Source organism: Pseudomonas kurunegalensis (assembly GCF_030291635.1).
Taxonomy (GTDB): domain Bacteria; phylum Pseudomonadota; class Gammaproteobacteria; order Pseudomonadales; family Pseudomonadaceae; genus Aquipseudomonas; species Aquipseudomonas monteilii.
In genome coordinates, this window is record NZ_CP127871.1 from 5826607 (window position 1) to 6052094 (window position 225488).

Sequence of the window (225488 nt, forward strand, 5' to 3'; positions counted from 1 at the left end):
CCCAAGGATTACCTGAACCTGGCCAAGCCATTCAAGGCCGGAGAGAAGCTGCTGCCGGTCGACGAGCTGCCGTTCGAGTTCCTGATGAACGCCCTGCGCCTGACCGACGGAGTGGAAGCCGAGCTGTTCACCCAGCGCACCGGTTTGCCACTGGAGCAACTGCGCGAGGCACGCCGCGCCGCCGAACAAAAGGGCCTTTTGCAGGTCGAACCGGATCGACTGGTGGCCACGCCAAGGGGCCAGTTGTTCCTCAATGACCTGCTGCAGTATTTCTTGACCTAAGGATGACCCATGGATCTGGTACTTGATCTGCTCGCGACGGTTTCCCGCTGGAGCCGCGGTAACCTGTCGGAGATTTCACTGGCCTTGGTAGGCTGCCTGCTGGTGCTGTTTGGTAGCGATGTCAAAGCCTGGGCCGAGCAGCGGCTGGGTGGCTTGGCGGGCGCATTGCGAGTGCCGTTCATGGCGCTGATGGTGATGATCGGCAGCGGTGCGGCGCTGATCTATGCCACGCCGTGGGTGGTGAAGGGGTTGAGCCAGTTCAACAACTACGCGCTGGCGCCGGTGCTGCTGGTGGTGCTGGTGTTGATTGGTGTAGTGGCTGATCGCCGAGGGTAAGGACTGCTAAAAGCTGCCCCGGGATACCAGGGCAGCCCTCCCACCTGACTAGCCCTTAACGGGCATCATCGAAGTGGTCGCGCATGAAGTCCCGAACGGTCTTGATCACTATCAAGATCCGGACAAGCTTCCAGACGCGGCTCAGCGTATCAAGCAAACGCTTCATATGCCTTGGCCTCCGTGTTGGCGGGCCAATCTTCCAGCATCTAACCGGTACTTCGATGCCTTCGAAAACAGTGCGAGTGCTTTCGGTGAAGTGGCCAGGTTAATGGCCCTTCGAAGACAGCTGCCGGCACGGTTCTCAGGCCATGTCGAAGGGGCCGGAAAGCAGAATTCTTCTCCTACCCGGCCCATCACCGATCACATCTACACAGGAGCAACGTGATGATACTTGGGATCTGCGTGCAAGACTGTTAAGGGTTCCGACACACGTAATGCCGGATGTTTCGCAGCATTGACGGTCCCTGCCAGCCTGCTTAAGATATTTTTGCAGTGCGGGTGTTTTCGGTGATATCCCAGAGTGAAGGATACTCAGTCCTGTGGCTCACAAAAAAACCGCCTTACTCAAGGCGGTTTTTTTCGCCTGCATTTCTGCAAGCACCAGCACATCGAAAGGCCAGATCAGCCGATCAATCCACCTTCTCGAACTTCAAGTCCCACACCCCATGCCCCAGCCGCTCGCCGCGGCGTTCGAACTTGGTGATCGGGCGCTCTTCAGGGCGCGGCACGTAAGTACCGTCAGCCGCACGGTTGCGATAGCCAGGTGCAGCACTCATCACTTCCAGCATGTACTCGGCATACGGCTCCCAATCTGTCGCCATGTGGAACACACCACCAGGCTTGAGCTTGCGACGTACCAGCTCGGCAAACTCCAGCTGCACGATGCGGCGCTTGTGGTGACGCGCCTTGTGCCACGGGTCGGGGAAGAACAGCATCAAGCGGTCGAGGCTGTTGTCCGCCACGCAGCGGTTCAGCACTTCGATGGCATCGCAGTCATACACCCGCAGGTTCTTCAGGCCCTGGGTCAGCACGCCGTTGAGCAGCGCGCCCACACCCGGGCGGTGCACTTCCACGCCGATAAAGTCCTGCTCAGGCGCGGCAGCAGCCATTTCCAGCAGGGAATGGCCCATGCCGAAGCCGATCTCCAGGGTGCGCGGCGCCGAGCGCCCAAACACCTGGTCGTAGTCCACCGGGCTGTCAGCCAACGGCAGGATGTACAGTGGGCCGCCCTGGTCCAGGCCGCGTTGCTGGCCTTCGGTCATGCGCCCGGCGCGCATCACGAAGCTCTTGATGCGGCGGTGTGGGCGGGCGTCGCCGTCGGGGGTGATCGGCGTATCGTGCGATTCAGTCATCAGGGGCTCTTACTTGATCAGACCATCCAGCGGCGAAGAGGCGCTGGCATAGAGTTTCTTCGGCATACGGCCGGCCAGGTAGGCCAGGCGACCGGCGACGATGGCGTGCTTCATGGCTTCAGCCATCATCACCGGCTGCTGCGCGTGGGCAATGGCCGAGTTCATCAGCACGGCCTCGCAACCCATTTCCATGGCGATGGTGGCATCGGATGCGGTGCCCACGCCGGCATCGACCAGCACCGGGACTTTGGATTCTTCCAGGATGATCTGCAGGTTGTAGGGGTTGCAGATACCCAGGCCGGTACCAATCAGGCCAGCCAGCGGCATGACTGCGATGCAGCCGGCTTCGGCCAGTTGGCGGGCGATGATCGGATCATCGCTGGTGTACACCATCACGTCGAAACCGTCCTTGACCAGCACTTCGGCGGCCTTGAGGGTTTCGATCACGTTAGGGAACAGGGTTTTCTGGTCGGCCAGCACTTCCAGCTTCACCAGCGTGCGGGATTCGTGCGATTTGCGCCCATCCAGCAGTTCGCGGGCCAGGCGGCAAGTACGCACCGCTTCCACCGCGTCAAAGCAGCCTGCCGTGTTCGGCAGGATGGTGTACTTGTCGGGCGACAGTACGTCGAGCAGGTTCGGCTCGCCCGCATTCTGCCCAAGGTTGGTGCGGCGCACGGCGACGGTGACGATTTCAGCACCCGAGGCCTCGGTGGCCAGGCGGGTTTCTTCCATGTCACGGTACTTGCCGGTGCCCACCAGCAGGCGCGACTGGAAAGTACGCCCGGCCAGGGTAAAAGGCTTGTCGCTACGAACGTTGCTCATCGTTGTTCCTCGGGAAAAGGTTGCAGGGCTAGCTTGTGAACCGCAGGGCTGCTGTCAGCCGCCACCAATGGCGTGGACCACTTCGACCTGGTCGCCGTCGTTCAGCAGCGTGCTGTCGTGCTGGCTGCGCGGCACGATGTCCAGATTCAGTTCCACTGCGACACGGCGCCCGGCAAGTTCCAGGCGCGTCAGCAGGGCTGCAACGCTTTCGCCAGCAGGCAGTTCGTAAGGTTCACCGTTCAGTTGAATGCGCATGCGCACGGCCACCATTGTTCTTTGGGGCCCGCATTCTAGCGCCGAACCGCCCTGCAACCCAAGGGCGGTGCGCGCCATTAGTCGCGATTGTGGACCACCCGGTCAGCCCAGCCGCCAGGCTGCCAGGCCCAGGCACAACCAGCCGGCCAGGAAGCACAGGCCGCCAATCGGGGTGATGATGCCCAGCTTGCCCAGGCCGCTGAGGGTCAGCAGGTACAGGCTGCCGGAGAACAGCACGATCCCCAGGGCAAACAGGCCGCCAGCCCAGCCCACCAGGCGCCCGGGCAGGTGCGCCGAGAGCACGGCAACGCCGAAGATCGCCAGGGCATGCACCAGCTGGTAGGTCACGCCGGTATGGAAAACGGCCAGGTAGTCAGCCGTCAGACGGCTTTTCAGGCCGTGGGCGGCGAAGGCACCCAGGGCGACCCCGGTAAAGCCGAAAAAGGCGGCAAGCATCAGGAAGCTGCGAAGCATGGGACGACTCCTTGGATCGGGTCTGTATAATGGCCCCTTCCACCCGTACGGCCAAGCCATCGCCATGCTTCCAACTCTTCTGCGCCGTCTTTCCCGTGCCCTGCTCTGGTTCGCTGCCGGCAGCATCGTGCTGGTGCTGGTGTTCCGCTGGGTGCCACCGCCCGGTACGGCACTGATGGTCGAGCGCAAGGTGCAATCGTGGGTCAGTGGCGAGCCGATCGACCTGCAACGCGACTGGGAGCCGTGGGAGAACATCTCTGATGAGCTGAAGGTTGCCGTCATTGCGGGTGAGGACCAGAAGTTCGCCAGCCATTGGGGGTTCGACATCCCGGCCATCCAGGCGGCACTGGCCTATAACGAGCGCGGCGGCAGCGTTCGCGGTGCCAGCACCCTGACCCAGCAAGTGGCCAAGAACCTGTTTCTGTGGTCCGGGCGCAGTTGGTTCCGCAAAGGGCTGGAGGCGTGGTTCACGGCCTTGATCGAGCTGTTCTGGTCGAAGGAGCGAATTCTCGAGGTCTACTTGAACAGTGCCGAATGGGGCAAGGGCGTGTTCGGCGCCCAGGCGGCGGCGCGCTATCACTTTGGCGTGGATGCCAGCCGGCTTAGCCGCCAGCAAGCCGCACAACTGGCGGCGGTGCTGCCTAGCCCGATCAAGTGGAGTGCCAGCCGGCCAAGTGCCTATGTGGCGAGCCGGGCCGGGTGGATTCGCCGGCAGATGAGCCAGCTGGGTGGGCCTAGCTACCTGATGCAACTCGACACTTCGCGCAAGCTTTGAGTCTTTTGGGGCTGCTGCGCAGCCCATCGCGACACAAGGCCGCTCCTACAGGGGATCGCGGTCGCCTGTAGGAGCGGCCTTGTGTCGCGATGGGCCGCAAAGCGGCCCCAATATTTCACCGGCAAAAAAAAGCCGCTAACCCTACCCGGGCCAGCAGCTTTTCTGTACAGCCAAGGCTCGATCAGACTGCGATCAACGCCTTGACCTTGTTCATCGCATTCTTCTCCAGCTGGCGAATCCGCTCAGCCGACACGCTGTACTTGTCTGCCAGCTCATGCAACGTGGCCTTCTCTTCCGCCAACCAGCGCTGGTAGAGAATATCGCGGCTACGCTCATCCAGCCCTTGCAGCGCTTCGTGCAGGTTGCTGGTCGAGTTGTCGCTCCAATCGGCATCCTCCAGTTGCACCGCCGGGTCGTACCGGTGGTCTTCCAGGTAATGTGCAGGCGACTGGAAGGCGCTGTCGTCGTCAGCTTCCGCTGCCGGGTCGAACGCCATGTCCTGGCCACTCAAGCGGCTTTCCATCTCACGCACTTCACGCGGCTCTACACCAAGGCTTTCTGCCACGCGATGCACTTCGTCGTTGTTCAGCCAGGCCAGACGCTTCTTCTGGCTGCGCAGGTTGAAGAACAGTTTGCGCTGGGCCTTGGTGGTCGCCACCTTGACGATACGCCAGTTGCGCAGGATGAATTCGTGGATTTCTGCCTTGATCCAGTGCACGGCGAACGACACCAGGCGCACACCCATTTCCGGGTTGAAGCGCTTGACGGCTTTCATCAGGCCGACGTTGCCTTCCTGGATCAGGTCGGCCTGGGCCAGCCCGTAACCCGCATAGCTACGGGCAATGTGTACGACGAAACGCAGGTGGGCCATCACCATTTGACGAGCGGCCTCGACATCCTGCTCATAATAGAGACGCTCGCCCAGATCACGCTCCTGCTCGACCGTCAGCAGCGGGATGCTGTTGACCGTGTGCACATAGGCTTCCAGGTTTGCACCGGGTACCAAGGCATAGGCAGGTTGCAACGATGTGGTCATTCAAGAACCTCCGACTTACTAAACTCGCGCCTTGTGGGCGCTGCCAACATTGACCTGGAACGACGGTACAAGTTCCACAGTGAAGAAAATGTCAATGCTGGCACGTAAAAACTATCGCGGCGCCAACTCGTTCAGGTGACGAGCGACTGCGATCCATGCACCGATATACCCCAACAACACTGCTCCGATCAAGAGCGACAGACCATCGGACGCCGGCACACCCCCCAGGGCGAAATCACTGCCATACAGCCCGGAAAGCCCTACAACCGCCTCGTTCAGCCAGTTCAGGCCAAACGCCAGGATGCCCCACGCCAACAGGCCCGCACCCAGGCCATAGAGGGCACCCATGTACAGGAAAGGCCGGCGTACGTAGGCGTCGGTGCCGCCAACCAGCTTGATCACTTCGATCTCGATCCGGCGGTTTTCAATGTGTAGACGAATTGTGTTACCGATTACTAACAGCAGGGCAGAAATCAGCATCACGGCCAGGCCGAAGACGAAGCGGTCACCCAGCTTGAGGATGGCTGCCAGGCGCTCGACCCACACCAGGTCCAGTTGCGCCACTTCAACCCGTGGCAGCTCCGACAGACGCTGACGCAAAGCTTCCAGGGCCGGTTTGTCGACCTCGGTCGGGGTCACGACCACCACGCCAGGCAACGGGTTGTCGGGCAGTTCACGCAGGGCCTCGCCCAAGCCGGACTGCTGCTGGAATTCCTCCAGCGCCTGCTCGCGGCTGACATATTGCGCGTCCGCCACGCCGGGCATGCCCTTGATCTCATCCCGCAGCGCCTCACCTTCACGGCTGCCGGCATCCAGCTTGAGGAACAGCGAAATTTGCGCGGCGCGCTGCCACGAGCCGCCAAGCTGCTCGATGTTCTTCAGCAGCAACGACAGGCCCATGGGCATGCTCAGCGCCACCGCCATCACCAGGCAGGTGAAAAAGCTGCCGATCGGCTGCTTGCCCAAGCGGCGCAGGCTGTCGGCCATGCTGGCACGGTGGCTTTCCAGCCAGGCATGCAGCAACGTGCGGAAATCCGGGCCATCATCGTCTTCGCCGCGCTTTTTCTTCGCCGGTTGCGGGTCAGCGGGCTTAGGTGCAACCCGCTCGGAAACCTTCGGCGTACGTGTAGTGCTCATTGCCCGGCCTCCCCATCGCCGATCAAGCGGCCGCGCTGCAAGGTCAGCATGCGGTGGCGCATGCGCGCAATCAGTGCCAGGTCGTGGCTGGCGATCAATACCGTGGTACCCAGGCGGTTGATGTCCTCGAACACGCCCATGATTTCTGCGGCCAGGCGCGGGTCGAGGTTACCGGTGGGTTCGTCGGCCAGCAGCAGTGCCGGCTGGTGGACGATGGCGCGGGCAATGCCTACCCGCTGCTGCTGCCCGGTGGACAGGTCGGCCGGGAACAGTTCGCCCTTGTCGGACAGCGATACACGCTCCAGGGCCGAATCCACGCGTTTGGCGATCTCGGCCTTGGACAGGCCGAGAATCTGCAGGGGCAAGGCGATGTTGTTGAACACCGTGCGGTCGAACAACAGCTGGTGGTTCTGAAACACCACGCCGATCTGCCGGCGCAGGAACGGGATTTGCGCATTGCTGATCTGACCCAGGTCCTGCCCGGCCAGCATGAGCTTGCCACTGGTCGGGCGCTCCATGGCCAGCAACAGGCGCAGCAAGGTGCTCTTGCCGGCGCCCGAGTGCCCGGTGACGAACAGGAACTCGCCCCGGCGCGCCCGGAAACTCAGCTCATGCAAACCCACATGACCATTGGGATAGCGCTTGGCAACCTGTTCGAATCGGATCATGGTCAGTCTCGCTCGGCGAACAGAGCCTTGACGAACGGCTCGGCTTCGAAGGTACGCAGGTCGTCGATGCCTTCACCCACACCGATGAAGCGGATCGGAATGTTGAACTGCTTGGCCAGGGCGAAGATCACCCCGCCCTTGGCAGTGCCGTCCAGCTTGGTCAGGGCCAGGCCGGTCAGCTCGACGCTCTGGTTGAAGTACTTGGCCTGGCTGATGGCGTTCTGGCCAGTACCGGCGTCGAGCACCAGCAGCACCTCGTGCGGCGCATCGGCGTCGAGCTTGCCGATAACACGGCGGACCTTCTTCAGCTCTTCCATCAAGTTGTCTTTGGTGTGCAGGCGGCCGGCGGTGTCAGCGATCAGCACGTCGGCGCCACGGGCCTTGGCGGCTTGAACGGCGTCGAAGATCACCGACGCGGAGTCGGCACCGGTATGCTGGGCGATTACCGGAATCTGGTTACGCTCGCCCCACACCTGCAACTGCTCGACCGCTGCGGCACGGAAAGTATCGCCAGCGGCCAGCATCACTTTTTTGCCTTCCATCTGCAGCTTCTTGGCCAGCTTGCCGATGGTGGTGGTCTTGCCGGCACCGTTCACGCCAACCACGAGGATGACGTAAGGCTTGTTTTGCGCCTGCACTTTCAGCGGCTGCTCGACCGGGCGCAGCAGTGCGGCCAGTTCTTCCTGCAGCGACTTGTACAGGGCATCAGCGTCGGCCAGCTGCTTGCGCGCGACCTTCTGGGTCAGGTTCTGGACGATGGCCGAGGTGGCTTCCACGCCGACGTCAGCGGTCAGCAAACGGGTCTCGATCTCGTCGAGCAGGTCGTCGTCGATGACTTTCTTGCCCAGGAACAGGCTGGCCATGCCCTCGCCGATGCTGGCGCTGGTCTTCGACAGGCCCTGCTTCAGGCGGGCGAAGAAGCCGGGTTTGGCTTGTTCGACAACGGCTGGGGCAGCGACAGGTGCCGGTTCTGGCTCGACAGGTGCTACTACCGGGCGCTCGGGGATCGCTGGCGGGGCCTTTGGCTCCAGGTCGGGTACCAGAGCAACGGGCTCTTCGGCAACGGGCAGGACCAGGTTGCTGACAGGGGGCTCGACGGCTTGAATGACCGGAGCTGCTGCGGGTGCAGGGGTTTCGACCTGCGGGGCGGCAGGCTCTGCATTCGCGGGCACGCCCGCTCCCACAGGGGCCGGGGTTGGCTCAGGGGCCTGGGTAACCACGGGGGCAGGTGCCGGTTCATAAACCGGCGTCACCACGGGCGCCGTTGCAGGCTCAGAGGCCAAGGCTGGCTCGGCAGCCCGAGGGGCCTCAGCTACAGCTGCGGGGGCTGCTGCAACCACCGGCTCGACCGGAGCAGCTTCAGGGCGCTCGACGGCGGGCTGCGGCGCTAGGGATTCTGCAGCCTGGGGTTCGGGGGCTTGTGGCTGTTCGGCGACAGGTTGCTGCGGCTTCTTTCGAAACCAGCTGAACAGGCCTTTCTTTTCGCCAGCCTCGGCCGGCGCTTTTTTGTCGTCGTTGGAACCAAACATGGAGGACGGCTATCTCAGGGTAGCGATGAGCCAGCAATGGCACATCGGGAATTCTCTCTACGCAGAACAGACTATCTTGAAGCCTGCTGGTTCATGCGCAACGTTTTGTCTTAGTGTCCTGTGGGCCAGAACGGCGACAGGCATGGTCGCCAGGCAACCGGATCAGTATCCTAGCACCTCCTGGCCCGTCGACGCTAAACCCAGCGGGCCGCCGAACAGGTTAAACACCGTATGAATGCTCTAGCCCGCCGCGCCGCTGGCCTGTTGTTCGGCACGCTCTGCCTGCCGCTCGCGGCCCTCGCCGCCGATGTGCAACCCACCCACGAATTCATCCTCGACAATGGCCTGAAAGTGGTCGTGCGTGAAGACCACCGCGCCCCGGTGGTGGTCTCGCAGATCTGGTACAAGGTCGGTTCCAGCTACGAGACCCCGGGCCAGACCGGCTTGTCCCACGCGCTGGAACACATGATGTTCAAGGGCAGCGCCAAGGTCGGCCCCGGCGAAGCTTCGCGCATCCTGCGTGACCTGGGCGCCGACGAAAACGCCTTCACCAGCGACGACTACACCGCTTACTACCAGGTGCTGGCCCGCGACCGCCTGCCGGTAGCCCTGGAGCTGGAGGCTGACCGCCTGGCCAGCCTGCGCCTGCCCGCCGACGAGTTCAGCCGCGAAATCGAGGTGATCAAGGAAGAGCGCCGCCTGCGTACGGACGACCAGCCCAATCAAAAGGCGTTTGAGCTGTTCCGCGCCATGGCCTACCCGGCCAGCGGCTACCACACCCCGACCATCGGCTGGATGGCCGACCTTGAACGTATGAAGGTCGAGGAGCTGCGTCACTGGTACGAGTCCTGGTACGCGCCCAACAACGCGACGCTGGTGGTGGTCGGCGATGTGACCGCCGACGAGGTCAAGGGCCTGGCGCAGAAGTATTTCGGCAGCATTCCCAAGCGTGCCGTGCCACCGGCCAAACTGCCCCTGGAACTGGCCGAACCTGGCCAGCGCCAGTTGACCCTGCATGTACGCACCCAACTGCCCAGCCTGATCTACGGTTTCAACGTGCCCGGCCTGCCCACCGCCAAGGACCCACGCACCGTGCATGCCCTGCGCCTGATCTCGGCCCTGCTCGACGGCGGCTACAGCGCCCGCATGCCGGCACGCCTGGAGCGTGGTCAGGAGCTGGTGGCCGGCGCGTCTTCCAGCTACAACGCCTTCACCCGCGGCGACAGCCTGTTCCTGATTTCGGCTACGCCGAACGTGCAAAAGCAGAAAACCCTCGCCGATGTCGAAAAAGGCATCTGGCAGTTGCTTGAAGAACTCAAGACCACCCCGCCCAGCGCCGAAGAGCTGGAACGCGTTCGCGCTCAGGTCATCGCCGGCCTGGTCTACGACCGCGATTCCATCAGCAGCCAGGCCACCACCATCGGCCAGCTGGAAACCGTCGGCCTGTCCTGGAAGCTGATCGACAGCGAGCTGGACGAGCTCAAGCGTGTCACCCCGCAGGACATCCAGAACGCCGCGCGCACCTATTTCACCCGCGAACGCCTGAGCGTTGCCCATGTACTGCCCGAGGAGTCCGCTCATGAGTGATCGCCGCGCACCACGCCCAACCCTGCTGGCCACGGGCATCCGCGCCCTGGCGCTGGCGACCGTGCTGGCCGCCCCGGCCATGGCCGACAACGCCGCCAAGGCCGACAACAGCGCCGCTCGCCCAGCCAACACCTTGCAGTCCTTGGCCGAACTGGATGGCAAGGCACCCAGCCGGCGCCAGTTGAACATTCAGCACTGGAACACCGCCGAAGGCGCCCGTGTACTGTTCGTAGAAGCCCGCGAACTGCCCATGTTCGACCTGCGCGTCACCTTCGCCGCCGGCAGCAGCCAGGACGGCGTTACGCCAGGCGTGGCCGCACTGACCAACGCCATGCTCAACGAGGGCGTGGCCGGCAAGGACGTGACCGCCATCGCCGAAGGCTTCGAAAGCCTGGGCGCGGACTTTGGCAACGGCTCCTACCGCGACATGGCCGTGGCCTCGCTGCGCAGCCTCAGCGCCAAGGACAAGCGCGAACCGGCCCTCAAGCTGTTTACCGAGGTGGCCGGCAAGCCGACCTTCCCCGAAGACGCCCTCAAGCGCATCAAGAACCAGATGCTGGCCGGCTTCGAATACGAAAAGCAGAACCCCGGCAAGATCGCGGGCAAGGCGCTGTTCGGCAAGCTTTACGGCGATCACCCTTACGCCCACCCCAGCGACGGTACCGCCGAAAGCATCGACGGCATCACCCTGGCACAGCTGCGCGCCTTCCATGCCAAGGCCTATACCGGCGGCAACGCGGTCATTGCGCTGGTCGGCGACCTGAGCCGCGCGGAAGCCGAAGCCATTGCGGCCCAGGTATCTGCCGGCCTGCCGAAGGGCCCGGCACTGGCCGCGCCAGCCCAGCCCACTGACGCCAAGGCGGGCCTGACTCACATCGACTTCCCGTCCAAGCAAACCCACCTGATGCTGGCCGAACTGGGTATCGACCGCCAGGACCCGGACTGGCCAGCCCTGTCGCTGGGTAACCAGATCCTCGGCGGCGGTGCGTTCGGCACCCGCCTGATGAGCGAGGTACGTGAAAAGCGCGGCCTGACCTACGGCGTATACTCCGTGTTCAGCCCGATGCAGGTGCGCGGCCCGTTCATGATCAACCTGCAAACCCGCGCCGAGCTGAGCGAAGGCACGCTGAAGCTGGTGCAGGACATTCTTGCCGACTACCTCAAACAGGGCCCTACCCAGCAAGAGCTGGACGATGCCAAGCGCGAACTGGCCGGCAGCTTCCCGCTGTCCAATGCCAGCAACGCCAGCATCGTCGGGCAACTGGGTGCAATCGGCTTCTACAACCTGCCGCTGACCTGGCTGGAGGACTTCATGCAGCAGTCCCAGGCCCTCACCGTCGAACAGGTCAAGGCGGCCATGAACAAACACCTGTCAGCCGATAAACTGGTGATCGTCACCGTTGGCCCGAAAGTGCCACAGAAACCGCTGCCAGCCCCCACTGACAAGCCCTCCGAGCAGCCGCTCGGAGTACCGGAGCACTAATGCCAAGATCCACCCCTCCCGCCCGCCCGCAATCGGGCCAAAGCAAGGGCCAGGGCCACCTGCGCATCATCGCCGGCGAGTGGCGCAGCCGCCGCCTGGCGGTACCGGAAGGCGAAGGCCTGCGGCCAACGCCCGACCGCGTGCGGGAAACCGTGTTCAACTGGCTGGCGCCTTACATCGAGGGCGCCCGCGTGCTGGACGCCTTCACCGGTAGCGGCGCCCTGGTGCTCGAAGCCCTGTCGCGCGGAGCCGAAGACGCCGTGGCGCTGGACAGCAACCCGGCAGCCATCGCCAACCTGAAGAACAACCTCGAAATCCTGCGCTGCCCGCGTGGGCAGATCCTGCAAACCGATGCCCTGCGCTACCTGCAAGGCCCGGCCAAGCAGCAGTTCGATGTGGTGTTCCTCGACCCGCCGTTCCACCAGGACCTGCTGGCCAACGCCTGCAACCTGCTGGAGCAGAACCAGTGGCTGCGCGAACAGGCGTGGGTCTACACCGAAAGCGAAGCCGCGCCTTCAACCTTGCAACTGCCAGGCAACTGGCGCCTGCACCGCGAGAAGAAAACCGGTCAAGTGCACTACGCGCTCTGGCAAAGGGCCACAACCGACCAATAGCGCAGGTACTGTGGCGCTTTTTCATGGCACTCTAGGCAGGCACATCACGAGTCGCCCCGTATGCCCAGCCAAAGCGCCACATTTCGCCCAGCCACCGGCCTGTCCAACCCCCACCTGCAAACCCTGTGGGGGCCCCTGTGGCGCAAGCTGCCTGAACTGCAGCGCAACCGCGAGCGGCTGTGGCTGGCCGACGGCGACTTCATCGACCTCGACTGGCATGGCCCCCATGAACCGCATGCGCCACTGGTGCTTGTGCTGCATGGGCTGACCGGCTCGTCACATTCGCCCTATGTGAAAGGCCTGCAGCAAGCGCTGCAAGGGCGCGGTTGGGCCAGCGTGGCAGCGAACTGGCGCGGTTGCTCGGGCGAACCCAACCTGCTACCACGCAGCTACCACTCCGGTGCCAGTGAAGACCTGGCGGAAATTGTCAGCCACCTGCGCGCCCAACGCCCCTTGGCGCCACTGTATGCAGTGGGCTACTCGCTGGGTGGCAATGTACTGTTGAAATACCTGGGCGAAAGCGGGGTTGCCAGCCAACTGGAAGCAGCGGTTGCCGTGTCGGTGCCCTTTCGTCTGGACCACTGTGCCGACCGTATCGGCCAGGGGTTCTCTAAGGTGTATCAGGCGCACTTCATGCGCGAAATGCTGGCGTATGTGCAGCTCAAACAGCGGCACTTCCACCAGCAGGGTCAGCATGATCGGCTCGCGGCGCTGGAGCGCCTGGGGCAACTGACCAACTTGCGCACCTTCTGGGATTTCGATGGCAAAGTCACCGCACCGCTCAACGGCTTTCGCGATGCGCACGACTACTATCGCCGCTCATCGAGCCATTTCTTCCTCGGCCAGAACCGCACGCCAACGCTGATCATCCATTCCAGCGATGACCCGTTCGTGTCCGGCCATAGCCTGCCAACGGCCCGTGAGCTGGCGCCACAAACCTGCTTCGAACTGCACAGCCGCGGTGGTCATGTGGGCTTTGTCGATGGCAGCCTGCGAAATCCGGGGTACTACCTGGAGCGGCGGATTCCGCAGTGGCTGGTGGACGGCCAATAGGGCGCTTACCGATTACTCGCCAGTGGCTACGCCATGCTCCGGATCATTGATCCACTCGCTCCAGGACCCGGCATACAGCTTGCCCAACGGGTACCCCGCCAGCGCCAGCGCAAACAGGTTGTGGCAAGCCGTCACCCCAGACCCACAATAAGACACGAGCTGCTCCGGCGCGCGCCCGGCCAGCTTTTCGGCAAAGCGCTGCTTGAGCTGGTCCGCCGGCAAAAAGCGCCCATCAGCCCCCAGGTTGTCGGTAAACGCTGCGCACTGGGCCCCGGGAATATGCCCCGCCACCGGATCGATCGGCTCCACTTCACCGCGAAAACGCGGCAAGGCACGCGCATCGATCAAGGTCAGGTCACTGCTACCCAGGCGCTTGCCCAGGTGGTCGGCATCGATCAGCAGCCTGGCGTCCGGCTCACCCTTGAAGTTGCCCTCGCGTTTGGGCGGTGGGTCCAGGCTCAGCGGCAGGTGCGCGGCATGCCAGGCCTTCAGGCCACCGTCGAGAATCGCCACACCGCTGCGCTTGCCCAGCCAGACCAACAGCCACCAGGCACGGGCGGCAAAGGCACCGGGGCCGTCGTCGTACAGCACCACCTCACTGTCGTTGTCCAGGCCCCACTCACGCAGGCGCGCGACCAGCCGCTGCGCATCGGGCAACGGGTGGCGCCCGGTGCGTCCCTTGCTCACCGGCCCGCTGAGGTCGCGGTCAAGGTCGGCAAAATGCGCCCCGGCGATATGCCCCTGGGCATAACTGCGTTGGCCATAGTCCACATCCTCAAGGGCAAAGCGGCAGTCGAGAATCACCAGCTTGGGCGCGTCCAGGCGCTCGGCCAACTGCTGCGGGGTGATCAATTGCGCAAGGGGCATGACAATCTCCTGATCGATGGCACTTGGGCCCTGGGCTAAAGCTCCAGGGCCTGGTTGAACGGTACATGGAATTCCTGGCACAAGGCGTCCACGGCAGCGCGGGCGTTGTCGGTCACGTAGCCGAGCTCCAGCACCAGCACCTGATAGACGCCGCGTTTGAAAGCTTCTTCACCCAAATGCGCCGAATGTTCACGCGTGGTGCTGAGAAAACGCACCCACGATGTCAGCACGATCCAGGCATTGATGGTCAGCGATTCGATCTGTGCCGGCGCCATGGCCAGAATGCCCGCCTCGACAAAGCCACGGTAGATCGCCTGGCCCTGGCGCAGGCAGCGCTCGGAAAAACGCCGATAACGGGCGGCCAGTTCGGCATCGCTGTCCAGCAGGTGCTCCAGGTCGCGGTGCAGGAAGCGGTAGTTCCACATGGCGGCCAGCAAGGCCTTGAGGTAGAAGCGCTTGTCCTCCACGGTGGCCGCGCGGCCTTGTGGCGGGCGCAGGAAGCTGTCCACCAACTCTTCATACTGGCTGAACAACAGGGCGATGATCGCCTGCTTGTTGGGGAAGTGGTAATACAGGTTGCCGGGCGAGATTTCCATGTGCGCGGCAATGTGGTTGGTACTGACGCTGCGTTCGCCCTGCTGGTTGAACAGCTCCAGGCTGTTCTGCACGATGCGCTCTCGGGTCTTCATGCGCGGGGCCATGCTCAGCTCCCAGTCTGCGGGCCTTCTTCAAAGGGCCATCTTACGGCGTATTGCAGGTGGAATGCACCGTTCGAACGTGTGGAAAAATTCGCACCATCGTGCAAATTAGAGTATAGGCTCTAGAGATTCCCTGCCCGGACTCGACACCGCCATGAACTCGCCCAGTGCCTTGCCCTCTGTGCAATCCGACCTCGACCTTGCAGTGTTGTTCGCAACCCAGCGCCAGGCCTTTGCAGGTAACCCCCTGCCACCGGCCGCCCAGCGCCGGCAATGGCTGAAAAGCCTGCGTGAAGCCCTGTTGGCCAGCCAGGATGAGCTGATCGAGGCCATCAGCGAGGACTTTACCGGACGCAGCGCCGACGAGACCTTGCTGGCCGAGTTGCTGCCCTCGATACAGGGCCTGCGCCACGCCGAAAAATACCTGCAACGCTGGATGCGCGCCAGCCGGCGACGCGTTGGCCTGGCCTTCCAGCCAGCCCGCGCGCAGGTGCGATACCAACCGCTGGGGGTGGTCGGCATCATCGTGCCGTGGAACTACCCGCTGTTCCTCGCCATCGGCCCGCTGACTTGCGCGCTGGCTGCCGGTAACCGGGTCATGCTCAAGCTCAGCGAAGCCACACCCGCCAGTGGCCAGGCTTTGAAGCAAGTACTGGAACGGGTATTCCCCTGCGACCTGGTCAGCGTGGTACTCGGCGAGGTCGAGGTGGGCCAGGCCTTCGCCCGCCTGCCCTTCGACCACCTGCTGTTCACCGGCGCCACCAGCGTGGGCCGCCAGGTGATGCTGGCTGCGGCGCAGAACCTGACGCCGGTCACCCTGGAACTGGGCGGCAAGTCGCCCGCCATCGTGTCGGACGACGTGCCCCTGGACACCGCCGCCGAGCGCATCGCCTTCGGCAAAACCCTCAACGCCGGCCAGACCTGCGTCGCCCCCGACTATGTGCTGGTGCCGCGTGATCGGCTGGCGGCCTTCAGCGACGCCTACCAGCGCGCCGTTCAGCGCCTTTACCCACGCATCGCCGACAACCCTGACTACACCGCCATCATCAACCCGCGCCAGCTGCAGCGCTTGCAGCACCTGCTGGACGATGCCCGCGAAAAGGGTGCGCAAGTGCTCGACCTGTACCCTGGCGAGCCCCGCCAAGGCCGACGCCTGCCACCACACCTGCTGCTGGAGGTGAGTGACGACATGCAGGTGATGCAGGACGAAATCTTCGGCCCGCTGCTACCGCTGGTGCCCTACGACAGCCTCGACCAGGCGCTGGCCTACATCAACCAACGCCCGCGCCCGCTGGCGCTTTACTACTTCGGGTATGACCGGGCCGGGCAGGAACGCGTGCTGCGCCACACCCACTCCGGCGGCGTGTGCCTGAACGACACCCTGCTGCATGTGGCCCAGGACGACCTGCCCTTCGGCGGCATCGGCCCATCGGGCATGGGCCACTACCATGGCCACGACGGTTTCCTGACCTTCAGCAAGGCCAAGGCCGTGCTGGCCAAGCAACGTTTCAACGCCGCGTGGCTGATCTACCCGCCTTATGGCAAAGCCTTGCAGCGCCTGGTCTACAAGCTGTTCATCCGCTGAGGGGCAGCCTATGCACCGTCGTGACCTGCTGCGTTTCAGCCTTGGCGCCAGCATCTTTCTGAGTGCAACCGGCCTGGTCGGCTGCACCGCGCAAACCAGCGCGCAGGGTTACCAACTACTGCGCGACGACGACCTGCCACTGCTGCGTGCGCTGATCCCGGTGGTGCTGGCCGGCACGCTGGCCACCGATAAATCGGTGCTGCACAGCCTCGACCACAAGCTGGCGGCCTTGTCGCCGGAAATGCTCAAGCTCACCCGGCAACTGTTCGACGTGCTCAGCCTGCCGCTTACCCGTGGCCCGTTGACCGGTGTCTGGGGCGCCTGGGAACAGGCCAGCCCCACCCAAGTCACAGCCTTCCTGCAACGTTGGCAGGACAGCTCACTGAACCTGCTACGCATGGGCCACGCTTCATTGCTGCAACTGCTGCAAATGGCCTGGTACGAACGCCCCGAGTCCTGGGCCGCCTGCGGTTACCCCGGCCCACCGAAAATCTGAAAACAACAAGAGCATCGCCAATGCCTGTAGCCGACCCGTTTCGCCAAGGCCTCGAACGCGGCTGGATCACCCATGACGCGTCACGCCTGGAGCACGATCTTTTGCTGGAGACCGATATTGCCGTGATTGGCAGCGGTGCCGGCGGTGCCACCAGCGCACAAATGCTCAGCGCCGCCGGTTTCAAGGTGCTGCTGATCGAAGAAGGCCCGCTCAAGACCAGCAGCGATTTCCACCTGTTGGAAAACGAAGCCTATGCAACCCTGTACCAGGAGGGCCTGGGGCGCATGAGCAAGGATGGCGCCATCACCATCCTGCAAGGCCGCGCCGTTGGCGGCACCACGCTGGTGAACTGGACGTCGAGCTTTCGTACCCCGCCGCAGACGCTGGCCCACTGGGCCTCGGCCCACGGCGTGACGGGCCTGGGCGAAGATGACCTGCGCCCCTGGTTCGAACGCATGGAGCAGGAACTGGGCATTACGCCATGGGCCATGCCACCCAATGCCAACAACGACGTGCTGCGCCAAGGCTGCGAACAGCTGGGCTACCGCTGGGCGATTATCCCGCGCAACGTACGCGGCTGCTGGAACCTGGGCTACTGCGGCATGGGCTGCCCGGTGAATGCCAAGCAATCGATGTTGGTAACCCGTATTCCCGCCACCCTCGACCATGGCGGCGAACTGCTGTACCTGGCCCGGGCCGAGCGCTTCACCCACAACGGCGAGCGTATCCAGGGCCTCACATGCCAGGCCCTGGATGCCCAAGGCATACACCCCACCGGCAGGCAGATCAGCGTCCGCGCGCGCCATTACCTGCTCGCTGGCGGCGGTATCAACAGCCCGGCCCTGCTGCTGCGTTCCGACGCACCGGATCCCCATGGTCGCCTGGGCAAGCGCACCTTCCTGCACCTGGTGAACTTCAGCGCTGCGCGCTTCAAGGACCGTATCGACCCCTACCATGGCGCCCCGCAGTCCATCTACAGCGACCACTTCCAGTGGCAAGGCGGCACGGATGGCCCGGTCGGCTACAAACTGGAAGTGCCGCCGTTGCACCCGGCCCTGGCCAGCACCCTGCTGGGTGGGCACGGACAGGAAAACGCCCAGCGTATGGCCGAGTTGCCGCACACCCATGTGATGTTGGCGCTGCTGCGCGATGGCTTCCACCCCGAGAGTCAGGGCGGTGCCGTGGAGCTGCGTGGCGATGGCTCACCGGTGCTCGATTACCCGGTCACCGACTACCTGCGCGACGGCTTGCGTCGCGCCTACCGCAGCATGGCGCAGATCCAGTTTGCCGCCGGCGCTACCCAGGTCACCCCTGTGCACAGCGATGCCAGCGCCACATCCAGCCTGGAACAGGCCTTGGCCATGATCGACACGTTACGCCTGGAGCCCTTCCGCACACGCCTGGGCAGCGCCCATGTGATGGGGGGCTGTGCGCTGGGCGAAGACCCGCGCCAAGCGGTGTGTGACAGCCTGGGCCGTCACCACCAGCTGGAAAACCTGTCCGTCCACGACGGTTCGCTGTTCCCCACCAGCATCGGCGCCAACCCGCAACTCTCGGTGTATGCCATCAGCGCCAGGCTCACCGAAGCACTGGTCGCCCGCCTGGCACGCAACGCATGACAACGAATACGCCCCCTGTCTATAGTGCCATCAGCCGGCCGCATGACTTGGCCGGGGCGCCGTCGCTGCGCTACCATCCGACTCCCCAACGCACTCCAGCCAGGATGACGCGATGAACCGAGTGTTGTACCCGGGTACTTTCGACCCCATTACCAAAGGCCATGGCGACCTGGTCGAGCGCGCTTCGCGGCTGTTCGACCATGTGATCATCGCAGTGGCGGCCAGCCCGAAGAAAAACCCCCTGTTCCCGCTGGAACAACGGGTGGCGCTAGCCCGTGAGGTCACCAAGCACCTGCCCAATGTCGAAGTCATCGGCTTCTCTTCCCTGTTGGCGCATTTCGCCAAGGAACAAGGCGCCAACGTCTTCCTGCGTGGCCTGCGTGCCGTGTCCGACTTCGAGTACGAGTTCCAGCTGGCCAACATGAACCGGCAACTGGCCCCCGATGTCGAGAGCCTGTTCCTCACGCCTTCGGAACGTTATTCGTTCATTTCCTCGACGTTGGTCCGGGAAATTGCCGCACTGGGTGGGGATATCAGCAAATTCGTCCATCCGGTGGTGGCCGACGCGCTGACCGAACGCTTCAAGAAGTAAGCCTGATCGCCTGATTGTCGCGCCCGCGTGCACTGCGAGCGCGAATGCGGCACAATTGTGCCCATTGCGTTGAACATGCCCGGGCGGTGAGCCCCGGCCGGAGTCCCCATGTCCCTGATCATCACCGACGATTGCATCAACTGCGACGTCTGCGAACCCGAGTGCCCGAACGAGGCCATCTCCCAAGGCGAAGAGATCTACGTGATCGACCCTAACCTGTGCACCCAGTGCGTGGGCCACTACGACGAGCCGCAGTGCCAGCAGGTCTGCCCGGTCGACTGCATCCCGCTGGATGAAGCCCACCCGGAAACCGAAGAGCAGCTGATGGCCAAGTACCGCCGCATCACCGGCAAGGACTAAGCCCCCTCAAGCCTGCCTCCGCGCGGTCCCTGTAGGAGCGGCCTTGTGTCGCGATGGGGTGCGAAGCGCCCCCAAAAATTTCAGCCCCGCTGCAGAAATTGCCGGGGCCGCTGCGCGGCCCATCGCGACACAAGGCCGCTCCTACAGGGGACCGTACTCGCCTATGAAGCTTAGCGCTGGCAGCGCGGGCAATAGACGCTCGCCCTTTGCCCCAGCTTCACCTCGCGCAGTTCCGTGCCGCACACCTTGCACGGCTGCCCGCCGCGACCATAAACGAACAATTCCTGCTGGAAGTACCCCGGCTGCCCATCGCCCCCGATAAAGTCGCGCAGGGTGGTGCCCCCTTGCTCGATTGCCGCCGCCAGCACCCGCTTGATCTCGATCGCCAGCTTCAGGTAGCGCGCCCGGGAAATCCCGCCCGCCTCCCGGCGTGGGTCAATCCCTGCAGCAAACAGTGCCTCGGTGGCGTAGATGTTGCCCACCCCCACCACCACTGCGTTATCCATGATGAAGGGCTTGACCGCCATCGACCGCCCACGCGACAGCTGGAACAGGCGCTCGCCGTCGAACAGGTCGGTCAACGGCTCTGGCCCCAGGCGCAGCAGCAATTCGTGGTTCAGCGGGTCCAGGCTCCACAGCATGGCCCCAAAGCGGCGCGGGTCGGTGTAGCGCAGCATCAGCCCCGATTCCAGCTCGATATCGACATGTTCATGCTTGGCCGCCGGCAAACCCAGCTCAACAAGCCGCAGATTGCCTGACATGCCAAGGTGGCTTATCAACGTGCCGACTTCAGCATTGATCAACAGGTACTTGGCACGCCGCTCGACGCTGACAATGCGCTGCCCCGACAGGCGTACATCCAGGTCTTCCGGGATGGGCCAGCGCAGGCGCCGGTCGCGTACCACCACACGGCTGACGCGTTGGCCTTCCAGGTGCGGCGCAATACCGCGCCGGGTGGTTTCTACTTCTGGCAATTCCGGCATGTGTCAGTGCCCGCCCAGCTCGCGAATGTTCTGTTTGAGGTTTTCGAAATCGTATTCCGACAAACCAATGTAATCGAGCACCAGCGGGCCTACCACATTCCATTCATGGTCCACCGCCTGGTTGCCCAGTACCCGGTAGGACGCGCAAATGTGCTCGGCCATCTTCAACACCGCCAGCAGGTTTTTCAGCTGGCTCTGGGTATTGCGCGAACTCTCGTCGCGAAACACCGCCAAGGCGTTATGGTGGTTGGCGATAGCCGCGCTAAGGTGCTCGGGCAGGCGCCACGACTTGGCGGTGAAATAGCCGACCACCGAATGGTTGGTGTTGAACGTATGGTTTTCAGTATCGACCACGCGCGTTTCTTCGCCGGCCTTGGCGTAGGCCTCCTCCAACACCTCCATGTAATTGGGGAAGCGCTTGAGCATCAACGGCACGCCGCAGTCATGGAACAGGCCCAGTGTGTACGCCTCGTCCGCTGCCTGGATACCGGTGCGCTTGGCCAGGGTCAGGCAGGTGTTCGCCACGTCCTGAGCGGTATCCCAGAAGCGGTTGAGGGTAACGATGGTCTCATCGCTCATCTCGCCCTTGATCGACTGGGCGTTGATCAGGTTGATGATCGAACGGCTGCCCAGCAGGTTCACCGCGCGCTGGATCGAGCCGATCTTGTTGGACAGGCCGAAGTGCGGCGAGTTAACCAGTTTGAGCAAGGCACCTGAGAGGCCCGGGTCTTGGGAAATCAGCTTGGCGATGGTTTCCAGGTCCGGGTCAGGCATGTACTGCTCGAACTGCAGGTCAACCATGATCTGCGGTTGCGGCGGGATGGTGATGCCTTGCAAGGCTTGCTGGATCTGTTCGGCGCTGAGTTCTTGGGACATACGTGCACACTCGTTTAGGACGGGGGATTCTAACCCAGTTGCGTGCGCAAGCGCTTTGTCGCGCCTCGAACAGAAGTGCGGGCCAACAGGTTATACTCCCGCTCTTTTTTCCCGGAGCGACGTCATGTCCCTGCCCAGCCTTCGCCTCAAAGCCAATGCCGACCGCCGTCTGCGCGCCGGCCACCTGTGGGTCTACAGCAACGAAGTCGACGTCAGCGCGACCCCGCTGCAAGGCTTCCAGGCCGGTCAGCAGGCTGTTCTCGAGGCAGCCAACGGCAAGCCTCTGGGCATCGTTGCACTCAGCCCGAACAACCTGATCTGCGCCCGCTTGCTGTCGCGCGACATCAAGCTGCCGCTGGACAAGTCGCTGCTGGTTCACCGCCTGAACGTCGCCCTGTCGCTGCGTGAGCGCCTGTTCGACCAGCCGTGCTACCGCCTGGTCTATGGCGACTCCGACCTGCTGCCGGGCCTGGTGGTCGACCGCTTCTTCGACATCCTCGTGGTGCAGCTGGCCTCGGCCACCATGGAAGCGCACAAGGACGACGTGATCGCCGCCCTGGTTCAGGTGCTCAAGCCAAGCGGCATCCTGTTCAAGAACGACTCCGCCGCGCGTGATGCCGAAGGCTTGCAGCGCTATGTCGAAACCGTCTACGGCGAAGTACCGGACTGGGTGCCGCTGGAAGAGAACGGCGTCAAGTTCGAAGCCCCGGTACGTGAAGGCCAGAAGACCGGCTGGTTCTACGATCACCGCATGAACCGTGCACGCCTGGCCCCCTATGTAAAAGGCAAGCGTGTACTCGACCTGTTCAGCTACATCGGTGGCTGGGGCGTGCAAGCTGGCGCCTTCGGCGCCAGCGAAGTGTTCTGTGTCGATGCCTCGGGCTTTGCCCTGGATGGCGTGGAGCGCAACGCGGCACTCAACGGCATCAGCGAGAAACTGACCTGCATCGAAGGCGACGTGTTCGAGGCCCTGCGCGAACTGAAGGCCGCCGAAGAACGCTTCGACGTGATCATTGCCGACCCACCCGCCTTCATCAAGCGCAAGAAAGACCTGAAAAACGGCGAAGCGGCCTACCGCCGCCTGAACGAGCAGGCCATGCGCATGCTGAGCAAGGACGGCATCCTGGTCAGCGCCTCGTGCTCGATGCACCTGCCCGAGGACGACCTGCACAACATCCTGCTGACCAGCGCCCGCCACCTGGACCGCAACCTGCAGCTGCTCGAACGCGGCGGCCAAGGCCCGGACCACCCGGTGCACCCGGCCATTGCCGAGACCCGCTACATCAAGAGCATCACCTGCCGGTTGCTGCCGAATAGCTGATCTCTGCTAAAAAGGGCCGCCAGGCGGCCCTTTCCTGCCGCAAACTCCCCGCCAACCATCCACATCTGCATTCCCTCGCCGCGCCAGCGGTGTAGAATCGGCCTATTCATCGCCAGTCATCCCCGGCGGGTTTATGAGCTCTGGCCAAGCACGCGGCGATCCCGCGCGGTCTTCGGCCTCATCCGTGCCAGTGGCAACCGGCCTGCGGCGCAAAGGACAAGAGAAGCTCACTCCCCTTTTTGTGACCTGATTAAGCCGCCAGGAGTGTTTCATGCCTGATTATCGTTCCAAGACTTCCACCCAAGGCCGCAACATGGCCGGCGCCCGTGCCCTGTGGCGCGCCACCGGGATGAAGGACGAAGATTTCAAGAAACCGATCATCGCCATCGCCAACTCGTTCACCCAGTTCGTCCCGGGCCATGTGCACCTGAAGGACCTGGGCCAGCTGGTCGCCCGCGAAATCGAGCGCGCCGGTGGCGTGGCCAAGGAATTCAACACCATCGCGGTCGATGACGGCATCGCCATGGGCCACGACGGCATGCTGTACTCGCTGCCAAGCCGCGAGATCATTGCCGACGCCGTGGAATACATGGTCAACGCCCACTGCGCCGACGCCATCGTGTGCATTTCCAACTGCGACAAGATCACCCCCGGCATGCTGATGGCCGCCCTGCGCCTGAACATCCCGGTGATCTTCGTTTCCGGCGGCCCGATGGAAGCCGGCAAGACCAAACTGGCCAGCCACGGCCTGGACCTGGTCGACGCCATGGTCATCGCCGCCGACTCCACGGCCTCCGACGAAAAAGTCGCCGAATACGAGCGCAGCGCCTGCCCGACCTGTGGTTCGTGCTCCGGCATGTTCACCGCCAACTCGATGAACTGCCTGACCGAGGCCCTGGGCCTGGCCCTGCCGGGCAACGGTTCGACCCTGGCCACCCACGCCGACCGCGAGCAGCTGTTCCTCACCGCCGGCCGTACCATCGTCGAGCTGTGCAAGCGCTACTACGGCGAGAACGACGAGTCGGTACTGCCGCGCAGCATCGCCAACTTCAAGGCGTTCGAAAACGCCATGATGCTCGACATCGCCATGGGCGGTTCGACCAACACCATCCTGCACCTGCTGGCCGCCGCCCAGGAAGGCGAGGTGGCGTTCGACCTGCGCGACATCGACCGCCTGTCGCGCAAAGTGCCGCAGCTGTGCAAAGTGGCGCCGAACATCCAGAAGTACCACATGGAAGACGTGCACCGTGCCGGCGGCATCTTCAGCATCCTCGGTTCGCTGGCCCGTGGCGGCCTGCTGCACACCGACCTGCCGACCGTGCACAGCCGCAGCATGGAAGAAGCCATCGCCAAATGGGACATCACCCAGACCGATGACGAAGCCGTGCACACCTTCTTCAAGGCAGGCCCTGCCGGCATCCCGACCCAGACCGCGTTCAGCCAGTCGACCCGTTGGGAAACCCTGGATGACGACCGCGAAAACGGCTGCATCCGCAGCTTCGAGCACGCTTATTCGCAAGAAGGCGGCCTGGCCGTGCTGTACGGCAACATCGCCCTCGACGGCTGCGTGGTCAAAACCGCCGGTGTCGACGAGTCGATCCACGTGTTCGAAGGCACCGCGAAAATCTTCGAAAGCCAGGACAGCGCCGTACGCGGCATCCTCGCTGACGAAGTGAAGGCCGGCGACATCGTGATCATCCGCTACGAAGGCCCGAAAGGCGGCCCGGGCATGCAGGAAATGCTGTACCCGACCTCGTACCTGAAGTCCAAAGGCCTGGGCAAGGCTTGCGCCCTGCTCACCGACGGCCGCTTCTCGGGCGGTACCTCGGGCCTGTCGATCGGCCACGCCTCGCCGGAAGCGGCTGCTGGTGGCGCCATCGGCCTGGTGCGTGACGGCGACAAGGTGCTGATCGACATCCCTAACCGTTCGATCAACCTGCTGGTAAGCGATGAAGAGCTGGCTGAGCGCCGCATCGAGCAGGACAAGAAGGGCTGGAAACCGGTCGAAGCACGCCCACGCAAGGTGACCACCGCGCTGAAGGCCTATGCCCTGCTGGCGACCAGTGCCGACAAGGGTGCCGTGCGCAACAAGGCTATGTTGGAAGGCCTGTAAGAAGCGTCTGAAAACACCAACCGGCGCCCCGTGCGCCGGTTTTTTTTGCTTTTCTGCTCCCATACTGCCTAAAAAGCAGCCTTAGGGGGCAATGGCAGCCATGAGCTGGAAAAGCCTGCTGTACAGCGTGACCATAGGGTACGTATGCCTGGTACCCACCTCTACCCAAGGTCAGGAGCGTGCAATGACCGGAGCCATCAGTTTCAGGGGCTCGGTACATGTACCTGGTTGTCGCCATGCCTGGGATGCCGAACAAGGGCGCTTGGTGCTTACCGATTGCCCCAGCGCCATCCCCCTATCAGACGCACCTCCTGCCCACTTGCAAGCCAAGAACATTTTCTCTGGCGAGTACGCCACGGTCATTCATCAAGAGACCCAGGCCGGTCACACGTTCGCCGTCCACGACCGCTACGGCAAACGTGTTTCCAGCGGCAGTTATCGAATCACGGTACACGTACCATGAGCCTACTGGATCTGCTCCGGCGTCACGATCACCCAGTTCTTGTCCGCCGTCACCGGCAGCCCTTCCTTGGCCTGCGCCGCCGCATTCTTGGCAATCATCCCGTTAAGCTGGTCCATGTACTTGGCCTTGCGGTTTATCCACAGGTGGATGCCGCCCTTGCCCACATCCACCCCATGAAACTGCATGTAGCCATCACTGGTTGGCGTGTCGCCGCCCACCAGCACCGGCTTCTTCCATTCATCGATGTAGGTGAGGATCGCCGCCTGCTTGCCCGCCATCCAGGTGGCCGGGGTCCACAGGTACGGGGTCAGTTCCAGGCCTTCGTTGGCCTTGGCGTCATAGTGTCCGGCGCTGATCTGCTTGCGTGCCGTGGTCAGCTGGCCATTGGCGCGGTCTTTCAGCAGCAGGCTCACACCAATCACGTTCTGCGGCTTCACGTTGTAGCCGTACTTGGGGTCTGACGCGACCATGCGCACCAGCTCTTCCGAAGCCGCCGAGATCACGTACACCTCGATGCCGTTCTCCATCAGCTTGTTGTACAGCTCGGCCTGGCCTTTGAAGACCTTGGGCGGCTGTACCTCGATGGCCTTGACCTGGTCCCCGTCGTAATAGGTACTGGGGATCGGCTTGGTGGAGGCCATCAGCTCATCCACCTGCACTTTCAGCTCCTTCAGGGTAAAGCCCGAGAACACCTGAGCCACCCACGGATAGCAGACCATGTCGTCAACTTCGCACAACCGGTAGTAGTAGCTGAACAGGCTTTCCTTGTGCTCGGCGGTGTCCTTGAACGGCATCAGCTTCAACGACGGATCGAGCTTGTCGCGGCTCAGCAGCCCCTTGTTTTCCATGAATGGCAGCAGGGCCTCTTCAAGGTCATAGCGGTAACTGGTGTTGTCCATGTCGAACACCGCGTAATTACCTTTGTTGGCATTCGCGGCAATCATGCTGTCGAGCTGTTTGGCTGCGTCTGCTGGCCAATGCTTGAGCTCGGTGGCGAAGGTTTCGATACTGAACAGCAGAGACAGGCCGAGGGCCACGGCTTTAGGGGCGCGCTTCATGTACGAATCTCCTGAAATGACCCGGAAACGCTAGTGCAACATTCCCCGTCAACGGCCCTCCATAACGACCTCCATGCAGCTGCAAACGCCGTGTTCATTGCAATCTGCGACACGCCGTTATTCCATAAACGACTATGCACATTCCATTTGGATATAAATTCGTTTGTTTTCAGCCTGTTAGCATTTCCGTTCGCAATCGCTCACAGAGGCGATGCTTCCTTTGCTTTTTTCCGCTGGAGCTTCAATGAACCTGCCGCTGTCTCTTAACCTGCTGGCATTCCTGGCCCTGTTGCTGGGCCTGGCACAAACCCGCCGCACCGACTGGAGCCTGGCCAAGAAGGTGCTGCTGGGCCTGGTGCTGGGTGTGCTCTTCGGCCTTGCCCTGCACACGGTCTACGGCGCTGGCCACCCGGTGCTCAAGGCCACCATCGCCTGGCTCGACCTGGTCGGCAACGGCTATGTCGGCCTGTTGCAGATGATCGTCATGCCGCTGATCTTCGCCTCGATCCTCAGCGCCGTGGCACGCCTGCACAATGCCTCTTCGCTGGGCCGCATCAGCGTGCTGAGCATCGGCACCCTGCTGCTGACCACCGCCATTGCCGCGCTGATCGGCATCGTGCTGACCAACCTGTTCGGCCTCAGCGCCGAAGGCCTGGTGGCCGGCGCCCAGGAAAGCGCACGCATGCAGGTTATCCACAGCGACTATGCCGGCAAGGTCGCCGACCTCAACATCCCGCAGCTGCTGCTGTCGTTCATCCCCAGCAACCCGGTGGGTGACCTGGCGCGGGCCAAGCCGACTTCGATCATCAGCGTGGTGATCTTTGCCGTGTTCATCGGCCTGGCTGCCTTGCAACTGATCAAGGACGATGCCGAGAAAGGCGAACGTGCCCTGTCGGCCATCGACACCCTGCAAGCCTGGGTGATGCGCCTGGTGCGCGTGGTGATGAAACTGACCCCGTATGGCGTGCTGGCGTTGATGACCAAGGTCGTGGCCAGCTCGAACATGGAAGACATCCTCAAGCTGGGTAGCTTCGTGGTGGTGTCGTACCTGGGCCTGGCGCTGATGTTCGTGGTGCACGGCATCATCCTCGCCGCCACTGGCGTGAGCCCGCTGCGCTTCTTCCGCAAGGTGTGGCCGGTGCTGACCTTCGCCTTCACCAGCCGCTCCAGCGCCGCCAGCATTCCGCTGAACATCGAGGCGCAAACCCGTCGCCTGGGCGTGCCGCAATCCATCGCCAGCTTCAGCGCCTCGTTCGGCACCACCATTGGCCAGAACGGTTGCGCCGGCCTCTACCCCGCCATGCTGGCGGTGATGGTGGCGCCGGCGGTAGGCATCGATACCTTCGACCCGCTGTGGATCGCCACCCTGGTGGCCATCGTCACCCTGAGTTCGGCAGGCGTTGCCGGCGTGGGCGGCGGGGCCACCTTTGCTGCATTGATCGTGCTGCCGGCCATGGGCTTGCCGGTGGAGCTGGTGGCGTTGCTGATTTCGGTAGAGCCGCTGATCGACATGGGCCGTACGGCGTTGAACGTGAACGGTTCGATGACGGCGGGCGTGGTGACCAGCCAGTTGTTGAAAGAGACCGACAAGGCTGTGCTGGCGGGCGATGAGCATGCCGAGTTGAGCCATACCTGACGGATCACCCGGGGCTGCTATACAGCCCCAATATCCCGTAACGCAATGGCATGGGAAGTGGGCAACAGGCGGCTGGCAGCATCGCTATACTGCTAGCTCGCCTTAGCGAACACTCCAAGGGAAAGGCAACACCATGCCCCAGTACGACATGACCCAGGCCGAAGCCGAAAAGCTCCGCATTGAGGTGGCCAAGATCCGCGTCGAAGTCGACAAACTGGTGGCCGAGACACGCAAGCTGAATGCCGAGGCCGTCAAGATGACCCGCGAGACCTTCTGGTACCCGGTTGCCATCGCCGTCGGTTTCGTCACCACCGTGGCGACTGTCACCGCACTGATCATCAAGCTGCTCACCTGAGCATCACCGCTCATGGGGACCAGCTGTCTTGCTGTGCCTGCGATAGGGTTGCAAAGCAGCCCCGGCAATCTCAAACCTTGTCCCAGACCTCGAAGTGATAGGCAGGCTTACCTTCTTCAGCCTGCGCCTCACTCGACGCCAGCCTCCACTGCCCCTCATCAAACGCCGGGAACCACGCATCCCCTTCCGGTGCCATTTCCACCCGCGTCAGGTACATGCGGCTGACCAGCCCTTTCTCCAGCGCCTGCCCATACAGCTGCGCCCCGCCAATCAGCATCAGCTCTTCAACGCCCTGCTCACGCGCCCACTGTTCGGCCCGCACCAGCGCCTCCTCCAGCGAAGCGAACACCTCGGCGCCAGCCAGCTCAAGCCCCGGCTGGCGGCTGACGACGATGTTCAACCGCCCGGGCAGTGGCCGCCCCAGCGAGTCCCAGGTCTTGCGCCCCATGATGATCGGCTTGCCCAGGGTGGTGGCCTTGAAGTATTTGAAATCCCCCGGCAAATGCCAGGGCATGGAGTTGTCGATGCCGATCACGCGGTTTTCAGCGTATGCCGCGATCAGGCTGAGAGGGAGTGATGTATTCATGCCGGCGAGGATAGCACCGGGCGTGTGGGTTATGCTTCTGCCCTGACCTGTGCAATGGAAGACCTTGTGACTGCACCCACTTCACTGGACAAGCGCTGGCTCACCGAAGCGGTACGCCTGCGTGAAGAACATGCCGGCCCTCTGGAAGACCAGGAGGCCAACCGCCGCGCCCGCCAACTGGGCGGCGACCTGGCGGCCCGTATCGAAACCCGTGCGCTGTGCCTGGCCGAACGCGACGGCATGACTGTCGCCTTGCACCACTGGAAGCAGGGTGCGCGCCTGGCGCTGCTGGCCTTGTTGCTGCTGGCCGTGCTCAGCGGCGCCGGCATGGCGCTGGCCGCCCTGGGCGATGGGCAACGGCCGGTCAACGTATTCTGGGCCTTGGGCAGCCTGCTCGGGCTGAACCTGTTGATGCTGCTGGGCTGGGCCGTCGGCTTTGCCATCAGCGGCGAGCACGGCGCGGGGCTGGGCCGCCTGTGGCTATGGCTTAGCGAACGCTTTGCCCGCGATGCCAAGGCCGCGCACCTGGCACCTGCGCTGCTGGTGCTGCTGCAACGCCAGCGCCTCAACCGCTGGTTGCTCGGCCTGCTGGTACACGGCCTGTGGCTGCTGGCGATGCTCACCGCGCTGGGCATGCTGCTGGCGTTGCTGGCTACCCGGCGTTATGGCTTTGTCTGGGAAACCACGCTGCTTGCCGCCGACCCGTTCATCCACCTGACCCAGGCCCTGGGCGCCCTGCCCTCGCTGCTGGGCTTTGCCATACCCGACGAGGCCATGATCCGCGCCAGCGGCGACACCTTGCCCGCGCTGGACCTGGCCCGCCAGGCCTGGGCCAGCTGGCTGCTCGGCGTAGTGCTGGTGTATGGCCTGCTGCCGCGCTTGCTGCTGGCCGCGTTGTGCCTGTGGCGCTGGCGCCAGGGCCGCGAGCGCCTGACGCTGGACCTTAGCCTGCCCGGCTACGCGCACCTGCGAGATGCGCTGATGCCCCGCAGCGAGCGCATCGGCGTGCAGGACGCGGCCCCCGAGGCTTTGCCACAGTTTGCCGCCGGCCAGCTGGAAAGCGGCAGCAGCGGTGCCCTGCTGGTCGGCCTTGAACTGGACGACCAGCGCCCCTGGCCGCCCGCCTTGCCCAAAAACGTGACCGATGCCGGTGTGCTCGACAGCCGCGAATCGCGCAACCGCCTGCTTGAACAACTTAGCCGCTTCCCGCCGGCACGCCTGGCCATCGCCTGCGACCCACGGCGCTCGCCCGACCGCGGCAGCCTGGCACTGCTCGCCGAACTGGCGCGCAATGCCGGTGCGACCCGAATCTGGCTATTACAGGCCGCGCCTGGTCAGGCCCTCGATGCCCAGCGCCTGGGTGACTGGCACGAAGCCCTCGACCGCCTTGGCCTGGCGCACGCCGACACCTCGCCATTGACCTGGCTGGAGCATGGCCATGACTGAGCCGCTGAAACTGGCCGTGGTCGGCCACACCAACGTCGGCAAGACCTCGCTGCTGCGCACCCTCACCCGTGACGTCGGCTTTGGCGAAGTCTCCCACCGCCCCAGCACCACCCGCCATGTGGAAGGTGCGCGCCTGTCGGTGGACGGCGAACCCTTGCTGGAGCTGTACGACACCCCGGGCCTGGAAGACGCCATCGCCTTGCTCGACTACCTCGAACGCCTGGAGCGCCCGGGCGAGCGCCTGGACGGCCCGGCCCGCCTGGAGCGCTTTCTTCAGGGCAGCGAAGCACGCCAGCGCTTCGAGCAGGAGGCCAAGGTGCTGCGCCAGCTGCTGGCCAGCAATGCCGGCCTGTACGTGATCGATGCGCGTGAGCCGGTGTTGGCCAAATACCGTGACGAGCTGGAGGTGCTGGCCAGCTGCGGCAAGCCATTGCTGCCGGTGCTCAACTTCGTCGCCAGCCACCAGCATCGCGAGCCGCAATGGCGTGAAGCCCTTGCCAGGCTTGGGCTTCACGCGTTGGTGAGGTTCGACAGCGTGGCCCCACCCGAGGATGGCGAGCGGCGTTTGTACGAGAGCCTGGCCCTGTTGCTGGAAGACGCCCGCCCGGCCCTGCAACGGCTGATCGACGACCAGCAGGCGCAGCGTCTGGCGCGCCAGCACAGCGGCAAGCGCCTGATCGCCGAGCTGCTGCTGGACTGCGCCGCCTGCCGGCGCAGTGTCGAGGCTGAGCCGGCGGCCGAAGCCCGGGCCATCGAAGCGCTACGCCGGGACATACGTCAGCGGGAGCAGCGCTGCGTCGAGGCATTGCTCAAACTTTATGCCTTCCGCCGCGAAGACGCCCATGCCAGCGACCTGCCATTGCTGGATGGCCGGTGGGGTGACGACCTGTTCAACCCCGAAACCCTGAAGCTGCTGGGCGTGCGCCTGGGCAGCGGTGTGGCGGCCGGGGCTGCCGCCGGTGCCGGGGTTGATTTGCTGGTTGGCGGCCTTACCCTCGGTGCAGCGGCCTTGGCAGGGGCGATTGCCGGCGGCGCGCTGCAGACGGCACGCAACTATGGTTCGCGGTTGATGGGCAAGCTTAAGGGCAAGCGCGAGCTGACCGTGGACGACACGGTATTGCGCTTGCTGGCCTTGCGTCAGCAGCAGTTGATGGTTGCGCTGGACAACCGCGGGCATGCGGCTCAGGACAGCATTCGGCTGGGAGCGCTGGATGAGAAGACGTGGCGGGAGGGCAAGTTACCAGAGGCGCTGGTCAAGGCGCGGGCACATCCGCAGTGGTCGACGCTCAATCCAGGGTCGAAGCTGAATCAGGCTGAGCGGCAGGAACAGCTGGAGGCGCTGGTTTCTCAGATCTGAGGAGGCTGCCAAGTGTAGGCTTTGAGGAGTGTGTCGCCTGTGAAATCGAGCGCCGCCCGCGCGGCGCATCGCGAGCAAGCTCGCTCCTACATTTGTTTCGGGCCAATTATTTCTGTGGGAATCGCGCGCGTACGCCTTGGTGCATGTCTCGATATCGCGTCGTACAAACAAGGCGGTCGCGCGCACTGGCGCAGGCGATACTGGCCCGAAACAGATGTAGGAGCGAGCTTGCTCGCGATGCGCCGCGCGGGCGGCGCTCGATTTCACAGGCGACACACCCCTCAAGACGTGCTCCCGGCAGCCCTCATCCAATCACTGCTGGGCCACCTTCTCCGACTTACCGTCATAGCGCTTGCGCCATTCAGCCAGAATCTGGTCGCGGTTCTTCGAGGCCCAGGCAAAGTCGTTCTTGATCAGGCGCTGCTCATAATCCGCTGGCAACTCGGTCTGCGGTTTGGCAATACCCGGCGCCGCCAGCACGGCGAAGTTCTCCTTGTACAGCTCCATGGCCGCAGGGCTTGCCGAAAAATCGGCCAGACGCTTGGCCGCATCCGCCTTGGGCGAGCCCTTGATCACGGCGGTCGCCTCGATCTCCCAACCCAGGCCTTCCTTCGGCAATACGATGTCCAGCGGCGCGCCCTGGCGCTTGAGCTGCACGGCCGGGTATTCGAACGAGATACCGATCGGGAACTCGCCCGCCGCCGCCAGCTTGCACGGCTTGGAGCCGGAGTGAACGTACTGCCCGATGTTCTGGTGCAGCGCATCCATGTAGGCCCAGCCCTGCGGCTCACCAAAGGTCTGCAACCAGGCACTCACGTCAAGGAAGCCGGTGCCCGAAGAAGCCGGGTTAGGCATGACGATCTTGCCCTTGTATTCCGGCTTGGTCAGGTCTTGCCAGCTCACCGGTTTGCTCAGGCCCTGCTTTTCGGCCTCGATGGTATTGAAGCAGATGGTCGCGGCCCACACGTCCATGCCCACCCAGGCCGGTGGGTTGGCGGCATCGCGGTAGTTGGCGGCGATCTTGCCCAGGTCTTTCGGCGCGTAGGCTTCCAGCATGCCGTTCTGGTCGAGAATGGCCAGGCTGGACGCCGCCAGGCCCCACACGGCGTCAGCTTGCGGGCGGTCTTTCTCGGCCAGCAGCTTGGCGGTGATGATGCCGGTGGAGTCGCGTACCCACTTGATCTCGATGTCCGGGTTGGCCTTTTCGAAGGCCTGCTTGTAGCTCTTCAGCTGTTCGGCTTCCAGGGCGGTGTAGACCGTCAGCTGGGTACCGGCGGCCAAGGCCTGCAGGCTGAACACGGCAGAAACGGCAGCGGCAAGTGCAAGGTGCTTGTACATGGGTAGATTCCTTACAGGTCAGACGGTCGCGGCGCGTTGGCGCCAGGCTTGGGAGCGGCGCAGCAGGCCGCGTGAGGCTGCGGCCAGCAGCAGTGAAGCGCCGGCACTGGTCAGCAGAATCAGGGTGGACATGGCAGCAGCACCGCCCACGTTGCCGGCGTCGTCCATGTTCAGCACGGCAACGGCGGCCAGAATGGTGTCGGGGCTGTACAGGAAGATCGCCGCCGACACCGTGGTCATGGCCGAAACGAACAGGTAGCGGATGATGTCCAGCAGCGCCGGCAGGCAAATCGGCACGGTCACCCGTACGAAGTGCTTGTACAGCGGTGCCTTCAGCGACAGCGCGGCGGCCTCGAACTCGCCGTCGAGCTGGCGTAGCGCAGTGGTTGCGGTCATCTGTGCGGTGGTCAGGTAGTGAGCAATGGTGCACACCACCAGCAGCCCCATGCCGCCATACAACACATGCAGCGGGTTGCCGTTCAGGTTGAAGAAGAAGACGTAGCCCAGGCCCAGCACCAGGCCTGGCACGGCCATGGGGATGAAACTGAGCAGGCGCAGCATCTGGTTAAGCAGGCGCTGGCCCTGGGTTTTCTCCATCAGGTAAGCACCGGTGAAGATCACGATGCTGCCGATCAGCGCGGTGCCAATGGCCATGGTCACGCTGTTGCGATAAGCCAGCCAGCCGCCACCGGCGGTGTCTTCGAACATGTAATGGCGCAGCGACAACGACAGGTTGTACGGCCAGAAGGTGACCAGCGAGGAATACACCGCCATGCCGATCACCAGCAGCAACGCCGCGCACACCAGCAGCACGATGGCCAGGAAGCAAGCATCTCGGCTGCGCGATGGCTTGGGCTCGAACACCTGGGCACGGCCGCTCATGGCTTCGCCTTGGCGCCGACGCAGCCAGGCATCGACCGTGAAGCTGAACAGCGCCGGCAGCAGCAGGACCATGCCGATCAACGCGCCACGGCCGAACTGTTGCTGGCCCACCACCGCCTTGTAGGCCTCCAGCGCCAGTACCTGATAGTCACCACCGACCACGACCGGTACACCGAAGTCGGTGATGGTCAGGGTGAACACCAGGCAGAACGCCGCGAATACCGCTTGCCGCGTGGCAGGCCAGGTGATGCTGGTAAATGCCCGGCACGGGCCGGCCCCCATGCTGGAGGCCGCATCGAACAGCCGGGCATCGGCCAACGACAGCGCCGACAACAGGATCATCAGCGCATGCGGGAAGGTGTAGATCGCCTCGCCCAGCACGATGCCCCAGAAGCCGTAGATGTTGTCGCTGAGCAACCCGCGCAGCAGCCCCTGGTTACCAAACAGGTAGACCAGCGCGATGGCCGGCAGCATCGACGGCGCCAGCAGCGGCAGCAGGGAAATCCCCCGCCACACGCCCTTGGCCGGAATCCGCGTGCGTTGCAGCGCATAGGCGAACAGGTACGCCAGCGGCACCACGATGGCCGCCACGGTGAAAGCCACCGACAAACTATTGCCCAGCAACCAATGGAAATTGTCGCTGGCGAACAGTTCGCGGGCTGCCAGCAGGCCGCCACCCTGGCCCGCGTCAGCGCTGAAGCCACGCCAGAAGATCGCCAGCAGTGGCATCAGCACAGCCAGCACCAGAAGGATCAGCAGCAGGCTCTTGCCGCCGACGACGAACAACCGGTCACCCAGGGCGACGCCAGTACGTGGCGCGGCGTTGGCCTGGCTCAGCGGCAGGGACATTGGCGCGGCCATCTCAGGCAAACACCTGCAGGCTCTGCGGCGGCAGGGCCACCCAGATGTCCTGCGAGCCCAGGCGCGGCATGGCCTCGGGGGCCAGTTCAGCCAGCAGGGCATGGCCAGGCAGGGCTTTGAGTTCGAAGCTCATGCGGCAGCGGTTACCCAGGAACGTAATTTCGCGGACCATGGCCGGGAACAGGTTTTCCTCGTGCACCACCGGGTTGACCGTGATTGCCTCCGGGCGGCAGAACAGCCGGCCGCTGCTGGCCTGGGCCGAGCCTGGCGCCAGACGCATGCTCATGGCGCCGACCTGGGCATGGCTGTCACCGTTGCGCTGGAACGGCAGCCAGTTGCCCTGGCCAACGAACTCGGCGACGAACGGTGTGGCTGGCTGGTCGTAGATTTCCTGTGGGGTGGCGTACTGCTCAACCTGGCCGTTGTTCATCACCGCAATACGGTCAGCCATCAGCATGGCCTCGTCCTGATTGTGGGTGACCATCAAGGTGGTAATGCCCAGCTGGCGTTGCAGCTGGCGCAATTCGGTGCACAAGTGCTCGCGCACCCGTGCGTCCAGCGCCGACATGGGCTCATCGAGCAGCAACAGGGAGGGTGACGGTGCCAGCGCACGGGCCAGGGCCACACGTTGCTGCTGGCCACCGGAGAGCTGGCCGGGGTACTTCTTCTCGCTGCCAGAAAGGCCCACCAGGTCGAGCATTTCAGCCACCCGCTGGCGAGCCTGCTCGCGGCCACTGCCAGTCAGGCCGTAGGCAATGTTGGCCTCGACGGTGAGGTTGGGGAACAGCGCATAGGACTGGAACAGGATGCCGTAATCACGGGCCTGGGGCGGCAGCTCGGAGATATCGCGCTCGCCGATGTACAGCGTGCCGCGGTCCTGGCGCTCCAGGCCGGCAATGCAGCGCAGCAGCGTGGTCTTGCCACAGCCGGACGGGCCGAGCAGGCACACCAGCTCGCCGGCGGCGATGTCCAGCGAGACATCGTTGAGCGCCGTAAAGGCACCGAAGCGCTTGTGGATGTTGCGCACTTTCATTTGTGCGCCAGGAGTGGCGTGGTTCATGGCAGGGCCTCATCGAAGAGATGGGGGCCATGCTAGGAAGGCGGTGCGAAGGTTCTGTGGCGTTTGGGCAAAAGTCGATGATAGTGGTATAGGCAGATTTTGTAGGAGCGGCCTTGTGTCGCGATGGGCTGCGGAGCAGCCCCGGCAATTCATGCGGCGGAGCTGAAACCCCGGGTCTGCTCCGCAGCCCATCGCGACACAAGGCCGCTCCTACAGGGTCTGTGTACTCCTGAATCAGAAGTTTGAGCCCGCCACTTCCTGCGCCACCCCAAGAAACGCAGCCGGCAACCGGGCCTGGCGCCGCTCCTTCAGGCAATACAAATACTCATGCATCACCGGCGCATCCTCCAGCGCCAGCACCCGCAATTCAGGGTTATGCGGCACCTCATGCCGGGCAATCACGCTGATGCCGATATTGCGCAGCACCGCCTCGCGGATCGACTCGCGGCTGCCGATTTCCAGCAAAGCCCCGGCCTTCACCCCGGCCGCCTGCAGCATCTGCTCAGTCAGCTTGCGCGTGGTCGAGCCCTTCTCGCGCATCAGCAGGCAGTGCCCGGCCACGACGTCGATCGACACCGCCTGCCGCTGGGCCAACGGGTGGTTACGATGCACCGCCACCACCAGCGGATCGGTGCCCAGCACCCGCCGCACCAGCCGGGCATCTTCTACCAGCTGTGACGAAGCGGCGATGTCCACCCGGTAGTCTTCAAGCATTTCCAGCACCTGCTGCGAGTTGCCGATTTCCACCGCCACGTCCACCTGCGGCAAGCGCTCGCGATAGATCTTCACCAAGTCGAGAATGTAGTAAGGCGCCGTGGCGGCAATACGCAGGCTGCCCTGTGCCTGGCCACTGTTGCGCAGCTCGAACTCGATATCAGCCTCTTGCTGCAGCAGCGCCTTGACCATCGGCAGCAGGCGCACGCCCTCTTCGCTCAACACCAGGCGCCGCCCGCCACGGTAGAACAGCTCGACCGCGTACTGGCTTTCCAGGTTGCGGATCTGCGTGGTTACCGTGGGCTGGCTGAGCCCGAGCTTTTTCGCCGCCAAAGTGATGCTGCCCAGGCGGGCCACCATGTAGAAGGCTTTCAGCTCCGAACTCAGCATGCACGTCCTCTATTTGCGCAGCAGGCGCAAGCCGTTGAACACCACCAGCAGGCTCACGCCCATGTCGGCGAACACCGCCATCCACATGGTGGCCATGCCGGCAAAGGTGATCGCCAGGAATATTGCCTTGATGCCCAACGCCAGAACGATGTTCTGCATGAGGATCGCCGCACTTTGGCGCGACAGCCTGACGAAGGCCGGGATTTTGCGCAAGTCGTCGTCCATCAGCGCCACATCGGCAGTCTCGATGGCGGTGTCGGTGCCAGCCGCCGCCATGGCAAAGCCGATTTCGGCACGGGCCAGGGCCGGGGCGTCGTTGATGCCGTCACCCACCATGCCCACCCGATGGCCTTGGGCGTACAGGGCTTCGATGGTTTTCAGCTTGTCGGCCGGCAGCAGGTTGCCCTCGGCACGGTCGATACCCACCACGGCGGCGATGGCCTGCGCGGTATGCGGATTGTCGCCGGTCAGCATGACAGTCTTGATACCCAGCTCATGCAGTTCCGCGATGGCCTGGCGGCTGCTGTCCTTGACCGTATCGGCCACCGCGAACAGCGCCAGCGGGCCAGAGCGGTCGAGCAGTAAAACCACTGTCTTGCCCTGGCGCTCCAGCGCATCCAGCTGAGCTTCCAGCGCGGGCGAGCACAGCCCCAGTTCCTCGACCAGGCGGTGGTTGCCCAAGTGGTAAACCTCACCGGCAATGGTGCCACGCACGCCGCGACCGGCCAGGGCAGCGAAGTCATCCACCTCGCTCAAAGCCAGGCCTTGCTCCTTGCCGAACTGGGCAATGGCGCGGGAGACCGGGTGATCCGAGCGCTCACCCAGGCTGGCAGCCAGGGCTTGTGCGCGGCCTTCGAACAGCGGCTCCAGCACCTTGGCGTCGGTCTGCACAGGCTTGCCGTGGGTAATGGTGCCGGTCTTGTCCAGAGCCAGGAAGTCCAGGTGGCGACCGCCCTCCAGATAAACACCGCCCTTGATCAGGATGCCTTTGCGCGCCGCAGCGGCCAGGCCGCTGACGATGGTCACCGGGGTCGAGATCACCAGGGCGCACGGGCACGCGACCACCAGCAGCACCAAGGCGCGGTAGATCCAGTCGAACCAGGCGCCGGCCATGAACAGCGGCGGAATCACCGCCACGGCCAGGGCGATGGCGAATACCACCGGGGTGTAGATGCGCGAGAAGCGGTCGACGAAGCGCTGGGTCGGCGCCCGCGCGCCTTGCGCTTCCTCCACAGCCTTGATGATCCGCGCCAGGGTCGATTGCCCGGCAGCGGCGGTAACGCGAAACTCCAGCGCCCCTGCCTGGTTGATAGTGCCGGCGAACAGCTTGTCGCCCACCGCTTTCTCCACAGGCAGGCTTTCGCCGGTGATCGCCGCCTGATCGACGCTGGATTGGCCGCTGGTCACTTCACCATCCAGACCGATACGTTCGCCGGGGCGCACCCGCACCAAGGTGCCGATGGCCACTTCACGCACCTCTACCTCGCGCCACTGGCCGTCAGCCTGCTGCACCGTGGCCATGTCCGGGGTCAGCTGCATCAGCCCGCCGATGGCATTGCGTGCACGGTCCAGCGAGCGCGCTTCGATCAGCTCGGCGACGGTGAACAGCACCATCACCATGGCCGCTTCCGGCCACTGGCCGATCAGCACGGCGCCGGTCACGGCGATGCTCATCAGCGCATTGATGTTGAGGTTGCGGTTCTTCAGGGCGATCCAGCCCTTTTTGTAGGTACCCAAGCCGCAGCCAGCAATGGCCGCCAGCGCCAATGCCGCCACCACCCATTCAGGCGCCAACCCACCAAAGTGCACGACTTCGGCGGCGATCGCGGCAATGCCCGACAAGGCCAGCGGCCACCAGCGGGTCTTGGCCGGTTGCGGCGCAGCGGCTGTGCCGTCATCTTCGGCACCAAGCGGCTCGGCCTTCATCCCCAGGCTGTCGATGGCCCGTTCGATATCGCCGGTTCCGCTCAAGGTATGGCGCACGCCAAGCACGCGGTTGATCAGGTTGAATTCCAGCTGCTCGATCCCGGCCAGCTTGCCCAGCTTGTCCTGGATCAGGGTCTGCTCGGTGGGGCAGTCCATGGCCTCGATACGGAAACGGCTGAGCTGTGCCTGAGCACTGGCCGTTTCGGTCAGTTGCACCAGAGACGGCGCTGCTTTGGTACCGCAGCAGCTGTGACCGTGGGCGGCATGGCCATGGTCGTCATCGCCATGGGCGTGATCGTGCGGGTGCTTGTGTTCGTGGCTGACAGGCTGGTTCATGGGGTCATCCTTAAATTGAGCCTGTTGCCAAGTGAACACCCTGTATCCACTATAGGGTCAAGCCATTTGCTGGAGATTTCGTGATGAAGATCGGAGAACTGGCCAAAGCCACCGACTGCGCGGTGGAAACCATCCGCTACTACGAGCGTGAAAACCTTTTGCCCGAGCCTGCGCGCACCGAAGGCAACTACCGGCTGTATACCCAGGCCCACGTCGAGCGGCTGACCTTCATCCGCAACTGCCGCACGCTGGACATGACCCTGGACGAAATCCGCAGCCTGTTGCGGCTGCGCGACAGCCCGGATGACTCATGCGGCAGCGTCAATGCGCTGATCGACGAGCATATCGAGCATGTGCAGGCGCGGATCGATGGCTTGGTGGCGTTGCAGGAGCAGCTGGTGGAGCTGCGGCGGCGCTGCAATGCGCAGGGGAGTGAGTGCGCGATCTTGCAGCAACTGGAGACGAACGGGGCGGTATCGGTGCCGGATAACGAGCATTCGCATGTTGGGCGAAGCCACGGGCATTGAGTTGTTGGGGCTGCTTTGCAGCCCATCGCGACACAAGGCCGCTCCTACAGGGGTATGCGATCTCCTGTAGGAGCGGCCTTGTGTCGCGAAAGGGGCGCAAAGCGCCCCGGCGATCTAAAGGTTCACACTGCCATCGGCGCCGTCATCGGCGCATGGTGCTCGTACCCTTCCAGCCAGAAGTCACCCGGCTCGATCTTCTCCAGCCACTCCGGCTCATACTTGCCGGTTTCGGCAAACGCCGGCACGCGATCACTGATCACCAGCTTCGGCGCCTCCAGCGGCTCGCGCTTGAGTTGCTCGTTCAGCATGTCCAGGTGGTTTTCATACACATGGGCATCGCCGATGAAGTAGGTGAACCAGCGCGGGGTGTACCCGGTCAGGCGGCCGAACAGCGACAGCAGTGCCGCGCCTTCGGTGAGGTTGAACGGTGTACCCAGGCCCAAGTCATTGGAGCGGATGTAAAGGGTCAGGGAGATTTCCTTGGTCTCTACATTCGGGTGGAACTGGTACAGCAGGTGGCACGGCGGCAGGGCCATTTCGTCCAGCTGCGCGCAGTTCCAGCCGTGGAACAGGATGCGGCGGCTGCCCGGGTCGTTGGCGATGGTGTCCAGGCACTGGCGCACCTGGTCGATGGCCTTGTACAGGATGACGAACGCGACACCGTCTTCTTCATCCTGGGCGATGCGACGGAAGCCTGCCTTTTCGGCCATTTCGATGGCCGCCGGGTTGCTCAGCGGGATGCGCTTGTAGCCCGGCCACTGGCGCCATTGCACGCCGTAGATCTCACCCAGGTCGTCATGGCCCTGGCGGAACGGGTTCGCCAGCCACTGGGCGTTCTCGTTGGCGTTCTGGTCCCAGACCTTGCAGCCCAGCTCGCGGAATTCACCGGCGTTCTTCACGCCACGCAGGAAACCGACCATTTCGCCAATCGCCGACTTGAACGCCAGCTTGCGCGTAGTGATGGCCGGAAAGCCCTTCTGCAGGTCGAAGCGCAGCATCGCGCCCGGCAGGCTGATGGTACGGATGCCGGTGCGATTGCCTTGCAACGTACCGTTCTCGATGACTTCACGGACCAGATCTAGATACTGTTTCATGACTTTCCTGTAACAAGAACGGCAGGGGGATCACCCCTGCCGTGAAAATCATACGGCTGGTTTTGCCGTAGGTTTGCGGTTGTAGGCCAACCAGATCAAGAAGATGCCGCCGATGATCATCGGCACGCAGAGCAACTGACCCATGGTCAACCAGCCAAAGGCAATGTAGCCAAGCTGGGCATCAGGCACCCGCACAAACTCCACGATAAAGCGGAAAATACCGTAGAACAGCGCGAACATGCCGGAAACGGCCATGGTCGGGCGCGGCTTGCGAGAGTACAACCAGAGAATCACGAATAATGCCACACCTTCCAGGGCAAACTGGTACAGCTGCGACGGATGACGGGGCAACTGGGCCGGGTCGCTGAACGGCGGGAAAACCATCGCCCACGGCACGTCGGTCGCCTTGCCCCACAGTTCGGCGTTGATGAAGTTGCCGATACGCCCGGCGCCCAGGCCAATCGGCACCAGTGGGGCGACGAAGTCCATCAGCTCGAAGAACGACTTGTTGTTGCGCTTGCCGAACCACAAGGCCGCCAGCATCACGCCAATGAAGCCGCCGTGGAACGACATGCCGCCCTTCCACACCTCGAAGATCAGCGTCGGGTTGGCCAGGTACTGGTGCAGGTCATAGAACAGCACATAGCCCAACCGCCCACCGACGATCACCCCCATCGAAAGCCAGAACACCAGGTCGGACAGTGTCTCCCGCGACCAGGTAGGGTCGAAGCGGTTCAGCCGGCGCGAGGCCAACAGCCAGGCGCCGCCGATGCCGATCAGGTACATCAGGCCGTACCAGTGGATTTTCAGCGGCCCGAGGGCCACGGCCACGGGGTCTATCTGCGGGTAAGGCAGCATGGAACTTCCTCTCGATTCAAATCAAAAAGCTGAGGCCGACACAGAACAGCAGTGCTGCGAACAGGCGTTTCAACAAACGGGGCGACAGCTTGTGCGCCAGGCGCGCGCCAAAGCGGGCGAAAAACATGCTGGTCACGGCAATGCCGACCAGTGCCGGCAGGTACACGTAGCCCAGGCTATGGGGTGGCAGGTGCTCTTCGTGCCAGCCCAGCAGCATGAAGCTCAGGGCACTGGCCACGGCAATCGGCAGGCCACAGGCCGAGGACGTGGCCACTGCCTGCTGCATGGGCAGGCTGCGCCAGGTCAGGAACGGCACGGTCAGCGAACCGCCGCCAATGCCGAAAATGGCCGAGGCCCAGCCAATCACCCCGCCCGCACCGATCAACGCGGGTTTGCCGGGGATGCCACGGCTGGCCTTGGGCTTGAGGTCCAGCGCCATCTGCGCGGCGATGACCAGGGCGAACACGCCGATGATCTTCTGCAGCAGCGGGCCCTGGATCAGCGAGGCCGTCTTGGCACCGATGCCGGCGCCAATGAGGATGCCGAGGGTCATCCAGGCGAAGATCGGCCATTGCACGGCACCTTTGCGCTGGTGCTCGAGCACGGCGTTGATCGAGGTAAAGACGATGGTGGCCAGCGACGTGCCGACGGCCAGGTGGGTCAGCACCGAGGCATCGAAGCCCTGCAAGGTGAAGCTGAACACCAGCACCGGCACGATGATGATGCCGCCGCCCACGCCAAACAGCCCGGCCAGTACACCGGCACAGGCGCCCAACAGCAGATAGAGCACGAATTCCATTCGGCTTCCCCAGCAAAACAATCCGGCATGGTAACGGAAGCCGGGCTCGGGGCTCTAGTGAACTCTGTGACAGGATGGATCCGCCCCGCCGCTGTGGGTACAGTGGCATAAAACACAGAGGCCCAACCGATGTGCCTGATCGTATTCGCCTGGCGGCCGGGGCATGCCCTGCCGCTGATCGTCGCGGCCAACCGCGACGAGTTCTATGCCCGCCCCACCCAGGCCTTGACGGCCTGGGAGGATGCCCCCGGAGTGCATGCCGGCCGCGACCTGGAAGCCGGTGGCACCTGGCTGGGCGTGGGGCCGCAGGGGCGCTTTGCCGCGTTGACCAATATCCGTGACCCGGGTCAGGCGGTGGGGCCGCGCTCACGGGGCGAGCTGGTGGCGGCGTATCTGAAAGGTGAGTTGGGGGTCGAGGCCTACCTGGATCAGGTGGCCAGCCGCAGTGGGCAGTATTCGGGGTTCAACCTGTTGGTGGGCGATGGGCAGCAGCTGGGTTACCTGCATGCCCGGGATGCCGCGCCGCGCCTGCTGGAGGCTGGGGTTTACGGGCTTTCCAATGCCGGGCTGGACACGCCGTGGCCGAAGTTGGTGAAGGCGCGCCGTGGGCTGGAAGGGTTGCTGGAAACGCCGGAACCGCAGCGGTTGCTGGCGTTGCTGGCAGATAACGAGCCTGCGGCGGATGGTGATCTACCTGAGACAGGCGTTGGGATAGCGACCGAGAAGTTGCTGTCGAGTGTGTTTATTGCCAGCCAGAATTATGGGACGCGGGCCAGTACGGTGCTGATTGTTGATGATCAGGGTAGAAGGCGGCTGATTGAACGCAGTTTCGGGCCGCTTGGGGGGCATTTGGGCGAAATTGACCTTACAGTTTGAGGGCCATGGGGCTGCTGTGCAGCCCATCGCGACACAAGGCCGCTCCTACAGGGGTAAGCGATCTCCTGTAGGAGCGGCCTTGTGTCGCGAAAGGGCCGCAAAGCGGCCCCAAAATTTCACAGAGTCTTATTGGCCCCAGGCCCAATCATCCGCGCCAACCCAAGGTTTTTCAGGGCCAGCTGCAGCGAGCTGTGGATAACCTGCGGGTTGTCATGGCTCAAGGCTTCAGCCAACAGCTCCTTGGCCTTGCCCATGTTCACCTGGCGCAGCATCCACTTCACTTTCGGCAAGTTGGTGGCGTTCATCGACAAGCTGTCGAAACCCATGGCCATCAACAGGATCGCCGCCGCCGGGTCACCGGCCATCTCACCGCAGATGCTCACCGGCTTGCCTTCACCATGGGCATCGCGCACTACCGTGTTCAACGCTTGCAGCACCGCCGGGTGCAGGTAGTCGTAAAGGTCGGCAACCCGTGGGTTGTTGCGGTCCACCGCCAGCAGGTACTGGGTCAGGTCGTTGGACCCCACTGACAGGAAGTCCACCTGCCGCGCCAGCTCTTTGGTCTGGTACACCGCCGCTGGAATTTCCACCATCACGCCCACTGGCGGCATTGGCACGTCGGTGCCTTCGTCACGCACCTCACCCCAAGCGCGGTGGATCAGGTGCAGGGCTTCTTCCAACTCGTGAATGCCGGAAATCATCGGCAGCAGGATGCGCAGGTTGTTCAGGCCTTCGCTGGCCTTGAGCATGGCGCGTGTCTGCACCAGGAAGATTTCCGGGTGGTCGAGGGTGACGCGGATGCCGCGCCAGCCGAGGAAGGGGTTTTCTTCCTTGATCGGGAAGTACGACAGCGCCTTGTCACCGCCGATGTCCAGGGTGCGCATGGTCACCGGCAGCGGGTGGAACGCCGCCAGCTGCTCGCGGTAGATGGCCAGCTGCTCCTTCTCGCTGGGGAAGCGCTGGTTGATCATGAACGGCACTTCGGTGCGGTACAAACCAACCCCTTCGGCGCCACGCTGCTGGGCGCGGGCAACGTCGGCCAGCAAACCGGTGTTAACCCACAGCGGCATGCGGTGGCCATCCGGTGTGACGCAGGGCAGTTCGCGCAGGGCGTCCAGGCCCTGGGCCAGCTGGCGTTCTTCCTCGACCACGTCGCTGTACTGCTTACGCAGCACTTCGCTCGGGTTGGTAAAGACTTCACCCTTGTAGCCATCGACGATCAGCTCGATGCCGTCGACCTTGGAATACGGCAGGTCGACCAGGCCCATCACCGTGGGGATGCCCATGGCGCGAGCCAGGATAGCAACGTGAGAGTTGCCCGAGCCCAGCACCGAGACCAGGCCAGCCAGCTTGCCTTCCGGCACTTCGCCGAGCATGGCCGGGGTCAGCTCTTCACTGACCAGAATAGTGTTGTCGGCGTACACCAGCGACTGCGAACGGGCTTCCTGCAGGTAGGCCAACAGGCGCCGGCCAAGGTCCTTGACGTCGGAAGCGCGCTCGCGCAGGTAGTCATCGTCCATCAGCTCGAAGCGGTTGACGTGCTCACCCACCACCTGGCGCAGGGCACCCTGAGCCCACTGGCCGGTCTTGATGACTTCGGTCACCTCACCGCCCAAGGCCGCGTCTTCGAGCATCATCAGGTACACATCGAACAACGCGCGCTCTTCCGGGCGCAGCTGGGTAGCCAGCTTCGCCGACAGCTTGCGCATGTCGTCGCGCACGCCTTCAAGGGCGTTCTGGAAGAGCTTGAGTTCGGCGTCGATGTCATCGACGGTCTTGTCCGGCACCACTTCCAGGTCGGCGGGCGGCAGCATCACCACCGCGCGGCCCACGGCGGCACCAGGCGAGCCTGGCACACCGACGAAGCGGGCTTCCTGGATACCTTTGCCCTGGCGGCCCAGGCCACGGATCGAGCCGGTGGCCTCGGCGTGGGCGATAACCCCGGCAAGCTGGGCACTCATGGTGACCAGGAAGGCTTCTTCGCCCTCGTCAAACTGGCGGCGCTCCTTCTGCTGGATGACCAACACCCCGACCACGCGGCGGTGGTGGATGATCGGCGCACCGAGGAAGGAGGCGAATTTTTCTTCACCGGTTTCGGCAAAGTAGCGATAACGCGGGTGGTCGGCGGCGTTTTCCAGGTTCAGCGGCTCTTCCCGGGTACCGACCAGGCCGACCAGGCCTTCGTTGGGGGCCATGCTGACCTTGCCGATGGAACGCTTGTTCAGGCCTTCGGTGGCCATCAGCACGAAGCGGTTGGTTTCCGGGTCGAGCAGGTAGACCGAGCAGACCTGGCTGCCCATGGCTTCCTTGACGCGCAAGACAATGATCCCCAACGCCGACTTGAGATCTTTGGCGGAGTTTACTTCCTGGACGATCTTGCGCAGCGTATTGAGCATGGCTCGGGGTCGAACTCCGTCGTCAGTCGCGCGTCAGCAGACGCGGTGCTAGCTCTTTCAGGGCGCGCCGGTACACCTCGCGCTTGAATGTCACAACCTGGCCCAGCGGGTACCAATAGCTTACCCAGCGCCAGCCGTCGAATTCCGGCTTGCCGGTCAGGTCCATCCGCACCCGCTGTTCGTTGCTGACCAGGCGCAGCAGGAACCACTTCTGCTTCTGGCCGATGCACAGCGGCTGGCTGTGGGTACGGACCAGTCGCTGGGGTAAACGATAACGCAACCAGCCGCGGGTGCAGGCAAGAATTTCCACATCATCGCGTTCAAGGCCAACTTCTTCGTTCAGCTCGCGGTACAGGGCATCTTCCGGCGTCTCGTCAGGGTTTATACCACCCTGGGGGAACTGCCAGGCATCCTGGTTGATCCGTCGAGCCCATAGCACCTGCCCGGCATCATTCGTGAGAATGATCCCGACATTGGGGCGAAAACCATCCGGGTCGATCACGGCAGCAACCTCGCAAACGCATGTCACCGCATTGTTCCACAAAGCTTGCGAGCGCAGCAACGCGCCCGCCAAGCTTATGTGCAGCCGCGTGAAAACTCCGTATTCTGCGGGCCACCCTGTAGCTGATGCGAGTGACTGCGATGCGCCTGGCTTTATTCGACCTGGACAATACCCTCCTCGGTGGCGACAGCGACCATGCCTGGGGTGACTACCTCTGCCAGCGCGGCATTCTCGACCCGGTTGCCTACAAGCAGCGCAACGATGGCTTCTACCAGGACTACCTCAACGGCACCCTGGACCTGCAGGCCTACCTGGCCTTCTCCATGGAAATCCTGGCGGCAACGCCCGCAGCCCAGCTGGACGAATGGCACCGCGACTTCATGCGCGACTGCATCGAGCCGATCATCCTGCCCAAGGCCCTGGCTTTGCTGCAGCAGCACCGTGAAGCCGGCGACCAGCTGGTGATCATTACCGCTACCAACCGCTTCGTCACCGCACCGATTGCCCGGCGCCTTGGGGTGAAGGTGTTGTTGGCGACTGAATGCGAAATGCATGAAGGCCGCTATACCGGGCGTAGTACCGATATACCGTGTTTCCGTGAAGGGAAGGTGACGCGGCTGGAGCGCTGGATGCTGGAGAACGGCTTTGATCTTGAGGACAGCTATTTCTATAGCGACTCGATGAATGATTTGCCGTTACTGGAGCGGGTGACGCACGCGGTGGCGGTGGACCCGGACCCGAACCTGCGGGCCGAAGCCGAGAAGCGTGGGTGGCCGGTGGTTTCGCTCAGGGCTTGAGATTGCCGGGGCCGCTCTGCGGCCCATCGCCGGCAAGCCAGCTCCCACAGGAACAGCGCAAGCCCGCTCTTTGTGGGAGCTGGCTTGCCGGCGATGGGCTGCAAAGCAGCCCCAAATTCAATCAGACCGGTTTGGCACCCATCAGCCCGGCAATGGACAGGAAGCAAACCCCGCTGAACACCGCCAGCGCCAAGGTAAACCGCAACCCCACCACCTCGGCCTTGCGCAGCCGGTTCAGCCGCACCAGCAGCCACCACACGGCAAACGCGCCAACGGTATAGATGACGCTGGACGCCAGCACCCAGGTCTGCCCAAGCGGCCAGCCCACGAGGTGCACCAGCCACCAGCCGGTAAATGGCATGCTCACCAGGCACAGGCCCATGACCAGCCAGACGAACACCAGCGGCCGACGCAGCAGCTTGGCATAGGCCTCGGCATCGCCTTGCCTGCGGGCACGCACGGTCCAGATCGCCAGGCCCAGAGCCCCCAGAAGCAACAGGGCGGTAGCGATCATGTGCAACGTCTTGAGGGTGGTCAGGTGTTCCATGTCTTCACATCCTTGAGCAATAAGCCAAGCTTAGCCGCTCAACCCAGGAACAGCTTGTACGCCGGGTTCTCGGTCTCATCCCAGTAGGGGTAACCGATCTTGGCCAACGCCGCCGGCACCAGGTGGCGCTCGTCCTCCGGCACCTGCAACCCCGCCACCACACGCCCGTCAGCCGCACCATGGTTACGATAATGGAACATCGAGATGTTCCAGCGCCCGCCCAGCTTGTTGAGGAAGTTGAACAGCGCCCCCGGCCGCTCGGGGAACTCGAAGCGCAGCACCATCTCGTCGCTGGCACCGGCCGAATGGCCACCGACCATGTGGCGGATATGCAGCTTGGCCAGTTCGTTGTCGGTCAAGTCGGTAACCGGGAAGCCCTGTTCGGTCAGGTGCTGCACCAGCGCCGCTCGCGGGTCGTTTTCCGGGTGGGTCTGCACGCCGACGAAGATGTGCGCCTCGTCAGAGGTGTGCTTGCGGTAGTTGAACTCGGTGATCTGGCGCTTGCCGATGGCCTCACAGAACGCCTTGAAGCTGCCCGGGCGCTCGGGGATGGTCACGGCGATGATCGCCTCGCGCTTTTCACCCAACTCGGCACGCTCGGCCACATGGCGCAGGCGGTCGAAGTTGACGTTGGCGCCGGAATCGATAGCCACCAGGGTCTGCCCGGTCACGCCGTACAGCTCGACATACTTCTTGATGCCCGCCACGCCAAGAGCGCCGGCAGGTTCGGTGATCGAGCGGGTATCGTCGTAGATATCCTTGATTGCCGCACAGATTTCATCGGTGCTGACCGTCACCACCTCATCCACATGGTGACGGCAGATATCGAAGGTGTGCTGGCCGATCTGGGCCACCGCCACGCCGTCGGCGAACAACCCGACCTGCGGCAACACCACGCGCTCGCCGGCCGCCATGGCCGCCTGCAGGCAGTTGGAGTCGTCTGGCTCCACGCCGATCACCTTGATTTCGGGGCGCAGGTACTTCACGTAGGCAGCAATACCGGCGATCAAGCCGCCGCCCCCCACAGGCACGAAGATCGCGTCCAGCTGGCCAGGGTGCTGGCGCAGGATTTCCATGGCCACGGTGCCTTGGCCAGCGATGGTGTGCGGGTCATCGTAGGGGTGGACGTAGACAAAGCCCTTTTCATCCACCAGCTTCAACGAATAGGCCAGCGCCTCGGGGAACGAGTCGCCATGCAGCACCACCTTGCCGCCCCGCGAGCGCACACCTTCGACCTTGATCTCGGGCGTGGTCTTGGGCATCACGATGGTGGCCTTGATGCCCATCTCGCGCGCGGCCAGGGCCAGGCCTTGGGCGTGGTTGCCCGCCGAGGCGGTAACCACGCCACGGGCCAGCTCTTCCGGGCTCAGCTGGGCCAGCTTGTTGTACGCCCCACGGATCTTGAACGAGAACACCGGCTGCAGGTCTTCACGCTTGAGCAGAATCTGGTTGCCCAGGCGCTTGCTCAGCTGCCCGGCGCTCTGCAACGGGGTTTCGACGGCAACGTCATAGACGCGCGAGGTGAGGATCTTCTTGACGTACTGTTCGAGCATCGGGAAAGCATCACTGGGCCGCGGGACAAGGGCTGGGAGTCTACCCCAGCGCTACGTCGGGCGACCACAGCAAAGCCGCCCAAGCCGTTATACTAGGCAACTTTGAAAACCGCCCTGCCCCTTTTCGGAGCCCGCATGACCCAGGACCAACTCAAACAGGCCGTCGCCCAGGCCGCTGTCGACTTCATTCTGCCCAAGCTGGATGAAAAGAGCGTTGTCGGCGTCGGTACCGGTTCGACCGCCAACTTCTTCATCGACGCCCTGGCTCAGCACAAGACCGCCTTCGACGGCGCAGTCGCCAGCTCCGAAGCCACTGCCCAGCGTCTGAAAGGCCATGGCATCCCGGTCTACGAGCTGAACAGCGTCAGCGAGCTGGAATTCTACGTGGACGGCGCCGACGAAAGCGACGCGCACCTGAACCTGATCAAAGGCGGTGGCGCAGCCCTGACCCGTGAGAAGATCGTCGCGGCCGTGGCCAAGACCTTCATTTGCATCGCCGACGGCAGCAAGCTGGTGCCGGTGCTGGGCGCCTTCCCGCTGCCGGTCGAAGTGATCCCGATGGCCCGCAGCCACGTGGCGCGCCAGCTGGTGAAGCTGGGCGGCGACCCGGTGTACCGCGAGGGTGTGGTGACCGACAACGGCAACGTGATCCTCGACGTGCACAACCTGCAGATCACCAACCCGGTGGAGCTGGAAGCACAGATCAACGCCATCGTTGGCGTGGTGACCAACGGCCTGTTCGCGGCGCGGCCGGCGGATTTGTTGCTGCTGGGTACCGCTGAAGGTGTGAAAACCCTCAAGGCCGAGTAACCCTCTGCGAGGGCTTCGCCCTCGTTTCGCGACACAAGGCCGCTCCTACAGGGAAATGCGATCCCCTGTAGGAGCGGCCTTGTGTCGCGATGGGCTGCACAGCAGCCCCAGTTCCTTAATCTGCTACGTGTTTGAACACATAAAACAGGTTCGGCTCACTGACCAGGTAGATGGTCCCCGCCTCATCCATTGCAATCCCTTCCGCCTGCGGCACAGTCTGCTTGAGCCCCTGATACCCCTTGCGCAGCGACAGCGTGCTCAACGGCCGCCCCTTCACATCCAGTTCCAGCACCAGCCGCGATTCGTCCGACAGCGCCAACAAGTGCCCGCTGCGCTCATCGAACTGCAAACTCGACAAATCCCGCACGAATAGCCGCGCATCGCGTTTGCGGTCTTGCACCACATGCACCGCGTAAGGCTTTTCCGGGTTGTCATGCGGGAAGCCGTGCACCTCGTAGATCAGCATCGGGTCACGCTCCTTGGCCACGAACAGGCGCTTACCCGCCGAATCGTAGGCCAGCCCCTCGAAACCCTTGTTGCCGTTTAGGCCAATGCCCAGGCTGAGCTGCTCGGCGTCACCGGCATCGAGGAACATCGTGTCGTCTTCCAGCCGTACGCGAATCAGCCGCTGCTGGCGTTCGTCGGTGATCACATAGCTGTTGGGCCCCACGTACTCCACGGCTTCCGGGTCGCCAAACCCGGTCAATGGCACCCGGCGCAGAATACGGCCGTCCAGCGACAGCTCGATCAGCTCCGAGCGGGCGTTGGTGACGGTGAACAGGGTCTTGCGGTCGGGGTCGTAGGTCAGCGCCGAGATGTCGTCATCCAGCCCTTCGACCGGCTTGGCCTCCAGCACCACACGGTAGCGGTCCAGGCCAATACTCTGCTCGGCGGGCTGCCACCAGGTCTTCAGGTTGAACCAGCCGCGCTCGAACAGGCGAAACTCCTGCCCGGCCCAGCCAAGCAGGAGCAAGCCGAGGGCGGCGAAAACAAGGATAAGGCGAACATAACGGCGCATAAGGGCAGGCTCGACACAGGGGTGGCGAATCTAACCATGAACAACTGAAGTAAAGCTTAATGCCAGCATCCGAAATGCCCGATAGCAGGCTCAGTTTTTTCTGAAGCGATAGAACAAGGCCGGCTCACTGACCATATACAGGTTGCCCTTGTCGTCCATGGCCACGCCCTCAGCACGCGGGATGGTGTCTTCAAGCCCGTTGAAGCCGCCAAGCAAGGTCATGAAACTGACCTGCTGGCCCTGTTCGTCCAGCTCCAGCAGCATGTTGGAGTCGGCCGAGAGCACCAGCAGGTGGCCGGTACGCGGGTCGACACCCAGCGCCGAGAGGTTGCGCAGGTCGAGTTCATCGCTGGGCAAAGGCTGCTTCTCACCCTTGAGCGGGCTGCGGCCATCGGTGTTCCAGGTGTACAGCTTGGGCGGACGCTCTTCGCCGATGATCAGGCGCTGGCGCATCGGGTCCCAGGCCACGGCCTCGAAGCCCTTGTTGCTTTTCACCGACGGGCCCAGGTCGTGGCTCTGGAAGTCGTCATGGTTCAACGCCGTGGTCTGTGCATCCACCTTGACCACGGTCAGGTCATGCAGGCGCTCGTCGGTGATGGCCAGGTAGCCGTCTTCCAGCACGGCAACGCCTTCCGGGTTGTTCCAGCCATTGAGCGGGATCTTGCGCAGTACATCACCCTCCAGGCTCAACTCGACCAGGATCGGGTTCTTGCCCATGACCGCGAACAGGGTGCGTGTATGAGGGTTGAAGGCCAGGTCCGAGGCTTCGTCATCGTCCATGCCTGGCAGTGGCTTGGCATCGATGTCTACCTGGTAGTCCGGCAACCACACGCTTTCGCTGCGCTCGGCGGTGCTTTCGAAGCTCTCTTTTACCCACAACGCACCGCGGTCATCCCAGTGCATGGCCACGGCCACGCCATAACCGATCACCGCTGCCACTGCCAGGCCGAAGGGCCAGCGCAAGTAGAAGCGACGCTTGGGGGTTGCCGGGGCGGAGGATGATGGCATGCGCGGGTCCTGGGGAAATGGGCGTAGGTCCGCGCATTATCCGGATCGAGTGTGAAAAATCGGTAAACAGGACCGGCCTCTTCGCGGGCGTGCCCGCGAAGACGTCGACGCGGTTTCGGCTCAGAGCACCCGGCTTTCGAAGCGGCTTACACCCGGCAGCTCCAGCACCAGCTCATCACCCACATTGAACGGCCCCACGCCCGCCGGGGTGCCGGTGAGAATCACATCCCCCGCCTGCAACGAGAAATGCGCCGCCATGTACTGGATCATCGGCACGATCGGGTTCAGCATCATCGCGCTGTTGCCATCCTGGCGCACTTCGCCGTTGACCGTCAGGCGTACCGGAATGTCGGTCACGTCCTCGAAGCTGCCAGCCGAGACGAACGGCGGCAGCACACAGGCGCCGTCGAAGCACTTGGCCAGCTCCCACGGCAGGCCCTTTTCTTTCAGCTTGGCCTGTACGTCGCGCAGGGTCAGGTCCAGCGCCGGGGCGTAACCGGAAATGGCGTCCAGCACCTCTTCCTCGCTCGGGTGAGTCGACAGTGGCTTGCCCAGCAGCACGGCAATCTCCGCCTCATAGTGCACCGAGCCACGCTCGGCCGGGATCTTGAAGCCACCCTCGGCTGGCACCACGCAGCTGCCTGGCTTGATGAACAGCAGCGGCTCGGTAGGGATCGGGTTGTCCAGTTCCTTGGCATGCTCGGCATAGTTACGGCCGATGCACACCACCTTGCCCAGCGGGAAGTGAATGCGCGTGCCGTCTACGTACTGGTGCTGGTAACTCATGGCCGACTCCTCTACTGCTTTTTATACGGGAGCGAAGATCTTACCCGGATTCATGATGCCGTTAGGGTCGAAGACGGCCTTTATTGCCTTCATGCAGGCGATTTCTTCGGGCGAGCGGCTGTAGCCCAGGTAGTCGCGCTTGGTCATGCCCACACCGTGCTCGGCCGAGATCGAACCGTTGTAGCGCTTGACGATGTCGAACACCCACTTGTTGACCTTGGTACACGAGGCAAAGAAGTCATCCTTGCTCATGTGCTCGGGCTTGAGGATGTTCAGGTGCAGGTTGCCATCGCCGATGTGGCCGTACCACACCACTTCGTAGTCGGGGTAATGCTCTGCGACGATAGCGTCGATATCGCGCAGGAACGCCGGCACTTTCGACACAGTGACGGAAATGTCGTTTTTGTACGGGGTCCAGTGCGAGATGGTTTCCGACAGGTACTCGCGCAACTTCCACAGGTTTTTAAGCTGGGTTTCACTCTGGCTCATCACCCCATCCAGCACCCAGCCCTGCTCCACGCAGTGCTCAAAGGTGGTCAGGGCCTCGTTGGCCACTTCCTCGGTGCTGGCCTCGAACTCCAGCAACGCATAGAACGGGCAGTCGGTCTCGAACGGCGCTGGCACGTCGCCGCGCGCCAGGATCTTGGCCAGGCCCTTGTCAGAGAAGAACTCGAAGGCGGTCAGGTCCAGCTTGCCCTGGAAGGCATGCAGCACCGGCATGATCGAGTCGAAGTCCGGCGTGCCCAGCACCATCGCGGTCAGGTTACGTGGGGCCCGGTCGAGGCGCATGGTGGCCTCGACCACGAAGCCCAGCGTGCCTTCGGCACCAATGAACAACTGGCGCAGGTCGTAGCCGGTGGCGTTCTTGATAAGGTCCTTGTTCAACTCCAGCAACTCGCCCTTGCCAGTGACCACTTTCAACCCGGCCACCCAGTTGCGGGTCATGCCGTAGCGAATCACCTTGATTCCGCCAGCATTGGTGCCGATGTTGCCGCCAATCTGGCTGGAACCGCTGGAAGCGAAGTCCACTGGGTAATACAGGCCCTGTTCTTCGGCGTAGGCCTGCAACTGCCGCGTGATCACGCCCGGCTGGCAGACCACGGTGCGGTCGAAGGCATTGAAGTCGAGAATCTGGTTCATGTAGTCGAAAGAAACGACAACCTCGCCATTGGCCGCCACGGCGCCGGCCGAAAGCCCGGTACGCCCGCCAGAGGGCACCAGCGCCACCTTGTGCGCATTGGCCCAGCGCACAATGGCCTGCACCTGTTCTACCGTCTTGGGGAAGACGATGGCGCTGGGCGCCGGCGGGTAATGCTTGGTCCAGTCCTTGCCATAGGCTTCGAGGGAAGCCGCGTCGGTCAGGACCTTGCCAGGGTCGACAAGGGTCATCAGTTCTTCAATTACAGCGGGGTGGGTCATCGCTGGAACTCTCGACTTATTCATAGTCACCCTGAGCACTCTTCACCTGTCGGGATAAGCTCAGATTGTGTCGCGTATGCTAGCATAGCCCTCCCGCTGTTCATGCTAAGGCTGCCCTCGCGCCTGGCATCACCCCTCGCCATTTTTTCTCCGGGATACAGGTTTACGCAGATGAGCAAGACTTCTCTCGACAAGAGCAAGATCCGGTTCCTTCTTCTTGAAGGTGTGCACCAGAACGCAGTCGATACCCTCAAGGCTGCCGGCTACACCAACATCGAATACCTCACTGGTTCGTTGCCGGAAGCCGAGCTGAAGGAAAAGATCGCCGACGCCCACTTCATCGGCATCCGTTCGCGCACCCAGCTCACCGAAGAGATCTTCGACTGCGCCAAGAAACTGGTCGCTGTTGGCTGCTTCTGCATCGGCACCAACCAGGTAGACCTGGAAGCGGCCCGCGAGCGCGGCATCGCCGTGTTCAACGCGCCGTACTCCAACACCCGTTCGGTGGCCGAGCTGGTGCTGGCCGAAGCCATTCTGCTGCTGCGCGGCATCCCTGAGAAAAACGCCTCCTGCCACCGTGGCGGCTGGATCAAGAGCGCGGCCAACTCGTTCGAAATCCGTGGCAAGAAGCTGGGCATCGTCGGCTACGGCTCGATCGGCACCCAACTGTCGGTCCTGGCCGAGAACCTGGGTATGCAGGTGTACTTCTTCGACCCGCTGACCAAGCTGCCACTGGGCAACGCCGTGCAGGTCACCAGCCTGAACGAGCTGCTGGGCCTGGCCGACATCGTCTCGCTGCACGTGCCTGAGCTGCCATCCACCCAGTGGATGATCGGCGAGAAGGAAATCCGCTCGATGAAGAAGGGCGCGATCCTGATCAACGCCGCCCGTGGCACCGTGGTCGAGCTGGACCATCTGGCCGCCGCCATCAAGGACAAGCACCTGATCGGCGCCGCCATCGACGTGTTCCCGGTCGAGCCACGCTCCAACGACGAAGAGTTCGAAAGCCCGCTGCGCGGCCTGGACAACGTGATCCTGACCCCGCACATCGGCGGTTCCACCGCCGAAGCCCAGGCCAACATCGGCCTGGAAGTGGCCGAAAAGCTGGTCAAGTACAGCGACAACGGTACCTCGGTGTCCTCGGTCAACTTCCCGGAAGTGGCCCTGCCGGCTCACCCAGGCAAGCACCGCCTGCTGCACATCCACGAAAACATCCCGGGCGTGCTCAGCGAGATCAACAAGGTGTTCGCCGAGAACGGTATCAACATCTCCGGTCAGTTCCTGCAGACCAACGAGAAAGTCGGTTACGTGGTAATCGACGTTGACGCCGAGTACTCCGACCTGGCGCAAGAGAAACTGCAACAGGTCAAGGGCACCATCCGCTCCCGCGTCCTGTTCTAAGTTTGCTTGCTGCATGAAAAAGGGAGGCCTAGTGGCCTCCCTTTTTTTATTTCACTTCAACCGTGATCTTCTTCGACTCGACGCTCGGCTTGAACGGCACGTGATACTGGTCACCCAGAATCAGCTGCAACGTATGCTTGCCCGGGGTCAGGGTAATGCTGGTCTCGGTCTGCGCCTTGCCGAAGTGCAGCACCTGCGGGCCCGCCGGCAGCGCGGTGCCGGCTTCCGGCATCAGACTGGTTGGCAGCGGCATGTCAGCCACGGGTTCTTTATCCACATCCACCAGCAAGTGGTGGTGCCCGGTGTGCGGGGTCTGGTCACCCGCTGGCTTGAGTGCCATGCCCTCGATGCCGAACTTGACGGTGAAGGTCTTGTCGACCGTGGCGCCATCGGCGGGGGAAACGATGAAGACCTTGGCCTCCTTGGGCGGCTCCTGGCTCTTCAGGGCGTCTGCGGCACTGGCGAACACCGACGCTCCCATCAGCAGACCGGCAACGGCAGCACGCGAAAATAGGCTGTTCATTCACTTCTCCTGTGATTCACTTATTGACCGCAGCCTGGGATCCAACGGCAGCGGTAGTTCACCTTAGTTGAAATATTCGCCAAGGTGTTCACATTGCCTGACAGAAATATTTCCGTCAGGGTTAAACAATGCCGAGGCTTCAAGGTCATAGGCTGCGCTCGATCACGGCGAGGAAGAAAGCCGTGGCGAAAGTTATTCATCTGCTAAAAGAAAAGGGGCATTCATGCGTTCGACCATAGGGGTACTGCTGGCAGTACTGATCAGTCCATTGGCCCAGGCGGAGCTGATAGACGAAGTCGCCGACCGTGGCGAACTGCGCATTGCGGTACAGGCCGACAACTCACCGTACGCCTTCAAGCAAGACGACCACCTGACGGGGTTCGACATCGAATTTGGCCAGGACCTGGCCCGGGAACTGGACTTGCGCGCCGAGTTCGTCGAGGCCCCGGCTGCCGAAGTGCTGAGCGGTGTCGAGAGTGGCAAATATGACATTGCACTCACCCCATCGACCGATGCGCCAAAGGACGACGGCCCACTCGATGTGAGCCTGCCGATTGGCGAAAAGAAGCTGGTGATTCCGTTCCAGAAGGACAACCCGGCGTTTGAAAGTGCCGTAAACAATGCACTTCAACGCTTGAAGGACAGTGGCCGCACTGCCGAGCTTGAGCAGAAGTGGTTCAAGGGTGTGCAGGAGACTGCGGCCGGGCAGTAACCCCTTTGTCGCCTGCACTGGCCTCATCGCCGGCAAGCCAGCTCCCACAGGAGCATCACTGACCTCAAGACCTGTGGTGTACCTGTGGGAGCTGGCTTGCCGGCGATAGGGCCGGGACAGGCTTACACTGAAAGCTCAACCAGAGCCCGCTGCGCCTGTTCCAGCTCCAGCTCACTGAACACCAGCACCCCCGCCCGCCGCAGCAATGCCGTGGTCACCCCTTCCCCCGCCACCTTCACACCACTGAACGTGCCGTCATAGGTCAACCGGTTACCACACGAAGGGCTACCCGCCTTCAGCACTGCCACACGAATGCCATGTCGCCGCACCAACTCCAGCGCCAACTGCGCCCCGGCCAGAAACGCGGCACTGACATCCTCACCCGTCACCGTCAGCACCTGCGCGCCGCCATCGAGCACCGCGCCACCCTGCCCGCCCGGAATTTCCGCAGGCGGACGCGGCGTCGGCAATCCACCTGCCACCTCCGGGCACAACGGCACTACGCGCCCTTCTGCCTGCCATTGCTGCAACATGTCGGGATGGCCACTGGCCCGGCCGTCATAGCGCACCGGTTGCCCCAGCAGGCAAGCGCTGACCAGTACCTTGGGCAAATCAGAACGGGTCATTGCCACGGCGCCGGAACCAGCCCGTCAACGACAGCCGTTCTCGCCCGGCCGGCAGCACTTCGTGGGGCACCTCGCCCGACAGGAACACCACCAGGCAGCCCGCCACAGGCTCGACGTCGTGCTCGACGCCATCGGCCAGGAACATGCGCAGCTGGCCGCCGTCCTGCGGCTGCCAGCCTTCATTCAGGTACAGCACGGCCGACACCATACGCCGGTCATCGTCGCGGAAGCGGTCCAGGTGCCGACGATAGAAGGCCCCCGGCGGATACAAGGCAAAATGGCACTCGAAATCTTCCAGGCCCAGGAACAGGCCCTGGTTGATGGCCAGGCGCAACTGGTCCATGGCCGCCAGGTACTGGTCGCAGGCCTCGGCCTGCCCAGGGTCGATCCACTGGATCTGGTCGCCACGGATGGCCTCGCGCACCTCCTGGGCAACACCGCGCCCAACCCCTGCGGGGTTAAGCTCGCCTTCGGCATCACGGCGTCGGCATTCAGCCGCCAGCGCACGCACCAGGTCGGCAGGCAAAAACAGCGCCTGCTGGGACCAGCCATGGGTGGCCAGATCGTCGACGACGGCCGCAAGCATCGGGTGTTCGGGGGAGTTGTGCATGGCGCGCATCATATCCATTCGCCATGCCGGCGCACAGCGCCACTTGGCCGAGAAATACGCGGATATCTCGACAAACCGGCGCCGGGCCAAGGACAATAGCCACCTGCCGACAGGAGTCCTGAATGCGCCGTCTGTTTTCCCTGATTCTGCTGATGATCTGCACCATGCCTGTCTGGGCAGACAACCTGGATCAACTGTACAAGGCCGCCGGCTGGCCCGACCAGCGCGCCCACTTCAACGATGCCCTCACCGCCGCCCAGGCGCGCTACCGCAACAGTTTGCCTCCCGCCGTGTACCAGGCGCTGGTCAACAACAGCAACCAGCGCTTCCAGGCCCAGGCGGTGGACCGTCGCGCCCAGGCGCAGCTGCGCGCCACCCTGGCCAATCCTGCACCTGCCCTGGCCTTCTTCCAGTCGCCGCTGGGGCGCAAGGTGGTGGCAGCCGAGCTGAAGGCCACCCGCAAGGACGAACTGGCCAAGAATGCCAAAGGCCTGCCCAAGATCCAGGCCAGCGACGACCGCCTGCTGGTCATCGGCCACCTGGCGCAAGCCCTGCCAGCACGTGAGGCCGGTGCCGAAGTCAGCCTGGCCATCGCTGGCGTGGCAGCCGACAGCCTCAGCTCGATGATCCCCGGCCTGTTCGGCGGCGGCCAGGCCCAGGGCCTGCTCGACGGCCAGCGTCAACGTCTGATGAACCAGATCGGCGAAGACCTCAACAACACCCTGCTGTATGTCTACCGCGACCTGTCCGATGCCGAGCTGGAGGAGTTCGCCACCTTTGCCGAATCACCCGACGGCAAAGCCTACTACCAGGCAGCGCTGGCGGCTGTGCGTGCGGGCCTGGCGGTTGGCCAGAGCAGCAACGACCTGAAGTGATCAGCCCAGGCGCTGGTCGATGAAGTCGAAGTAGCGCTGGCGAATGCCCGGCAGCTCGTTGGCCAGGTGGTGGCGGGCCTCGGGCAGCATCAATATCTGTGGGTCGGCAAACTTGGCCTTGAGCACTTCGAGGTTGTAGGGCCAATCCACCGTGCCATCAGCCTCCCCCTGCACGATCAACGGCCGCCGCGGACTGTGCGGCGCGGCTTCGATGCGTTTGACCCAGGCGATCAGTGCGCCCACCCAGGCAGTGGGCAGGCGACGTGGTTGCAACGGGTCGGCCTCCAGGAACGGCAGGAAGGCCGGGTCATTGGTGTTTTCACTGAAGCGCCGTTCGATGCCGTTCACGAAGTGACGCAGCACCCGATAGCTCAACTTCGACCAGCGCCAGGAACAAGGCCGCACCAGCGGTGCCAACAGGATGACCTGGCCATCGATGGGGCTGTGCGCCCCCTGATGCAGCAGGTGGTCAACGGCGATGGCGCCACCGGTGCTTTGCCCGCACAGGTGCCAGGGGCGCGGCAGTTGCAGCGTGCGCGCCTGTTCGAACAACGCCTCCAGAACCTGCTGGTACACCGCGAAGTCACTGATACTGGCTCGCTCGCCACTGGACAGGCCGTGGCCGGGCAGGTCGCAGCTGATCACGGCAAAACCCTGCGTGAGCGCCCAGTCGATCACATGCCGATACAGGCCCATGTGATCGTAGTAGCCGTGCAGCAGGAATAACGTCGCGGTCGGCTGCTCGGGTAGCCACACCTGCCCGACCAGGTCGAACCCCGCCGCCTGAAAGCCGCCCAGCCAGCTCTGGGCTTGCAGGCTCAGGCCATAGAAGCGCTGGTAGTCCTGGGCCTCGGCCGTTAACGGCTGGCGAGTACTCAACGGCGCCAGGCGGGAGCGCAGGTGGTCGGGGTGAAAGGCAGCGGGCATCGGGTACATCCATGGCGAAGCAAGTATTGATCTGGGATATTCAGCTCTGGCCGGCGTCGTGGCAAGCTTGGGGCCAGTGAACCCACCACAAGATATCCGCAGACACCCATGCAGACGCGCCTCGCCAAACCCATCCTGATTGCCCTTGCCTTGCTACTCTGCAGCGCTCTGGTCTGGCAGGCCTACACCACCTTCCAGGCACGCTATCTGCGCCCGTTCGACAACCAGACCACGCTATTCGACGGCAGCCAACTGCAACTGCCACCCGAGCTGGCCGGCCCTGGCCCGATCCGCGTGGTGCACTTCTGGGACCCGGCCTGCCCCTGCAACGTCGGCAACCAGCAACACCTGGGCGACCTGGTCAGCCAGTTCGCCGCCCAGGGCGTGACCTTCCATGTGCTGCAAAAGCCCGGTAGCCATGGCCAGCTGCCCGCCAACCTCTCCGCCCTCACGCCCATCGCCAGCCTGCCCGGTAGCGAGCACCTGCCCGCCTCCCCGGCTGTGGCCATCTGGGACCGGCAAGGTCACCTGGCCTACTTCGGCCCGTACAGCGAAGGCGCAGTGTGCAATGCCAGCAACAGCTTCATCGAGCCTATCCTCAATGCACTGCTCGACGGCCGCCAGGTGACCGCATCCAACACACTGGCGGTGGGCTGCTACTGCCCTTGGGCTGGCTGACGTACCCGCGCCGGGTTACCCACCACCGTCGCTCCGGCTGGCACATTTCGGGTCACCACGCTACCCGCCCCGACCACGGCGTTATCGCCAATCGTCACCCCTGGCAGGATGATCGCCGCACCGCCGATCCACACGTTATTGCCGATGATCACCGCCCGCCCACTCTCCAGCCCGCTGCGCCGCAGGTCAGGGTCGAGCGGGTGGTCGGCGGTGTAGATCTGCACGTTGGGGCCGATCTGACAGTCGTCACCGATGCGCACCGGCATCACGTCGAGGATCACGCAGTTGAAGTTCATGAAGGTATTGCGGCCAACGCTGATGTTGTAGCCGTAGTCGCAATAGAACGGCGGGCGGATCACCGCGCCTTCGCCAACCTGGCCGAAATGCTCCAGCAAAAGCCCATGGCGGGCGTCATTGAGCAGTTCGACGCTGCTGTTGTAGCGGTGCATCCAGTGCTTGTTGGCGATCTGCTCGGCCTGCAGTTCGGGGCAGCCAGCGTGGTAGAGCTGGCCTGTAAGCATCTTCTGTTTTTCGCTGAGTGACATGGAATCTCCTTCCCGGGGCTATGCTCTGTTCGCGAATCCGCCGATGATCGGACCACATTTTCTGCTTTGACGCACAAGGAGCTTGCATGAAGCGCAGCCTGACCCTGTTGGCCGTGGTGGTTGCCGTGGCCGCCGGCGCCGGTTACTGGTACGTGCAGGGCAAGCTGCCGCAGCGCGAGGGCGAGGTGGCCCTGGCTGGCTTGCAGGCGCCGGTCAGCGTGCGCTACGACGTTCGCGGCGTGCCGCACCTGCAGGCGCAAAACGAGGCAGACCTGTACCGCGCCCTGGGCTACGTGCATGCCCAGGACCGGTTGTTCCAGATGGAAATCCTGCGCCGCCTGGCCCGAGGCGAACTGGCCGAGGTACTGGGCGACAAGCTGCTGCCCACCGATACCTTGTTCCGCAGCCTGCGCATTCGCGAACAGGCCGCACTGATGGCCAAGCGTCAGGACCGCCAGTCACCTGCCTGGCAGGCCCTGCAAGCCTACCTCGACGGGGTCAACGGCTGGCAAGCCAGCCATCCCAAGCCCGTGGAGTTCGACCTACTGGGTATCACCCCTCGCCCGTTTACCGCCGAAGATACCCTGAGCATTGCCGGTTACCTCGCTTACAGCTTCGCCGCTGCGTTTCGCACCGAGCCCGCACTGACCTACATCCGCGACCAGCTTGGCCCCGACTACCTGAACATCTTCGACCTCGGCTGGAAACCCGAGGGCGCGCTGGGCACGCCACTGGCCGCGGCGGACTGGCAAAGCCTGGAAGCCCTCGCCCGCCTCAGCCATGAAGCGCTGGGCGACGCCGGCATCCCGCAATTCGAAGGCAGCAACGCCTGGGCGGTGGCCGGCAGCCGTACCCGCAATGGCAAGCCGCTGCTGGCCGGCGACCCGCACATCAGCTTCGCGGTGCCAGCCGTGTGGTACGAGGCCGAGCTATCCGCGCCAGGCTTCAACCTGTATGGCTACTTCCAGGCGCTCAACCCCTTTGCCCTGCTTGGCCATAACCGCGACTTCGGCTGGAGCCTGACCATGTTCCAGAACGATGACGTCGACCTGATCGCGGAGCGCACCAACCCGGCCGACGCCAACCAGGTGATGGTCGATGGCAAATGGCAGGCGCTGGAAAAGACCGAACAGCAGATCGCGGTCAAAGGCGAAGCTCCGGTCACACTCAGCCTGCGCCGCTCGCCCCATGGCCCGATCGTCAACAACGTGCTGGGCGCCACCGCCGGGCCTACGCCCATCGCCATGTGGTGGGCGTTCCTGGAAACCGAAAACCCGATCCTCGAAGGTTTCTACCAGCTCAACCGTGCCGATACGCTTGGCAAGATGCGCGAGGCTGCCGCCAAGGTCCATGCACCGGGGCTGAACTTTGTCTGGGCCAATGCCCGAGGTGACATCGGCTGGTGGGCGGCGGCAAAGCTACCGGTACGCCCCGACGGCGTCGACCCGGCGTTCATCCTCGACGGCGCCAGCGCGCAGGCCGACAAGCTTGGGTTCTACCCCTTCAGCGTCAACCCGCAGCAAGAGAACCCGGCGCGCGGCTATATCGTCTCGGCCAACTACCAGCTGCCAGCAGGGGTGCCGATACCGGGTTACTACAACCTGCCCGACCGGGGCCGCCAGCTCGACCGCCACCTGGCCAACCCCGAGGTGAAATGGGATACCCAGAACAGTCAGACCCTGCAACTGGACACCGCCAGCGACCACGGCCCGCGCACCCTTGCACCGCTGCTGGCAACCCTGCGCGCAGTGGCCGAAGGTGACGAGGAGAAGGAACTGGTCGAACAGCTCGCCGCCTGGCGTGGCGACTACCCGCTGGACTCGACCAGCGCCACGCTGTTCAACCAGTTCCTCTACGAACTGGCCTTCGCGGCGCTGCATGACGAACTGGGTGACACCTGGTTCCCGGTGCTGATCAGCACCCGCGCCATCGACGCTGCCTTGCCACGCCTGGCGGCGGACGCCGACTCCCCTTGGTGGAATACCCGAGGTGGCAACCAGCGTACCGACCGTACCGCCATCGTACGCCTGGCCTGGCAGCGCAGCCTGAAGCACCTGCGCGATACCTTGGGTAGCGACCCGGCCAGCTGGCAATGGGGCAAAGCCCATACCTTGACCCACAATCACCCGCTTGGCGTGAAAAAGCCTTTGAACCTGCTGTTCAACGTTGGGCCGTTCGCCGCGCCCGGTACCCATGAAGTGCCGAACAACCTTTCTGCGAAGATCGGCCCGGCGCCATGGCCGGTGACCTACGGGCCTTCAACGCGGCGGCTGATCGATTTCGCCGATGCCGGGCAGGCGCTGACCAGCAACCCGGTCGGGCAGAGTGGCGTGCCGTTTGACCGGCATTACTCGGATCAGGCTGAAGGGTATGTGCAGGGGCAGTACCAGAAGGCGCAGATGGGGGTGATTCCGGCACAGAGTACATTGCGGTTGGTGCCAGGGCCGTAAGGGCTGCTAGCAGCCAAAAAAAACGCCGACGCAAAGGCGTCGGCGTTGGTCATACCAGGTACTACAACCGCATCAGAACGCCGGCAGCACAGCACCTTGGTACTTCTTGGCAATGAATTCCTTCACTTCCGGGCTGGTCAGGGCCTTGGCCAGTTTCTGGATGGCCTCGCTGTCCTTGTTGTCCGGGCGGGCAACCAGGAAGTTCACGTACGGCGAGTCGGCGCCTTCGATCACCAGCGCATCCTTGGCCGGGTTCAGGCCGGCTTCCAGGGCGTAGTTGGTGTTGATCATGTCCAGGTCGACCTGGTCCAGCACACGCGGCAGCATGGCCGATTCAAGCTCGCGGAACTTCAGCTTCTTCGGGTTCTCGGCAATGTCCTTGGGGGTGGCCAGCGCGTTTTTCGGGTCTTTCAGGGTAATCAGGCCAGCCTTCTGCAGCAGGATCAGGGCGCGGCCGCTGTTGCTGCCTTCGTTAGGGATGGCAACGGTGGCGCCTTCCTTCAGCTCGGACAGGTTCTTGATCTTCTTCGAGTAGCCACCGAACGGCTCGACGTGCACGCCGATCACGGTTTCCAGGTGGGTGCCTTTACCTTCGTTGAAGCTCTTCAGGTACGGCAGGGTCTGGAAGTAGTTGGCGTCCAGGCGCTTCTGATCAACCTGCACGTTTGGCTGCACATAGTCGGTGAAGACCTTGATCTGCAGGTCCACGCCTTCTTTGGCCAGGGTCGGCTTGATCAGCTCAAGGATTTCGGCGTGCGGTACCGGAGTAGCGGCAACCACCAGCTTCTCGGCGGCGGCGGCCAGGCCGGAGAACGACAGGGCAGCGGCCAGGGCAGTGGTCAGCAGGGTCTTCTTCATGGTGGTCCTTGTTCTGAATCTGGGCCATCGGCGATGGCGAATCGGGTGCCCAACCGGTTCACCAGTGGGCGTGAGGCGGACAATAGCTGGATTTTTTATGCCGCAACAATATCTTTTACTTAGCTGCTTATTCCAAAAACAAATCGCCATTAGCCACTTTGCTTATGAGCGATGTCTAGCGCGCGGTGTTGAGCAAGTCGAGGTCCTCTGGCTGGATCTCTTCGCCGTCATTCACCAGCAAGGCAAAGTGGATGACGTTCTCCAGTTCACGGGTATTTCCGGGCCATGGATGGGCTTCCAGCACCTGCTGCGCCGCCTCGCTCACCAGCGGTACAGGGCGTTGCAGGCGTACGCTGTAGATGCCCACGAAATACTCGGCCAACGGCAGGATATCGCCGGGCCGCTCACGCAGCGGTGGCAGCTCCAGCGCGCCTTCGCGCAGGTACTGGTACAAGCGCTCGTTAAAGCGCCCTGCCCGCACCACCCGCGCCAGGTCGATGCTGGTCGCGGCCACCAGCCGCACATCCACCGGCTGCGGCTGCTGCGCGCCCACCCGGGTGACTTCGCGGTTTTCCAGGGCAGCCAGCAGCTTGCCCTGGATGGCCAGCGGCAAGTCAGCGATCTCGTCCAGGTACAACGTGCCGCCATTGGCCGAGCCGAACCAGCCGGCGCGGCTGCTGGCCGTGCCACCCTGGCTGCCGGCGCTGTAGCCGAACAGTTCGGCATCGGCGTAGGTGGGGCTGATGGCCGCGCAGTTGACCGACACGAACAAACCACCACGGTCGCTGGCACGATGGATCTGCCGTGCCAGCAACTCCTTGCCGGTGCCGGTTTCGCCACGGATCAGCACGGGCAAGGGTTGCGGCGCCAGGCGCTCAAGGTCTTCGCGCAGTTGCTGCGAACGCGGGTCGATGAACACCAGCGCCTTGGCGCGGATGCTCAGCGGGCTCTTGTCCAGCTCGGGAAAGGTCAGCAGCGGCTGGCCAAACGGGTTTTGGAAAGTCATGACAAACTCCCGCCCCTGGCCTTCATTGGCCGGGCGTCAGGTAAGCGGTAAACAGTAAGGGCGATCAGGCGCGGCGCAGTGCGCGCTGCTCAACCCGGCTTTGCAAGCGGTACAAGTAGGCGAAGCCTTGCTCCCAGCGCTCGTGGCCGGACTTGACGTTGATGTGCCCGGCGTTGCTCAGCAACCCCGCCTCGGCGCCCCAGGCCTGGGCCAGGTACAGCGCCCGTGGCACGTTCACGGCCGGGTCGTTGTCCGAACTGACCACCTGGCTGGGGAACGGCAATGCCTCGGTCGGAATCGGCGCAAAGTTGCGCAAGGCTGGCGCGCAGGTGGGCCGCTCGACGTCCGCGGGTGCCACCAACAGCGCGCCACGCACGCGCCGCAGCAAAGCCGGGCTGGCCTGCGCAGCCCAATGGGCGACGGTGATGCAGCCCAGGCTATGGGCAATCAGGATCACCGGCGACTCTTCGGCGACAATCGCCTGCTCCAGCGCCTGCACCCAGTCTTCGCGCTTCGGGGTCAGCCAGTCGTGCTGCTCCACCCGGGCACTGTTGGGCAGGGTGCGCTGCCAGTGACTTTGCCAATGGTTGTCTGGCGATCCTTGCCAGCCCGGCACAATCAGGTAGCGAATCGACTCATTGCGCATGGGGACGCCTCCAGTAAGTTTGCGTGCTTGGAGACCAGTATAGGGAGGGAGTTATATTCGTAAAGGAATAAGAAGCTATTTATTAATAACTTAAAGCTACAAACTAGGCCGCTCTCTCTTGCAGCTTGCAGCTTGAAACTTGCAGCTAAAAAAAAGGGCCAACCCCTGCCAAGAGATGTGGCCCATAAGCACTTGCCTGAAGAGGTTTGATGAGGGTCAGCGCGCAGTAATCACCGCCAGCTTGCTGATGCCTGCACGTTCGATGGCCGCCATGGCCCGCGCCACTTCGCCGTAGTTCACGCCGTCATCGGCCTGCAGCTGCACGCGCACGTCTGCGTCCTTGTCCTTGGCGGCCTTGAGGCTGGTTTCCAGCAGGTCGGGCTGGATCTGGTCCTTGTTGATGAACAGCTTGCCTTCACCGTCGATACTGACCACCAGCGGGTCTTTCTGCTCTACCGGGGCCACGGCCTCGGTCTTGGGCAGGTTGATGGGGATGGCGTTGGTCAGCAGCGGCGCGGTGACGATGAACACCACCAGCAGCACCAGCATGACGTCCACCAGCGGCGTGACGTTGATTTCACTGAGGACTTCGTCGCTGTCCTGGGTCGAAAAAGCCATGTCAGGACGCCTCCTTCACGGGCTGGGTGAAACCGGCCTGTGGCTTGTGCACGGTGGGGTGCACCAGCACGCGGAAGGCACTCTTCTGCGCCAGGCTGTAGAAGTCGTGGGCAAAGTCGTCGAGGTCGGCAGCGGTGAGCTTGAGGCGGCGCAGGAAGTAGTTGTAAACCAGCACTGCCGGTACGGCGACGGCAATACCGACACCGGTTGCCACCAAGGCCGCACCGATTGGGCCCGCCACGGTTTCCAGGCTGGCAGAGCCGGCCGCGCTGATGCCTTTGAGCGCTTCCATGATGCCCCACACAGTGCCGAACAGGCCGATGAAGGGTGAGGTGCTGCCGATACTGGCGACCACTGCCAGGCCGGTTTCCAGCGAGCGGCGCTCACGCACGATTTGCTGACGCAGGGCGCGCTCCAGGCGGTCCTGGTGGTTGATGGCGTGGCTCAGGTCGTTGGCCTGGGTGTCGCCGACGGCAATCGCGGCGTAGCCAGACTGGGCAACGCGGGCAGCCGGGCCGGGCAGCTCGTGGCTGAGCTCGGCGGCCGAGTCCAGGCTGGAGGCCGCCCAGAACTGCTGGTGGAAGCGCTTGTCCTGATTTTTCAGCCGCACGAACTGCGCGACCTTGACCAGGGCCAGGCCCCAAGTGACGACAGAGAAACCAACCAGCAGCCAGATGACTGCGCTTTCAACGGATTCGAGGGGGGATGCCAGCAGGCTCATGATGATGTCTTCCTGTGTTCTGCGAAAAAGTTAGCGAAGCTTGAAATCGATCGGCACGCTGACCCAGCCGGTCTGGGCCACGTCACCCTGCTTGGCGGGCACGAAGCTCCAGCGTTTCACCGCAGCCAGCGCGGCGGCGTCGAGGGCATCACGGCCGCTGCTCTTCTGGACCTGGATCTGCCCGGGTTTACCGCTGGGCAGCACCTCTACACGCAGCAGCACGGTGCCTTCCCAACCCCGCCGCTGGGCCATCTGCGGATACTCCGGCGCCGGGTTTTTCAGGTAAGCGGCGTTGGCCGAAGCGGGCGTAACCGGGGCCGGCGCAGGTGGTGCGGGTGCAGGTGGTGCCGGGGCGGCCACTGGGGCTGGCGGCGGCGCTTCGACCGGTTTGGGCTGTGGTTTGGGTGCTTGCTTGACCACAGGCTTGGGCACGGGCTTTGGCTTGGGTTTGGGCTTGGCGGCCAGTTCGTCGATCACGGGTGGTGGTGGCGGCGGCTCGACGACGGGTGGTGCAGGCGCAGGCGGTGGCGGTTCGACCACAGGCGGCGCTGGCGCTGCGAACTCGATGGTCATGGGCGGCACTTGCGGTGGCACCACGGGCAGCTCTGGCGTCGGAGCCTGGCTTACCCAGTACGCCGCAGCGCCGTGCAGGGCCAGCACCAACAGGCCCAACACCAGCTTGTCGCGGCGCTTGAGCCCGCTGACGGGCGTGCGTTGCAGGCGCAGCTGGCCCAGCGGGAGGCGAAGCGTGCGTCCAAGCTCGACCAGGTCGCCCGGGGCCGGGCGCCATGGCTGGTCGTAGGCCCTGACGGCCGACTGGACATTACCCATTGATCAAACTCCTGGGGTCTCGATTCAGGTATGGCTGAATCATCGGGGCTAGAGGCTTATCTCTTAAAGTAATGTTTAAAATTATGGTTAGAACTTAAGTGAATATTGTTTTTGAAGGGTAGCGTGAAAGCCACGAACTGCGCGGGCTGCGGGTGGCCGGCGTAAATGCGATGCATTGCAGGCATGCAAAATATTCGCGCAAGGCATGAGATTGGCTCGAACTGCCGGGTTTTCGTCTTAAGTTTTGAGGGGGTGCGTAAATCGAGCGCCGCCCGCGCGGCGCATCGCGAGCAAGCTCGCTCCTACATCTGTTTCGGGCCAGTATCGCCTGTGCCAGCGCACGCGACCGCCTTGGTGGTCCCACACGATATTGAGGTAAACACCAAGGGGCCGCGCGCCTCTCACTCAGGAATGATTGGCCCGAAACAGATGTAGGAGCGAGCTTGCTCGCGATGCGCCGCGCGGGCGGCGCTCGATCTCACAGCCCCTACCTCTCTCACGACGAAAAAACCCGGGACCAAGCCCGGGCTTTTCATCATCAAGGGCTGATCAGATATCCGCCACCTTCTGCCAAACCTTCGGCCGGAAGAACAGCGTCTCCCCCCGCGCCAGCCCGGTCAGGCTGTCATGGTCCTTAACCACCTCGGCCTCGATCAGCTCGCTCTGCCCTTCCACCTTCAAGGTCACCCGGGTAGTCGCCCCCAACGGTCGGATGTCCCGCACCTCGGCCGCATGGTGCCCTTCGGTCTCATGCCGCGACAACGACACCTCGTGTGGGCGGAACAGTACATGGTGCCCCTCGCTCAGGGCCAGGCGGTTGGAGTCGCCCAGGAAGTGGTAGACGAAGTCGTTGGCCGGCTGCTCGTACACCTCGCCCGGCGAGCCGATCTGCTCGATCACGCCCTTGTTCATCACCACGATGCGGTCGGCCACTTCCATGGCTTCTTCCTGGTCGTGGGTCACGAATACCGAGGTCAGGTTGATGTCTTCGTGCAGCCTCGCCAGCCAGCGGCGCAGCTCTTTGCGCACCTTGGCATCCAGCGCACCGAACGGCTCGTCCAGCAGCAACACCTTGGGCTCCACCGCCAGCGCGCGGGCCAGGGCGATACGCTGACGCTGACCGCCAGACAGCTGTTCGGGGTAGCGGTCGGACAACCAGTCCAGTTGCACCATGTTCAGCAGCTCATGCACCTTCTCGGCGATCTTGCTCTCGCTCGGGCGCTCGCCCTTGGGCTTCATGCGCAGGCCGAAAGCGACGTTGTCGAACACACTCATGTGGCGGAACAGCGCGTAGTGCTGGAACACGAAGCCGACGTTGCGGTCACGCACGTCATGGCCGGACACGTCCTCGCCATGAAAGACGATATTGCCCTGGTCCGGGGTTTCCAGGCCGGCGATGATGCGCAGCAACGTGGTCTTGCCGCAGCCGGACGGGCCCAGCAGCGCCACCAGCTCGCCGCTGTTGATGTCCAGGTTGATGTTGTTCAGGGCCTGGAAGCTGTTGAAGCGCTTGCTGACATTACGAACTTCGATCGACATGAATCATTCCTCCGCGGCGCTGTGGCGCAGGCGGTTAATACGGTTCTCGCTCCACTGCTTGAGCAGCAGGATGAAGAGCGCCAGGATCAGCAACAGGCTGGCCACGCTGAAGGCCGCGACGTGGTTGTACTCGTTGTAGAGGATCTCTACGTGCAGCGGCAAGGTGTTGGTCACGCCACGAATGTGGCCAGACACCACCGACACCGCGCCAAACTCGCCCATGGCCCGCGCGGTACACAGCACCACGCCATAGATCAGGCCCCATTTGATGTTGGGCAAGGTCACGTGCCAGAACATCTGCCAGCCATTGGCGCCGAGCAGGCGAGCAGCCTCCTCTTCTTGCGTGCCCTGCTCCTGCATCAGCGGGATCAGTTCACGGGCCACGAACGGCACGGTGACGAAAATGGTCGCCAGGACGATGCCCGGCAGGGCGAAGACGATCTGGATATCGTGGTCCTGCAGCCAGGGCCCGAACAGGCCTTGCGCGCCGAACATCAGCACGTAGACCAGGCCGGCGATCACCGGCGACACCGAGAACGGCAGGTCGATCAGGGTGACCAGGATACTCTTGCCACGGAAGGTGTACTTGCTGACGCACCAAGCGGCGCTGACACCGAACACCAGGTTCAGCGGCACCGAAATGACCACGGCGAGCAGGGTGAGCTTCAATGCCGACAGCGCGTCGGGCTCGAAAATCGCCTCGAAGAAGGTGCCAAAACCGTTCTTCAGCGCCTGTGATACCACGATCACCAGCGGCAGCAGCAGAAACAGCGCGAACACCAGCCAGCCAAGGCCGATCAGGATGCGCCGCGAAGTGGCGCTGCCACGGCGGGCGGCGTTGGCGGCCGCGCTTGCACTCAGGGATGAACTGGACATGCCGGCCTCCTTCAAGGGGTTTCGATGCGGTGCTGCAGCAGGTTGATCAGCAGCAGCAGGATGAAGGAAACCACCAGCATCAGCACGCCGATGGCGGTCGCGCCGGTGTAGTCGTACTGGTCGAGCTTGACCATGATCAGCAGCGGCAGGATTTCGGTCTTCATCGGCATGTTGCCGGCAATGAAGATCACCGAACCATACTCACCCACGCCACGGGCGAAGGCCAGGGCAAAACCGGTGAGCCAGGCCGGCAGCAGGGCCGGCGCCAGAATATGACGGAACACCTGCAGCGGCTTGGCGCCCAGGCAGGCGGCGGCCTCTTCCACTTCACGCGGGATGTCGGCCAGTACCGGCTGCACCGTGCGCACCACGAACGGCAAGGTGACGAAGGTCAGCGCCAGGGTGATGCCCAGCGGGGTGTAGGCGATCTTGAAACCAAGGTCGGTGGCGAACTGGCCGACCCAGCCCGCAGGCGCGTACAGGGCGGTCAGGGCGATACCGGCAACGGCGGTAGGCAGGGCGAACGGCAGGTCGATCATCGCGTCGATGATCTTGCGCCCAGGGAAGGTGTAGCGCACCAGCACCCAGGCCAGCAGGGTGCCGATTACACCGTTGATGATGGCGGCGAACAGGGCGGTACCGAAACTCAGCTTGAGCGCGGCGATTACCCGCGGCGCGCTGATGATGTTCCAGAACTGCTCCCAGGTCAGCTGCGAGGCATGAATGAACATGGCTGCCAGCGGTATCAGCACGATCAGGCTGAGGTACACCAAGGTGTAGCCCAGTGTCAGCCCGAAGCCGGGTATGACGGGAGAAATGCGGCGTGACATAAATATCCCTGGTTGAACGCACGAAGCCCGGAATCAATCCCGGGCCGGTGCTAGCTTCTGAAATCCTGGGGCTGCTTTGCAGCCCATCGCGACACAAGGCCGCTCCTACAAATAGAACGCGTATCCCCTGTAGGAGCGGCCTTGTGTCGCGATGGGCCGCAAAGCGGCCCCGCTTTTCCTTGGCGATTACTGTGCCTGATAGATCTGGTCGAACACACCGCCATCATTGAAGAATTTCGGTTGTGCAGTTTTCCAGCCACCGAAGTCCTTGTCGATGGTTACCAGGTCCAGTTTCGGGAATTGCTTGCCGAATTCGGCAGCGACTTTCTCGTCACGCGGGCGGTAGAAGTTCTCTGCAGCAATCTTCTGCCCGGCCGGGCTGTACAGGTGCTTCAGGTATTCGGTGGCAATGTCGGTATTGCCCTTCTTCTCGGCGTTCTTGTCTACCACCGCCACTGGCGGTTCGGCCAGGATCGACAGCGACGGTACGACGATGTCGAACTTGTCGGCACCACCGTCTTCCTTCAGTGCCAGGAAGGCTTCGTTTTCCCAGGCCAGCAACACGTCGCCTTGGCCGTTGTTGACGAAGGTGATGGTCGAGCCACGGGCACCGGTATCCAGCACCGGTACGTGCTTGAACAGCTCTTGCACGTATTCCTTGGCCTTCTCTTCGCTACCGCCGGCCTTCAGGCCGTAGGCCCAGGCGGCCAGGAAGTTCCAGCGCGCACCGCCGGAGGTTTTCGGGTTGGGGGTGATGACCGACACGTCTTTCTTGATCAGGTCGCCCCAGTCCTTGATGCCTTTCGGGTTGCCCTTGCGCACCAGGAACACGATGGTCGAAGTGTATGGGGTGCTGGCATCCGGCAGGCGGGTCTGCCAGTTGTCCGGCAGGGTCTTGCCCAGCTTGGCGACTTCGTCGATGTCACCGGCCAGGGCCAGGGTCACCACGTCGGCGCGCAGGCCGTCGATCACCGCACGGGCCTGCTTGCCCGAGCCACCGTGCGACTGCTGGATCTTCACCTTGTCGCCCGGGTGGGCCTGCTGCCAGTGCTTGATGAACTCGGCGTTGTACTGCTGGTACAGCTCACGGGTCGGGTCGTAGGACACGTTCAGCAGTTCGTAGTCCTTGGCGATGGCGGAACCGGCAAAAACAGCACTGGCCAAAGCGGCGAGCGCATAACGGCGGATGGACATGGTGAAGCTCCCGATTGGCATTTTTCTAGTTTTGAATGTGAGGCGCGATCAGCCGGCCTTGTTGCCGGGCTGTTGCAGGCGGAACTTCTCCTTGCGCTCGATCTGTACGACCTGAGCGTTGTGCACTGTGATCTCCACCGCACCGAAACGCAGGTCGCGCAAGGCGCTCTGGATTTCACGCAGAATGGTGGCTTCGTCCTGACCGTCGATGCTACGCAGAGATGCACTCATGCTCGTTCTCCTTGGAGTGAGGGTGCCGGGCAGAGGTTTGAAGGGGATTTGCGCCTGGCTTGAGGGCAATAGTAGTGAGGCGGAGTTATTCTTAAAAATACTGTTTAAGAATGTTTATATAACCAAATTCAAATCGCGATTTTACAGGCGCTCAAATGCCTCTGCGGGAGCGGGCGTGCCCGCGAATGCGGCAGTGAATCCACCATCGCATTCGCGGGCACGCCCGCTCCCACAGGGTTCAGTGTTGGGTTTTAGTGCTGTTTTCAGGCTCGCGGATCTTGTACCAGGCCACATACAAGGCCGGCAGGAACAGCAGCGTCAGCAGGGTGGCCACGATGATCCCGCCAATCATGGCGTAGGCCATCGGCCCCCAGAACACTTCGCGGGCAATCGGGATCATGCCCAGGCTCGCCGCCGCCGCCGTCAGCAATATCGGCCGACGCCGGTGGTTGGTGGCCTCTACCACCGCGTCCCACGGCGAGAAGCCCTGGGCCTCGAACTCGTCGATCTGGGTCACCAGAATCACCGAGTTGCGAATGATGATGCCCGCCAGCGCGAGGATGCCGAGAATCGCCACAAAGCCCATGGGCGTGCCTGTGGGCACCAGCGCGATGATCACGCCAATCAGCCCCAGCGGCGCCACGCTCACCACCAGGAACAGCTTCTGCACGCTGTGCAGCTGGATCATCAGGAACGTGGCCATGAGGAACAGCATCAGCGGGATCACCTTGCGGATCGGCCCTTGCGCCTTGGCGCTCTCCTCCACCGTACCGCCCGTGGCCACTTCATAGCCGGCGGGCAGCTTGCTGATGAACGCGTCGATGCTCGGCTTGAGCTGGGTCACCAGGTCAGTGGGCTGGATATCCCCCGTGACCGACGACTTGATGGTAATGGTCGGCTTGCGATCACGGCGCCACACCAGCGGTTGCTCCAGCTCATAGCGCACGGTGGCGAACGCCAGCAGCGGAATCGACGTGCCGTTGGGGCTGACGATCTGCAGGTTCTGCAAGGTATCGGGCGAGCCACGCTCGCTGTCTTCTGCCCGGGCGACCACATTCACCAGATAGATGTTGTCGTTGACCTGGGTAATCGGCACGCCGCTGACGATGCTGTTCATCACATTGGCCACATCCTCCGACGACAGGCCAAGCTGGCGCGCCTTGTCCTGGGCGATTTCGATGCGCATCACCTTACCGGGCTCGTTCCAGTCGTAGATCATTTCGCCAATGTGCTCGTTGCTGTCGAGCAAGGTCGCCAGGTCAATGGCGTGCTTGCGCACCTGGTCGATGTCCGGGCCGCTGACCCGGTACTGGATCGGCCGCCCCACCGGCGGGCCCATTTCCAGCGACTGGACGTTGGTGCCGATGCCGACGAATTCCTCACGCAGCAGCTTTTGCAGGCGCTCCATCATGCCTGCGCGCTCTTCGAAGCCTTTGCTGACAATCACCAGCTGGGCGTAGTACGGGTTTTGCAGTTGCTGGTCGAGGGGCAGGTAGAAGCGGATCGCACCCTGGCCGATGTAGGTGCTCCAGTGCACCAGGTCCGGGTCGTCCTTGATCCTGGCCTCCAGCCGGTCGACCACCTTGCGGGTTTCTTCGATCGAGGCGTTCTGCGGCAGGTTCAGGTCGACCAGGATTTCCGGCCGGTCCGAAGAGGGGAAGAACTGGTTCTGTACAAAGCGCTCGCAGAAGATGGCTAGCGCAAACAACAACACGGTGCCAATGATGGTCAGCCAACGGTGGCGCATGCACCACAGCAACCCATTTTCGAAGGCTTTGCCCACACGCCCAGGCTCCGCCTCATGGGGTTTTACCTTGCTGCTGAGGATATGCACGCCCAGTACGGGCGCAAAGAACACCGCCACCACCCACGACACGATCAGGGCCACGGCGATTACCGCAAACAGGGTGTAGGTGTACTCACCGGCGGAGCTGGCGTTGAGGCCGATGGGCACGAAGCCGGCCACCGTTACCAAGGTGCCGGTGAGCATCGGGAAGGCTGTGGAGGTATAAGCGAACGTCGCCGCCTGCTCCTTGCTCTCGCCCATTTCCAGCCGTGTGACCATCACCTCCACGGTGATCATCGCGTCGTCCACCAGCAGGCCAAGCGCAATGATCAGCGCCCCCAGCGAAATCCGCTGCATGGTGATGCCGCTGTACTCCATGAACACGAACACCATGGCCAGCACCAGCGGGATCGAACAGGCCACCACCAACCCGGCGCGCACACCGAGGCTGACGAAGCTCACTCCCAGCACGATCACCACCGCCTCGAACAGTGCGCTGGTAAAGCCGCCGACCGCCTGCTTGACCACCACAGCCTGGTCGGAAACGGTATGCACCCCGACCCCGACCGGCAAGTCGGTCACCACCTGGTCCATGCGCTTTTTCAGCGCCGCACCGAATACCTGAATGTTGCCACCGGCCTTCATGCCGATGGCCAGGCCAATGGCGGGCTGGCCGTTGTAGCGGAACATCGGTGAAGGCGGGTCGACATAGCCGCGTTCGATATCGGCGATGTCCGCCAAGCGGAAGAAGCGGTCATTGATGCGCAGGTTGACCGTTTCCAGGTCTTTTTCCGAGGCGAACTGCCCGGTGGTGCGCACCGAAATACGCTCGGGGCCGGCCTCGATCACGCCGGCCGGGGTCACGGCGTTCTGCGATTGCAGGGCCTGCATGACCTGGCGCTGGTCGATGCCCAGCGCGGCCAGCTTGCGGGTGGAGAAGTTCAGGTACAGCACTTCGTCCTGGGTGCCGACCAACTCGATCTTGCCGATATTGGGCACATCGCGCACTTCGGCCCGGGCTTGCTCCACGTAATCACGCAACTGGCGCAGGGTGAGGCCGTCGGAGGTAAAGGCGTAGATCGAGCCGAACACATCGCCGAATTCGTCGTTGAACCCAGGGCCCTGAATGCCTTCCGGGAACTGGCCGCGAATGTCCTGGATCTTCTTGCGCACCTGGTACCAGATATCCGGGATGTCCTTGGCCTTGGTGGTGTCGCGCAGGTACACGTAGACGGTGGATTCACCCGGCCGGGTGTAGCTTTTGGTGTAATCGAGCGAGTCGAGTTCTTCGAGCTTTTTTTCGATGCGGTCGGTGACCTGGTACAGCGTCTCGTCCTGGGTTGCCCCTGGCCAGCGTGTCTGGATCACCATGGTCTTGATGGTGAACGACGGGTCTTCCTCGCGGCCCAGGTTGAAGTACGAAAAGACCCCCATCAGCAACCCGACGAACATCAGGTACCACACGAAGGACTGGTGCCTGAGCGCCCATTCGGACAGGTTGAAGCTTCCTTTCATTGCGCGTCCTCATCGAAGGCGACCTTCTGGCCGGGCTTGAGGCTGTTCACGCCTGCTGTAACAACCCGTTCGCCGGGCTGCACGCCGGAGGCCAGAACGATGCTGTCGTCGGTACGCTCGATCAGCTTTACCTCACGGGTGGTCACGGTCTTCTGATGCGGGTCGATCACCCAGACCTGGGGTTTGCCATCACGTTCGAGCAAGGCGCTCAGGGGCAGCTCACTGCGCGGGCTGACTGCCGAAGTCAGCGTCACGCTGATGGCGGTACCCAGGTGGAAGGCGGCCGGCGTGCCGGCCAGCGTCAGGCGAGCGCGACGGGTGCGGGTGGTGGCATCGGCCTGGGGCTCCAGCTCACGCAGGGTGGCCGTGGTGTTGATGGTGGGGTCCAGCTGTGAGGCCACGGTAAAGGTCAGGCCCTTGCTGAGCTGGTCGGCCAGGCTGATCGGCAAGTCGATGACGGCCTCCTTCACATCTGGCCGGGCCAGCGTCACCACTGCTTGGCCTGCGGTGATGGTCTGCCCCGCTTCTGCCTGCCAGGCCGTGATGACGGCCGCGTGGTCGGTGCGCAGGGTGCTGTAGTCAAGCTGGTCACGCGCCTGGCTCACTGCCGAGCGCGCTTGCTCAAGCGCGGCACCCGTGGTTTTAAGGTTGGTCTGGGCGATGTCCAGCTGGGCCTGGGCGCCTACACCACGGTCGTACAACTGCTGCTGGCGGCGTGCGTCAGCCTGGGCGTTGATCCACTGGGCCTGCACCTTGGCCAGGTCGCCCTCGGCGGCGCGCAGCTGGTTTTGCTGATCGGTCGGGTCAAGTGTGGCCAGGGTATCGCCAGGCTTTACCTGCGCGCCCACGTCCAGCCAGCGTCGCGCAATTCGGCCTGAAACGCGAAAGCCCAAGGTGCTTTCAAACCGCGCCTGAATGCTGCCGGCGAAGCGGCCCAGCTGGGACTGATTCAGCGGTTCGACCTTTACCGAAAGCACGGGCCTAACGGGGTCGGCCACCTCTTCTTCAGTGCCACAGGCAGCCAGCAACAGGCCTGTCGAGAACACCAACAGGAAACGGGTCATAGCTTGCCCCCCTCGGCCTTGGCGTCGACTTTCTCCACCTGCATGCCCGGGTGCAGCAACTGCCCGCCATTGACCACCACGGTTTCACCGCCCTTGAGGCCACTGGCAACCACGATCTTGCCGGTCAGGTAGCGGGAGACTTCGACCTTGCGCAGCTCCACCTTGTCGCCCTCACCCACCACCCATACCGCAGGGCCGTGCAGTGCCTTGGTCAGCGCCGCCCAAGGCAGCTCGATGCTCGGCCGGCCCTGGGCATTGGTGGTGGCCGTCACCGGCGCACCCAGTTGCATGCCCGCCGGCACATCCCGCAGGCCAACCTTGACCTGCACCGTTCCGCTTTGCGCAGAGACGGTGGGGGTGATTTCACGTACAAAGCCCTTGGCTTGCACCTTGGGGTTATCCAGCAGGCTGACCATCACACCTGCATCGCTGGGTGGCGCAACCAACAGGGATTCATACACGTTGAACACCGCATCGCGGTCGCCATCCTGGGCCAGGCCGAAGATCGGCATGGTTGCCTGTACCACCTGGCCCACTTCAGCTTGACGCTCGGTGATAACGCCATCGGCCTCTGACACCAGGGCGGTGTAGCTGAGCTGCTCGTTGGCGTTGGCCAATTGCGCCAGGGCAGCCTTGAGCGCGCTCTGGTTGCTGCGTAATGAGGCTTCGGCGGAGTCGTATTCGCTTTGGCTGGTGTAACCCTTGGGCAGCAGCTTTTGCTGTCGGATGAAGGCGGCGCTGGTCTGCGTCACCCGCGCCTGCGCGGCGAACACCTCGGCCTTGGCGGAGTCGACGTTGTTCTGCAGGTCTTTCGGGTCGAGCCGCGCCAGTACCTGGTTGGCCTTCACATGATCGCCCACATCGACACTACGCGAGATGATCTTGCCACCCACGCGAAACGAAAGATCGGTTTGCACCCGTGCCTGCACATCGCCAGTCAGGGTGACCCTGGCAGCGAAGTCGGTGGGTTGGACCTGCAACACACCCACCCGGGGCATGACCTCGGGGGTTTCTTCCTTGCTACAGCCCGTGAGCAGGTACAGCAGCCCCAGGCAGACGACCGACAGCAGACGCGTCACCGTCATGCAGGCCTCCTGGCTTGCGCGCTAATGATTCGTGGATAGCGACTGTCAGCGTAGTTCAGGGTTGGGTAAACGGCACTGATTGCGGGGGAGGACAGGAAACTCATCTGAGCATCGAGGCGCACGCCTCGATATTTTTAGCGCCTATCAGATCGAGCGCCGCCCGCGCGGCGCATCGCGAGCAAGCTCGCTCCTACATTTGTTTCGGGCCAATTATTCCTGTGGCATTTGCGCGCGAACGCCTTGGCGCATGTCTCGATATTACGTCGTGCGAACAAGGCGGTTGCGCGCGCAGGCACAAGCGATACTGGCCCGAGATAAATGTAGGAGCGAGCTTGCTCGCGATGCGCCGCGCGGGCGGCGCTCGATCGCTCTGACGATGAAGATGTTGTGGCAAGCACCAAGCACCCCACAGGGCTCAAGCCCTGCAGGATGTCGGCAAGATCAGGCGGACGCAGCCACCTGCGCCGGGCGCTTGACCTGTGGCTGCGAAGCATTGGCCGCAGCACCCTCTTCGATCGCTTGCTGAATCGCCTTGCGACGACGCTCTTCGGCCTGGCGGCTGAAGTACCAGACAAAGAAGGTCACCAGCGACACCGACAGCAGGATCAGGCTGGCCACGGCGTTGATCTCGGGCTTCACGCCCAGACGCACGGCCGAGAACACTTCCATCGGCAAGGTGGTCGAACCCGGGCCGGACACGAAGCTGGCCAGTACCAGGTCATCCAGCGACAGCGCGAACGACATCATGCCGCCCGCCGCCAGCGATGGCGCGATCATCGGGATGGTGATCAGGAAGAACACCTTCCACGGCTTGGCACCCAGGTCCATCGCCGCTTCTTCTATCGACAGGTCCAGCTCACGCAGGCGTGCCGACACCACCACCGCCACATACGCCGCACAGAACGTGGTGTGGGCGATCCAGATGGTGACGATGCCACGCTCCTGCGGCCAGCCGATCATCTGCGCCATGGCCACGAACAGCAGCAACAGCGACAGACCCGTGATCACCTCGGGCATTACCAGCGGCGCGGTGACCAGGCCACCGAACAGCGTGCGGCCCTTGAAGCGGGTGACGCGGGTCAGCACGAAGGCCGCCAGGGTACCCAGCGCCACGGCAGCCACCGCCGTGTAGCAGGCGATTTCCAGCGAGCGCATCACCGAACCCATCAGCTGGGTGTTGTCGAGCAAGCCGACGTACCACTTGATCGACCAGCCACCCCACACCGTCACCAGCTTGGAGGCGTTGAACGAGTAGATCACCAGGATCAGCATCGGCAGGTAGATGAACAGCAAGCCCAGCACCAGCATCAGCTTGGAGAAACTGAAGCGTTTCATGCGCGGCCCTCCATTTCTTTGGCCTGGCTGCGGTTGAACAGCAGGATCGGCACGATCAGGATCGCCAGCATCACTACCGCCAGGGCAGAGGCCACCGGCCAGTCACGGTTGTTGAAGAACTCTTGCCACAGCACCTTACCGATCATCAGGGTTTCCGGGCCGCCGAGCAGTTCAGGAATCACGAACTCGCCCACCACCGGGATGAACACCAGCATGCAGCCGGCGATGATGCCGTTTTTCGACAGCGGTACGGTGATCTTCCAGAAGCTGTTGAAGGTGCTCGAACCCAGGTCCGAAGCGGCCTCCAGCAACGAAGGGTCATGCTTCACCAGGTTGGCGAACAGCGGCAGGATCATGAACGGCAGGTACGAATAGACCACGCCGATGTACACCGCCAGGTTGGTGTTGAGGATCTGCAGCGGCTGGTCGATCAACCCGGTCCACAGCAAGAAGCCGTTGAGCAGGCCGTTGTTGCTGAGGATGCCCATCCAGGCATAGACGCGGATCAGGATCGCGGTCCAGGTCGGCATCATGATCAGCAGCAGCAGGACTGTCTGGGTTTCCTTCTTGGCATTGGCGATGGCGTAGGCCATCGGGAAGCCGATCAGCAGGCACAGCAGGGTGCTGAAGAAAGCCATCTTCAACGAGCCCAGGTAGGCCGAGAGGTACAGCTCATCCTCGGTCAGCAGGCCGTAGTTGGCCAGGTTGAGTACCAGCTGGATCTTGTCTTCGACGTAGCTGTAGATCTCGGTATACGGCGGGATCGCCACGTCGGCTTCGGCAAAGCTGATCTTCAGCACGATGAAGAACGGCAGCATGAAGAACAGGAACAGCCAGATGAACGGCACGCCGATCACCACGTGCCGCCCCTGCGGGGTCAGGCGCTGGAAGGCTCGCTTGAGCTTGCGCAGTTTCATGACCGCAGTACCACGCCGCTGTCGTCTTCCCACCACACGTACACTTCATCGCCCCAGGTCGGACGGGTGCCCTGGCGCTCGGCGTTGGCGACGAACGACTGGACAACCTTGCCGCTCGGCAGCTCCACGTAGAACACCGAGTGACCACCCAGGTAGGCAATATCGTGCACCTTGCCACGCGACCAGTTGTGCTCGCAGGTCGGTTGCTGAGTGGTGACCAGCATCTTCTCCGGCCGCAGGGCGTAGGTGATGTGCTTGTCTTCCACCGAGGTGGTGATGCCGTGGCCCACGTAGATCTTGCGCTCAAGCTCCGGGCTGGCAATGATCGCGTGGCCTTCGGCGTCGTCGACCACTTCACCTTCGAACAGGTTGACGTTACCGATGAACTCGCACACCAGGCGGCTGGTGGGGGTCTCGTAGATGTCCACCGGCGAGCCGATCTGGGCAATCCAGCCCAGGTGCATGATGGCGATGCGCTGGGCCATGGTCATGGCCTCTTCCTGGTCGTGGGTCACCATCACGCAGGTCACACCTACGCGCTCGATGATCTCTACCAGTTCCAGCTGCATCTGCGAACGCAGTTTCTTGTCCAGCGCGCCCATCGGCTCGTCGAGCAGCAGCAGCTTGGGGCGCTTGGCCAGCGAGCGGGCCAGGGCCACGCGCTGGCGCTGACCACCAGAAAGCTGGTGCGGCTTGCGCTTGGCGTACTGGGTCATGTGTACCAGCTTGAGCATCTCGGCCACGCGGGCGTCGATCTCGGCCTTGGGCATCTTGTCCTGCTGCAGGCCGAAGGCGATGTTCTGCGCCACGGTCATGTGCGGGAACAGCGCGTAGGACTGGAACATCATGTTGATCGGCCGCTCGTAGGGCGGCATGTCGGTGATGTCGACGCCATCGAGGAAAATCCGCCCTTCAGTCGGGCGCTCGAAGCCGGCCAGCATGCGCAGCAAGGTGGACTTGCCCGAGCCGGAGCCACCCAGCAGGGCGAAGATCTCGCCCTTGCGGATTTCCAGGGACACATCGTCCACGGCTACGGTTTCGTCGAATTTTTTCGTAACCCGGTCGATCTTGACCAGCACCTGCTTGGGTTGCTGGCCACCCTCGAGGGCTTTTTTATAGGCACCGGAGGCAACTGCCATGAGTGAAACTCCCAACAAGATTTTTGTGCCCGCGCGGCCTGGTCTGCAGGTGCGCTGCGGGTCTGGATAATTACTTGCCCGACTTGACCTTGGTCCAGCTTCGGGTCATCAGCCGTTGCACCTTGGGTGGCAACTCTGAGTTCACGAACATCTTGTCCAGCACTTCCTGCGGTGGGTAAACCGCGGCGTCAGTCCTCACGGCCTGGTCCATCAGGTCGCCAGCCTTGGGGTTCGGGTTGGCGTAACCGACGTAATCACTGACCTGGGCGATAACCTCAGGTTTCAGCAAATAGTTGATGAAGGCATGCGCCTCTTTGACGTTCTTGGCGTCCTTGGGAATCGCCAGCACGTCGAACCAGAGGTTGCCGCCTTCCTTGGGAATGGCGTAGGCCAGGTTCACGCCCTTCTTCGCTTCTTCAGCGCGGGCCTTGGCCTGGAACACATCACCCGAGAAGCCTGCCGCGACGCAGATATCGCCATTGGCCAGGTCGGTGATGTACTTGGACGAGTGGAAGTAGGTCACGTACGGGCGTACGGCCAGCAGCTTCTGCTCGGCTTTTGCGTAATCCTTGGGGTCGGTGCTGTTGGGGTTGAGCCCCATGTAGTTGAGCACCGCCGGGAGCATTTCATCCGCCGAGTCGAGGAAGGCCACACCGCACTTGGAGAGCTTCTTCATGTTCTCGGGTTCGAACAACACGGCCCAGGAGTCGATGGTGTCCACGCCCAGCGCGGCCTTCACCTTGTCGACGTTGTAACCGATGCCGTTGGTGCCCCACAGGTAAGGCACGGCGTACTGGTTGCCCGGGTCGTTCTTTTCCAGGCGTTTCATCAGCGCCGGGTCGAGGTTGGCATAACTGGGCAGCAGGCTCTTGTCGAGCTTCTGGAACGCGCCCGCCTTGATCTGCTTGCCGAGGAAATGGTTGGACGGCACCACCACGTCATAGCCGGTATTACCGGCCAGCAGTTTGCCTTCCAGGGTTTCGTTGGAGTCGAACACGTCCTGCACGGGCTTGATGCCCGTGGCTTTCTCGAAGTCCGCGAGTGTGGTTGGGCCGATGTAGTCGGACCAGTTGTAGAAGTGCACCGTAGGCGCCGCTTGGACGCTGCATGCCAGCGTCAGGCCCGCACCAGCCATCAAGGCCTTGCGGAATACAGAAATAGACAAGTGGGTGCTCCTCACAATCAGTGCCTGGGTAGCGACAATGCTGCCGCACACGCAAAACCGGCGCGCAACTTACCTTCGCAGCTTCGATGCCGCAATCATCAATTGCCTTTCACTGGCTCTGGGCCGGGAAACCCCGGCCCAGAGGTGCCGCATCGGGGTTATTTGCCCGACTTGATCTTGGTCCAGCTGCGGGTGATCACACGCTGGGCAGAAGCTTCAGGCGCAGCGATTGCGTACAGCTGCTTCTTCACTTCGGCTGGCGGGTAGATGCTCGGGTCGCTGGTGATGTCTTTGTCCACGAACGGGGTAGCGGCAGCGTTGCCATTCGGGAAGCGCACGGCGTTGGTGATTTCAGCCATGATTTCCGGCTGCATCAGGAAGTCCATGAACTGGTAGGCAGCATCTTTATGCTCGGCATCTTTCGGGATGGCGACCATGTCGTAGAAGGTGCCGGCACCTTCTTTCGGAATCACGTAGTCCACTTTGACCTTGTCGCCGGCTTCGTGGGCGCGGGCCTTGGACTGCTCCAGGTCACCCGAGTAACCGACGGCCACGCAGATGTTGCCGTTGGCCATGTCGCCGATGTACTTGGACGAGTGGAAGTAGGTGATCGAAGGACGGATCTTGAGGAACAGGTCCTCGGCGGCCTTCAGGTCTTCCTTCTTGGTGCTGTTGCTCGGCAGGCCCAGGTAGTGCAGCGCGGCGGGCAGCATTTCGGTCGGGGCGTCGAGGAAGCTCACGCCGCAGCTCTTGAGCTTGGCGATGTTCTCAGGCTTGAACACCACGTCCCACGAGTCGATCTTGTCCACGCCCAGCGCGGCCTTGACCTTCTCCGGGTTGTAGCCGATGCCGATCGAACCCCACATGTACGGGAAGGCGTGCTTGTTGTCCTTGTCGCTGGCGTCGCCAACGGCTTTGAGCAGGTCGGTGTCGAGGTTCTTCCAGTTCGGCAGCTTGGAGCGGTCCAGTTCTTCGTACACACCGGCCTTGATCTGCTTGGCCAGGAAGTTGTTGGACGGCACCACGATGTCGTAGCCCGACTTGCCGGCCAGCAACTTGGCTTCGAGGGTTTCGTTGCTGTCGAAGACGTCGTACTTGACCTTGATACCGGTCTGCTTCTCGAACTTGGCGATGGTGTCTGGTGCGATGTAGTCCGACCAGTTGTAGACGTTCAACACCTTGTCTTCAGCCTGTGCAGCAGTAGCCATGGCACCCATCAGGGCTGCGGCCAGCAACGTCTTGCCCATTTTATTCATGCGTCATGCTCCAGATTTTTTTGATTAGCCATCCGTTCAGCAGCCAGGTCCCGCAGTACACGCGTTTGGGCGACTGAAGCAGTCGCTAGTCTGGCAAGTTACAAGGCTCTGTTTCAAGGAAAGCAGGGCCTTGTAACGACTTAATGTCACATCGCTAGCCTAGCAGGTGCTCAGTTGATCGCTTCGAGGGTGAGGTCCAGGCACTTGCGCGCCTTTTCCACCAGTTCGTCGATCTCCGCGTGGCTGATCACCAGCGGCGGGGCGATGATCATGGTGTCGCCCACTGCGCGCATGATCAGGCCGTTCTCGAAGCAGAAGTTACGGCAGATCATGCCCACGCCCTTGCCTTCGTAACGGCTGCGGGTGGCCTTGTCCTTGACCAGCTCGATCGCGCCAAGCAGACCCAGGCCGCGTACTTCGCCCACCAGCGGGTGGTCCTGCAGCTCACGCAAACGCTTTTGCAAATACGGTGCCGCTTCGGTGCGCGCCTTCTCGACAATGTGCTCGTCGCGCAGGATGCGCAGGTTTTCCAGGCCCACAGCAGCCGCTACCGGGTGGCCCGAGTAGGTGAAGCCGTGGTTGAAGTCACCCCCTTCGCTGAGTACCTGGGCAACCTTGTCACGCACGATCACACCGCCCATGGGGATGTAACCGGAGGTCAGGCCCTTGGCGATGGTCATCAGGTCGGGCTTGAGGCCGTAGTAGTCGGAGCCGAACCACTCGCCGGTGCGGCCGAAACCGCAAATGACTTCGTCGGCGACGAACAGGATGTCGTACTTGGCGAGAATCTCCTTCACCTTCGGCCAGTAGGTTTCCGGTGGGATGATCACGCCGCCGGCGCCCTGGATCGGCTCGGCGATGAAGGCGGCGACGTTGTCTTCGCCGACTTCGAGGATTTTCTTTTCCAGCTGCTCGGCTGCCCACACACCGAACTGGTCCGGGGTCATGTCGCCACCTTCACCGAACCAGTAAGGCTGCGGGATGTGCACGATGCCCGGGATCGGCAGGCCGCCCTGTTCGTGCATGCCGCTCATGCCGCCCAGGCTGGCACCGGCCACGGTGGAGCCGTGGTAGCCATTGATGCGGCCGATGATGGTCTGCTTGTGCGGCTTGCCCTTCAGCGCCCAGTAGTGGCGCACCATGCGCAGCACGGTGTCGTTGCCTTCAGAGCCGGAGCCGGTGAAGAACACATGGGTCATGCCTTCGGGCGCCACGTCGGTGATCGCCTTGGCGAGCTCCAGCGCAGGCGGGTGAGCGGTCTGGAAGAACAGGTTGTAGTACGGCAGTTCGCGCATCTGCTTTTCTGCCGCCTGCACCAGTTCTTCACGGCCGTAACCGACCGCCACGCACCACAGGCCGGCCATGCCGTCGAGAATCTTGTGCCCCTCGCTGTCCCACAAATGCACACCCTGGGCCTTGGTGATGATGCGCGGCCCCTTGGCTTTCAGCTGCTTGTAGTCACTGAAAGGTGCGAGATGATGCTCCCCGCTCAGGGTTTGCCATTCACGGGTTTGCGGGTTGTTGACGCTCATGTGCTTCTCCGTAATTCGACCGCCGCGCTCCAGCGGCACCAGGGTTTATCAGACAGCGAACAGCAGGAACTCACGCTCCCAGGAACTGATGACACGCTTGAAGTTCTCGTGCTCGGCGCGCTTGGTGGCGACGTAGCCGGTGATGAACTTCTTGCCCAGGTACTGCACCAGCGCGCGGCTGTTTTCCATGCGTTCCAGGGCGTCTTCGATGGTCAGCGGCAGGCGCAGGTTGCGGCGCTCGTAGCCACGGCCCTGCACCGGCGCACTGGCCTCGATGCCTTCGACCATGCCGATGTAGCCGCACAGCAGGCTCGCGGCGATGGCCAGGTAAGGGTTGGCGTCGGCGCCGGGCAGGCGGTTCTCGACGCGGCGGCTTTGCGGGCCGGCATCCGGTACGCGCAGGCCGACGGTGCGGTTTTCTTCGCCCCACTCCACGTTTACCGGCGCCGAGGTATCGGGCAGGAAGCGGCGGAACGAGTTGACGTTGGGGGCGAACAGCGGCAGCGCCTCGGGGATGAACTTCTGCAGGCCACCGATGTGGTTGAGGAACAGCGCGCTCATGCTGCCGTCTTCGTTGCTGAAGATGTTCTTGCCGGTGGCCACGTCGACCACGCTCTGGTGCAGGTGCATGGCACTGCCCGGCTCACCGGTCATCGGCTTGGCCATGAAGGTGGCGGCCACGTTGTGCTTGAGCGCCGCCTCGCGCATGGTGCGCTTGAACACCAGTATCTGGTCGGCCAGGTGCAGCGCGTCGCCGTGACGGAAGTTGATTTCCATCTGCGCCGTGCCGTCTTCGTGAATCAGCGTGTCCAGGTCCAGCTGTTGCAGTTCGCACCAGTCGTAGACGTCTTCGAACAGCGGGTCGAATTCGTTGGCGGCTTCGATCGAGAACGACTGGCGGCCGGTTTCCGGGCGGCCCGAGCGGCCAACCGGTGGCTGCAGCGGGAAGTCCGGGTCTTCGCTGCGCTTGGTCAGGTAGAACTCCATCTCGGGCGCGACGATCGGCTGCCAGCCCTTGTCGGCGTAGAGCTTGAGCACTTTCTTCAGCACGTTGCGCGGCGACAGTTCGACCGGGTTGCCCTTCTTGTCGTAGGTGTCGTGGATCACCTGCGCGGTCGGCTCGATGGCCCACGGCACCAGGAACACGGCCTTCTCGTCAGGGCGGCAGATCATGTCGATGTCGGCCGGGTCGAGCAGTTCGTAATAGATGTCGTCGTCGACGTAGTCGCCGGTCACGGTCTGCAGCAGCACGCTCTCAGGCAGGCGCATGCCTTTTTCGGCGATGAATTTGTTGGTAGGCGAAATCTTGCCGCGCGTGATGCCGGTCAGGTCACTGATCATGCATTCGACTTCGGTGATCTTGTGCTCTTTCAACCAATCGGTGAGCTGGTCGAGGTTGTTACTCATAAATACCTCAGGAGGTAAGGTGGTCCACGCTCTGATTCTGGATGGAGTACTTTGCTAAAGCAAAAACCCCCGCGCAGAGCCACAGTGGATACACTGAAAACAGCTGTGTCCGTAATGAGTTCGAAAGGCAGGAAGACGAAGCGAAGAGCGGCAAGCCGCTACGAGGGCGGGCCCGGGAGCGCCAAACGTCAATTATTGCGGCCAGGGCGGCCACGCCATTGACGAAGCTTGCAGAAACGGCGGAGGTACCCGATGGCACTGCGCAGGCAGTGCTTTCAGGTCGCGGCAAGCGGACCATGTGACCCTCGTATTATTGTGTTTTGGGTTGAGACCGAGCTTAGCCTTGTTCATTTTTTTACACAACACCTCCGTAAAAAATAAAACACGGCGTGTCGGAGATAGCCCTTTACGCGGGAAATAGCGGATAATGGCTTGCCCCGATATGCAGCAAATCTGCCGTAGATGTGCCATTTCAGGGCATCATGGGGTTGGCTTGACATCAGTATGGCTTTTCGATTGACTGGTCCTGCAAGCCCCCCTTGATTGATATTTTTAACAACAAAGGTGTTGCATCATGTCGGTACCCCCGCGTGCCGTTCAGCTTAACGAAGCGAACGCGTTCCTTAAGGAACATCCTGAGGTTCTCTACGTTGACCTTCTGATTGCAGATATGAATGGTGTGGTGCGTGGCAAGCGCATCGAGCGCACCAGCCTCCACAAGGTTTACGAGAAAGGCATCAACCTGCCTGCCTCCCTCTTCGCCCTGGACATCAACGGTTCCACCGTCGAAAGCACCGGGCTTGGCCTGGACATCGGCGATGCTGACCGCATCTGCTACCCGATCCCTGGCACCCTCTCCAACGAACCCTGGCAAAAACGCCCGACCGCCCAGCTGCTGATGACCATGCACGAGCTGGAAGGCGAGCCGTTCTTCGCCGACCCGCGTGAAGTGCTGCGTCAGGTGGTGAGCAAGTTCACCGAGATGGGCCTGACCATCTGTGCCGCGTTCGAGCTGGAGTTCTACCTGATCGACCAGGAGAACGTGAACGGCCGCCCGCAGCCGCCGCGCTCGCCAATTTCGGGCAAACGCCCACAGTCGACCCAGGTGTACCTGATCGACGACCTCGACGAATATGCCGACTGCCTGCAGGACATCCTCGAAGGCGCGAAAGAGCAAGGCATCCCGGCCGACGCCATCGTCAAGGAAAGCGCCCCGGCGCAGTTCGAAGTCAACCTGCACCACGTGGCCGACCCGCTCAAGGCCTGCGACTACGCGGTACTGCTCAAGCGGTTGATCAAGAACATCGCCTACGACCATGAAATGGACACCACCTTCATGGCCAAGCCCTACCCGGGCCAGGCAGGCAACGGCCTGCATGTACACATTTCCGTGCTGGACAAAGATGGCAACAACATCTTCACCAGCGAGGATCCCGAGCAGAACGCCGCGCTACGTCACGCTGTCGGCGGTGTGCTCGAGACCCTGCCAGCGTCCATGGCATTCCTCTGCCCGAACGTGAACTCGTACCGCCGCTTTGGCGCGCAGTTCTACGTACCGAACGCGCCGAGCTGGGGCCTGGACAACCGCACCGTGGCCCTGCGCGTGCCGACCGGCTCGCCGGACGCCGTGCGCATCGAACACCGCGTGGCCGGTGCCGACGCCAACCCGTACCTGATGATGGCTGCCGTGCTGGCGGGTGTACACCATGGCCTGACCAACAAGATCGAGCCGGGTGAGCCGATTGAAGGCAACTCGTACGAGCAGCTGGAGCAGAGCCTGCCGAACAACCTGCGCGATGCCCTGCGCGAGCTGGACGACAGCGAGATCCTGAACAAGTACATCGATCCGAAGTACATCGACATCTTTGTCGCGTGCAAGGAAAGCGAGCTGGAGGAGTTCGAGCACTCGATCTCCGACCTCGAGTACAACTGGTACCTGCACACCGTGTAAACAAAAACGCCGCCCACAAGGGCGGCGTTTTTCATTCAAGACCGCGAAGGGGCCGGTACAGGCTTACAACGACTTCTCGAAAATCTTCGAATTACGCTGATAGTTGTACAGCGAAGCCCGCGCCGCCGGCAGCCGCTCAACCCCACTTGGCGCAAACCCGCGCTCGCGGAACCAGTGCGCCGTACGCGTAGTCAGCACGAACAAGGTATTCAACCCCATCTGCCGCGCCCGGCTCTCGATACGCTCCAGCAATTCATCCCCACGCCCACCATGGCGGTACTCCGGGTTCACCGCCAGGCACGCCAGCTCCCCTGCCTCGGAATCGGCAATCGGGTACAGCGCCGCACAGGCGATGATCATGCCCTCGCGCTCCACCACGCTGAACTGCTCGATTTCCCGCTCCAGCACTTCACGCGAACGGCGCACCAGAATGCCCTGCTCTTCCAGCGGGCTGATCAACTCCAACAAGCCACCCACGTCCTCGATGGTCGCCTCGCGCACCACCTCGAACTGCTCCTGCGACACCAGCGTACCGCCACCGCCACGGGTGAACAGCTCGGTCAGCAACGCGCCGTCTTCGGCATAGCTGACGATATGGCTACGCGCCACACCGCCCTTGCAGGCCTCGGCGGCGGCATCCAGCAGCTCGCCCTGGTAATCACTGCCCAGGCGTTGAAGATGCGGGGCAACCTGCTGCGGGCGCAGCTCGCGCACCAGCTTGCCGTCAGCATCCAGCAACCCCGGCTCTGCGCCGAACAGCAGCAGCTTGTCAGCGCCCAGCTCAATGGCAGCGCGGGTGGCGACGTCTTCGCAGGCCAGGTTGAAGATTTCACCGGTGGGCGAGTAGCCCAGCGGCGACAGCAGCACGATGGAGCGCTCGTCGAGCAGGCGGCTGATGCCCTTGCGGTCGACCCGGCGCACTTCACCGGTGTGGTGGTAGTCCACCCCTTCCAGCACGCCGATCGGCCGCGCAGTGACCAGGTTGCCGGACGCCACGCGCAGGCGCGAGCCCTGCATCGGCGACGCGGCAATGTCCATCGACAGGCGTGCTTCGATAGCCAGGCGCAAGGCGCCGACAGCATCGATCACGCAGTCCAGGGTGGCGGCATCGGTAATGCGCAGGCCACGGTGGTAATGCGGGGTCAGCCCACGATCGGCCAGGCGGCTTTCGATCTGCGGGCGCGAGCCATGCACCAGCACCAGCCGCACGCCAAGGCTGTGCAGCAGCACCAGGTCGTGGACGATGTTGCCAAAATTAGGGTGTTCCACCCCATCGCCTGGGAGCATGACCACGAAGGTGCAGTCGCGATGGGCATTGATGTACGGGGAGGCATGACGCAGCCAGTTAACGTAGTCGGGCATGACAGGGCCTGTGGATAAGTGGACGGAGAACGGCGGTACAGGGGCGTTCAGGATCATCGTCGGAACAGGCTTGCGGTCACGCGCGGTCTCCTCTAGGCAGGAACGAATCAGGTCAATGGACGTTTAGTTCAGGCAATAGTGCCGGATCAGGTCACGCAATAGACGCACGGTAGGCTCGATTCGTGACATTTCAAGGTATTCGCCGGGCTGGTGGGCACAGGCGATGTCGCCAGGGCCCAGCACGATGGTCTGGCAGCCCAGCTGCTGAAGATAAGGCGCTTCGGTGCCGAACGCCACCGCTTCGGCGCGGTGGCCGGTCAGGCGCTCCGCCACTTGCACCAGCTCGGCATCGGCGGCCTGCTCGAACGGCGGCACCTCCGGGAACAGCGGCGCGTAGTCGATGCGCACATCATGGCGCTCGGCCACGGGCACCAGCTTTTCACGAATGGCGGCGCGCAGCTGCTCCACATCCATGCCCGGCAACGGCCTCAGGTCGAACTCCAGAGCGCACTGGCCGCAGATGCGGTTGGGGTTGTCGCCACCGTGGATGCAACCGAAGTTCATGGTCGGCGTCGGCACGGTGAACTGCGGGTTGCGGTAGGTTTGCTGCCATTGCTGGCGCAAGCCCATCAGCTCGCCCATCACCGCGTGCATGGCCTCCATGGCGCTGCGGCCCAGGTTTGGGTCCGACGAATGGCCGCTGCGTCCGAGGATGTCGATGCGGTCCATGAGGATGCCCTTGTGCATGCGGATCGGTCGTAGCCCGGTCGGCTCACCGATTACCGCCGCACGGCCCAGCGGCTGGCCGGCTTCGGCCAGGGCTCGGGCGCCGGACATGGAGCTTTCTTCGTCGCACGTGGCCAGAATCAGCAATGGCTGCTTGAAGTCGTGCTCCAGCAGCGGGATGACGGCTTCGATGACCAGGGCAAAGAAGCCCTTCATGTCGCAGCTGCCCAGGCCGACCCAACGGCCATCGACCTCGGTCAGCTTCAGCGGATCACTGGTCCACAGTTGTTCGTCGTAAGGTACGGTGTCGCTGTGCCCGGCCAGCACCAGGCCGCCCGGGCCGCTGCCACGGCTGGCCAGCAGGTTGAACTTGCCGGGGCTGACCTGCTGGATGTCGCACTTGAAACCCAGGTCGCCCAGCCAGCCGGCCAACAGGTCGATGACCTGGCGGTTGGACTGGTCCAGCGCGGGCTGGGTGCAACTGACCGAAGGCGCGGCGATCAAGGCGGCAAACTGGTCTTTCAGCGTCGGCAACGGCATGCGCATACTCCTCGGAAGCGTTGCCCATCATAGGACTATCCGCTGTCTGGAATAAACCGTTGGCGGCGGACTGCTGTAGACTCTGCGTCAACCACGCCCCCCTTCGAGTCTGTGATGCACAAAGAAACCGAACTGAAGCTCCGCGCCAGCCGCGAGACCCTTGCCGCCCTGCGCGAGCACCCTCTGCTGAAAAAGCGCAACAAGTCCGGCTGGCAGACCCGCGAACTGCTCAACCAGTACTTCGACACCCCCGAGCGTGAGCTGTCCGCCGCCCGTGTCGCCCTGCGCCTGCGCCGCGACGGCGACGCCGTCATCCAGACCCTCAAGTGCCGCGGCACCAGCGTGGCTGGCCTGTCCGAGCGCAACGAGTACGAGTGGAACCTGGACAAGGTCAAGCTCGACCTGAAGAAGCTGGACGCCACCTGCTGGCCCGAGCAACTGGCCAACCTGGACAAGAAAACCATCAAGCCACTGTTCACCACCGACTTCAGCCGTGAATACGCCGAAATCGCCTGGGGCCGTGGCAAGAGCAAAGTCGTGATCGAGGCTGCGTTGGACCAGGGCTTCGTGATCGCCGGCAAGCGCAAGGAAGAAATCTGCGAGCTGGAGCTGGAGCTGCGCGAAGGTGAACCGCAAGCCCTGCTGGAACTGGCCGCCGAGCTGGCCGCCAGCCTGCCCCTGATGCCTTGCGACATCAGCAAGGCCGAGCGTGGCTACCGCCTGCTGGAGCCGGACAGCTACGAGCTGGGCCTGCCGCACACCGAGCTGGACGCCGAAATGGCTGTGGACGACGCCTACGCCGCCCTGGCCTGGCAACTGCTGGGCAGCAGCCAGCGCCTGGCCGAGCAATACCGCCACAACGGCCACTGGCGCCTGCTGCAAGACTGGGTCGAATGCCTGAGCGAGCTGCGCGCCATCACCGCCAGCCTGGGCCAGGCCGCGCCGCGCGCCACTACCCGCGACCTGCGCAGCAGCCTGGACGCCCTGCTGGAAGACTGGCGCCCGCTGGTACAGGCCGGCAACGATGACGAAGACATCCGCCGCGCCGCGCCCGAGCAGTTCGCCGAAGAGCTGGAAGACGTGCGTTGGGGCCAGTTCTCGCTGGAAACTTCGCGCTGGCTGCTGGCCCGCGCCTGGACCGCCGAGCGCAAGGGCCGTGGCGAGCGTCAGGGCAAGGCGCAGCTGGCCAGCTGGCTGGGGCACCTGCTGGGCGAAGAAGGCCGCGCGTTGAAGCTGCCGCTGTACACCCAGCGCCCGGAAGACCTGGCCGAGCAGTTGCCACGTATCGAACAGCTGCTGGCCTGGCTGCACCATGCCCGCCAGGTGCTCGAAGCGCCGCAGATGGACCGCCTGTATGGCGACCTGAAGAAGCTGCATGAGCTGGCTGAGTTGCCGATCAGCGATGAAGTGCTGGAGGCGCGTATCGAGCAGGCTCGGGCGGTAGACCAGAGCCGTGGCTGGAAGCACCTGCTCAAGGCGTGAGCCTTTCTGAAAGCTGACGCGATCCCCTGTAGGAGCGGCCTTGTGTCGCGAAAGGGCCGCGAAGCGGCCCCAGCAATATCTGTTTGATGCACAAATTTTGGGGGCGCTTCGCACCCCTTTCGCGACACAAGGCCGCTCCTACAAGGAACCGCGTCAGCGGTTCTGAAGCGGCCTTACCTCGATAGTGGCAGGCTGGTAGTGGACTTGATCTCCGACAGCGCCACAATCGAATTCACTTCCTGGATACCCGGCACGTTCGACAGCTTTTCGAAGAAGAAGCGCTCATACGCCTCGATGTCCGACGTAACGATCCGCAGCAGAAAGTCCACCGCCCCCATCAGCACATAACACTCGAGCACCTCCGGAAACCCGCGAATCGCCTCGGTGAATTCGGTGAAGTTGGAGCGCCCGTGCGCATTGAGCTTCACCTCGGCGAAAATCTGCGTATTCAGGCCGACCTTCTTGCGGTCCAGCAAGGTCACCTGCCCGCGAATCACCCCCTCTTCCTTCAAACGCTGAATGCGCCGCCAGCACGGCGATTGCGACAGCCCCACACGCTCGGCGATCTGCGCGCTGGACAGCGAAGCGTCTTCCTGTAGCAGCTCAAGAATGCGACGGTCGTAGGCGTCCAGCTCGCTATGCATTAATAATCCTCCAAATAGGCAATTTTCGAATAGATCTATTCGGCTAGTCCGCAGAATAGCCAAATCATAGCGAAAAAATACCGCCCCCAACGTGCAAGAATTTCTCCCACATTCGCGGAGACCAGCATGAACGCACAGCCCCGTACCGACACCTGGGCCGCCAGCAACGCCCACAGCACCGTGCACTACCGCCTGCAAGCGGAAGCCGAGCCCGACAGCCTGTGCCGGGTGCTCAACCTGTTTGCCCTGCAGTTCCTGACCCCGCACAGCGTGCAGGTCAGTCAGCAGGACGACTGGCTGAACATCGAGGTCGGCATTGGCGGGCTGAGCTGGCACCGGGCCGAGGTGATTGCGCAGAAACTGCGCAACCTGGTGTGTGTGGGTGAAGTGAGCCTGACCAACCAGCAACGGGTGGAGCTGGCGGTGGTCTGACAGCCACAGCAAAATCCCGAAACCCTTCAGCTTCGGTGCCCCTTCCCCATCCGTCTAGCCTTGGTCAGGACTTCCTCATCAGGCACGGACGCCAACATGCACACCCCCGATAACCCGGCACTCGACCTCAAGCGCGTGCTCGAAGCCCTGCTCGCCGAGCAGCACCTGCACGCCAATGACACCCTGCAAGTCCTCGAATACGCCGCCGCCCACCCGGCCGCCCACCCGCTTGAGCAGATAGCCGCCTGCAGCCTGGAAAACCGCCAACACCCCGGCCAGCTTCTGGACCTGGACCGCCTCTGCCAATGGCTGGCCGGCAAGGTCGGCCAGCCCTACCTGCGCATCGACCCGATGCAGCTCGACCTGCCCCAGGTCGCCGGCCTGATCTCCCCGGCCTTCGCCCAGCGCCACGGCATCCTCATTGTCGCCGCCGACCCGTCCAGCATCACCGTCGCCAGCGCCCAGCCCTACCAGGATGACTGGCAGGCAGACCTGGCCCGCAGCCTGGGCCGGCCAATCCGTCGCGTGCTGGGCAGCCCGGCGCAGATCCGCCAGTCAGGGCAGTCGTTCCAGCGCTTGGCCCAGTCGGTGAAAGGCGCGCAACACCAGCAGTCGGCCAGCCTGGGCGAGCTCGAACAGCTCCTGGAGCTGGGCAAGCGTCAATCCGAGGCCAGCGCGGACGACGCGCACATCGTGCATATCGTCGACTGGCTGCTGCAGTACGCCATCGAGCAACGCGCCAGCGATATCCACCTGGAGCCACGCCGCGAACAGGGCCAACTGCGCTACCGCATCGATGGCCTGCTGCATACCGTTTATACCTTTCCCGCCAATGTCACCCTGGCGCTGGTCAGCCGCCTGAAGCACCTGAGCCGCATGGATGTCGCAGAAAAGCGCCGGCCACAGGACGGTCGCCTGCAAAGCCGGCTGCCAGGCGGCGGCGAGGTGGAGCTGCGGCTGTCTACCCTGCCGACCCCGTTCGGCGAAAAACTGGTACTGCGCCTGTTCGACCCACAGCAACTAAACGATGACTTCGACCGCCTCGGCCTTGAAGGGCCACAACTGGCCCAGTGGCAAGGCTTGCTGCGCCAGCGCCAGGGCATCATCCTGGTCACCGGCCCGACAGGCTCCGGCAAGACCAGCACGCTGTACGCCAGCCTCAAGCTATTGGCCACGCCACAGGTCAACCTGTGCACCATCGAAGACCCGATCGAGCGGCTGGAACCCGCCTTCAACCAGTTGCAGGTGCAGCCCGCGCTGGACCTGGGTTTTGCCAACGGGGTGCGGGCCATGCTGCGCCAGGACCCGGACATCATCATGATCGGTGAAATCCGCGACCGCGAAACCGCGCTGGTGGCAGTGCAGGCAGCGCTGACCGGGCACCTGGTGTTGTCGACCCTGCATACCAACGATGCCTGTTCGGCCATCACCCGCCTGCAAGAGCTGGGTGTGGCCGATTACCTGATCAAGGCGACCCTGGTCGGGGTCATGGCCCAGCGCCTGGTGCGTACGGTGTGCACAGACTGCCAGGCCCATGCATCAGCTACCTGCCGAACCTGCCGTGGCACTGGCTTCCACGGGCGCACTGGGTTGTTCGAACTGCTACAACCCAGCGAAAACCTGCGCGCCTTGATTGGCCCGAACGCCGACCTGACCGATCTACGGCGCCAGGCGCTGGTCGATGGACTGATTGAACTGCGCCGTTGCGGGGAGGCCAAAGTGGCTTGCGGGCAAACCCGCCCAGAGGAAGTGCTGCGCGTTTGCAACTGACGAAAAGTCCTTTGTATTCAAGGAACTTGCCTCACCGGAAAAGATCCAACGGCGCATCTTCAACCCTCACCCTTCGAGGTGTTTCAACATGCGTCTCAAAACCGCCATCGCCGCCGCTGCTTTGCTTTCTCTGCCTATTGGCTCGGCCATGGCCGATACCTTTTGGCGTAACGTGATGACTTCCGGTGCAACCACGGCATCGAGCTACCTGACCTCGCACGATCACAAGCTGGTAGTAGCCGCACAGGATGATGCCGGCAGCTTCGTGGCCAGCGAAGGTGCCATTCGCGGGCCGTTCCTGGAGGCGGCGTTGAAGCAGGTGCGGGCGGAGAACCCGGGAATGCAGGCTTCCGATATGGAGCTGGCGAATGCCATTCTGGCCAAGAATGCGGTAGCTGAATAACCGCGTCGCCTGCTTCGCGGCTAAAGCCGCTCCCACAGGGACCGCACAGACCTTGAATGCTGTGCAGGACCTGTGGGAGCGGGTTTACCCGCGAAGAGGCCGGTACAGGCAAACAACGATCAGCGATACGCCTCCACCGGCACACACGCACAGAACAGGTTCCTGTCCCCATACACGTTGTCGACCCGGTTCACTGCCGGCCAGTATTTGTGCTGACGCACATGCGCACTAGGCGTCACTGCCTGCGCCAGGCTATAGGGCCGGTCCCACACCCCCAACACATCCTCCAGGGTATGCGGCGCATGCTTGAGCGGGTTGTTTTCCGCTGGCCAGTTGCCCTCCTGCACCTCGGCAATCTCTGCACGAATCGCCAGCATCGCCTCGACAAACCGGTCCAGCTCGGCCTTCGACTCACTTTCTGTCGGCTCCACCATCAGCGTGCCCGGCACCGGGAATGACATGGTCGGGGCATGGAAGCCATAGTCCATCAGGCGCTTGGCCACATCCTCTTCACTGATGCCGGTCTGCGCTTTCAGCGGCCGCAGGTCGAGGATGCACTCGTGCGCCACGCGCTGATTGCGCCCGCGATAGAGCACCGGGAAGGCACCGCCCAACTGGCTGGCCAGGTAATTGGCCGAGAGAATGGCCACCTCGCTGGCATCAGCCAACTGCGGCCCCATCATGGCGATGTACATCCAGCTGATCGGCAGGATGCTGGCACTGCCCCACGGCGCGGCGCTGACCGCAGTGTTGTTCGGGTCCAGGCCAGGCACCGGTACCACCGGGTGGCTGGCGACGAACGGTTTGAGGTGTGCGCGGATGCCGATCGGCCCCATGCCCGGGCCACCACCGCCATGGGGGATGCAGAAGGTTTTGTGCAGGTTCATGTGCGAAACATCGGCCCCAATGTCCGCCGGGCGCGCCAGGCCCACCTGGGCATTGAGGTTGGCACCGTCCATGTACACCTGGCCGCCATGCTGGTGCACCACCTCGCAGATTTCCCGAATGCCTTCTTCGTACACGCCGTGGGTCGATGGGTAAGTGATCATCAGGCACGACAAACGCTCGCCAGCTGCGTGGGCCTTGGCTTTGAGGTCGGCCAGGTCGACGTTGCCATGGTCGTCGCAATCGACGATCACCACCTCCATGCCGGCCATCTGCGCCGAAGCCGGGTTGGTGCCGTGGGCCGATGACGGGATCAGGCACAGTGTGCGCTGTGGTTGATGGCGGCTGCGGTGATAGCGGGTAATGGCCATCAGGCCGGCGTATTCACCCTGGGCACCGGAGTTGGGCTGCATGCAGATGGCATCGAAACCCGTAATCGCGCACAGCCAGCTTTCCAGCTCGTCGATCATCGCCTTGTAGCCCGTGGCCTGCCCTGCCGGGGCAAACGGGTGCAGCTGCGCAAAACCGGGCCAGGTGATGGGGATCATCTCGCTGGTGGCGTTGAGCTTCATGGTGCACGAGCCCAGCGGGATCATCGACTGGTTCAGCGCCAGGTCCTTGTTCTCCAGCTGTTTGAGGTAGCGCAGCATCTCGGTTTCGCTGTGGTGCAGGTTGAACACCGGGTGAGCGAGGATGGGCGAACGCCGTACCAGGTTGGCCGGGATGCCCTCAGGCAGGGCCAGTTGGTCCAGCGTGGCGATATCCAGCCCGTGATCGACCCCCAGGAAGATGTCGAACAAGCGCAGCACCGTGTGCTCGCTGCACGTCTCGTCCAGGCTCACGCCCAAATGCCCGCGGCCGAGAATACGCACGTTGATCTGCGCCGCTTCGGCGCTTTCAATGATGGCCGCCTGCGTACCGCCAACATCCAGTGTGAGGGTGTCGAAGAAATGCTGGTTGACGCGCTTGATGCCCTTGGCCTCGAGCCCTGCGGCCAGGATAAACGTCAGCCGATGCACACGCTGGGCGATGCGTTGCAGGCCTTCCGGGCCGTGGTACACCGCGTAGAAGCCGGCAATGTTGGCCAGCAGCACCTGGGCAGTGCAGATGTTGGAGTTGGCCTTCTCGCGGCGGATATGCTGCTCGCGGGTTTGCAGGGCCATGCGCAGCGCGGTGTTGCCACGGGCATCGCGCGACACACCAATGATGCGCCCCGGCATGGCCCGCTTGTAGTCGTCGCGGCAGGCGAAGTAGGCCGCGTGGGGGCCGCCGTAGCCCATCGGCACGCCAAAGCGCTGGGTCGAGCCCAGTACCACATCGGCACCCAGCTCGCCGGGCGGTGCCAGCACGACCAGGCTGAGCAGGTCGGCGGCCACGCAGGCCAAGGCCTGCTGGCTGTGCAACTGGTCGATCAGCGGGCGCAGGTCGCGCACTTCGCCGTGGGTGTCGGGGTACTGCAACAAAGCGCCGAACACCGCGTGTTTGCCAAGGTTATCCACAGCATCGACGATCAGCTCGAAGCCAAAGCCTTCGGCGCGGGTCTTCAACACTGACAAGGTTTGTGGGTGGCAGTGCTCGTCGGCAAAGAAGGCGTTGCTCTTGTTGCGCGCCACCCGCTTGGCCAACGCCATGGCTTCGGCGGCAGCGGTGGCTTCGTCGAGCAGCGAGGCATTGGCCAGCGCCAGACCGGTCAGGTCGATGACCATTTGCTGGAAGTTCAGCAGCGCCTCCAGGCGGCCTTGGGCGATTTCGGGTTGGTACGGCGTGTAGGCGGTGTACCAGCCGGGGTTTTCCAGCACGTTACGCAGGATGACCGTGGGGGTGATGGTGCCGTGGTAGCCCATGCCGATCAGGCTGGTCCACACCTGGTTCTGTTCGGCGTAGGCGGCGAGTTTGGCCAGGGCAGCCTGCTCGTCCAGCGCCGGAGGCAAGTCGAGGGGGCGGTTGAGGCGGATGTCGGGGGGGACGGTCTGCTCGATCAGCTCACTGCGGGTGGCAATACCCAGCGCGTTGAGCATGGCCTGCTGCTCTGCGGCATCGGGGCCCAGGTGGCGACGCAGGAAAGGGTTGAGCTCTTGCAGTTGATGCAGGGATGGCGACTGTGACATGACGACGCTCTCTTCCTAGACCGGGTCTCATGGAGACTTATAAGTCTAGGAAGGATTGCCGATTCTGCGGGGAATCTTGCTTTGTCTGTTCCGGCCTCTTCGCGGGCAAGCCCGCTCCCACAGGTTAAGCGCAGGCCCGAGGTACGCGCTATCCCTGTGGGAGCGGGCATGCCCGCGAAGCAGGCGACGCGGTCTTACTCGCCGATAGCAGCGGCGTAACCGGCAGCATCCAGCAGCTTGTCCAGCTCGGCCGGGTTGCTTGGCTTCAGCTTGAAGATCCACGAATCGTAAGGTTCTTCGTTGAGCAGCTCAGGGCTGTCGGCCAGTTCTTCGTTGACCGCGATCACTTCGCCAGAGACCGGAGCATAAATGTCCGAAGCGGCTTTCACCGACTCGACCACACCAGCAGCGTCGCCTGCAGCGAACACCTTGCCAACTTCGGCCAGCTCGACGAACACCACGTCACCCAGGGCTTGCTGGGCGTGGTCGCTGATGCCCACGGTCACAGTGCCGTCGGCTTCCAGGCGAGCCCACTCGTGGCTTTCGGCAAAACGCAGGTCGGCGGGGATATTGCTCATGTCTTGAATTCCTCGATTGGCTCAGCGGTACGCCCGCCGGTTAAAAATGGTTCAGATCAGGATCTTGCCGTGGCGCACGAAGGTCGGTTTGACGACCCGCACCGGGTACCACTTGCCGCGAATTTCCACCTCGGCCCGGTCGCCGGTGGCCATGGGCACGCGCGCCAAGGCAATGGACTTGCTCAGCGTAGGCGAGAAACTACCACTGGTGATCTCCCCTTCGCCAATCCCGGCTACGCGCACCACCTGGTGGGCGCGCAGCACGCCGCGCTCTTCCAGTACCAGGCCGACCAGTTTTTCCTGCACGCCGTGCTCGATTTCCGCCAGCAGGCCGGCGCGGCCGATGAAGTCGCGCTCGGCCGGCTCCCAGGCGATGCTCCAGCCCAGGTTGGACGTCAGCGGTGTGTGGGTTTCATCGATATCCTGGCCGTACAGGTTCATGCCGGCTTCCAGCCGCAGGGTATCGCGGGCACCAAGGCCGCTGGGCGCGATGCCGGCACCGACCAGGTCGTTGAAGAAGGCTACGGCCTGCTCACCCGGGAAGATGATCTCCAGGCCGTCTTCACCGGTATAGCCCGTGCGGGCAATGAACCAGTCGCCTTCGGCAACGCCTTCAAAAGGGCGCAGTTCACGAATCAGGGCCGCGCGTGCAGGGCTGAGCAAGGCCGCGACTTTTTCGCGGGCATGTGGCCCTTGAATGGCGAGGATGGCCAAGTCGGGCCGGACCTGGAAGTCCACGGCAAAACCGGCCCGCTGCTGCTGCAACCAGTCGAGCACCTTGGCCCGGGTGGAGGCATTGGTGACCAGACGGTAGCCGCTTTCTGTGCGGTAGACGATCAGGTCGTCAATAACCCCGCCCTGCTCGTGCAGCAACGGGCTGTACAGCGCCTTGCCGGTGTCGTCGAGGCGGGCCACGTCGTTGGCCAGCAAGCGCTGCAACCAGGCGGTGGCGTCGCTGCCGTCGACATCGATCACGGTCATGTGGGAAACATCGAAGACGCCGCAGTCACTGCGCACCTGGTGGTGCTCCTCGACCTGCGAGCCATAGTGCAGGGGCATGTCCCAGCCACCGAAATCGACCGTTTTGGCGCCTAGCGCCAGGTGCAGGTCATACAAAAGCGTGCGCTGTCCCATGGGTTTCTCCTTCCGGGCGTGGCGAAGCGGCGGCGGTCGATGACGTTGGTCGTCAGCTCTTGTTGTAAGGACCCGCCGCGCGAATGCCGCGCATTGTAGCCGCAAGGTCGCAAGCTGGCACCCTCAGTGACTGTGACCGGGTCGACGCGCCGAACGGCGGATCAGGCCGATGACCGGCAGCAGGCCCACCAGCACCAGCGTCAATGCTGGCAGCGAGGCACGCGCCCACTCGCCCTCGCTGGTCATCTCGAACACCCGGACGGCAAGGGTGTCCCAGCCGAACGGTCGCATCAGCAAGGTGGCCGGCATTTCCTTGAGCACATCGACGAACACCAGCAGCGCGGCACTGAGCGCGCCCGGTACCAGCAACGGTAGATACACCTTGAAAAACAATCTCGCGCCACCGACACCCAGGCTGCGGGAGGCCTCGGGCAGCGACGGGCGTATGCGCTCCAGGCTGCTCTCCAGCGGCCCGTAGGCCACTGCGATAAAACGCACCAGGTAGGCCAGCAGCAACGCCGAGAGGCTGCCCAGCAGCAGCGGCTTGCCGGCCCCGCCCAACCAGCTGGACAGCGGGATCACCAAGTGGTTATCGAGGTAGCTGAAGGCCAGCATGATCGACACCGCCAGCACCGAGCCGGGCAAGGCATAGCCCAGGTTGGCCAGGCCGACCCCGGCGCGAATGCCACCGGTCGGTGCCTGACGGCGGGCAAAGGCCAGCAGCAGCGCCACACACACGGTGACCAGCGCCGCCATGCCACCCAGGTACAAGGTGTGCAGCACCAGGCCGACATAACGCTCGTCCAGGTCGTGCCGGCCACGTTGCCAGAACCACGCCAGCAGCTGCAGCAGCGGGATGACGAAGGCGCAGGCGAACACCAGCAGGCACCAGCCGCTGGCCAGCAGCGCCTTGGCCCCGCGCAGGTGGTACAACGCCTGCCCCCGTGGCCGTTCGTTGCCGCTGCGGCTGGCCCCCCGGGCACGCCGCTCGCCGTACAGCACCAGCATCACGGCCAGCAACAGCAGGCTGGCCAACTGGGCAGCACTGGACAGGCTGAAGAAGCCGTACCAGGTCTTGTAGATAGCGGTGGTGAAGGTGTCGAAGTTGAACACCGCCACCGCGCCGAAGTCGGCCAACGTTTCCATCAGGGCCAGGGCAATGCCGGCACCGATGGCTGGCCGCGCCATGGGCAGGGCCACGCGCCAGAATGCTTGCACCGGTGACAGTCCCAATACCCGTGCCGCTTCCATCAGGCCCTTGCCCTGGGCCAGGAAGGCCGTGCGCGCCAGCAGGTAGACGTAGGGGTAGAACACCAGCACCAGGACGATGATCACCCCGCCAGTGGAGCGCACCCGTGGCAGGCGCATGGGCCCGAATACCTCGCGCAAAGCGCTTTGCACCGGGCCAGCGAAGTCCAGCAGGCCGACGAAGACAAACGCCAGCACATAGGCAGGGATGGCGAATGGCAGCATCAACGCCCAGTCCAGCCAGCGCCGGCCGGGGAACTCGCAGAGGCTGGTGAGCCAGGCGAGGCTGACGCCCAGCACGGTGACGCCGATGCCGACGCCCACCACCAGCGTGAGGGTATTGCTGAGCAGGCGGGTCATCTGGGTGTCGAGCAGGTGCGACCAGATTTGCGTATCGATCGACTGCCAGGACAATAGCAGCACGCTCAGGGGCAGCAGCACCAGGGCGGCGATCAGGGAGACCGGAAGGTACCAGCGGCGTTGGGGGGTGTGGGGCAAGTTGACTGTCTCTGTGGCTGATTTTCGACCGCTTTGCGGTCGTTCGCGGGCAAGCCCGCTCCCACAGGGACCGCACAAGGTTTGGATTCTGTGCAGTTCCTGTGGGAGCGGGCTTGCCCGCGAAAGGGCCTTTGCAGGCCCCGGAAGAATAAAGCCTGGCGCTTAGTTGTAGCCAGCCCGATCCATCAGGCGAATGGCTTCAGCCTGGCGCTTGCCGGCGATTTCCACCGGAATGGTATCGGCCTTGAAGCTGCCCCACGCCGCCACTTCCTCCGATGGCTTCACTTTCGGGTTGGCCGGGAATTCCTGGTTGATGTCGGCGAACAGTTTCTGCGCCTCTTCGCCGGTCATCCACTCCACCAGCTTTTTCGCGGCTTCCGGGTGCGGCGCGTGCTTGGTCAGGCCAATACCCGACAGGTTCACATGCACGCCACGGTCGCCCTGGTTGGGCCAGAAGATCTTCACCGGCAGCTTCGGGTTCTGCTTGTGCAGGCGGCCGTAGTAGTAGGTGTTGACCACGCCCACGTCGCACTGGCCGGCCTCGATGGCCTGGATCACCGCGTTGTCGTCGGAGAACACGTCGGTGGACAGGTTGTTGACCCAGCCTTTGACGATTTGCTCGGTCTTGGCCTCGCCATGGGTTTCGATCAGGGTGGCGGTGAGCGACTGGTTGTACACCTTCTTCGCCGTGCGCAGGCACAGCCGGCCTTCCCACTGTTTGTCGGCCAGGGCTTCGTAGGTGCTCAGCTCTTCGGGTTTGACCCGCTCGGTGGAGTAGATGATGGTGCGCGCGCGCAGGCTCAGGCCGGTCCAGTCATGGGACGAGGCGCGGTACTGCGCCGGGATGTTCTGGTCGATGATGTCGGACTTGATCGGCTGCAGGATGCCCATCTGCTCGGCCTGCCACAGGTTGCCGGCGTCGACGGTCAGCAACAGGTCGGCCACGCCGTTGTCGCCCTCGGCCTTGATGCGCTGCATCAACGGGGCTTCCTTGTCGGTGATGAACTTGATCTTGACCCCGGTCTTGGCGGTATAGGCATCGAACACCGGCTTGATCAGCTCGTCGATGCGCGAGGAGTACACCACCACTTCGTCCGCCGCTTGGGCGGTGCCGCCGAACAGGGTCAGGGCCAGGGCGGCCAGTAGGGGCTTGCGTGGCAACATGTGAAGCACTCCTCGGATCGTTTGAGAGGTGCAAATGGTAGTGAATCCCATTTTCTGGCTCATCTACCTAGCCGTTACCGGATGTTGCAGAGGGGGCCGCATAGCGGCCCCGACAATCTCAAGCTTTGGCCAATTCCGGCAGATCACCACTCAAACCCAACGCCTGGCGCACAAACAGTGCCTTGGCCTCCGGCATCTTCTCCACCAGCTTCAACCCACTATTTCGCAACCAACGCAACGGTAGCGGATCAGCCTGGAACAACCGCTCAAAACCTTCCATGGCCGCCATCAACGCCAGGTTGTGCGGCATGCGCCGCCGCTCGTAACGGCTCAACACCTTCACATCTGCCAGCCGTTCACCACGCTCGCAGGCATTGACCAGCACCTCGGCCAGCACCGCAGCATCCAGGAAGCCCAGGTTCACACCCTGCCCGGCCAGCGGGTGAATGGTGTGCGCGGCATCGCCGATCAACGCCAGGCCCTCATCCACATAGCGCTTGGCATGGCGCTGGCGCAGCGGCACGCACACCCGAGGGTCAGCCTGCAACACGTCACCCAACCGCCCCTCGAACGCCCGCTCAAGGGCTTGCAAGAAGGCCGCTTCATCCAGCGCCATCAACTGCTCGGCATGCTCCGGCGTGGTCGACCACACAATCGAGCACCAGTCCTGCTGGCCGTCGCGGGTCAACGGCAGGAATGCCAGTGGCCCCTCATCGGTAAAGCGCTGCCAGGCCGTGGCCTGGTGCCCGGCGCTGCAACGCACGCTCGTCACGATGGCGTGGTGGAGGTAATCCCACTCGCGGGTTTCGCAGCCGGCCAGACGCCGCACGGCTGAATTGGCGCCGTCGGCCGCGATCACCAGCGGCGCACGCAGCTGGCGGCCATCAGCCAGGGTCAGTAGCCATTCGTCACCCGAGCGTCGAAGTTGCTCCAGACGCGCGTTGGGCAACAGGCCTATGTCACTGTCGTGCAGGCGCTCCAGCAGGCCGTCCTGCACCACCCGGTTCTCGACGATATGGCCGAGCACCTGTGCATGCACACTGGCGGCCGAAAAGTGAATCTGCCCGGTGCCACTACCGTCCCACACATGCATGTCGGAATACGGTGTGGCACGCCGTTGGGCAATGCCGTCCCAGGTGCCAAGGCGTTCGAGAATGCGCTGGCTGGCCGCCGAAAGCGCACTGACTCGCGGCTCGAACGGGGCTTGGGCATCGAATGGCTTGACCGTGAGCGGCCCGCCATCGAGCAAGAGGATTTGCAGGCCACTGTGGCGCAACGCCAGGGCCAGGGCGCTGCCGACCATACCGGCACCGACAATCAATAGATCTGCGCGCATTTCCATGCCTTACGCCAGCCTCGCTTGCGGCTTGAGCCGCACGTATAGGGTTTTATCGACCCGCGCCACCAGTTCGCCGGCACCATCGCGGATATCGACCTGCAAACGCGGCAGGCACTTCTTGCCAGTGGCGGTCTGCTGGCGAATGTCGTCCAGCAGCGCGTCATCGACGTGGAATTCGGCATACACCGGGCCTTTGCCCGGCGAGATGAAATCGATGCTGGCGGCTTTGTCCCAGACGATGTAATCGCGGCCCAACTGCTCGATCAACAGCAACATGTAGAACGGGTCGACCATCGAATACAGGCTGCCGCCGAACTGCGTACCGACATAATTGCGGTTCCAGCGGGTCAGCTTCATCGCCACCTTGACGCTGCGCATGTCCGGGCTGATGTGCTGCACGCGGATCCCGGCGCCCAGGTAAGGTGGGTAGAGGTTCAGCAGCCAGCGCAGCATGCGCGCCCGGCGCGCCAGTTTACGAGGGTTGCTCATGCCTGGCCCCGCGGATCGGGGCGGGTGCCCAGGCCCATGGCCTGGCGGGCGAACCAGCTTTTGGCCGGTGGCAGCAGGTCGAGCCCGAGCAGGCCAAGGTTACGCCCGGCGGCCAGCAAGGGCTGGTTACTGCCGAACAGGCGCGTGACCTGATCGGAGAAGCCGATAGTCATGGCCTGGTCCAGACGCTGGCGCTGGTGATAGGCCTGCAGCGTGGTCAGGTCGCCAGGCTGCTGCGGCCCGGCCAGCAGCGCGTCGGCCAGCGACTGCACATCACGCAGCGACAGGTTGAAACCCTGGCCGGCAATGGGGTGCAGGCTGTGCGCGGCATTGCCCAGTACCACCAGGTGCGGCCGCACCTGCTCCTGGGCCTCGATCAGCGACAGCGGGTACAGGTGGCGCGCGCCAACCTGGCGCAACGCGCCCAGGCGATAGCCAAACACGCCCTGCAGCTCACGCAGGAAGCTGCGCTCGTCGATGTCGGCCAGGCGCCGTGCATCCATGCCTTGGCGTGTCCACACCAGCGCGCAGCGGTTTTCCGGCAGCGGCAGCAGGGCCATGGGGCCTTCTTCGGTGAAACGCTCGAACGCCTGGCCGCCGTGGGCTTCACCCGGGGTGATGTTGGCGATCAAGGCGCTCTGTTGGTAAGGCGTGTGGCGTACGTGAATACCCAGCTGCTCGCGCAGGCCGGAGCGGCCACCGTCGGCCAGTACCGCCAGGTCGCACTCCAGCTGGGTATCGTCATTCAAGCGCAGGCGGTAACCACCTTCGATCGCCTGCATGGAGGTGACTTCCGCCGGGCAGCGCCAGCTCACCACCTCGCTGTCCAGCCCCTGCCACAGGCATTGGCCCAGCCAGGCGTTTTCCACCACGTAGCCCAACGCTGGTACGCCCTCTTCCAGGGCATCCAGGCGAGTGGCGCCAAAGCGGCCACGGTCGGACACGTGAATCTGACGGATCGGCTCTGCACGGTGACCAATTGCCTGCCACAGGCCCAGTTGCTGGTAGATCTGCTGGGTGCCGAACGACAACGCCGAAGAGCGCGCATCGTAGCTGGGCTGGAAGCTGTCGCCAGGGGCGAACGGCTCGATCAGCAGGATCTTCCAGCCGCGCGCCTTGGCCCCGGCCTGCAGCGCCAACGCCAGGCTTGCGCCGACCAGACCACCGCCGATGATCGCCAGGTTCACCCGGTTCATGCCACGTCCTTGCGGGCGGCCTGCATCAGCGCCTCGATCTCGGCAACCGTGCGCGGCACGCCCGAAGTCAGGATTTCACAACCTTGCCTGGTCACCACCACGTCGTCCTCGATCCTTACACCAATGCCGCGCCACTTCTTGGCCACGGCCTGATTGTCGGCGCCAATGTAGATGCCCGGCTCGACGGTCAGCGCCATGCCGGGTTCCAGCACCCGCCACTCGCCGCCCACCTTGTACTCGCCCACATCATGCACATCCATGCCCAGCCAATGCCCGGCACGGTGCATGTAGAAGGCGCGGTAGGCCTCACTGTCGATCAGCGCCTGCACCTCACCGGTGAGCAGGCCCAGCTCCACCAGGCCCTCGGTGATCACTCGCACGGTCGCCTCATGGGCGTGGTTCCAATGCTTGCCGGGGGCAATTTCGGCAAAGGCCGCCGCCTGCGCCTTGAGCACCAGCTCGTAGATGGCCTTCTGCTCGGGCGAAAAACGCCCGCTAACCGGGAAGGTGCGCGTGATGTCGCTGGCGTAGCAGTCGATTTCGCAGCCGGCGTCGATCAGCACCAGGTCGCCATCCTTGAGCGGGGCGTCGTTCTGCTGATAGTGCAGGATGCAGCCGTTGCGCCCGGCCGCGACGATCGAGCCATAGGCCGGCATCTTCGCCCCGCCCTTGCGGAATTCGTAGTCCAGTTCGGCTTCGAGGCTGTATTCGTGCAGCCCGGCCCGGCAGGCCTGCATGGCCCGCACATGGGCCCGTGCCGAAATGTCTGCCGCTGCGCGCATCACCTTTACTTCCGCCGCCGATTTATACAGACGCATGTCGTGCAGCAGATGATCCAGCGCAACGAACTCGTTCGGCGGCTGCGCGCCCAGACGGGCCTTGGAGCGGATCACGTTGATCCAGTCCATCAGCCGGCGGTCGAACTCGGCATTGCTGCCCATGGCGCTGTACACCCGCTCGCGCCCTTCGATCAGGCCCGGCAGAATCTCGTCGATGTCGGTGATGGGGAAGGCATCGTCGGCGCCAAAATCGCGCACGGCGCCTTCCTGGCCGGCCCGCAGGCCGTCCCACAACTCGCGCTCAGGGTTGCGTTCACGGCAAAACAGCACGTACTCGCCGTGCTCACGCCCAGGAATCAGCGCGATGACCGCCTCTGGCTCCGGGAAGCCGCTGAGGTACTGGAAATCGCTGTCCTGGCGGTACACGTGCTCGACGTCGCGGTTGCGGATGGCAACGGCGGCGGCGGGCAGAATGGCGATGCTGTTGGGGACCATCTGCGCCATCAGCGCCTTGCGCCGACGGGCATACTCGGCCTTGGGAATGTGGCTCATGGGCAGACTACCCCCGGTTGATCAGTGCAGCGATGGCTTGGGCGCGGGTGCGGCCGGCTTGGCCAGCTCGGAGAACAGCAACAGCGGCGCCACGCGCAGGTATTCCATGACTTCCATGTAGTCGCTCTCGCCGTCTTCGGACTCTTCGAGCGCTTCCTGCACCTGGGAAATGGCCACCAGGTCCTGCAGCACTTCCTTGGCCTCGTCGGACAGGTCCTTGCCACCGGCGTTCAGGCCGAAACCGGTGATGAAGCCCTGGCACCACTGGCCCAGCGCGGTGGCGCGGTCGCTCAGTGCGGCGTCGTCGGAAGGCAACAGCAGAACGATGGCCATGTCGTCGCTGGTGAGCTCGCCCTTGACCATCTCCTGCAGGCCGACCAGGGCATTGCGCACGGTATCACCGGGCTCGGTTTCCAGCAGCTGGGCGGCATCTGCCAGCCAGCCGTCGGCGTCAAAGCCGGCACCGGCGCAGCTGCGGCCGATCAGCAGGCCGTGCAGTTCGGCCGGGGTAACAGGGTGGCCATTGCTCGAAAGCAGCATGGCGAAGGCGATGTAGGGCGATTGGGTATTGGGCATGGGCAGCTAGGCGCCAGACGGCGCAATGACTAGAATGGAGACCTTGTATCCTAGCACCGGCAGGCGCGCCAAGACCATCGGCACTGGCCGTCGCCGCCCAGGGAGAGGCATCATCGCCAGGTGACTCAACGACGGAGCGAATCGAGTGCAACCCACGCAAGAGAACGACCTGCAGGCACTGATGAGCCGATTCGAGTTGCTGATCGAACGCGTCGAGCAACTAAAACGGCAAAATGCACTCCTAGTAGCGCAGGAAAAATCCTGGCGCGAAGAGCGCGCCCACCTCATCGAAAAGAACGAGATCGCCAAGCGCAAAGTCGAGTCGATGATTTTACGCCTCAAGGCTCTGGAGCAAGACTCATGAGTTCAAGCAATAGCGTCACCGTGCAGATCCTCGACAAGGAATACTCGATCATCTGCCCGCCGGAAGAGCGCAACAACCTGGTCAGCGCCGCCCGCTACCTGGACGGAAAAATGCGCGAGATCCGCAGCAGCGGCAAGGTGATTGGCGCCGACCGTATCGCGGTGATGGCGGCCTTGAACATTACCCACGAGATGCTGCACCGCCAGGAAGACCGCAATGAAGCGCCGGCCGGCGGCACCACCCGTGAACAGGTGCGCGACCTGCTGGAGCGGGTCGATCAGGCGCTGTCCGACGACACGGGTACCAAAATCGGCTGACATTGGTATACTGGCGCCACTCCCTGGGGGATGCGCCAGTCGGTTATGTCCCTGAGCCGATACGCACAACCACGGGGGTTGCACGCTGGGGCCGGTGTGCATGTCCGCCCGACGGAAAGCCTTAACGCCCCCTGCAATCTCCACCTTGAACTTTCGGGTTCAAGGGCTACACCGATAGCGGTCTTATCGGGGAGCCTGAATTTTCTTGCCCGCCCCTTCTGGCGGGCAATTCGTTTTGGCCGACAATGTCGGCCATCACTTCTGGGATCGCCCGTGCCATGACCGACACCGCGCCGCTCACCCGCCCCCAGCTCCGTCGCCTGCTTCGCAACGCCCGCCGTGCCCTTACCCCTGCCCAGCAACGCCAGGCCACCCTCGGCCTGTACCGCCAACTGGCGCAACACCCGCTGTTCCGCCGCGCCAAGCACATTGCCTTGTATTTGCCCAACGACGGTGAAATCGACCCCCGCCTGCTGCTGCGCGAAGCTCAGCGCCGCGGCAAGCGCACCTACCTGCCGGTGCTGCACGCCTGGCCACGTACGCGCATGGTGTTCCAGCGTTTCGAGCAGGGCGAAAAGCTCAAGCCCAACCGCTTTCGTATTCCCGAGCCGGTCACCGACCGCAAGCGCCAACGGCCGATCTGGGCGCTGGACCTGATCCTGCTGCCGCTGGTCGGATTCGATGAAGTGGGCGGGCGCCTGGGCATGGGCGGCGGCTTTTATGATCGCGGCCTGGCCTACCAGGGGCGTCGCAAAACCTGGAAGAAGCCTTTGCTGTTGGGGCTGGCGCATGAATGCCAGAAGGTCGAGCGGCTGGCGCAGGCCAGTTGGGATGTACCGCTGCAGGGGACGGTCTCGGACCGTGGCTGGTACCTGGCGCCGCGTTGAGCGGCGCCAGCGAGGGCATCAACGTTGTTGTGGCTGGCTGGCGTCGACCGGCATCTGGTAGGCGTTGTCCAGCTTGCGCTCCCAGAACCCTTGCGCATAACCGGTAGTGACCACACCCAGGCCAAAAATGAACACCAGGATCCACAGCAGATCCGGCTTTTTACGTTGATTCATCGAAGATTGCCCCCCAGGCAAACTGTTCAGTGCGCGGCGATTTTCTGGGTATCGCCAGCGCATAGCGCTTTAAACGGGGCGCATTTTCCGACAACCTGCGTCCGCACGCAAACCTTGACGCCAACCGGCTGTCGGTTTCGTGCAACAGGTTATTTCAAACCTTTTCAGGAGCAACATCCATGGCCTATTGGCTGATGAAATCCGAGCCCGACGAGCTCTCCATCGAAGCCCTCGGCCGCTTGGGCGAAGCGCGCTGGGATGGTGTGCGCAACTATCAGGCGCGTAATTTCCTGCGGGCCATGAGCGTGGGTGACGAATTTTTCTTCTACCACTCCAGCTGCCCGCAACCGGGCATCGCCGGCATCGCCAGGATCATTCGCGCGGCCTACCCCGACCCGACCGCGCTGGACCCGCAAAGCCACTATTACGATGCCAAGGCCACGCCCGAGAAAAACCCGTGGAGCGCGGTGGATGTGGCGCACGTGCAAACCCTGCCTCGGGTGCTGGAGCTGGGCTGGCTGAAACAGCAAGCCGGCCTGGCCGAGTTGCCGCTGGTGCAAAAAGGCAGCCGCCTGTCGGTGATGCCGGTAACACCCGAACAATGGGCGGTGATTGTCGCGTTGCGTTGAATGTGCAGCTAAGGTCAAGGGTTTGACCGATATCAACACGCCATACAGGGCCGCGCGCCATGATGTGGTGTGCATGACCGCAAGGATGCAGAACGATGAACCGATATGCCCCCAGAATCTTCGCCACCGCACTGATCGCCCTGCTGGCAACAGCCGGTGGGCTGGGGTACTGGAAATCGCTCCACGACCAGTTGCCCGAAGGCCTTAGCATGGGCAATGGCCGCCTGGAGGCCACCGAAGTGCAGATCGCCAGCAAAATCCCCGGTCGCCTGGCCGAAGTGCTGGTCGATGAAGGCGACAAGGTCACCCGCGGCCAGCTACTGGCACGTATCGACACCCGCACCATGGAAGCCCAGCGCAGCCAGGCCGAAGCCGAAGTGCTGCGCGCTCGGGAAAACTACGCAGCGGCCCAGGCGTCCGTGCAACTGCGCCAGAGCGAACTGCTGCTGGCCAGCCAGGAGCTCAAGCGCGTGCGCGAAATTTTCCAGCGCAAGTACGCCAGCCAGCAGTTGCTCGACCAACAGCAGGCGCGCTTCGACACGGCCAACTCGGCCGTGGTCGCGGCCCGCGCCCAGCTGGCAGCGATCAAGGCCGCCATCGGTGCCGCCGAAGCCCAGGTGGCCCAGCTCACCAGCGAAATCGACGACAGCAGCCTGCGTGCGCCCATCGACGGCATTATCCAGTTGCGCCTGGCCGAGCCCGGTGAAGTGCTGGGTGCTGGCGGCCGCGTGCTGATGCTGATCGACCCCAGCGACCAGTACATGAACCTGTACCTCCCGGCTTCCACCAGCGGCCGGCTGACGGTAGGCGACCAGGCGCGGATCGTTCTCGACGCCCTGCCCGAGCGCGCCCTGCCCGCTAAAGTGGCTTTCGTTGCGGCCAAGGCCCAGTTCACCCCCAAACAGGTGGAAACCCGCGACGAGCGGCAGAAGCTGGTGTTCCGGGTAAAACTGCGCCTGACCGATCCGGGCACCGTGCCGCAGGCCAAACCGGGCATGCCTGGCGCCGGCTACGTGCGCACGGCTGAGGTGGACTGGCCGGCCAACCTGCAATGAACGCCCCGGCACTGCTGGCCGAGGGTATCAGCCACCGCTATGGCGACCTGACGGCCCTGCATACACTGGGTTTCAGCCTGCCTGCCGGTACCCGCTGCGCACTGATCGGCCCTGATGGCGCGGGCAAATCGACCCTGCTTGGGCTGATCGCCGGCGTGAAGCGCCTGCAACAGGGCGAGCTGCAGGTGCTGGGCGGCTCGATCCGCCAGCGCCGTCATCGGGCTGCGCTGTACCCGAAAGTGGCGTTCATGCCGCAGGGGCTTGGCAACAACCTGTACCCGGAACTGTCGATCAGCGAGAACATCCGCTTTTTCGCCACCCTGTTCGGGCTGGGCCGGCGCGAGTGCGAGCAGCGTATGGCCAACCTGTTGCAAGCCACCGACCTGCAGCGCTTTGCCGAGCGGCCGGCCGGCAAGCTGTCAGGCGGCATGAAGCAGAAACTGGGCCTGTGCTGCGCGTTGATCCACGAGCCGGACCTGCTGATCCTCGACGAGCCGACCACTGGCGTCGACCCGTTGTCGCGGCGGCGCTTCTGGGAGCTGGTCGAACAGGTACGCGCACAACGCCCCCAGCTGACACTGTTGGTGGCCACCGCCTACATGGAAGAAGCCGAACAATTCGAGCATTGCCTGATGCTCGATGGCGGCCGCCTGCTGGCCGCAGGCCCCAGCCATGAGCTGGCCGCAGCCACCCCCAGTGGCAAGCTGGACGACGCCTTCACCCACTACCAGGGCGCAGGCAAGGCGCAGCATCAACCCCTGACCATCCCGCCGCGTGAGGCCAAGGACGGCCAGGTCGCCATCGAGGCCCACGACCTGACCCTGCGCTTTGGCGACTTCACAGCCGTGAACAAGGTCAGCTTCGCCATCGGCCGTGGGGAGATCTTCGGCTTCCTCGGCTCCAACGGCTGCGGCAAGACAACCACCATGAAAGTGCTCACCGGCCTGATGCCGGCCAGCGAGGGCAGCGCCAGCCTGCTGGGGCGCCCGGTGGACGCCAGCGACCTGGCCACGCGCAAGCGGGTCGGTTTCATGTCGCAGAGTTTCTCGCTGTATGGCGAGCTCAGCACCCGGCAAAACCTGGCCTTGCATGCCCGCCTGTTCGACCTGCCCAAGGCCGAAAGCGCCCAGCGCATCGACGAATTGATAGAGCGCTTCGACCTTGCCGCTATCGCCGACCAGCCGTCCGGCGCCCTGCCCCTTGGCCTGCGTCAGCGCCTGTCGTTGGCGGTGGCGGTGCTGCACCGCCCGGAAGTGTTGATCCTCGACGAGCCGACCTCTGGCGTCGACCCGGCCGCCCGCGACGACTTCTGGCGCCTGCTGGTAGAACTGTCCCGCGAGCAGGGCGTGACCATTTTCCTTTCCACTCACTTCATGAACGAAGCCCAGCGCTGCGACCGCATCTCGCTGATGCATGCCGGGCGAGTACTGGCCTGCGACACACCGGATGCCTTGCAGCGCCAGTACCACGGCGACACCCTGGAAGACGCATTCGTGCGCTGCCTGGAGCAAGCCCAGGAGCTGGCACCACAAGCCACGGACAACGCTGTGCTTGAGCAGGCCGCCACGGCCGCGCCGCCACTGCGCCAGGGCTTCAGCCTGCGCCGCCTGCTGGCGGTGGCCAGCCGCGAGGGCAAGGAGCTGCTGCGCGACAAGGTACGCCTGGCCTTTGCCCTGCTGGGTGCGCTGTTCATGATGGTGATCTTCGGTTACGGCATTTCACTGGATGTGGAAAACCTTGCCTTTGCTGTGCACGACCAGGACCAGAGCCCGCAAAGCCGGGCCTACCTCGAGGCCTTCCGTGGCTCACGGTATTTCGCCGAGCAGGCGCCGATCCGCGACAGCCGCGAAATGCACCAGCGCCTGCAACGCTCGGAAATCAAACTGGCGCTGGAGATTCCACCCGGTTTTGGGCGTGACCTGTATGCCGGGCGCCAGCCGGTGGTGGCCGCCTGGCTCGACGGCGGCATGCCGTTCCGTGCAGAAACCAGCCGTAACTACGTGGAAGCCGTGCACCAGGCCAACCTGGAGCAATTGGCAAGGGCCAGCCCACAGCCGCAGGCGCGGCAGGACCTGGTGCGCCTGGAAACGCGTTTTCGCTACAACCAGGACGTGGTCAGCGTGAATGCCATCGGCCCGGGCGTGATGGCACTGATCCTGGCCTTCATCCCGGCCATGCTCACTGCGTTGGGCATCGTCCGCGAGAAAGAGCTGGGCTCCATCACCAACTTCTATGCCACCCCCCTCACGCGCCTGGAGTTCCTGCTGGGCAAGCAGATGCCCTACCTGGCCGTGAGCCTGGTCAACCTGGCGCTGCTGGTGGCGATGAACCGCTGGCTGTTCGCCGTGCCGCTCAAGGGCAGCGTGCTGGCGCTGGCCTGCGGGGGTGTGGCCTACCTGCTGGCCACCACCAGCCTGGGCCTGCTGATCTCGGCGTTCACCCGCACCCAGATCGCGGCCATCCTGGGCACCATGATCATCACCAGCCTGCCAACCATCCAGTTTTCCGGGCTGATCGTGCCACGCTCGTCGCTGGACGGCGCAGCGGCGGTGATGGGCCAGCTGTTCCCGGCGGGCTATTTCCTCGATATCGCGGTCGGCACCTTCACCAAGGCACTGGGCCTGCGCGAACTGTGGCCGCAGTGCCTGATCCTGCTGGGCTTCTTTGCCGCGTTCACCGGCCTGAGCCTGGCCATGCTGAAGAAGCAGGAGGCCTGACATGTCGCGGCTGAACCACACCTTGCGCCTGGGCCTGAAAGAACTGACCAGCCTGCGCCACGACAGCGTCCTGCTGCTGTTCCTGCTGTATGCCTTCAGCGTGGCGATCTACATGCCGGCAGCCGGCTCGGTGATCGGCGTGCACAACGCCAGCGTCGCGGTGGTGGACGAAGACCACAGCCTGCTGTCACGCAAGCTCAGCGAAGCCCTGCAACCGCCCGAGTTCCAGCCCGCCGTGCCGCTGGCACCGGAGCACCTGGACCAGGCCATGGACAGCGGCCAGTACACCTTCGTGATCAATGTGCCGGTGAATTTCCAGAGCGACCTGTTGGCCGGGCGATCGCCGGAATTGCAGATCAATGTCGATGCCACGGCCATGAGCCAGGCGTTCATGGGCGCTGGCTATATCGGCCGCATCTTCGAGCGTGAACTGCTCGACTACAGCCAACGCGGCAATGTGCAAAGCCCAGTGCTGATCAACCCCAAAGCGCTGTTCAACCCCAACCTGGAGGGTGGTTGGTTCCTGGCGGTGATCCAGATCGTCAACAACATCACCATTCTGGCGATCATCCTCACCGGCACCGCGCTGCTGCGTGAGCGTGAGCACGGCACCCTCGACCACCTGCTGGTGCTGCCGCTGACGGCACTGGAAATCATGCTGGCGAAGATTGGCAGCAACGCGCTGGTGGTGGTGATCTGCACCTGGATTTCGCTGGTGGTGGTGGTGAAAGGCGCGCTGGGCGTGCCGTTGTCCGGCTCGATGGGGCTGTTCCTGGGCGTGACGGCGCTGTACCTGTTCGCCAGTACCGCGCTGGGTATCTTCCTCGCCACCCTGGCGCGCTCGACGCCCCAGTTCGGCCTGCTGGCGATCCCGGTGATCATCCCGATGCTGTTGCTGTCAGGCGGCAGCACACCGCTGGACAGCATGCCGCAGTGGTTACAGTGGGTGATGCAGGGCTCGCCGTCGACGCACTTTGTAAGCCTGGGGGCTGCGATCCTGTTCCGGGATGCGGGGTGGGCGGTGGTATGGCCGGATATCCTGGCGCTGGGCCTGATCGGCCTGGTGTTCTTCAGCGTGGCGCTGGCGCGGTTTCGCCGGAGCCTGGCGTCCTGATAACGCAGGCACCGTGGAGGCATCTGTGGGAGCGGACACGCCCGCTCCCACAATTGATTACTGCACGATCAGGTTATTGAACAGCAAGTCTTCAACAATCGGCTTGCCCTCTTCCGCTTCCAGCACCTGCTGCACCTGCTTCAGCGCTTCTTGGCGCAGGTGCTCCTTGGCTTCGACGTTGCTCATGCTGTCCACCGTCTGCTGGGTGAACAGGGCCACCAGCTGGTTGCGGATCAGCGGTTCATGGTGCTGCACCGCCTTGGCGGCTTCGTCGCCGGTCACGCGCAGGGCCACATCGGCCTTGTACACACGCAGCCGTGGGCCGCCGTCGAGGGCATAGTTGCCGACAAAGGGCGGGCTCAGGCTGATGTAGGCGACCTTGGGCGCCCCTTCCTTGGCTTCTTCGGCCATGGCCGCAGCCGGCAGCAGCAGCGCCAATACCATCAAGATCCACGCTTTCACGAATTCGCTCCTCAATACAGTTGGCGCCAGCTTACCCAGCACACCGCTCAAACCCAAGCCCGGGCTTATGCCGGCACTTATGCCTGCACATCAGGGTGGGCCATGCTCGTTGACCCGGCAGGTGGCCCTCCTACACTTATCGGCCACTACCCGCAAAGGAATAGCCCCGATGAAAGCTGTGTTGTGCAAAACCCTGGGCCCGGCGCGCAACCTGGTGCTGGAAGACGTGGCCAGCCCGCTGCCGAAGAAGAACGAGATCCTGCTGGATGTGCAGGCCGCCGGGGTCAACTTCCCCGACACCCTGATCATCGAAGGCAAGTACCAGTTCCAGCCGCCGCTGCCATTCTCGCCGGGTGGCGAAGCGGCGGGCGTGGTGGCTGCGGTCGGGGAAAAGGCCGGTGCGTTCAAGGTAGGTGACCGGGTCATGGCGCTGACCGGCTGGGGCGCGTTTGCCGAACAGGTGGCAGTGCCGTTCTACAACGCACTGCCGATTCCGGCGAGCATGGACTTCACCACCGCTGCGGCATTCGGCATGACCTACGGCACCTCCATGCACGCCCTGCGCCAGCGTGGCCAACTGCAAGCAGGTGAAACCCTGCTGGTGTTGGGCGCTTCCGGCGGTGTTGGGCTGGCGGCAGTGGAAATCGGCAAGGCCATGGGCGCACGGGTGATCGCGGCGGCCAGCAGTGCCGAGAAACTGGCCGTGGCCAAAGCGGCCGGGGCGGATGAGCTGATTGACTACAGCCAGGCCAGCCTGCGCGACGAGATCAAGCGCCTGACCGGCGGCCAGGGTGTGGATGTCATCTATGACCCGGTGGGTGGTGAGCTGTTCGAGCAAGCGGTGCGCGGCCTGGCCTGGAATGGCCGGCTGCTGGTGGTGGGCTTTGCCAGCGGGACCATCCCGCAGTTGGCGGCCAACCTGGTATTGCTCAAGGGCGCGGCAGTGCTTGGGGTGTTCTGGGGGGCGTTTGCACAGCGTCAGCCGGAAGATAACGCGGCCAACTTCAGGCAGCTGTTTGCCTGGCATGCCGAAGGCAAGTTGAAGCCGCTGGTGTCGCAAACTTATCCACTGGCCGAGGCTGGGGCTGCCATTGAGAAACTGGGGCAGCGGCAGGCTGTGGGTAAGTTGGTGGTGCTGGCCAGGTAAGACAGTTCTGGCCCTTTCGCGGGCTTGCCCGCGAAGAGGCCGGTACAGGTTTTCACACTTCCCGTAGGTTATGGCAGCGCCGGAACCGCGCCTCCAGGTTGCGATCGGGCATCTGGTGGCTGCGCAAGGCATTCAACGTTTGTTCCACGTAGTCCCGCGTGGTGCCATAGCGCCCCTTGGCACTGGCCAGAATCTGGCTGAGCAAGGTATCTGGCAGGTTCCCCGCATAGCACGGCAAATGCCGCTCCAGCACAAAGCCTAAAGCCTGCACCTTGCTACCATCGCCCAGCCGGCAGGTGAGCCAGTGCGGTCGGTATGCCGGGTACGGCATCTCGCGCTGCCACAGGGCCATCAGCGAGTCGTCCAGGTTGCTTTCATCCAGCCGGTAGGCAAAACCGCTGCAGGAGCCGCCACGGTCCAGGCCAAACACCAGCCCGGGCGTTTCCGGGGTACCGCGGTGTTCGTGCGACCACAGGTACAAGCCCCGATGGTAACCGTGCACCCGCGCGCGCTGGCGTTCTACCGAATTGCACTCCGGCCGCCAGATCAACGAACCATAGGCAAACAACCACACGGGCCCACCCTGATGGCGCGACATGGTCGTCTTCATCGAGTTGAACAACTGGTCGTGAGTATGTTGCTGACCGAAGTCGAGTGCCGGAGGATATGGAACTTCCCAGGACATACTTTCAAGTGCCGACATAAGCTGCCGCCATTATCCCTGTGAACTACGGATGTAGCGAGATTCGATTACGCTGCGCTCCAAGGCCTCTATACCAAGGGCGCTTGCAGTAACCATAGGCCAGAACTGCAGGAATACTCAAGCCCTCGCGTCAGTGTTTCATGCGCGGTTCCGACGACTGGGGAGTACTGTTTCAACAGCGGTGAAAGTTATTAGCCAAGGCGGTAACAATTACCGCCTTATACCCACACTTTCAAACTTCGGTTATTAACCGCGCGGTGCGTAGGCAAACACATCCGCACGCATGCGGTGTGCATCCATGCCGGCTTCGACCAGGGCATCGAGGGTGGCGTAGATCATGTTTGGGGAACCACTGGCATACACATGCACGGTGTTGAGCTCGGCAATGTCCTCGCAAACCGCCTCGTGCAACATGCCGCAACGGCCTTCCCAGCCGCACAGGTCGCTGACAACCTGATGCAGGAACAGGTTGGGCAGACGCTGCCATTCATCCCAGTGCTCGATCTGGTAGAAGTCTTCGGGCCTGCGCACGCCCCAGTACAGGTGCACCGGGTGCTTGAAGCCTTTAGCCCGGCAATGCTCGACCAGGCTGTGCATCTGGCCCATGCCGGTACCCGCGGCGATCAGCACCAGCGGCCCATCTGGCAACTCGGCCAGGTGAGTGTCGCCGAACGGCATCTCGATGCGCGCCAAACCGTCACGCTTGAGTTGCTCGATCAGTTGCAGCGCACTGGGCTCACGCGCCAGCACATGCAGCTCCAGCTCACGACCGGCGTGGGGCGCGGAAGCCAGCGAGAAGGCCGCCTGCTTGCCGCCCTCGCGCTCGATCATCAGGTACTGCCCGGCGTGGTAACGCGGCGGCTTGCCGGCTGGCGCGCGCAAACGCACCCGCCACACGTCGCCACCGACGTCGACGCACTCACTGACGCTGCACGCCAGCTTGCGCACTGGCAGCTCGCCCAGGGCGAGCACACCGTCCCAGAGCAACACACAGTCCTCCAGCGGTTCGGCAATGCAGGTGAACAACTCGCCATGGTCGCGGACTTCGCCGTCCTGGCGTACCCGGCCTTCGACCAACAACGCGGCGCAAACATGGCAATTGCCATTGCGGCAGCTGTTCGGGCAGTCATAGCCCAACCGCCGCGCTCCATCCAGGATCCGTTCCCCGGGTTCGAGCGCCAGCACCGCCCCGGACGGCTGCAACGTTACCTGCATCAATCTATTCCCAACTGATCCCACAGCTCATCGATACGGCGGGTGACGGCTTCGTCCTTGACGATGACCCGTCCCCATTCGCGTGTAGTCTCGCCCGGCCACTTGTGTGTGGCGTCCAGGCCCATCTTCGACCCCAGCCCCGATACCGGCGACGCGAAGTCCAGGTAGTCGATCGGCGTGTTGTCGATCATCACCGTATCACGCTTGGGGTCCATGCGCGTGGTAATGGCCCAGATCACATCGTTCCAGTCACGGGCGTTGATATCGTCATCGGTCACAATAACGAACTTGGTGTACATGAACTGTCGCAGGAACGACCACACACCCAGCATCACGCGCTTGGCGTGGCCTGGGTACTGCTTCTTCATGGTCACCACCGCCATACGGTACGAGCAGCCTTCCGGCGGCAGGTAGAAGTCGGTGATTTCCGGGAACTGCTTCTGCAGGATCGGCACGAACACTTCGTTCAACGCCACACCGAGGATTGCCGGCTCATCTGGCGGCCGACCGGTGTAGGTGCTGTGGTAGATCGGTTTCTGCCGGTGCGTGATGCGCTCGACGGTGAACACCGGGAAGCTGTCCACTTCGTTGTAGTAGCCGGTGTGGTCGCCGTACGGGCCTTCCGGGGCCATTTCGCCCGGGTGAATCACACCTTCCAGGATGATTTCGGCGGTGGCCGGCACCTGCAGGTTGCTGCCACGGCACTTGACCAGCTCGGTGCGGTTACCGCGCAGCAGGCCGGCGAAGGCGTACTCGGAGAGGGTGTCCGGTACCGGGGTCACGGCACCAAGGATGGTCGCCGGGTCAGCGCCCAGCGCCACGGCAACCGGGAACGGCTGGCCGGGGTTCTTCTCGCACCACTCGCGGTAGTCGAGGGCGCCACCACGGTGGCTGAGCCAGCGCATGATGACCTTGTTGCGGCCGATGACCTGCTGGCGGTAGATGCCCAGGTTCTGGCGGTCCTTGTTCGGGCCACGGGTAACGGTAAGGCCCCAGGTGATCAGCGGCGCCACGTCGCCGGGCCAGCAATGCTGGATCGGCAGTGCACCGAGGTCGACATCGTCACCCTCGACCACCACTTCCTGGCACACCGCGTCCTTGACCACCTTCGGCGCCATCGACACGACCTTCTTGAAGATCGGCAGCTTGGACCAGGCATCCTTCAGGCCCTTCGGCGGCTCGGGCTCCTTGAGGAACGCCAGCAACTTGCCGATCTCGCGCAGTTCGTCGACCGACTCGGCGCCCATGCCCATGGCCACGCGCTCTGGCGTGCCGAACAGGTTACCGAGTACCGGGATGTCGAAGCCGGTGGGCTTTTCGAACAGCAACGCCGGGCCCTTGGCACGCAAGGTGCGGTCGCAGACCTCGGTCATTTCCAGGACGGGGGAAATCGGAACCTGGATGCGCTTGAGTTCGCCGCGCTGCTCCAGGCCACGGATGAAGTCGCGCAAGTCGCGATACTGCATGCATGAGCCTCGTGTTGGCCGTATCGGTCGGGGGTGCAGAGTGTAGCGCCGATAGGGCCGCAATAGCCAAAGTACAGATAGCAAAAAGCCGGGTTTCCCCGGCTTTTGCGTGGTACGACGATCTTACTTGCGCTTCATCGACAAGAAGAACTCGTCGTTGGTCTTGGTCTGCTTGAGCTTGTCGACCAGGAACTCGATGGCGGCGATTTCGTCCATCGGGTGCAGCAGCTTGCGCAGGATCCACATGCGCTGCAGTTCGTCGTCGGCGGTCAGCAGCTCTTCGCGGCGGGTACCGGAACGGTTGATGTTGATGGCCGGGAACACGCGCTTCTCGGCGATGCGGCGGTCCAGTGGCAGCTCCATGTTGCCGGTGCCCTTGAACTCTTCGTAGATCACTTCGTCCATCTTCGAGCCGGTTTCGACCAGCGCGGTGGCGATGATGGTCAACGAGCCGCCTTCCTCGATGTTACGCGCAGCACCAAAGAAGCGCTTCGGCTTCTCCAGGGCGTGGGCGTCGACACCACCGGTCAGCACCTTGCCGGAGCTCGGGATCACGGTGTTGTAGGCACGCGCCAGACGGGTGATGGAGTCCAGCAGGATGACCACGTCCTTCTTGTGCTCGACCAGGCGCTTGGCCTTTTCGATCACCATTTCGGCAACCTGCACGTGGCGGGTTGGCGGCTCGTCGAAGGTGGAGGCAACCACTTCGCCGCGCACGGTGCGCTGCATTTCGGTCACTTCTTCCGGGCGCTCGTCGATCAGCAGGACGATCAGGTGGCACTCGGGGTTGTTACGGGTGATGTTGGCCGCGATGTTCTGCAGCATGATCGTCTTGCCCGCTTTTGGCGGAGCAACGATCAGGCCACGCTGGCCTTTGCCGATCGGGGCGCACAGGTCGATGACGCGACCGGTCAAGTCCTCGGTGGAGCCGTTACCGGCCTCCATCTTCAGGCGCTTGTTCGGGAACAGCGGCGTCAGGTTTTCGAACAGGATCTTGTTCTTCGCGTTTTCCGGGCGGTCGAAGTTGATGGTGTCGACCTTCAGCAGGGCGAAGTAACGCTCCCCTTCCTTCGGTGGGCGGATCTTGCCGACGATGGTGTCGCCGGTACGCAGGTTGAAACGGCGGATCTGGCTAGGCGAGACGTAGATATCGTCTGGGCCGGCCAGGTAGGACGCATCAGCCGAACGCAGGAAACCGAAACCATCCTGGAGAATCTCCAGCACGCCGTCACCCGAGATCTCTTCGCCGCTTTTCGCGTGCTTCTTCAGCAGGGCGAAAATCACGTCCTGTTTGCGCGAACGGGCCATGTTTTCGATGCCCATCTGTTCGGCCATTTCCAAAAGATCGGTAATCGGCTTTTGCTTGAGTTCAGTCAGGTTCATAAGGGGAGTGACGTAATCATGTAAGAAGGGAGAATTAAGCTTCTGGCTTAATGAGGCCGCGCCGCTAGATGGCGACAGGATCGCGTACTGATTCGAATTAGGGATGCTTCGGCGACGGCGTGTAGAGGGCACTGGAAAAGCAGTGCGAGGCCGAATGTAACACTTGCTTTTTTCTGCGTCTAGTGCTCTGAAAAAGAAAAGCCCCGCATTTGCGGGGCCTTTTCACATCACAGGTGGGCGTCGAGGAACGCGGCCAGCTGCGATTTGGACAGAGCGCCAACCTTGGTGGCTTCGACGTTGCCGTTCTTGAACAGCATCAGCGTCGGGATGCCACGCACGCCGTGCTTGGCCGGGGTTTCCTGGTTCTCGTCGATGTTCAGTTTGGCGACGGTCAGTTTGCCCTCGTAGGTGGCAGCGATGTCGTCCAGAACCGGAGCGATCATCTTGCATGGGCCGCACCATTCAGCCCAGTAGTCGACCAGCACCGGGCCTTGAGCCTGCAGTACGTCGGCGTCGAAGCTGGCGTCGGTGACGTGTTTGATTTTGTCGCTCATGGAAATCTCCAAGGTCGTAAGCAATAAAAAACGTTGCCCATCATAGCCGCCCCTGCCGTCTACAGGAAGCTGCGGACGATTGAGTGTAACTATAGTTGTGCAAGACGCCGCGAATCGAAACTGTCACACAGCCGTCATAGAATCGAATGGCACATTGCCTTGCATCAAGGCCAGCACACCGGCTGCGTGTCACGCGTTGGCGACAGCCTGCTATCGTGGCACGATTGCCGGGTTAACGACCGAGAACAACCAGATCATGCCGCATACCATCGCGAAGAACCTGTCCCTGATCGCTGCCATCGACCTTGGCTCCAACAGTTTCCATATGGTCGTGGCCAAGGCCCACCATACCGAAATCCGCATTCTCGAGCGGCTGGGCGAGAAGGTTCAGCTGGCCGCCGGCATCGGCGAGGACCGCCTGCTTAGCGAAGAAGCCATGGAACGGGGCCTCGAATGCCTCAAGCGCTTCGCACAGCTGATCAACGGCATGCCGGCTGGCGCCGTGCGTATCGTCGGTACCAACGCCCTGCGCGAAGCGCGCAACCGTAATGCATTCATCCAGCGCGCCGAGGCCATTCTCGGCCACCCGGTGGAGGTCATCTCCGGCCGTGAAGAGGCGCGCCTGATCTACCTGGGTGTGTCGCACACCCTGGCCGACACCCCAGGCAAGCGCCTGGTGGCCGACATTGGCGGCGGCAGTACCGAATTCATCATCGGTCAGCGCTTCGAGCCGCTGCTGCGCGAGAGCCTGCAGATGGGCTGCGTCAGCTTCACCCAGCGCTACTTCCGCGACGGCAAGATCACCCCGGCGCGTTATGCACAGGCCTACACCGCTGCACGCCTGGAGCTGATGAGCATCGAACACGCCCTGCACCGCCTGACCTGGGACGAGGCCATCGGCTCGTCCGGCACCATCCGCGCCATCGGCGCCGCCATCAAGGCCGGCGGCCTGGGCAATGGCGAGGTCAACGCTGAAGGCCTGGCCTGGGTCAAACGCAAGCTGTTCAAACTGGGCGAGGTCGACAAGATCGACTTCGACGGCGTCAAACCGGACCGCCGCACCATCTTCCCGGCGGGCCTGGCGATTCTGGAGGCGATCTTCGACGCCCTGGAACTGCAGCGCATGGACCACTGCGACGGCGCACTGCGCGAAGGTGTGCTGTTCGACCTGCTCGGCCGCCACCACCATGAAGACGTGCGCGAGCGCACGTTGAACTCGCTGATGGAGCGCTACCATGTGGATCAAGGCCAGGCCGCGCGCGTCGAGCGCAAGGCGTTGCACGCCTTCGACCAAGTGGCCGATGCCTGGGACCTGAAAGACGGAAACTGGCGCGATCTGCTTGGCTGGGCGGCGAAAGTGCACGAAATCGGCCTGGATATTGCCCACTACCACTACCACAAGCACGGCGCCTACCTGATCGAGCACTCCGACTTGTCGGGCTTTTCCCGCGAGGACCAGCAGATGATGGCCCTGCTGGTGCGCGGCCACCGCCGCAACATCCCCAAGGACAAGTTCGCCGAACTGGGTGACGAAGGCGTCAAACTGCTACGCCTGTGCGTGCTGCTGCGCTTCGCCATCCTGTTCCACCACATCCGTGGCAACCAGCAGATGCCGAAAGTTCAGCTCAAGGCTGCCGATGACAGCCTCGATGTCGCCTTCCCGGAAGGCTGGCTGGAACAGAACCAGCTGACCCAGGCCGACTTCGCCAACGAGGCGGAGTGGCTGACCCGGGTCGGCTTCGTCCTCAGCGTACGTTGAGGACCGGGTTGCTCAGGCGCTCCAGCAGGGTCGCCTGGGCACTGCGCGGGTTCTGGTTGCCGGTTGGCGTGCTGCGCACGTAGCGCCCGTCTGGCTGCAAGGTCCAGGCGTGGGTGTTGTCGGTCAGGTAGCCTTCCAGCTCCTTCTTCACCCGCAGCAACAGCTTCTTGCCTTCCACCGGGAAGCAGGTCTCCACACGCTTGTCGAGGTTGCGCTCCATCCAGTCGGCGCTGGACAGGTAGATCTGCTCTTCGCCGCCATTGAGGAAGTAGAACACCCGCGTGTGCTCCAGGAAGCGGCCGATGATCGAGCGCACCTGGATGTTGTGCGAAACCCCCGGAATGCCTGGGCGCAGGCAGCACATGCCACGCACCACCAGGTCGATCTTCACGCCCGACTGGCTGGCCTTGTACAGCGCCTTGATGACCTTGGCATCGGTCAGCGAGTTGAACTTGGCGATGATGTGCGCCGGCTTGCCTTCAAGGGCAAACTGGGTTTCCCGCGCGATCATGTCGAGCATGCCCTTCTTCAGGGTGAACGGCGCGTGCAGCAGCTTTTTCATGCGCAGGGTCTTGCCCATGCCGATCAGCTGGCTGAACAGCTTGCCGACGTCTTCGGTGAGCGCGTCGTCAGAGGTCAGCAGGCTGTAGTCGGTGTACAGGCGGGCGTTGCCGGCGTGGTAGTTACCGGTACCCAGGTGCGCATACCGCACGATCTCGCCCTGCTCGCGGCGCAGGATCAGCATCATCTTGGCGTGAGTCTTGAAGCCCACCACGCCGTAGATCACCACCGCACCGGCCGCTTGCAGGCGGCTGGCCATCTGCAGGTTGGACTCTTCGTCGAAGCGCGCGCGCAATTCGATCACCGCAGTGACCTCCTTACCGTTACGCGCCGCGTCCACCAGGGCATCTACGATTTCCGAGTTGGCCCCGGAGCGGTACAGGGTCTGGCGCACAGCCAGCACATGCGGGTCCTTGGCGGCCTGGCGCAGCAGGTCGATCACCGGGGTGAAGGACTCGAACGGGTGCATCAGCAGGATGTCCTGCTTGCCGATCACGCTGAAGATGTTGTCGGCGTTCTGCAGCAGTTTGGGAATCGCCGGGGTGAACGGCGTGTATTGCAGCTCCGGGTGGCTGTCCAGGCCGGTGATGCTGAACAGGCGGGTGAGGTTGACCGGGCCATTGACCTGGTACAACTCGCTTTCGCTGAGGCTGAACTGCTTGAGCAGGTAGTCCGACAGGTGTTTCGGGCAGGTGTCGGCCACTTCCAGGCGCACGGCGTCGCCGTAACGGCGCGAGAACAGTTCGCCGCGCAGGGCGCGGGCCAGGTCGTCGACTTCTTCGGAGTCCAGCGCCAGGTCGGCGTTACGGGTCAGGCGGAACTGGTAGCAGCCCTTCACCTTCATGCCCTGGAACAGGTCGTCGGCATGCGCATGGATCATCGACGACAGGAACACGTAGTTTGCGCCTGGGCCACCGACCTCTTCCGGCACGCGGATCACCCGCGGCAGCAGGCGCGGGGCCGGGATGATCGCCAGGCCTGAATCGCGACCAAAGGCGTCGACACCTTCGAGCTCGACGATGAAGTTGAGGCTCTTGTTCACCAGCAGCGGGAACGGGTGAGTCGGGTCGAGGCCGATCGGGGTGATGATCGGGGCGATTTCGTCGCGGAAATAGCGGCGCACCCAGGTCTTGAGCTTGGGTGTCCAGTAACGGCGGCGAATGAAGCGGATCTGGTGTTTTTCCAGCTCTGGCAACAGCACATCGTTGAGGATCGCGTACTGGCGCTCTACCTCGATGTGCACCAGCTCGCTGATGCGCGCCAGCGCCTGGTGCGGCTGCAGGCCGTCGGCGCCAGCCTGCTCACGGGCGAAGTTGATCTGCTTCTTCAGGCCGGCGACGCGGATCTCGAAGAACTCGTCGAGGTTACTGGAGAAGATCAACAGGAACTTGAGGCGTTCGAGCAGCGGGTAGCTCTCGTCCAGCGCCTGTTCCAGCACGCGGATGTTGAACTGCAGCTGCGAGAGTTCGCGATGAATGTACAGGCTGCTGTCGTCCAGGCCAGGGACGGCGATTGCCGGGGCGGGCGCGGGGGCAGGCACCGGGGCCACAGGCTCGGCCACCTGCTCCGCTACCGGCTCGGGCGCAGGCGGCAGGTCTGGCGGGGTCTGGACCATCTCTTCTGGGAGCTCCTGGGCATCCTTGATCGCGACAGGGGTGAGCACTTCGTTATTCATCTGGCGTTCCTGAGGACGTTAACGCCCTATCATCAATTGAGCGGCAAGATAAGCGCCCATTATGACGCCTGTGTTACACACCAGGGCAAGCCATGGCGCGTGGCTTCTGGCATTGTCTGAGTAGGGATTGTTCATGTCGAGACACATTTGGACACTTTCACGAACGCGCGCGAAGGGGTAGGCTGCGCGTTCATTTCGCCAGCACCTCAGAAAATGCTTCAACAATTCCTGCAGGATTTCGGCTACTTCGCCCTTTTTCTAGGCACCTTCTTCGAAGGCGAGACCATCCTGGTGCTTGCAGGATTCCTTGCGTTCCGCGGTTACATGGACATCAACCTGGTGTGCCTGGTGGCCTTCTTCGGCAGCTACGCCGGCGACCAACTGTGGTATTTCATGGGCCGCCGCCACGGGCGCAGGATCCTGGCGCGCAAGCCGCGCTGGCAGGCCATGGGTGACCGGGCGCTGGACCACATCCGCCGCCACCCCGATATCTGGGTGCTGAGTTTCCGCTTCGTTTATGGCCTGCGCACCGTCATGCCGGTGGCCATTGGCCTGTCGGGCTACCCGCCGCGCCGCTACCTGCTGCTGAACGGCATTGGTGCGGCCATCTGGGCAATAGCCTTGGGCGCCGCTGCCTACCACTTCGGCGCCATTCTCGAAGGCCTGCTGGGCAACGTGAAGCGTTACGAGCTATGGGTGCTCGGTGGCCTGCTGGCGCTGGGTGGCCTGCTGTGGCTGCGCCGGCGCTTCCGCACCCTGCGTGCGGAGCGCAAGGCGGCGAGCGAGGCCCAGGCTCCAGAGGCTGAGCAGGCTGTAGACCACGAGCAGGATCCAGGCCAGCGGCGCGACCACCCCTAGGCCCAGTGCGCCGGCCAGGTACAGCGCCGGCGCATTCACCACCAGCCGCGCCAGCTCCAGGCGCGCAGCCCAGGGCCGGTTTTCCAGCAACGCGCCCAGCACGAACAAGCCAAACGCCATCAGCGACCAGCCGAGCACCAGCGCGGCGGCCGGCACGCGTTCGGCCACGTCCATCAAGTAGCTGCCCAAGGCCACATAAACCACAAACTGCGCCGCCACGTAGGCTTGTTGCGCACGGCCCAAGGCAATCTCGAACTTGCGAAACAACGCCAGGTCCTGCTTGGCCTGCGGGTAGCGCGCGGCCACATCGGCCGGGCGCCAGCCGGTGGGCATGAACCAGATACGCAGCTTGTCCCACAGGCTGGCGGTACGCCGGGCGTCATGCCAGAGCTGGGCATAGAACTGCAGGTTGGCCCACAGCGGGTTCCAGCTGGCCAGCGGCGTGGTCACCCCGAACACCACCGGCTCAGCCGGGTCTTCTTCCATGAAGGTGCCGAACAGACGGTCCCAGAGAATGAACACGCCGCCGTAGTTGCGATCCAAGTAAGCAGGGTTTTGCGCATGGTGGACACGATGGTTGGATGGCGTAATCAACAGCCACTCAAGCCAACCGAGCTTGGGAATGTGCCGGGTATGTACCCAGAACTGGTACAGCAGGTTGAGCGAGGCCACAGTGACGAACACCAGCGGTGGCACCCCCAGCAGCGCCAGCGGCAGGTAGAAGATCCACGAGAAGATGAACCCGCTACTGGTCTGGCGCAGTGCGGTGGTCAGGTTGTACTCCTCGCTCTGGTGATGCACCGAGTGCGCCGCCCACAGCACATTGCGTTCGTGACCCAGGCGATGCAGCCAGTAGTAGCAGAAGTCGTACAGGACGAAGGCCAGCAGCCACACCCACCAGGCATCGGGCGGCAAGCGCAGCAGTGCCAGGTGTTCGAAGGCCAGGGCATAGGTCACCAACCCCACGCCCTTGGTCAGCAACCCGGTGCTGGTCGACAGCACGCCGGTGCTCAGGCTGTTGATCGAATCGGCCAGGGTGAAGTTGCGCTGGCCGCGCACACGGTCGGCCACCAGCTCCACGGCGATCAGCACGAAGAAGAACGGCACGGCCAGCAGTATCAGGTCCATGGGCGCGGTCTCAAGCGTTATCCCACAAGATTAGGCCGCGCCCGCAGGAAACCCTATGGCGACATCTGCCAAACTAGAGGACATTTAGCGCCTCGACTCAGGAGTAGTGAACATGACAAAAAAAGTGGCGGTGATTCTTTCCGGCTGTGGCGTGTATGACGGCGCCGAAATCCACGAAAGCGTGATCACCCTGCTGCGCCTCGACCAGCGCGGCGCTCAGGTGCAGTGCTTCGCGCCGAACATTGCGCAGATGCATGTGATCAACCACCTGACCGGCGAAGAAATGCCCGAATCACGCAATGTGCTGGTGGAGTCGGCGCGCATTGCCCGCGGCGAGGTCAAGGACATCCGCGAAGCCAAGGCCGAAGACTTCGATGCGCTGATCGTGCCTGGCGGTTTTGGTGCGGCGAAAAACCTGTCCAACTTTGCCGTGGAAGGCGCCAACTGCAGCGTCAACCCGGACGTACTGGCCTTGGCTGAAGCCTTTGCCGACGCCTGCAAGCCGGTGGGCCTGATCTGCATCTCGCCGGCATTGGCGGCGAAAATCTACGGGCCGGGCGTGGTCTGCACCATCGGTACCGACGCAGGCACGGCGGCAGCCGTGACGAAAATGGGCGGCACCCATGAAGAGTGCGATGTGCACGATATTGTCGAAGATACCCAGCGCAAGCTGGTGACGACACCGGCGTACATGGAGGCCAAGTCGATCAGCGAAGCGGCTGGCGGGATCTACAAGCTGGTGGATCGGGTGCTGGAACTCACACACGAATAGGTCGTTGCGCACGCTCTCTGTGTAGGAGCGGCCTTGTGTCGCGATCGGGCCGCAAAGCGGCCCCGGCAATTTATGCGGCGAAGCTGAGATCCTGGGGCCGCTTCGCGGCCCGATCGCGACACAAGGCCGCTCCTACAGGGACCTCGTCAGCTTTCAGGATTTGGATAACCGGGCAATGATCCGGTCCAGCGCATTGGCAAACGCCTGCTTGTCGCGCTCGCCATAGGCCGCCTGCCCTCCCCCCACCTGGCCCTGCTCACGCAACTCGGTAAACAGGTTGCGCGCCGCCAGGCGGTCGCCCATGTTGCGTTCGTCGAATTCTCGCCCGCGCGGATCCAGCGCCGCCACGCCCTTTTTCACTAGGCGGTCAGCCAACGGCACATCACTGCAGATCACCAACTCGCCCGGCACAGCGTGCTCGACCAGGTAATCGTCGGCTGCGTCCATGCCGCTTGGCACCACGATCAACCGCACGATCGAGAACGCCGGCTTGGCCACGGCCTGGCCCGCCACCATCACCACTTCGAACTTGCGCTTGAGGGCGAACTTGACGATCAGATCCTTGGCCGCCTTGGGACAGGCGTCGGCATCGATCCATACACGCATCGGACTACTCTTCATGAATTCAAGGCCCCCATCATGCCTCAAGCCCGGTGAAAACTGCAGCCGCCCGGCAAGCGCTGTAAAAATGGCGCCAATATTTCAATTGCCGCTTATCCGACCCCGCCACTCAGGCTAAACTCGCCACAGCTCCACTGGCCTGCCCGAGTGCGCAATGAACCACCCTCACGAAATCCGCCCAGACCTGGACGAAGGCATCGACCGCAAGGTCCTGGCGACGTTGCGTGCGCGCTTCCTGCGGCTGAACCAAGGGCGGCTGCAGCGGGCCATGGAAGGCCTGTCGACACGCCAGCAACAGGTACTGACGCTGCTGCCGCTGCTGTTCCATGTAAACCACCCGCTGTTGCCGGGTTACGTCTCGGGCAGCACTCCAGCCGGCGTATCGGGCTACGAGCCAGGCGCCGACCTGGTGGTCGAGGCCCAGCGCCTGGCCCGCTCGTTCACCTACAAGGCCCGCCATGGCAACCCGCCACGCCCGATCCACGGCCTGTTCCTGATGGGCAGCCTGGGCTCGCTGGCCCAGGCCGAGCAAAGCGACATGGACCTGTGGGTGTGCCACGCGCCCGGCTTACCCGAGCCGTTGCTGGAAGAACTGCGCCGCAAGTGCCAATTGCTGGAGGACTGGGCCGCAAGCCTGGGCGCCGAGGCGCACTTCTTCCTGATCGACACGCAAGGCTTTGCCCAGGGCCAGCGCGAGGGCCAGCTAGGCTCCGACGACTGCGGCACCACCCAGCACTACCTGCTGCTGGATGAGTTCTACCGCACCACCCTCTGGCTGGCCGGGCGCACACCGCTGTGGTGGCTGGTACCCGTCTACCAGGAACACAACTACCACGCCTACACCCAGACCCTGCTGACCAAGCGTTTCATCCGCAGCCAGGACGCACTCGACCTCGGCAACCTGGCACACATACCGCCAGGCGAGTTCGTCGGCGCCGGCCTGTGGCAGTTGTTCAAGGGCATCGATTCACCCTACAAGTCGCTGCTCAAGCTGCTGCTGACCGAAACCTACGCCAGCGAACACCCCGCTGTGCGCTGCCTGAGCCTGGACTACAAGCAAGCCGTATTCGCCAACCAGCTCGACCTCGACGAGCTGGACCCGTATGTGATGGTCTACCGCCGCATCGAGCGCTACCTGCTGCAACGTGGCGAGCCTGCGCGCCTGGAACTGGTACGGCGCAGCCTGTACCTGAAGGTGAACAAGAAACTCAGCGACCAAGGCCGCAATCAGGGCTGGCAGCGCCGCCTGTTGCAGCGCCTGGCCGACGAGTGGGGCTGGGATGAACGTCAGTTGGCCCTGCTGGACAGCCGCAGCCAATGGAAAGTGCAGCAGGTGGCAGCCGAACGCCGCGAACTGGTGGCCGAGCTGAACCATAGCTATCGCTTCCTCAGCGAGTTTGCGCGCACCCAGAACGCAAGCAGCCGCGCAGACCAGCGCGACCTCAATGTGCTGGGCCGGCGTTTGTATGCGGCCTTCGAGCGCCGTGCGGGCAAGGTCGAAGTGATCAACCCCGGCATCGCCCCGGACCTTGCCGAAGGCACGCTGACCCTGGTCCAGGCACCCAACCGAAAGGAGCCCGGCAGCTACCACTGGGAGCTGTACACCGGCAACCTGAATACCCATGAAGTTGAACACTTCAGCCCGATCAAACGCTGCCGCGAGCTGCTTGAACTGCTGGCCTGGGCACACCGCAACGGTGTGATCGACAGCAGCACGCGCCTGGCACTGCACCCGGGCGTCAGCGACCTCACCGAGTACGAGCTGTTCAACCTGGTGGGCTGCCTGCAGCAGCGTATCCCTCTGCCCTTGCCGATCGTCAGCGAAGTGCGCCTGCTGCAACCCAGTGTTGCCGACGAGGTGCTATTGCTGGTCAACGTCGCCGTCGACCCGCTGCGCCACCATCGTGACCTGAACATCCTGATGACCACCGAGCGTACCGACGCCTTGAGCTATGCCGGCGTGCGCGAGAACCTGGTGCTGACCCTGGACCAAGTCACCCTGAACAGCTGGAACGAAGTGTTGGTGCAGCGCTACGAAGGCGAACACGCGCTGGTACGCTGCCTGCGCGACTTCCTCAACAGCCCGGTGCTGCGCGGCCACCGGCCACGGGTGCGGGTGCGTTGCTTCTGCCAGAGCCGCGCCCAGGCCATCGGTCAGCGCGTGGAGGAAATATTCGACACCGTGCAGCTATTGCTGGACCAAGGCCTGAACCACCGCTATCTGCTTCAGGTAGCCCGGCACACCCATGTACTGGAGCTGTTACCCGGGCATGTCAGCCTGACCACCCTGGCCGAGCACGATGCGCTGCTCGGCCACCTGGGCGAAGAGCGCAGTGCCTACAGCCCGCTGTACCTGGATACCAACGCCCTGCTGGACCACGATCTGCGCCTGGTGCTGGAGCAAGGCCGGCCGGCGTGCATCCAGGTGTTCTACCGCCTGCTAGATGGCTGGGCCGACCTGTATGTGCTGGATGAATACAATGCCCTGTGGCAGCAACGCCTGCCCTTGCATGACGAAGCGCACCTGCTGCTGCCGCTGCAGCGCTTCCTGCGTTCGGTGGTGATGCGCCGCGATGCCCGCTTGCCGCTGGACAGCCAGCGCGCGGCCTCGCTGGACATCCACTACGCACAACTGTTGCCTGCCGGCCCTGGCAAGGCGCGCAGCATCGAGCCATGCCCGGCCCCGGTCGAGGGTAGCGCTCAGCCTTACTACGAGGTGCAGGCCATCATCCAGGCCGGTGTGGCGGGTACGGCACATGTGACGCTGTACTGCGACCAGCAAGAGTTTTCCGAGCTGGAGCATGGTGACCAGCTGTATGCGGTGGTGGCCCGGCAGATCATCGGGCAGCGGCGTGGCGCGGGGCGGTACCGGTGCTACATCACCGACCTGGATTTGTCCGAGCTGCTGGATGACCGGCTGGGAGCGACGCAGGTATACCTGAGCTACAAGCGGGTGCTGGAGCAGGCGTTGAATGAGGGGTTGGAGCAGGTTTTGGCGGAGGGAGCCTGAATTGCCGGGGGTGCTTTGCACCCCATCGCGACACAAGGCCGCTCCTACAGGGGAATGCGATCCCTTGTAGGAGCGGCCTTGTGTCGCGATGGGCCGCACAGCGGCCCCCTTGGACCTTACAAGTCGAAATCGCCCGCCGCTTCCGGCTGGTATTCCACTTCCAGCAGCTTCAGCTTGAGGGTTTTACCCCCCGGTGCCGGCCAGTCGATCTGCTCGCCCACCGACAGCCCCAGCAGCGCGCAACCAATCGGCGCCAGGATCGAAACCTTGCCTTCCGGCCCTGCATCCTTCGGGTACACCAGGGTCAGGTGGTAGTCCTTGCCACTGGCTTCCTCACGGCAGTGCACGCGGGAATTCATGGTCACCACGCCTGCCGGCACTTCCTCGTGACCGACCACCTGCTCGGCGCGGTCCAGCTCGTCCTGCAGGGCGAGCACACCCGGCGTACTCTCGTCGAGGCTGTCGATCAGACGCTCCAGACGCTGTACGTCCAATCGGGTGAGGATGAGGGAAGGTTTGGTGCTCATGATCCAGTCAGACTCCTTTGAACAGGCAGTTTTCAATGTGCAGATAAAGCAAAACCCCGCCCAAGGGCGGGGTTTGAGAAGGCTTTGGCGTCACCGACGCAGAACCCGACACTACCACAGCCGGGTAAATACTCAAGCCCCTGCGCTCAGTGTGCCTTAGCCTGCTCGCGCAAGACCTGGGCTTCGCGGCAAATCTGCCGGCGCCGTTCATCATCGGCCGAGCGCCACTCGCGGATGTGCTCGACATGCCGGTGACAACCGGTGCACACCCGCTGTTCATCCAGCCGGCATACGCTGATGCACGGCGATGGCACCGCCGGGCTGATGTTGCTATAGAGCGGCTTGGGCGGCCGGGCCTGGGCACTGCTCATGTCAGATCTCGTCGAAGTCCAGCTTCTCGCCGGCCCGCTCCCAGACAATGCGCTCGAGCATTTCGCCCAGCAGCTCTTCGCTCTTCTCGCACACCCACTTCTTGCTCTCTTCGTCGTAGTCGAAGTGGAAGCCACCGGAACGGTCGGCCAGCCACAGCTGACGCAGTGGCTCCTGGCGGCTGAAGATCAGCTGGGCGCCGCCTTCGAACTTGACGGTGAGGACACCGGCGGAGTTCTCCATGTCCAGGTCCAGGCCGCTCTCGTCGAACAGGTCTTCCAGGGCCTGTTGGGTCGCGTCGACCAGATCATGGAAACGCGCTTCACTCAAACTCATTGCAGGAACCTCGAAATTGGCTGCGTTACAGGCAAGCCGGGCAAGATACGGGCGCAAAGCGCCAGCTGCAAGCTGCTAGCTTCAAGCGGCAAGAAAAAGCTCAGCCTACACCTGACAGCCTTTTCTTGCCGCTTGAAGCTTAGAACTTGCAGCTTTCTGCTGCTCCGCCCGGCGGACCGGCCCTTGCATAGGCAAGCCGCCGGTCGCTCGGTATACTCGGGCGCAATACTGCATTTTTCTAAGGATTTCACCCATGAAGCGCCTGATTTCCTCCTTCGCGGCGCTGGTCGCTGTTGCCTGCCTCGTTTCTGCCTGCGGCCAGAAGGGCCCGCTGTATCTGCCTGAAGACGGCGATAACGGCAAAGCGCACAAAGCACATCAGCACCAGCCAAAAGCCAAGCCGGCCCCGGTACAAGAACAGCAGCCCGAGCTGCAGTCCGAGCCCGAGCAGTCGCCTGCGCAGTAAGGAAACCAGATGAACGCTTTCAACTACCGCGACGGTGAGCTGTTCGCGGAGGGCGTGGCCCTGTCGGCCATCGCCGAACAGTTCGGCACCCCGACCTACGTGTATTCGCGCGCCCACATCGAGGCCCAGTACCGCAGCTACACCGACGCCCTGCAAGGCGCCGAGCACTTGGTGTGTTTCGCGGTCAAGGCCAACTCCAACCTGGGCGTGCTGAACGTACTGGCGCGCCTGGGCGCAGGCTTCGACATCGTCTCCGGCGGTGAGCTGGAGCGCGTGCTGGCCGCTGGCGGGCGCGCTGACCGCGTGGTGTTCTCCGGCGTTGGCAAAACCCGCGAAGACATGCGCCGCGCTCTGGAAGTAGGCGTGCACTGCTTCAACGTCGAATCCACCGACGAGCTGGAGCGCCTGCAAGTGGTGGCCGCCGAGATGGGCAAGGTGGCCCCGGTGTCGCTGCGGGTCAACCCGGACGTCGACGCCGGCACCCACCCGTACATTTCCACCGGCCTTAAAGAAAACAAGTTCGGCATCGCCATTGCCGACGCCGAGGCCATCTACGTGCGCGCCGCGCAGTTGCCGAACCTGGAAGTGGTCGGTGTCGACTGCCACATCGGCTCGCAGCTGACCACCGTGGAGCCGTTCCTCGACGCCCTCGACCGCCTGCTGGTGCTGGTCGACCGCCTGGCCGAATGCGGCATCCACCTGCGCCACCTGGACCTGGGCGGCGGTGTGGGCGTGCGTTATCGCGATGAACAGCCGCCGCTGGTGGCCGACTACATCAAGGCCATCCGCGAACGCGTAGGCACGCGCGACCTGGCCCTGGTGTTCGAGCCGGGCCGCTACATCGTGGCCAATGCTGGCGTGCTGCTGACCCGCGTGGAATACCTCAAGCACACCGAGCACAAAGATTTCGCCATCATCGATGCGGCCATGAACGACCTGATCCGCCCGGCCCTGTACCAGGCCTGGATGGGTGTCAGTGCGGTCAAACCACGCGCCGGTGAAGGCCGTGCCTACGACCTGGTCGGCCCGATCTGCGAGACCGGCGACTTCCTGGGCAAGGACCGTGTACTGAACCTGGCCGAAGGTGACCTGCTGGCCGTACAGTCCGCGGGCGCCTATGGTTTTGTCATGAGCTCCAACTACAACACCCGTGGCCGTTGCGCTGAAATCCTGGTCGACGGCGACCAGGCGTTCGAAGTACGCCGCCGCGAGACCATCGCCGAACTGTACGCTGGCGAAAGCCTGCTGCCGGAGTAAGCCCATGCTGCTGCGTTTTACCAAGATGCATGGGCTGGGCAACGACTTCATGGTCCTCGACCTGGTCAGCCAGCACGCGCACATCCAGCCCAAGCACGCCAAGCAATGGGGTGACCGCCACACCGGCATCGGCTTCGATCAGTTGCTGATCGTCGAAGCGCCGAACAACCCGGAAGTGGACTTCCGCTACCGCATCTTCAACGCCGACGGCTCCGAAGTAGAGCAGTGCGGCAATGGTGCCCGTTGCTTCGCCCGTTTCGTGCTGGACAAGCGCCTGACCGCGAAAAAACGCATTCGGGTGGAAACCAAGAGCGGCATCATCGTGCTGGACGTGCAGAACGACGGCCAGGTGAGTGTCGACATGGGCCCACCGCGCTTCATCCCTGCCGAAATCCCCTTCGTCGCTGACGCGCAAGCACAGAACTACCCACTGGAAGTCGACGGCCAGCTGCATTCGATTGCCGCCGTTTCCATGGGTAACCCGCATGCCGTACTGCGCGTCGACGACGTGCACACTGCCCCCGTGCATGAGCTGGGCCCGAAGATCGAAAACCACCCACGCTTCCCGCAGCGGGTGAATGCCGGCTTCATCCAGGTCATCGACCGCCACCGCGCCAACCTGCGCGTGTGGGAGCGCGGCGCGGGCGAAACCCAGGCCTGCGGCACCGGCGCCTGCGCCGCAGCCGTGGCGGCAATCAGCCAAGGCTGGATGGACTCCCCGGTGTCCCTCGACCTGCCCGGCGGCCGCCTGCACATCGAATGGGCCGGCCCCGGCAAGCCCGTGCTGATGACCGGCCCGGCCGTACGCGTCTACGAAGGACAGGTTCGTCTCTAAGCGAGTAACCGCCATGACCGATCAGCCCCAGGTTGTACCCCAGCAGTCCGCCGAGCTTGATGCCGAAGCGGTGGTCGCCTACCTGCGCGCCCACCCCACCTTCTTCGCCGAGCACGACGAGCTGCTGATCGAGCAGCGCATCCCGCACCAGCGTGGCGACAGCGTTTCGCTGGTGGAGCGCCAGCTGAAGCTGCTGCGTGACCGCAACATCGAGATGCGCCATCGCCTGTCACAACTGATGGACGTGGCCCGCGACAACGACCGGTTGTTCGACAAGACCCGCCGGCTGATCCTGGACCTGCTCGATGCCGGCAGCCTGGAAGAAGTGGTGATGGCCGTCGAGGACAGCCTGCGCCAGGAGTTCCAGGTGCCCTTCGTCAGCCTGATCCTGTTCGGCGACAACGTCGCGCCAGTCGGACGCTGGGTCAGCAACACTGAGGCGCAACAAGCCATCGGTGCCCTGCTGGGTGGCGGCAAGACGGTCAGTGGCAACCTGCGCGAGCACGAGCTGGCCTTCCTGTTCGGGGAGGAACAGCGCCGGGAAGTGGGCTCCAGCGCCGTGGCCACCCTTGAGTACCAAGGGCTGCATGGGGTGCTGGCAATCGGCAGCCGCGACCCGCAACACTACAAAAGCAGCGTCGGCACCCTGTTCCTCGGCTACATTGCCGAGGTGCTGGGCCGCGTTGTGCCACGCGTGACCCAAACCCTGCGCCCGGTACGCTGATGGAGCGCCAACTGGAGGCTTATTGCGCACACCTGCGCAACGAGCGCCAGGTGTCGGAGCACACCCTGCTGGGCTACCGTCGCGACCTGAACAAGGTCATGGCCTACTGCGAGGAGCACGGCATTGCCGACTGGCAAACGCTGCAGATCCAGCCGTTGCGCCAGCTGATCGCCCGCCTGCACCACCACGGCCAGTCTTCGCGCAGCCTGGCACGGCTACTTTCGGCAGTACGCGGCCTGTACCGCTACCTCATCCGCGAAGGCCTGTGCCAGCACGATCCGGCTTCCGGCCTGAGCGCACCCAAAGGTGAGCGACGGCTGCCCAAGGTGCTGGACACCGACCGCGCCCAGCAGCTGCTCGATGGCGGCGTCGACGATGACTTCTTCGCCCGCCGTGACCACGCCATCCTGGAACTGCTCTACTCGTCGGGCCTGCGCCTGTCCGAGCTGACCAACCTCGACCTCGATCACCTCGACCTCGCCGCCGGTCTGGTACAGGTGCTAGGCAAAGGCGGCAAGGCACGCGTGCTGCCGGTGGGCCGCAAGGCCCGCGAGGCGTTGCAGGCCTGGTATCGCCTGCGCGGCATCGGTAACCCGCGCGATCGCGCGGTGTTCATCACCCGCCAGGGCAACCGCATCAGCCCCCGGGACGTTCGGCGAAGGGTGAAGGCAGCCGGCGAACGCGAGCTGGGCCAGCACCTGCACCCTCACATGCTTCGCCATTCCTTCGCCAGCCATATACTGGAGTCGTCTCAGGACCTGCGCGCGGTGCAAGAGCTGCTCGGCCATGCCGACATCAGCACCACCCAGATCTACACCCACCTGGACTTCCAGCACTTGGCCGCGGTGTACGATAGCGCCCACCCTCGGGCCAAACGCAGCAAAGGCACAGACTCATGAGCATCAAGCTGATCACCTTCGACCTTGACGACACCCTGTGGGACACCGCGCCGGTCATCGCCAGTGCAGAAGTCGTGCTGCGCGACTGGCTGGAAGCCAACGCCCCGATCCTGGGCGGTGTGCCGGTAGAGCACCTGTTTGCCATCCGCGAGCGCCTGGTGCAGGCCGAGCCCGGCCTCAAGCACCGCATCAGCGCCCTGCGCCGGCGGGTGCTGTTCCATGCCCTGGAAGAGGTCGGCTACAGCGAAAAACATGCGCAGGAGCTGGCCAATGAAGGCTTTGAAGTGTTCCTGCATGCCCGCCACCAGGTGGAGATCTTCCCCGAGGTGCAGCCGGTGCTGGAGATCCTGCGCCATCAGTACACCCTGGGTGTGGTTACCAACGGCAACGCCGACGTAAGCCGGCTGGGGCTGGCGGACTACTTCCGCTTTGCCCTGTGCGCCGAGGACCTTGGCATCGGCAAGCCAGACCCGGCCCCGTTCCTGGAGGCCCTGCGCCGGGGTGAGGTGGACGCCAGCGCAGCGGTGCACATCGGCGACCACCCTGGCGATGACATTGCCGGCGCCCAACGCGCCGGGTTACGGGCGGTGTGGTTCAACCCGCAGGGTAAGCCCTGGGCGGGCGAACAGGCGCCGGATGCCGAGATCCAGCGGCTTTCGCAGCTGCCCGACGTCCTTTCGCGCTGGCGCTGACAGGGGCCGCCTCGATATTTTTGGTGGTGCTGATATCGAGCGCCGCCCGCGCGGCGCATCGCGAGCAAGCTCGCTCCTACATCTGTTTCGGACCAATTTTTCCTGTGGGATTTGTGCGCGGACGCCTTGGCGCATGGCTCGATATCGCGTCGTACAAACAAGGCGGTCGCGCGCGTCTATCATAGGCGTTACTGGCCCGAAACAAACGTAGGAGCGAGCTTGCTCGCGATGCGCCGCGCGGGCGGCGCTCGATCTCACTGGCAATGAAAATCTCTCGCCAAACACCCAAAAAAAAGCCCGCAGCGACGGCGGGCTTTTTGCGATCAGCCACTCAGATAGGGCGGCTGCCGTACTTGTTGTCCGGCTTCTTGGGCGGGTCGGCGACCACGTTGGCCTCGACTTCCTGCACCTTGCCACCGCGAGAAAGGAATTCTTCCATCGCCTTGGCCAGGGCATCACGCTCTTTCTGCTTGGCTTCCATGCTCGGCATCTCGTCTACCGAGACCGCCGCCTTGGATTTGCCCTTGGCAGTGGGTGCCGGGCTGCTGTCGTCATCGCCAGCGTCTTCGGCGCCGTCGTCAGCTGCCGCTTCGAGGCCTTCATCACCCTCGTCTTCGTCGCCTACTTCGAGGTCGTCGTTTTCCAGATCGTCGTCGCTCATGTTCTACCTCATGACTTGCGAAAAGCAGGTTAGTTATAGACCAGTGCAGCCGTAGACCGGCAGCCACCAGTGAAAATTCAACTGGCCGTGGGTTAGGCCACTGCCCTTGGGTCGGCGCTCCTGATGGGAGGCGGCACCCAGCAGGTCCTGCTCCTGGCAGGACCTGACAAAATCCATAAGCCCCTGCTGGCCACACGCTATTGGCAAGCCTAGCAAAGGCTGGAGAAGTGTGTGGACTACTCGTAAAACACCCTTCGGCGCGCATTCTAGCGCGCCCGTGGAAAAAGCAAAGCTCCATAAATGCCCTACGACTTGTAAGTTTTCTACCTACGTCGCGAACGTGATGGATAAACCGTTTGCCGTGCGGGAAATGCTAAAAATCTGGCAAAAAAATGCCCGGCAAGCCGGGCAAGTTTTTACCGCGTCGCAGTTACAGGTTGTAGCCGCGTTCGTTGTGTTGAGCCAGGTCGAGACCGACCGACTCTTCTTCTTCGTTGACCCGCAGGCCCATCACCACATCCAGCACCTTGAGGATCACGTAGGTGACGATGGCGGTGTAGACCACGGTGAAGATCACGCCCTTGGCCTGGATCCAGACCTGCATGCCGATGTCGGTGACGGTACCGAAGCCGCCCAGCGCCGGGGCTGCGAACACACCGGTGAGAATGGCACCGATGATGCCGCCGATACCGTGCACGCCGAAGGCGTCCAGCGAGTCGTCATAACCCAGCTTGCGCTTGAGGGTAGTCGCGCAGAAGTAGCAGATCACACCCGAAGCCAGGCCGATCACCAGGGCGCCCATCGGGCCCACGGTGCCTGCAGCCGGGGTGATGGCGACCAGGCCGGCAACCACACCCGAGGCAATGCCCAGGGCACTTGGCTTACCGTGGCCGATCCACTCGGCGAACATCCAGCCCAGTGCAGCAGCGGCAGTGGCGATCTGGGTAACCAGCATGGCCATGCCGGCGGTGCCGTTGGCGGCAGCGGCGGAGCCTGCGTTGAAGCCGAACCAGCCGATCCACAGCATGGCCGCGCCCATCAGGGTGTAACCCAGGTTGTGCGGGGCCATCGGGGTGGTCGGGTAGCCCTTGCGCTTGCCCAGCACCAGACAGCAGACCAGGCCTGCGATACCGGCGTTGATGTGCACCACGGTGCCGCCCGCGAAGTCCAGTACACCCCAGTCCCACATCAGTGCACCGTCACCGCTCCACACCATGTGCGCGATCGGCGCGTACACCAGGGTGAACCAGATGCCCATGAACACCAGCATCGCGGAGAACTTCATGCGCTCGGCGAAGGCCCCCACGATCAGCGCCGGGGTGATGATGGCGAAGGTCATCTGGAAGGTGATGAACACCGCCTCAGGGAACAGCGCGGTGGCCGACGTCAGGTTCTCGGGCGTGACGCCACTGAGGAAGGCCTTGGAGAAGCCGCCGACGAAGGAGTTGAAGTTGAGCACGCCCTTTTCCATACCGGTGGTATCGAAGGCCATGCTGTAGCCGTAAACGACCCAGAGAATGCTCATCAGGCCGGTGATAGCAAAACACTGCATCATCACCGACAGCACGTTCTTGGAACGCACCATACCGCCATAGAACAGGGCCAGGCCCGGAATGGTCATGAACAGCACCAGCGCCGTTGCGGTCAGCATCCAGGCGGTGTCGCCGGAGTTCAGCGCTGGGGCAGCTTCCTCTGCCAGGGCAAGCCCGGGCATTACGAGGGACAATAGGGCTCCTAGCCCTGCGATCTTACGCAGAGTCATGTTGTTTTCTCCTGGGGCTTTGGGTTTGGTGAGGCTTTGTTGCTGCTTAGATCGCGTCGGTATCGGTTTCGCCGGTACGGATACGGATCGCCTGCTCCAGATTCACCACGAAAATCTTGCCGTCACCAATCTTGCCGGTGTTGGCTGCCTTGGTGATGGCTTCGATTACCCGATCAAGGTCCTTGTCATCGATGGCGACATCGATCTTCACCTTGGGCAGGAAATCGACCACATATTCAGCACCGCGATACAGCTCGGTGTGGCCCTTCTGGCGACCGAAACCTTTGACTTCGGTGACGGTGATGCCCTGCACGCCGATTTCCGACAGCGACTCGCGCACGTCGTCCAGCTTGAACGGCTTGATGATGGCTGTGACTAGCTTCATGAAACTCTCTCCCGATTTGGTGGACTTGCCCCAGGAAAACAAACCCGTCTCAAGTCTAAGCGCAGCGGTTGGCTTTGTAACGCGTCGTCGGCATCCGGCTCCGCGTGCGCACTGCCTGGTCACAAGGAACTGCATCAGTGCATGGCTCGTACAGGTCTTTGCAGAAACCTTGCCAGTTCCGGCAAAGCACCGGAAAACAGTGGGTTATGCAAATCAGTCGGGATTGGCCAGTCGCCAGTATGGAAAACATGCACAATTTCGGTGCGTACCAGCAGGGCGCGCTGCGCGAAAAACGTGCAGGCGTGTGGTCCCAAGCCGTGTAATGGCCCGTGCTACACTGCCGGCCATTCTCAGTTTCAGTGGACAGCCCCATGCTCGCGCCAAAAGCCCTTCTCGATGCCCTGAGCGACCAGGCCTCGCGCCTGTTCAGCAGCGATACCGCCCAGCCCCGCGCAGAACTGGAAAGCCAGTTCAAGGTGCTGATGCAAGGTGCCTTCAGCAAGCTGGACCTGGTCAGCCGTGACGAATTCGACAGCCAGATGGTCGTGCTGGCGCGCACCCGCGCCCGCCTTGAGGCCTTGGAAAAGCAAGTCGCCGAGCTGGAAGCACGGCTGAACCCAACCCCACAGGATGAATGAATGCAGCCCTCCAGCACCTACCCGGTACTGCTGTTTTCCTACGGCACCTTGCAGGACAAGGCCGTGCAACTGGCCAATTTCGGCCGTGAGCTGAGCGGCCAGGCCGATCGCATGCCGGGCTACCGACAGGACTGGGTCGAGATCACCGACCCGGCCGTGCTGGCAGCCAGTGGCAAGTCGCATCACCCGATCGTTTCCCCCAGCAACCAGGCCGACGACAGCGTGGCCGGCATGGTCTTCCAGATCAGCGAAGCAGAGTTGGCGGCGGCGGACCGCTATGAAGTCGCCGACTACAAGCGCGTTGCCGTCACCCTAGCCTCGGGCCTGACCGCCTGGGTTTATGTACGCGCCTGAATCCCTCGGGCGCGGGTCGTTACACGGAGCGTTTCCCATGAAAGTCAGTGCACGCAATGTTTTCGAAGGCGAAGTCACCAAGGTTCAGCCCGGTGCGGTCAATGCCGAAGTCGAACTGACCCTGGGTGGCGGTGAAAAGCTGGTGGCAGTGGTCACCATGGCCAGCCTGCATAACCTCAGCATCAACGTCGGCAAAGACGCCGTAGCGCTGGTCAAGGCGCCTTGGGTGGTGCTACTGACCGACGCTGCCGGCTACAAGCTGTCGGCCCGTAACGCACTGGAAGGTGAAGTGGTGCGGGTTGGCGATGGTGCCGTGAATGCCGAGGTGGTGCTGAAGCTGTCCGGCGGCACCGAGGTGTATGCCATCGTGACCCGCGAAGCCGTGCAGGAGTTGGGCCTGGCACCGGGTGTGAAGGCCACTGCGCTGATCAAGGCCTCGCACATCATTCTTGGCGCCAAACCCTGAGCTTGAAGGTTAACCTGTGGGCGCGGGCATGCCCGCTCCCACAAGGATTCGAGCAAGCCTGTGCTAGCTCGCACAGAGCTGTTTCGGCGGCAACTCGCTGGCATGCAAGGTGCCGCGAAACAGGGCCGCACCACACTGGGTAACCAAGGTTTTCACCCGGTTGTGTGAATTGAGTATCTCGGCCTGGATATCCTCGATGGCCGAATCCCCTGGCTGCAAAGCGGCCGCACGGTTGGCCCATTCGATGGCGGCAAAACGGCTCTGCTTGCGGGTGCCGCGCCCCTGCATCCAGGCCAGCCCCAGTTCGGCGCTGGCACGCCCGGCAATCCACGGGTCCGGGTGCTCGACCAGGCTCGACAGGTAGGCGACCGCTTCGGCCCGTTCCTGCGTTTCGCCAAACTGGCGCAACAGAATCCCCAGGTGCAAGCGCGCGCGTGCATTGGTTTGTGCATTGCCCAGCGCGTCGACCAGCAGGCGCCTGACGGCCAGCATGGCACTGCGCTCGTTGAGGTCCTCATCACCCTCCATGCGCAAGCAGGCCAGGTTGTACTTGGCTTGCCGGCTGCCTGTTTCCACCGCACGCAGCAGCCAGTGCTCTGCCGCCTCGTCATCCAGATAGTGCGCCGGAGTGTTGCTCAGCCCGCCGCTGTGCAGCTCGTACAGTCCCAGGGCAGCCCCCGGCAGGTTCAGCTCGGCACAGCGTTCATACAGGTAACAGGCCAGCTCATGCCGGTTGGCAGCCCACAGCAGCCGCGCCGCCCCAAGCACCTCGAGGCCCGATACCTGGCCCGCGTGCTGGAGTTTCACTGCCACCTGCGACCATACCCTTGCCTGCTCGGCCGAGCGCGGCATCCCCCAGAGGCCGAAACGATGCCCGACAGCGCGCAGTGCACAGGCGCCAGCATGTGAGCGACCTTCACACAGGCGCTCGATGGCGGTGCTCAACAGCTGTTGTTCATCTGCCATGCCATCGCGCAGTATCAGCTCGACCAGACCGCGAAACGGCACGCCCATGGCGCGGATTGCGCCGTGATCGGCGTTGCACGCAAAGCTCGCCGTAAAGTCGCGCATACCACCGACAAGGTCCTGCAAGGCACTGCTGCGCAGCGCGGCTCGCCAAGCCAACACGACAGCGCGCTCCCTGGGCCTTAGCGGGCGTTGCAACCAGGCGTCGAACAGCTGCTGCCAATCCGCGACGGCCTGCAACTGGTCGCCATGGGGCAGTTTCAGCCGGTCTTCGACGGCCATCCAGCGCAACGCATTACGCAACGCTTCGTCCCACGCCTCGCACAACGGTCCATTGGCCAATAGCTCCAGCGCATCGAAGCTGGCGCCCCAACGGGGCAGCAAGTATTCGGCGAGGGCCTGGATCGCTTCGAAGCAACCCGGGCGGGCAACCAACGCATGGCGCAGCCAGTAATAGCGGGGGGCTTCGTTCTCGTGATCGACCCGCCTGCTCAGGCATGCCGGCAATGCCAGTGGCAATTCGGCCAGGGGCAGCAGCCCATGCTTCACCAGCAGTGGGGCCGCAGCCTCCTGCACCTCCACATCGGTATGGGCACTGGGCCTGTAGCGGGCGGGCTGCCCCTGGAACAGTTCGACCAACCAGCCGGGCTCGCGCAATTGCGCACTGATGCGCAGCATACCAATGGCCGCTGCCACAGGCTGGGCAGAACGGTCCATGGCGCGTAGCAAGTGCGCCGTCGCGCGTTCACACATCTGCTCGACGGCCAGCACGCGTGCCGCGTTGCTTTGGCCGCCGCCCTGCACCTGACAGGCGCGGTGGAAGCAATGCAGGCCCATTACCACCTGCGGGTGGTAGGCCTTGGGGCAGGCATCGATCCAGGCTTTGAGCACCTGGCTCAGCGCCCTGTCGCCCTGGCTGCCCAGGTCGACCAGCATGTGCCCCTCGAGGGCCGCCATGTAGGCGGGAAACTCGCCCGGCGGGGCTTGGTGCCATTGCGCCTCGAGGCTGTCGAAAAAGCGGGTGAGTTCTATGAATGAATTGGCCTGCACCAGTTCGCGGATAACCTGGCGCGTGCGGGCGAGCGTTTGCACGGAGCAATACCTCAAGTCCATTTGAAAGAAGCCGCAGTGCCATCCCATGGCAACGGCAGTTGCCCAACAACACTAAGCCATCGCGGGCACCTGCGCAAAGGCAATTGGATCCATTCTTGCCAATCTGCCTGAAAATACAGGGAAAGTCCCTGCCCTGAAAAACCATGACGCACACTTCTTGCGCCACCCAGGCACGGCGCTGGCTATCCTTGGCCCAGCCGCAGGAAGCGGCCCTTTCCAGCGACAACGGAGCGTCCATGTCCCTAGCCCTCGTCCATAGCCGTGCCCAGGTGGGTGTGCAGGCACCGGCAGTCAGCGTCGAAACCCACCTGGCCAATGGCCTGCCCCATCTCACCCTGGTCGGTTTGCCGGAAACCACCGTCAAGGAAAGCAAGGACCGGGTGCGCAGCGCCATCGTCAACTCCGGGCTGAACTACCCGCAGCGGCGCATTACCCAGAACCTCGCCCCTGCCGACCTGCCCAAGGATGGCGGACGTTACGACCTGGCCATTGCCTTGGGCATCCTGGCTGCCGACGGCCAGGTGCCGGTTGCCACCCTCGCCGAGGTCGAATGCCTGGGCGAACTGGCGCTGTCGGGCAAGCTGCGCCCGGTGCAGGGCGTGCTACCCGCGGCACTGGCGGCGCGAGAGGCAGGCCGGGCGCTGGTGGTACCACGGGAAAATGCCGAGGAAGCCAGCCTGGCGGGTGGACTGGTGGTGTATGCAGTGGGGCACCTGCTGGAGCTGGTGGCCCACCTGAATGGCCAGGTGCCGCTGCCACCATACGCTGCCAATGGCCTGATCCTGCATCAACGCCCCTACCCGGACCTGAGCGAAGTGCAGGGCCAACTGGCAGCCAAACGGGCTTTGCTACTGGCAGCGGCCGGGGCACATAACCTGTTGTTCACAGGCCCTCCGGGCACCGGCAAGACCTTGCTCGCCAGCCGCCTGCCCGGGCTGCTGCCGCCACTGGACGAGCACGAGGCGCTGGAAGTAGCGGCCATTCAGTCGGTCAGCGGGCATGCACCGCTTAATAGCTGGCCACAACGGCCTTTTCGCCATCCTCACCATTCCGCCTCCGGCCCGGCACTGGTTGGGGGCAGCAGCCGGCCGCAACCGGGCGAAATCACCCTGGCCCACCATGGCGTGCTGTTTCTCGATGAACTGCCAGAGTTCGAACGGCGCGTGCTGGAAGTGCTGCGCGAGCCGCTGGAGTCGGGCGAAATCGTGATTGCCCGGGCCCGCGACAAGGTGCGCTTCCCGGCACGCTTTCAGCTGGTGGCCGCCATGAACCCCTGCCCTTGCGGCTACCTGGGCGACCCCACAGGCCGCTGCCGGTGCAGCACCGAGCAGATCGCACGGTACCGCAACAAGCTCTCCGGGCCGCTGCTGGACCGTATCGACCTGCACCTGACCGTGGCCCGCGAAAGCACCACGCTCAACAACCAGCCCTGCGGCGAGACCAGTGCCGATGTGGCCGTCAGGGTGGCTGAAGCACGAGAATTGCAGCACCGGCGACAAGGGTGCGCAAATGCGTTTCTCAACCTCGAGGGTTTGCGCCGCCACTGTGAGCTGACAGCAGCAGACCAGGCCTGGCTGGAGAGTGCCTGTGAGCGATTGACCTTATCGTTGCGGGCGGCACACCGCTTGTTGAAGGTGGCACGAACGTTGGCAGACCTGGAGGGTTGCGAGGCGATTGGCCGGGCTCATCTGGCCGAGGCCCTGCAGTACCGGCCGGGGAGCAGTTAGCCGGACGGCCAGGGTGTGGCGATCACAAATGAAAAGGGCCGGCCCTTTGGCCAGCCCGGTTGCTGTGCGCCGGCGGAATCAGGCAACTTTGGGTTTAACGGTAATATCAATTTCCAGGTTTGCGCTGGCCAGCAGGTTCACCAGGGCGTCGAGGGAAAACTTGTCGATTTTCCCGTTCAGCAGCTCGCTCAAGCGAGGCTGAGTGATGTGCAGTCGTCTTGCCGCTTCTTTTTGCGGCAAGTCCCAGGATCGGACGGTCCGTGTCATTATGCGCATCAGTTGTGAGCGCAGCCGAAGGTTCTCGGCTTCTTCTGGCGAGTCAACCAACGCATCCCACACAGAGCTAGTGCGTTCGTTTGCCATTATCTACACCCTCAATAAATTCATCAGTCCAGCGACTTGTAACGGGCCTTGGCCAAGTCGATATCACACTTTTCCGTCTTTTCTGTGGTCTTGCGGAACGCATGCAGGACGTAAATTGCTTCCGGCCGGCTCACTACCTACAAGGGTTGATAGGGTGATCCCTCATTCGTCCCGGGCCAGATAGGGTAAAAATATATCTGTTTCGATATAGGCTCAAGCGAGCTAATGGGAGAGTTCGATTTCGATATATGACAGAAACAGGCCCTCCGGGCCGCTCGGTTGGGCCGCAAAGCGGCCCCAAATTCCATCAGCCAACCCGATTTCGCCAGAAAAAGCCGGAAACTGAATACGCTCCAGGCCCAGTCAGCGCCAACCCGCCGTAAAGCGCCACCAGCAACCAGGCAAATTGCCCCTGCTCCAGCGTCCAGTCCGGGTGCACCACCACCAGCGCCGCCAGCAACACTGCCAGCACCGGCAGGCAAGACCAGCGCGCGGCAACACCCAAAAGCAGCAACAGCGGGCAAACCACCTCGGCAAAAACCGCCAGCCCCAAGGTCAGCGGTGCGCCCAACCCGAATGGGTCCTCGATACGCTGCAATTCCCCGCTCCAGTTCAGCAGCTTGGGTAGCCCATGGATAAACAGCAGTAGCAAGGCGGCCATTACCCGCATGAACAGCAGGCCGATGGCGGTCAGGATTGGGGACTGAAGGTCGCGGAAGATGTTCAGGCGGGGCATGGCAAGAGGCTCGCTAATCGTTCAACCCGGCGAGCATTGCCCAGCAGCAAACAGATTGATTGCGCAGGTGTGCTGAATTTGATGTCAATGCTACTGGCCTCTTCGCGGTTAAACCCGCGAAAGGGCCAGCACAGGCAGCACATCATTGCCCGCCAGCCAATGCCTCTTCAACCACCCTCAGCAGCACCTCTTCAGAAAAGGGCTTGCCCAGGCAGGCCAGCGCACCAAGGCTCATTGCCGCATGCACCGCGTCATCATCCCAATGCGCCGACATGCAGATCACCGGCAACCGCCACTGCTGCCGGGCCAGCTCACGCTGCACCGCCAGCCCGCTCATTCCGGGCATTTTCAGGTCGAGCAGCACACAGCCCGCCTGCCGCGCCAGCTCCGAACCCAGGAATACGTCCCCCGCAGCAAACGACAACGTCTCGAACCCGGCCGAACGCAGCAGGTTGGCCAGGCTTTTGCGCACCGAAGCATCGTCGTCGACGATGCACACCCATCTGCTCATGCGCCGGCCAGGCCCTCTACCCGCGCCCCGATGACGTTGTGCATGGCCACCAGTTCCACCAGCGAGCGGGACTGCATCTTGTTCATGATGTTTTTCTTGTGCACCTTGGTCGTCACTTCGCTGGTGCCGATCTGCCTGGCGATCTGCTTGTGCGACAGGCCATCGACCACCAGCGAGAACACCTGGCGCTCACGCTGGGTCAGGCGTTGGTACTTTGCCTCGACCTGCCGCGCATGGTGCCATTTGCGCCCATCGACCACAGCCCGGGTGCGCACGGCCTGCAGCAGCGTCAGCAACTGGTCTTCATCAAACGGCTTGGTCAGGAACTCCACTGCCCCCGCACGCATGGCCTGCACCGTCATCGGGATGGTGCCGAAACCGGTCATGAAGACGATCGGCCAAGGCAGCCCCAGCTGGCGGAGGGTGTGCTGCACCTCAAGGCCAGTGGTATCGGGCAGGTGCATGTCGAGCAGCAGGCAGGCGCAGGGGGTTTCCAGACGGGCTTCGAACAACGCCTCGGCACTGGCGAACAAATGATGCGGAATATCCTGCGAACGCAGCAGGCGGCCCAGTGCCGTACGCACCGACGGGTCATCGTCCACCACCAGCACCGGTACGTTCGCACTGTCTTCCAAGGGCTCAAACATGTCGGCACCGGCACCCAGCAGCAAGTGGCCCGGCGCCTGGCAAGGGACATCAAGACTTATCTCGGCAGCCAGGCGGTAGCCCCGGCGGGATACGGTCTGAATCAGCCCACGATCGCCAAAGGCCTTGCGCAGCAAGGACACCTGCACCTGCAGGTTGTTGTCCTCGACCACCGTGCCGGCCCACACCTGGCTGAACAGTTCGTCCTTGCCGACCACCCGGCCCTTGGCCTTGATCAACGTGGCCAACACCTCGAATGCGCGGCCACCCAACAGGATCGGCTTGCCGTCGAGAAACACTTCTCGCCGCTCCAGCGACACTTGGGCATTGCCTATTCGGATCATGGCTTCCTCACGCGGGCACGGGCGTTTACGCAGCCCCGGGCAGGCTAGGACAGCGTACGCGTTCACACAATTATCCCGAGGGATAGGTTGCCCCAAGGACTATACAAAAGCCCGTCTGCCCGCAGGGTGCGATAACGGACAACAGCGTGCCCGTTCCTGCCAGGCAGGCTACAAGCCGCATCCTTACTGGGCCCGCTGCGTATACTCGCGCCTCAGGATGTCGCTAGCAGGGGGTGCTTTATGCTCGATGAACGCCTTGCCCACAGGCCCATCGAATACGACCAGTCGGTCGACGAGGGCTGGCTGAACCGGTGCGACATCAGCGCGCTGGGCCAGGAAGGCGAGCTCAGCTACTTTCGCCTGCGCGACCCGGCCACCCATCAGGCCTGGATCGCCGTACGCGCCCCGCTCGAGGCCCCCGCCGCCTGTCAGCGCCTGGAAAGAGACTACCGCCTGCAACTGGACCCGCAGTGGGCGGTGATCCCGTCTGCGTTCGTGCGTTCGGCCGAAGGCCCGCTGCTGGTGTACCCGGCTGGCCACTCAATCGCCGACCTGATCGCCGAAGGCCCCGCAGCCCTGACGCCATTTCTCGACATCGCGGTAAATGCGGCCAATGCCTTGGCACAGGCTCACGCACGCAATGTGCTGCATGGCGCGCTACAGCCCGAGTACGTGTGCCTGTACGCCAACCAGCGGGTGCGGCTAGGCTGTTTTCGCGCCGACCTGGCGGAACTGATTGGCGAACAAGGCGCCCCGCTCGGCAACTGGTCGTACCTGGCACCGGAACAGGTCTGCCCGCACGGCAGCAGCAGCGACCAGCGCAGTGACGTCTATGCCCTGGGTGCGATCCTGTACCAGTTGCTGCTGGGTGAACTGCCGCTGGCAGGGCGAGACACCCAGCACTGGCGCCAGCTGCATGCCGGCGTGCAGCCAAGGGCGGCCTGCGAAGTGGACAGCAACGTGCCACAGCCGCTCAGCCGGGTGCTGGCCAAGGCGCTGGCCAAGGAGCCCGACGCCCGCTATCAGAGTGCGCGCGCCCTGGCGGTAGACCTGGCCCACTGCCAGCGGCAGTGGGCCGCCAGCAAGACGATTCAGGGCTTCGAGCCAGGCTGCGCCGACCCCGTCACGCCTGGCCGCGAACGCCTGTATGGCCGCTGCGCCGAACAGAAGGCCATCGCCCTGCTGCTCAAGGCCCTGCGCCGCGACAGCAAGCCGCAAGCCCTGTTCATCAACGGCGCCACCGGCATGGGCAAGTCGACTCTGGTCGAGGCAACACTCAAGGCCAACGCCCAGGGTTACTGGGCCATCGGCAAGTGCAACGGCGTTGCCCAAACCGTGCCCTACGCACCCTGGGTCGACATTCTCGGTGCGCTGACCACCCAGTTGCTGGCCAAGAACAGCCAGGCCCTCGACAGCCTGCGCCGCGAGATCCTGCGCCGCATCAAAGGCCATGGCCGGCTGCTCGGCAAGCTGGCACCAGACCTGCAACTGATCCTTGGCCCCTTGCCCGAGTTGCCGGCCAAGCCCACGCGCCTGGCACTGCAAAAGGAGCTACGGGCGATCGTCGAGTTCTTGCAGGTGTTCAGCCGCCCCGGCCAGCCGCTGGTGCTGTTCTTCGATGACCTGCAGTGGGCCGACGACGCGAGCCAGCAACTGTTGACGCAACTGCTGGCTCACGCACCCGGCAACCTGCTGTTGATCGTCGCCCGGCGCAATGATGCGCCAGCCAGCAGTACCCCCCTTGCCCTACCCGCAACGGTGCGCAGCACCACGCTGAACCTGCGGCCTCTGGCCGTGGGCGCGGTGTCCGAGCTGATCGGCGAGCGCTACCACATCGGCCCCGAGGAGGCATTGCCGGTGGCCGTGCTGGTGCACGACAAGACGGCGGGCAACCCGTTCTTCATCCATCAGATCCTCCGGGCCATGGTCGAGGACCAGCTGTTCACCTTCGACACCCAGGCCATGCGCTGGTCATGGTGCCTGAAGGCCGTGGCCCGCCACCGCTATTCCGATAATGTCGCCGACCTGATGATCCACCGCCTGGCCCGCCTGCCGATGCCGCAGCGCGACCTGCTGCGGGTGGCCAGCGCGGCGGGCAGCCGCTGCGATGAGCGCTTGCTTCAGCAGGTCCTTGCCCAGGCGCCTGGCGAACCGTTGAAAGCCTTGATTGGCGCGGGTTTCCTGCAACAGGGCCAGAACGGCCTGGGCTTTGCCCATGAGCGGGTGATGGAAGCCGCGTACGCGCTCACGCCCATACGCGAGCGCACCCAACTGCATGCACGTATTGCCCTGGCCATGCGACAGGCCTGGCCACGCCACCTGCACGAAGCACTGTTCGAGCTCGCCAGCCAGCTGCAACGCGCCAGCCCATGCGGGTTTGCAGCGGATGACTGCGAAGCGTTCCTGCAGCTTTTGCGTGAAGCAGCAGCACGCGCACGCGACGGTGGCGCGTTCGAGCAGACCGCAGGCTACCTGCACACCGCCGAGCAGCTTCTGCAGCACGGTGCCACGCTGGAAAGCCGCGCCACGCATGGCTTTGCCATCGTCTGCATGGCGACAGAGTGCGACATGCAACTGTCGCGAATGATCGCAGCCGAAGCCCGGATCACCGAATGCCGCCAGCGCGCCCGTTCGACGCTGGACCAGGCGCGGGTGTGCCGCCTGCAGGCACTGCTGCATACCTTGCGCGGCGACTATCAGGCGGCCATCGACAGCGCCATATCCGGCCTGGACTTGCTGGGTATAAGCCCGGTACGGGGCATCGACTGGCAACAGGTCGAGGCGAGTCATGCCCATGTGCAGGCCTTGATCGAACAGAAAGGGCGGCACTGCCTGGAGTCGCTGCAGCGCACCGATTCGGAAGAAGTGACGGTTGCCATCAGCCTGCTGGCCACCCTGTCGTCATCGTTTTTCGTCAAGGACGACATCTGCTTCCTGCACCTGGCCAAGCTCATGGAGCTGTCGCTGCTGCACGGTGCTGCCCCCGGCAGCACTTATGGCATGGCCTGGTACGGGGTGATGATTGCCGAGCGTTTCGGCGCTTACCATGATGGCCACGCCTGCTGCCTGGCCGCACTCAAGCTGATTGAACGGCACGGCTTCGACGCTGACCTGACCAGCGCGCTGCTGGCCCTGGACCAGGTCAGCGCCTGGACCTCGCCCATGGAGTTCGCCCGCCGTACCGCGCTGGATGCGGTCGATTCAGGGCGCCTGAGCGGCGACCTGGCGATGAGCTGCTACGCCTGCAACCACCTGGTTTCCGACTCGCTGTTCATGGGCCGTTACCTGCCAGACGTGGTCGAGGAACTGGCGCAAGGCCTGGCCACCGTACGTCGCTACGGTTACCGCGACGTCGAGCAGATCCTGCTAGCCCAGCAAGCGTTCGTCACCCGCTTGAGCGGCACGCCCTGCCCAGCCTCGGCCACCGCCTCGAAGTCGCCCACGACGCGGTTCTTCCAGTACCTGTTCGCCGGCATGTGCGACTTCTACCTGGGCAATATCCCACAGGCCATGCGCAACCTGGCACTGGCCGCAGACAACACCTGGGCAGTACCGGCGCACATCAACCTGGCCGACTTTCACCTGTTCCGCGGCCTGGCCTTGGGCAGCCCCGAGGCCGTTGGCAGCGTTGCCGACAAGCTGCGCGAGCTGCAGGCCCTGCGCGAGCGCTTCGGCCGCTGGGCCGGTTTCAACCCGGCCACCTTCCGCAACAAGCTGTTGCTGATCGAAGGCGTGATCGCCAAGCTCGAAGGCGACGGCCTGACCGCCATCCGCTGCTTCGACCAGGCGCAGATCGCCGCCGCCGCTGCCGGCTTCATCCACGAACAGGCCCTGGCCCATGAACAGCTGGCCGAGGTGTGTATCCCCAGCGGCCTGATTTCCGGTGCCAACCTGCACCTGCGCATTGCCCGCGACTGTTTCCATATCTGGGGGGCGACCGGCAAGGTGCATCAGCTGGAGGCATTGCACCCCTTCTTGCGCACCCAACCGATCCAGGAAGCCTGCCACACCGACCACCAGGCCAAGCTGGACCTGGAAGCCGGCATAGAAGCGGCGCGCGCGTTGTCCGAAGAAGTACTGCTCGAAGGCCTGATCGAAACCCTGATGGGCCACCTGACCCAGCATTCAGGTGCCGACCATGGCGCGCTGCTGATCGTCAGCGGTGCCGAATTCCAGATGGCTGCCCTCGCCTACATCGACGATGCCGGGCTGCACGTGAGCATGGACAACTGCCAGAAGTTCATGACCCAGGCACCACTGTCGGTGATCAACGCCACGATGCGCACCCGCAAGCCACTGGTGCTCAACGATGCCCAAAGCGACTGTCCCGAAGCCTTTCGCCATGAGCTGCAGGCGCGCAATGCCCGTTCGGTGCTGTGCCTGCCGCTGGTGATCCAGGGCGTACTGATCGGCCTGGTGTACCTGGAAAACCGCCTGGTGCCCAACCTGTTCGGCAGCCAGCGCCTGGCCATGCTGGAGATCCTCGCCTCGCAGGCGGCGGTGTCGCTGCAAACCGCCAAGTTCTATACGCGCCTGGCCGAAGACAACCAGAGCCGCGCGCAGATGGAGGCCGAGCTGCGCCGCTCTCGTGCGGAGCTGGCCCGCAGTGCGCACCTGCAGGTGATGAACGAGCTGTCGGCGTCCATCGCCCACGAGATCAGCCAGCCGTTACTGGGGATTGCCTCCAACGCCGCCGCCAGCCTGCGCTGGCTCAAACGCGCCAAGCCCGACCTGGAAGAGGCGATTGCCGGCCTGGAAGACATCCGCAACGACAGCGAGCGTGCGGCCAACATCGTGCGCGCGCTGCGTTCGCTGGCCAAGCAATCGCCGGTGCAGCTCAAGGCCGTGAAGCTGGATGAGCTGATCCGTGAGGTCGTGCGCCTGACCTCGGCCGATGCCGCCAAGGGCACGGTGGACGTGCAGACACGGTTGCAGGCAGGGGTGAGTGTGATGGCCGACCCGGTGCAGTTGCAGCAATTGGTGTACAACCTGATCAACAACGGGCTGGAGGCGCTGGCGGGGTATCGCGGTGACGGGGTGCTGCGGATTGCTTCGGCTGTCGTCGGGGATGCGGTGGAGATTTGCGTGGACGACAACGGGCCGGGGATCGCGCCCGAGGAGCGGGAGCAGGTGTTCGGGGCGTTCTACACCACCAAGAGCGGTGGTATGGGGATGGGGCTGGCGATCTGCAATTCGGTGGTGCAGGCCCATGGTGGGGAGCTGCAGGCACTGGCATCCGAGCTGGGTGGTTGCCGGATTCGCTTCACTCTGCCTGTGAGTCCTTAATAGCCTGTACCGGCCTCATCGCGAGCAAGCTCGCTCCTACAGGGACCGTGTAGGAGCGAGCTTGCTCGCGAAGAGGCCGGTACAGGTTTACATCAACGCGAAGTCAATGCCGCATAGCTGTTCATCAAATTGCGGTAGTTAGGAATACGCTGCGACAGCAGGTTACCCAGCCCTTCGATATCGTTGCGCCAGTCACGGTGCAGCTCACACGCCACCGAGAACCAGTTCATCATCTGCGCGCCCGCCTGGGTCATGCGCACCCACGCTGCCTGTTGCACGGTTTCGTTGAAGGTACCCGAAGCATCGGTCACCACAAACACCTCAAAGCCTTCGGCCAGCGCCGACAGGGTCGGGAACGCCACGCATACATCGGTTACCACGCCGGCGATGATCAGCTGCTTGCGGCCAGTGGCCTTGATCGCCTTGACGAAGTCTTCGTTGTCCCAGGCGTTGATCTGGCCGGGGCGGGCGATGTACGGCGCGTCCGGGAACATTTCTTTCAGCTCGGGCACCAGCGGGCCGTTCGGGCCTTGCTCGAAGCTGGTGGTGAGGATGGTCGGCAGGCCGAAGAACTTGGCCAGGTCACCCAGGGCCAGCACGTTGTTCTTGAACTCGTTGGGCGAGAAGTCCTGCACCAGCGAGATCAGGCCGGTCTGGTGGTCTACCAGCAGGACCACGGCGTCGTCTTTGTTCAAGCGCTTGTAATCAGGTTGGCTCATGGGGTGACTCCTTGGGTTGGGATGACGGTCCGGCACTGTCCGCAAGGGGCTATACCGGTGGATAGATACGGCTTAAGAAATGGCCTGCGCCTGTCGCCAGGCCTTGGGCGGCTGGCCAACCAGGCGGCTGAAGGCGCGGGTGAAATGGGCCTGGTCGCAAAAGCCGCATTCCAGGCTTACATGGGTTATCGGTGCTTCGGTGGTGAGCAGGCGCTTGGCCTTTTCCATGCGTGCCAGCAGGCGCCAGGCCTGGGGCGAAAGGCCGGTATTGACCTTGAAGGCGCGGGAGAAATGGCTGCGGGTGAGGTTGCACACGCCGGCGATCTCGATGATCGACAGCGAACTGCGCAGCATCAGTTCCTTGGCCTGGCGCAACCGCGCGGGCGTCAGTGCGCCGGGGGTTTGCAGCGGCTCTTGGGGCGTGCCGGGGTGCATGGCGACTCTCCTGTTGAATGCAGAAAGTCTCGCCCCCGGCACATGACAAAGTCCTGAGCCGAACCTGAATTGTTCTTAATTGTGCGCGGCGGTATACCGTAAGATGCACGTTGTATTCAGCTACCGAGCGAAGAAGCATGCAGGTAAACGCTCACCGCACCGTGGCCATGGTGCTGTTCAACGATGTGCTCTTGCTGGATGTGACCGGGCCCATGGATGCGTTCGCCATCGCCAACCGTTTTTTGCCGGCAGAGCGGCAATACCGGCTGCTCACCCTGGCCGAAGGGCAGGCAGCGGTGCGCGGCTCCTGTGGGCTGAAAGTGGTGGCCGACCTGCGCCTGGAAGACTTGCCGGACGCCGTCGACCTGTTGCTGGTGCCCGGCGGCCCTGGCGCGTATGACATTGCCGTGCCAGCGCTGGAGCGCTGGTTGCCACAGGCGGTGCGCAGCGCCAAGCGCTTTGGTGCCATTTGTACCGGGGTGTTCCTGCTGGGCCGGGCGGGGCTGCTGGACGGCTACCGCTGCACCACCCACTGGAATTACGTCGAGCGCCTGGCGCGGGCGTTTCCTCAGGCCAAGGTCGAGACCGAGCAGATCTATGTGATCGACCGCTGCCTGATTACGTCGGGCGGGATCACTGCGGGTATCGACCTGGCGCTGGCGGTGGTGGCCGAGGACCACGGCAAGGCGCTGGCCCTGGAAGTGGCCAAGGTGCTGCTGGTCGCCCGCCATCGCCAAGGCGGGCAGACCCCGTACGGGCCGTTGCTGGCGGCGGTGCCGCGTGATGATTCGCCGATTGCCCGGGTACAGGCGCACATCGTCGACCATATCGAGCAGACGTTTACCGTGCAGAAGATGGCCGACCTGGTGGCCATGAGCAGCCGTAACTTCGCCCGCACGTTCCAGCGCGAGGTTGGGATAACGCCGTTGCAGTACCTGCAGAATGCGCGGATCGACCGGGCACGCAAGCTGCTGGAAGGCAGCGACCTGCCGTTGAAGGTGGTGGCGGCGCAGTGCGGGTTTGGCAGTGACCGGCATATGCGCAAGGTGTTCTGTGAGCGGATTGGCATGACGCCGGCGCAGTATCGGGCGCAGTTTGGTGGGGTTTGAGTTGGCAGTTTTCCTGTGCTGGCCTCTTCGCGGGTTTACCCGCGAAGAGGCCAGCACAGGTTGTCTCATTCTTCGGGACAATCTTTCTCCCCGAAAGCAGATTGTCTACCACCCCCTCATTCCCCAGAATTGTCGGCCAAACTGTTCAAACGCTGCCCCGGCAGCTCATGGAGTACGAGCCAATGCCACACGAAGGCAGCCTTCTGCAAACCGCGGTGATCTTCCTGCTCGCCGCAGTCCTCGCCGTCCCCCTGGCCAAGCGCCTGCAACTGGGCGCCGTGCTCGGTTACCTGCTCGCCGGCGTAGTCATCGGCCCGCAGGCACTGGGCCTGATCCGCGACACCGAAAGCGTCGCACACATTTCCGAGCTGGGCGTGGTGCTGCTGCTGTTCATCATCGGCCTTGAACTGTCGCCCAAGCGTCTGTGGCTGATGCGCAAATCGGTGTTCGGTGTCGGCACTGCCCAGGTGCTTCTGACCGGCGCACTGATCGGTGCCATTGCCCTGTTCGGCTTCAGCCAGACGCTGCCGGCGGCCATTGTGCTCGGCCTGGGCCTAGCGCTGTCGTCCACCGCCCTGGGCTTGCAGAGCCTGGCCGAGAGCAAGCAGCTGAACGCCCCGCACGGCCGCCTGGCCTTCGCCATCCTGCTGTTCCAGGACATCGCCGCCATCCCGCTGATTGCCCTGGTTCCGTTGCTGGCCGCCAGTGGCCCGGACACCAGCCACGGCGATAGCCTGCAACACGGCCTGAAGGTATTCGCCAGCATCGCCGTGGTCATCATCGGCGGCCGCTACCTGCTGCGTCCGGTGTTCCGCATTGTGGCCCGCACCGGCCTGCCGGAAGTGTCCACCGCCACCGCGCTGCTGGTGGTGATCGGCACTGCCTGGTTGATGGAGGAAGCCGGTGTTTCGATGGCTTTGGGTGCGTTCCTCGCCGGCTTGCTGCTGGCCGACTCGGAATACCGCCACGAGCTGGAATCGCAGATCGAACCGTTCAAGGGCCTGCTGCTGGGGCTGTTCTTCATCAGCGTCGGCATGGGCGCCAACCTGCTTCTGTTGCTGGAAATGCCGCTGGTGCTGCTGGGTTTGACCCTGCTGCTGGTGGCGGTGAAGCTGGTGCTGCTGATTGGCGTCGGCCGCCTGGCCGGTGGCCTGAACAGCGCCAGCGCCCTGCGCTTGGGCATGGTGCTGGCCGCCGGGGGCGAGTTCGCCTTCGTGGTGTTCAAGCTGGGCAAGGACCAGGGCTTATTCGACACCCAGACCTACGATTTGCTGTTGATGACCATCACCCTGTCCATGGCCATCACCCCACTGCTGATGCTGGGCTGCGCCCGCGCCCTCAAGCGCCCGCAGCCTGTGCGGGAAGTGCCTGAGCAGTACAAGCAGATCCAGACGGATACGCCGCGGGTGGTGATCGTCGGCATGGGCCGCATGGGCCAGATCGTCGCGCGTATTCTGCGGGCACAGAAGATCCCGTTCATCGCCCTGGAAACCTCGGTGGACACCATCGAGATGACCCGCATGTTCGAACAGGTGCCAGTGTTCTACGGCGACCCGCTGCGCCCCGAGGTGCTGCATGCGGCCAAGGTGGGTGAGGCGGAGTACTTCATCATCACCATCGATGACCCGGAGGCCGCCATTCATACCGCTGAACGGGTGAAACGCCTGTACCCGCACTTGAAGGTGCTGGCCCGTGCGCGTAATCGCCAGCATGTGCACAAGTTGGTGGATGTGGGTGCAGAGCCGATTCGCGAGACGTTCTACTCCAGCCTGGAGATGACCCGCCGGGCATTGGTGGGGTTGGGGTTGAGCGATGAACAGGCGGCGGACCGGATTGCGCGGTTTACCCAGCATGACGAGGAAGTGCTGGTGGCCCAGGGGCAAGTGCGCGATGACCGGGCCAAGGTGATGCAGACGGCCAAGGAGGCGCGGGTGGAGTTGGAGCGGTTGTTTGATTCGGATGCGGATTGAGGGCCTTTGGCGCACGCCTTGAGGGGTGTGGCGCCTATGAGATCGAGCGCCGCCCACGCGGCGCATCGCGAGCAAGCTCGCTCCTACATCTGTTTCGGGCCAGTTATTCCTGAAGTAGTGGCGCGCGGCCCTTGGTGTTCATCTCGAAATTGCGTCGGGCAAACAAGGCGGTCGCGCGCGTTGGTGCAGGCGATACTGGCCCGAAACAAATGTAGGAGCGAGCTTGCTCGCGATGCGCCGCGCGGGCGGCGCTCGATCTCACAGGCGCCACATCCCTCACGACATACACTTGGTGGCCGTACCACTACCTCATGGCCTGCACGTTAACAGGCAAACCCGAACTATTTAGGGACACTTACCGTGCGCAGCCTCCCAGAGGTCATACGCCGCCTGCTCGGCGAGGTACTGCCGGGCAGGGCCAAAGCCTGCCAGTTCAAGTCGATCAGCGAGGTCAGCTGAAATGGCCGCACGTCCATGGAGCACAGCGGACAATTGCATCTGCGAACAATCAAGGCGCCGGGCTAAATCCGAAATAGTCATTCCGATTGCTGGCAGCACGTCGAAGAGCAACGACTCTCCCGGATGTGGTGGATTGTAGAGGGGCATTTGAAGTCTCCTGAATAGGCACTCCCAATGATCTTCCCTTTCCTCGCTGGCCATCAGGTCGCAACGGCTGATCGGATTGTCAGAATTATCCTGTTTTATCTCGCCACCGGAGCTGCTATACCGCCCTTCGCGGGCAGCGTAGCGGACCCAGCACACCGAATTCTCAGTTGCGTCCTACTGTCTTCCAAGCCATTTCCTACGTAGCCGCATAGCCTGAAGAATTATCCTACACACCGTGTCGACGCCCGTCTGATTGTCCGGGGAAGGCCTGCTCTCTAGGCTGACCTGGTCGCTGTCGGTTCAGCGATCGGGTGTGGAAACCCGGATGTGATGAAGGGCTGCCGTTATGGCAGTTGTGCGCGTGAGGCCTTTTGGCCTACCGGCTTGCCTTCTCACCGGTTTTCCACCCCGCGCACAACTGCCGCCTTCTGCGTGGAAACGGGTGGTTGCAGTTCAATCCTAGAGAAGGAATTGCCATGAAAAGAATCGTCCCCGATCCACCCCTTCCCGAAACCACCCAACGCCCCTTCAGCCGCTGCGATGCCGGCCATCCCCCATTGTTCACAGTAAACCCCGGCGTCTCCGCCCACGACGCTCTGGTGCATGTCGCCCAGTACCTGCGCGGTGCCTATGACTGTGGCTACAAAGCCCTGGAGCATCTGGATGACACAGGCAAAAGCCTGTTCTGGAGCAACCTGAATGCACTCGAAATGGCAGAAGGGTTGGTTGAGGCATTGCTGGATGGGATTGAGTCACAGCCCATGAATTGATGCAGCCTGTGCCGCGAAGAGGCCGGTACAGCAAACAAAAAAAGGCCGGCTCCCTACAGAGGAAGCCGGCCTTTGTGCGTACCGCTACTGATCAATTACTTACCCGCAGTCAGCGCGTTGTAGCTGGTCATCAGGTTCCGATAATCCGGAATGTGGTTGGAGCACAGCGCCGCCAGCCCTTCGATATCATTGCGCCAGTCGCGGTGCAGCTCACAGGCCACGCCGAACCAGGTCATCAGCTGGGCACCCGCCCGGCTCATACGGTCATGGGCAGCATCACGGGTCATTTCGTTGAAGGTACCGGAAGCATCGGTCACCACAAACACATCGAACTCTTCTTCCAGCGCCGACAACGCCGGGAACGCCACACAAACCTCAGTCACCACACCGGCAATGATCAGCTGCTTCTTGCCAGTGGCCTTCACCGCCTTCACGAAATCTTCGTTATCCCAGGCATTGATCTGGCCAGGGCGGGCAATGTACGGCGCATCCGGGAACAGTGCTTTCAGCTCTGGTACCAGCGGGCCGTTGGGGCCTTGCTCGAAGCTGGTGGTGAGAATGGTCGGCAGGTTGAAGAACTTGGCCAGGTCAGCCAGGGCCAGCACGTTGTTCTTGAACTTGTCCGGCTCGATGTCGCGCACCAGCGACAGCAGGCCTGCCTGGTGGTCTACCAGCAGTACGGCAGCGTCGTCTTTGTTCAGGCGGTTGTAGGTGAATTTGCTCATGGTCTGTGCTCCTAAGGTTTATGAATTTTTCAGCTAGTCGGGGTGTTTCGCGTTGATGGACACAGATTAAAATCATCACCTTTGCTGCACTAGACTGCGAAAACCGCCCTTAGCGTTCCGTTTGGAGAACGATCATTGGAAGACCTCAACTCCCTCTACTACTTCACCCAGGTAGTCGAGCACGGTGGTTTCGCCCCGGCAGGCCGAGCGCTGGACATGCCCAAGTCGAAGCTCAGCCGGCGCATCGCCGACCTTGAGGACCGCCTGGGCGTGCGCCTGCTGCACCGCACCAGCCGGCACTGCTCGCTCACCGAAATCGGCCAGGCCTACTACAACCGCTGCCTGGCCATGCGCGTGGAGGCCGAGGGCGCGGCGGAGATCATCGAGCGTAACCGCAGCGAGCCGCGCGGGCTGGTGCGTATCAGCTGCCCTACCACCCTGCTCAACTCGTGGGTCGGGCCGATGCTGACCCGCTACATGCTCAAGTACCCGCAGGTGGAGCTGTTCATCGAAAGTACCAACCGCCGCGTCGACCTGCTGCACGAGGGCTTCGACATTGCGCTGCGGGTGCGCTTTCCACCATTGGAAAACACCGACATGGTGATGAAGGTGCTGAGCAACAGCACCCAGTGCCTGGTGGGCCAGCCGCAGTACCTGGAGCAACTGCCCAAGGGCTTCGATCCGCAGTTGCTCGGCACGCTGCCGAGCCTGCATTGGGGCAGCGCACAGCGTGAGTACCAGTGGGAGCTGTTCCAGGGTGAGGACAGCAGCCGCAGCATTGTCATCCCGCATACACCGCGCATGGTGACCGACGATTTGTTTGCCCTGCGCCATTTCGTGGTGGCTGGGGTGGGGATTGCGCATTTGCCGCGGGTGGCGGTTCGCGAAGACCTGGCTGCGGGGCGGCTGGTGGAGTTGATACCCGACTGGCATCCGCGTTGCGGCATCGTGCATGCGATCTTCCCTTCGCGGCGCGGGCTACTGCCTTCGGTGCGGGCGCTGATCGATCATCTGGCTGAGGAGTTTGCCATTAGCGACATGGCTTGAGTGCTGGGCTGGCTGTACTGGCCTCTTCGCGGGTAAACCCGCTCCCACAGGGATCGCGCAGATTCTGAGACTGTGCAGTACCTGTGGGAGCGGGTTTACCCGCGAAGAGGCCGGCACAGGTAAAGCAGATCCGCCCAGCACACCCTTACAAGACCCCTGGCCTATCCTTGCTCCACAATCCCGGATCATCCCCCGGAGCCCCCCATGATCCGCGCCACTCACGGACCAGGCCGCGCCCTGCTCGCCACCCTCGCCCTCTGCCCGGCGCTCAGCCAGGCCGATGAACCTGGCTGGTCGTTGCTCAGCCGCAACTACTTCCTGCACAGCGACTTCCGCTCGCCCTCTGCCAGCGGCCAGAACTACCGCCAGGAATGGGCACAGGGCTTCATCGGCGAGGTCCGTTCGGGCTTCACTGAAGGCACGGTTGGCGTGGGCATCGACGCCCACGGTTTTCTTGGCCTGAAGCTTGACGGCGGCCGTGGCCATGCCGGCACCGGTTTGCTGCCACGCGACAGCAATGGCCGCGCCGAATCCGACTACTCCAGCGCCGGTGCCGCGCTCAAGCTGCGCCTGGGCAACACCCAGTTGCGCTACGGCGAAATGAACGTGGAAACCCCGGTGTTCGACACTGGCGACAAACGCCTGCACCCGGAATACGCCACCGGCTGGTTGGTGGAAAACACCGACCTGCCCGACTGGCGCCTGCAAGCCGGGCGTTTCAGCGCCTTCAACAACCAGGACAACAGCTCCACCCACGATGATTTCAGCGGCTATGGCGCCACCACCCACAACCGCGCCATCAGCCTGGCCGGCGCCACCTTCGCACCCGCAGGCCCGTTTGGTGGCGCGCTGTATGCCGGTCAACTGCAAGACACCTGGCGCCAGGCCTACCTCAACCTGAACCTGGCCGAAGGCAACTGGCGCGTGGACGGCAACCTCTACAAAACCCGCGACACCGGCAATGCCAGTGCCGGGGCAATCGACACCCTCGCCTACAGCCTGCTGGCCAAATACAGCTTCGGCGCCCAGGCGCTGAGCCTGGCCTATCAGAAGGTCGAGGGCGACACCCCGTTCGACTTCGTTGGCGGCGACTCCATCTATCTGGCCAACTCGATCAAGTACGCCGACTTCAACGGCCCGGGCGAGCGTTCGTGGCAACTGCGCTACGACCTCAACTTCGCCACCCTCGGCCTCCCCGGCCTGAGCCTGATGGGCCGCTACGTCAGCGGCCGTGGCATCGACGGCAGCCATGCACCGGCCAGCGGCGCCTACGTTGGCCAGTACGGCGACGGCGGCAGGCACTGGGAGCGCGACATCGACCTGAAATACGTGGTGCAGTCGGGCGCCGCCAAAGACTTGAGCCTGTCGTTCTCCCATGTAAGCCACCGCGCCAACCAGGCCCAGGCCGGCGATGACATCGACCGTATCTACCTGATCATCGAATACCCACTCAAAGGCAGCTTCTGACATGAGCACATCCCCTTCAGGCGCCTGGAGCCCGTTGCGCAACACCACCTTCCGCATGCTGTGGATCGCCACCATCGCCTCCAACATCGGCACCTGGATGCACGAGGTGGGCGCCGGCTGGTTGATGACCACGCTGTCGGCCAGCCCGCTGCACGTGGCGCTGATCCAGGTGGCCGGCTCACTGCCGATGTTCTTCCTGGCCCTGCCAGCGGGCGCGGCGGCGGATATCGTCGACAAGCGCCGCTACCTGTTGCTGGTGCAGCTGTGGATGTCTGCCGTGGCCGTGGTGCTGGCAGCCCTGACCCTGCTTGGGCTGATGAACGTGACCTTGCTGCTGGTGCTGACCCTGGCACTGGGCATCGGTACGGCGTTGATGATGCCGGCCTGGAGCGCACTGACACCGGAGCTGGTGGGCAAGGAAGACCTGGCCAACGCGGTGGCCATCTCCAGTGTGGGCATCAACGTGTCTCGCGCCATTGGCCCGGCCTTGGCCGGCGTGGTGGTGAGCATGGTCGGCCCCTGGCTGACCTTTGCCTTGAACGCCATTTCGTTTGCCGGGGTGATCCTGGTGTTGTTCCTGTGGAAACGCGAGGTGAAGGAGCCGCTGCTGCCAGCCGAGCGCTTCGTGGGCGCCATGCGCACCGGCCTGCGCTTCGCGCGCAGTGCCAAACCCTTGCAGGCCGTGCTGTTGCGGGCTGTAGCGTTCTTCTTCTGCGCCAGCGCCGGCACCTCGCTGCTGCCACTGATCGTGCGCGGCGAAATGCACGGCACTGCTGCCGACTTCGGCTTGCTGCTGGCGGCCATCGGCATTGGCGCGGTGGCCGGCGCCACCCTGCTGCCGCGCCTGCGCGAACGCATCAGCCGCGACCGCCTGGTGCTGTTCGCCAGCCTGCTGTATGCGCTGTTCCTGCTGGCGCTGGCGCTTGTGCGCAACTTCTATGTGCTGCTGCCGGCGATGCTGCTCAGCGGGGCGGCGTGGATCGCGGTGCTGTCCAACCTGCAGGTGGCGGCGCAAACCTCGGTGCCGGCCTGGGTGCGGGCGCGGGCGTTGTCGGTGTACATCCTGATTTTCTTTGGTGCCATGGCGTGTGGCGGGTTGCTGTGGGGCACTCTGGCCAGCCATGCGTCGATCACCTTGAGCCTGCTGCTGGCGGCGGGTGGCCTGGGCCTGGGCACGTTGCTGACCTGCAAGGTGACCCTGCCGGAAACCGAAGCCGAAGAGCTGACGCCGTCGTTGCACTGGCCTGTTCCGGTGCTGAACGATGACATGGACAAGGAAAGCGGGCCGGTGATGGTGACGGTGGAGTATCACATCGACCCGGCCAAGGCCGAGGCTTTCCAGCTGGCGGCGCGGGAACTGGAAGCCATGCGCAAGCGCAATGGGGCACTGTCCTGGGGATTGATGCGCGACAGTGCAGACCCGGCGCTTTGGCTGGAGTTTTTCTTCGAAGAGTCGTGGCTGGAGCATTTGCGGCATCACCATCGGGTGACCCGGGGTGAGCTGAAGATCGAGGCGCGGGTGCGGATGCTGCAGACGGATGGGGTTGAGGTGAAGATTCGGCATCTGCTGGCAGGCGGGGAGCACAAGGCTCACCACTGATGTTGGCTTTTCCGGCCTCTTCGCGGGCAAGCCCGCTCCCACAGGGACCGCGCAGGTCCTGAGGGCTGTGCAGTACCTGTGGGAGCGGGCTTGCCCGCGAAGAGGCCCACACTGAAGGAATAAAAAAAGGGGCCAAACACTGGCCCCCTTCTTCACATCAGCTCAGCTTAGAAAGCAAAGCACGAGCAACCCAGCGCCCCCCAGAAGCCCTGGAAGTCATTGACCGGCACACTCGATTTACGCGCTTTGTCATGACTGTGCGCATGTACCCCGCACGGCCCCGAGCACTGATGCACGGCGGCCGCCAGCGAAGGCGTACCCACGCGCCAGTGCCCTGGCACCTTAGCTACGGGCGACCACTCTGGCAGCACTGGCACCTGCGGTGGGCCAAGGCGATCAAATTCGCCGGCAGCGTACACCACCTTGCCATCGACGATGGTCAGCACCGACTCGATGCCCTTGATCGCCTCTTCATCAACGCTGAAGAAGTCCAGCGACAGCGCCGCCAGGTCAGCCAGCTGGCCCACCTTGATCTGGCCTTTCTTGCCCTGCTCGCTGGAGAACCAGGCACTGCCTTGGGTGAACAGTTGCAGCGCGGTGTCGCGGCTCAGGCCTTCAGGGTACAGCTCCATGCCGCCAACGGTCTTGCCGCTGACCAGCCAGTACAGCGAGGTCCACGGGTTGTAGCTGGACACGCGGGTAGCATCGGTACCGGCACCGACCGGCACGCCCATGTCGAGCATGCGCTTGATCGGCGGGGTCTGCTCGGCGGCCTTGGCACCGTAGCGGTCGACGAAGTACTCACCCTGGAAGGCCATGCGGTCCTGAATGGCGATACCACCGCCCAGGGCACGCACGCGCTCGATGTTCTGTGGCGTGATGGTTTCGGCGTGGTCGAAGAACCACGGCAGGCCGTTGAACGGGATGTCGCGGTTGACCTTCTCGAACACGTCGAGCATGCGCGTGATCGATTCGTTGTAGGTGGCGTGCAGGCGGAACGGCCAGCGCTGCTCGACCAGGTGGCGCACCACCGGTTCCAGTTCTTCTTCCATGGTTTGCGGCAGGTCCGGGCGCGGCTCGAGGAAGTCCTCGAAGTCGGCAGCGGAGAACACCAGCATTTCACCCGCGCCGTTGTGGCGCAGGAAGTCGGTGCCGCTGTGCAACTTGACGCTGGAGGTCCACTTCTTGAAGTCGTCCAGCTCTTCCTTGGGCTTCTGGGTGAACAGGTTGTAGGCGATGCGCACGGTCAGCTGGTTATTGTCGGCCAGCTCCTGGATCACCGAGTAGTCGTCGGGGAAATTCTGGTAGCCGCCGCCAGCGTCGATGGCGCTGGTCAGGCCCAGGCGGTTGAGTTCACGCATGAACTGGCGGGTGGAGTTGACCTGGTATTCCAGCGGCAGCTTCGGCCCTTTGGCCAGGGTGGCGTAGAGGATCATCGCGTTGGGGCGGGCGATGAGCATGCCGGTCGGGTTACCGAACTTGTCCCGCTGGATCTCGCCACCCGGCGGGTTCGGCGTTTCCTTGGTGTAGCCGACGGCCTTGAGCGCGGCGCGGTTGAGCAGCGCGCGGTCATACAGGTGCAGCAGAAACACCGGGGTATCGGGCGCGGCCTGGTTGATTTCTTCCAGGGTAGGCATGCGCTTTTCGGCGAACTGGAATTCGTTCCAGCCACCCACCACACGCACCCACTGCGGGGTCGGCGTGCGCGCGGCCTGGTCCTTGAGCATGCGCAGGGCATCGGCCACCGATGGCACGCCTTCCCAGCGCAGTTCCAGGTTGTAGTTCAGGCCACCGCGGATCAGGTGCAGGTGCGAGTCGTTCAGGCCGGGAATGACCGTGCGCTGCTTGAGGTCGACGATTTGCGTGGTGGCGCCCTTGTGGGCCATGGCCTCGGCGTCGTTGCCCACGGCGATGAAGCGGCCATCCTTGATGGCGACGGCGGTCGCAGTAGGCTTTTCGCGGTCAACGGTGTGCAGTTTGCCGTTGAACAGAATCAGGTCGGCGGTCATGGAACCTCCTTGGGTGGATGCGTGAGCGGAACCGGCTTGGCCGGTGAAGGGCAATGCGGACCAGAGCGCGCCGGCGGCACCGAGCACGGTGCTGGTGGCGAGGAACTGGCGACGGGTCTTGTCGTTGCGGTCCTGGGACATGGTGTTCTCCGTCTCTGGGTGCGGCAGCGGCAGGCGCAACTGCGGAGCATGCCGGTTGATGCTGGGTCAGGGCTTGGATGGATGTGCGGTGGGCTGTAGAAGGTTAGCCCTGATCAACAGTTGTGCTGCCAGGGCTGGCCTCTTCGCGGGTAAACCCGCGAATGCATCCCACAATTAACGCTGGAGGAACGCCAGCAAATCCTCATTCAGCTGCTGCGCATGGGTCACCGCAAACCCGTGCGGCGCACCGGCATACACCTTCAGCTCAGCCCCGCGAATCAGCTCTGCCGCCTGCTTGCCGGTGGTTTCGAACGGCACGATCTGGTCGTCGTCACCATGAATCACCAGCGTCGGCACATCGACCTTGGCCATGTCCGGGCGGAAGTCGGTTTCGGAGAACGCCGTCACGCAATCCAGGGTGCCCTTGATCGACGCCATCAGTGCGATGTTCAGCGTTTGCGTCTGCACGCCCTGAGACACCTGCTGCCCATGGTTCAGGCCATAGAACGGCGTGGCAAAGTCGGCGATGAACTGGGCGCGGTCGGCACGCAGGCCGGCACGGATACCCTCGAACACCGACAGGTCGACACCCTCAGGGTTGTCGTCACGCTTGCCGAATACTGGCGTCACAGCCCCCAGCAACACCAGCCCGGCCACCCGCTCGCTGCCGTGGCGGGCGATGTAGCGGCTGACATCACCGCCACCCATCGAGAAGCCCACCAGGGTGACGTCGCGCAGGTCGAGGTGTTCGATCAGCTGGGCAATGTCATCGGCAAAGGTGTCGTAGTCGTAACCGTTCCACGGCTGGCTCGAACGGCCGAAGCCCCGGCGGTCGAAGGCGATGGCGCGGTAGCCTCGGCTGGCCAGGAACTCCATCTGCGAATCCCACATGTCGGCATCCAGCGGCCAGCCGTGGCTGAACAGCACGGGCTTGCCGCTGCCCCAGTCCTTGAAATAGATCGAAGTGCCATCGCGGGTAACGAAGGTGCTCATAACGGTATCTCCTTGAAAGTGTCGAGGTGAAGGCGTGGCTCAGCCGCGTAGCCAGTTGGCGCAGCGGCGGGTTACCCAAGGCATGATGTAGAACACCACGGGCAGGATGACGAACAGGTTGACGATGAGGTTGCCGGTGATCGGGCCGCCCAGCTGCGGGAAGCGTGCGAACAGCGGCGCCAACAGTTGCGGAATGACCATGGTCATCGGGCAGATCACCAGGTAGGTCAGCAGCGCCTGCTTCCAGCGCGGCGGTTGCGCCGCCGTAGTGCTCGGCGGGGTGAACCAGAACTCCGGGTCATCGTGCACCTGGGTGTTGTCACCGCCTTCAAGCAGCGGTAGCACCTCATTGACCAGCGCCTGGCGCTCGCCCGAGTTGACCCAGGCCTGCAGTCGCGTGGCGTCGGCAAAACGCACCACGGTGGTGAAGTGCAGCCCGCCGTCATCGGGACGGATGACGTTGACGTCCAGGTGCCCCGGCTGGCGCCGCGCGGTACTGACCGTGCGCTTGAGCCATGCTTCGTAATCTGCCAGCGAGGCGGCGCGGACCTTGTGCTGAATGACCAGCGTCACCACGTTGCGGTTGTCTTGGAGTGCGGTGTTCATCGGCGTTCCTTGGGATGAGCTTGCCCGCATCCACTGTGCAACGGCGGACGGGCGGAGGATTGGATGGGTGTGCTGCCCTTGGCGGGCACCGACTGGCGGTGCCCGGGGCGGTTTGGCTTACTTGCCGGCGTTGAAGGCGTTGTAGCTGGTCATCAGGTTGCGGTAGTCCGGGATGTGGTTGGAGCACAGCGCGGCCAGGCCTTCGATGTCGTTGCGCCAGTCGCGGTGCAGCTCACAGGCCACGCCGAACCAGGTCATCAGCTGCGCACCGGCCCGGCTCATGCGGTCGTGGGCAGCGTCACGGGTCATGGCGTTGAAGGTGCCGGAGGCATCGGTGACCACGAATACGTCGAACTCTTCTTCCAGCGCGGCCAGGGCCGGGAAGGCAACGCACACTTCAGTCACTACGCCAGCGATGATCAGCTGCTTCTTGCCGGTGGCTTTCACGGCCTTGACGAAGTCTTCGTTGTCCCAGGCGTTGATCTGGCCTGGGCGGGCAATGTACGGGGCATCCGGGAACAGCGCTTTCAGTTCGGGCACCAGCGGGCCGTTGGGGCCTTGTTCGAAGCTGGTGGTGAGGATGGTCGGCAGGTTGAAGAACTTGGCCAGGTCGGCCAGGGCCAGCACGTTGTTCTTGAACGCGTCCGGCTCGATGTCGCGGACCAGGGACAGCAGGCCAGCCTGGTGGTCGACCAGCAGGACAGCGGCGTCGTCTTTGTTCAGGCGGTTGTATTTGAAGTTGGTCATGGTCGTTGCTCCTAAGGGTTTTGATGTTCAGTAAGTGGGGTGTTTCGCGTTGATGGGAGAAGATTAAAACCATCACCTTTGGAGCGGTAGATAGCTATTTTTGGCTTTAGCGTTCTATTTAAAGAACGACAAATTGGCAGTGGATTTGCCGGGCTACCTGCTCTATTACTACCCACAGCCCTCCCCTCATCCCCGAGACCTCCATGCTGGCGTTCATCCAGTCGTCCCCGTTGTTGCTCGGTACCACCCTGATCCTGCTCGACCTCGTGCTCTGGCAACTGATCCCCATCCAGCGCCGTGCCTGGCGCATCGGCACGCGCCTGGTGCTGTTCCTGCTGTTCAGCTCGGTGCTGGTGGCCGCTGGCATGAGCCCGCTGCAACCGCCGCCCTGGCCCGACGATGTGTCGCGCAACCTGATGGCCACGGTATTGGCCATCGGCTGGTGGCTGTTTGGCGCACGCACGGTCACGGTGGTGTTCGGCCTGCTGCTGGTGGCCCGTGGCAGCCATGGCGGGCGGTTGCTGCAGGATGTGCTGGGGGCGCTGATCTTCCTCGCCGCTGTGGTGGCTGCCGCCGGCTATGTGATGCAACTGCCGGTGAAAGGCCTGCTGGCCACCTCCGGGGTCATGGCCATCGTCATCGGCCTGGCGCTGCAAAGCACCCTGGCCGACGTGTTCAGCGGCATCGTGCTGAACACCACGCGGCCCTACCAGATTGGCGACTCCATCTCCATCGACGGCACCGAGGGCAAGGTGCTGGACATCGACTGGCGCGCCACACGCCTGCTGACCGGCACTGGCAGCCTGGCGGTGATCCCCAACTCGGTAGCGGCCAAGGCCCGGCTGCTCAACCACAGCCGCCCGGCCGATGTGCATGGGGTGTCGATCAGCGTGGTGGTGCCGGCCAAGGTGCGGCCTAAGCGGGTGTTCGATGCACTGGAAAAGGCCCTGCAGGGCGTCAGTGCCATTCTTGAGACCCCAAAGCCGAAAGTGACGGTGAAGGCCTCGACGCTGGAATCCGTGGAGTACGAGGCCAGCGGTTTCGTGGCCGACGCAGGCGCCAAGGGCGACGCGCGCAACCAGCTGTTCGACCTCGCGCACCGGCACCTGGAGGCCAGCGGGGTGATGTGGAACGTGGACCTGGCCCTGCCGCCGCGCAGCCGCCAGCGCGAAGTACTGGACGAGGTGCGGGTGTTCCGCTCGCTAAGCGATGAAGAGCGCGATACGCTGAGCCAGCGCATGACGGCGGTGGAGTACCTGGCGGATCAGGTGATCCTGGGCGTTGGCGAGCATTCCGATCACCTGTTGGTGATTGGCAGCGGGGTCATCTCGGCATCGGTGCGCGATGGCGACAAGTTGGTCGAAGCCGGGCGCATGGGGCCGGGTGAGGTGCTGGGGATCGAGGGCATCATCGATGAAGAGGATTCGCTGGCCGAGTTCCGCACGCTGACCAGCTGCGTGCTGTACCGGATCGACAAGGAACAGGTGAAGAGCTGTTTGCAGCAGCGTGGCGAGGTGCAGACGGCATTGAGCAAGTTGCAGCGGTTCCGGCGCCAGAGCCGGGAGTCGTTGTTGCTGCAGAAGCCGGCTTTGATCAAGAAAGGCGGCTTCCTTAGCTGGTTGCACAAGTAAGCCAGTGCTGGCCCAAACCTGTCATTTTCGGCATCACGCGGTCCGTGTAGGAGCGGCCTTGTGTCGCGAAAGGGCCGCAAAGCGGCCCCAGCAATTTATGCGGCGAAGCTGAAATGTTGGGGGTGCTGCGCGCCCCTTTCGCGACACAAGGCCGCTCCTACAAAAAACAGTGTCTGTCTTACAGGACAACTCTCAGGCACTGCCCCGCGTGGTAAAGCGAGAACCCGGACTCATAGAACGCGGTGCGCAGCGAAGGCGCGCTCACGCCGGTCATCGGCGAGAACGGAATCGGCAGGCTATCCGCCTCCCCCTTCAGCAGGAACTCGGCAAACGCCCGGCCAATCACGGTGCCGGTGGTGTTACCCCGCCCGTTATAACCGGTCACCGCCACCAGCCCCGGCGCCGGCTCAAACAGGCGCATCAGGTGATCAGGGGTGAAATCGATGCAGCCCGTCCAGTGCATTTCCCACTCGACCTTGCCCAGCTCCGGGTAGTAGTGGCTCTGGATCCGGTCTGCCCAGCTGCGCACGAACCACGCCGGCTTGTTGTCGACCCGGCCCAGACTGCCAAGCAGCAGACGGCCCTGGTCGTCGCGGCGAATGCTGCTGAGCACAGTGCGGGTGTCCCACGAGCCTTGACCATGCGGCAGCACCTTGTCGGCTGCTGCGCCCTGCAACGGCTTGGACGCCACCTGGTAGTAGTACCCACGGAAGAACTGCTTCTGCAGATTGCTCCAGTCGCCTTCGGTGTAGGCACCGGTGGAAATCACCACCTTGTCGGCGCGCACCGAGCCACGTGCGGTCTTCACCCGCCAGGCATCGCCATCACGCTCCAGGCCTTCGACCGAAGACTGCTGGAACAGCTTGCCGCCCAGACGCGCCACGGCAGCCGCCAGGCCCTGGGTGTAACCCATGGGGTTGATGGTGCCGGCGCGGCGGTCGAGCAGCGCGGCGGAAATCTTGTTGGTACCGCAGTATTCCTGGCACTGGGCGCCGGTCAGCAGCTCCACGTCGGCACCGCGGCGGCGCCATTGTTCGTGACGGGCCTCAAGGTCGGCGATGCCGGTGGCGTTGTGCGCCATGTGCAGCGTGCCTTTGTGCTGGGCCTGGCAGTCGATGCCCAGGCGCTCGATCATGGCGAACACTTCAGCCGGGGCTTCGCCGAGCACTTTGTTCAGGCGGCTGCCCTGCTTCTGGCCGAGGGTGGCCTCGACGTCGTCAGGGCGGATCCAGGTGCCGGCGTTGACCAGGCCCACGTTGCGCCCGGAGCCGCCGTGGCCGATCTTCCAGGCCTCCAGCAGGATCACCGACTTGCCCTGTTCGAGCAGGTGGATGGCCGCCGACAGGCCGGTAATGCCGCCACCGATCACGCAAACATCGGCCTTGTGCTCACCGGCCAGGGCCTGGGCGGCGACGGTCGGTTTGCTGACGAATTCCCACAAGCATTCTTGACGCAGTTCGGACATGGCCCGGCTCCAGCAATTTGTTCTTGTTGGGGCCGCGTGGCGGCCCATTCGCGGGTAAACCCGCTCCCACAGGGACCTCACAGGTTTCGAAATCTGTGGGGATCCTGTGGGAGCGGGTTTACCCGCGAACCGGGGGCATCGCCCCCGGCCATGCAGCATCAAACCATCAGTCGAACACGATACCCTGCGCCAGCGGCAGCTCGCGCGAGTAGTTCACGGTGTTGGTCTGGCGACGCATGTAGCCTTTCCAGGCATCCGAACCCGACTCACGACCACCGCCGGTTTCCTTCTCGCCACCAAACGCACCGCCGATCTCGGCGCCGCTGGTGCCGATGTTGACGTTGGCGATACCGCAGTCGCTGCCCGAAGCACTCTGGAAGCGCTCGGCTTCACGAATGTCGGTGGTGAAGATGCACGACGACAGGCCTTGTGGCACTTCGTTGTTCAGGCGCAGGGCCTCTTCGAAGTCGTCGTAGGCCAGCACGTACAGGATCGGGGCGAAGGTTTCGTGGCGCACCACGTCGCTCTGCGCCGGCATTTCGGCAATGGCAGGCGACACGTAGTAGGCGTTCGGGTACTGGTCGGCCAGCTGACGCTCGCCACCAAATACCTGACCACCTTCGTCGCGGGCCTTGGCCAGCGCGCCCTGCATGGCATCGAACGACAGCTTGTCGATCAGCGGGCCGACCAGGTTGTCCTTGCGTGGGTCGCCGATGCGCACTTTGCCGTAGGCAGCTTTGACGCGGGCAACCACTTCGTCCTTGATCGAGCGGTGCACGATCAGGCGGCGCAGGGTGGTGCAACGCTGGCCGGCGGTGCCGACAGCCGAGAACAGGATGCCGCGCACGGCCAGGTCCAGGTCGGCGCTCGGGGCCAGGATCATGGCGTTGTTGCCGCCCAGTTCGAGGATGCTGCGGCCGAAACGGGCAGCAACACGTGGGCCCACTTCACGGCCCATGCGGGTGCTGCCGGTGGCGCTGACCAGCGGCACGCGCGGGTCGTCGACCATGGCTTCGCCGGCTTCACGGCCGCCGATCACCAGTTGGGCCAGGCCAGCCGGGGCGTCGCCGAAGGCTTTCAGAGCTTTTTCGAACAGCGCCTGGCAAGCCAGGGCGGTGAGCGGGGTTTTCTCAGAAGGCTTCCACACCACCGAGTTACCGGCCACCAGGGCCAGGGCGGTGTTCCAGGCCCAGACAGCAACCGGGAAGTTGAAGGCGCTGATCACGCCGACCACGCCCAGCGGGTGCCAGGTTTCACGCATGTGGTGGCCTGGGCGCTCGGAGGCGATGGTCAGGCCGTACAGCTGGCGCGACAGGCCAACGGCGAAGTCGCAGATGTCGATCATTTCCTGTACTTCGCCCAGGCCTTCCTGGGTGATCTTGCCGGCTTCGATCGATACCAGTTCACCCAGGTCGGCCTTGTGCTCACGCAGCACTTCGCCGAACAGGCGCACCAGTTCGCCACGGCGCGGGGCCGGCACGGTGCGCCAGGCTTCGAAGGCGCTTTGGGCCTGGTCGATACGGGCGATGGTCTCGGCCTTGCCGAGCAGTTTCACCGAGGCGATCTGGCTGCCGTCGATCGGCGTGTGAACAGGGTAGTCGCCCTGGGTGTAAGCCTCGGCGGCAACGCCAAGGCGCTCGAGCAATCCAGCAACCATTTGTGCTTCTCCTACATCGGGTGATGGGGTGGAAAAATGATGTGGATCAGTATTAATCCGATCACATAGGTACAACAAACGACCTTTATTCCGCATATCATTCCGTCAGGTAATGATTTGAGCCGCAGAGACCGCTATGTCCAAACGCCTGGTGCCCTCCATGACCGCCCTGCAGTGCTTTGAAGCTGCAGCCCGCCATTTGAGCTTTACCCGTGCCGCCGAAGAGCTGCACCTGACCCAGAGTGCGGTCAGCAAGCAGGTGGCGCAGCTTGAAGACATGCTGCGCCACCACCTGTTCCTGCGCATTCGCCGACGCCTGCAACTGACGCCGGCCGGCAGCCTGTACCTGGCCGAAGTCAACAAGATCCTCACCCAGGTGGACATGTCCAGCCGCTACGTACTCACCTACGGCGAGCAGACCGAGATATTGAAGGTAGCCACTCAACCGAGTTTTGGCGTGCGCTGGTTGATTCCGCATCTGAAGGGTTTTGGTAAGCGGCACAGCAATATTCACCTCGATATCCGCAACGAGATGGAGCCGTTTGCCCTGTTGCAGGGCTCGGCGGACGTGGTGTTCTTCTATGGCCAGGGGACGTGGCCCGGGGCTACCTGCGTGGAGCTGTTTCGCGAAGAGGTGGTGCCGGTGTGCGCGCCGGAGCTGCTGGCCGGGCGCACACTGGGCGATGCCGCAGAGCTGGCCGACCTTGTGCTGTTGCAGAGCACGTCGCGACCGGAGGCTTGGCATGAGTGGTTCCTGGAGCAGGACCTGCAAAGCGTCAGCGCTTACCACGGGCCACGCTTCGATACGTTCTATATGGCCTTGAGCGCGGCGCAGGCCGGGTGCGGGGTGGCGCTGGTGCCGCGTTACCTGGCAGCGAAGGAGCTGGCCGAGGGGAGTTTGGTGGTGCCTTGGAACCATGCGATGCGCAGTGCGGGGGCGCATTATTTGGCGTATGCCGAGCATGCGGCGGAGGTGCCCAAGGTAAGGGCATTGGTGGAGTGGATTCACGAGCAGCTTCAGGCTTGAGGGCCTCTTCGCAGGCGAACCCGCGAAAGGGCCCTCAAGGTCGATCAAAAAAGGAATGACACACTCACTTTTTTTCGCTTGTGAGCCAAGTGCATTCCCAGCTTTCATGTAAGCGTCCGAACCCAACCAGGAAGCTAGCGATGCCCGCCCACGATTTCGTCAGCCCAGACAGCATTCGCGCGCAGTTCTCTGCCGCCATGTCGCTCATGTACAAACAGGAAGTGCCCCTGTACGGCACGCTGCTGGAGCTGGTGAGCGAAATCAACCAGCAGGTCATGGCCCAGCAGCCCAAGGTTGCCGAGGCCCTGCGCTGGACCGGGGAAATCGAGCGACTGGACCAGGAACGCCATGGCGCCATCCGCGTTGGCACCGCCGAAGAGCTGGCCACCATCGCCCGCCTGTTTGCCGTCATGGGTATGGAGCCGGTCGGCTACTACGACCTGAGCTCTGCTGGCGTGCCGGTACACTCCACCGCCTTCCGCGCCGTGCATGAACAGTCGCTGCATGTCAGCCCGTTCCGTGTGTTCACCTCGCTGCTGCGCCTGGAGCTGATCGACAACCCGCAACTGCGCGAGCTGGCACAGGGCATCCTGGCCAAGCGCCAGATCTTCACCAGCCGCGCCCTCGAACTGATCGCCCAGAGCGAGCGCGATGGCGGGCTGAACGCCGCAGATGCCGGGGCGTTCGTGCAGGAAGCGTTGCACACCTTCCGCTGGCACCATGACGCCACCGTCACCGCCGAGCAGTACCAGCAGTTGCACGACCAGCACCGCCTGATCGCCGATGTGGTAGCCTTCAAGGGCCCGCACATCAACCACTTGACCCCACGTACCCTGGACATCGATGCGATCCAGGTCGGCATGCCGGCCAAAGGCATCCCGCCGAAGGCCGTGGTCGAAGGCCCGCCTACCCGTCGCCACCCGATCCTGCTGCGCCAGACCAGCTTCAAGGCCTTGCAGGAAAAGGTCGCATTCAGCGACCAGCAGGGCAGCGAAGGCAGCCACACCGCCCGTTTCGGCGAGATCGAACAACGCGGTGCGGCGCTGACGCCGAAGGGTCGCCAGCTGTACGACAAGCTGCTCGATGCCACCCGCGCTGCCCTGGGTGGCGCACCGGCCGAGGCCAACGCCGAGCGTTACATGTCGCTGCTGAAAGAAACCTTCGCAGCATTCCCGGACGACCTGGCGCAGATGCGTGAACAGGGCCTGGCATACTTCCGCTACTTCGCGACCGAGAAAGGCCTGGCTGCGCGTGACCAGGAAGGCCGCCCGACCACCCTGCAAGGGCTGATCGACGCAGGCCATGTGCACTTCGAGGCGCTGGTGTACGAGGACTTCCTGCCAGTGAGCGCGGCGGGCATCTTCCAGTCCAACCTGGGCGACGATGCGCAGGCCGAATATGGCAGCAATGCCAACCGCGATGCCTTTGAAGCGGCGTTGGGGTTGCAGGTGCAGGATGAGCTGGCGCTGTATGCGCAAAGTGAACGCCGGTCGCTGCAGGCCTGTGCGCAGGCGTTGAACCTGGGCTCGATGTAAGGCTTTGGATTGCCGGGGCCGCTTTGCGGCCCCAGAGGTTCAAACTATGGGCGGCAGGATTTCCACATCCGGCAAATCCATCGCCGCCACCTCTTCCTCCAGAAACCCGCTCAACCGCCGCAACCGCTCACCCCCTGGCCGTGTACGCGGCCACACCAGGTAATAATCCATTCCACTGGGCACCGCCGTCGGCCAGGGCAGGCTCAAACGCCCCTGCGCCACATCCTCGGCCACCATCAGCAAATCGCCCATGGAAATCCCGTACCCGCGCGCCGCCGCAATCATGCCCAGCTCCAGGGTGTCGAACACCTGCCCGCCCTTGAGCGAAACCTTGTCGCTCAACCCCATGCGCTCCAGCCACTCTCGCCAGTCGCGCTTGTCCACCGTGGGGTGCAGCAGCTCGATAGAGGCCAGCCGGTGCTCGTCCCACGGCCCTTTTTCCAGCAGGTCTGGCGCCCCCACCGGTATCAGCAACTCCGGGAACAGCTTGCGCACCTCCCAGTCCGGCGGGAACACCCCGTCGCTGAGCAACACCGCGCAATCGAACGGTTCCTGGTTGAAGTCCACATGGTCAACGTCCATCCAGGCACTGGTCAGCTGTACTTCATTGCCTGGCTGCAGGTGACGGAAACGGCTCAAGCACGCCAGCAACCAGCGCATGGTCAGGGTCGAGGGGGCCTTCATGCGCAGGATGTCGTCTTCACCGCGCAAGGTATCGCAGGCCCGCTCCAGCGCCGCGAAGCCTTCGCGAACGCCTGGCAGCAATACCCGTGCGGCCTCGGTCAGTTGCAGGTTGCGACCACTGCGCACGAACAGGCGGCAGGCGAAGTGATCCTCCAGCGTGCGGACATGCCGGCTGATCGCGCTCTGAGTGATCGACAGTTCCTCACCGGCACGGGTGAAGGAACTTAGCCGTGCGGCGGCTTCGAATGCGCGAAGGGCATACAACGGAGGAAGCTGACGGGACATGAGGCACCTGCCATACGGGGCTGTGGAGCGGATCACCAAGAAGCATATATACATGAGTCAGACTCATGCCAATGATCGCTTTTATCCTTTTGTGCAAAGTTGACCAAAGCCTCAGAATCGCCGTTCGTTCATCACCTCAGGAAGAAGGACAGCCCTCATGCACGTCGCGCCCACCACAGAACTCAAGGCTTTGCTGCGCCTGGCCGGGCCGCTGATTGCCTCGCAGTTGGCGCACATGCTGATGGTGCTGACCGACACCCTGATGATGGCCCGCATCAGCCCGCAGGCCCTGGCCGGTGGCGGTCTGGGTGCGGCCAGCTACTCGTTCGTGTCGATCTTCTGCCTGGGTGTGATCGCCGCAGTCGGCACCCTGGTGGCGATTCGCAAGGGTGCCAACGATATCGAAGGTGCGACCCGACTGGCGCAGAGCGGCCTGTGGCTGGCATGGGGCCTGGCACTGTTCGCCGCGCTGGTGCTGTGGAACCTGGAGCCAGTGTTGCTGCTGTTCGGGCAAAAGCCCGAGAACGTGGCCTCGGCGGCCGAATTCCTCACGCTGCTGCCACTGGCCCTGCCCGGCTACCTGACGTTCATGGCGTTGCGCGGCTTCACCAGTGCACTGGGGCGCTCGACCCCGGTGATGGTCATCAGCCTGGTCGGCACGGTGCTCAACTACCTGTTCAACGTGGCGCTGATCGAGGGCATGTTCGGCCTGCCCAAGCTGGGCCTGATGGGCATCGGCCTGGTCACCGCAGTGGTGTCGATGGGCATGGCTATCGCGCTGGCGCTGTATATCCGCTGGCACTCGGCCTATGCCGCCTACCCACTGCGCAAGGGCCTGTCGCGCCCGTCGCTGCCAGCACTGCGCGAGCTGTGGCGTCTGGGGCTGCCAATTGGCGGTACCTACATGGTGGAAGTGGGCCTGTTCGCCTTCGCCGCGCTGTGCATGGGCGTGCTGGGCAGTACCGAGCTGGCCGCGCACCAGATCGCCCTGCAGATCGTGTCCACGGCATTCATGGTGCCGACGGGGCTGTCGTATGCAGTGACCATGCGGGTGGGCTTGTATTACGGCGCTGGCAACCTGCTGGCGGCGCGCAGCGCCGGGCGCGTGGGCATTGGCTTCGGGGCGATGATCATGTTTGCCTTCGCCGCGCTGTTCCTGCTGCTGCCCGAAGCACTGGTGGGGCTGTTTATCGACCGTAACGACCCGGCCTTTGCGGCGATCTTCCAGGTGGCCGTGCAGTTGCTGATGGTGGCGGCGTGGTTCGAGCTGTTCGATGGCATGCAGACGATTGCCATGGGCTCGATCCGCGGGCTGAAGGATGCCAAGACCACCTTCCTGATCGGGCTGGTGTGCTACTGGCTGGTGGGAGCGCCGAGTGCGTGGCTGTTCGCATTCAACCTGGGCGCCGGGGCGGTCGGGATCTGGTGGGGGCTGGCGCTGGGGCTGGCGTGTGCGGCGGTGGCGTTGTCCTTTGGCTTTGAGTGGCGGATGAAGCGGCTGTTGGGGAAGGCTGGTTTAGCTGACAGGTCGGCAGTGTCTGTGTGATTGCCGGGGCTGCTCTGCAGCCCTTTCGCGACGCAAGGCCGCTCCCACATGGTCCTGTATACGCCGTTAATGTGGGAGCGGCCTTGTGTCGCGATGGAGGGCGAAGCCCTCCCCTACAATCTCAAAGGCTAACCAGTTTCGGCTTGGTGCAGCCCAGCAAGAATTCGATCAACTCATCCACCGGCAGCGGCTTGCTGACCAGGAAGCCCTGCACCTGATCACAACCAAACCCTCGCAACAAGGCCAGTTGCGCTTCACTCTCCACCCCCTCGGCCACCACCTCCAGGTTGAGGTTGTGCGCCAGGTTGATCATGGCATGCACCAGCTTGCGGTTTTCCTCGCGCATTTCCATTTCGGCCACAAAGCTGCGGTCTACCTTGAGCAAGGTGATCGGCAGGCTGTTGAGGTGCACGAACGAAGAGAACCCGGTGCCAAAATCGTCGAGCGAGAAGCGCACACCCAGACGGCCAAGGGCGTCCATGGTCTGGCGCACCAGTTCGTTGCGGCGCATGACTGCCGTTTCGGTCAGCTCGAACTCCAGCCAACGGGCATCCACGCCATGCTCGATGATCAGGCGGCTCAGGGTGGCCAGCAGCTGGCTGTCCTGGAACTGGCGGAAGCTGAGGTTGACCGCCATGTGCAGCGGTTCCAGGCCGCGCTCGCACAGCGCCTGCATGTCGCGCAGCGCCCGGGAAATCACCCAGTAACCCAGCGGCACGATCAGGCCACTTTGCTCGGCCAACGGCACGAACTCGCTGGGCGGCAGCAGCCCGCGCTCGGCATGGCGCCAGCGCACCAGCGCCTCCAGGCCAACGATGCGCCCGTCCGCCAGGTCAAGCCGTGGCTGATAGTGCAGCTCCAGCTCATCACGGCGCAGGGCGCGGCGTAGCTCGCTTTCCAGGTCGGCCAGGCTACGGGCATTGCGGTTGATGCGCTCGTTGAACACATGGAAGGTGCAGCCTTGGCTGCCCTTGGCCTGGCGCATGGCGATGTGGGCGTGCCACATCAAAGGGTCGGCCCCCGCTTGGGCGCGGGCATGGGCCAGGCCCAGGCTGCAGCCCAGCAGCAGGCTTTCGCCGTCAATCCAGTAGGGTTCGGCCAAGGCTTCGACGATACGCTCGGCAATCCATTCGGCGCGGTTGGCATCGCGGCGGGTGTCGATCAGCAGGGCAAACTCGTCGCTGCCCAGGCGGGCCAGCTGGTCACCCGCCTCCAGCTGGTTTTGCAGCCGCGCCACCACCTGCAGGATCAGCCGGTCGCCGCTCTGATGGCCGAGGGCATCGTTGACGTGGCGGAAGTTGTCCAGGTCCAGGTGGCCCAAGGCAACGCCACGGCCTTCGTTTTCGGCCAGGCGCGCAGTCAGCAAGGCCTGGAAGCCTTGGCGGTTGGCGATGCCGGTCAGGGGGTCCTGCTCAGCCAGGCGCTGCAAGGTGGCCACCAGCACACCACGCTCACGTACATGACGCAGCGAGCGGCGCAAGGTATCGGCATTGAGCTGGCCGCGTACCAGCCAGTCGCTGACGGCCGTGGGCGCCACCTCGGGCTCGTGGTCGAGCAGCAGGATGGTCGGCAGGTCGCAGCGCCCGGGCACGGGCTGCTGAGCCGGGGTTGCCATTACCACAGCCTGGCGATCATTGCTGAACAGGCTGTCGACGGATTCCCAGTTCGGGGCGGTGAGCAGCACGGCGCTGCCGCTCAGGGCAGGCATGCAAGCGTGCAACAAGGCGGCCCATTCCGGCTCATCAGCCAACAGCAGCAAACGCAAAGGTTCGACAGGCGTGGACAAGCGGACTCCTTAGGGCTTCACGGTGCAACGATAACTGGCGGGTATGCTACTGCATTTAATGAAAATGATTTTCACTTTTATACATGTTTTTACGGGCGTAGCATCCCGACGTATTTTGTCGTGCATCCTGCTCGAAACGAGCCGAACCGGCAAATATGATTTTTTCAGGTGCTAGGATTAGTCGCACTAATAGTAGGCCGGACAAAAGTCTGACTCAGACGTCAGACGGTCGCGCCATAACGGCCCCATGCCTGTTAGAATGCGCGGCTATTTTCTGGCGACCCCCGGTTTCTAGCATGTCCCGACTCAATCCCCGGCAGCAGGAAGCCCGTGACTACGTCGGCGGCCCTCTTTTGGTGCTCGCCGGTGCAGGTTCGGGCAAGACCAGCGTGATCACGCGCAAGATTGCCCACCTGATCCAGAACTGCGGCATCCGTGCCCAGTACATCGTGGCGATGACCTTTACCAACAAGGCCGCGCGCGAGATGAAGGAGCGTGTCGGCACCTTGCTGCGTCCGGGGGAAGGCCGCGGCCTTACGGTGTGTACCTTCCACAACCTGGGCCTGAACATCATCCGCAAGGAGCACGAGCGCCTGGGCTACAAGCCGGGCTTCTCGATCTTCGACGAGTCCGACATCAAGGCGTTGCTGTCGGACATCATGCAGAAGGAATACTCCGGCGACGACGGCATCGACGAGATCAAGAACATGATCGGTGCCTGGAAGAACGACCTGATCCTGCCGCCCGAAGCCCTGGAAAAGGCGCGCAACCCGCGCGAGCAGACCGCCGCCATCGTCTATACCCACTACCAGCGCACGCTCAAGGCGTTCAACGCAGTGGACTTCGACGACCTGATCCTGCAGCCGGTCAAGCTGTTCCAGGAGCACCCCGAGGTGCTGGAGCGCTGGCAGAACCGCGTGCGCTACCTGCTGGTGGACGAATACCAGGACACCAACGCCAGCCAGTACCTGCTGGTAAAGATGCTGATCGGCATGCGCAACCAGTTCACCGTGGTGGGTGACGACGACCAGTCGATCTACGCCTGGCGCGGTGCCCGCCCCGAAAACCTGATGCTGCTCAAGGAGGACTACCCCTCCCTGAAGATCGTCATGCTGGAGCAGAACTACCGCTCCACCAGCCGCATCCTGCGCTGTGCCAACGTGCTGATCGCCAACAACCCGCACGCGTTCGAGAAACAGCTGTGGAGCGAGATGGGCGTGGGCGACGAGATCCGCGTGATCCGCTGCAAGAACGAGGAAGCCGAGGCCGAACGCGTGGCCATGGAAATCCTCACCTTGCACCTGCGCACCAACCGCCCGTACAGCGACTTCGCCATCCTTTACCGTGGCAACTACCAGGCCAAGCTGATCGAGCTGAAGCTGCAGCACCACCAGGTGCCGTATCGCCTGTCGGGCGGCAACAGCTTCTTCGGTCGCCAGGAGGTCAAGGACCTGATGGCGTACCTGCGCCTGCTGGTGAACCCGGACGATGACAACGCCTACCTGCGCGTCATCAACGTACCGCGCCGGGAAATCGGCTCCACCACCCTGGAAAAGCTCGGCAACTATTCCACCGAGCGCGGCATTTCGATGTACGCCGCCAGCGAGGAGCTGGGCCTGGGCGAGCACCTGGATGCCCGCTACACCGAGCGCTTGCAGCGCTTCAAGCACTGGCTGGACGGGGTACGCCACAAGGTTGCCCTGGAAGACCCGATTGCCGCGCTGCACGAGATGATCCGCGACATCGACTACGAGAACTGGATCCGCCAGCAGACCGCCAGCGACAAGGCTGCCGATTTCCGCATCAGCAACGTCTGGTTCCTGGTCGAAGCGCTGAAGAACACCCTCGAGAAGGATGAAGAGGGTGACATGACCATCGAGGACGCCATCGGCAAGCTGGTGCTGCGCGACATGCTCGAGCGCCAGCAGGAAGAGGAAGAGAACGCCGAAGGTGTGCAGATGATGACCCTGCACGCCTCCAAGGGCCTGGAGTTCCCCTACGTGTTCATCATGGGCATGGAAGAGGAAATCCTCCCGCACCGCTCCAGCATCGAGGCCGACACCATCGAAGAGGAACGCCGCCTGGCCTACGTGGGCATCACCCGCGCACGTCAGACCCTGGCCTTCACCTTCGCTGCCAAGCGCAAGCAGTACGGTGAAATCATCGACTGCACGCCCAGCCGGTTCCTCGACGAACTGCCACCGGACGACCTGGCCTGGGAGGGCCTGGACGATGCACCGGTCGAGGTGAAGGCCGCTCGCGGCAACAACGCCTTGGCCGATATCCGGGCAATGCTCAAACGCTGATCAACCATTACTCTTTAATTCTGCCGCTTTTAGCGGCCACCTTTGTTACATCGAGGAATACCACAGTGGAAGCACTGCATCAGAAGATTCGCGAAGAAGGCATCGTGCTTTCCGATCAGGTTCTCAAAGTCGACGCGTTTCTCAACCACCAGATCGACCCTGCGCTGATGCAGCTGATCGGTGACGAGTTCGCCCGCCTGTACGCTGATGCGGGCGTGACCAAGATCGTCACCATCGAAGCCTCGGGCATTGCCCCGGCGGTGATGACGGGCCTGAAGCTGGGCGTGCCGGTGATTTTTGCCCGCAAGCACCAGTCGCTGACCCTGACCGAGAACCTGCTGACCGCCTCGGTGTATTCCTTCACCAAGCAGACCGAAAACACCGTGGCCATCTCGCCGCGCCACCTCAACAGCAGCGACCGCGTGCTGGTGATCGACGACTTCCTGGCCAACGGCAAGGCGTCGCAGGCGCTGATCTCGATCATCAAGCAGGCCGGCGCCACCGTGGCGGGCCTGGGTATCGTGATCGAGAAGTCGTTCCAGGGCGGCCGTGCCGAGCTGGACAGCCAGGGCTACCGCGTTGAATCGCTGGCCCGGGTGAAGTCGCTGGAAGGTGGTGTGGTCAGCTTCATCGAGTAATGCCCACTAGGGCCGCTTTGCGGCCCATCGCGACACAAGGCCGCTCCTACAGGAAAACGCATAACCTTTGTAGGAGCGGCCTTGTGTCGCGAAAGGGCTGCAAAGCAGCCCCGGCAATCTTCAGGTCGCCGATAACCCTGCCAGCAACAACCGTTGATACAGCTCTTCCTTCAGCCCCTGCGGCCGATCCAGCCCCATCCGCTCCAGGTGCCCCTCATACCCCTCCGGCCCCGGCGCATCCAGCGCTGCCTTGCCCAACTCCAGCACCTCGCTCAGCTTGAACTTGCTCTTCAACCAGGTCAGCGCCCGCAGCAGGTCCCGCTCTTCAGCCGTAAAGTCCGTCCCCATCGGATACTCCGGAAACAACCGCGCATGCCTTGCCCGGATTGCCTCCAGCCGCTGTGGCGTATTGTCGGTATAGCGCGCATCCAGCTGAAAATCCCTGGGCAGCTTGCCGGCCTCTTTCGCCTGCTCGATCAGCCCCTGCTGGAACCGCGAATCGCACACTGCCAGTAACCGCGCAATCACCTCGCTGTCGGTCTGCCCACGCAGGTCGGCAATGCCGTACTCGGTCACCACGATATCGCGCAGGTGCCGGGGGATGGTGCAGTGGCCATAGGTCCAGAACAGGTTCGAGGTCACCTCCCCGCCCGACTCACGCCAGCTGCGCAGCAGCAAAATCGAGCGCCCGCCTTCCAGTGCATGGGCCTGGGCGACGAAGTTGTACTGCCCACCCACGCCGCTGAGCACACGGCCATCTTCCAGCTGATCGGCCACCCCGGCACCGAGCAGCGTCATGCCGAACGCCGTGTTGATGAAGCGCGCATCGCGCCGCTGGTGGCGCTTGAGTTCTTCCTGCCCGTACAGCTCGTTGATGAAGCTGATACGGGTCATGGCAAACCGTGCACGCTGCTCAAGCGGCATCTCCCTCAGCCGCTGGTAAAACGCCTGAGGCCCGAGGAAAAAGCCACCATGCAACACCGGCCCCTGCTCATCGGCCGAGCGCCGTAGCAAGCCCGCTTCGGCCAGCACCAACAGGCCGTTAACGAACATCTCGCTGCACCCGTACAGGCCTTCGGCAAAAGTCTCCAGCCCCCCTTCCCGCTCAATCAGCGCCTGCCACGGGCCGATATCCAGCTCGTCGAGCAAGGCCCGGTAGCCCGCGTTGTCACCCTGGCGCGCCAGCAACGCTGCAGCGACTGCATCCCCCATGGCACCGATGCCGATCTGCAAGGTGCCGCCGTCACGCACCAGCGTGCTGGCATGCAAACCAATGCAGTGGTCCTGGGTGTTGACCGGCATGTTCGGCGTGGAGAACAACCGGCGCTGCTCGGCTTCATCGATCAGCAGGTCGAACGCATCGATGGGCAATTCTGCATCGCCGGGCATGTACGGCAGTTCGGTATGTACCTGGCCAAGCATCAGGATGGTTTCGCCGGCCGCGCGGCGCTTGGCGATCATCGGCAGCAGGTCGAGGGTGATGTCGGGGTTGCAGGCCAGGCTTAGGTGGATGGGCTTCTCGGGCGTAGCGGCGACCAGTTGCGCAATCAGGTTCAATCCCTTGGCATTGATGTCCCGGGCGGCGTGGCTGTAGTTGCTGCTGATGTAGTCCTGCTGGGCCGATTCGCTGTGCAGCAGGCTGCCGGGCTGCATGAAAAACTGCTCTACGCGGATGTTTGGCGGCAGGCTGTCGTTGCGCAGGTCAGCGAGGTAGGTGAGGTCTTCGTAGTCAGCGAAGACGCGCTCGACGAAGGGTTCGAGAAAACGCCGTTGCAAGCCATCGCCCAGTGGCGGGCGGCCGAGGGACAACGCGGTGTAAATGGTCAGCTGTCGCTCGGGCAGTTCGCGCACCCGGGCGTAGAGGGCGTTCACGAAAGCGTTGGGTTTACCCAGGCCCAAGGGCAGGCCCATATGGATATGGGCTGGCAGCCGGGACAGGACCTGCTCGACAGCCTGGTCGATGGCGCAGAGGTACATCGGGGCCTCCTGAGACATCCATGGGTTCAGGGGTTGGACATGGGCCTACGGCAATTGGTTGCCTGCACTGGAGCCCATAAACAAAGCCCGCCATTAAAGGCGGGCTTCGTGCAATTCAGCTGTATCTCACAACCCGGACATTTTCTTGATCGCGCCTTTCAGGTCGTCATCCGAGCAATCCGCGCAGGTGCCTTTCGGCGGCATGGCGTTGATGCCGGTAATGGCCTTGGCCAGGATGCCATCCAGCCCGCCCTGGTGGTCGGCGCGTTCTTTCCACGCGGCGGTGTCGCCAATTTTCGGCGCGCCGAGCAGGCCGGTGCCATGGCAGGCATTGCAGTGCTTGGCGATGATGTCATCCGGCGTTTTGGCGCCCCCGCCCCCCGCCGCTGCAGCCACTTCCATGCCTTTGCATTCCTGGCCCTGGACACACACCTGGCCTACCGGCTCCAGGCGCTTGGCAATGTCGTCGTTGGTCGCAGCGGTTGCGCTCATTGCCCAGAGGGCGAATACGGCTGCTGGTACGGCCAGCATCTTCTTGATTTGGTTCACGCGAACACCCTCATGGTGGCTAATCACGCTCGCGGCCACGGAACGGCGAGCGTTGAAAAGTATAGCGGGAACCCAGAGGCCGTGAAACGACCCTACACAGGAAAGGGGTATTGCCGAATCAATGCACTGCGCTGGATCAAAAGTTTGAAGGCGTCGCTGCGCTGATCAACCGCGCTGGCTGGTCGAAGGGGTTGCGAAAACGGTGCGGGCGGGTGCTTTCGAAGTAATAGCTGTCGCCTTCTTCGAGGATGAAGATCTCGTTGCCGACCACCAGTTCCAGGCGGCCTTCCAGCAAGATGCCGGTTTCCTCGCCGTCGTGGGTAAGCATCTCTGCACCCGTGTCGGCACCTGGCGGATAGACCTCGGTGAGAAACGCGATGGCGCGGTTGGGGTGCGACTTGCCGACCAGCTTCATGGTCACCGCACCGTCCGAGATGTCGATCAGCTCGTGGGCCTTGTAGACAATCTGCGTGGGGCTTTCAGGTTCCAGCTCGACCGAAAAGAACTCGACCATGGACATGGGGATGCCGCTCAGCACCTTGCGCAGCGAGCTGATCGAGGGGCTCACGCTGTTCTTCTCGATCATCGAGATGGTGCTGTTGGTCACGCCGGCACGCTTGGCGAGTTCACGCTGGGACAGGCCCTTGAGCTTGCGGATGGCTTGCAGTCGTTCGCCGACGTCCAAAGCTGGAGCCTCCTGAAACGGTGGAAAGGGGGGTGGATGTGAACGATATCATGGCAATGCCGTTCAGTATTTACAACACACCGCCCCTCAACCTGTCCGCTTCAGCGTGTCATTCGCCGATGTAGTCCCGCGGCACGCGCTTCAGGTTGCAGAAGATCTGGTACGGAATGGTGCCCGCGTGTGCGGCCACTTCACTGGCCAGCACCTGCTTGCCCCACAGTTCGACCGGGCTGCCGACAGTGGCTTGCGGCACGTCGGTCAGGTCGATGCTGAGCATGTCCATCGATACACGGCCAATCAGTTGGGTGCGCTGGCCGGCGACCAGTACCGGGGTGCCGTTGGGCGCCTGGCGGGGGTAGCCGTCGGCATAGCCCATGGCAACCACGCCAACCCGGGTTGGCCGGGGGCTGACGAACTTGGCGCCATAGCCCACCGGCTCGCCGGCAGGCAGCTCGCGCACGCTGATGACCCGCGATTGCAGGGTCATGACCGGTTGCAGGCGTTCGGCCTGGGCCTGGGCCACTTCGAACGGGGTGGCGCCATACAGCATCAGGCCTGGGCGTACCCAGTCGCTGGGGGCTTGTGGCCAGCCCAGCACGCCGGGGGAGTTGCGCAGGCTGCATTCGGCGGCCAGGCCCTGGCGGGCAGCCTCGAACACGGCAATCTGCTGGGCGGTGGCGTCGGCATCCAGCTCATCGGCGCGGGCGAAGTGGCTCATCAGCACGATGCGAGAAACCTTGCCACTGGCCAGCAGGCGCTGGTAAGCCTCGTGGTAATCCTTGGGGTGCAGACCGACACGATGCATGCCACTGTCGAGCTTCAACCAGACAGTGAGCGGCTTGTGGACCTGGGTCTGCTCGATGGCTTCGAGCTGCCACAGCGAATGCACCACACACCACAGGTCGTGCTCGGCGATCAGCGCCAGCTCGCTGGCTTCGAAGAAGCCTTCCAACAGCAGCACCGGGGCCTTGATACCGGCGGCGCGCAGTTCCAGCGCCTCTTCAATGCAAGCCACGGCGAAACCGTCGGCTTCGGCCTCCAGGGCCAGGGCGCAACGCACGGCGCCATGGCCATAGGCATCGGCCTTGATCACGGCGAGGGCTTTGGCACCGGTCAGTTCACGGGCCAGACGGTAGTTGTGGCGCAGGGCCTGGAGGTCGATCAGGGCGCGGGCGGGACGCATGGCGGCTGCCTTATGGTGGTTCGGGTTGAAATCGGTGTTGGATTCTTCGCGGGCTCGCCCGCTCCCACAAGTACTGCACAGCTTTCAAAACCTGTGAAATACCTGTGGGAGCGGCCGAGCCCGCGAAAGGGCCGGTGCAGGCAATTACTGCTGGTGAGCCGGCGCAGTCTGCCCGTGCTTGGCCACTTCCGGGCTGTTGCCATAACGGGAAATGTCCAGGCCTTCGGCACTGATCTGCGGCTTCTTGCGCGCAATCAGGTCGGCCAGCAGACGACCGGAGCCGCACGCCATGGTCCAGCCCAAAGTACCGTGACCGGTGTTCAGGAACAGGTTGCGGAACGCGGTCGCACCCACAATCGGCGTACCGTCCGGGGTCGCCGGGCGCAGACCGGTCCAGAAGCTGGCCTGGCTCAGGTCACCGCCGCGAGGATAAAGGTCGTTGACGATCATCTCCAGCGTTTCGCGCCGACGCGGGTTCAGCGACAGGTCAAAACCGGCGATTTCAGCCATGCCACCCACGCGGATGCGGTTGTCGAAACGGGTGATCGCAACCTTGTAGGTTTCATCGAGAATGGTCGAGGTCGGGGCCATGTCGCCGTTGGTGATCGGCACGGTCAGCGAGTAGCCTTTAAGCGGATAAACCGGGGCCTTGATGCCCAGCGGCTTGAGCATCTGCGGCGAGTAGCTGCCCAGCGCCAGCACGTAGCGGTCGGCGGTTTCCAGCTTGCCGTCGATCCACACGCCATTGATGCGGTCGCCAGCGAAGTCCAGGCGCTGGATGTCCTGGCCGAAGCGGAACTCCACGCCCAGTTTCAGCGCCATGTCTGCAAGCTTGGTGGTGAACAGCTGGCAGTCGCCCGTCTGATCGTTAGGCAGGCGCAGGGCGCCGGCCAGAATATCTTTCACGCCAGCCAGGGCCGGTTCGACGCGGGCAATGCCGTCGCGGTCGAGTAGCTCGTAAGGCACGCCGGACTGTTCAAGCACGGCAATGTCCTTGGCCGCGGCATCTACCTGGGCCTGAGTACGGAACAGCTGGGTAGTGCCCAGGCTGCGGTTTTCGTAATTGATGCCGGTTTCAGCACGCAGCTCGTCGAGGCAATCACGGCTGTACTCGGACAGACGCACCATGCGCTCTTTGTTCACCGCGTAACGGCTGGCGGTGCAGTTGCGCAGCATCTGCGCCATCCACAGGTACTGGTCGACGTCGCCGGTGAGCTTGATGGCCAGGGGGGCGTGGCGCTCCAGCAGCCACTTGATGGCCTTCAGCGGCACGCCAGGTGCGGCCCAGGGCGAGGCATAGCCGGGCGAGATCTGACCGGCGTTGGCAAAACTGGTTTCCATGGCCACCGCCGGCTGGCGGTCGACCACCGTCACTTCGAAACCTTGCCGGGCCAGGTAGTAGGCACTGGCGGTTCCGATTACGCCGCTACCAAGTACCAGAACTCGCATCGTTATATCCCTCACACGCGGCACGCCGCAGACTTTTATTGAAATGGCATGAATGGGCGCAGTATAGGAATTTGAGACCAGTGCAATTCACTATATAAAAGCCTATTATTGGCGAGAATTCTCGGCAAAATCGCCTTTCACGGAGGGGCATCCCCTATGAGAACCCAGCACCAGAGCAAGCGTGAACTGGACAAGATCGACCGTAACATCCTGCGCATCCTGCAGAATGACGGGCGTATTTCCTTCACCGAACTGGGCGAGAAAGTTGGGCTTTCCACCACCCCTTGCACCGAGCGGGTTCGCCGCCTGGAGCGCGAGGGCATCATCATGGGCTACAACGCCCGCCTGAACCCGCAGCACCTCAAGGGCAGCCTGCTGGTGTTCGTGGAAATCAGCCTGGACTACAAGTCGGGCGACACCTTCGAGGAGTTCCGCCGCGCGGTGTTGAAGCTGCCCCATGTGTTGGAGTGCCACCTGGTGTCGGGTGACTTCGACTACCTGGTGAAAGCGCGTATTTCGGAGATGGCGTCGTACCGCAAGCTGCTTGGCGACATCCTGCTGAAGCTGCCGCACGTGCGCGAATCGAAGAGCTACATCGTGATGGAGGAGGTAAAGGAGAGCCTCTGCCTGCCGATTCCGGACTGAGGCTAGACCAGCACCTGGCGGGTGGTGGCAATGAACTGATGGACCAGCTGCTCGGCGGCAGGGTCGATCATCGGTTCAGGGCCACGACCACGCGGGCAGGCCATGCGCGGGGTGGTGCCGAACAGGCGGCAGATCATGGGCCGCTCTTCATACACCGTACAGCCGTTGGGGCCGAGGTGTACACAGTCCAGGTGCTCCAGGGCGGTGTCCTGCTCGGCCTGAGACTTGCGCGGGAGGCGGGCCATTTCTTCTGCCGACGTGGTGACCGGGCCGCAGCAGTCGTGGCAGCCGGGTTCGCACTCGAATGAGGGGATGAGTTCGCGCAGGAAGTGGATTTTGTGACGGTTGCAGGACATGGCCAAGTACAAAATTGAAAATTGAAGTTGGATTATAGGGCCAATCGCCGGCAAGCCAGCTCCCACAGGTACACCGCTGGTCTCAGCTATCGCACAGTCCTGTGGGAGCTGGCTTGCCGGCGATGAGGCCGGTTGCCCACCCCAAAGGCCGAGCTTATCCTCCACCCCTAGCCCACCAGTCCCCAGGAACGAGCCAATGATCCACAGCGCGCAGCATGCCGCCTCCTACTACGCCGCCAGCAGCGCGCCTCACCCCGACCACTCCTTCTTGCAAGGTGAGCACAGCGCCGACGTATGCATCGTCGGCGGCGGCTATTCGGGCCTGAACACCGCCATCGAACTGGCCGAGCGTGGCTTCTCGGTCATCCTGCTAGAGGCGCGCAAACTGGGCTGGGGCGCCAGTGGGCGCAATGGCGGGCAGTTGATCCGTGGCGTTGGTCATGGCCTAGAACAGTTCCTGCCGGTGATTGGCGAGGACGGCGTGCGCAGCATGAAGCTGATGGGCCTGGAGGCCGTGCAAATTGTCCGCGAGCGGGTGGAAAAGCACGCCATCGCCTGTGACCTGACCTGGGGTTACTGCGACCTGGCCAACAAACCCGCCGAGTTGCTGGGCTTTGCCGAAGACGCCGAAGAACTGCGCAGCCTGGGCTATGCGCATGAACTGCGCCTGATCGGCAAGGACGATATCCGCAGCGTGGTCGGTGCCGACTGCTATGTCGGCGGGCTGGTCGACATGGGTTCCGGCCACCTGCACCCGCTGAACCTGGCCCTGGGCGAAGCGGACGTGGCCAGCCGCCTGGGCGTGAAGCTGTTCGAACAGTCCGAGGTTACCCGCATCGACTACGGGCCTGAAGTGCAGGTGCATACTGCCCAAGGGCGAGTGCGCGCCAAGACCTTGGTGCTGTGCTGCAATGCCTATCACAACGACCTCAACCGCGAGCTGGGCGGCAAGGTACTGCCTGCGGGCAGCTACATCATCGCTACCGAGCCGCTGGGCGAAGATCGCGCCCATGCGTTGCTGCCGCAGAACATGGCAGTGTGTGACCAGCGCGTGGCCCTGGACTACTACCGCCTGTCCGCCGACAACCGATTGTTGTTTGGCGGCGCCTGTCACTATTCAGGTCGGGACCCGAAGGACATCGCCGCCTACATGCGACCCAAGATGCTCAAGGTGTTCCCGCAACTGGCTGACGTGCGCATCGACTACCAGTGGGGTGGCATGATCGGCATCGGCGCCAACCGCCTGCCACAGGTTGGCCGCCTGGCCAGCCAGCCGAACGTGTATTACGCCCAGGCCTATTCAGGCCATGGGCTCAACGCCACCCACCTGGCCGCACGCCTGCTAGGCGAGGCCATCAGCGGCCAGGAAAGCGGGCGTTTCGACCTGTTCGCCAAGGTGCCACACATCACCTTCCCTGGCGGCAAGCACCTGCGCTCGCCGCTGCTGGCGTTGGGGATGCTGTGGCACCGGCTTAAAGAACTGGTCTAGGGCCTCAATCTTTCCAGAAGGGTTTACGCCCTTCTGTCCGGGCCTGCTCCCAACTCAGCCCGACATCGCGCAGCTCGTCATCCGTCAACTGCAGCAGCGCCCTGCGGGTGTGCCAGCGATGCAGCATCAGCCCCCAACGCCCCAAGCCCTCCGGCGCGTTGAATACCTTGGCCTGCTGCCCAGTTTCCAGTTCCTTGGCCAACAGTTGCAAGCGCACATCGCTCATGCCACCCATCGCTGCATTCTCCCGTTCGATTGATACCGTGGAGAAAGCATGCGCGTCGGCAGCACCGGCAATACAGATCCAATACAGCCTTATTATTCCCATACAGAATTGGCTGAAGATCGACTGAATGCTGTATTTTCAACCCAACTGTACCGGTCGCTATGCCAATGCAGCGCAGGAGTATGCCGTGACCCTCTACCTGAACCTCGCCGAACTGCTCGGCGCCCGCATCGAACAGGGCCTGTACCGCCCCGGCCAGCGCCTGCCATCGGTGCGCGCCCTGAGCGTGGAGCATGGCGTCAGCCTGAGCACCGTGCAGCAGGCCTACCGCATGCTCGAAGACAGCGGCATGGTCTCGCCACGGCCCAAGTCCGGCTACTTCGTCAGTGACCACCGCCTGCTGCCAGCCCTGCCCGCCGTCAGCCGCCCGGCCCAACGCCCGGTGGACATCTCGCAGTGGGAACAGGTGCTGGAACTGGTGCGCAGCACCCCACGCAAGGATGTGGTCCAGCTCGGCCGCGGCATGCCCGACATCGACAGCCCCACCCTCAAGCCGCTGCTGCGCAGCCTGGCGCAGTTGAGCCGGCGGCAGGACATGCCAGGCCTGTACTACGACAACATCCACGGCAACCTGGCCCTGCGTGAACAGGTTGCCCGGCTGGTGCTCGACTCCGGTTGCCGCCTGGGCCCGGCTGACCTGGTGATCACCACCGGCTGCCACGAGGCGCTGTCGTGCAGCATTCGCGCCGTGTGCGAGCCTGGCGACATCGTTGCCGTCGACTCCCCCAGCTTCCACGGCGCCATGCAAACCCTGAAGGGCCTGGGCATGAAGGCGCTGGAAATCCCCACCGACCCGGTCACCGGCATCAGCCTGGAGGCGCTGGAGCTGGCTCTGGAGCAGTGGCCGATCAAGCTCATCCAGATCACCCCCAGCTGCAACAACCCGCTTGGCTACATCATGCCCGAGGCACGCAAGAAGGCCTTGCTGAGCCTGGCCCAGCGCTACGACGTGGCAATTCTGGAGGACGACGTCTACGGCGACCTGGCCTACACCTACCCGCGCCCGCGCACCCTCAAGTCGTTCGACGACGATGGCCGTGTGCTGTTGTGCAGTTCGTTCTCCAAAACCCTCGCCCCTGGCCTGCGGGTAGGCTGGGTGGCCCCTGGGCGCTATCTGGAACGCGTGCTGCACATGAAGTACATCAGCACTGGCAGCACCGCCTGCCAGCCCCAACTGGCCATCGCCGACTTCATCGCCGCCGGGCACTATCAACCCCACGTCCGGCGCATGCGCAGCCAGTACCAACGCGGCCGCGACCTGATGAGCGACTGGGTTACCCGCTACTTCCCGGCGGGCACCCGGGTGAGCCGGCCCCAGGGCGGCTTCATGCTCTGGGTAGAATTGCCCGAACATTTCGATACGCTGCGCCTGAACCGGGCTTTACTGGAGCAGGGCGTGCAGGTTGCCGTCGGCAGTATCTTCTCGGCCTCGGGCAAGTTCCGCCACTGCCTGCGCATGAACTTCGCCGCGCGGCCAACACCGCAGATCGAAGCCGCCGTGCGCAAGGTGGGTGAAACCGCCCTTCGTCTACTGGATGAAGAAAGCGCCGACGCGTAACTTTGCGCCGCCCGCCACGGTCCAACCCCCTAAAGCCCTTGCTGCACAGGACGATCCACCCTTGAGACTCCAGCGAGCCTTGCCTCTGCTGCTGGTACTGTCGCTCGGCCTTACCGGCTGCGCCAGCGTCAGTGTGCCCCGCGAAACCAGCCAGGCGTTACCCGCCAACGACTCGGCCTTCGGCCGCTCGGTGCTGCGCCAGGCCGCGCCCTACGGGGGGCGCTCGGGCTTTCGCCTGCTGCCCAACAGCAACGAGGCATTCCGCGCCCGTGCCGAACTGATCCGCAACGCCCAGGCAAGCATCGACCTGCAGTACTACATCGTCCACGACGGCCTCAGCACCCGCGCACTGGTGCATGAACTGCTACGCGCCGCCGACCGTGGCGTGCGTGTGCGCATCCTGCTGGACGACACCACCAGCGATGGTCTGGACACCATCATGGGCACCCTGGATGCCCACCCGAACATCCAGATTCGCGTGTTCAACCCGCTGCACCTGGGCCGCAGTACGGGCGTGACGCGCGCCGTGGGCCGGCTGTTCAACCTGTCGCGCCAGCACCGGCGCATGCACAACAAACTGTTCCTGGTGGACAACAGCATGGCCATCGTGGGTGGCCGCAACCTGGGTGACGAGTATTTCGATGCCGAACCCAACCTCAACTTCACCGACATAGACCTGCTGGGTGTAGGCCCGGTGGCTGAGCAGCTTGGGCACAGTTTCGACCAATACTGGAACAGCGCCCTGAGCCGGCCGATTACCGACTTCCTCTGGCGTGCTCCGGATGCCAATGACCTGCACGCCAGCCGCCATCGCCTGGAGGTGTCGCTGGCCGAAGCCAGAACCCGGCGCAAGGCCCTGTACGACCGCCTGATGGCCTACCAGTCGCAGCCGCGCCTGGATGTATGGCGCAACGAGCTGATCTGGGCCCACGCCCAGGCGTTGTGGGATGCACCGAGCAAGGTGCTGGCCGATGACGAACCCGACCCACAGCTGCTGCTGAGCCAGCAACTGGCGCCGGACCTGGCCAATGTGCACCGCGAGTTGATCCTGATGTCGGCCTACTTCGTGCCGGGCGAACCGGGCCTGCTTTACCTCACCGGCCGCGCCGACGCCGGTGCTTCGGTGAGGCTGCTGACCAACTCGCTGGAAGCCACCGACGTGCCGGCGGTGCATGGTGGCTATGCGCCCTATCGGCGGGCCTTGCTTGAGCATGGCGTGCAGCTGTTCGAGCTGCGCCGCCAGCCGGGCGCGCCGGTGCACACACGCCTCAGCCTGCATGGCAGCAGCTCGGATTCGAGCCTGCACACCAAGGCGATCGTGTTCGACCGGCGCAAGACCTTCATCGGCTCGTTTAACTTCGACCCGCGTTCAGTGCTGTGGAACACCGAGGTAGGCGTGCTGGTGGACAGCCCGGAGCTGGCCGAATACACCCGCGAACTGGCCCAGCAAGGTATGGCACCTGCGTTGAGTTACCAGGTGAAACTGGTGGGTGACAAACTGGTATGGGCGACCGAGGACAACGGCCAGCGGCACATGCTGACATCAGAGCCAGGTGGAATGTGGCGGCGGTTCAATGCCTGGATCAGCAAGGCCGTTGGCTTGGAGAAGATGTTGTAGCGGCAATTTCCGGGGCTGCTTTGCAGCCCCAAATTCCATCAGGCAGACACTGCCTCGAAAGCCCCACGCCGCTGGGTCAACACCACCAGCCCGGCAGCCCCGGCGGCCATCAGGAACAGCAATGCATGTCCGCTGATCCACTGGCTCCCCGCCCCCGCCAACAACGGCCCGAGCAGGCAACCAATACCCCACAGTTGCGCCACGTGGGCATTGGCCCGCACCAGCTCGTCATCCCGATAGCGCTCGCCGATCAAAACCAGCGACAAGGTGAACAAGCCACCGGCACTGGCCCCGAACAGCACCCACAACGGCCACACAACCGGGGTATGCAGCAGCAGCGGAATCGCCAGGCTGGACACCAGCAGCGTCACCGCACACCCCGTGAACAATGCACGTCGCGACATATGGTCGGCCAGCGCGCCGATCGGCAGCTGCAGCACTGCATCACCAACCACCACGGTACTGACCATGAACAGGGCGATTTCAGTGGTAAAGCCTTGCTGCAGGCAATACACCGGCAGCAAGGTAAGGATCATCGCCTCGAACGAGGCGAACAGGGCGATGGCCCAGGCAATCACAGGCAAGCGCCGACAGAAGGCGAACAAGTCGCGGAAGGTAACGCTGCAGGCCTCCGTGCTCGGCGCTCCGCCACGCCCTAAAAGCACCAGCGGTGCCAGCAGCAGCAGGCCGGTCGCGGCCCAGAAACCGAAGTCGTCATCAGAGCCGAGGAAACCCAACACCAACGGCCCGGCCAGCTGGCTCAGGGCATAGCTGCTGCCGTACAAGGCCACCAGTCGGCCACGCCACTGCTCGACTACCAGCTGGTTGATCCAGCTTTCGCCGAGGATGAACACCACGGTGAGGGACATACCGATCATCAGCCGCAGCAACAGCCACAGCGGGTAGCTGGGCAGCAGCGCGACCAACCCGATCGACAGCGCCCCGCCCCACAGGCATAAGCGCATGGCCGAAGGCACGCCGACCCAGCCGGCCAGGCGGCTGGCGATACTGGCGCCGGCCAGAACACCCAGCGCTGGCATCGCAGCCATTACGCCGATGGCGAAGCTGCCGTAGCCCCAGGCCTCCAGGCGCAGGGATACCAGCGGCATGCTTACGCCAAGGGCCAGCCCGACACTGAGTACGGATGCCAGCACGGCGAAATAGGTACCCCAACGCATTGCAGCCTCCCAGGCAGAATTCTTGAACAGCAAAAACGACAAAGCCGGGGCAGCGTGAGCCGACCCGGCTTAGGTTGGGGCTGCTCTGCAGCCCCCGGCGATTACAGCTTGATCCAGGTCGCCTTCAGCTCGGTGTACTTCTCCAGCGCATGCAGCGACTTGTCACGGCCGTTGCCCGACTGCTTGAAGCCACCGAACGGTGCGGTCATGTCGCCGCCGTCGTACTGGTTGACCCACACGCTGCCAGCGCGCACGGCACGGGCGGTCTTGTGGGCCTTGGAAATGTCCGAGGTCCAGATGCCGGCGGCCAGGCCATATGGCGTGTCGTTGGCAATGGCCACGGCTTCTTCAGCGGTGTCGAAGGCAATCACCGACAGCACTGGGCCGAAGATTTCTTCCTGGGCAATGCGCATGGCGTTGGTCACGCCGTCGAAGATGGTCGGCTCGACGTAGGTGCCGCCCGTCTCTTCCAGGGTACGCTTGCCGCCAGCCAGCAGCTTGGCGCCGTCCTGGTGGCCCGCTTCGATGTACGACAGCACGGTGTTCATCTGCTGGGTATCGACCAGGGCACCGACGGTGGTCGCCGGGTCCAGCGGATTACCTGGCTTCCAGCCTTTCAGGGCCTCGACCACCATTGGCAGGAACTTGTCCTTGATCGAACGCTCGACCAGCAGGCGCGAACCTGCGGTGCACACTTCGCCTTGGTTGAAGGCGATAGCGCTGGCAGCCGCTTCGGCAGCTGCCTGCAGGTCTGGCGCGTCGGCGAAGACGATGTTCGGGCTCTTGCCGCCGGCTTCCAGCCAGATGCGCTTCATGTTCGACTCGCCCGCGTACACCATCAGCTGCTTGGCGATCTTGGTCGAACCGGTGAACACCAGGGTGTCGACGTCCATGTGCAGGGCCAAGGCCTTGCCCACGGTGTGGCCGTAGCCTGGCAGCACGTTCAGCACACCCGCCGGGATACCGGCTTCAATCGCCAGCTGGGCGATACGGATGGCGGTCAGCGGCGATTTCTCGGACGGCTTGAGCACCACCGAGTTACCGGTGGCCAGCGCCGGGCCGAGCTTCCAGCAGGCCATCAGCAGCGGGAAGTTCCACGGTACGATGGCACCGACCACACCCACTGGCTCACGGGTAACCAGGCCAAGCTGGTCGTGCGGGGTCGGGGCGACTTCGTCGTAGACCTTGTCGATGGCTTCGGCGGTCCAGTGAATGGCTTGCGCCGCACCCGGGATGTCGATGCTGGAGGAGTCGCCGATCGGCTTGCCCATGTCCAGGGTTTCCAGCAGCGCCAGCTCTTCAACGTTCTTGCGCAGCAGGTCGGCGAAACGGATCAGCTTGGCCTTGCGCTTGGCCGGGGCCAGCTGCGACCACACGCCCGAATTGAAGGTAGCGCGGGCGTTTTCCACTGCGCGGTTGGCATCGGCCAGGTCGCAGCTGGCAACCTTGGCCAGGAAGCGTCCGTCGACCGGGCTCAGGCACTCGAAGGTTTCACCGGATGCGGCATCGGTGTATTCGCCGTTGATGAAGGCGCGGCCTTCGATCTTCAGTTGCTGGGCACGTTGTTCCCAGTCCGCACGGGTCAGGGTGGTCATACGAAACTCCTCCTCTTGTTTAGGTGCAACGCCGCACTGAGGACTCACAGGCGTTGTCAGAATTCTGGCCGGGCGACGCGCGCACACGGGCAAGCGATACCCTAAACCAGCCGGTGTAAACTATCAATATATTTGACACGCAGGGCTCAAAAGCCTACTGATGTTCATTTTATTAAACAACAACAGGAGCCGCACCATGAGAATAGACAGCATCATCGACTTCGCGCAGGTCATCACCGAGGCCGAACGCTACCGCCCGGCGGCGGAAAAAATCCTCAAGGGCGAGCCGGACCAGGCTGTCTACAACCACTATTCCAGCCCGTGCGGGCAGTTTGCCGCAGGCGTGTGGGAAGGTGAGGTGGGCCAGTGGACGGTGAACTACACCGAACACGAATACTGCGAAATCGTCCAGGGCGTTTCGGTGCTGCGCGACCAGGATGGCGGGGCGAAAACCCTGCGTGCCGGCGATCGGTTCGTGATTCCGGCCGGCTTCAAAGGCACTTGGGAGGTGCTGGAGCCGTGCCGCAAGATCTATGTGATGTTCGAACAGAAGTAACTATGTAGTGCAGGCAGCCTGTTGGCGTGCGTGAGGATGGCCCTGCCCATGTCGGGCCATCCAACTTCAACAGGAAGATCACCATGACCAACGAAGACGTTCTGAAAACCCTCGCTCACCTGGTCGGCACCCCCTACGCGCCGGCAATCAAAGACACCATCTGCACCCTCACCGGCCGCACCCGGGTGGTCGGCCCCGACGAGATGTGCACCCGCGAGTACGACCTCAAGCGCATCCGGATCAAGGCCGGCACCGACCTGCTGATCCAGGGCTTCGACTTCAACTGACCGTAATGCAGGCATAAAAAAACCCGCGTCCTTTCGGACGCGGGTTTTTTTCAGGTCGCCGATCAATTACTTGATCTTGGCTTCCTTGTACACCACGTGCTTGCGAACAACCGGATCATATTTCTTGATCTCGATTTTGTCCGGGGTGGTGCGCTTGTTCTTGTCGGTGGTGTAGAAGTGGCCGGTACCGGCACTCGAAACCAGACGGATCAATTCACGCATGATGTTCTCCCTTAAACCTTGGCGCCAGCTTTACGGATGTCAACCAGAACGGCGTCGATGCCGCGCTTGTCGATGATACGCATGCCTTTGGCGGAAACGCGCAGACGCACGAAACGCTTCTCGGATTCAACCCAGAAACGGTGGTGCTGCAGGTTCGGCAGGAAACGACGACGGGTTTTGTTGTTTGCGTGGGAAATGTTGTTCCCGGTTACTGGACCCTTACCAGTAACTTGACAGACTCTCGACATGACTCAGCCCTCTAAAACCACATGCCCAACCCGGCATGGGTTGGCCGCTTAATCTCTCAGTCTTTGGCGCCTGGGCGCCGTGATTCTGGAGGTCTTATCGACCGGATCCGCTGATGCGACAGGCCGAGCCCCTAGAAAAGAGCGCTGCTTTATACCAGAAAGACTTGGCTGCAACAACAGTAGATGCACATTGCCGCACGCCAGAACGCGCCGGGCCAGCATAGCTGGCAGGCCCCGCCAGCCGTCGACCGCTCGTCGCCAGATTTGTAAAAAAGGGTGTGGTCATTTGCCGGCGGGCGCACTAGGGTAAGCCTTTTCCAGACTGCACTGGCAGATGGGCCACTGACAGCCAAGGAGCCACCATGCGTGCTGCCGCCCTTTCCTTATTGTTCAACTCTCTGTTCGCCGCCGGCGCTCTGTTCGCTGCCGGCGTTGCCCAGGCCGCGCCGCTGAGCGTTTGCAGCGAAGCCAGCCCCGAAGGCTTCGACGTGGTGCAATACAACTCGCTGACCACCACCAACGCCACGGCTGACGTGCTGATGAACCGTCTGGTGGAGTTCGACGCGGCGCAAGGCAAGGTGGTGCCGAGCCTGGCGGCCAGCTGGACGGTATCGGCCGACGGCCTGGTGTATGACTTCACCCTGCGCGAAGACGTGAAGTTCCACAGCACGGCCTACTTCAAGCCAAGCCGCGAACTGAATGCCGACGACGTGCTGTTCAGCTTCCAGCGCATGCTTTACCCGGCCCATGCCTGGCACAAGACTGCACCGGGCGGCTACCCGCATGCCCAATCGCTGCAGCTGGGCAGCCTGATCAAGGCGATCGAGGCACCGACGCCGAACACCGTGCGCTTCACCCTCAGCCACCCGGACGCCACCTTCCTGGCCACCCTGAGCATGGGCTTCGCCTCGATCTATTCCGCCGAATATGCCGACAAGCTGCTGAAGGCCGGCACGCCGGAGAAGCTCAACAGCCAGCCGATCGGCACCGGGCCTTTCGTGTTCCAGCGTTTCCAGAAGGACGCCGTGGTGCGCTACCGCGCCAACCCGGACTACTTCGCCGGCAAGCCGGCGGTCGACCCGTTGATCTTCGCCATCACCACCGACGCCAACGTGCGCCTGCAGAAGCTCAAGCGCGGCGAGTGCCAGGTCGCCCTGTCACCCAAGCCACTGGACATTGCCGAAGCGGGCAAGGATGGCAACCTCAAGGTAGCCAGCACCCCGGCGTTCATGACCGCCTTCGTCGCCATCAACAGCCAGCACCCGCCGCTGGACAAACCGGAAGTGCGCCAGGCCATCAACCTGGCTTTCGACAAGCAGGCTTACCTGAAGGCCGTGTTTGAAGGCTCCGCAGAGGCCGCAAACGGCCCCTATCCGCCCAACACCTGGAGCTACGCCAAAGACTTGCCCGGCTACCCGCTGGACCTGAAGAAAGCCAAGGCGCTGCTGACCAAGGCTGGCCTGGCCGAGGGTTTCAGTACCACCATCTGGACCCGTCCGTCGGGCAGCCTGCTCAACCCCAACCCCAGCCTCGGCGCGCAGATGCTGCAGGCTGACCTGGCCAAGATCGGCATCAAGGCTGAAATCCGCGTGATCGAGTGGGGCGAGCTGATCCGCCGTGCCAAGGCCGGCGAGCATGACCTGCTGTTCATGGGTTGGGCAGGCGACAACGGCGACCCGGACAACTTCCTCAGCCCGCAGTTTTCCTGTGCGGCGGTTGAGTCGGGGACCAACTTCGCGCGCTTCTGCGACAACCGCCTGGACCAGCTGATCAGCGCTGGGCGTACCACCAACGACCAGAGCGTGCGCAGCCGGCTGTACCAGCAGGCGCAGACGCTGATCCAGCAGCAGGCGTTGTGGGTGCCGCTGGCGCACCCGACGGCGGCTACCCTGCTGCGCCAAGGGGTGGAGGGGTACCAGGTGAACCCGTTCGGGCGGCTGGACTTTAGCAAGGTGTCGGTGACCAAGTAAGCCCTGAGGTGCCTGTCTTGAAAGGGATGGCGCCTGGGAGACCGAGCGCCGCCCGCGCGGCGCTCGATCTCCCAGGCGCTACAACCCTCAAGGCAGGCACCTAGCAGCCCTGACAGCATTGACCTGCCTAAGCCACAATCCACCCCTGCTCAACCATCGATAACGGCTCCCCATCACCGATGATGATGTGATCCAGCACCCGCACATCGATCAGCCCCAGCCCCCGCTTCAGCGACAGGGTCAAATGCACATCATCCTGGCTCGGCTCACTGCTCCCCGAAGGGTGGTTGTGACACAGGATCAACGCCGCCGCGTTATGCAGCAACGCCCGCCGCACCACCTCCCGTGGGTAAACACTCGCCCGGTCTATCGTGCCCCGGAACAGGATCTCGAACGCCAACGGCCGGTGCTTGGTGTCCAGAAACAGGCACCCGAACACTTCACTGGCCTCATGCCGCAGCATGGCCTTGAGGTAACACCGCACCGCCGCTGGCCCGTCCAGAGCCTCCGCGCGCTTGATGTTTTCATTCAGATAACGCCGGCCAATCTCCAGCAGCGCCTGCAACTGTGCATACTTCACGGCCCCGATGCCCGGCTCGCGCAGCACCGTTTCGCGATCAGCCTCCAGAAACTGCCTCAGCCCGCCAAAACGCATCAGCAGCCCCCGCGCAAGGTCCAGTACATTGCGCCCGGCAACACCCGAGCCCAGCAGCACGGCAAGCAACTCGGCATCCGTCAGCGCCGCCGCTCCACGCTGCAACAACTTCTCCCTCGGCCGCTCTTCTGCCGGCCACTCCCTGATATTCATCCCGCCCCTCTGCCTTTGCTGCGGCCCATTTCGGCCCTGTGTTAATCTATTTCGCCTCGTACATGCGACGTTCTGCCGCAGGCATTTCGAACGTCGCCGCCCGCTCTCACTGGAAAAAGGCAAGCCTATGCAGCGGCTGTATCGCAAACGCATCGTTCTCGGCGTGGGGGGCGGCATTGCCGCCTACAAAAGCGCCGAGCTGATTCGCCGACTCCTGGAGCACGGCGCGCAGGTGCGCGTCGTCATGACCCGTGGTGGTGCCGAATTCATCACCCCGCTGACCCTGCAGGCGCTGTCGGGCCACCCGGTGCACATGGACCTGCTCGACCCTGCCGCCGAAGCAGCCATGGGCCACATCGAACTGGCCAAGTGGGCCGACCTGGTGCTGATCGCCCCGGCCACCGCCGACCTCATGGCGCGCATGGCCCAGGGCATGGCCGACGACCTGCTGACCACACTGGTACTGGCCACCGACGCCACCGTCGCCGTGGCCCCGGCCATGAACCAGGCCATGTGGCGCGACCCGGCCACCCAGGCCAACCTTGAGCTGCTCAAGAGCCGTGGCATTCAGGTATTTGGCCCGGCCTCCGGTAGCCAGGCCTGTGGCGACGTGGGCCTGGGCCGCATGCTCGAAGCCACCGACCTGGCCTGGTGCGCCGCAGAAAGCTTCAAGCGCCAGGCACTCACCGGCAAACACGTATTGATCACCGCCGGGCCGACCCAGGAAAACATCGACCCGGTGCGTTACATCACCAATCATAGCTCCGGCAAGATGGGCTTCGCCCTGGCCGAAGCGGCTGCCGAAGCCGGGGCTCGGGTGACCCTTGTCACTGGCCCGGTGCACCTGCCAACCCCCGACCGGGTCAGCCGCATCGACGTGGTCAGCGCGCGGGACATGCTCGCGGCCTGTGAAGCAGCCATGCCATGCGACCTGTTCATCGCCTCGGCAGCGGTCGCGGACTACCGCCCGGAAGTGGTTGCCACACAAAAACTGAAGAAAGATCCTACGACCGGCGACGGCATGCTGCTGCAGATGGTGCGCAATCCCGATATCCTTGCCACCATCGCTGGCCGCAGTGACCGCCCGTTCAGCGTCGGCTTCGCCGCCGAAACCGAACACCTGCTCGATTACGCCACGCGCAAGCTCAAGGACAAGAACCTCGACCTGATCGTCGCCAATGATGTGGCCAACCCCAGCATCGGCTTCAACAGCGAAGAAAACGCCTTGACCGTGATCGACCGCCAGCAGCACCAGACTCTCTTCGCGCAGACCAGCAAGGGCAAGATCGCCCGGCAACTGGTCGCCTTCATCGCCGAACGGCTCAACCAGGTTCAATAAGTTACATGCACGCTCTTCAAGCCAAGATCCTCGACCCACGCCTGGGTTCCGAATTCCCCCTGCCGGCCTACGCCACCCCTGGCTCCGCCGGCCTGGACCTGCGCGCCCTGCTCAAGGAGGACACTGTCCTTGAGCCAGGCCAGACCCTGCTGATCCCTACCGGCCTGTCGATCTACATCGGCGACCCGGGCCTGGCGGCGCTGATCCTGCCGCGCTCGGGCCTGGGCCATAAGCACGGCATCGTGCTGGGCAACCTGGTCGGCCTGATCGACTCGGATTACCAGGGCGAGCTGATGGTGTCGTGCTGGAACCGCGGCAACACGCCGTTCACCATCGCCGTTGGCGAGCGTATCGCCCAGCTGGTGCTGGTGCCGGTGGTACAGGCCCATTTCGACATCGTCGAAGCCTTCGATGAAAGCCAGCGTGGTGCTGGCGGCTTCGGTCACTCCGGCAGCCACTGAGCCGGTAGATGACCGTTCAGGCCAAGGATGGCGAACTCTCTGGCGAAAGCACCGTCCAAGCGTTCAGTTTGCGCCTGCCCAGAAAGCCTTTGACTAATGGAGCTTCCAGAGATGAACGACATGGCCCACCTGGTCCCCGCCGCATTGCCCGACAGCATTTTCCGCGCGTATGACATCCGCGGCGTAGTCGGCAAAACCCTTCACGCCGAAACCGCCTACTGGATCGGCCGCGCCATCGGTGCGCAAAGCCTGGCCCAGGGCGAACCACAGGTTTCGGTCGGCCGTGATGGCCGCCTGTCCGGCCCGATGCTGGTCGAACAGCTGATCAAGGGCCTGGTCGACGCCGGCTGCCACGTCAGCGACGTCGGCCTGGTGCCCACCCCGGCCCTGTACTACGCGGCCAACGTGCTGGCAGGCAAGTCGGGCGTGATGCTGACCGGCAGCCACAACCCGTCGGACTACAACGGCTTCAAGATCGTCATCGCTGGCGACACGCTGGCCAACGAACAGATCCAGGCCCTGCTCACCCGCCTGAAAACCAACGACCTGACCTTGGCCGAAGGCCGCGTGGAAAAGGTCGAGATCCTTGACCGCTACTTCCAGCAGATCGTCGATGACGTGAAGCTGGCGAAAAAGCTCAAGGTGGTGGTGGACTGCGGCAACGGTGCCGCTGGCGTGATCGCACCGCAACTGATCGAAGCCCTGGGTTGTGAAGTGATCCCGCTGTTCTGCGAAGTGGACGGCAACTTCCCCAACCACCACCCGGACCCGGGCAAGCCGGAAAACCTTGAAGACCTGATCGCCAAGGTCAAGGAAACCGGCGCCGATATCGGCCTGGCCTTCGACGGCGATGGCGACCGCGTCGGTGTGGTGACCAATACCGGCAGCATCGTCTACCCCGACCGCCTGCTGATGCTGTTTGCCCAGGACGTGCTGGCGCGCAACCCGGGCGCCGAGATCATCTTCGACGTCAAATGTACCCGTCGCCTGACCCCGCTGATCGAACAGCATGGCGGCCGCGCACTGATGTGGAAGACCGGTCATTCGTTGATCAAGAAGAAGATGAAACAGACAGGCTCGCTGCTGGCCGGCGAGATGAGCGGTCACATCTTCATCAAGGAACGCTGGTACGGTTTCGACGACGGCATCTACAGTGCCGCACGCCTGCTGGAGATCCTCAGCCAGGCCGGGCAAAACGCCGAAAACCTGTTTGCCGCCTTCCCGAACGATATTTCCACGCCGGAAATCAATATTGATGTGACCGACGAGGGTAAATTCAGCATCATTGATGCACTGCAACGCGACGCCGACTGGGGCGAAGCCAACCTGACCACCATCGACGGTGTGCGGGTCGACTACACCCACGGCTGGGGCCTGGTTCGCGCCTCCAACACCACCCCGGTGCTGGTGCTGCGCTTCGAGGCCGACAGCGACGCCGAATTGCAACGTATCAAGGATGTTTTCCGTACCCAGTTGCTGCGGGTTGCCCCTGAGCTGCAACTGCCGTTCTGACCGACTATCTGTTCCTTACAGGAGCCCTGCATGACCCTCGATCGCGATGCCGCTTCCCATGTAGCCGAGGTTTTGTCCGAAGCACTGCCTTACATCCGCCGCTTTGTCGGCAAGACCCTGGTGATCAAGTACGGCGGCAACGCGATGGAGAGCGAGGAGCTCAAAACCGGCTTCGCCCGTGACATCGTGCTGATGAAGGCTGTGGGCATCAACCCGGTGGTGGTCCACGGTGGTGGCCCGCAGATCGGCGACCTGCTCAAGCGCCTGTCGATCGAAAGCCACTTCATCGACGGCATGCGCGTCACCGACTCGGCGACCATGGACGTGGTGGAGATGGTGCTGGGTGGCCAGGTGAACAAGGACATCGTCAACCTGATCAACCGCCACGGCGGCAGCGCCATCGGCCTGACCGGCAAGGACGCGGAGCTGATCCGCGCCCGCAAGCTGACCGTCAGCCGCCAGACGCCCGAGATGACCACCCCGGAAATCATCGACATCGGCCACGTTGGCGAAGTGGTGAGCGTGAACACCGACCTGCTGAACATGCTGGTGAAGGGTGACTTCATCCCGGTCATCGCGCCGATCGGCGTGGGTGCCAACGGTGAGTCGTACAACATCAACGCCGACCTGGTAGCAGGCAAGGTAGCCGAGGCGCTGAAAGCCGAGAAGCTGATGCTGCTGACCAACATCGCCGGTTTGATGGACAAGCAGGGCCAGGTTCTGACCGGCCTGACCACCGAACAGGTCAACGAACTGATCGCTGACGGCACCATCTACGGCGGCATGCTGCCGAAGATCAAGTGCGCACTGGATGCCGTGCAGGGCGGCGTGAACAGCTCGCACATCATCGACGGCCGTGTGCCGAATGCTGTGCTGCTGGAAATCTTCACCGACAGCGGCGTGGGTACCCTGATTACCAACCGCAAGCCGCGCTGAGTGATTGGCTAGCCTGCACCGGCCTCTTCGCGGGTTCACCCGCGAAAGGGCCGGAACAGGCGACACAAAAAGGGCGACCTTCATGTGAAGGTCGCCTTTTTCATTTCCAGGCCAGGATCAGATCCCGTACTGCGCCCGGTAAGCCTCGACAGCCGGCAGATGCTGCTTCAGCTGCGGGTCATCGGCCAGGAACTCCAGCACCTGGGTCAGCGAAACGATGCTGACCACCGGGATACCGAAGTCGCGTTCCACTTCCTGGATCGCCGACAGCTCGCCATTGCCACGCTCTTCGCGGTTCAGCGCGATCAGCACGCCGGCGGCCTTGGCCTGCTGGGCGTTGATGATCTGCATGACCTCACGGATGGCAGTACCGGCGGTGATCACGTCGTCGATGATCAGCACATCACCGGCCAGCGGTGCGCCAACCAGGCTGCCGCCTTCGCCGTGGTCCTTGGCTTCCTTGCGGTTGAAGCACCATGGCACGTCGAGCTTATGCTGGTCCGCCAGGGCCACAGCAGTGGTCGCCGCCAACGGAATACCCTTGTAGGCCGGGCCGAACAGCACGTCGAACGGGATCTTGCTGTCGACGATGGCTGCGGCATAGCACCGCCCCAGTTCGGCCAATGCAGAACCGGTGTTGAACAGGCCGGCATTGAAGAAATACGGGCTGGTACGCCCCGATTTCAGGGTGAATTCACCGAAACGCAGTACCCCGCGATCGATGGCAAAACGGATAAAGTCGCGCTGATACGGCTGCATGAATAGTCCCGGACACCACGGATTTAGCTAAATGGGTTGAGCTCGGGTATCATACACGCACGAGATTTTTGGGGCCATTTATGCGGATCATCAGTGTGAACGTAAATGGCATTCAGGCTGCGGCCGAGCGTGGTTTGCTCAGCTGGCTGCAAGCCCAGAATGCCGACGTCATCTGCCTTCAGGATACCCGCGCCTCGGCCTTTGAACTCGATGACCCAGCTTTCCAGCTCGATGGCTATTTCCTTTATGCCTGCGACGCGGAGGTGCCTGCCCAAGGTGGTGTGGCCCTTTATTCGCGCATGCAGCCCAAGGCAGTCATCACCGGCCTGGGCTTCGAGACAGCCGACCGCTACGGGCGTTACCTGCAAGCAGATTTCGACAAAGTCAGTATTGCCAGCCTGCTGCTGCCTTCGGGCATGAACGGCGACGAAGACTTGAACCAGAAGTTCAAGTTGATGGACGACTTCGCCAAGTACCTGGACAAGCAGCGTCGCAAGCGGCGCGAGTACATCTATTGCGGCTCGTTCTACGTGGCGCAGCAGAAGCTCGACATCAAGAACTGGCGTGACAGCCAGCAATCGCCGGGCTTCCTGGCGCCGGAGCGCGCCTGGATGGATGCGATCACTGGCGAGATGGGTTACGTCGATGCCCTGCGCGAAGTCAGCCGTGAAGGCGACCAGTACAGCTGGTGGCCGGACAACGAGCAGGCCGAGATGCTCAACCTGGGCTACCGGTTCGACTACCAGATCCTCACGCCAGGCCTGCGCCGTTTCGTGCGCAACGCCCGCCTGCCGCGTCAGCCGCGCTTCTCCCAGCATGCGCCGCTGATCGTGGACTATGACTGGACGTTGACCATCTAAGCGCGTTGCTCAGATACAAAAAAGCCGACAGTGATGTCGGCTTTTTTGTGTCTACGGAATCAGTCAGTCCGCCAGTGCAGCCTGCTGCAGCTCGAAGATTTCGGTCATGCCCTTCTGCGCCAGCGCCAGCATGGCGTTGAAGTCTTCAGGCTGGAACGGCGCACCTTCGGCAGTGCCCTGCACCTCGATGAAGCCACCGGCGCTGGTCATGACCACGTTCAGGTCGGTTTCGGCGGCGGAGTCTTCCAGATAGTCCAGGTCGAGCACGGCTTCACCCTGGTACATGCCCACCGACACGGCAGCGATCATGTGCTTGAGCGGGTTGCCGGCCTTCAGGCCACCGTGTTTCTTGATCACCGCCAGTGCATCGCACAGGGCGACCATGGCACCGGTGATGGACGCGGTACGGGTACCGCCATCGGCCTGGATCACGTCGCAGTCGACGTACAGGGTGATGTCGCCCAGCTTGCTCATGTCCAGCGCGGCGCGCAGCGAGCGGCCGATCAGGCGCTGGATTTCCAGGGTGCGACCACCCTGTTTGCCACGGCTGGCTTCGCGCTGGTTACGCTCACCGGTAGAACGCGGCAGCATGCCGTATTCGGCGGTCAGCCAGCCTTGGCCCTGGCCTTTCAGGAAGCGCGGCACACCGTTTTCAACGCTGACCGTGCAGATGACCTTGGTGTCACCGAACTCGACCAGTACCGACCCTTCGGCGTGCTTGGTGTAGTTGCGGGTGATGCGGATCGAGCGGAGCTGATCGGCGGCGCGACCACTTGGACGTTTCATCTGGGATACCTGTACTGGGACTTTGAATCTGCCGAGCATTATAGAGCCCGCAGCCCAGGGAAGACATGCCTATTGTCGTACCCGCCACAGCCCGTCGCCTTTTCCTACTGGCGCGGCCGCCCGTCGGTAACATAGGCAGATTGGGCGCCACGGCCCCACTGCGCTACAATCCTGCGCCTTGCAGCCGAGAGGCTCCCACCGTTCATTCAACTAAGCGAGGTACTCCCCATGGTGCACAGCATGACCGCTTTTGCTCGTGTCGAGCGCGCCGGCAGCCAAGGCACCCTGATCTGGGAGCTGCGTTCGGTCAACCACCGTTACCTGGAACCGCACCTGCGCCTGCCAGAGGCCCTGCGCGACCTTGAAGGCGCCGTGCGTGAAGGCCTGCGCCAGGGCTTGTCGCGGGGCAAGGTGGAATGCACCTTGCGCCTCAACGAAGACAGCAACGGCAAGCCACTGAAGGTAGACCGCGAGCGCGCCGCGCAACTGGTTGCCGCCGCCGAGGAAGTGGCCGGCCTGATCAAGCAGCCAGCCCCCCTGAACCCGCTGGAAGTGCTGTCGTGGCCAGGTGTGCTGGTGGCCGACACCAGCGACCCGCAGGCACTGAACGCCGAAGCCATGGCGCTGTTCGACGAAGCCCTGGCCGAACTCAAGGCCGGCCGCCAGCGCGAAGGCCAGGAACTGGCCCGGCTGATCAACGAGCGCCTGGACAACATGTCCAGCGAAGTCACCACCTTGCGCGCCCTGGTGCCGCAGATGCTGGCTGCGCAGCGGCAGAAGATCCTCGACCGCTTCGGTGACATGCAAGCCGAGCTCGATCCGCAGCGCCTGGAGCAGGAAATGGTGCTGCTCGCACAGAAGAGCGACGTGGCCGAGGAACTCGACCGCCTCAGCACCCACGTCACCGAAGTGCGCCGGGTGCTCAAAGGTGGCGGCGCCGCAGGCCGCCGCCTTGACTTCCTGATGCAGGAACTCAACCGCGAAGCCAACACCCTCGGCTCCAAGGCCTTCGACCCACGCAGCACGCAAGCGGCGGTCAACCTGAAGGTATTGATCGAACAGATGCGTGAACAAGTACAGAACATCGAGTAAGGCCACCCCGACCATGAACCACAGCAGCGGCACCCTCTACATCGTTTCGGCCCCTTCGGGCGCCGGCAAGACCAGCCTGGTAACGGCCCTGACCAAGGACGACCGGCAGATCCGCGTTTCGGTCTCGCACACCACCCGCGCCATGCGCCCGGGCGAGGAACACGGGGTGAACTACCACTTCGTCGTCCACGAAGAATTCAAGGCGCTGATCGCGCAGGGCGACTTCCTGGAGCATGCCGAAGTATTCGGCAACTTCTACGGCACCTCGCGCAGCGCGCTGCAGCAGACGCTGGATCAGGGCTACGACCTGATCCTGGAAATCGACTGGCAAGGCGCCCAGCAGGTGCGCAAGCTGATGCCACAGGCGTTGTCGGTGTTCATCCTGCCGCCAAGCCAGGAAGCGCTACGCCACCGTCTGGACGGCCGTGGGCAGGACAGCGAAGAAATCATTGCCGGGCGCATGAAAGAAGCGGTCAGCGAGATGGTGCACTACGACGAGTATGACTACGTGATCATCAATGATGACTTCGACGTGGCGCTGGAGGATTTGAAGGCGGTGTTCCGCTCGAATCGGTTGGTGCTGAAGAAGCAGCAAGAGCGCAACAGCGGGCTGCTGAAAGAACTGCTTTCCTGATACACCGCACGGGGCTGCTTTGCAGCCCTTTCGCGACACAAGGCCGCTCCTACAAAGGATCGCGTTAGTCAGACTTGCGCGATCTCCTGTAGGAGCGGCCTTGTGTCGCGATAGGGGCGCAAAGCGCCCCCAGCTTTATTCCTGCAAAGGCAGGGTAGCCTGCTGACGCAGGGTAGCCCCCAGGAAGTACGCCGGCGCGCGCATGCGCGACAGCATCATCAGCCCGATGCCCAGCACCGAGATGATCGCGGCAATCACGAACACCAGCCCCAACCCGCCCACATGCGAGCCACTGCCGAAGTCCGGCGAGGCGCTGTCGATGGCAGTCCGCACGAAGATCACCGACAGGATCACCCCACCCACCAGCGGGCACAGGCCGCGCATGATGAAGTGGCGCAGGCTGTCGAACAGGCTGCCACGGAAGTACCAGACGCAGGCAAATGCGGTCAGCGAATAATAGAAGCAGATCATCATGCCCAGTGCGGTGATGGTATCTGCCAGCACGTTCTCGCTCAGGCTACGCATGGTCACGTAGAACAGGCCCGCTGCCACACCGGCACAGATGGTGGCATAACGCGGGGTCTGCGAACGCGGGCAGACAGTGGCAAACTTCTGCGGTACCGCGCCGTAGTAACCCATCGCCAAGAGGGTGCGCGCCGGCGCCACGAAGGTCGACTGCAACGACGCCGCTGTACTGGCCAGCACGGCAATGGACATCAGGATCGCCAGCGGCCCCATGACCGGGCCGGCCAGGTGGGCAAAGACGTTCTCCTGGATGCGCGGGTTGTTCAGGCCCAGGCCCGTTTCGCTGATACCGGCAAATTGCAGGGTGGCGATGGCGGTGAACAGGTACAGGCCTAGGATCAGCATCACGGTCCAGGTGGCGGCCTTGCCCGGCACCTCCTCGCTGCCCACCGACTCTTCGCTGACGGTCAGGCACGTGTCCCAACCCCAGAAGATGAAGATCGACAGCGACAGCCCGGCGGCAAAGGCCGAGAACGACTCGACACCGAACGGGTTGAACCACGCGAAATCGAACTCCAGCGGGGGTGGCGCAGTGGTACCACCAAAGGCGGCGACGGCAAAGCCGATCAGCACCACCAACTGCAAGGCCACCAGGCCGTACTGCACCGTCATGGTGGTGGCGATGCCGCGACAGCAGATCCACACCGCCAGGGCGATGAACACGCAACAGGTAACGATGTTGATCAACAGGTTATCGGCCAACGCCGCCAGCTCATGCTTGCCGGTGATCTGGCCCAGGAACAGGTAAAAGAAGTCGACTGCCACCCCTGCCAGGTTCGACAGCACGATGGTGGTGGCAACCACCAACCCCCAGCCGCCAATCCAGCCGATCATCGGGCCGAAGGCACGTGCCGACCAGGTGAACGATGTACCGCTGTCCGGTTCTGCCGAGTTCAGCTCGCGGTAGCCCAGGGCCACCAGCAACATCGGCAGGAAGCCGACGATGAACACGGCTGGCAGGTGGGCACCGACCTCGCGCACGGTCGGGCCAAGTGCGCCGGTCAGGGTGTAGACCGGGGCGATGGTGGAAATGCCCAGCACCACGCTGGCCAGCAAGCCCAAACGGCCCTTGGCCAGGCCTTTGCTGCGCTGAGTGTTGCCCGCGTCGGCTGCCACGTCGGGTGGGCGGCCGGCTTCTGTGTAATTGCTCATGAGTATTTGCCGTAAATTTTGGAATTGTTTTCACAGGCCTTGCGTACAAGGCCCGCTTTCACTCATTGAAAGCTTGCTGTCGGGGACAAGTCATCCGAGACCTTCGGCTGACGTCAGAATCACTCCTGCCGTGCGCCCTCCCGTGCTGCATAGGCAATGCAAGCCTCGCGAAACGCCTGAAACAGGCGCAGCGAAACCGGGTTTTCGTTAAAGCGCCACTCCGGGTGCCACTGCACACCGAGCACAAAGCCCGGCGCATCGGGCATGGACACTGCTTCGATCAGGCCATCCGGGGCCCGTGCCTCGACGCGCAAGCCTGGGGCAAGGCGGTCGATGCCCTGGCTGTGCAGCGAGTTGACCTCGAACTGCGCTGCCAGGCCCAGGCGCTCGAACAACCCGCCAGGCTCGATGCCGACCGGGTGACGAGGGCCGTATTGCACCTCCAGGGGTGCGTCCTCAGGTTCGCGATGATCAAGGTAGCCAGGCAGCTCCTGCACGCGTTGGTGCAGGCTGCCGCCAAGGGCCACGTTCAGTTCCTGATAGCCACGGCAAATGCAGAACACCGGCACACCGGCGGCAATCGCCGCCTGCAGCAGTGGCAAGGTCAGCCGATCACGCGCCAGGTCGTGCCGGGTACCCGCCACGCTGGGGGCGCCATTGTAATGATGCGGTTCGATATTTGAAGGCGAGCCTGTAAAAACAATGCCGTGCAGACGGGCCAGCAGCGCCTGTGGGTCGCTGCCCCCGTCGCGGGCCGGCAAGATCAGCGGCAAGCCGGCAAAGCCGGCCGCCTCGACATACTTGTCGCCCACCGTGTGCGACGAGTTCTTCCCCACCTGCTGGCGGCAGGCGCTGACACCGATCAAGGGGACCGCAGTTGCGCTCATGGGCTTACACCGTGTGCAGGTACCAGTTGTACTCAAGGTCGGAAATCGACACTTCGAACTCGGCCAGTTCGCTTTCCTTGCAGGCCACGAAGATATCGATGTAGTCCGGGCTGATGTATTGGTTGAGGACTTCGCTGTCGTCCAGCGCGCGCAGGGCATCGCGCAGGTTGTTCGGCAGGCTTTGCTCCAGCTGTTCGTAGGAGTTGCCTTCGATCGGCGCCTCCGGCTCGACCTTGTTGGTCAGGCCGTGATGCACGCCGGCCAGGATGGCCGCCAGCATCAGGTACGGGTTGGCGTCGGCGCCGGCCACACGGTGCTCCAGGCGCACGTTGTCGCTGCTGTCGGTGGGCACGCGTACGGCCACGGTGCGGTTATCCAGGCCCCAGCTTGGCGCATTGGGCACGTAGAACTGCGCGCCGAAGCGGCGATAGGAGTTGATGTTCGGGCACAGGAACGCCATCGACGCCGGCATGGTTTCCAGCACACCACCGATGGCGTGGCGCAGCGTGTCGCTTTGCAACGGGTCATCGCTGGCAAAGATGTTCTTGCCGGTTTTCTTGTCCAGCAACGAAATGTGTACGTGCAGGCCGTTACCTGCCTGGCCCGGGTAGGGCTTGGCCATGAACGTGGTGTCCATTTCATGGTCGTAGGCCACGTTCTTGATCAGGCGCTTGAGCAGGATCGCGTAGTCACAGGCCTTCAGCGGGTCGGCCACGTGGTGCAGGTTGACTTCGAACTGCGCCGGGGCGCTTTCCTTGACGATGGCGTCGGCGGGCAGGCCTTGTTCCTTGGCGGCTTCAAGCATGTCCTGCAGGCAGTCGGCGTATTCATCGAGGTCGTCGATCAGGTACACCTGGGTCGACTGCGGGCGTTTGCCGGAAATGGGCGAACGCGGCGGCTGCGGGCGACCGTTGAGGTTGTCCTGGTCGATCAGGTAGAACTCCAGCTCGAACGCCGCGCAGATATCCAGGCCCAGGTCGTCGAACTTGCTCACCACCTGGCGCAACACTTCGCGCGGGTCGGCGAAGAACGGCTGGCCATCCAGCTCGTGCATGGTCATCAGCAGCTGGGCAGTGGGGCGCTTCTGCCACGGCTCGTCCGACAACGTGCCCGGGATCGGGAAGCAGATGCGGTCGGCATCGCCGATGTCCAGGCCAAGGCCGGTGCTCTCGACGGTGGAGCCATTGATGTCCAGGGCGAACAGCGATGCGGGCAGGTTGATGCCCTTCTCGTACACCTTGTGCAGGCTGGCCCGCTCGATGCGCTTGCCACGTACCACGCCATTCATGTCGGAGATCAGCAGGTCGACGTACTGCGTGTCCGGATGGGCCTGGAGGAAGTCATTCATCTCGCTGGAAGAACTGGCGCACGGGGTTACCGACGTCATGGTGTACATCCTTTGATGTGCTGCGGCGATGTGGGATACGGCTGGCGCCTCACGGGCGACGATGGTTGCAGCTGTTGTTCTTTTCACTTTCCCATCGTGGGGACTGGTTACCCGACCGGGCGCATTGATTCCGGGGGGCCGTTTCACTATAAAATGGCCCTGATGCAACAGACATTGGCAATTCGGCAAGCAGAGCGTGCACCAATGCAATATCAGATCACCCACGCCGACCTCTCCCTGGTCCTGGCACTGGAGCGGGGCCGCTCGCTGGCCAAGGCCGCCGAGCTGCTGAAAGTCGATGTTTCGACAGTATTCCGCTCGATCCGCCGGCTGGAATCGGCGCTGGGCACCGCCTTGTTCGTCAAGAGCCGCAAGGGCTACCTGCCGACCGATACCGCTCAGGCGCTGGCCGAGCAGGCCGAACGTGCCGAGCAGGCGCTGGAGGCGGCGCGCATTGCCATGACCAGTGGCGAGCAGGTGGTAAGCGGCACGGTGCGGCTGACCTGTACCGAGGCGGTGATGCACAGCCTGTTGCTGCCGGCGCTGGCTGAGTTCATGCCCAACTACCCGGCGCTATCGCTGGAGATGGGCACCTCCAACACGTTTGCCAACCTCAGCCGACGCGATGCCGACATCGCCCTGCGCCTGACCAACACGCCACCGGAACACCTGGTGGGCCGCAACCTGGGTTCTACCTCCTATGTCGTCTGCGGCCAGCCACAGTGGCGCGAGCGCCTGGCCGAGTCGCCCGCCAACGTGCCGTGGATCGCCCCCGATGACTCGATGGTGGACCACCCGACGGTAGTCTGGCGCAACCAGCAGCACCCTGGGGTGAGCCCGCGCTACCAGTGCAGCAGCATGTCGACCATCGCCCAGCTGGTCACCGCCGGCCTGGGCGTGGCGGCGTTGCCGGACTATATGGTGCATGCCTTGCCCGGCGTGGATGCGTTGAGTGGGCCGCTGCCGGGTTGTGACACCCAGCTGTGGCTGCTGACCCGGCCGGATTGCCGGGCATTGCGCTCGGTACAGACCTTGTTCGAAGAGCTGACCCCGCGGTTGCGTGACGCGATGCTCTGAGGTTATCGTCAGGCTCAGGTTTGAGGCTGTCTGTTCCGGCCCTTTCGCGGGTAAACCCGCTCCCACAGGGTGCGCGGTGCCTGCGGGAGCGGGTTTACCCGCGAAGAAGCAAATACAGGGTTTGAAGGTGTCACCCGACAAAACAGCGCTTCCCTATTGGCTGGTGATTTTTTAAACTATCGAGTCCGCCTGCCCATTACTGGGCTGCACGCCCACCGCATTTGCTACTGAGGAAGACCATGGCCCGCGTAACTGTTGAAGACTGCCTGGAACACGTGGATAACCGCTTTGAGCTGGTCATGCTCTCGACCAAGCGCGCTCGCCAGCTGGCGACCGGCGGCAAAGAGCCACGCGTTGCGTGGGAAAACGACAAGCCAACCGTTGTTGCCCTGCGTGAAATCGCCGAAGGCATCGTCACCAACGAGTTCATCGCCGCTGAAGAGATCGTCACCGAGGATCCGGTGTTCGCCGCGTTCGAGGACGAGAACAACGAGGCTGTCTGATTGATGCCAGGTCGACGTCGCACGGCGCAAGGCCCTCTTCCTCCGCAGGAGGTGAACCCATGCCGGGTATAGAAGCCTTGGCCGAACGGCTGTCGACCTATCTTGGCCCCGAACAGGTCAACCTGGTCCGCCGCGCCTATTTCTACGCCGAACAGGCCCACGACGGGCAGCGCCGCCGCAGCGGCGAGCCCTACGTGACCCACCCGCTGGCCGTGGCCAGCATCCTCGCCGACATGCACATGGACCATCAGAGCCTGATGGCGGCCATGCTGCACGATGTGATCGAAGACACCGGCATCGCCAAGGAAGCCCTCAGCCAGCAATTTGGCGAGACCGTGGCCGAACTGGTCGATGGGGTCAGCAAACTGACCCAGATGAACTTCGAGACCAAGGCCGAGGCGCAGGCCGAAAACTTCCAGAAGATGGCCATGGCCATGGCTCGCGATATCCGCGTGATCCTGGTCAAGCTGGCCGACCGCCTGCACAACATGCGCACCCTGGAAGTGCTGTCTGGCGAAAAGCGCCGGCGCATCGCCAAGGAAACCCTCGAAATCTACGCCCCCATCGCCAACCGCCTGGGCATGCACACCGTGCGCGTGGAGTTCGAGGACCTGGGCTTCAAGGCCATGCACCCGATGCGCTCGTCGCTGATTCACCGGGCGGTGAAAAGCGCACGCGGCAACCGTAAAGAGATCGTCGCCAAGATCGAGCACTCGCTGGCCAACTGCCTGGCCGCCGACGGCATCGAGGGCGAGGTCAGCGGCCGGCAGAAACACCTCTATGGCATCTACAAGAAGATGCGCGGCAAGCGCCGTGCCTTCAACGAGATCATGGACGTGTACGCCTTCCGCATCATCGTCGACAAGGTCGACACCTGCTACCGCGTGCTCGGCGCTGTGCATAACCTGTACAAGCCGCTGCCCGGTCGCTTCAAGGACTACATCGCGATCCCCAAGGCCAACGGCTACCAGTCGTTGCACACCACGCTGTTCGGCATGCACGGCGTGCCCATCGAAATCCAGATCCGCACCCGCGAAATGGAAGAGATGGCCAACAACGGCATCGCCGCGCACTGGCTGTACAAGTCCAACGACGACGAGCAGCCCAAGGGCAGCCACGCCCGTGCCCGCCAGTGGGTCAAGGGCATCCTTGAACTGCAACAACGTGCCGGCAACTCGCTGGAATTCATCGAAAGCGTGAAGATCGACCTGTTCCCGGACGAGGTCTACGTGTTCACGCCCAAAGGTCGCATCATGGAGCTGCCCAAAGGCTCCACGGCCGTCGACTTCGCCTACGCGGTACACACCGACGTGGGCAACAGCTGCATCGCCTGCCGCATCAACCGCCGCCTGGCGCCGCTGTCCGAGCCGCTGCAAAGCGGCTCGACAGTGGAAATCGTCAGCGCACCGGGCGCACGGCCGAACCCGGCCTGGCTCAACTTCGTGGTCACCGGCAAGGCACGCACGCACATCCGCCACGCCCTCAAGCAGCAGCGTCGGTCCGAGTCCATCAGCCTGGGCGAACGCCTGCTGAACAAGGTGCTCACCGGCTTCGACAGCAGCCTGGAGAAAATCCCCCAGGAACGCATCCAGTCGATTCTCGCCGAGTACCGCCTGGAACTCATCGAAGACCTGCTCGAAGACATCGGCCTGGGCAACCGCATGGCCTACGTGGTTGCACGTCGCCTGCTGTCGGCCGAAGGCGAGCAGTTGCCAGCGCCGGAAGGCCCGCTGGCAATCCGTGGTACCGAAGGCCTGGTGCTGAGCTACGCCAAGTGCTGTACGCCGATCCCGGGTGACCCGATCGTCGGCCACCTGTCGGCAGGCAAAGGCATGGTCGTACACCTTGAGAACTGCCGCAACATCAGTGAAATCCGCCACAACCCGGAGAAGTGCGTGCAGCTCTCCTGGGCCAAGGACATCACGGGCGAGTTCAATGTCGAACTGCGTGTCGAACTGGAGCACCAGCGCGGCCTGATCGCCCTGCTGGCCAGCAGCGTCAACGCCGCCGACGGCAACATCGAGAAGATCAGCATGGACGAACGCGACGGCCGTATCAGCGTGGTCCAACTGGTGGTCAGCGTGCACGACCGCGTGCACCTGGCGCGTGTGATCAAGAAGCTGCGTACCCTGACCGGTGTGGTCCGCATCACCCGCATGCGTACGTAGTCCGCCAACCGCAAGGAGTCATCATGAGCAAGACCGTCATCAACAGCGACAAGGCCCCAGCTGCCATCGGCACCTACTCGCAGGCGATCAAGGCCGGCAACACCGTGTACATGTCGGGCCAGATCCCGCTGGACCCAAAGACCATGGAGCTGGTCGAAGGCTTCGAAGCCCAGACCGTGCAAGTGTTCGAGAACCTCAAGGCCGTGGCTGAAGCCGCTGGCGGTTCGTTCAAGGACATCGTCAAGCTGAACATCTTCCTCACCGACCTGAGCCACTTCGCCAAGGTCAACGAGGTGATGGGCCGCTACTTCGAGCAGCCATACCCGGCCCGCGCCGCCATCGGCGTTGCCGCGCTGCCGAAAGGCTCCCAGGTCGAAATGGACGCCATCCTGGTCATCGAATGATGCCCTTGGTGACGGGCACCCTGCCCGTCACCCCTCCCTCTTCTGCAAGGTTATTCCCTCATGCGTCAAGCACTGCCCCTCGCACTGGCAGCCCTGCTTCTGGGCGGCTGTGCCAGCCACAAACCCGAAGACTTCAACGGCACCTGGATCAACCAGGACGCCATCACTGCGGCCGTCAAGGGCAGCAGCCTGCGCCAGGCGCTGAACGAGCACGGCCCGGTGTTCGAGTGGAAGCTCGACGTCACCAGCCAGCAGGCCAGCTACAGCAATGGTTTCGAGGCCGCTGACGGCCAGTTGAGCGCCAACGACAAGCAGTGGCAGGCCAGCTTCGAAGGTGGCCAGACCGAGCAGTTGTCGCTTGATGGCGATGAACTGCTGACCGTTGATCAAAGCGGAGCCAAGCAGACCTTCGTACGCGCCAAGGCACCGGCTACCGCCAATGCCCCGCTGGGTAGCAGCTTCGAGAAGGCGCTGTACCAGGCCTACCTGGGCGGTGACTGGAAGATCACCGAAGGCCAGGGCAAAGGTGCCAGCGTGCGCTTCAGCGACACCGGCAACGTCACCGGCCTGCCAGGGCCAGACCGTTTCGCCCTGTGCCTGGCGGGCGATTGCGCGACCATGGGCGGCAGCAATGACAGCCTGTGGCTGGAGCGTAACCAGCGGGGCGCGCCGTTCATCATCAAGCGTGATGGCGGCAAGCTGGAGATTTTCCAGGCGGTGAACCGTGCGCAGCCGGATGACATGCCGGAGCTGGCGGCGGGCAAGCGCCAGTGGGTGCTGGAACAAAACTGAAAACACACGCGCTCCCTGTAGGAGCGGCCTTGTGTCGCGATAGGGCTGCAAAGCAGCCCCGGCACTCTAGGCGGCGACGCTGAAATTCTGGGGCCGCTGCGCGCCCCATCGCGACACAAGGCCGCTCCTACAGGGACCGCATCAGGCCTGAGACTGACTTTTTTCCTCAAGAATCGCGGCATACCCTTCCTTGTAACTCGGATACACCGGTACCCACCCCAACGCCCGCGCCCGGGCATTGCTGCAGCGTTTGCTGCCGGTACGCCGCACCCGCTGCTCATCGGACCACTCGGTAACCCCCATGTATGCCCGCAGCCAGGCCACCACATCGGCCAGCGGCGCCGGGTCGTCGTCGACACCAATGTAGTAGTCGTCCAGCACCTTGCCATCGGCATCGGCCTGCAGCAGGTGCGCCAACAGGCTGGCAGCATCCTCGGCATGAATGCGGTTGCCATACAGCGGCGGCTCCTCGGCGACGCGGTAACCCTGGCGCACCTGGCTCAGCAGCCACTCGCGGCCTGGGCCATAGATGCCGGTCAGACGCACCACGCTTGCCGGAATGCCGCTGGCCAGCGCCAGCTGCTCGGCCTCCAGCATCACCCGCCCGGAATAACCTTCAGGCTCGGTAGCCGCACCTTCTTCGATCCATTCCCCGTCTTTTTGGGCATACACGCTGCTGCTCGATACAAACAGCAAGCGACGCGGGCGCTGGCCTCGCTCGGCCAGCCACGCCAGCACATGACGCAAGCCGTCGACGTAGGCCGCCTGGTAACCCGCCTCGTCGTGCTGGCTGGCCGCCACGCAGTACACCAGGTAGTCCAGCGAGCCCTGCGGCCAGGCTTGCGGAATTGCAGGTTCCGCCAGGTCGGCGGCAACCGGTGCAATACCCGCAGGCAGTTGCCCGACAGAACGGCGCAGGCCGCTTACCTGCCAGCCTTTGGCCAGCATCTGCTTGGCAAAACGCCCGCCTACATCACCACATCCCACCACCATCACGGATAGGTCTGACATCACAAAACTCCCTAGACCAATTGATCAGCCCGGCCACGCTACACGATGGGCGGCTAGACCATAGGCGAAAAAAGCAACAAGATTACTTTTGTTAACAAGAATTACTTGCAATAATGGCGACCAATTTGTTCTCGGCCTATCTCGAGGCCTTGGAGAACGTCCACTTTTTCTTCATCAGGTCCGGCCAGCATGACACGTACTCAACCTTCCGCTTCGCCAACCCCGTCGCGCGCCTGGCGCGCCATCGCCGCGCTGACACTCAGCCTGGTGCTGGCCCCGGTGGCCATGGCCGATGAGCCAACCGCCAATGCCGCTACACCAGCCGCGGCTTCCGCTCCGGCTGCTCAAGCTGCCCCGGCGGCACCGGCTGTGGAAGGCCAGGCTCCCGCTGGCGAAGCACAAGCTGCCGCCCCGGCAGATTCGCAGGTAGTGGTTGATCCCGCTACCGATGCACTGGTTGAAGACACGTCCCTGGGCATGGCCCACGACCTGTCCCCGTGGGGCATGTACAAAAACGCCGACATCGTGGTGAAGATCGTCATGATCGGCCTGGCTATCGCCTCCATCATCACCTGGACCATCTGGATCGCCAAAGGCTTCGAGCTGATGGGCGCCAAACGTCGCCTGCGTGGTGAAATCGCCCAGCTGAAGAAGTCCACCACCCTGAAAGAAGCCAGCGAAGTCTCCAACAAGGAAGGCACCCTGGCCCACACGTTGGTTCACGACGCCCTCGAAGAAATGCGCCTGTCGGCCAACGCCCGCGAAAAAGAAGGCATCAAGGAGCGCGTCAGCTTCCGCCTGGAGCGCCTGGTGCACGCCAGCGGCCGTACCATGAGCAGCGGCACCGGCGTACTGGCAACCATCGGTTCCACCGCGCCGTTCGTAGGTCTGTTCGGTACTGTATGGGGCATCATGAACAGCTTCATCGGCATCGCCAAGACCCAGACCACCAACCTGGCCGTGGTTGCCCCCGGCATCGCCGAAGCCTTGCTGGCCACCGCCCTGGGCCTGGTCGCTGCAATCCCGGCTGTGGTCATCTACAACGTCTTCGCCCGCTCCATCGCTGGCTACAAGGCTCAGGTGTCCGACGCCTCCGCTCAGGTACTGCTGCTGGTCAGCCGTGACCTGGACCACCAGGGCAGCGAACGCGCCGCCCCGCACATGGTGAAAGTGGGGTAAGCCATGGGCCTGCATCTCAACGAAGGTGGCGACGACCTCGCCGAAAACCACGAAATCAACGTTACGCCGTTCATCGACGTGATGCTGGTGCTGCTGATCATCTTCATGGTCGCAGCCCCCTTGGCCACGGTCGACATCAAGGTCGACCTGCCGGCCTCGACCGCCAAACCGGCGCCGAGGCCCGAGAAGCCGGTGTTCGTCAGCGTCAAGGCCGACCAGAAGCTGTACGTCGGCGACGATCAGGTTGCTGCACCCGACCAGCTTGGCCCGATGCTCGATGCCAAGACCAAGGGTGACAAGGAAACCACCATCTTCTTCCAGGCTGACAAAGGCGTGGATTACGGTGACCTGATGGAAGTGATGAACAACATGCGCGCGGCCGGCTACCTCAAGGTCGGTCTGGTAGGTCTCGAGACGGCAGCCAAGAAATGACGAAAACGCGCTCGAACATGGCGCGCTACGGGGGCAGCCTGGCGATCGTGCTGGGCGTGCACGTGGTCGCCGTGCTGCTGACGCTCAACTGGTCGGTGCCTCAGGCCATCGAACTGCCCCCGGCAGCGATGATGGTCGAGCTGGCACCGTTGCCGGAGCCTGCGCCACCACCGCCACCGAAAGCGGCTCCACAGCCACCGGCACCGGTTGAAGAATTGCCGTTGCCAAAGCTGGTGGAAGCGCCCAAACCCAAGATCGCCGTGCACAAGCCGCCCAAGCCGAAGGCCAAGCCCCAGCCGCCCAAGCCTGAGAAAAAGCCTGAGCCGCCGAAGGAAGCACCGCCGACCGAGCAAACGGTAGACGCACCGCCCAGCAACACGCCACCGCAGAAGTCCGCGGCACCGGCACCGAGCATTGCGTCCAACAGCAACGCCCTGCCAACCTGGCAGAGTGACCTGCTGCGCCACTTGGCCAAGTACAAGCGTTACCCGGAAGACGCGCGCCGTCGCGGCCTGCAGGGTATCAACCGCTTGCGCTTCGTGGTGGATGCCGAAGGCAAGGTCGTGTCGTACGCCATGGCCGGTGGTTCGGGCAGTGCCGCACTGGACCGGGCGACCCTGGAAATGATCCGTCGGGCCGGCACGGTACCCAAGCCGCCACCCGAGTTGCTGAACAATGGCACGATTGAAGTCGTGGCACCGTTCGTCTACTCGCTGGACCGCCGCTGAGACTTTTGTTTCTGTCACAAATCGGCAAGTCTGATAACGTGCGTCTATCGATTGCAGCCGCTATGCTGGGCCCGCAACTTCATGGACGCACGTTATGACCCTCACAGAATTACGCTACATCGTCACACTCGCCCAGGAACAGCACTTCGGCCATGCCGCCGAACGCTGCCACGTGAGCCAGCCGACCCTGTCGGTCGGTGTGAAGAAGCTCGAGGATGAGCTTGGCGTTCTGATCTTCGAACGCAGCAAGAGCGCGGTGCGCCTGACCCCGGTCGGCGAAAGCATCGTCGCCCAGGCGCAGAAGGTACTGGAGCAGGCCCAAGGCATTCGCGAGCTGGCCCAGGCCGGCAAGAACCAGCTGACCGCCCCGCTCAAGGTCGGTGCCATCTACACCGTCGGCCCCTACCTGTTCCCGCACCTGATTCCGCAACTGCACCGCGTAGCGCCGCAGATGCCGCTGTACATCGAAGAAAACTTCACCCACGTACTGCGCGAAAAGCTGCGCAATGGCGAACTGGACGCGGTGATCATCGCCCTGCCGTTCAACGAAGCCGACGTGCTGACCCTGCCGCTGTACGATGAGCCGTTCTGCGCCCTGATGCCGGCCGACCACCCGTGGACGGCGAAAAAGACCATCGACACCGCCATGCTCAACGACAAGAGCCTGTTGCTGCTGGGTGAGGGCCACTGCTTCCGCGACCAGGTACTGGAAGCCTGCCCGACCCTGAACAAGGGCGGCGAAGGTTCCAGGCACACCACGGTCGAGTCCAGCTCGCTGGAAACCATCCGCCATATGGTGGCATCGGGCCTTGGCGTTTCGATCCTGCCGCTGTCGGCGGTGCACAGCCACCACTACGCCCCTGGCATCATCGAGGTCCGCCCGCTGACGGCGCCGGCGCCGTTCCGCACCGTGGCCATTGCCTGGCGTGCCAGCTTCCCACGGCCGAAGGCCATCGAGATCCTCGCAGATTCGATCCGCCTGTGCTCGGTTGCCAAAGCCCCT

The 225488-nt window shown here is 63.3% G+C and carries 209 protein-coding genes, 1 other RNA gene and 3 pseudogenes (2 of these 213 only partly in view); 92 read left to right on the top strand and 121 right to left on the bottom strand.

Features of this window, described 5'->3' with window-relative positions:
* Both hemW and QQ992_RS26505 read left to right on the top strand, forming a co-directional pair.
* Positions 1-282 carry the 3' end of a radical SAM family heme chaperone HemW gene (gene hemW / locus QQ992_RS26500; protein ID WP_286111642.1) on the top strand. Its footprint begins 894 nt before the window's first position, so only the last 282 of its 1176 coding nucleotides appear in the window; its start codon lies off the left edge, out of view; the stop codon is at positions 280-282.
* Positions 283-291: 9 nt separating this feature from the next.
* The gene (locus QQ992_RS26505; protein WP_016712515.1) at positions 292-618 is read left to right on the top strand and encodes a DUF3392 domain-containing protein; all 327 of its coding nucleotides are present in this window, start codon (positions 292-294) and stop codon (positions 616-618) included.
* A 629-nt stretch (positions 619-1247) separates the two neighbouring features.
* On the opposite strand, the gene trmB is transcribed toward QQ992_RS26505, so the two are convergent.
* The 4 genes from trmB to QQ992_RS26525 all read right to left on the bottom strand — a co-directional run bounded on the left by trmB (position 1248) and on the right by QQ992_RS26525 (position 3521).
* A complete protein-coding gene (trmB, locus tag QQ992_RS26510) occupies positions 1248-1970 on the bottom strand; it encodes a tRNA (guanosine(46)-N7)-methyltransferase TrmB (RefSeq protein WP_019097204.1) in 723 nt (240 codons plus the stop codon).
* Positions 1971-1979: 9 nt separating this feature from the next.
* Entirely contained in the window at positions 1980-2792 is an 813-nt protein-coding gene (locus QQ992_RS26515) for a thiazole synthase (RefSeq protein ID WP_286111644.1), read from the bottom strand.
* 54 nt (positions 2793-2846) lie between these two features.
* Entirely contained in the window at positions 2847-3047 is a 201-nt protein-coding gene (gene thiS, locus QQ992_RS26520; RefSeq protein ID WP_012274654.1) for a sulfur carrier protein ThiS, read from the bottom strand.
* Between the two features lie 102 nt (positions 3048-3149).
* Positions 3150-3521, bottom strand: a complete 372-nt coding sequence (locus tag QQ992_RS26525; RefSeq protein ID WP_286111646.1) for a DUF423 domain-containing protein — start codon at positions 3519-3521, stop codon at positions 3150-3152.
* A 64-nt stretch (positions 3522-3585) separates the two neighbouring features.
* Here QQ992_RS26525 and mtgA point away from each other — a divergent pair, with 64 nt between their 5' ends.
* Complete coding sequence (gene mtgA, locus QQ992_RS26530) at positions 3586-4296, top strand: monofunctional biosynthetic peptidoglycan transglycosylase (protein WP_110742162.1); 711 nt, start codon at positions 3586-3588, stop codon at positions 4294-4296.
* A 181-nt stretch (positions 4297-4477) separates the two neighbouring features.
* Here the strand turns inward: mtgA and rpoH are convergent, their stop codons facing one another.
* The 4 genes from rpoH to ftsY form a co-directional block, all read right to left on the bottom strand.
* Positions 4478-5332, bottom strand: coding sequence for an RNA polymerase sigma factor RpoH (gene rpoH, locus QQ992_RS26535; protein ID WP_015272155.1), 855 nt, complete (start codon positions 5330-5332; stop codon positions 4478-4480).
* A 111-nt stretch (positions 5333-5443) separates the two neighbouring features.
* Positions 5444-6469, bottom strand: coding sequence for a permease-like cell division protein FtsX (gene ftsX / locus QQ992_RS26540; RefSeq protein ID WP_286111648.1), 1026 nt, complete (start codon positions 6467-6469; stop codon positions 5444-5446).
* Positions 6466-7137 carry a cell division ATP-binding protein FtsE gene (ftsE, locus tag QQ992_RS26545; RefSeq protein ID WP_012274659.1) on the bottom strand — a complete coding sequence of 224 codons (672 nt, stop codon included), beginning with the start codon at positions 7135-7137 and terminating at the stop codon, positions 6466-6468. The genes ftsX and ftsE overlap by 4 nt, the downstream gene beginning before the upstream one ends.
* Positions 7138-7139: 2 nt before the next feature.
* Positions 7140-8666, bottom strand: a complete 1527-nt coding sequence (ftsY, locus tag QQ992_RS26550; RefSeq protein ID WP_286111650.1) for a signal recognition particle-docking protein FtsY — start codon at positions 8664-8666, stop codon at positions 7140-7142.
* A 231-nt stretch (positions 8667-8897) separates the two neighbouring features.
* Here ftsY and QQ992_RS26555 point away from each other — a divergent pair, with 231 nt between their 5' ends.
* Genes QQ992_RS26555 through QQ992_RS26570 form a run of 4 tightly spaced genes read left to right on the top strand, consistent with a single transcriptional unit; the run spans position 8898 to position 13403 of the window.
* On the top strand, positions 8898-10253 hold the full coding sequence (locus QQ992_RS26555; RefSeq protein ID WP_105946458.1) for a M16 family metallopeptidase: 1356 nt from the start codon (positions 8898-8900) through the stop codon (positions 10251-10253).
* Complete coding sequence (locus tag QQ992_RS26560) at positions 10246-11736, top strand: M16 family metallopeptidase (RefSeq protein WP_286111651.1); 1491 nt, start codon at positions 10246-10248, stop codon at positions 11734-11736. The genes QQ992_RS26555 and QQ992_RS26560 overlap by 8 nt, the downstream gene beginning before the upstream one ends.
* Complete coding sequence (gene rsmD / locus QQ992_RS26565; RefSeq protein ID WP_286111652.1) at positions 11736-12350, top strand: 16S rRNA (guanine(966)-N(2))-methyltransferase RsmD; 615 nt, start codon at positions 11736-11738, stop codon at positions 12348-12350. The genes QQ992_RS26560 and rsmD overlap by 1 nt, the downstream gene beginning before the upstream one ends.
* 60 nt (positions 12351-12410) lie before the next feature.
* Positions 12411-13403 carry a hydrolase gene (locus QQ992_RS26570; protein WP_286111653.1) on the top strand — a complete coding sequence of 331 codons (993 nt, stop codon included), beginning with the start codon at positions 12411-12413 and terminating at the stop codon, positions 13401-13403.
* Between the two features lie 12 nt (positions 13404-13415).
* On the opposite strand, the gene QQ992_RS26575 is transcribed toward QQ992_RS26570, so the two are convergent.
* Positions 13416-14270 (bottom strand): sulfurtransferase, encoded by an 855-nt coding sequence (locus QQ992_RS26575; protein ID WP_104833789.1) that lies wholly within the window; start codon positions 14268-14270, stop codon positions 13416-13418.
* Between the two features lie 35 nt (positions 14271-14305).
* On the bottom strand, positions 14306-14971 hold the full coding sequence (locus QQ992_RS26580) for a TetR/AcrR family transcriptional regulator (protein WP_019097917.1): 666 nt from the start codon (positions 14969-14971) through the stop codon (positions 14306-14308).
* 151 nt (positions 14972-15122) lie between these two features.
* On the opposite strand from QQ992_RS26580, the gene QQ992_RS26585 reads away from it, so the two are divergent.
* From QQ992_RS26585 to QQ992_RS26605, 5 genes are all read left to right on the top strand, one after another.
* A complete protein-coding gene (locus QQ992_RS26585) occupies positions 15123-16553 on the top strand; it encodes a coniferyl aldehyde dehydrogenase (RefSeq protein ID WP_286111654.1) in 1431 nt (476 codons plus the stop codon).
* A 10-nt stretch (positions 16554-16563) separates the two neighbouring features.
* Positions 16564-17049, top strand: coding sequence for a twin-arginine translocation pathway signal protein (locus QQ992_RS26590; protein WP_198749325.1), 486 nt, complete (start codon positions 16564-16566; stop codon positions 17047-17049).
* 20 nt (positions 17050-17069) lie between these two features.
* Positions 17070-18668 carry a GMC family oxidoreductase gene (locus QQ992_RS26595; protein WP_286111656.1) on the top strand — a complete coding sequence of 533 codons (1599 nt, stop codon included), beginning with the start codon at positions 17070-17072 and terminating at the stop codon, positions 18666-18668.
* Positions 18669-18780: 112 nt separating this feature from the next.
* Entirely contained in the window at positions 18781-19260 is a 480-nt protein-coding gene (coaD, locus tag QQ992_RS26600; protein ID WP_016502083.1) for a pantetheine-phosphate adenylyltransferase, read from the top strand.
* A 108-nt stretch (positions 19261-19368) separates the two neighbouring features.
* Positions 19369-19620, top strand: coding sequence for a YfhL family 4Fe-4S dicluster ferredoxin (locus QQ992_RS26605; RefSeq protein WP_016489663.1), 252 nt, complete (start codon positions 19369-19371; stop codon positions 19618-19620).
* A 170-nt stretch (positions 19621-19790) separates the two neighbouring features.
* Here the strand turns inward: QQ992_RS26605 and mutM are convergent, their stop codons facing one another.
* Entirely contained in the window at positions 19791-20603 is an 813-nt protein-coding gene (mutM, locus tag QQ992_RS26610; RefSeq protein ID WP_010955661.1) for a bifunctional DNA-formamidopyrimidine glycosylase/DNA-(apurinic or apyrimidinic site) lyase, read from the bottom strand.
* Positions 20604-20606: 3 nt separating this feature from the next.
* On the bottom strand, positions 20607-21425 hold the full coding sequence (locus tag QQ992_RS26615) for an HDOD domain-containing protein (RefSeq protein ID WP_174244685.1): 819 nt from the start codon (positions 21423-21425) through the stop codon (positions 20607-20609).
* Between the two features lie 178 nt (positions 21426-21603).
* Here QQ992_RS26615 and QQ992_RS26620 point away from each other — a divergent pair, with 178 nt between their 5' ends.
* From QQ992_RS26620 to QQ992_RS26630, 3 genes are all read left to right on the top strand, one after another.
* Positions 21604-22800 carry a class I SAM-dependent rRNA methyltransferase gene (locus QQ992_RS26620; RefSeq protein ID WP_060513580.1) on the top strand — a complete coding sequence of 399 codons (1197 nt, stop codon included), beginning with the start codon at positions 21604-21606 and terminating at the stop codon, positions 22798-22800.
* A gap of 271 nt (positions 22801-23071) precedes the next feature.
* A complete protein-coding gene (gene ilvD, locus QQ992_RS26625) occupies positions 23072-24913 on the top strand; it encodes a dihydroxy-acid dehydratase (RefSeq protein WP_286111657.1) in 1842 nt (613 codons plus the stop codon).
* Between the two features lie 184 nt (positions 24914-25097).
* Positions 25098-25376, top strand: coding sequence for a hypothetical protein (locus tag QQ992_RS26630; protein ID WP_286111658.1), 279 nt, complete (start codon positions 25098-25100; stop codon positions 25374-25376).
* Between the two features lie 2 nt (positions 25377-25378).
* Here the strand turns inward: QQ992_RS26630 and QQ992_RS26635 are convergent, their stop codons facing one another.
* Positions 25379-26434 carry an HAD family hydrolase gene (locus tag QQ992_RS26635; RefSeq protein WP_286111659.1) on the bottom strand — a complete coding sequence of 352 codons (1056 nt, stop codon included), beginning with the start codon at positions 26432-26434 and terminating at the stop codon, positions 25379-25381.
* A 244-nt stretch (positions 26435-26678) separates the two neighbouring features.
* Between QQ992_RS26635 and QQ992_RS26640 the strand changes: the two genes are divergently transcribed.
* Together QQ992_RS26640 and QQ992_RS26645 are read left to right on the top strand one after the other, a co-directional pair.
* Positions 26679-28070 carry an L-cystine transporter gene (locus tag QQ992_RS26640; RefSeq protein ID WP_119371757.1) on the top strand — a complete coding sequence of 464 codons (1392 nt, stop codon included), beginning with the start codon at positions 26679-26681 and terminating at the stop codon, positions 28068-28070.
* Between the two features lie 133 nt (positions 28071-28203).
* Positions 28204-28425 (top strand): hypothetical protein, encoded by a 222-nt coding sequence (locus QQ992_RS26645; RefSeq protein ID WP_433963101.1) that lies wholly within the window; start codon positions 28204-28206, stop codon positions 28423-28425.
* A 70-nt stretch (positions 28426-28495) separates the two neighbouring features.
* Here the strand turns inward: QQ992_RS26645 and QQ992_RS26650 are convergent, their stop codons facing one another.
* Positions 28496-29011, bottom strand: a complete 516-nt coding sequence (locus tag QQ992_RS26650) for a dihydrofolate reductase (RefSeq protein ID WP_286111660.1) — start codon at positions 29009-29011, stop codon at positions 28496-28498.
* Positions 29012-29065: 54 nt separating this feature from the next.
* On the opposite strand from QQ992_RS26650, the gene QQ992_RS26655 reads away from it, so the two are divergent.
* Together QQ992_RS26655 and QQ992_RS26660 are read left to right on the top strand one after the other, a co-directional pair.
* On the top strand, positions 29066-30457 hold the full coding sequence (locus QQ992_RS26655; RefSeq protein ID WP_286111661.1) for a DUF2868 domain-containing protein: 1392 nt from the start codon (positions 29066-29068) through the stop codon (positions 30455-30457).
* Positions 30450-31814 carry a GTPase/DUF3482 domain-containing protein gene (locus QQ992_RS26660; protein WP_286111662.1) on the top strand — a complete coding sequence of 455 codons (1365 nt, stop codon included), beginning with the start codon at positions 30450-30452 and terminating at the stop codon, positions 31812-31814. Before QQ992_RS26655 ends, QQ992_RS26660 begins: the two co-directional genes overlap by 8 nt.
* 312 nt (positions 31815-32126) lie before the next feature.
* Here the strand turns inward: QQ992_RS26660 and QQ992_RS26665 are convergent, their stop codons facing one another.
* The 5 genes from QQ992_RS26665 to QQ992_RS26685 all read right to left on the bottom strand — a co-directional run bounded on the left by QQ992_RS26665 (position 32127) and on the right by QQ992_RS26685 (position 39321).
* The gene (locus QQ992_RS26665) at positions 32127-33152 is read right to left on the bottom strand and encodes a putative 2-aminoethylphosphonate ABC transporter substrate-binding protein (protein WP_060709864.1); all 1026 of its coding nucleotides are present in this window, start codon (positions 33150-33152) and stop codon (positions 32127-32129) included.
* An 18-nt stretch (positions 33153-33170) separates the two neighbouring features.
* Positions 33171-34895 carry a putative 2-aminoethylphosphonate ABC transporter permease subunit gene (locus QQ992_RS26670; RefSeq protein ID WP_286111663.1) on the bottom strand — a complete coding sequence of 575 codons (1725 nt, stop codon included), beginning with the start codon at positions 34893-34895 and terminating at the stop codon, positions 33171-33173.
* 1 nt (position 34896) lies between these two features.
* Positions 34897-35955 (bottom strand): putative 2-aminoethylphosphonate ABC transporter ATP-binding protein, encoded by a 1059-nt coding sequence (locus tag QQ992_RS26675; protein WP_286111664.1) that lies wholly within the window; start codon positions 35953-35955, stop codon positions 34897-34899.
* Positions 35956-36189: 234 nt separating this feature from the next.
* Positions 36190-37059 carry a LysR family transcriptional regulator gene (locus QQ992_RS26680; protein ID WP_286111665.1) on the bottom strand — a complete coding sequence of 290 codons (870 nt, stop codon included), beginning with the start codon at positions 37057-37059 and terminating at the stop codon, positions 36190-36192.
* 9 nt (positions 37060-37068) lie between these two features.
* Entirely contained in the window at positions 37069-39321 is a 2253-nt protein-coding gene (locus QQ992_RS26685) for a heavy metal translocating P-type ATPase (RefSeq protein WP_286111668.1), read from the bottom strand.
* 83 nt (positions 39322-39404) lie between these two features.
* On the opposite strand from QQ992_RS26685, the gene cadR reads away from it, so the two are divergent.
* Complete coding sequence (cadR, locus tag QQ992_RS26690; protein WP_286111670.1) at positions 39405-39848, top strand: cadmium resistance transcriptional regulator CadR; 444 nt, start codon at positions 39405-39407, stop codon at positions 39846-39848.
* 122 nt (positions 39849-39970) lie between these two features.
* Here the strand turns inward: cadR and QQ992_RS26695 are convergent, their stop codons facing one another.
* The 3 genes from QQ992_RS26695 to QQ992_RS26705 are packed head-to-tail and all read right to left on the bottom strand — an operon-like array spanning position 39971 to position 42599.
* The gene (locus tag QQ992_RS26695) at positions 39971-40942 is read right to left on the bottom strand and encodes a thymidylate synthase (RefSeq protein ID WP_286111672.1); all 972 of its coding nucleotides are present in this window, start codon (positions 40940-40942) and stop codon (positions 39971-39973) included.
* Between the two features lie 48 nt (positions 40943-40990).
* The gene (lgt, locus tag QQ992_RS26700; RefSeq protein WP_286111674.1) at positions 40991-41800 is read right to left on the bottom strand and encodes a prolipoprotein diacylglyceryl transferase; all 810 of its coding nucleotides are present in this window, start codon (positions 41798-41800) and stop codon (positions 40991-40993) included.
* Positions 41801-41816: 16 nt separating this feature from the next.
* Positions 41817-42599 carry a sulfite exporter TauE/SafE family protein gene (locus QQ992_RS26705; RefSeq protein ID WP_104833779.1) on the bottom strand — a complete coding sequence of 261 codons (783 nt, stop codon included), beginning with the start codon at positions 42597-42599 and terminating at the stop codon, positions 41817-41819.
* A gap of 129 nt (positions 42600-42728) precedes the next feature.
* Between QQ992_RS26705 and QQ992_RS26710 the strand changes: the two genes are divergently transcribed.
* Positions 42729-43475: an NRDE family protein gene (locus QQ992_RS26710; protein ID WP_286111676.1), complete on the top strand. Its 747-nt coding sequence runs from the start codon at positions 42729-42731 to the stop codon at positions 43473-43475.
* A gap of 116 nt (positions 43476-43591) precedes the next feature.
* On the opposite strand, the gene ptsP is transcribed toward QQ992_RS26710, so the two are convergent.
* Complete coding sequence (gene ptsP, locus QQ992_RS26715; RefSeq protein ID WP_110742178.1) at positions 43592-45871, bottom strand: phosphoenolpyruvate--protein phosphotransferase; 2280 nt, start codon at positions 45869-45871, stop codon at positions 43592-43594.
* Between the two features lie 22 nt (positions 45872-45893).
* Positions 45894-46373 carry an RNA pyrophosphohydrolase gene (locus QQ992_RS26720; RefSeq protein WP_003249017.1) on the bottom strand — a complete coding sequence of 160 codons (480 nt, stop codon included), beginning with the start codon at positions 46371-46373 and terminating at the stop codon, positions 45894-45896.
* A 140-nt stretch (positions 46374-46513) separates the two neighbouring features.
* On the opposite strand from QQ992_RS26720, the gene QQ992_RS26725 reads away from it, so the two are divergent.
* Positions 46514-47170, top strand: coding sequence for a histidinol-phosphatase (locus tag QQ992_RS26725; RefSeq protein WP_286111677.1), 657 nt, complete (start codon positions 46514-46516; stop codon positions 47168-47170).
* 121 nt (positions 47171-47291) lie between these two features.
* Here QQ992_RS26725 and QQ992_RS26730 read toward each other — a convergent pair whose 3' ends face one another.
* Both QQ992_RS26730 and ilvA read right to left on the bottom strand, forming a co-directional pair.
* Entirely contained in the window at positions 47292-47717 is a 426-nt protein-coding gene (locus QQ992_RS26730; RefSeq protein ID WP_105947252.1) for a DUF2269 domain-containing protein, read from the bottom strand.
* A 38-nt stretch (positions 47718-47755) separates the two neighbouring features.
* The gene (gene ilvA / locus QQ992_RS26735; RefSeq protein WP_016712558.1) at positions 47756-49270 is read right to left on the bottom strand and encodes a threonine ammonia-lyase, biosynthetic; all 1515 of its coding nucleotides are present in this window, start codon (positions 49268-49270) and stop codon (positions 47756-47758) included.
* Positions 49271-49405: 135 nt separating this feature from the next.
* Between ilvA and rpiA the strand changes: the two genes are divergently transcribed.
* Complete coding sequence (rpiA, locus tag QQ992_RS26740; RefSeq protein WP_060485716.1) at positions 49406-50080, top strand: ribose-5-phosphate isomerase RpiA; 675 nt, start codon at positions 49406-49408, stop codon at positions 50078-50080.
* 115 nt (positions 50081-50195) lie between these two features.
* On the opposite strand, the gene QQ992_RS26745 is transcribed toward rpiA, so the two are convergent.
* The 4 genes from QQ992_RS26745 to QQ992_RS26760 form a co-directional block, all read right to left on the bottom strand.
* Positions 50196-51098, bottom strand: coding sequence for an SdiA-regulated domain-containing protein (locus QQ992_RS26745; protein ID WP_286111679.1), 903 nt, complete (start codon positions 51096-51098; stop codon positions 50196-50198).
* A gap of 90 nt (positions 51099-51188) precedes the next feature.
* Positions 51189-52106: an SdiA-regulated domain-containing protein gene (locus QQ992_RS26750; protein ID WP_286111681.1), complete on the bottom strand. Its 918-nt coding sequence runs from the start codon at positions 52104-52106 to the stop codon at positions 51189-51191.
* Between the two features lie 120 nt (positions 52107-52226).
* Positions 52227-52892 carry a fumarylacetoacetate hydrolase family protein gene (locus QQ992_RS26755; RefSeq protein ID WP_016712562.1) on the bottom strand — a complete coding sequence of 222 codons (666 nt, stop codon included), beginning with the start codon at positions 52890-52892 and terminating at the stop codon, positions 52227-52229.
* Between the two features lie 21 nt (positions 52893-52913).
* Positions 52914-54311 carry an FAD-binding oxidoreductase gene (locus tag QQ992_RS26760; RefSeq protein WP_286111682.1) on the bottom strand — a complete coding sequence of 466 codons (1398 nt, stop codon included), beginning with the start codon at positions 54309-54311 and terminating at the stop codon, positions 52914-52916.
* A gap of 171 nt (positions 54312-54482) precedes the next feature.
* Between QQ992_RS26760 and serA the strand changes: the two genes are divergently transcribed.
* A complete protein-coding gene (gene serA, locus QQ992_RS26765; protein ID WP_016712564.1) occupies positions 54483-55712 on the top strand; it encodes a phosphoglycerate dehydrogenase in 1230 nt (409 codons plus the stop codon).
* Positions 55713-55758: 46 nt separating this feature from the next.
* Here serA and QQ992_RS26770 read toward each other — a convergent pair whose 3' ends face one another.
* Complete coding sequence (locus QQ992_RS26770; RefSeq protein WP_016712565.1) at positions 55759-56235, bottom strand: DUF4399 domain-containing protein; 477 nt, start codon at positions 56233-56235, stop codon at positions 55759-55761.
* 223 nt (positions 56236-56458) lie between these two features.
* Here QQ992_RS26770 and QQ992_RS26775 point away from each other — a divergent pair, with 223 nt between their 5' ends.
* On the top strand, positions 56459-56947 hold the full coding sequence (locus QQ992_RS26775) for a transporter substrate-binding domain-containing protein (RefSeq protein ID WP_286111684.1): 489 nt from the start codon (positions 56459-56461) through the stop codon (positions 56945-56947).
* Positions 56948-57069: 122 nt separating this feature from the next.
* On the opposite strand, the gene QQ992_RS26780 is transcribed toward QQ992_RS26775, so the two are convergent.
* Together QQ992_RS26780 and QQ992_RS26785 are read right to left on the bottom strand one after the other, a co-directional pair.
* Entirely contained in the window at positions 57070-57573 is a 504-nt protein-coding gene (locus QQ992_RS26780) for a 2-thiouracil desulfurase family protein (protein WP_286111686.1), read from the bottom strand.
* Positions 57560-58192: a 2OG-Fe(II) oxygenase gene (locus QQ992_RS26785; RefSeq protein ID WP_286114009.1), complete on the bottom strand. Its 633-nt coding sequence runs from the start codon at positions 58190-58192 to the stop codon at positions 57560-57562. The genes QQ992_RS26780 and QQ992_RS26785 overlap by 14 nt, the downstream gene beginning before the upstream one ends.
* A 113-nt stretch (positions 58193-58305) precedes the next feature.
* On the opposite strand from QQ992_RS26785, the gene QQ992_RS26790 reads away from it, so the two are divergent.
* Positions 58306-59058 (top strand): DUF2059 domain-containing protein, encoded by a 753-nt coding sequence (locus tag QQ992_RS26790; RefSeq protein ID WP_105947244.1) that lies wholly within the window; start codon positions 58306-58308, stop codon positions 59056-59058.
* Here the strand turns inward: QQ992_RS26790 and bipL are convergent, their stop codons facing one another.
* Positions 59059-59985 carry a phospholipase BipL gene (bipL, locus tag QQ992_RS26795; protein WP_286111687.1) on the bottom strand — a complete coding sequence of 309 codons (927 nt, stop codon included), beginning with the start codon at positions 59983-59985 and terminating at the stop codon, positions 59059-59061.
* A 108-nt stretch (positions 59986-60093) separates the two neighbouring features.
* On the opposite strand from bipL, the gene QQ992_RS26800 reads away from it, so the two are divergent.
* The gene (locus tag QQ992_RS26800; RefSeq protein ID WP_286111688.1) at positions 60094-60663 is read left to right on the top strand and encodes a DUF6436 domain-containing protein; all 570 of its coding nucleotides are present in this window, start codon (positions 60094-60096) and stop codon (positions 60661-60663) included.
* On the opposite strand, the gene QQ992_RS26805 is transcribed toward QQ992_RS26800, so the two are convergent.
* On the bottom strand, positions 60642-61208 hold the full coding sequence (locus QQ992_RS26805) for a sugar O-acetyltransferase (RefSeq protein WP_286111689.1): 567 nt from the start codon (positions 61206-61208) through the stop codon (positions 60642-60644). The two genes, QQ992_RS26800 and QQ992_RS26805, sit on opposite strands and share 22 nt — an antisense overlap.
* Before the next feature lie 86 nt (positions 61209-61294).
* Here QQ992_RS26805 and QQ992_RS26810 point away from each other — a divergent pair, with 86 nt between their 5' ends.
* Complete coding sequence (locus tag QQ992_RS26810) at positions 61295-63658, top strand: penicillin acylase family protein (protein ID WP_286111690.1); 2364 nt, start codon at positions 61295-61297, stop codon at positions 63656-63658.
* Between the two features lie 72 nt (positions 63659-63730).
* On the opposite strand, the gene QQ992_RS26815 is transcribed toward QQ992_RS26810, so the two are convergent.
* The 21 genes from QQ992_RS26815 to QQ992_RS26915 all read right to left on the bottom strand — a co-directional run bounded on the left by QQ992_RS26815 (position 63731) and on the right by QQ992_RS26915 (position 87209).
* Positions 63731-64516, bottom strand: a complete 786-nt coding sequence (locus tag QQ992_RS26815; protein ID WP_016502129.1) for a MetQ/NlpA family ABC transporter substrate-binding protein — start codon at positions 64514-64516, stop codon at positions 63731-63733.
* A gap of 175 nt (positions 64517-64691) precedes the next feature.
* On the bottom strand, positions 64692-65522 hold the full coding sequence (locus QQ992_RS26820; RefSeq protein WP_286111691.1) for a sigma 54-interacting transcriptional regulator: 831 nt from the start codon (positions 65520-65522) through the stop codon (positions 64692-64694).
* A gap of 64 nt (positions 65523-65586) precedes the next feature.
* Positions 65587-66168 (bottom strand): alpha/beta hydrolase, encoded by a 582-nt coding sequence (locus QQ992_RS26825; protein ID WP_286111692.1) that lies wholly within the window; start codon positions 66166-66168, stop codon positions 65587-65589.
* A 216-nt stretch (positions 66169-66384) separates the two neighbouring features.
* The gene (locus QQ992_RS26830; RefSeq protein WP_016712576.1) at positions 66385-66786 is read right to left on the bottom strand and encodes an ExbD/TolR family protein; all 402 of its coding nucleotides are present in this window, start codon (positions 66784-66786) and stop codon (positions 66385-66387) included.
* Position 66787: 1 nt separating this feature from the next.
* Complete coding sequence (locus QQ992_RS26835; RefSeq protein ID WP_286111693.1) at positions 66788-67507, bottom strand: MotA/TolQ/ExbB proton channel family protein; 720 nt, start codon at positions 67505-67507, stop codon at positions 66788-66790.
* A gap of 30 nt (positions 67508-67537) precedes the next feature.
* The gene (locus QQ992_RS26840; protein ID WP_025752181.1) at positions 67538-68338 is read right to left on the bottom strand and encodes an energy transducer TonB; all 801 of its coding nucleotides are present in this window, start codon (positions 68336-68338) and stop codon (positions 67538-67540) included.
* Positions 68339-68887: 549 nt separating this feature from the next.
* Positions 68888-69877, bottom strand: coding sequence for a sulfate/molybdate ABC transporter ATP-binding protein (locus QQ992_RS26845; protein ID WP_016489713.1), 990 nt, complete (start codon positions 69875-69877; stop codon positions 68888-68890).
* Positions 69878-69880: 3 nt separating this feature from the next.
* Complete coding sequence (gene cysW, locus QQ992_RS26850) at positions 69881-70753, bottom strand: sulfate ABC transporter permease subunit CysW (protein ID WP_004575843.1); 873 nt, start codon at positions 70751-70753, stop codon at positions 69881-69883.
* An 11-nt stretch (positions 70754-70764) separates the two neighbouring features.
* The gene (gene cysT / locus QQ992_RS26855) at positions 70765-71583 is read right to left on the bottom strand and encodes a sulfate ABC transporter permease subunit CysT (RefSeq protein WP_286111694.1); all 819 of its coding nucleotides are present in this window, start codon (positions 71581-71583) and stop codon (positions 70765-70767) included.
* 186 nt (positions 71584-71769) lie between these two features.
* Entirely contained in the window at positions 71770-72777 is a 1008-nt protein-coding gene (locus tag QQ992_RS26860; protein WP_105947234.1) for a sulfate ABC transporter substrate-binding protein, read from the bottom strand.
* A 48-nt stretch (positions 72778-72825) separates the two neighbouring features.
* Positions 72826-73008, bottom strand: a complete 183-nt coding sequence (oscA, locus tag QQ992_RS26865) for a sulfur starvation response protein OscA (RefSeq protein ID WP_016712582.1) — start codon at positions 73006-73008, stop codon at positions 72826-72828.
* Positions 73009-73246: 238 nt separating this feature from the next.
* Positions 73247-76309 carry an efflux RND transporter permease subunit gene (locus tag QQ992_RS26870; protein WP_286111695.1) on the bottom strand — a complete coding sequence of 1021 codons (3063 nt, stop codon included), beginning with the start codon at positions 76307-76309 and terminating at the stop codon, positions 73247-73249.
* On the bottom strand, positions 76306-77373 hold the full coding sequence (locus tag QQ992_RS26875; RefSeq protein ID WP_286111696.1) for an efflux RND transporter periplasmic adaptor subunit: 1068 nt from the start codon (positions 77371-77373) through the stop codon (positions 76306-76308). Before QQ992_RS26875 ends, QQ992_RS26870 begins: the two co-directional genes overlap by 4 nt.
* Positions 77370-78458 (bottom strand): efflux RND transporter periplasmic adaptor subunit, encoded by a 1089-nt coding sequence (locus tag QQ992_RS26880; protein ID WP_286111697.1) that lies wholly within the window; start codon positions 78456-78458, stop codon positions 77370-77372. Before QQ992_RS26880 ends, QQ992_RS26875 begins: the two co-directional genes overlap by 4 nt.
* A gap of 441 nt (positions 78459-78899) precedes the next feature.
* The gene (locus tag QQ992_RS26885; protein WP_016712586.1) at positions 78900-79793 is read right to left on the bottom strand and encodes an ABC transporter permease subunit; all 894 of its coding nucleotides are present in this window, start codon (positions 79791-79793) and stop codon (positions 78900-78902) included.
* Positions 79790-80710, bottom strand: coding sequence for an ABC transporter permease subunit (locus QQ992_RS26890; RefSeq protein ID WP_016712587.1), 921 nt, complete (start codon positions 80708-80710; stop codon positions 79790-79792). Before QQ992_RS26890 ends, QQ992_RS26885 begins: the two co-directional genes overlap by 4 nt.
* On the bottom strand, positions 80707-81849 hold the full coding sequence (gene potA, locus QQ992_RS26895; protein ID WP_013974704.1) for a polyamine ABC transporter ATP-binding protein: 1143 nt from the start codon (positions 81847-81849) through the stop codon (positions 80707-80709). The genes QQ992_RS26890 and potA overlap by 4 nt, the downstream gene beginning before the upstream one ends.
* Before the next feature lie 70 nt (positions 81850-81919).
* A complete protein-coding gene (locus tag QQ992_RS26900) occupies positions 81920-83014 on the bottom strand; it encodes a polyamine ABC transporter substrate-binding protein (protein ID WP_286111698.1) in 1095 nt (364 codons plus the stop codon).
* Positions 83015-83172: 158 nt separating this feature from the next.
* Positions 83173-84270 carry a polyamine ABC transporter substrate-binding protein gene (locus tag QQ992_RS26905; protein WP_060498129.1) on the bottom strand — a complete coding sequence of 366 codons (1098 nt, stop codon included), beginning with the start codon at positions 84268-84270 and terminating at the stop codon, positions 83173-83175.
* A gap of 170 nt (positions 84271-84440) precedes the next feature.
* Positions 84441-85802 (bottom strand): aspartate aminotransferase family protein, encoded by a 1362-nt coding sequence (locus QQ992_RS26910; RefSeq protein WP_060498130.1) that lies wholly within the window; start codon positions 85800-85802, stop codon positions 84441-84443.
* 48 nt (positions 85803-85850) lie between these two features.
* Entirely contained in the window at positions 85851-87209 is a 1359-nt protein-coding gene (locus QQ992_RS26915) for a glutamine synthetase family protein (protein WP_016712592.1), read from the bottom strand.
* A gap of 574 nt (positions 87210-87783) precedes the next feature.
* Between QQ992_RS26915 and QQ992_RS26920 the strand changes: the two genes are divergently transcribed.
* The gene (locus tag QQ992_RS26920) at positions 87784-89160 is read left to right on the top strand and encodes a glutamine synthetase family protein (RefSeq protein WP_016712594.1); all 1377 of its coding nucleotides are present in this window, start codon (positions 87784-87786) and stop codon (positions 89158-89160) included.
* Between the two features lie 63 nt (positions 89161-89223).
* Here the strand turns inward: QQ992_RS26920 and argA are convergent, their stop codons facing one another.
* Complete coding sequence (gene argA / locus QQ992_RS26925; RefSeq protein WP_060498133.1) at positions 89224-90522, bottom strand: amino-acid N-acetyltransferase; 1299 nt, start codon at positions 90520-90522, stop codon at positions 89224-89226.
* 123 nt (positions 90523-90645) lie between these two features.
* Positions 90646-91788, bottom strand: a complete 1143-nt coding sequence (argE, locus tag QQ992_RS26930) for an acetylornithine deacetylase (RefSeq protein WP_105947223.1) — start codon at positions 91786-91788, stop codon at positions 90646-90648.
* 114 nt (positions 91789-91902) lie between these two features.
* Here argE and QQ992_RS26935 point away from each other — a divergent pair, with 114 nt between their 5' ends.
* Positions 91903-93270: a CYTH domain-containing protein gene (locus QQ992_RS26935; RefSeq protein ID WP_119371798.1), complete on the top strand. Its 1368-nt coding sequence runs from the start codon at positions 91903-91905 to the stop codon at positions 93268-93270.
* 173 nt (positions 93271-93443) lie between these two features.
* On the opposite strand, the gene QQ992_RS26940 is transcribed toward QQ992_RS26935, so the two are convergent.
* Positions 93444-93914: an Lrp/AsnC family transcriptional regulator gene (locus tag QQ992_RS26940; RefSeq protein WP_003253717.1), complete on the bottom strand. Its 471-nt coding sequence runs from the start codon at positions 93912-93914 to the stop codon at positions 93444-93446.
* A gap of 126 nt (positions 93915-94040) precedes the next feature.
* Between QQ992_RS26940 and QQ992_RS26945 the strand changes: the two genes are divergently transcribed.
* From QQ992_RS26945 to QQ992_RS26955, 3 genes are all read left to right on the top strand, one after another.
* A complete protein-coding gene (locus tag QQ992_RS26945; protein WP_016712599.1) occupies positions 94041-94346 on the top strand; it encodes an ACT-like domain-containing protein in 306 nt (101 codons plus the stop codon).
* A gap of 96 nt (positions 94347-94442) precedes the next feature.
* The gene (locus tag QQ992_RS26950) at positions 94443-96116 is read left to right on the top strand and encodes a GspE/PulE family protein (RefSeq protein WP_286111703.1); all 1674 of its coding nucleotides are present in this window, start codon (positions 94443-94445) and stop codon (positions 96114-96116) included.
* Positions 96117-96204: 88 nt separating this feature from the next.
* On the top strand, positions 96205-96519 hold the full coding sequence (locus QQ992_RS26955; protein ID WP_019098663.1) for a DUF2388 domain-containing protein: 315 nt from the start codon (positions 96205-96207) through the stop codon (positions 96517-96519).
* Positions 96520-96638: 119 nt separating this feature from the next.
* Here QQ992_RS26955 and gcvP read toward each other — a convergent pair whose 3' ends face one another.
* The 10 genes from gcvP to QQ992_RS27005 form a co-directional block, all read right to left on the bottom strand.
* The gene (gene gcvP, locus QQ992_RS26960; protein WP_286111705.1) at positions 96639-99512 is read right to left on the bottom strand and encodes an aminomethyl-transferring glycine dehydrogenase; all 2874 of its coding nucleotides are present in this window, start codon (positions 99510-99512) and stop codon (positions 96639-96641) included.
* A 194-nt stretch (positions 99513-99706) separates the two neighbouring features.
* Positions 99707-100090: a glycine cleavage system protein GcvH gene (gene gcvH, locus QQ992_RS26965; protein ID WP_286111707.1), complete on the bottom strand. Its 384-nt coding sequence runs from the start codon at positions 100088-100090 to the stop codon at positions 99707-99709.
* Positions 100091-100141: 51 nt separating this feature from the next.
* Positions 100142-101224, bottom strand: a complete 1083-nt coding sequence (gcvT, locus tag QQ992_RS26970; RefSeq protein WP_286111709.1) for a glycine cleavage system aminomethyltransferase GcvT — start codon at positions 101222-101224, stop codon at positions 100142-100144.
* 123 nt (positions 101225-101347) lie between these two features.
* A complete protein-coding gene (locus QQ992_RS26975; protein ID WP_286111711.1) occupies positions 101348-102970 on the bottom strand; it encodes an ABC transporter permease in 1623 nt (540 codons plus the stop codon).
* A gap of 162 nt (positions 102971-103132) precedes the next feature.
* Entirely contained in the window at positions 103133-104134 is a 1002-nt protein-coding gene (locus QQ992_RS26980; RefSeq protein ID WP_119371805.1) for an extracellular solute-binding protein, read from the bottom strand.
* A gap of 118 nt (positions 104135-104252) precedes the next feature.
* Positions 104253-105470: a 2-octaprenyl-3-methyl-6-methoxy-1,4-benzoquinol hydroxylase gene (locus QQ992_RS26985; RefSeq protein WP_286111713.1), complete on the bottom strand. Its 1218-nt coding sequence runs from the start codon at positions 105468-105470 to the stop codon at positions 104253-104255.
* Positions 105471-105479: 9 nt separating this feature from the next.
* Positions 105480-105962 (bottom strand): DUF4442 domain-containing protein, encoded by a 483-nt coding sequence (locus QQ992_RS26990; RefSeq protein ID WP_060498144.1) that lies wholly within the window; start codon positions 105960-105962, stop codon positions 105480-105482.
* On the bottom strand, positions 105959-107158 hold the full coding sequence (ubiH, locus tag QQ992_RS26995) for a 2-octaprenyl-6-methoxyphenyl hydroxylase (RefSeq protein ID WP_016712609.1): 1200 nt from the start codon (positions 107156-107158) through the stop codon (positions 105959-105961). Before ubiH ends, QQ992_RS26990 begins: the two co-directional genes overlap by 4 nt.
* Positions 107155-108489 carry a Xaa-Pro aminopeptidase gene (gene pepP, locus QQ992_RS27000; RefSeq protein WP_286111714.1) on the bottom strand — a complete coding sequence of 445 codons (1335 nt, stop codon included), beginning with the start codon at positions 108487-108489 and terminating at the stop codon, positions 107155-107157. The genes ubiH and pepP overlap by 4 nt, the downstream gene beginning before the upstream one ends.
* Before the next feature lie 21 nt (positions 108490-108510).
* Positions 108511-109065 (bottom strand): YecA/YgfB family protein, encoded by a 555-nt coding sequence (locus tag QQ992_RS27005; RefSeq protein ID WP_003259367.1) that lies wholly within the window; start codon positions 109063-109065, stop codon positions 108511-108513.
* Between the two features lie 181 nt (positions 109066-109246).
* On the opposite strand from QQ992_RS27005, the gene QQ992_RS27010 reads away from it, so the two are divergent.
* The 4 genes from QQ992_RS27010 to QQ992_RS27025 all read left to right on the top strand — a co-directional run bounded on the left by QQ992_RS27010 (position 109247) and on the right by QQ992_RS27025 (position 110633).
* On the top strand, positions 109247-109429 hold the full coding sequence (locus QQ992_RS27010) for a TIGR02449 family protein (protein WP_029886233.1): 183 nt from the start codon (positions 109247-109249) through the stop codon (positions 109427-109429).
* Positions 109426-109746, top strand: coding sequence for a cell division protein ZapA (locus QQ992_RS27015; RefSeq protein WP_019098106.1), 321 nt, complete (start codon positions 109426-109428; stop codon positions 109744-109746). The genes QQ992_RS27010 and QQ992_RS27015 overlap by 4 nt, the downstream gene beginning before the upstream one ends.
* Positions 109747-109763: 17 nt before the next feature.
* Positions 109764-109943, top strand: a non-coding RNA gene (gene ssrS, locus QQ992_RS27020) — 6S RNA.
* 81 nt (positions 109944-110024) lie between these two features.
* On the top strand, positions 110025-110633 hold the full coding sequence (locus QQ992_RS27025) for a 5-formyltetrahydrofolate cyclo-ligase (RefSeq protein ID WP_286111715.1): 609 nt from the start codon (positions 110025-110027) through the stop codon (positions 110631-110633).
* An 18-nt stretch (positions 110634-110651) separates the two neighbouring features.
* Here QQ992_RS27025 and QQ992_RS27030 read toward each other — a convergent pair whose 3' ends face one another.
* Positions 110652-110807, bottom strand: coding sequence for a hypothetical protein (locus QQ992_RS27030; RefSeq protein ID WP_164525190.1), 156 nt, complete (start codon positions 110805-110807; stop codon positions 110652-110654).
* 179 nt (positions 110808-110986) lie between these two features.
* On the opposite strand from QQ992_RS27030, the gene QQ992_RS27035 reads away from it, so the two are divergent.
* The 4 genes from QQ992_RS27035 (at position 110987) to QQ992_RS27050 (ending at position 116322) form a co-directional block, all read left to right on the top strand.
* The gene (locus QQ992_RS27035; protein WP_286111716.1) at positions 110987-111436 is read left to right on the top strand and encodes an EVE domain-containing protein; all 450 of its coding nucleotides are present in this window, start codon (positions 110987-110989) and stop codon (positions 111434-111436) included.
* Between the two features lie 95 nt (positions 111437-111531).
* Positions 111532-112491: an HlyD family secretion protein gene (locus QQ992_RS27040; RefSeq protein WP_119371810.1), complete on the top strand. Its 960-nt coding sequence runs from the start codon at positions 111532-111534 to the stop codon at positions 112489-112491.
* A complete protein-coding gene (gene rbbA, locus QQ992_RS27045; protein ID WP_286111717.1) occupies positions 112488-115208 on the top strand; it encodes a ribosome-associated ATPase/putative transporter RbbA in 2721 nt (906 codons plus the stop codon). The genes QQ992_RS27040 and rbbA overlap by 4 nt, the downstream gene beginning before the upstream one ends.
* Position 115209: 1 nt before the next feature.
* Positions 115210-116322 carry an ABC transporter permease gene (locus tag QQ992_RS27050; protein ID WP_105947213.1) on the top strand — a complete coding sequence of 371 codons (1113 nt, stop codon included), beginning with the start codon at positions 115210-115212 and terminating at the stop codon, positions 116320-116322.
* 57 nt (positions 116323-116379) lie between these two features.
* On the opposite strand, the gene QQ992_RS27055 is transcribed toward QQ992_RS27050, so the two are convergent.
* Positions 116380-116784 carry a flagellar basal body-associated protein FliL gene (locus QQ992_RS27055; protein ID WP_016712618.1) on the bottom strand — a complete coding sequence of 135 codons (405 nt, stop codon included), beginning with the start codon at positions 116782-116784 and terminating at the stop codon, positions 116380-116382.
* Between the two features lie 169 nt (positions 116785-116953).
* On the opposite strand from QQ992_RS27055, the gene QQ992_RS27060 reads away from it, so the two are divergent.
* On the top strand, positions 116954-117931 hold the full coding sequence (locus QQ992_RS27060; RefSeq protein WP_286111718.1) for an NADPH:quinone oxidoreductase family protein: 978 nt from the start codon (positions 116954-116956) through the stop codon (positions 117929-117931).
* 52 nt (positions 117932-117983) lie between these two features.
* On the opposite strand, the gene QQ992_RS27065 is transcribed toward QQ992_RS27060, so the two are convergent.
* From QQ992_RS27065 to trxA, 5 genes are all read right to left on the bottom strand, one after another.
* Positions 117984-118634: a gamma-glutamylcyclotransferase gene (locus QQ992_RS27065; protein WP_286111720.1), complete on the bottom strand. Its 651-nt coding sequence runs from the start codon at positions 118632-118634 to the stop codon at positions 117984-117986.
* 246 nt (positions 118635-118880) lie between these two features.
* Positions 118881-119849: a CDP-6-deoxy-delta-3,4-glucoseen reductase gene (locus QQ992_RS27070; protein ID WP_286111721.1), complete on the bottom strand. Its 969-nt coding sequence runs from the start codon at positions 119847-119849 to the stop codon at positions 118881-118883.
* Complete coding sequence (gene ubiD, locus QQ992_RS27075; RefSeq protein ID WP_016489755.1) at positions 119849-121315, bottom strand: 4-hydroxy-3-polyprenylbenzoate decarboxylase; 1467 nt, start codon at positions 121313-121315, stop codon at positions 119849-119851. The genes QQ992_RS27070 and ubiD overlap by 1 nt, the downstream gene beginning before the upstream one ends.
* Positions 121316-121438: 123 nt before the next feature.
* A complete protein-coding gene (gene rho, locus QQ992_RS27080; RefSeq protein WP_003253661.1) occupies positions 121439-122698 on the bottom strand; it encodes a transcription termination factor Rho in 1260 nt (419 codons plus the stop codon).
* A 227-nt stretch (positions 122699-122925) separates the two neighbouring features.
* Complete coding sequence (gene trxA, locus QQ992_RS27085; RefSeq protein ID WP_016712622.1) at positions 122926-123252, bottom strand: thioredoxin TrxA; 327 nt, start codon at positions 123250-123252, stop codon at positions 122926-122928.
* Positions 123253-123508: 256 nt separating this feature from the next.
* Here trxA and ppx point away from each other — a divergent pair, with 256 nt between their 5' ends.
* A complete protein-coding gene (ppx, locus tag QQ992_RS27090) occupies positions 123509-125011 on the top strand; it encodes an exopolyphosphatase (protein ID WP_286111722.1) in 1503 nt (500 codons plus the stop codon).
* Here the strand turns inward: ppx and ppk1 are convergent.
* The gene (gene ppk1 / locus QQ992_RS27095) at positions 124998-127247 is read right to left on the bottom strand and encodes a polyphosphate kinase 1 (RefSeq protein WP_016712624.1); all 2250 of its coding nucleotides are present in this window, start codon (positions 127245-127247) and stop codon (positions 124998-125000) included. The two genes, ppx and ppk1, sit on opposite strands and share 14 nt — an antisense overlap.
* 213 nt (positions 127248-127460) lie before the next feature.
* Between ppk1 and QQ992_RS27100 the strand changes: the two genes are divergently transcribed.
* Positions 127461-128105: a DedA family protein gene (locus QQ992_RS27100; RefSeq protein WP_286111723.1), complete on the top strand. Its 645-nt coding sequence runs from the start codon at positions 127461-127463 to the stop codon at positions 128103-128105.
* Between the two features lie 549 nt (positions 128106-128654).
* Here QQ992_RS27100 and QQ992_RS27105 read toward each other — a convergent pair.
* Positions 128655-129233, bottom strand: a pseudogene (locus QQ992_RS27105) (sterol desaturase family protein); the annotation flags it as partial.
* 112 nt (positions 129234-129345) lie between these two features.
* On the opposite strand from QQ992_RS27105, the gene elbB reads away from it, so the two are divergent.
* Complete coding sequence (gene elbB, locus QQ992_RS27110; protein WP_060498156.1) at positions 129346-130005, top strand: isoprenoid biosynthesis glyoxalase ElbB; 660 nt, start codon at positions 129346-129348, stop codon at positions 130003-130005.
* 153 nt (positions 130006-130158) lie between these two features.
* Here the strand turns inward: elbB and QQ992_RS27115 are convergent, their stop codons facing one another.
* Positions 130159-130611, bottom strand: coding sequence for a YaiI/YqxD family protein (locus QQ992_RS27115; RefSeq protein WP_105947205.1), 453 nt, complete (start codon positions 130609-130611; stop codon positions 130159-130161).
* Positions 130612-130780: 169 nt separating this feature from the next.
* Here QQ992_RS27115 and QQ992_RS27120 point away from each other — a divergent pair, with 169 nt between their 5' ends.
* Entirely contained in the window at positions 130781-133636 is a 2856-nt protein-coding gene (locus QQ992_RS27120) for a class I adenylate cyclase (RefSeq protein ID WP_286111724.1), read from the top strand.
* Positions 133637-133752: 116 nt separating this feature from the next.
* Here the strand turns inward: QQ992_RS27120 and rnk are convergent, their stop codons facing one another.
* From rnk to cyaY, 3 genes are all read right to left on the bottom strand, one after another.
* Positions 133753-134163, bottom strand: a complete 411-nt coding sequence (gene rnk / locus QQ992_RS27125; RefSeq protein ID WP_016712630.1) for a nucleoside diphosphate kinase regulator — start codon at positions 134161-134163, stop codon at positions 133753-133755.
* Between the two features lie 146 nt (positions 134164-134309).
* Positions 134310-134534 carry a DUF1289 domain-containing protein gene (locus QQ992_RS27130; RefSeq protein WP_019096501.1) on the bottom strand — a complete coding sequence of 75 codons (225 nt, stop codon included), beginning with the start codon at positions 134532-134534 and terminating at the stop codon, positions 134310-134312.
* Between the two features lies 1 nt (position 134535).
* Positions 134536-134868 carry an iron donor protein CyaY gene (gene cyaY / locus QQ992_RS27135; RefSeq protein ID WP_016712632.1) on the bottom strand — a complete coding sequence of 111 codons (333 nt, stop codon included), beginning with the start codon at positions 134866-134868 and terminating at the stop codon, positions 134536-134538.
* 253 nt (positions 134869-135121) lie between these two features.
* On the opposite strand from cyaY, the gene lptM reads away from it, so the two are divergent.
* Genes lptM through QQ992_RS27165 form a run of 6 tightly spaced genes read left to right on the top strand, consistent with a single transcriptional unit; the run spans position 135122 to position 139741 of the window.
* Positions 135122-135334: an LPS translocon maturation chaperone LptM gene (lptM, locus tag QQ992_RS27140; protein ID WP_016712633.1), complete on the top strand. Its 213-nt coding sequence runs from the start codon at positions 135122-135124 to the stop codon at positions 135332-135334.
* A 9-nt stretch (positions 135335-135343) separates the two neighbouring features.
* Positions 135344-136591 (top strand): diaminopimelate decarboxylase, encoded by a 1248-nt coding sequence (lysA, locus tag QQ992_RS27145; RefSeq protein WP_060498160.1) that lies wholly within the window; start codon positions 135344-135346, stop codon positions 136589-136591.
* 4 nt (positions 136592-136595) lie between these two features.
* Entirely contained in the window at positions 136596-137426 is an 831-nt protein-coding gene (dapF, locus tag QQ992_RS27150; RefSeq protein WP_286111727.1) for a diaminopimelate epimerase, read from the top strand.
* Between the two features lie 13 nt (positions 137427-137439).
* Positions 137440-138150 carry a DUF484 family protein gene (locus tag QQ992_RS27155; protein ID WP_286111728.1) on the top strand — a complete coding sequence of 237 codons (711 nt, stop codon included), beginning with the start codon at positions 137440-137442 and terminating at the stop codon, positions 138148-138150.
* Complete coding sequence (xerC, locus tag QQ992_RS27160; protein WP_286111730.1) at positions 138150-139049, top strand: tyrosine recombinase XerC; 900 nt, start codon at positions 138150-138152, stop codon at positions 139047-139049. The genes QQ992_RS27155 and xerC overlap by 1 nt, the downstream gene beginning before the upstream one ends.
* On the top strand, positions 139046-139741 hold the full coding sequence (locus QQ992_RS27165) for an HAD family hydrolase (protein ID WP_286111731.1): 696 nt from the start codon (positions 139046-139048) through the stop codon (positions 139739-139741). Before xerC ends, QQ992_RS27165 begins: the two co-directional genes overlap by 4 nt.
* Before the next feature lie 331 nt (positions 139742-140072).
* On the opposite strand, the gene sutA is transcribed toward QQ992_RS27165, so the two are convergent.
* The 3 genes from sutA to glnK form a co-directional block, all read right to left on the bottom strand.
* Positions 140073-140402, bottom strand: coding sequence for a dormancy-specific transcriptional regulator SutA (gene sutA, locus QQ992_RS27170; RefSeq protein ID WP_105947199.1), 330 nt, complete (start codon positions 140400-140402; stop codon positions 140073-140075).
* A 430-nt stretch (positions 140403-140832) separates the two neighbouring features.
* Positions 140833-142164 carry an ammonium transporter gene (locus tag QQ992_RS27175; protein WP_016712640.1) on the bottom strand — a complete coding sequence of 444 codons (1332 nt, stop codon included), beginning with the start codon at positions 142162-142164 and terminating at the stop codon, positions 140833-140835.
* Positions 142165-142210: 46 nt separating this feature from the next.
* The gene (glnK, locus tag QQ992_RS27180; protein ID WP_002555808.1) at positions 142211-142549 is read right to left on the bottom strand and encodes a P-II family nitrogen regulator; all 339 of its coding nucleotides are present in this window, start codon (positions 142547-142549) and stop codon (positions 142211-142213) included.
* Positions 142550-142920: 371 nt separating this feature from the next.
* Between glnK and QQ992_RS27185 the strand changes: the two genes are divergently transcribed.
* Genes QQ992_RS27185 through QQ992_RS27195 form a run of 3 tightly spaced genes read left to right on the top strand, consistent with a single transcriptional unit; the run spans position 142921 to position 144007 of the window.
* On the top strand, positions 142921-143187 hold the full coding sequence (locus tag QQ992_RS27185) for an accessory factor UbiK family protein (RefSeq protein WP_258654351.1): 267 nt from the start codon (positions 142921-142923) through the stop codon (positions 143185-143187).
* Positions 143188-143541 (top strand): gamma-glutamylcyclotransferase family protein, encoded by a 354-nt coding sequence (locus QQ992_RS27190; RefSeq protein ID WP_286111732.1) that lies wholly within the window; start codon positions 143188-143190, stop codon positions 143539-143541.
* Between the two features lie 37 nt (positions 143542-143578).
* Complete coding sequence (locus QQ992_RS27195; protein ID WP_286111733.1) at positions 143579-144007, top strand: TOBE domain-containing protein; 429 nt, start codon at positions 143579-143581, stop codon at positions 144005-144007.
* A gap of 63 nt (positions 144008-144070) precedes the next feature.
* Here the strand turns inward: QQ992_RS27195 and QQ992_RS27200 are convergent, their stop codons facing one another.
* Positions 144071-146065: a DUF4034 domain-containing protein gene (locus tag QQ992_RS27200; RefSeq protein ID WP_286111734.1), complete on the bottom strand. Its 1995-nt coding sequence runs from the start codon at positions 146063-146065 to the stop codon at positions 144071-144073.
* Between the two features lie 257 nt (positions 146066-146322).
* On the opposite strand from QQ992_RS27200, the gene QQ992_RS27205 reads away from it, so the two are divergent.
* On the top strand, positions 146323-147813 hold the full coding sequence (locus tag QQ992_RS27205; RefSeq protein WP_286111735.1) for a YifB family Mg chelatase-like AAA ATPase: 1491 nt from the start codon (positions 146323-146325) through the stop codon (positions 147811-147813).
* A gap of 78 nt (positions 147814-147891) precedes the next feature.
* Here the strand turns inward: QQ992_RS27205 and QQ992_RS27210 are convergent, their stop codons facing one another.
* The 5 genes and pseudogenes from QQ992_RS27210 to QQ992_RS27230 all read right to left on the bottom strand — a co-directional run bounded on the left by QQ992_RS27210 (position 147892) and on the right by QQ992_RS27230 (position 150412).
* Entirely contained in the window at positions 147892-148176 is a 285-nt protein-coding gene (locus QQ992_RS27210) for a helix-turn-helix domain-containing protein (protein ID WP_286111737.1), read from the bottom strand.
* Between the two features lie 23 nt (positions 148177-148199).
* A pseudogene (locus QQ992_RS27215) lies at positions 148200-148313 on the bottom strand (type II toxin-antitoxin system RelE/ParE family toxin); the annotation flags it as partial.
* Positions 148314-148483: 170 nt separating this feature from the next.
* Complete coding sequence (locus tag QQ992_RS27220; RefSeq protein ID WP_286111738.1) at positions 148484-148912, bottom strand: DoxX family protein; 429 nt, start codon at positions 148910-148912, stop codon at positions 148484-148486.
* A gap of 142 nt (positions 148913-149054) precedes the next feature.
* Positions 149055-149423, bottom strand: a complete 369-nt coding sequence (locus QQ992_RS27225; RefSeq protein WP_286111739.1) for a response regulator transcription factor — start codon at positions 149421-149423, stop codon at positions 149055-149057.
* Positions 149420-150412 carry a response regulator gene (locus tag QQ992_RS27230; protein ID WP_286111740.1) on the bottom strand — a complete coding sequence of 331 codons (993 nt, stop codon included), beginning with the start codon at positions 150410-150412 and terminating at the stop codon, positions 149420-149422. The genes QQ992_RS27225 and QQ992_RS27230 overlap by 4 nt, the downstream gene beginning before the upstream one ends.
* Positions 150413-150652: 240 nt before the next feature.
* Here QQ992_RS27230 and QQ992_RS27235 point away from each other — a divergent pair, with 240 nt between their 5' ends.
* A complete protein-coding gene (locus QQ992_RS27235; RefSeq protein ID WP_286111741.1) occupies positions 150653-155698 on the top strand; it encodes an ATP-binding sensor histidine kinase in 5046 nt (1681 codons plus the stop codon).
* A gap of 92 nt (positions 155699-155790) precedes the next feature.
* Here the strand turns inward: QQ992_RS27235 and ycaC (QQ992_RS27240) are convergent, their stop codons facing one another.
* Positions 155791-156417 carry an isochorismate family cysteine hydrolase YcaC gene (gene ycaC, locus QQ992_RS27240; RefSeq protein ID WP_060498171.1) on the bottom strand — a complete coding sequence of 209 codons (627 nt, stop codon included), beginning with the start codon at positions 156415-156417 and terminating at the stop codon, positions 155791-155793.
* 72 nt (positions 156418-156489) lie between these two features.
* Positions 156490-156852, bottom strand: a complete 363-nt coding sequence (locus QQ992_RS27245) for a helix-turn-helix domain-containing protein (protein ID WP_119371834.1) — start codon at positions 156850-156852, stop codon at positions 156490-156492.
* Between the two features lie 137 nt (positions 156853-156989).
* Between QQ992_RS27245 and QQ992_RS27250 the strand changes: the two genes are divergently transcribed.
* On the top strand, positions 156990-157961 hold the full coding sequence (locus QQ992_RS27250) for a GlxA family transcriptional regulator (protein WP_286111745.1): 972 nt from the start codon (positions 156990-156992) through the stop codon (positions 157959-157961).
* A 182-nt stretch (positions 157962-158143) separates the two neighbouring features.
* Entirely contained in the window at positions 158144-159931 is a 1788-nt protein-coding gene (locus QQ992_RS27255; protein ID WP_286111747.1) for a monovalent cation:proton antiporter-2 (CPA2) family protein, read from the top strand.
* A gap of 345 nt (positions 159932-160276) precedes the next feature.
* On the opposite strand, the gene QQ992_RS27260 is transcribed toward QQ992_RS27255, so the two are convergent.
* Complete coding sequence (locus tag QQ992_RS27260) at positions 160277-160537, bottom strand: HigA family addiction module antitoxin (protein ID WP_286111749.1); 261 nt, start codon at positions 160535-160537, stop codon at positions 160277-160279.
* Positions 160538-161013: 476 nt separating this feature from the next.
* Between QQ992_RS27260 and QQ992_RS27265 the strand changes: the two genes are divergently transcribed.
* Entirely contained in the window at positions 161014-161307 is a 294-nt protein-coding gene (locus QQ992_RS27265; protein WP_286111751.1) for a hypothetical protein, read from the top strand.
* A gap of 95 nt (positions 161308-161402) precedes the next feature.
* Here the strand turns inward: QQ992_RS27265 and ycaC (QQ992_RS27270) are convergent, their stop codons facing one another.
* Positions 161403-162032, bottom strand: a complete 630-nt coding sequence (ycaC, locus tag QQ992_RS27270; RefSeq protein WP_286111753.1) for an isochorismate family cysteine hydrolase YcaC — start codon at positions 162030-162032, stop codon at positions 161403-161405.
* Positions 162033-162167: 135 nt separating this feature from the next.
* On the opposite strand from ycaC (QQ992_RS27270), the gene QQ992_RS27275 reads away from it, so the two are divergent.
* The 3 genes from QQ992_RS27275 to QQ992_RS27285 all read left to right on the top strand — a co-directional run bounded on the left by QQ992_RS27275 (position 162168) and on the right by QQ992_RS27285 (position 166146).
* Complete coding sequence (locus QQ992_RS27275; protein ID WP_105947185.1) at positions 162168-163079, top strand: LysR substrate-binding domain-containing protein; 912 nt, start codon at positions 162168-162170, stop codon at positions 163077-163079.
* Between the two features lie 204 nt (positions 163080-163283).
* Entirely contained in the window at positions 163284-164546 is a 1263-nt protein-coding gene (locus QQ992_RS27280; RefSeq protein ID WP_286111755.1) for an OprD family porin, read from the top strand.
* Between the two features lies 1 nt (position 164547).
* Entirely contained in the window at positions 164548-166146 is a 1599-nt protein-coding gene (locus QQ992_RS27285) for an MFS transporter (RefSeq protein ID WP_286111756.1), read from the top strand.
* Positions 166147-166313: 167 nt separating this feature from the next.
* Here QQ992_RS27285 and QQ992_RS27290 read toward each other — a convergent pair whose 3' ends face one another.
* From QQ992_RS27290 to ycaC (QQ992_RS27305), 4 genes are all read right to left on the bottom strand, one after another.
* Positions 166314-168155, bottom strand: coding sequence for an amidohydrolase (locus QQ992_RS27290; RefSeq protein WP_274080303.1), 1842 nt, complete (start codon positions 168153-168155; stop codon positions 166314-166316).
* Positions 168156-168470: 315 nt separating this feature from the next.
* On the bottom strand, positions 168471-169289 hold the full coding sequence (locus QQ992_RS27295) for an alpha/beta fold hydrolase (RefSeq protein WP_286111757.1): 819 nt from the start codon (positions 169287-169289) through the stop codon (positions 168471-168473).
* Positions 169290-169328: 39 nt separating this feature from the next.
* A complete protein-coding gene (locus QQ992_RS27300) occupies positions 169329-169895 on the bottom strand; it encodes an antibiotic biosynthesis monooxygenase (protein ID WP_286111758.1) in 567 nt (188 codons plus the stop codon).
* A 117-nt stretch (positions 169896-170012) separates the two neighbouring features.
* Positions 170013-170642 carry an isochorismate family cysteine hydrolase YcaC gene (ycaC, locus tag QQ992_RS27305; RefSeq protein WP_286111759.1) on the bottom strand — a complete coding sequence of 210 codons (630 nt, stop codon included), beginning with the start codon at positions 170640-170642 and terminating at the stop codon, positions 170013-170015.
* Between the two features lie 203 nt (positions 170643-170845).
* Here ycaC (QQ992_RS27305) and QQ992_RS27310 point away from each other — a divergent pair, with 203 nt between their 5' ends.
* On the top strand, positions 170846-172273 hold the full coding sequence (locus QQ992_RS27310; protein ID WP_286111760.1) for a mechanosensitive ion channel family protein: 1428 nt from the start codon (positions 170846-170848) through the stop codon (positions 172271-172273).
* 178 nt (positions 172274-172451) lie between these two features.
* Here the strand turns inward: QQ992_RS27310 and amaA are convergent, their stop codons facing one another.
* Positions 172452-173738 carry an L-pipecolate oxidase gene (amaA, locus tag QQ992_RS27315; protein ID WP_286111761.1) on the bottom strand — a complete coding sequence of 429 codons (1287 nt, stop codon included), beginning with the start codon at positions 173736-173738 and terminating at the stop codon, positions 172452-172454.
* 166 nt (positions 173739-173904) lie between these two features.
* Positions 173905-175395, bottom strand: coding sequence for an L-piperidine-6-carboxylate dehydrogenase (gene amaB, locus QQ992_RS27320; RefSeq protein WP_016712672.1), 1491 nt, complete (start codon positions 175393-175395; stop codon positions 173905-173907).
* A 136-nt stretch (positions 175396-175531) separates the two neighbouring features.
* Between amaB and QQ992_RS27325 the strand changes: the two genes are divergently transcribed.
* The gene (locus QQ992_RS27325) at positions 175532-176422 is read left to right on the top strand and encodes a LysR family transcriptional regulator (RefSeq protein WP_060498187.1); all 891 of its coding nucleotides are present in this window, start codon (positions 175532-175534) and stop codon (positions 176420-176422) included.
* A gap of 140 nt (positions 176423-176562) precedes the next feature.
* Positions 176563-177957: a 2-oxoadipate dioxygenase/decarboxylase HglS gene (gene hglS / locus QQ992_RS27330; RefSeq protein ID WP_286111762.1), complete on the top strand. Its 1395-nt coding sequence runs from the start codon at positions 176563-176565 to the stop codon at positions 177955-177957.
* Between the two features lie 39 nt (positions 177958-177996).
* Here the strand turns inward: hglS and QQ992_RS27335 are convergent, their stop codons facing one another.
* Positions 177997-178926 carry a LysR substrate-binding domain-containing protein gene (locus tag QQ992_RS27335; protein ID WP_286111763.1) on the bottom strand — a complete coding sequence of 310 codons (930 nt, stop codon included), beginning with the start codon at positions 178924-178926 and terminating at the stop codon, positions 177997-177999.
* A gap of 157 nt (positions 178927-179083) precedes the next feature.
* Between QQ992_RS27335 and QQ992_RS27340 the strand changes: the two genes are divergently transcribed.
* Positions 179084-180472, top strand: a complete 1389-nt coding sequence (locus QQ992_RS27340) for a NorM family multidrug efflux MATE transporter (protein ID WP_286111764.1) — start codon at positions 179084-179086, stop codon at positions 180470-180472.
* A gap of 121 nt (positions 180473-180593) precedes the next feature.
* On the opposite strand, the gene QQ992_RS27345 is transcribed toward QQ992_RS27340, so the two are convergent.
* A complete protein-coding gene (locus QQ992_RS27345; RefSeq protein ID WP_286111767.1) occupies positions 180594-182258 on the bottom strand; it encodes a putative bifunctional diguanylate cyclase/phosphodiesterase in 1665 nt (554 codons plus the stop codon).
* 296 nt (positions 182259-182554) lie between these two features.
* On the opposite strand from QQ992_RS27345, the gene rep reads away from it, so the two are divergent.
* Together rep and QQ992_RS27355 are read left to right on the top strand one after the other, a co-directional pair.
* Positions 182555-184564 (top strand): DNA helicase Rep, encoded by a 2010-nt coding sequence (gene rep, locus QQ992_RS27350; RefSeq protein WP_012274805.1) that lies wholly within the window; start codon positions 182555-182557, stop codon positions 184562-184564.
* Between the two features lie 65 nt (positions 184565-184629).
* Positions 184630-185202 (top strand): xanthine phosphoribosyltransferase, encoded by a 573-nt coding sequence (locus tag QQ992_RS27355; protein ID WP_264311033.1) that lies wholly within the window; start codon positions 184630-184632, stop codon positions 185200-185202.
* 120 nt (positions 185203-185322) lie between these two features.
* Here the strand turns inward: QQ992_RS27355 and QQ992_RS27360 are convergent, their stop codons facing one another.
* The 5 genes from QQ992_RS27360 to dadA form a co-directional block, all read right to left on the bottom strand.
* Complete coding sequence (locus QQ992_RS27360; protein WP_286111769.1) at positions 185323-187179, bottom strand: acetyl-CoA hydrolase/transferase C-terminal domain-containing protein; 1857 nt, start codon at positions 187177-187179, stop codon at positions 185323-185325.
* Positions 187180-187305: 126 nt separating this feature from the next.
* A complete protein-coding gene (locus tag QQ992_RS27365) occupies positions 187306-187710 on the bottom strand; it encodes a c-type cytochrome (protein ID WP_033693936.1) in 405 nt (134 codons plus the stop codon).
* Between the two features lie 154 nt (positions 187711-187864).
* Complete coding sequence (locus QQ992_RS27370; protein ID WP_012274808.1) at positions 187865-188413, bottom strand: cupin domain-containing protein; 549 nt, start codon at positions 188411-188413, stop codon at positions 187865-187867.
* 109 nt (positions 188414-188522) lie between these two features.
* Positions 188523-189596: an alanine racemase gene (gene alr / locus QQ992_RS27375; RefSeq protein ID WP_119371867.1), complete on the bottom strand. Its 1074-nt coding sequence runs from the start codon at positions 189594-189596 to the stop codon at positions 188523-188525.
* 144 nt (positions 189597-189740) lie between these two features.
* Positions 189741-191045, bottom strand: coding sequence for a D-amino acid dehydrogenase (dadA, locus tag QQ992_RS27380; protein ID WP_016712682.1), 1305 nt, complete (start codon positions 191043-191045; stop codon positions 189741-189743).
* Positions 191046-191201: 156 nt separating this feature from the next.
* On the opposite strand from dadA, the gene dadR reads away from it, so the two are divergent.
* On the top strand, positions 191202-191690 hold the full coding sequence (dadR, locus tag QQ992_RS27385; protein ID WP_003258963.1) for a transcriptional regulator DadR: 489 nt from the start codon (positions 191202-191204) through the stop codon (positions 191688-191690).
* Positions 191691-191692: 2 nt separating this feature from the next.
* Here dadR and QQ992_RS27390 read toward each other — a convergent pair whose 3' ends face one another.
* Positions 191693-192046: a YkgJ family cysteine cluster protein gene (locus QQ992_RS27390; protein ID WP_286111770.1), complete on the bottom strand. Its 354-nt coding sequence runs from the start codon at positions 192044-192046 to the stop codon at positions 191693-191695.
* A gap of 196 nt (positions 192047-192242) precedes the next feature.
* Between QQ992_RS27390 and QQ992_RS27395 the strand changes: the two genes are divergently transcribed.
* Entirely contained in the window at positions 192243-193535 is a 1293-nt protein-coding gene (locus tag QQ992_RS27395; RefSeq protein WP_286111771.1) for an NAD(P)/FAD-dependent oxidoreductase, read from the top strand.
* Between the two features lie 4 nt (positions 193536-193539).
* Here the strand turns inward: QQ992_RS27395 and QQ992_RS27400 are convergent, their stop codons facing one another.
* Positions 193540-193770, bottom strand: a complete 231-nt coding sequence (locus QQ992_RS27400; protein WP_286111772.1) for a DUF1127 domain-containing protein — start codon at positions 193768-193770, stop codon at positions 193540-193542.
* A 178-nt stretch (positions 193771-193948) separates the two neighbouring features.
* On the opposite strand from QQ992_RS27400, the gene QQ992_RS27405 reads away from it, so the two are divergent.
* Together QQ992_RS27405 and QQ992_RS27410 are read left to right on the top strand one after the other, a co-directional pair.
* The gene (locus QQ992_RS27405; RefSeq protein ID WP_161775521.1) at positions 193949-195379 is read left to right on the top strand and encodes an aminotransferase-like domain-containing protein; all 1431 of its coding nucleotides are present in this window, start codon (positions 193949-193951) and stop codon (positions 195377-195379) included.
* Between the two features lie 61 nt (positions 195380-195440).
* The gene (locus QQ992_RS27410; RefSeq protein WP_105947167.1) at positions 195441-196997 is read left to right on the top strand and encodes a phospholipase D family protein; all 1557 of its coding nucleotides are present in this window, start codon (positions 195441-195443) and stop codon (positions 196995-196997) included.
* Positions 196998-197035: 38 nt separating this feature from the next.
* On the opposite strand, the gene QQ992_RS27415 is transcribed toward QQ992_RS27410, so the two are convergent.
* Together QQ992_RS27415 and QQ992_RS27420 are read right to left on the bottom strand one after the other, a co-directional pair.
* Positions 197036-198175, bottom strand: coding sequence for an MFS transporter (locus QQ992_RS27415; protein ID WP_286111773.1), 1140 nt, complete (start codon positions 198173-198175; stop codon positions 197036-197038).
* 101 nt (positions 198176-198276) lie between these two features.
* A complete protein-coding gene (locus QQ992_RS27420) occupies positions 198277-199770 on the bottom strand; it encodes an aldehyde dehydrogenase (protein ID WP_119371859.1) in 1494 nt (497 codons plus the stop codon).
* Positions 199771-199966: 196 nt separating this feature from the next.
* Between QQ992_RS27420 and QQ992_RS27425 the strand changes: the two genes are divergently transcribed.
* Positions 199967-200326, top strand: a complete 360-nt coding sequence (locus tag QQ992_RS27425) for a cupin domain-containing protein (protein WP_012274818.1) — start codon at positions 199967-199969, stop codon at positions 200324-200326.
* 83 nt (positions 200327-200409) lie between these two features.
* The gene (locus tag QQ992_RS27430; protein WP_286111775.1) at positions 200410-200613 is read left to right on the top strand and encodes a hypothetical protein; all 204 of its coding nucleotides are present in this window, start codon (positions 200410-200412) and stop codon (positions 200611-200613) included.
* 66 nt (positions 200614-200679) lie between these two features.
* On the opposite strand, the gene rpmG is transcribed toward QQ992_RS27430, so the two are convergent.
* Together rpmG and rpmB are read right to left on the bottom strand one after the other, a co-directional pair.
* Positions 200680-200835, bottom strand: coding sequence for a 50S ribosomal protein L33 (gene rpmG / locus QQ992_RS27435; RefSeq protein ID WP_003253507.1), 156 nt, complete (start codon positions 200833-200835; stop codon positions 200680-200682).
* Positions 200836-200846: 11 nt separating this feature from the next.
* Positions 200847-201083 carry a 50S ribosomal protein L28 gene (gene rpmB / locus QQ992_RS27440; protein ID WP_003253504.1) on the bottom strand — a complete coding sequence of 79 codons (237 nt, stop codon included), beginning with the start codon at positions 201081-201083 and terminating at the stop codon, positions 200847-200849.
* A gap of 362 nt (positions 201084-201445) precedes the next feature.
* Between rpmB and QQ992_RS27445 the strand changes: the two genes are divergently transcribed.
* A complete protein-coding gene (locus QQ992_RS27445) occupies positions 201446-203053 on the top strand; it encodes an ABC transporter substrate-binding protein (RefSeq protein ID WP_286111777.1) in 1608 nt (535 codons plus the stop codon).
* Positions 203054-203180: 127 nt separating this feature from the next.
* Here QQ992_RS27445 and radC read toward each other — a convergent pair whose 3' ends face one another.
* Complete coding sequence (radC, locus tag QQ992_RS27450) at positions 203181-203861, bottom strand: RadC family protein (protein ID WP_286111778.1); 681 nt, start codon at positions 203859-203861, stop codon at positions 203181-203183.
* Between the two features lie 127 nt (positions 203862-203988).
* Between radC and coaBC the strand changes: the two genes are divergently transcribed.
* The 4 genes and pseudogenes from coaBC (at position 203989) to argB (ending at position 208109) form a co-directional block, all read left to right on the top strand.
* Positions 203989-205200 (top strand): bifunctional phosphopantothenoylcysteine decarboxylase/phosphopantothenate--cysteine ligase CoaBC, encoded by a 1212-nt coding sequence (coaBC, locus tag QQ992_RS27455; RefSeq protein WP_016712699.1) that lies wholly within the window; start codon positions 203989-203991, stop codon positions 205198-205200.
* Positions 205201-205205: 5 nt separating this feature from the next.
* Positions 205206-205661 carry a dUTP diphosphatase gene (gene dut, locus QQ992_RS27460; protein ID WP_286111780.1) on the top strand — a complete coding sequence of 152 codons (456 nt, stop codon included), beginning with the start codon at positions 205206-205208 and terminating at the stop codon, positions 205659-205661.
* Between the two features lie 144 nt (positions 205662-205805).
* Positions 205806-207173: pseudogene (locus QQ992_RS27465) on the top strand (phosphomannomutase/phosphoglucomutase); the annotation flags it as partial.
* A gap of 30 nt (positions 207174-207203) precedes the next feature.
* Positions 207204-208109, top strand: coding sequence for an acetylglutamate kinase (gene argB / locus QQ992_RS27470; protein WP_004575216.1), 906 nt, complete (start codon positions 207204-207206; stop codon positions 208107-208109).
* A 117-nt stretch (positions 208110-208226) separates the two neighbouring features.
* On the opposite strand, the gene pyrE is transcribed toward argB, so the two are convergent.
* A complete protein-coding gene (gene pyrE / locus QQ992_RS27475; protein ID WP_016712702.1) occupies positions 208227-208868 on the bottom strand; it encodes an orotate phosphoribosyltransferase in 642 nt (213 codons plus the stop codon).
* A gap of 80 nt (positions 208869-208948) precedes the next feature.
* On the opposite strand from pyrE, the gene crc reads away from it, so the two are divergent.
* A complete protein-coding gene (gene crc, locus QQ992_RS27480) occupies positions 208949-209728 on the top strand; it encodes a catabolite repression control protein Crc (protein WP_003253401.1) in 780 nt (259 codons plus the stop codon).
* Between the two features lie 63 nt (positions 209729-209791).
* Here crc and rph read toward each other — a convergent pair whose 3' ends face one another.
* Positions 209792-210514, bottom strand: coding sequence for a ribonuclease PH (gene rph / locus QQ992_RS27485; RefSeq protein ID WP_286111783.1), 723 nt, complete (start codon positions 210512-210514; stop codon positions 209792-209794).
* Positions 210515-210742: 228 nt separating this feature from the next.
* Here rph and QQ992_RS27490 point away from each other — a divergent pair, with 228 nt between their 5' ends.
* Together QQ992_RS27490 and gmk are read left to right on the top strand one after the other, a co-directional pair.
* A complete protein-coding gene (locus QQ992_RS27490) occupies positions 210743-211606 on the top strand; it encodes a YicC/YloC family endoribonuclease (RefSeq protein WP_119371864.1) in 864 nt (287 codons plus the stop codon).
* Positions 211607-211619: 13 nt separating this feature from the next.
* Entirely contained in the window at positions 211620-212240 is a 621-nt protein-coding gene (gmk, locus tag QQ992_RS27495) for a guanylate kinase (RefSeq protein ID WP_286111785.1), read from the top strand.
* Between the two features lie 135 nt (positions 212241-212375).
* On the opposite strand, the gene QQ992_RS27500 is transcribed toward gmk, so the two are convergent.
* The 3 genes from QQ992_RS27500 to QQ992_RS27510 form a co-directional block, all read right to left on the bottom strand.
* Positions 212376-213917 carry an APC family permease gene (locus QQ992_RS27500; RefSeq protein ID WP_286111786.1) on the bottom strand — a complete coding sequence of 514 codons (1542 nt, stop codon included), beginning with the start codon at positions 213915-213917 and terminating at the stop codon, positions 212376-212378.
* Between the two features lie 119 nt (positions 213918-214036).
* Entirely contained in the window at positions 214037-214804 is a 768-nt protein-coding gene (locus tag QQ992_RS27505) for a gamma-glutamyl-gamma-aminobutyrate hydrolase family protein (protein WP_286111788.1), read from the bottom strand.
* A gap of 4 nt (positions 214805-214808) precedes the next feature.
* On the bottom strand, positions 214809-216191 hold the full coding sequence (locus tag QQ992_RS27510) for a glutamine synthetase family protein (RefSeq protein ID WP_003253387.1): 1383 nt from the start codon (positions 216189-216191) through the stop codon (positions 214809-214811).
* Between the two features lie 204 nt (positions 216192-216395).
* Between QQ992_RS27510 and QQ992_RS27515 the strand changes: the two genes are divergently transcribed.
* The 5 genes from QQ992_RS27515 (at position 216396) to QQ992_RS27535 (ending at position 221135) form a co-directional block, all read left to right on the top strand.
* Complete coding sequence (locus QQ992_RS27515) at positions 216396-217268, top strand: LysR family transcriptional regulator (protein ID WP_016712709.1); 873 nt, start codon at positions 216396-216398, stop codon at positions 217266-217268.
* Positions 217269-217507: 239 nt separating this feature from the next.
* Positions 217508-217771 (top strand): DNA-directed RNA polymerase subunit omega, encoded by a 264-nt coding sequence (gene rpoZ / locus QQ992_RS27520; RefSeq protein ID WP_003253383.1) that lies wholly within the window; start codon positions 217508-217510, stop codon positions 217769-217771.
* A 59-nt stretch (positions 217772-217830) separates the two neighbouring features.
* Positions 217831-219939, top strand: a complete 2109-nt coding sequence (gene spoT / locus QQ992_RS27525) for a bifunctional GTP diphosphokinase/guanosine-3',5'-bis pyrophosphate 3'-pyrophosphohydrolase (RefSeq protein ID WP_016712710.1) — start codon at positions 217831-217833, stop codon at positions 219937-219939.
* Positions 219940-219962: 23 nt separating this feature from the next.
* Positions 219963-220343, top strand: coding sequence for a RidA family protein (locus QQ992_RS27530; RefSeq protein WP_003253379.1), 381 nt, complete (start codon positions 219963-219965; stop codon positions 220341-220343).
* A 60-nt stretch (positions 220344-220403) separates the two neighbouring features.
* The gene (locus QQ992_RS27535) at positions 220404-221135 is read left to right on the top strand and encodes an RNA-binding protein (protein WP_286111790.1); all 732 of its coding nucleotides are present in this window, start codon (positions 220404-220406) and stop codon (positions 221133-221135) included.
* A 141-nt stretch (positions 221136-221276) separates the two neighbouring features.
* Here QQ992_RS27535 and QQ992_RS27540 read toward each other — a convergent pair whose 3' ends face one another.
* Positions 221277-222146: an SDR family oxidoreductase gene (locus tag QQ992_RS27540; RefSeq protein ID WP_286111791.1), complete on the bottom strand. Its 870-nt coding sequence runs from the start codon at positions 222144-222146 to the stop codon at positions 221277-221279.
* A gap of 189 nt (positions 222147-222335) precedes the next feature.
* Here QQ992_RS27540 and exbB point away from each other — a divergent pair, with 189 nt between their 5' ends.
* The 4 genes from exbB to QQ992_RS27560 form a co-directional block, all read left to right on the top strand.
* Entirely contained in the window at positions 222336-223325 is a 990-nt protein-coding gene (gene exbB / locus QQ992_RS27545; protein WP_198749908.1) for a tonB-system energizer ExbB, read from the top strand.
* 3 nt (positions 223326-223328) lie between these two features.
* Positions 223329-223757 carry a TonB system transport protein ExbD gene (exbD, locus tag QQ992_RS27550; protein ID WP_003253367.1) on the top strand — a complete coding sequence of 143 codons (429 nt, stop codon included), beginning with the start codon at positions 223329-223331 and terminating at the stop codon, positions 223755-223757.
* Positions 223754-224485 carry an energy transducer TonB gene (locus tag QQ992_RS27555; protein ID WP_286111793.1) on the top strand — a complete coding sequence of 244 codons (732 nt, stop codon included), beginning with the start codon at positions 223754-223756 and terminating at the stop codon, positions 224483-224485. The genes exbD and QQ992_RS27555 overlap by 4 nt, the downstream gene beginning before the upstream one ends.
* A 94-nt stretch (positions 224486-224579) precedes the next feature.
* On the top strand, positions 224580-225488 hold the 5' portion of the coding sequence (locus tag QQ992_RS27560; protein ID WP_286111794.1) for a hydrogen peroxide-inducible genes activator. Its footprint extends 18 nt past the window's final position; only the first 909 of its 927 coding nucleotides appear in the window; it begins with the start codon at positions 224580-224582; its stop codon lies beyond the right edge, outside the window.

Bases quoted from the DNA above. Each gene is read 5' to 3' on its own strand.
- QQ992_RS26505 (WP_016712515.1), top strand. From the start codon at position 292: ATGGATCTGGTACTTGATCTGCTCGCGACGGTTTCCCGCTGGAGCCGC.
- trmB (WP_019097204.1), bottom strand. From the start codon at position 1,970: ATGACTGAATCGCACGATACGCCGATCACCCCCGACGGCGACGCCCGC.
- QQ992_RS26515 (WP_286111644.1), bottom strand. From the start codon at position 2,792: ATGAGCAACGTTCGTAGCGACAAGCCTTTTACCCTGGCCGGGCGTACT.
- thiS (WP_012274654.1), bottom strand. From the start codon at position 3,047: ATGCGCATTCAACTGAACGGTGAACCTTACGAACTGCCTGCTGGCGAA.
- QQ992_RS26525 (WP_286111646.1), bottom strand. From the start codon at position 3,521: ATGCTTCGCAGCTTCCTGATGCTTGCCGCCTTTTTCGGCTTTACCGGG.
- mtgA (WP_110742162.1), top strand. From the start codon at position 3,586: ATGCTTCCAACTCTTCTGCGCCGTCTTTCCCGTGCCCTGCTCTGGTTC.
- rpoH (WP_015272155.1), bottom strand. From the start codon at position 5,332: ATGACCACATCGTTGCAACCTGCCTATGCCTTGGTACCCGGTGCAAAC.
- ftsX (WP_286111648.1), bottom strand. From the start codon at position 6,469: ATGAGCACTACACGTACGCCGAAGGTTTCCGAGCGGGTTGCACCTAAG.
- ftsE (WP_012274659.1), bottom strand. From the start codon at position 7,137: ATGATCCGATTCGAACAGGTTGCCAAGCGCTATCCCAATGGTCATGTG.
- ftsY (WP_286111650.1), bottom strand. From the start codon at position 8,666: ATGTTTGGTTCCAACGACGACAAAAAAGCGCCGGCCGAGGCTGGCGAA.
- QQ992_RS26555 (WP_105946458.1), top strand. From the start codon at position 8,898: ATGAATGCTCTAGCCCGCCGCGCCGCTGGCCTGTTGTTCGGCACGCTC.
- QQ992_RS26560 (WP_286111651.1), top strand. From the start codon at position 10,246: ATGAGTGATCGCCGCGCACCACGCCCAACCCTGCTGGCCACGGGCATC.
- rsmD (WP_286111652.1), top strand. From the start codon at position 11,736: ATGCCAAGATCCACCCCTCCCGCCCGCCCGCAATCGGGCCAAAGCAAG.
- QQ992_RS26570 (WP_286111653.1), top strand. From the start codon at position 12,411: ATGCCCAGCCAAAGCGCCACATTTCGCCCAGCCACCGGCCTGTCCAAC.
- QQ992_RS26575 (WP_104833789.1), bottom strand. From the start codon at position 14,270: ATGCCCCTTGCGCAATTGATCACCCCGCAGCAGTTGGCCGAGCGCCTG.
- QQ992_RS26580 (WP_019097917.1), bottom strand. From the start codon at position 14,971: ATGGCCCCGCGCATGAAGACCCGAGAGCGCATCGTGCAGAACAGCCTG.
- QQ992_RS26585 (WP_286111654.1), top strand. From the start codon at position 15,123: ATGAACTCGCCCAGTGCCTTGCCCTCTGTGCAATCCGACCTCGACCTT.
- QQ992_RS26590 (WP_198749325.1), top strand. From the start codon at position 16,564: ATGCACCGTCGTGACCTGCTGCGTTTCAGCCTTGGCGCCAGCATCTTT.
- QQ992_RS26595 (WP_286111656.1), top strand. From the start codon at position 17,070: ATGCCTGTAGCCGACCCGTTTCGCCAAGGCCTCGAACGCGGCTGGATC.
- coaD (WP_016502083.1), top strand. From the start codon at position 18,781: ATGAACCGAGTGTTGTACCCGGGTACTTTCGACCCCATTACCAAAGGC.
- QQ992_RS26605 (WP_016489663.1), top strand. From the start codon at position 19,369: ATGTCCCTGATCATCACCGACGATTGCATCAACTGCGACGTCTGCGAA.
- mutM (WP_010955661.1), bottom strand. From the start codon at position 20,603: ATGCCGGAATTGCCAGAAGTAGAAACCACCCGGCGCGGTATTGCGCCG.
- QQ992_RS26620 (WP_060513580.1), top strand. From the start codon at position 21,604: ATGTCCCTGCCCAGCCTTCGCCTCAAAGCCAATGCCGACCGCCGTCTG.
- ilvD (WP_286111657.1), top strand. From the start codon at position 23,072: ATGCCTGATTATCGTTCCAAGACTTCCACCCAAGGCCGCAACATGGCC.
- QQ992_RS26630 (WP_286111658.1), top strand. From the start codon at position 25,098: ATGACCGGAGCCATCAGTTTCAGGGGCTCGGTACATGTACCTGGTTGT.
- QQ992_RS26635 (WP_286111659.1), bottom strand. From the start codon at position 26,434: ATGAAGCGCGCCCCTAAAGCCGTGGCCCTCGGCCTGTCTCTGCTGTTC.
- QQ992_RS26640 (WP_119371757.1), top strand. From the start codon at position 26,679: ATGAACCTGCCGCTGTCTCTTAACCTGCTGGCATTCCTGGCCCTGTTG.
- QQ992_RS26645 (WP_433963101.1), top strand. From the start codon at position 28,204: ATGCCCCAGTACGACATGACCCAGGCCGAAGCCGAAAAGCTCCGCATT.
- QQ992_RS26650 (WP_286111660.1), bottom strand. From the start codon at position 29,011: ATGAATACATCACTCCCTCTCAGCCTGATCGCGGCATACGCTGAAAAC.
- QQ992_RS26655 (WP_286111661.1), top strand. From the start codon at position 29,066: ATGGAAGACCTTGTGACTGCACCCACTTCACTGGACAAGCGCTGGCTC.
- QQ992_RS26660 (WP_286111662.1), top strand. From the start codon at position 30,450: ATGACTGAGCCGCTGAAACTGGCCGTGGTCGGCCACACCAACGTCGGC.
- QQ992_RS26665 (WP_060709864.1), bottom strand. From the start codon at position 33,152: ATGTACAAGCACCTTGCACTTGCCGCTGCCGTTTCTGCCGTGTTCAGC.
- QQ992_RS26670 (WP_286111663.1), bottom strand. From the start codon at position 34,895: ATGGCCGCGCCAATGTCCCTGCCGCTGAGCCAGGCCAACGCCGCGCCA.
- QQ992_RS26675 (WP_286111664.1), bottom strand. From the start codon at position 35,955: ATGAACCACGCCACTCCTGGCGCACAAATGAAAGTGCGCAACATCCAC.
- QQ992_RS26680 (WP_286111665.1), bottom strand. From the start codon at position 37,059: ATGCTGAGTTCGGAGCTGAAAGCCTTCTACATGGTGGCCCGCCTGGGC.
- QQ992_RS26685 (WP_286111668.1), bottom strand. From the start codon at position 39,321: ATGAACCAGCCTGTCAGCCACGAACACAAGCACCCGCACGATCACGCC.
- cadR (WP_286111670.1), top strand. From the start codon at position 39,405: ATGAAGATCGGAGAACTGGCCAAAGCCACCGACTGCGCGGTGGAAACC.
- QQ992_RS26695 (WP_286111672.1), bottom strand. From the start codon at position 40,942: ATGAAACAGTATCTAGATCTGGTCCGTGAAGTCATCGAGAACGGTACG.
- lgt (WP_286111674.1), bottom strand. From the start codon at position 41,800: ATGCTGCCTTACCCGCAGATAGACCCCGTGGCCGTGGCCCTCGGGCCG.
- QQ992_RS26705 (WP_104833779.1), bottom strand. From the start codon at position 42,599: ATGGAATTCGTGCTCTATCTGCTGTTGGGCGCCTGTGCCGGTGTACTG.
- QQ992_RS26710 (WP_286111676.1), top strand. From the start codon at position 42,729: ATGTGCCTGATCGTATTCGCCTGGCGGCCGGGGCATGCCCTGCCGCTG.
- ptsP (WP_110742178.1), bottom strand. From the start codon at position 45,871: ATGCTCAATACGCTGCGCAAGATCGTCCAGGAAGTAAACTCCGCCAAA.
- QQ992_RS26725 (WP_286111677.1), top strand. From the start codon at position 46,514: ATGCGCCTGGCTTTATTCGACCTGGACAATACCCTCCTCGGTGGCGAC.
- QQ992_RS26730 (WP_105947252.1), bottom strand. From the start codon at position 47,717: ATGGAACACCTGACCACCCTCAAGACGTTGCACATGATCGCTACCGCC.
- ilvA (WP_016712558.1), bottom strand. From the start codon at position 49,270: ATGCTCGAACAGTACGTCAAGAAGATCCTCACCTCGCGCGTCTATGAC.
- rpiA (WP_060485716.1), top strand. From the start codon at position 49,406: ATGACCCAGGACCAACTCAAACAGGCCGTCGCCCAGGCCGCTGTCGAC.
- QQ992_RS26745 (WP_286111679.1), bottom strand. From the start codon at position 51,098: ATGCGCCGTTATGTTCGCCTTATCCTTGTTTTCGCCGCCCTCGGCTTG.
- QQ992_RS26750 (WP_286111681.1), bottom strand. From the start codon at position 52,106: ATGCCATCATCCTCCGCCCCGGCAACCCCCAAGCGTCGCTTCTACTTG.
- QQ992_RS26755 (WP_016712562.1), bottom strand. From the start codon at position 52,892: ATGAGTTACCAGCACCAGTACGTAGACGGCACGCGCATTCACTTCCCG.
- QQ992_RS26760 (WP_286111682.1), bottom strand. From the start codon at position 54,311: ATGACCCACCCCGCTGTAATTGAAGAACTGATGACCCTTGTCGACCCT.
- serA (WP_016712564.1), top strand. From the start codon at position 54,483: ATGAGCAAGACTTCTCTCGACAAGAGCAAGATCCGGTTCCTTCTTCTT.
- QQ992_RS26770 (WP_016712565.1), bottom strand. From the start codon at position 56,235: ATGAACAGCCTATTTTCGCGTGCTGCCGTTGCCGGTCTGCTGATGGGA.
- QQ992_RS26775 (WP_286111684.1), top strand. From the start codon at position 56,459: ATGCGTTCGACCATAGGGGTACTGCTGGCAGTACTGATCAGTCCATTG.
- QQ992_RS26780 (WP_286111686.1), bottom strand. From the start codon at position 57,573: ATGACCCGTTCTGATTTGCCCAAGGTACTGGTCAGCGCTTGCCTGCTG.
- QQ992_RS26785 (WP_286114009.1), bottom strand. From the start codon at position 58,192: ATGCGCGCCATGCACAACTCCCCCGAACACCCGATGCTTGCGGCCGTC.
- QQ992_RS26790 (WP_105947244.1), top strand. From the start codon at position 58,306: ATGCGCCGTCTGTTTTCCCTGATTCTGCTGATGATCTGCACCATGCCT.
- bipL (WP_286111687.1), bottom strand. From the start codon at position 59,985: ATGCCCGCTGCCTTTCACCCCGACCACCTGCGCTCCCGCCTGGCGCCG.
- QQ992_RS26800 (WP_286111688.1), top strand. From the start codon at position 60,094: ATGCAGACGCGCCTCGCCAAACCCATCCTGATTGCCCTTGCCTTGCTA.
- QQ992_RS26805 (WP_286111689.1), bottom strand. From the start codon at position 61,208: ATGTCACTCAGCGAAAAACAGAAGATGCTTACAGGCCAGCTCTACCAC.
- QQ992_RS26810 (WP_286111690.1), top strand. From the start codon at position 61,295: ATGAAGCGCAGCCTGACCCTGTTGGCCGTGGTGGTTGCCGTGGCCGCC.
- QQ992_RS26815 (WP_016502129.1), bottom strand. From the start codon at position 64,516: ATGAAGAAGACCCTGCTGACCACTGCCCTGGCCGCTGCCCTGTCGTTC.
- QQ992_RS26820 (WP_286111691.1), bottom strand. From the start codon at position 65,522: ATGACTTTCCAAAACCCGTTTGGCCAGCCGCTGCTGACCTTTCCCGAG.
- QQ992_RS26825 (WP_286111692.1), bottom strand. From the start codon at position 66,168: ATGCGCAATGAGTCGATTCGCTACCTGATTGTGCCGGGCTGGCAAGGA.
- QQ992_RS26830 (WP_016712576.1), bottom strand. From the start codon at position 66,786: ATGGCTTTTTCGACCCAGGACAGCGACGAAGTCCTCAGTGAAATCAAC.
- QQ992_RS26835 (WP_286111693.1), bottom strand. From the start codon at position 67,507: ATGAGCCTGCTGGCATCCCCCCTCGAATCCGTTGAAAGCGCAGTCATC.
- QQ992_RS26840 (WP_025752181.1), bottom strand. From the start codon at position 68,338: ATGGGTAATGTCCAGTCGGCCGTCAGGGCCTACGACCAGCCATGGCGC.
- QQ992_RS26845 (WP_016489713.1), bottom strand. From the start codon at position 69,877: ATGTCGATCGAAGTTCGTAATGTCAGCAAGCGCTTCAACAGCTTCCAG.
- cysW (WP_004575843.1), bottom strand. From the start codon at position 70,753: ATGTCCAGTTCATCCCTGAGTGCAAGCGCGGCCGCCAACGCCGCCCGC.
- cysT (WP_286111694.1), bottom strand. From the start codon at position 71,583: ATGTCACGCCGCATTTCTCCCGTCATACCCGGCTTCGGGCTGACACTG.
- QQ992_RS26860 (WP_105947234.1), bottom strand. From the start codon at position 72,777: ATGTCCATCCGCCGTTATGCGCTCGCCGCTTTGGCCAGTGCTGTTTTT.
- oscA (WP_016712582.1), bottom strand. From the start codon at position 73,008: ATGAGTGCATCTCTGCGTAGCATCGACGGTCAGGACGAAGCCACCATT.
- QQ992_RS26870 (WP_286111695.1), bottom strand. From the start codon at position 76,309: ATGAAAGGAAGCTTCAACCTGTCCGAATGGGCGCTCAGGCACCAGTCC.
- QQ992_RS26875 (WP_286111696.1), bottom strand. From the start codon at position 77,373: ATGACCCGTTTCCTGTTGGTGTTCTCGACAGGCCTGTTGCTGGCTGCC.
- QQ992_RS26880 (WP_286111697.1), bottom strand. From the start codon at position 78,458: ATGACGGTGACGCGTCTGCTGTCGGTCGTCTGCCTGGGGCTGCTGTAC.
- QQ992_RS26885 (WP_016712586.1), bottom strand. From the start codon at position 79,793: ATGAAACGCTTCAGTTTCTCCAAGCTGATGCTGGTGCTGGGCTTGCTG.
- QQ992_RS26890 (WP_016712587.1), bottom strand. From the start codon at position 80,710: ATGAAACTGCGCAAGCTCAAGCGAGCCTTCCAGCGCCTGACCCCGCAG.
- potA (WP_013974704.1), bottom strand. From the start codon at position 81,849: ATGGCAGTTGCCTCCGGTGCCTATAAAAAAGCCCTCGAGGGTGGCCAG.
- QQ992_RS26905 (WP_060498129.1), bottom strand. From the start codon at position 84,270: ATGAATAAAATGGGCAAGACGTTGCTGGCCGCAGCCCTGATGGGTGCC.
- QQ992_RS26910 (WP_060498130.1), bottom strand. From the start codon at position 85,802: ATGAGCGTCAACAACCCGCAAACCCGTGAATGGCAAACCCTGAGCGGG.
- QQ992_RS26915 (WP_016712592.1), bottom strand. From the start codon at position 87,209: ATGAGTAACAACCTCGACCAGCTCACCGATTGGTTGAAAGAGCACAAG.
- QQ992_RS26920 (WP_016712594.1), top strand. From the start codon at position 87,784: ATGTCGGTACCCCCGCGTGCCGTTCAGCTTAACGAAGCGAACGCGTTC.
- argA (WP_060498133.1), bottom strand. From the start codon at position 90,522: ATGCCCGACTACGTTAACTGGCTGCGTCATGCCTCCCCGTACATCAAT.
- argE (WP_105947223.1), bottom strand. From the start codon at position 91,788: ATGCCGTTGCCGACGCTGAAAGACCAGTTTGCCGCCTTGATCGCCGCG.
- QQ992_RS26935 (WP_119371798.1), top strand. From the start codon at position 91,903: ATGCACAAAGAAACCGAACTGAAGCTCCGCGCCAGCCGCGAGACCCTT.
- QQ992_RS26940 (WP_003253717.1), bottom strand. From the start codon at position 93,914: ATGCATAGCGAGCTGGACGCCTACGACCGTCGCATTCTTGAGCTGCTA.
- QQ992_RS26945 (WP_016712599.1), top strand. From the start codon at position 94,041: ATGAACGCACAGCCCCGTACCGACACCTGGGCCGCCAGCAACGCCCAC.
- QQ992_RS26950 (WP_286111703.1), top strand. From the start codon at position 94,443: ATGCACACCCCCGATAACCCGGCACTCGACCTCAAGCGCGTGCTCGAA.
- QQ992_RS26955 (WP_019098663.1), top strand. From the start codon at position 96,205: ATGCGTCTCAAAACCGCCATCGCCGCCGCTGCTTTGCTTTCTCTGCCT.
- gcvP (WP_286111705.1), bottom strand. From the start codon at position 99,512: ATGTCACAGTCGCCATCCCTGCATCAACTGCAAGAGCTCAACCCTTTC.
- gcvH (WP_286111707.1), bottom strand. From the start codon at position 100,090: ATGAGCAATATCCCCGCCGACCTGCGTTTTGCCGAAAGCCACGAGTGG.
- gcvT (WP_286111709.1), bottom strand. From the start codon at position 101,224: ATGGGACAGCGCACGCTTTTGTATGACCTGCACCTGGCGCTAGGCGCC.
- QQ992_RS26980 (WP_119371805.1), bottom strand. From the start codon at position 104,134: ATGTTGCCACGCAAGCCCCTACTGGCCGCCCTGGCCCTGACCCTGTTC.
- QQ992_RS26985 (WP_286111713.1), bottom strand. From the start codon at position 105,470: ATGCGCGCAGATCTATTGATTGTCGGTGCCGGTATGGTCGGCAGCGCC.
- QQ992_RS26990 (WP_060498144.1), bottom strand. From the start codon at position 105,962: ATGAGCAACCCTCGTAAACTGGCGCGCCGGGCGCGCATGCTGCGCTGG.
- ubiH (WP_016712609.1), bottom strand. From the start codon at position 107,158: ATGAACCGGGTGAACCTGGCGATCATCGGCGGTGGTCTGGTCGGCGCA.
- pepP (WP_286111714.1), bottom strand. From the start codon at position 108,489: ATGAGCCACATTCCCAAGGCCGAGTATGCCCGTCGGCGCAAGGCGCTG.
- QQ992_RS27005 (WP_003259367.1), bottom strand. From the start codon at position 109,065: ATGCCCAATACCCAATCGCCCTACATCGCCTTCGCCATGCTGCTTTCG.
- QQ992_RS27010 (WP_029886233.1), top strand. From the start codon at position 109,247: ATGAGCCGATTCGAGTTGCTGATCGAACGCGTCGAGCAACTAAAACGG.
- QQ992_RS27015 (WP_019098106.1), top strand. From the start codon at position 109,426: ATGAGTTCAAGCAATAGCGTCACCGTGCAGATCCTCGACAAGGAATAC.
- QQ992_RS27025 (WP_286111715.1), top strand. From the start codon at position 110,025: ATGACCGACACCGCGCCGCTCACCCGCCCCCAGCTCCGTCGCCTGCTT.
- QQ992_RS27030 (WP_164525190.1), bottom strand. From the start codon at position 110,807: ATGAATCAACGTAAAAAGCCGGATCTGCTGTGGATCCTGGTGTTCATT.
- QQ992_RS27035 (WP_286111716.1), top strand. From the start codon at position 110,987: ATGGCCTATTGGCTGATGAAATCCGAGCCCGACGAGCTCTCCATCGAA.
- QQ992_RS27040 (WP_119371810.1), top strand. From the start codon at position 111,532: ATGAACCGATATGCCCCCAGAATCTTCGCCACCGCACTGATCGCCCTG.
- rbbA (WP_286111717.1), top strand. From the start codon at position 112,488: ATGAACGCCCCGGCACTGCTGGCCGAGGGTATCAGCCACCGCTATGGC.
- QQ992_RS27050 (WP_105947213.1), top strand. From the start codon at position 115,210: ATGTCGCGGCTGAACCACACCTTGCGCCTGGGCCTGAAAGAACTGACC.
- QQ992_RS27060 (WP_286111718.1), top strand. From the start codon at position 116,954: ATGAAAGCTGTGTTGTGCAAAACCCTGGGCCCGGCGCGCAACCTGGTG.
- QQ992_RS27065 (WP_286111720.1), bottom strand. From the start codon at position 118,634: ATGTCGGCACTTGAAAGTATGTCCTGGGAAGTTCCATATCCTCCGGCA.
- QQ992_RS27070 (WP_286111721.1), bottom strand. From the start codon at position 119,849: ATGCAGGTAACGTTGCAGCCGTCCGGGGCGGTGCTGGCGCTCGAACCC.
- ubiD (WP_016489755.1), bottom strand. From the start codon at position 121,315: ATGCAGTATCGCGACTTGCGCGACTTCATCCGTGGCCTGGAGCAGCGC.
- rho (WP_003253661.1), bottom strand. From the start codon at position 122,698: ATGAACCTGACTGAACTCAAGCAAAAGCCGATTACCGATCTTTTGGAA.
- trxA (WP_016712622.1), bottom strand. From the start codon at position 123,252: ATGAGCGACAAAATCAAACACGTCACCGACGCCAGCTTCGACGCCGAC.
- ppx (WP_286111722.1), top strand. From the start codon at position 123,509: ATGCCGCATACCATCGCGAAGAACCTGTCCCTGATCGCTGCCATCGAC.
- ppk1 (WP_016712624.1), bottom strand. From the start codon at position 127,247: ATGAATAACGAAGTGCTCACCCCTGTCGCGATCAAGGATGCCCAGGAG.
- QQ992_RS27100 (WP_286111723.1), top strand. From the start codon at position 127,461: ATGCTTCAACAATTCCTGCAGGATTTCGGCTACTTCGCCCTTTTTCTA.
- elbB (WP_060498156.1), top strand. From the start codon at position 129,346: ATGACAAAAAAAGTGGCGGTGATTCTTTCCGGCTGTGGCGTGTATGAC.
- QQ992_RS27115 (WP_105947205.1), bottom strand. From the start codon at position 130,611: ATGCGTGTATGGATCGATGCCGACGCCTGTCCCAAGGCGGCCAAGGAT.
- QQ992_RS27120 (WP_286111724.1), top strand. From the start codon at position 130,781: ATGAACCACCCTCACGAAATCCGCCCAGACCTGGACGAAGGCATCGAC.
- rnk (WP_016712630.1), bottom strand. From the start codon at position 134,163: ATGAGCACCAAACCTTCCCTCATCCTCACCCGATTGGACGTACAGCGT.
- QQ992_RS27130 (WP_019096501.1), bottom strand. From the start codon at position 134,534: ATGAGCAGTGCCCAGGCCCGGCCGCCCAAGCCGCTCTATAGCAACATC.
- cyaY (WP_016712632.1), bottom strand. From the start codon at position 134,868: ATGAGTTTGAGTGAAGCGCGTTTCCATGATCTGGTCGACGCGACCCAA.
- lptM (WP_016712633.1), top strand. From the start codon at position 135,122: ATGAAGCGCCTGATTTCCTCCTTCGCGGCGCTGGTCGCTGTTGCCTGC.
- lysA (WP_060498160.1), top strand. From the start codon at position 135,344: ATGAACGCTTTCAACTACCGCGACGGTGAGCTGTTCGCGGAGGGCGTG.
- dapF (WP_286111727.1), top strand. From the start codon at position 136,596: ATGCTGCTGCGTTTTACCAAGATGCATGGGCTGGGCAACGACTTCATG.
- QQ992_RS27155 (WP_286111728.1), top strand. From the start codon at position 137,440: ATGACCGATCAGCCCCAGGTTGTACCCCAGCAGTCCGCCGAGCTTGAT.
- xerC (WP_286111730.1), top strand. From the start codon at position 138,150: ATGGAGCGCCAACTGGAGGCTTATTGCGCACACCTGCGCAACGAGCGC.
- QQ992_RS27165 (WP_286111731.1), top strand. From the start codon at position 139,046: ATGAGCATCAAGCTGATCACCTTCGACCTTGACGACACCCTGTGGGAC.
- sutA (WP_105947199.1), bottom strand. From the start codon at position 140,402: ATGAGCGACGACGATCTGGAAAACGACGACCTCGAAGTAGGCGACGAA.
- QQ992_RS27175 (WP_016712640.1), bottom strand. From the start codon at position 142,164: ATGACTCTGCGTAAGATCGCAGGGCTAGGAGCCCTATTGTCCCTCGTA.
- glnK (WP_002555808.1), bottom strand. From the start codon at position 142,549: ATGAAGCTAGTCACAGCCATCATCAAGCCGTTCAAGCTGGACGACGTG.
- QQ992_RS27185 (WP_258654351.1), top strand. From the start codon at position 142,921: ATGCTCGCGCCAAAAGCCCTTCTCGATGCCCTGAGCGACCAGGCCTCG.
- QQ992_RS27190 (WP_286111732.1), top strand. From the start codon at position 143,188: ATGCAGCCCTCCAGCACCTACCCGGTACTGCTGTTTTCCTACGGCACC.
- QQ992_RS27195 (WP_286111733.1), top strand. From the start codon at position 143,579: ATGAAAGTCAGTGCACGCAATGTTTTCGAAGGCGAAGTCACCAAGGTT.
- QQ992_RS27205 (WP_286111735.1), top strand. From the start codon at position 146,323: ATGTCCCTAGCCCTCGTCCATAGCCGTGCCCAGGTGGGTGTGCAGGCA.
- QQ992_RS27210 (WP_286111737.1), bottom strand. From the start codon at position 148,176: ATGGCAAACGAACGCACTAGCTCTGTGTGGGATGCGTTGGTTGACTCG.
- QQ992_RS27220 (WP_286111738.1), bottom strand. From the start codon at position 148,912: ATGCCCCGCCTGAACATCTTCCGCGACCTTCAGTCCCCAATCCTGACC.
- QQ992_RS27225 (WP_286111739.1), bottom strand. From the start codon at position 149,423: ATGAGCAGATGGGTGTGCATCGTCGACGACGATGCTTCGGTGCGCAAA.
- QQ992_RS27230 (WP_286111740.1), bottom strand. From the start codon at position 150,412: ATGATCCGAATAGGCAATGCCCAAGTGTCGCTGGAGCGGCGAGAAGTG.
- QQ992_RS27235 (WP_286111741.1), top strand. From the start codon at position 150,653: ATGCTCGATGAACGCCTTGCCCACAGGCCCATCGAATACGACCAGTCG.
- ycaC (WP_060498171.1), bottom strand. From the start codon at position 156,417: ATGAGCCAACCTGATTACAAGCGCTTGAACAAAGACGACGCCGTGGTC.
- QQ992_RS27245 (WP_119371834.1), bottom strand. From the start codon at position 156,852: ATGCACCCCGGCACGCCCCAAGAGCCGCTGCAAACCCCCGGCGCACTG.
- QQ992_RS27250 (WP_286111745.1), top strand. From the start codon at position 156,990: ATGCAGGTAAACGCTCACCGCACCGTGGCCATGGTGCTGTTCAACGAT.
- QQ992_RS27255 (WP_286111747.1), top strand. From the start codon at position 158,144: ATGCCACACGAAGGCAGCCTTCTGCAAACCGCGGTGATCTTCCTGCTC.
- QQ992_RS27260 (WP_286111749.1), bottom strand. From the start codon at position 160,537: ATGCCCCTCTACAATCCACCACATCCGGGAGAGTCGTTGCTCTTCGAC.
- QQ992_RS27265 (WP_286111751.1), top strand. From the start codon at position 161,014: ATGAAAAGAATCGTCCCCGATCCACCCCTTCCCGAAACCACCCAACGC.
- ycaC (WP_286111753.1), bottom strand. From the start codon at position 162,032: ATGAGCAAATTCACCTACAACCGCCTGAACAAAGACGACGCTGCCGTA.
- QQ992_RS27280 (WP_286111755.1), top strand. From the start codon at position 163,284: ATGATCCGCGCCACTCACGGACCAGGCCGCGCCCTGCTCGCCACCCTC.
- QQ992_RS27285 (WP_286111756.1), top strand. From the start codon at position 164,548: ATGAGCACATCCCCTTCAGGCGCCTGGAGCCCGTTGCGCAACACCACC.
- QQ992_RS27290 (WP_274080303.1), bottom strand. From the start codon at position 168,155: ATGACCGCCGACCTGATTCTGTTCAACGGCAAACTGCACACCGTTGAC.
- QQ992_RS27295 (WP_286111757.1), bottom strand. From the start codon at position 169,289: ATGAGCACCTTCGTTACCCGCGATGGCACTTCGATCTATTTCAAGGAC.
- QQ992_RS27300 (WP_286111758.1), bottom strand. From the start codon at position 169,895: ATGAACACCGCACTCCAAGACAACCGCAACGTGGTGACGCTGGTCATT.
- ycaC (WP_286111759.1), bottom strand. From the start codon at position 170,642: ATGACCAACTTCAAATACAACCGCCTGAACAAAGACGACGCCGCTGTC.
- QQ992_RS27310 (WP_286111760.1), top strand. From the start codon at position 170,846: ATGCTGGCGTTCATCCAGTCGTCCCCGTTGTTGCTCGGTACCACCCTG.
- amaA (WP_286111761.1), bottom strand. From the start codon at position 173,738: ATGTCCGAACTGCGTCAAGAATGCTTGTGGGAATTCGTCAGCAAACCG.
- amaB (WP_016712672.1), bottom strand. From the start codon at position 175,395: ATGGTTGCTGGATTGCTCGAGCGCCTTGGCGTTGCCGCCGAGGCTTAC.
- QQ992_RS27325 (WP_060498187.1), top strand. From the start codon at position 175,532: ATGTCCAAACGCCTGGTGCCCTCCATGACCGCCCTGCAGTGCTTTGAA.
- hglS (WP_286111762.1), top strand. From the start codon at position 176,563: ATGCCCGCCCACGATTTCGTCAGCCCAGACAGCATTCGCGCGCAGTTC.
- QQ992_RS27335 (WP_286111763.1), bottom strand. From the start codon at position 178,926: ATGTCCCGTCAGCTTCCTCCGTTGTATGCCCTTCGCGCATTCGAAGCC.
- QQ992_RS27340 (WP_286111764.1), top strand. From the start codon at position 179,084: ATGCACGTCGCGCCCACCACAGAACTCAAGGCTTTGCTGCGCCTGGCC.
- rep (WP_012274805.1), top strand. From the start codon at position 182,555: ATGTCCCGACTCAATCCCCGGCAGCAGGAAGCCCGTGACTACGTCGGC.
- QQ992_RS27360 (WP_286111769.1), bottom strand. From the start codon at position 187,179: ATGTACCTCTGCGCCATCGACCAGGCTGTCGAGCAGGTCCTGTCCCGG.
- QQ992_RS27365 (WP_033693936.1), bottom strand. From the start codon at position 187,710: ATGCTGGCCGTACCAGCAGCCGTATTCGCCCTCTGGGCAATGAGCGCA.
- alr (WP_119371867.1), bottom strand. From the start codon at position 189,596: ATGCGTCCCGCCCGCGCCCTGATCGACCTCCAGGCCCTGCGCCACAAC.
- dadA (WP_016712682.1), bottom strand. From the start codon at position 191,045: ATGCGAGTTCTGGTACTTGGTAGCGGCGTAATCGGAACCGCCAGTGCC.
- dadR (WP_003258963.1), top strand. From the start codon at position 191,202: ATGAGAACCCAGCACCAGAGCAAGCGTGAACTGGACAAGATCGACCGT.
- QQ992_RS27390 (WP_286111770.1), bottom strand. From the start codon at position 192,046: ATGTCCTGCAACCGTCACAAAATCCACTTCCTGCGCGAACTCATCCCC.
- QQ992_RS27395 (WP_286111771.1), top strand. From the start codon at position 192,243: ATGATCCACAGCGCGCAGCATGCCGCCTCCTACTACGCCGCCAGCAGC.
- QQ992_RS27400 (WP_286111772.1), bottom strand. From the start codon at position 193,770: ATGGGTGGCATGAGCGATGTGCGCTTGCAACTGTTGGCCAAGGAACTG.
- QQ992_RS27415 (WP_286111773.1), bottom strand. From the start codon at position 198,175: ATGCGTTGGGGTACCTATTTCGCCGTGCTGGCATCCGTACTCAGTGTC.
- QQ992_RS27420 (WP_119371859.1), bottom strand. From the start codon at position 199,770: ATGACCACCCTGACCCGTGCGGACTGGGAACAACGTGCCCAGCAACTG.
- QQ992_RS27425 (WP_012274818.1), top strand. From the start codon at position 199,967: ATGAGAATAGACAGCATCATCGACTTCGCGCAGGTCATCACCGAGGCC.
- QQ992_RS27430 (WP_286111775.1), top strand. From the start codon at position 200,410: ATGACCAACGAAGACGTTCTGAAAACCCTCGCTCACCTGGTCGGCACC.
- rpmG (WP_003253507.1), bottom strand. From the start codon at position 200,835: ATGCGTGAATTGATCCGTCTGGTTTCGAGTGCCGGTACCGGCCACTTC.
- rpmB (WP_003253504.1), bottom strand. From the start codon at position 201,083: ATGTCGAGAGTCTGTCAAGTTACTGGTAAGGGTCCAGTAACCGGGAAC.
- QQ992_RS27445 (WP_286111777.1), top strand. From the start codon at position 201,446: ATGCGTGCTGCCGCCCTTTCCTTATTGTTCAACTCTCTGTTCGCCGCC.
- radC (WP_286111778.1), bottom strand. From the start codon at position 203,861: ATGAATATCAGGGAGTGGCCGGCAGAAGAGCGGCCGAGGGAGAAGTTG.
- coaBC (WP_016712699.1), top strand. From the start codon at position 203,989: ATGCAGCGGCTGTATCGCAAACGCATCGTTCTCGGCGTGGGGGGCGGC.
- dut (WP_286111780.1), top strand. From the start codon at position 205,206: ATGCACGCTCTTCAAGCCAAGATCCTCGACCCACGCCTGGGTTCCGAA.
- argB (WP_004575216.1), top strand. From the start codon at position 207,204: ATGACCCTCGATCGCGATGCCGCTTCCCATGTAGCCGAGGTTTTGTCC.
- pyrE (WP_016712702.1), bottom strand. From the start codon at position 208,868: ATGCAGCCGTATCAGCGCGACTTTATCCGTTTTGCCATCGATCGCGGG.
- crc (WP_003253401.1), top strand. From the start codon at position 208,949: ATGCGGATCATCAGTGTGAACGTAAATGGCATTCAGGCTGCGGCCGAG.
- rph (WP_286111783.1), bottom strand. From the start codon at position 210,514: ATGAAACGTCCAAGTGGTCGCGCCGCCGATCAGCTCCGCTCGATCCGC.
- QQ992_RS27490 (WP_119371864.1), top strand. From the start codon at position 210,743: ATGGTGCACAGCATGACCGCTTTTGCTCGTGTCGAGCGCGCCGGCAGC.
- gmk (WP_286111785.1), top strand. From the start codon at position 211,620: ATGAACCACAGCAGCGGCACCCTCTACATCGTTTCGGCCCCTTCGGGC.
- QQ992_RS27500 (WP_286111786.1), bottom strand. From the start codon at position 213,917: ATGAGCAATTACACAGAAGCCGGCCGCCCACCCGACGTGGCAGCCGAC.
- QQ992_RS27505 (WP_286111788.1), bottom strand. From the start codon at position 214,804: ATGAGCGCAACTGCGGTCCCCTTGATCGGTGTCAGCGCCTGCCGCCAG.
- QQ992_RS27510 (WP_003253387.1), bottom strand. From the start codon at position 216,191: ATGACGTCGGTAACCCCGTGCGCCAGTTCTTCCAGCGAGATGAATGAC.
- QQ992_RS27515 (WP_016712709.1), top strand. From the start codon at position 216,396: ATGCAATATCAGATCACCCACGCCGACCTCTCCCTGGTCCTGGCACTG.
- rpoZ (WP_003253383.1), top strand. From the start codon at position 217,508: ATGGCCCGCGTAACTGTTGAAGACTGCCTGGAACACGTGGATAACCGC.
- spoT (WP_016712710.1), top strand. From the start codon at position 217,831: ATGCCGGGTATAGAAGCCTTGGCCGAACGGCTGTCGACCTATCTTGGC.
- QQ992_RS27530 (WP_003253379.1), top strand. From the start codon at position 219,963: ATGAGCAAGACCGTCATCAACAGCGACAAGGCCCCAGCTGCCATCGGC.
- QQ992_RS27535 (WP_286111790.1), top strand. From the start codon at position 220,404: ATGCGTCAAGCACTGCCCCTCGCACTGGCAGCCCTGCTTCTGGGCGGC.
- QQ992_RS27540 (WP_286111791.1), bottom strand. From the start codon at position 222,146: ATGTCAGACCTATCCGTGATGGTGGTGGGATGTGGTGATGTAGGCGGG.
- exbB (WP_198749908.1), top strand. From the start codon at position 222,336: ATGACACGTACTCAACCTTCCGCTTCGCCAACCCCGTCGCGCGCCTGG.
- exbD (WP_003253367.1), top strand. From the start codon at position 223,329: ATGGGCCTGCATCTCAACGAAGGTGGCGACGACCTCGCCGAAAACCAC.
- QQ992_RS27555 (WP_286111793.1), top strand. From the start codon at position 223,754: ATGACGAAAACGCGCTCGAACATGGCGCGCTACGGGGGCAGCCTGGCG.